The organism is Micromonospora echinospora (assembly GCF_014203425.1).
Taxonomy (GTDB): Bacteria; Actinomycetota; Actinomycetes; order Mycobacteriales; family Micromonosporaceae; genus Micromonospora; species Micromonospora echinospora_A.
On record NZ_JACHJC010000001.1, the window covers coordinates 1,358,352 to 1,585,579 of the forward strand.

Below are 227,228 nucleotides of genomic sequence, written 5' to 3' on the forward strand. Positions count from 1 at the left end.
CGCGTCCTTGGCGTAGTAGGTCTCGTCGAAGACCTTGCCGGGCGGGAAGCTGAGACCCACGAAACGCAGGATCGCCGCGATCGCCACCACCACGGCGGTGGCCAGCCACGCCTGCCCTCGACCGATGCGGTCATCGACGGTGGCGAGCCGGCGCCGGACGGCGGCCGGAAGGCCGCCCCCGTTGCCGTCGCCCCGCTCGGCGGTGGAGGGATCCGGGTTCGCGCTCTGTGCTGTCGACGCACTCGTCACCCGGCGATCGTAGGCTGCGAGGGTGCCCGGTGGCGTCCGTCGTCTCCGAAATTGGTACGACCTTCGATGAAGGAGCGCACGCCGTGGGGGAAATGTCCGAGGTCGGACGGCTGGTGTTGCTCGGCGCGCCGTTGGGCAACCCGGCCGACGCGTCCGCCCGGTTCCGCGAGGTGCTGGCCGCCGCCGACGTGGTCGCCGCCGAGGACACCCGGCGGCTCACCCGGCTGGCCCGCGACCTCGACGTGACAGTGCCGGGCCGGATCGTCTCCTACTTCGAGGGCAACGAGGAGCGGCGTACCCCGGAACTGGCCGAGGTGCTCACCGCCGGCTACACGGTAGCGCTGGTCACCGACGGCGGCATGCCGAGCGTCTCCGACCCCGGATACCGGCTGGTCCGGGCCGCCCTGGACGCGGGCGTGCCGGTCACCGCGGCGCCCGGGCCGAGTGCGGTCACCACCGCGCTGGCGCTGTCCGGGCTGCCCTGCGACCGGTTCTGCTTCGAGGGTTTCCTGCCCCGTACCCCCGGCACCCGCCGCTCCCGCCTGCGGTCCCTCGCCGCCGAGGACCGCACGCTCGTGTTCTTCGAAGCGCCGCACCGCATCGTCGGCGCGCTCGCCGACCTGGCCGAGGCGTTCGGCAGGGACCGGCCCGCCGCGCTCTGCCGGGAGCTGACCAAGACCTACGAGGAGGTGGTCCGCCGCCCGCTGGGCGACCTGGCCGAGTGGGCCGCCGCCGGCGACCCCCGGGGCGAGATCACGCTCGTCGTGGCGGGCGCGCCGGCCACGCCCGCGGTCCGACCCGACGACGACACGCTGCGCGCCGCGGTGGCCGAGCGCGAGGCGGCCGGGCTGTCCCGGCGCGACGCGATCACCGAGGTCGCCACCGCGTACGGGCTGCGACGGCGGGAGGTCTACGCCGTCGTGCACCAGTGAAAGGAAGGGCCCCCTGTTAACGCCTCAGGTAGAGGAAGGGCCCCCGCTTAACACCTCCCTCACCAGGCGGCGGCCAGGAACCCGACGGTGATCAGCGCCGGCCCGGCCAGCGCCAGGCCGACCGCCCAGCGGCGCTGCCGCTCGTCCGCCAGCCGGATCGCCCCGGTCCACCTGGCGATCCCGGCGGCGCACCCGGCCACCAGCGCCAGCCCGAGCAGCCAGCGCAGGTGCCGTCCGGGGCCGGTGTCCGCGTAGGCGGTGGAGCCGTCCGGCCCGGTCATCCGTGCCGGCAGCAGGGTGCCGGTGGCGGTTCGCCCGGCCGGTACGCCGCTGACCCGTACACCCTGGGCCTGGAACCGGTCGCCGTCGGCCAGGAAGATCCCCCGGCAGCGTTGGGTGAGCCCGCCGCCCGCGCACTCGGTGATCATCACGGTGCCGCCGGTCGAGTGCCCGGCCGCCAGCCAGAACGGCCCGGCGCTCACCCAGGCGAAGAACGCGGCGAGCAGGCTCAACGTCAGCAGCACGGCGAGGCCGACGGGCGGGGTCGGCGGGGGGACCGGGCGTTCCGGCTCGCGGCGGACCGGCGGCCGGACGGGGAGCGGATGCGGCTCGTCGCGCAGCGGCGTGCCGTCCCAGTGCACCTCCTCGATCGGCGCCCAGCCGCCCGCCTGCGCGGCCTTGCGCTGCCAGCGCGGCTGCCGCACCGGTACCCGGCTCGGCACCGCGTCCACCGGCGCGCCGGTGGTGGGCTCCACCTCGACCGGCGGGTCCGCCGGGTCGAGCCGGGGCTGCGGCGCGACGGGCGCGCCCGCCGGGGCGGGACGCGCCCGCCGGGTGGTGGCCGCCGGCTCCGGCACCGCTGGTCTGTTGGTCACGATGTTCATTTCACACCGGTACGCCCGGCTTGCGAGGAAGCTCATGCCGCGTGTCGGCGACAAATCGGACGTACGGCTGGCGCCTGCCGCCCATTGGTTCGCGGCCGGCCCACCGCAATCACTAGGCTTGCTGCTCATGAGTCACGTTCTCGCAGCGGTCGCCTGGCCCTACGCCAACGGCCCGCGCCACATCGGCCACGTATCCGGATTCGGCGTTCCCTCCGACGTCTTCGCCCGGTACATGCGGATGGCCGGTCACGACGTGCTCATGGTCTCCGGCACCGACGAACACGGCACCCCGATCCAGGTGCAGGCCGACGCCGAGGGCGTCACCCCGCGCGAGCTGGCCGACCGGTACAACCGGGTGATCGCCGAGGACCTGCTGGCGCTGGGCCTGTCCTACGACCTGTTCACCCGTACCACCACGCGCAACCACTACGCGGTGGTGCAGGAGCTGTTCACCGGCCTGTACCGCAACGGGTACATCGTCCCGAAGGTCACCACCGGGGCGATGTCCCCGTCCACCGGCCGGACGCTGCCCGACCGCTACATCGAGGGCACCTGCCCGATCTGCGGCTACGACAGCGCACGCGGCGACCAGTGCGACAACTGCGGCAACCAGCTCGACCCGATCGACCTGATCGACCCCAAGTCGAAGATCAACGGGGAGACGCCGGAGTTCGTCGAGACCGAGCACTTCTTCCTCGACCTGCCCGCCCTCGCCGACGCGCTGCGGCAGTGGCTGGACAACCGCGAGGGCTGGCGCCCCAACGTGCTGCGGTTCTCCCGCAACCTGCTCGACGACCTCCAGCCCCGGGCCATCACCCGGGACCTGGAGTGGGGCGTGCCGATCCCGCTCGACGACTGGCGCGACCGGCCGGACAAGCGGATCTACGTCTGGTTCGACGCGGTCATCGGCTACCTGTCCGCGTCCATCGAGTGGGCCCGGCGCACCGGCGACCCGGAGGCCTGGCGCAAGTGGTGGTCGGCCGACGGCGAGGGCAAGGACGCCCGCTCGTACTACTTCATGGGCAAGGACAACATCGTCTTCCACTCGGTGATCTGGCCGGCGCTGCTCGGCGGCTACTCCGGCGAGGGCGCCCGCGACGGCGAGCCGGGCGAGCTTGGCCGGCTCAACCTGCCCACCGAGGTCGTCTCCAGCGAATACCTGACCATGGAGGGACGGAAGTTCTCCTCCTCCCGCAAGGTGGTCATCTACGTCCGGGACTTCCTGGAGCGCTACGACGCCGACGCGCTGCGCTACTTCATCGCGGTGGCCGGCCCGGAGAGCAACGACACCGACTTCACCTGGGCCGAGTTCCTGCGCCGCAACAACGACGAGCTGGTCGCCGGCTGGGGCAACCTGGTCAACCGCTCCGTCTCGATGGCGGCGAAGAACTTCGGCGCGATCCCGCCGGTCGACCCGGCCGGGCTCACCGAGGCCGACCAGGCGCTGCTGGACACCGCGAAGGCGGGCTTCGCCACCGTCGGCGACCTGATCGCCCGGCACCGGCAGAAGCAGGCCATCGGCGAGGCCATGAAGGTCGTCGCCGAGGCCAACAAGTACCTCTCCGAGCAGGCGCCCTGGAAGCTCAAGGGCGAGGACGACAAGCCCCGCATGGGCACCATCCTGCACGTCGCCCTCCAGGTGGTCAGCGACGCCAACACGCTGCTCACCCCGTTCCTGCCGCACTCCGCCCAGAAGATCCACGAGCTGCTCGGCGGCACCGGCACGCACGCGCCGATGCCGGTGATCGAGGAGGTCGACGACCTCGACGGCGGGCCGTCGTACCCGGTGCTGACCGGTGACTACACGGTCGGGGCGCGCTGGGAGTCCGTACCCCTGGAAGTGGGCCGGCCGCTCGCGGCGCCGAAGCCGGTGTTCCGCAAGCTCGACCCGTCCATCGTCGAGGAGGAGCTGGCCCGCCTGGCCGGCTGAGCACACGCGCGAACCGCGGCCCCGGGGATTTCCCCGGGGCCGCGGTCGTCCGCCAGGTCAGGCGGTCGCCATGCTCGGCGTGCCGATGAACTCCATGATGGCCTTGTTGACCTCGGCGGGATGGGTCCACGGCGTGCCGTGCGGCGCACCCTTCAACGTGACCAGCTTGGCGTCGGACAGCATGTTCACCAGCCGCTGGCCCGTCACCGGGAACGGCAGCACGTTGTCCTTGTCGCCCTGGATGATCAGCACCGGCACGTCGATGTTCGGCAGGTCACCGCGGAAGTCGGTCTGCCAGGCGTCCACCGAGTCGTGGGTGCCCTTGGCCGACGCCTGGGCGCCGATCTGCCAGTGCGCGTGGTACGCCTCGTCGCTGACCAGCTTCCCCCGGTTCTCGCTGGCGTTGAAGAACGCGTCGCAGAACTGGGTCAGGTAGGCGAACCGGTCCTGGATGATCGCCTTCTGGAACCCCTCGAACATGCTCTTGTCGACGCCCTCCGGGTCGTCGGGCGTCTTCAGCAGGTACGGCGCCAACGGGGCCATCAGGACCGCCCGGTCCACCCGGTCCGACCCGTACGCGCCCAGGTAGCGGGTCACCTCGCCGGTGCCCATGGAGTGCCCGACCAGGATCGCGTTGCGCAGGTCCAGTTCGGTCATCAGCACGTCCAGGTCGGCGGCGAACGTGTCGTAGTCGTAGCCCATGGCCGGCTGGGCGGAGTTGCCGAACCCACGCCGGTCGTACGTGATCACCCGGTATCCGGCGTTCAGCAGCGGACCGCTCATCTTCTCCCACGTCGCCCCGTTGAACGGGAAACCGTGGATCAGCACGACCGGCTGACCGGAACCGTGATCCTCGTAGTAAAGGTCGATGGGTGCGGAGTTCTCCGTACCGACTGTGACAAAAGGCATGTCGGGAATTCCCCCTCGCGCGGGTTTCTCGGACGCCCCACGCCTTCCCGACGTGCCCCCGTCTATGCGTGCCGGGCCGGATAGGGCAGATCCACCACCCGGTCGTCGGTCAGCTCGGCGCCCGGCGCCCAGACCTCGTAGACACCCCGTTCCAGGCACTGGGCCCCGGTCGCGGCCACCGCGTCCGGATCTGGACGGCGCAACCGCAGCCGCAGCCAGCCGCCCTCCTCCCGCAGCACCAGGCACGGCGCCCCGCGCCAGGCCGCCACCCGGAGCCGCCGGGCCGCCGCGTGCACCGGGTACCGGGCCGCCCGGGTCGTCGCCAGCACCCGGAACCCGCCCGGCTGGTCGGCCACCGCCTCGTACTCCGAACCCGCGTACGCGCCGACGAGCCGGGTCGAGCGCGGCGCCTCGCCGGTCGGCACGTACTCCTGATCTGCGGACAGGCCGGGCACCGCGGCGAGCAGGTGCCGCCACTGCGGACCCGCCAGGCGCAGCCAGCCCTGCTGCTCCGCCTGGTAGGTGTAGAGAACCACCTCCACCCCCTCGGCCGGATAGGCCAGCAGCGTCGCGTTCGCCGGCATCGGCAGGTCGGCGAACTCCCGGGTGACGAACTCCGGCACGAGCTGCGCGCTGCTCGGCACGAACCCGGTGCCCAGCACCGGCGGCCCCAGGCGGTCCCCGGGCGGCAACGCCGTCAGCCCTCGGTGCGCCTCGCCCACCGGCACGTCGTAGTCGGCCGGGTCGGCGGCCCGCCAGCGCAGCGCGTACGCCACCTCACCGCCCTCGGAGTCGCCCCGCAGCACCGCCATCCCGGCCGGAGTCCGCAGGTGCGCCACGTCGTGCTCCCGGTAGCAGAAGCCGTGCGGCAGCCAGCCCCGCACGTAGCCGGCGAGCTGCCGGGCGGAGAGCACCTTCACCATCCGGGTGCCCGGCCGGATCACCGCCGAGGCCCGCACCCCGGCCAGCGTCGGGTCACCCGCCGCCGTGGGCTGCTGGCTGAGCCGGTGTACGTACGCCCAGCCCCGGTCGCGGTGCACCGGCATCAGCAGCGGCGCGTCCGTCTCGTCGGCCGGACCGTCGGCGCCGTGCACCGCGTCCACCTCGGTCGCGTGCACGAACCGGCGCCACGGGTAGCCGCCCCCGGGCCGGGGACACCACTCGAACCCGGGCGCCTCGTCGGCGCTGAACAGCTCGTACGCCGCGCCCCGGGCGATCTCCTCGGCCGGGTGCACCCGGCCGGCGTACGTCACGCGCAACCCGGCCCGGTCGGAAGCGGGCCCGCCGGTCTGGTCGGTGACGGTCACTCCAGGACGCTAAGCCCGCCAGATGTGGGGCGTGTGAACAGCCGGTGGCGGTCCGGGAACGCCGCCCCGGGCCGGTGTGTGATGCTGGCCGCGATGACCGAGCAGACCGAGACCCGCAAGCAGCGCGCCGCCCGCCGGGCCGGGGAGTTCCCGCCCGCACCCGAGCCGCTGCCCGTGCCCGTGCTGGACAGCCACACCCACCTCGACATCACCGTCGGCGAGTTCGGGACACCCCCGGGCAGCACCCCCGGCGACGACCCGGTGGCCGCCGCGATCGACGTCGCCGCCCGGGCCGGCGTGGACCGGCTCGTCCAGGTCGGGGTGGACGTCGACTCGTCCCGGTGGAGCGCCGACGTCGCCGACCGGTACGCCCCGGTGCTCGCCACCGTCGCGCTGCACCCGAACGAGGCGCCCCGGCTGGCCGACCTCGACGAGGCGCTGCGCGAGATCGAGACGCTCGCCGGCCGGGACCGGGTACGTGGCGTCGGCGAGACCGGCATGGACTTCTTCCGTACCGGCGACGAGGGGCGGGCCGCGCAGGAGGAGAGCTTCCGGGCGCACATCGCCATCGCCAAGCGGCACGGCAAGGCGCTCGTCATCCACGACCGCGACGCGCACGCCGACGTGCTGCGCATCGTCGACGACGAGGGTGCCCCGGACACCGTGGTCATGCACTGCTTCTCCGGCGACGCCGACTTCGCCCGCGAGTGCGTCCGGCGCGGATTCCTGCTCAGCTTCGCCGGCACCGTCACGTTCGGCAGCGCCGCCGCGCTGCGCGAGGCCGCCGCCGTCACCCCGCCCGCGCAGATGCTGGTGGAGACCGACGCGCCGTACCTCACCCCGATGCCGCACCGGGGCCGGCCCAACGCCTCGTACCTGATCCCGCTGACCGTCCGCTTCCTCGCCGAGACCACCGGCGCCGACCTGGACACCCTCTGCGCCACCATCTCCACCAACGGTGAGCGCGCGTTCGGCCCGTGGCGTTAAGAAGGGGCCCCTCCATATCGCGAGGCGTTAAGAAGGGGCCCTTCCTTCCCCTCGGGCGGGGGCGCTTACGCTACGGGGCGTGACCGGACTCCTCGGCCCGGCGGAGATCCGGGAACTCGCCGCGCGCCTCGGCGTCACGCCGACCAAGAAGCTCGGCCAGAACTTCGTGCACGACCCGAACACCGTGCGCCGCATCGTCACCACCGCCGGGTTGACCCCGGAGGACGTGGCGCTGGAGGTCGGCCCCGGGCTCGGCTCGCTCACGCTCGCCCTGCTCCCGGTCGCCGCGCACGTGCACGCCGTGGAACTCGACCCGGCGCTGGCCGCCGCGCTGCCGGAGACCGCCGCCCGCTTCGCCGGCGAGGCCGCCGCGAGGCTCACCGTCCACCCGGCCGACGCGCTGCGGGTCACCGCCGCCGACCTGGCCGACCCGGCACCGACCGCGCTGGTGGCGAACCTGCCCTACAACGTCGCCGTGCCGGTCGTGCTGCACCTGCTCGCCGAGCTGCCCACACTGCGGCACGGCCTGGTGATGGTGCAGAAGGAGGTCGCCGACCGGCTCGTCGCCGGTCCCGGCTCCAAGGTGTACGGCATCCCGTCGGTCAAACTCGCCTGGTACGCCCGCTCCCGGGCCGCCGGCAAGGTCCCGCCGAACGTGTTCTGGCCGGTGCCGAACGTCGACTCCGGCCTGGTCGCGTTCACCCGGCGCGAACCGCCCCGACCGGACGTACCCCGGAAGGCCGTCTTCGCTGTCGTCGACGCCGCGTTCGCCCAGCGCCGCAAGACGCTGCGCGCCGCCCTGGCCGGCTGGGCCGGCGGCGCGGACCGGGCCGCCGCGACGCTCGCCGCGGCCGGTGTCGACCCGGGCGCACGCGGCGAATCGCTCACCGTGGAGCAGTTCGCCGCCATCGCCGCGTCGGCCCCCGACGGCTCCGCCGCCGAGCAGTAGGCTGGCGCCGTTGCCCGACCCCGCCGAGGAGCTGACCGTGCAGAAGCCGTTCGACATCCGCCCGCGTCCAGGGGAGCTCACCCGGTGACCGAGGCATGGCGACCGGAGGACGAGGACGGGCAGCGACGCGGGGCCAGCGGCCCGGTCAAGGTGCGGGTGCCCGCCAAGGTCAACCTGCATCTCGGGGTGGGACCGCTGCGCCGTGACGGCTACCACGAGCTGAACACCGTCTACCACGCGATCTCCATCTACGACGAGCTGACCGCCCGGCGCGGTGACACGCTCACCCTCACCATGGAAGGTGAGGGCGCCGGAGAGCTGGCGCTCGACGACACCAACCTGGCGCTGCGCGCCGCGCACGCGCTCGCCGGCTACGCGGGCGTCGCCCCGCATGCCCGGCTGCACCTGCGCAAGCAGATTCCGCTCGCGGGCGGGCTCGCCGGTGGCAGCGCCGACGCCGCCGCCGCGCTCGTCGCCTGCGACACGCTCTGGGGCACCGGGCTGTCCCGCGACGAACTCGCCGGCATCGCCGCCGACCTCGGCTCCGACGTGCCGTTCCTCATCCACGGCGGCACCGCGCTCGGCACCGGCCGGGGCGAGGCGGTCAGCCCGGTGCTGGCCCGCCCCACCTCCTGGCACTGGGTGGTGGCGATCGCCGACGGCGGCCTGTCCACCCCGGCCGCCTACCGGGAACTGGACCGGCTGCGTGACGCCGGCGCCGCCGGCACGCCGCTGGGCAGCACCGACGCGCTGCTCGGCGCGCTGCGCCAGCGCGACCCGCGGGTGCTCGCCGCCACGCTCGGCAACGACCTCCAGGACGCCGCCCTGACCATGCGTCCCTCGCTGGCCGAGACGCTCAAGGCGGGCGATGCGGCCGGCGCGCTGGCCGGCATCGTCTCCGGCTCCGGGCCCACCTGTGTCTTCCTCGCCGCCGGCGAGGCCGACGCGGGGCGGATCGCCGCCGAGCTGACCGCCGCCGGGGTGTGCCGGGAGGCCCGCGTCGCGCACGGACCGGTCGCCGGCGCCCGCGTGGTCTGAGGCCCCGTACCCTTGACTCAGGCGTCCCGGGCCCCGGGACGCCTGAGTCGTGAAAGGTGGGGAATGGCCAACATCGTCAACCTGGACCGGGTGTCCAAGGGGTACGGCGCCGCCGGGCCGCTGCTCACCGAGGTCTCGCTCGGCCTCGACGACGCCGACCGGGTCGGCGTGGTGGGCCTCAACGGCGCCGGCAAGTCGACGCTGCTGCGGCTGCTCACCCGCGCCGAGGAACCCGACGACGGCCGCGTCACCCACCGGCGCGACCTGCGCGTCGCGTGGCTGCCGCAGCGCCTGGACCTGGCCCCCGACCTCACCGTGCGGGACGTCGTGCTCGGCACCGCCTGGCTCGACGAGAGCATGGGCGCCGAGCACGAGTGGGCCGGCGACGCCGGTGTGCGCGCCATCCTCGACGGCCTCGGCATGCCCCACCTCGGCCTGGACATGCCGGTCGGCCCGATGTCCGGCGGGGAACGCCGCCGCGTCGCGCTCGCCGCCCTGCTGGTCCGCGACGCCGACCTGCTCGTCCTCGACGAGCCCACCAACCACCTCGACGTCGGCGGCGTCGACTGGCTGGCCCGCCACCTCGTCACCCGCAAGGGCGCGCTCGTCGTGGTCACCCACGACCGCTGGTTCCTCGACGCCGTCTGCACCGCCACCTGGGAGGTCGCCGACCAGACCGTCCGGGCGTACGAGGGCGGCTTCGCCGCGTGGACGCTGGCCCGCATCGAGCGGCAGCGCGTGGCCGCCGCCACCGAGGCCCGCCGGCAGAACCTGCTCCGCAAGGAGATCGCCTGGCTGCGCCGCGGCGCGCCGGCGCGCACCTCGAAGCCCAAGTTCCGCATCGACGCGGCGAACGCGCTCATCGCCGACGTGCCGGAACCCCGCGACACCATGTCGCTGCAACGGCTCGCCACCGCCCGGCTCGGCAAGCAGGTGTACGACCTCGAAGGCGTCCGGCTGCACGCCGGCCCGAAGGAGATCCTGCACGACACCACCTGGCAGGTCGGGCCCGGCGACCGGGTGGCCATCCTCGGCCGCAACGGCGCCGGCAAGACCACTCTCCTGCGGATGCTCGCCGGGGTGACCGGCCCCGACGGCGGGCGCTTCGCCGCCGGGCAGACCGTCCGGCCCGCGTTCCTCTCCCAGGAACTCGCCGAACTTCCCGGTCACCTGCGTGTGCTGAAAGCCGTCGAGGAGGTGGCCCGCCGGGTGCAGTTCGGCGACCGGGAGATCAGCGCCTCCCAGCTCGCCGAGATCTTCGGCTTCGACGACCGGCGGCTCTGGACCCCGGTGAGCGACCTGTCCGGCGGTGAGCGCCGCCGCCTGCAGATGCTGCGCCTGCTCGCCGGGGAGCCCAACGTGCTCCTGCTGGACGAGCCCACGAACGACCTGGACACCGACACGCTCGCCGCGCTGGAGGACCTGCTCGACTCGTGGCCCGGCACGATCGTGGTGGCCAGCCACGACCGCTACCTGATCGAGCGGGTCACCGACGTCGCGTACGGCATGTTCGGCGACGGCCGGCTGGTGCACCTGCCCGGCGGCGTCGACGAGTACCTGGCGCGCGCCGCCGCGGCCGGCGGCCCGGCGCCCGTCGACCTCACCCCGGCCACCGCGGCGCCGGCCCTCGAGGGCATGTCCGCCGCCGAGGTACGCGTCGCGAAGAAGGAACTCAACCGGCTGGAACGGCAGATCGCCAAGCTCGAGCAGAAGGAGGCGGCCCTGCACGAGCAACTCGCCGCGAACGCCACCGACTACGCCCGGGTCGCCGAGCTGGACGCACAGCTCAAGGAGGTGCGGGCCGAGCGGGACCGCACCGAGGAGACCTGGCTGGCCCTGGCCGAGGAGCTGCCGGGCGGCTGACCTGCCGCCGGGGTGGGGGGTGTGCGGCGTCACTGACCGGCGTACGGGACAATCACCGGTGGAACCCTCGTCCGAACGGTCTTTTGGAGACGCAGAGATGGCCCACACCCCCGTCAACCACCCCGCGCGGCCGATCTACCGGGCGATCGGCGGGATCGTTGGTCTGTACTTCGTCGTCTTCGGCGGCCTCGGCGTCATCGCCAGCGCCGGTGGCGATTTCTTCGCCCAGGACGACACCAAGGTGCTCGGCCAGGGCACCAACATGGCGTTCTCGCTGGTGTCCGTGCTCGTCGGCGTGGTGATCCTGGTCGGCACCGCGATCGGCCGCAACCTCGACGTGGCGGTCAACCAGTGGCTGGCCTACACCCTGATGGTGATCGGCCTGGGCTCGCTGGCGTTCCTGCAGACCGACGTCAACATCTTCAACTTCTCGATCATGACCGACGTCGTGGTCCTGACCCTGTCCCTGGTGCTCCTGATGGTCGGCATGTACGGCAAGGTCGGCTCCGACGACGAGCACGAGGCATGGCAGAAGGCCCGGCTGGTGCTCTGACCCCTCTCGCACGAAGGCCCGGCGCGCGGCGCGCCGGGCCTTCGGTGTTTTCCGGACGCGAACGGACAACCCAGGCGACAATTGCCCCGAATCAGTCACACGACTGGAGGGCACCATGGCGCACTTCCCGGTGAACCACCCCGCGCGGCCCCTCTACCGGGTGCTGTCCGGGCTCATCGGCCTCTACATCCTGGTCTTCGGCGTCTACGGCGTCTTCCTGACCTGGGGCGAAGGACTGTTCGGGCGGGGCAGCGACTGGGCGCTGGGCCTGCGCACCAACCTGGCCTTCTCGCTGGTCTCGGTCGTCTTCGGCGCGGTCCTGCTGGTCGGCGCGTCCCGCCGCGACAACCTCGGCCACTACATGAACCTCACCGCCGGCGCGGTCTTCCTGATCACCGGCATCCTGATGATGTCAGTGCTGCAGACCTCGGCGAACTTCCTGAACTTCTCGATGTCGACGGTCATCGTGTCGCTGCTGTTCGGGCTGGTCCTGCTCGCCACCGGCCTCTACGACAAGGTCGGCACCCCGGAGCAGTCCGAGGAGGAGCGGCAGCGCCGCTACCACCCGATCGCCGAGCGCTGAACCGGCTGTCGTCGCCGCCACCACGGGCGTCGCGGCTCATTCCCGCGTCGACGGGACCTCGTCGGCCCGGTCGGCCCGCGGACCGTGGAGCGCGCGAAGCGCGTCGAGTGCGACAGCGGTGAGAACGCTGCGGCCGACACCGGCACGGCCGAGCAACTCCATCCCCCGGGTGACCGCGACGAAGTAGACCGCCAGTGACTGCACGTTCGCGTCCTCCGGGAGATCCCCGTTCTCCCGGGCGTGTTCCAGGCATCCGGCGTAGATTCCGGCGAGCTGCTCGATGCCGGCTTTCGTGACAGTGGAGAGCGGATCCTCCTCGCCGGTCGACTCGACGAGCGCGCGCGTGGTGAGCGAGACCCGCCGGTCACTGCTGCTGAACTCGATCGCCATGCGGAGCATGTGACCCCGGATCCGTTCCAGCGGCGAAGCGCCGTCGTGCCCGAGCGCTTCCGAGACGGCGCGCGTCGCCTCCTCCCGATCCTCGGAGAGCGCCCGGAGGAACAGTTCCCGCTTTCCGCCGAACGCGTTGTAGAGGCTCTGCTTGCCCAGGCCGGTCGCCCGCACCAGGTCGTCGAGGGTCGAGGCGGCGAGGCCGTGCACGGCGAACACCTCACTGGCGCTGCTGACGACATCGCTCTCGACGAACTTGCGGGGACGGGGCACGTGGGCAGCCTACGTTATTGACCAACTGGTCAAAAACTTGTTAACGTGGCTGCGGCGCGCATCGATGAGAACTGTTTCCCGCTGCGGCACGACAATCAAGGACGGGCAGAATGAAGAGCAACGAAGAGATCGTTCGCGAGGCATACCGGCTGGCGGAAGGGGACGTCCTCGACGGACCCGGCTTTCGCGCCCTGTTCACCGAGAACGGAACGTTCAACGACGTGCCCAATGGGCTGACCTTCCGCGGGGACCAGATTCCTCAGGCGCTGACGGGCTTCGCCAGCGTCTTTCCCGACGTCCACCGCGAGCTGCTCGACGTGCATGCTCTCGGTGATGTCGTCGCCGTCGAACTACGAATTCAGGGAACCCACCTCGGCGGTTTCCCCACCCCGGCCGGCGAGATCCCGCCGACCGGCAACCGGATCGACGTGCCGACGGCTGATCTCTGGCATCTCCGTGACGGAAAGATCGAAAGGTTCGACTGCTACAACGCGGCGAACGTGCTGCTCGCCCAGATCGGTGCCGCCCCCGACTTCGACTCGGCGATCGCGGCTGCCGCAGGGGCTTAGCGCCACCGCCGCACCGCACGGGCCGAGGATCCAGCTCAACTCACGATCGGCCCCGGCTTCGAATCCAGGTGCGACAACCCGTTCCAGGCCAGATTCACCAGGTGCGCCGCCACCGTCTCCTTGCGCGGCTTGCGCACCTCCAGCCACCAGCGGCCGGTCAGCGCCACCATGCCCACCAGTGCCTGCGAGTAGAGCTCGGCCAGCTTCGGGTCGTACCCCCGGATGGAGAACTCGCCCGCCAGGATGTGCTCCACCTGGTGCGCCACGTCGTTCATCACGCTGCTGAAGTTGCCCGTCGCGGACATCAGCGGTGATTCGCGGACCAGCACCCGGAACCCGCTGGTCTCCTCCTCGATGTAGGTCAGCAACGTCAACGCGGCCTGCTCCAGCAGCTCCCTCGGATGACCCGCGGTCAGCGCCGTGGTGATTCGGTCCAGCAGGGCCCGGACCTCCCGGTCCACCACCACCGCGTAGAGCCCCTCCTTGCCGCCGAAGTGCTCGTAGACCACCGGCTTGGAGACCTTCGCACGCGCGGCGATCTCCTCGATCGAGGTCGCGTCGAAACCACGCTCGGCGAAGATCTGCCGGGCGATCGAGATCAACTGCTCGCGCCGCTGCGTCGCGGACATCCGCACCCGGGACGGCTTCGCCGCCGGCGCGGGCCGCCGCCGGGCGCGGTCACTGCCGGGAACGTCGGTCACCCGCCCCATCCTGCCAGGCGAGGCGTACGCGGTCCGACCGGTCGATTTGTCGTACGCCAGTTCTAGTCCGGGGGTGACTCGCGGTGATCACTCGAACTCGCACGGCTCCTGTCGTGGCCGAAAGCCCGAGCTGCACGCCCAGGCGCTGGCACTGCGGCGTGCCGGCTGTCCCGTCGGGGAGATCGCGGAGCGGCTCGACGTCTCCAAGCCGGCGGCGTATCTCTGGACCCGGCACCTGTCGGAGCCGACTATCGCGGCTGCCTGACCATCCATGTGGTGGGCGGGAGCCGGCTCTACTGGAGGATCGAGGGGATCATGAAAGGAATGAGCAATGAAGATCCACCACGTGACCGGTAAGGTGTAGGCAGCCGGCGGGCAGCTTGCTTTTTGCCCGTTTTCGACCGTCCCGGGTCGTCTAATGGCAGGACGTCAGGTTTTGGTCCTGATTATAGGGGTTCGAATCCTCTCCCGGGAGCTTCTGCTGTTTGCCCTCCCGCGGGTGGTTAGCATGACCGCGAGACTGTCGCCGTCCCGACGGGAGAGCCACGTCGTGTCCCAGCCCCACCTCCGCACAGTTGTCGTGCTCGCCGCCGGTGAGGGCAAGCGGATGAAGTCGTCCCTGCCCAAGGTGCTGCACCCGCTGCTCGGCCGTACCCTGCTCGGTCACGTCCTCGCCGCGGCCGCGCCGCTCGGCGCGGACCGCACCGTGGTGGTGGTCGGCCACGGCGCCGACCAGGTCCGGGCGCACCTGACCGACGTGGCCCCGGCGGCGACGCCGGTGCTGCAGGAGCGCCAGCTCGGCACCGGGCACGCGGTCCGCATCGCGCTGGACGCGGTGCCGGACGCCACCGGCACCGTCGTGGTGATCAACGGGGATGTGCCGCTGCTGCGGCCGGAGACGGTCCAGGCGCTCGTCGAGGCGCACGAGGGCGCCGCTGCGGCGGCGACAGTGCTGGCGGCCGAGGTGCCGGACCCGACCGGCCTGGGCCGGATCGTGCGGGACGTGCAGGGGCAGCTGGAGCAGATCGTGGAGGAGCGGGACGCCTCGCCCCAGCAGCGCGCGCTGCGGGAGATCAACGCGGGCATCTACGCGTTCGACGCGGCCCGGCTGCGGGAGGCGCTGGGCAAGCTCTCCACCGACAACGACCAGGGCGAGGAGTACCTGACCGACGTCTTCGCGCTGCTGCGCGACGCCGGGGAGCCGGTCGCGGTGCACTGCGCCGCCGACCACGTGGAGACGCTCGGCTGCAACGACCGGGTCGAGCTGTCCGCGCTGCGGCGGCTGCTGCGCGACCGGGTGAACGAGGGCTGGATGCGTACCGGGGTCAGCATCCTCGACCCGCACACGACGTGGATCGACGTGACGGCGACCGTCGAGCGGGACGCGGTGATCGACCAGAACACGCAGTTGCAGGGTGCCACGGTGGTCGGCGAGGGCGCGCTCGTCGGCCCGGACACCACGCTCGTGGACACGGTGGTGGGCGCGGGCGCGAGCGTGGTGCGCTCCCACGCGGTCGGCGCCGAGGTGGGGCCGGAGGCCAGCGTGGGCCCGTACGCGTATCTGCGGCCGGAGTCGCGGCTGGGTCGCAAGGCGAAGGTCGGCACGTTCGTGGAGACCAAGAAGGCGTCGATCGGTGACGGGTCGAAGGTGCCGCACCTGTCGTACGTGGGGGACGCGACGATCGGCGAGCACAGCAACATCGGCGCGGCCACTGTCTTCGTCAACTACGACGGGGTGCGCAAGCACCACACCACCATCGGCAGTCACGCGCGTACCGGAGCGGACAACATGTTCGTGGCGCCGGTACGGGTCGGCGACGGCGCGTACACCGCTGCGGGTTCGGTGATCACCGGGGACGTGCCGCCGGGTGCGATGGCGGTGGCGCGGGGCCAGCAGCGCAACGTGGAGGGCTGGGTGCTGCGCAAGCGGGCCGGTACGGAGGCCGCGGAGGCGGCGCGGCGGGCCGGTGAGGATGCGGCGGAGACGGGCGGGGCCGCAAGGGAAGGTGACTGACTCCACGGGGATCGGCGGGCCGTGGGTGGATCGCTGAACCGGGGGCATACTGCAACCGAACACTCCCCGGCCCACCGCCGCCGGGCACCACCGACATACGGGAGCAGACGGGCCCATGGGCAGCATCGTCGCCGAAAACCGCAAGAGCCTGATGCTCTTCTCCGGGAGGGGTTTTCCGGAGCTGGCCAAGGAGATCGGTGAGGTGCTCGGCGTCGCGCCGACGCCGGCCGACGCGTACGACTTCGCCAACGGCGAGATCTTCGTCCGGTACAAGGACTCGGTTCGTGGTTCGGACGCCTTCGTGGTGCAGTCCGTGACGCACGGCGTGAACACCTGGGTCATGGAGACCCTGATCATGGTCGACGCGCTGAAGCGCGGTTCGGCCAAGCGGATCACCGTGGTGCTGCCGTTCTACCCGTACGCGCGGCAGGACAAGAAGCACCGCGGCCGGGAGCCGATCTCGGCGCGGCTGATCGCCGACCTGCTCAAGACGGCCGGCGCGAACCGCATCCTGACCGTCGACCTGCACACCGCCCAGATCCAGGGCTTCTTCGACGGCCCGGTGGACCACCTGTTCGCCATGGACGTGCTGGCCGAGTACGTGGAGCACAAGTACGCGGGCCGGCCGATGACTGTGGTGGCGCCGGACTCGGGCCGGGTCCGTGTGGCGGAGCGCTGGACCGACCGGCTGGGCGGCTGCCCGCTGGCGTTCATCCACAAGACCCGTGACCCGCTGAAGCCGAACCAGGTCGTGGCGAACCGGGTGGTCGGTGAGGTCGAGGGCCGGGTGTGCCTGATCGTGGACGACATGATCGACACCGGCGGCACGATCACCAAGGCGGCGGACATCCTCAAGGAGCAGGGTGCGGCGGAGATCGTGGTCGCCTCGACGCACGCGCTGCTGTCCGACCCGGCGACCGAGCGGCTGAAGAACAGCCCGATCAGTGAGGTCGTGGTGACGAACACGCTGCCGCTGCCGTCGGAGAAGCAGTTGGACAAGCTGACAGTGCTGTCGATCGCCCCGCTGCTGGCCCGGGCGATCCGTGAGGTCTTCGACGACGGTTCGGTGACCACCCTGTTCGGTGGCCTGAGCTGATCGTTGCGGTCCGGTCGCCGGCACGTCCGGCGGCCGGGCCGATGCCCTGCGGAACAGGCGCGGCGGTGATATGGGGGACTGCCGGAAAGCCGGGAAAGCCCTCGGGTAGACTGGTGCGGTTGCCACGGCGAGGGTGCCCGGCGGGCTGCTGACAAGCACCGCACGGAGGCGCCGTCATCGACGCGGTGCTCCGGGCGGTCGTTCATGACCCTAGCCCCAGCGAGCCCCTCGCCCCAGCACCGCCAGACGACAAGCCGCCGCAGCGAAGCATCAGGAGTTTCCCCGTGTCCGAGGTAAAGATCAGCGCCGAGCCCCGTACCGAGTTCGGCAAGGGTGGTGCCCGTCGTACCCGCCGGGCCGGCAAGGTGCCCGCCGTGCTGTACGGCCACGGCGAGAAGCCCAAGCACATCGCGCTTCCGGCGCGGGAGTTCGCCGCCGCGATCCGCAAGGGTGGCGCGAACCAGCTCTTCGCCATCGAGGTAAGCGACGGCACGCAGGTGCTGGCGCTGCCGAAGGCGATCCAGCGTGACCCGATCAAGGACACCTTCGAGCACGTGGACCTGCTGCTGGTCCGCCGGGGCGAGAAGGTCACCGTCGAGGTCCCGGTGCAGCTGACCGGTGAGGCCGCGAAGGACACCCTGATCGTGCACGACCACGACACGCTGTCGGTGACGGCCGACGCGACCAAGGTGCCGGACCACCTGGAGGCGTCGATCGAGGGCGCCGAGCCGGGCACCACGATCACCGCCGCCGACGTCGAGCTGCCGGCCGGCGTCGAGCTGGCCACCGACGACAGCACCGCTGTCGCCTCGGTGACCGCCGCTCCGACCGCCGAGCAGCTTGAGGCCACCCTCCCCGAGGTCGAGGAGGCCACCGAGGAGGCCGAGGCCGAGGCCGGCGAGGAGACCGCCGAGGGTGCCGAGGGCGCTCCGGCCGCCGAGGGCGAGGAGGCCCCGGCCGAGGCGAAGACCGAGGCCTGACCGGTCCGCAAGGCTGTGCGACAGGCGTCCCCGGTTCCCGGGGGCGCCTGTCGGCGTATCGGGACGGCTGGTCGGGCGAGCGAGCGGGAAGGGACGTCGGGTGACGGACGAGGCGGGACCGTGGCTGGTGGTCGGCCTGGGCAACCCCGGCCGGGAGTACGCGAACAACCGGCACAACGTCGGGTTCATGGTGGCCGACCTGCTGGCGGCCCGGGTGGGCGCGAAGTTCGGGCGGCACAAGCGCGCGATGGCCGAGGCCGCCGAGGGGCGGCTGGGCTTCGGCGGCCCGAAGCTGGTGCTGCTCAAGCCGTTGACGTACATGAACCTGTCCGGCGGTCCGGTGGCCGGGCTGGCGCAGTTCCACAAGATCCCGCCGGCGCACGTGATCGCGGTGCACGACGAGCTGGACATCCCGTACGGGCAGGTGCGGGTGAAGTGCGGCGGTGGCGAGGGCGGCCACAACGGCCTGCGTTCGATGTCGAAGTCGCTCGGTACGAAGGACTACGTGCGGGTGCGGTTCGGCATCGGCCGGCCGCCGGGCCGGCAGGACCCGGCTGACTACGTACTCTCGGATTTCTCCTCGGCGGAGCGCAAGGAGCTGGAGTTCCTGGTGGACCGCGCGGCGGACGTGGTGGAGTCGGTGGTTCTCAAGGGTGTGGAGCCGACGCAGAACCTTTACCACGGGGGCTGACCGGCGGTCGGTGGTCAGCGGCTCGGGTGGCGGAGCGAAGGGGCGACAGGAGCATCATGGGCAGTCCTCCGATGACCGACGGCGGCTTCGCCCGGTGGCTGGCGTCGCGGGCCGGCCAGGCGTTGACGGCGTTGCGTACGGAGATGGGGTTCGCCGACGCGGGAGCGCTCCGGTCGGCCGGGGACAAGGTCTCGCACGACCTGATCCGCACGGAGCTGGCGAGGTGGCGGCCGGCGGACGCGGTGCTGTCGGAGGAGGACGAGGGCGCTCGGCTGGCCTGGACGGCGGAGGTGACGAGCGAGGCGTTGTTTCGCCTGACCGCCGACCGCGTCTGGATCATCGATCCGCTGGACGGCACCCGGGAGTACGCGGAGGAGGGGCGCGCGGACTGGGCGGTGCACGTGGCGCTCTGGTCGCGTAACGCGTCGAAGCCGCACGGTCTGGTAGCGGGCGCGGTGGGCCTGCCGGCCCAGCACCGGGTGCTCGGCACGGATCATCCGCCGGCCTACCCGCCGATGACGGTGGAGGCCGCCGTGGGCGGCAGCCGGCGGGTCATCCGGTTGGCTGCCAGTCGTAGCCGTCCGCCGGTTTTCCTGACCGATCTGGCAGAGGACGTCGGCGCTCATCTGGTCCCGATGGGCTCGGCGGGCGCGAAGATCGCCGCCGTGGTCACCGGTGAGGTCGACGCGTACATCCACGCGGGCGGTCAGTACGAGTGGGATTCGGCCGCTCCGGTCGCTGTGGCGACGGCCACCGGTCTGCATGCTTCCCGGATCGACGGTTCTGCGCTGAAATACAACGAGGCCGACCCGCGCCTACCGGATCTGCTGGTCTGCCGCAAGGATCTCGCGAGTCGGTTGCTTGCAGCGTTGCAGCGGCATTCCGGGTAACCTGAGCGTTCTTCTTCACGACTCCGACCTGAAAGGTCTGGAATCCGATGTGCGGATCCGAGCGAATCGAGTTCGTGTCATGACGTCCCCCGCCGCGTACCAGGTGTCGCACCTCGACGCCCTCGAGGCGGAGAGCATCTTCGTGATGCGTGAGGTGGTCGCCGAGATGGAGCGGCCGGTGCTGCTCTTCTCCGGCGGCAAGGACTCGATCGTGATGCTCCGGTTGGCCCAGAAGGCGTTCGCGCCGGCCAACATCCCCTTCCCGGTGATGCACGTGGACACCGGGCACAACTTCCCCGAGGTACTCGACTACCGCGATCAGCGGGTGGCCGAGCTGGGCCTGCAGCTGATCGTGGCGAGCGTGCCGGAGGCGCTGAACAAGGGCCTGGTCCGCGAGTCCGCCGACGGCATGCGTAACCGCATCCAGACGCCGGTGCTGTTGGAGGCGGTCGAGAAGCACCGCTTCGACGCGCTGTTCGGCGGCGCCCGGCGCGACGAGGAGAAGGCGCGGGCGAAGGAGCGGGTGTTCAGCTTCCGCGACGAGTTCGGCCAGTGGGACCCGAAGAACCAGCGTCCGGAGCTGTGGGCGCTGTACAACGGCCGGCACCACCCGGGCGAGTCGATCCGGGTGTTCCCGCTGTCGAACTGGACCGAGCTGGACGTGTGGCACTACATCGCGCGGGAGCGGATTCCGCTGCCGTCGATCTACTACGCGCACGAGCGCGAGGTGATCGAGCGCGACGGCATGCTCTACGCGGTGAACGAGTTCTTCCGGGCCCGCGCCGGTGAGCAGCCGTTCAAGACCCAGGTGCGGTACCGGACCGTGGGTGACGCCTCCTGCACCGCGGCGGTCCGCTCGGACGCCGACACGGTGGAGAAGGTGATCGAGGAGGTGGCCGCGACGCGGATCACCGAGCGCGGCGCGACCCGCGGCGACGACCGGGTCAGCGAGGCCGCCATGGAGGACCGCAAGCGAGAGGGCTACTTCTGATGAGCGTCGAGACCCTGGCGCCGGCCGAGAGCGAGACCGCGCGGCCGATGGACCTGCTGCGGTTCGCCACCGCGGGCAGCGTCGACGACGGCAAGTCGACGCTCATCGGCCGTCTGCTCTACGACACCAAGTCGCTGTTCACCGACCAACTCGCCGCGGTCGAGGCGGTCAGCGCGGCGCGTGGCGACGAGTACACCAACCTGGCGCTGCTCACCGACGGCCTGCGCGCCGAGCGGGAGCAGGGCATCACCATCGACGTGGCGTACCGCTACTTCGCCACGCCGCGGCGCAAGTTCATCATCGCCGACACCCCGGGGCACATCCAGTACACCCGGAACATGGTCACCGGCGCCTCGACCGCCGACCTGGCGCTGATCCTGGTGGACGCGCGCAAGGGCCTGGTGGAGCAGTCCCGCCGGCACGCGTTCCTCTGCTCGCTGCTGCGGGTGCCGCACCTGGTTCTCTGTGTGAACAAGATGGACCTGGTCGACTGGTCGCAGGAGGTCTACGAGCGGATCGCCGACGAGTTCACCGCGTTCGCGGCGAAGCTCGACGTGCCGGACCTGACAGTGGTGCCGGTCTCCGCGCTCAAGGGCGACAACATCGTCACCCGCTCGGAGAACATGCCGTGGTACGAGGGGCCGTCGCTGCTGCACCACCTGGAGCGGGTGCACATCGCCTCGGACCGCAACCTGGTCGACGTGCGGTTCCCGGTGCAGTACGTGATCCGGCCGCAGTCCACCACCGTCACCGACTACCGGGGCTACGCCGGGCAGGTGGCCTCGGGCGTGCTCAAGCCGGGCGACGAGGTGATGGTGCTGCCGTCCGGGTTCACCAGCCGCATCGCCGCTGTGGAGACCGCCGACGGCCCGGTGGACGAGGCGTTCCCGCCGATGTCGGTGACGGTCCGGCTGACCGACGAGCTGGACATCTCCCGTGGTGACATGATCTGCCGGCCGAACAACGCCCCGACGGCCGTGCAGGACATCGAGGCGATGGTCTGCTGGATGGACGAGACCCGCCCGTTGCAGGTCGGCGGCAAGTACGCGATCAAGCACACCACCCGCTCGGCGCGGGCGATCGTGCGCGGCCTGCACTACCGGCTGGACATCAACTCGCTGCACCGGGACGAGACGGTGGGGGAGTTGAAGCTCAACGAGATCGGCCGGGTCCGGCTGCGGACCACAGTGCCGCTGCTCGCCGACGAGTACCGCCGCAACCGCACCACCGGCGGCTTCGTGATCATCGACGAGGCCACGAACCGTACGGTCGGCGCCGGCATGATCGTCGAGGCCGGCTGACCCCTGCGTGTAAGGAAGGGCCCCTTGTTAACAGCTCACTGTTAACAAGGGGCCCTTCCTCTACCGCAGGCGTTAATAGGGGGCCCTTCCTTACACCTCAGGCCAGGCGGGTCACGCCGCCTGCCGGGCGGACGGTGAGCGTGCCGGGCGCGGTGAAGCCGCGCTTCGCGTACGCCTCGGTGACGGCGGCGGCCACCGGATCGGCGGCGTCCGCGTCGACCAGGGCGAGCACGCAGCCGCCGAAGCCGCCGCCGGTCATCCGCGCGCCGTACGCCCCGGCGGACAGCGCCGCCTCGACCGCGGTGTCGATCTCCGGCACGGTGATCTCGAAGTCGTCGCGCATGGAGGCGTGCGAGGCGGTCAGCAGCGGGCCGGTGTCGCGGACCCGGCCGGCGCGCAGCAGCGCGACGGTGTCGAGCACCCGCTGGTTCTCGGTGACCACGTGCCGGACCCGGCGGCGGGTCTCGTCGTCGTCGAGGCGGGCCAGGGCGGCGTCGAGTTCGGCCACGTCGACGTCGCGCAGCGCGGCGACGCCGAGCGCGGCGGCGCCCTGTTCGCAGCTGCGGCGCCGGGCGGCGTACTCGCCGTCCGCGTGCCGGTGCGGCGCCCGGCTGTCGATGACCAGCACGGCCAGCCCGGCGGCGTCCAGGTCGAACGGGATCTGCTCGACCTCCTCGGTGCGGCAGTCGAGGAACAGCGCGTGCCCCTCCCGGCCGCGGATCACGGCGGACTGGTCCATGATCCCGGTGGGCGCGCCGACGTAGTCGTTCTCGGCCCGCTGGGCGAGCCGGGGCCACGCCCGCGCGGGCAGGTCCAGGCCGCCGAGGTCGACCAGCGCCGCCAGCACCGCCGACTCGATGGCCGCCGACGAGGAGAGCCCGGAGCCGACCGGCACGTCGGAGGCGACGGCGAGCCGCGCGCCCGGCACGTCGTGCCCGGCGGCGCGCAGCGCCCACACCACCCCGGCCACGTAGGCGGCCCAGCCGTCGACGCCGCCGGGCTCGTCGGCCTCCGCGGCGCCGAACTCCACCGGCTCGTCGTCCAGCTCCGACCAGACCGTCCAGCGCCCGTCGGGGTCGGGCGCGGCGGCGACCACGGTACGCAGCGGCAGCGCGAAGGGCAGCACGAAGCCGTCGTTGTAGTCGGTGTGCTCGCCGATCAGGTTGACCCGCCCGGGCGCCGCCCAGCGGCCGGCCGGCTCGGTGCGGTACCGCTGCCGGAAACCGGCGGTGGCGCGGTCGGCGACCGTCGTGCCCGGCGCGCTCACGCCGTGCACTCTTTCGTTCGCGACTGCGGGGCTCGCAACCCCGGCTCACTCCTCGCGCTCACGCCGTGCCTTCTTTCGTTCGCGACTGCGGGGCTCGCAACCCCGGCTCACTCCTCGCGCTCACGCCGTGCCTTCTTTCGTTCGCGACTGCGGGGCTCGCAACCCCGGCTCACTCCTCGCGCTCACGCGACGTGTGCCCGGTAGAACGCCCACGCATCGCCGACCATGTCGTGCAGGGTGGGCTTGGCCGGCGTCCAGCCCAGTTCGTCGCGGGCCAGCGCGGAGGACGCGACCAGCTCCGCCGGGTCGCCCTCGCGGCGTGGGGCCACCTCGACCGGCACCGGGTGGCCGGTGACCTCGCGGACCACGTCGACCACCTGCCGGTTGGTGAAGCCGTTGCCGTTGCCCAGGTTGTAGATGCGGTGCCGGCCCGGGGTGGCCGCGTCGAGCGCGAGCAGGTGGGCGCGCGCCAGGTCTTCCACGTGGATGTAGTCGCGTACGCAGGTGCCGTCGATCGTGGGGTAGTCGTCGCCGAAGAGCTGGAGCTTCTCCCGCCGCCCGGCTGCGACGTCGAGCGCGATCGGGATGAGGTGTGTCTCCGGGTCGTGCCGTTCGCCGATGGCCTGCCCGTCGCGCAGGTACGCCCCGGCGACGTTGAAGTAGCGCAGCGAGACGGCGGCCAGGTCGTGCGCGATCGCCTCGGAGGTGAGCGCCATGTCGACGGCCAGCTTGGTCGCGCCGTAGGTGCTGGTGGGGGCCTTGACGGCGGTCTCCGGGATGGGCAGCTCGGTGGGGTTGCCGTAGACGGCGGCGGTGGAGGAGAAGACCATCCGGGGCACCCGGGCGGCGCGGACCGCGTCGATGAGCGCGATCGAGCCGACGGTGTTGGTGTGCCAGTACAGCTCGGGCCGGATCATCGACTCGCCGGCGGCGATCAGGGCGGCGAAGTGCAGCACGCCGTCGAACCCGGCGTCGGGGGTGAGCACCCGGGCGGCCTCGTGCACCGGCAGGTCGACGTGGGTCGCCTCGGGGGCGAGGGCTTCCCGGTGACCGGTGCGCAGGTCGTCCAGCACGGTCACCTGGTGGCCGTGGTCGAGCAGCATCCGGGTCACCACGCTGCCGATGTAGCCGGCGCCGCCGGTGACGAGCAGTTTCACGTCGGTCGTCCTCCTGCCTGGGCCGCGTCGCGCGGCGGCCGTCCCGCGATCACCCTACGGCCGGGGGCGGTGTCGCGGCTGTCGAGTTGAGCCCGCCCCTATTCCATCACAATCCTTCATGATTGAACAGATCCGAACATTGGCCCGGGCGTACGGTGGCCGCTGTCTACCATCCTTGTCATGCGGGAGGGTGGTGGTCCCGGGCCCCGGCGGCGTCCGTCGGGGCGGCTCCGACGCGAACCCGGCCCGCTGGCCCGTACCGTGGCCCGCCTGGTGGTGCGGGCGGCCGACGGCGCCACCCGGCTGGTGACCGACCTGCTCGGCGCCAGCCCGGTCGCCGGACGGGAGCGGATCAGCGAGGCCGAGCTGCGGGATCTGGTCGCGGCGAACACTCTGCTCGACGCCGACGAGCGCCGGATCATCGACGAGGTGCTGGTGGCCGGCGCCCGGCTCGTACGCGAGGTGATGGTGCCCCGCACCGAGGTGGTCTTCCTCAGCGCCGCCCTGCCGCTGGCGCGGGCCCAGCGGCTGGTCCGGGACGACCCGCACACCCGCTACCCCGTGGTCGACGGCACGCACGACGACGTGGTCGGCATGGTGCACCTGCGGGACGTGCTGCTGCGCCCGGAGCCCGACCGGCCGCTGGCGGTGGGCGAGCTGACCCGCGAGGTGAAGCGCCTGCCGGACAGCAAGCGCGTGCTCGCGGCGCTGACCGAGATGCGCCGGGAGGGCCACCACCTGGCCGTGGTGATCGACGAGTACGGCGGCACCGCGGGCATCGTCACCTGCGAGGACCTGGTCGAGGAACTGGTCGGGGAGATCCGGGACGAGGAGCACGGCCCGCTCGAACCGGAGGCCGCCGGCCTGCCCGCTGTCGTGGACGGCCGGCTCAACCTGACCGACTTCGCCGAACGGACCGGCGTGCCGCTGCCCGCCGGCCCGTACGAGACGGTGGGCGGGTTCGTGATGGCCGCGCTGGGCCGGCTGCCGGTGGCCGGGGACGAGGTGCCGGTGGCGGTCGACCCGGACGGCGGATCGGTACCGGCCGATCCGGCCGGCTGGTTGCTGCGGGTACTGACGCTCGACGGGCGGCGGGTGTCCCGCCTGGCGGTCTCCGCCGCGCGGCTGCCCGAGCCCCGGCGTGAGGTGAACGGTCCGCTTCCGCCCGTACCCGCCCGATCCACCGGCCCGTCATGACGGACGCCGGGGCTTGCTGACAGAATTGCCGCCATGTCCGACGTACCCGCCCGCCCGCGCGTCTTCTCCGGCATCCAGCCGACGGCCGACTCGTTCCACCTCGGCAACTACCTGGGCGCGCTGCGGCACTGGGTGGCGTTGCAGGACAGCCACGACGCGTTCTACTGCGTGGTCGACCTGCACGCGATCACCGCCGGGCACGACCCGAAGGTGCTCAAGCGCCGCAGCCGGGTGGCCGCCGCGCAGCTGTTCGCGCTGGGCCTCGACCCGGAGCGCAGCACGCTGTTCGTCCAGTCGCAGGTGCCCGAGCACCCGCAGCTGGCCTGGGTGCTCGGCTGCATCACCGGGTTCGGCGAGGCCGGCCGGATGACCCAGTTCAAGGACAAGTCGCAGAAGCAGGGCAGCGAGCGGGCCAGTGTCGGCCTGTTCACGTACCCGATCCTGCAGGCCGCCGACATCCTGCTCTACCAGGCGAACGCGGTGCCGGTCGGCGAGGACCAGCGGCAGCACCTGGAGCTCTCCCGGGACCTGGCGCAGCGGTTCAATTCGCTGTTCGGCCGCACCTTCACGGTGCCCGCGCCGCACATCGTGAAGGACACCGCGAAGATCACCGACCTCCAGGACCCGACGGCCAAGATGTCGAAGTCGTCGTCCTCCCCGGCCGGCATCATCGACCTGCTGGAGGATCCGGCCCGCTCGGCCAAGAAGATCCGCTCGGCGGTCACCGACACCGGCCGCGAGATCGTCTTCGACGCCGAGGGCAAGCCGGGCATCAGCAACCTGCTCACCATCTACTCGGCGCTGTCCGGGCGGGGCATCGACGACCTGGTCGCCGCGTACGACGGCAAGGGCTACGGCGACCTGAAGAAGGACCTGGCCGAGGTGGTGCGCGAGTTCGTCACCCCGATCCAGGAACGCACGAACGGCTACCTGAACGACCCGGCCCAGCTGGACAAGCTGCTCGCGCAGGGCGCGGAGAAGGCCCGGGTGGTGGCCGCCGCGACGCTGCGTGACGCGTACGAGCGGGTCGGTTTCTTCCCGCCGGTGCGGTTCGAGTAGCGGCCCGGTCGGGCGGGAACGGGTGACGCAGCCGGTGGCCGAAGGGGTGGCGCGCAACGTGGCGGGCAGTGACGCGGTGCCGGGCGGCGCAGACACGATCCAGATCGGGATCGCTGTCGACGTCCCCGAGCCCTGGGGCGGGATGCTCACCCGCCGCCGGGTCGAGGCCGGCGACCCGGCCGCCGTCCCCGCGCACGTCACCCTGCTCGGGCCCACCGAGATCCCGGTACGCGCGCTGCCCGCCGTCGAGGATCACCTGGCCCGGGTCGCCGCCGCGCACCTGCCGTTCACCCTGCACCTGCGCGGCACCGGCACGTTCCGCCCGGTCACCCAGGTGGTGTTCGTGACGGTGGCGGCCGGGATCAGCGAGTGCGAGCTGCTGGCCGCCGCCATCAACTCGGCTCCCGAACTGCGGCGCGAGCTGCGTTTCCCCTACCACCCGCACGTCACGGTGGCCCAGGACGTGCCGACCGAGGTGCTCGACAAGGCGTACGAGGACCTGGCCGACTTCTCCGCGTTGTTCCAGGTGGAGGCGTTCACGCTGTTCTCGCACAGCGGGGCGACCCGGTGGCAGCCCCGCCGCGACTTCCGGCTCGGCGGGCAGAGCTGAACATCCGACCGGCCGGGGCACCTCCACCACAGGCGAAGATCGGCGAGGATGACGGGGTGAACGTCTTCGGCCGGATCGAGGCGGCGGTGGGGCGCCGCATCGACGCGGCGCGTGGCCGCTCGTCGGCCTTCGACCACGTCTGGCGGGCCGGGACGCTCTACGCCGACCTGCTCGCCGGTCGGCTCGCCGCCGCCATCGCGTACTACGGCTTCTTCGCCGTGTTCGCGCTCGCCCTGGTCGCGTACTGGATCTTCGGCGCGGTGCTGCGCGACAACGAGGAGGTCAGCCGCGCGGCGGCCCACTTCCTGGAAGAGAACCTGCCCTTCCTCGACCCGGCGCAGATCGCCGAGAGCAGCAACACCGTCGGCGTGGTCGGCCTGGTCATCCTGGTCTTCACCGGCATCGGCTGGGTGGAGGCGATCCGCTCCTCGCAGCGGCTGATGTACGGCTTCAACCAGCAGCCCGGCAACCTGGTGATGCGGCGCCTTGTCGACCTGGGCGTGCTGGTCGCCGTCTTCGTGCTGCTGTTCGTCTCGGTGGCCGCCGTCGACGCGCTGGAGTCGCTGCTGCGCTTCCTGCTGCGCAGCACCGGCTCGGTGGGCCTGACCACGATCAGCGCGGTGCTGAGCGTGCTCGTCAACGCCGTGCTCGCCGCCGCGATGCTGCTGGCCGTGCCCCGGCTGCGGATGAGCCGCCGGCGGCTGCGACCGGCGGTGCTCGCCGTCGCGATCGGGATCACCCTGCTCAACACCGTCGGTCGCTACTACGTGGTACGCACCGAGCGGAACCCGGCGTACACGGTGGTCGCCACCGCCGTGGGCCTGCTGCTCTACCTCTACCTGCTCAACCAGTTGGTGCTCTTCGGCGCGGCGCTCGCCGCGACCAGCCCGTACGGCCGGGTGGTGGACATGGCCGAGGGCGGGGCCCGGGAGGTGGACGTGGAGGCGGACGTGCTCGACGAGGAGACCGAGCCGGGAACGCCGGGAGGGGCGGGATGAGCGTGCGGATCCGGATCGACGTCGAGTCGGCGGTGCCGCCGTACGAGCAGGTGCGCGCGCAGTTCGCGGCGCGGATCGGCGACGGGCGGCTGCCGGTGGGCACCCGGCTGCCCGCGGTGCGGCAGCTCGCGGCGGACCTGGGGCTGGCGGTGAACACGGTGGCGCGGGCCTACCGGGAGCTGGAGGCCGCCGGGCTGGTCCAGACGCGCGGCCGGCACGGCACGGTGGTCGCGCCGGGACGGGACGACGCCGCCGACCGGCTGCAGCAGGCCGCCGCCGGGTACGCCGCCGAGGCGCGCCGCCTGGGCGTACCGCCGGAGCGGGCGGTCGCCCTGGTCCGTGCGGCGCTGGACGCCGGTACGCGTGGCTGAGCGCGGTCCCCTGAGCGGGGAGAGTCTCCGCCGATGCGGTCCCCGGGCGAGTCCCGGCGACGATGATGGGCCGGTGGGCGCACTCGTGACACTCGACCTGCCGGACGACTCGCCGATGCTCGGCCTGCCGTGGATCATCACGTTCGGCCCGCTCGGCGCTGATGACGAGTGGGAGCCGGTGGTCTGCGGCCCGTACGAGCGGGCGCACGCGCTGGCGCTGGCCGAGGCGGTGGTGGCCGAGGAGCAGCTGATGGCGGTGGTGGAGCCGCTGCTGCCGGCGCTCACGCCGGAGGAGATCCGGGGCGAGATCGCCGCGGCGCAGATCGCCGCCGAGGACGAGGCGGCCGAGATCGACCAGGCCGATCTGTACGGCGACTTCGAGGACGTCATCGACGAGGAGCTGGAACTGGCAGCCGAGCGGCAGCCCGAGCCCGAGCCGGCGAATCCGCCCGACCGGGAGGAGATCCGGGCCGGGTTCGCCCGGATCGCCGCGCTGCTCACCGCCAAGGGCGGCTGAGGACGCTCAGCGCGGCGGCCCGTCGAGCACGCAGAACTCGTTGTCCTCGGGGTCGACGAGCACCACGAACCCCTCCGCGCCGGTCTGCCCGACGTCGGCGAGCCGGGCGCCGAGCCCGATCAGCCGCTTGACCTCCGCCGTCTGCCCCTCGTCGGCGACCAGGTCCAGGTGGAGCCGGTTCTTGCCGTGCTTCGGGGTGCCGCTGCCCTGCAACCAGACGGTCGGGCCGGGCCGGTCGGACGGCGGGTAGAGCTTCGCGTTGCCGTCGTCGCCCTGCGAGACCGTGTAGCCGAGGGCGGCGGACCAGAACCGGGCCATCCGGTCCAGGTCGCTGACGTCGAGGGTGTACTGCGCCACGCGTGCTGTCATCCCCCGGTGGTACCCCGGGCCGCCGGGATGGACACCGGCCCCCCGGGAGCGGACTCCCGAGGGGCCGGGTCCACCTCACCCCCCACCACAAGGGGTCGGCAGCCCAGCCGCCCGTCGGCGCGGGGCACAACGGACGGCCAGGTCGTTGGCGGGTTACCCGGCTCAGCGCCGTTCGAACCACGCAGCTGCGTCCACCGGCAGGACGTGTCCGTCGCCCCGCTCGGTGAGGTCGGCGCTCGCGACGACCGGGCGGCCGTGGCCGCTCACCGTCACGTCGGCGCCGCTGATGTTGACCACACAGGTCAGCTCGGTGTCCCCGGCGACACGGCGGAACGCCAGGACGCCGGGCTCGGTCTCCAGCCAGGTGATGCCGCCGACCTCGGCGAGCGCCGGGTGCTCGTGCCGGATCCGCAGCGCGGTCCGGTACAGCTCCAGCGTCGAGCCGGAGATCCCGGTCTGCGCGGCCACCGACAGGGACCGCCAGGTCGCCGGCGCGGGCAGCCAGCTCAGCTCGCTGCCGCCGGGCCCGAATCCGTACGGGGGCAGCTCGCCGCCCCACGGGATCGGCACCCGGCAACCGTCGCGGCTCTCCCCGGTACGCCGGAACGCCGGGTCCTGGCGCAGCTCGTCGGGGAGGTCCAGCACCTCCGGCAGCCCCAGTTCCTCGCCCTGGTAGACGTACGCGCAGCCGGGCAGCGCGAACATCAGCAGCGCGGCGGCGCGGGCGCGGCGCAGGCCGACCTCGCCGTCGCCGTACCGGGTGACGTGACGCTGCCGGTCGTGGTTGGACAGCACCCAGGTGGTCGGCGCGCCGACGATCGTCGACTCGGCCAACGCGGTGTCGATCACCTTGCGGAACGAGTCGGCCGACCAGGTGGCGTCGAGGAAGTCGAAGCTGAACGCCTGGTGCAGCTCGTCCGGGCCGATGTACCGGGCCAGCCGCTGCGGAGTCTCGGCCCAGGCCTCGGCCACAGCCATCCGGCCACCCGGGTAGCTGTCCAGGATCGGGCGCCAGGCGCGGTAGATGTCGTGCACCTCGTCCTGGTCGAAGTACGGCAGCCGGCCCTTGCCCAGCAGCTCGGACTGGCGCTGGCCGGTGGTCATCGAGTTGAAGCCGACGTCCGGCAGCCCTTCGGCCTTGATCATCCCGTGGGCCACGTCGATCCGGAAGCCGTCCACGCCCCGGTCCAGCCAGAAGCGCAGGATGTCCTCGAACTCGGCCCGCACCTCGGGGTGACGCCAGTTCAGGTCGGGCTGGGCCGGGTCGAACAGGTGCAGGTACCACTGGCCGTCGACCACGCGCGTCCAGGCCGGGCCGCCGAAGATGCTCTCCCAGTCGTTCGGGGGCAGCTCGCCCTGCTCGCCCTTGCCGTCGGCGAACAGGTAGCGCTCGCGCTCCGGCGAGCCGGGGCCGGCGGCGAGCGCCGCGGCGAACCACGGGTGCGCGCTGGAGGTGTGGTTGGGCACCATGTCGACGATGATGCGCAGGCCGAGCGCGTGCGCGTCGGTGATCATCTCGTCGAAGTCGGTCAGGTTGCCGAACAGCGGGTCGACGTTGCGGTAGTCGGCCACGTCGTAGCCGGCGTCGACCTGGGGAGAGGTGTAGAACGGCGTCAGCCAGAGCGCGTCCACGCCGAGGTCACGCAGGTACGGCAGGCGCTGCCGGATGCCCTGGAGGTCACCGACGCCGTCGGAGTTCGCGTCGGCGAAGCTGCGGACGTACACCTGGTAGACGACCGCGGACCGCCACCAGTCGTCGTCGGCGGGCCGTGGCGTGGGGGTGGTGGCGGAGGTCATCGCTGTCGATTCCCGTTCTGTGGCGGCGCAGGGTGTCTGAGCAGAATGCCGCCATAGCCCTGCAAGAGTCAAGCATTCCTTGCGCAAGAAATGGCAACCATCACCCGCCGGCCTTCCAGGCCCTTCTCCCGCATCCCGAGACACCCACCAGCCCTTCGTGCGGTTGATCAAGGAGTTTGTGTCCCAGTTGGAGATCGACTCCGACCCAAACCCCTTGATCAACCGGGGGCGCGCGGGGCGCGGGGAGGGGGAGGGAGGTGGTCAGGCGGGGATGGGGAGTGGGGAGGAGGGGGTGGGGCGCTGGCGTTTCGGGGGGTCGGCGGGGCGGGTCACCGCGGTGGAGCCGCGTACCACCAGCTCGGGGCGGAACAGGTACTCCGAGTTCGGGGAGGGGTGGCCGTTGATCTCGTCGACCAGGGCCCGGACCGCGGCGACCGCCATGGCGGCGACCGGCTGGCGCACAGTGGTCAGCGGCGGGTCGGTGAAGGCCATGAGCGGCGAGTCGTCGTACCCGACCACGGAGATGTCGCCGGGCACCGAGAGTCCGCGCTGGCGGGCTGCCCGGATCGCGCCGAGCGCCATCAGGTCGGAGCCGCAGACCAGGCCGGTCACGCCGCGCTCGATGAGCCGGCCGGCGGCCGCCTCGCCGCCCTCCACGCCGAACAGCGACAGCTCGGTCAGCTCCGTCAGCTCGTCGGAGGGGATGTCGGTGAGGCGCCCCATCGCGGCCTTGTAGCCGGCGACCTTGCGCTGCACCGGCACGAACCGGTCCGGGCCGGTGATCAGGCCGATCCGGCGGTGCCCGAGCGCGACCAGGTGGGCGACTGCGAGTTCGGCGGACTCACGGTCGTCGCAGGAGACGAACGGCGCGGGGATGCCCGGGGCGTACCCGTTGATCATGACGATCGGCAGCGGCCGGGCCAGCAGCGTGCGGTAGCGGTCGTGGTCCGCGGCGGTGTCGGCGTGCAGGCCGGAGACGAAGACGATGCCGGAGACCTGCCGGTCCAGCAGCATCTCCACGTACTCGTCCTCGCGGACGCCGCCCGGGGTCTGCGTGCAGAGCACCGGGGTGTAGCCGGTCGGGGCGAGCGCGGACTCGATGATCTGGGCGAAGGCCGGGAAGATCGGGTTGTCCAGCTCGGGCACGACCAGGCCGACCAGCCCGGCGCTGCGCTTGCGCAGCCGGGCCGGGCGTTCGTAGCCGAGCACATCGAGAGCGGTGAGGACCGCCTGCCGGGTCTCGGGGGCCACACCGGGGCGGTCATTGAGCACCCGCGACACCGTGGCCTCGCTGACTTCAGCCTGTTGGGCGATGTCGGACAGTCGAGCGCGCATGTGCGGCACTTTAGCCCAACGGCAAAGTCTTGCGTACACTTCTGCAAGCCCTTCCATTCTCTGCAACCTCTTGCTAACGTCCCCGCAACATGCGAGAGCAGCGGCGCAGCACCACGGCGCCGGTCAGCAAGAAATTTCAGAGGTTTCCACTGGCGGGCCGCCCTTCCCCCGGCGGGCCGCCATGACGACAGGAGTACCGATGCGCATCCGTACCGCGGGTGTGGTCGCCGTCCTCGGCCTGGCGCTCGCCGCCTCCGGCTGTGGTGACAGCGGCAGCGACGACAAGCCGGCCGCCGGCGAGTCCGCCAAGGCGACCGGCGGCAAGCTGGTCATCTGGGCCGACGACAAGCGCACGGCCGCGCTCAAGCCGTTCGCCGAGGAGTTCGGCAAGGAGAACGGCGTGACCGTCGAGGTCCAGGCCGTCTCCAAGGACCTGCAGACCAACTTCGTCACCGCCTCGCAGCAGGGCAGCGGCCCGGACGTCGTGGTCGGCGCGCACGACTGGATCGGCAACCTGGTCCAGAACGGCGCCATCGACCCGGTGCAGCTCCCGGCCGAGCAGAAGGCCGGCTTCAACGAGACCGCCATCAAGGCCGTCACGTTCAACGGTCAGCTCTACGGGGTGCCCTACGCCACCGAGAACGTCGCGCTGATCCGCAACACCGAGCTGGCCCCCGAGGCGCCGAAGACGATCGAGGACCTGGTCGCCGCCGGCAAGAAGCTCAAGGCCGAGAAGAAGGCCAGCGAGATCCTGTGCCTGCAGTCCGGCCAGAACGGCGACGCGTACCACATCTACCCGCTCTACACCTCCGGCGGCGGCTACCTGTTCGGCACCACGGCGAACGGCGACTACGACCCGAAGGACCTGGGCGTGGGCAAGCCGGAGTCGATCGCTGCCTTCCAGAAGATCGCGAAGCTGGGTGAGAAGGGCGAGGGTGCGCTGAAGCGCTCCATCACCGGCGAGAACTCCATCGCCACCTTCACCGGCAAGAAGTGCGCGTTCCTGGTCTCCGGCCCGTGGGCCGTGGCCGACGCCAAGAAGGCCAACATCTCCTACGACATCTCCCCGGTCCCCGGCTTCGCCGGTGGCCAGGAGGCTCAGCCGTTCGTGGGCGTCCAGGCGTTCTACGTGGCCGCCAAGGGCAAGAACAAGGCCCTGGCCCAGGAGTTCGTCACCAACTACGTGACCAAGCCCGAGCTGGCCGTCGCGCTGTACAAGGCCGAGCCGCGCCCGCCGGCGCTGACCGCCGCCTTCGACCAGGTCAAGGGTGAGGACGCGGACCTGGCCAAGTTCTCCGAGGCCGGCAAGAACGGCCAGGTGCTCCCGGCGATCCCGGCCATGGCCGCGATCTGGGACCCGTTCGGCAAGGCGGAGGCCGCCATCATCGGCGGCGCCGACCCGGCCAAGACGATCACGGCCGCCGGCAAGACCATCCAGGGTCAGATCAAGTAATGAGCGCGCCGCTGTCCGGCCCGGGGTCTGCACCGCAGGCCCCGGGCCGGGAGCCCGTACGCCGTGGGCTCCCGCGCACGTCCCGTACCGCGCGGCAAGACGCGCCGATCACCGCGACCGGCCTCGTCGTCAAGGTGGTCCTGCTCGGCCTGGTGGCCGGGATCGCGATCTGGGCGGCCTTCCCGCTCATCGAGGCCGAACACTGGATCGGGCTGGGCATCCTGGTGGCCACCACCGCCGGCCTGTTCTACCTCTACCTGAGCCGCCGGCACATCCCCGCCAAGTACCTGGTCCCCGGCACGCTCTTCCTGATCGCCTTCCAGGTCTTCCCGGTGCTCTACACCGCGAGCACCGCGTTCACGAACTTCGGCGACGGCCACCGTGGCAGCAAGGACGACGCGATCGTCGCCGTGCAGACCTCCTCGGTGAAGCAGGTCCCCGGCTCGACCGAGTACAACCTCACCATCGCCACGAAGGGCGACCCGGCGACCGGCGCCCTGGTCTTCCTGCTCAGCGACCCGAAGACCAAGGACGTCTTCGCCGGCGACGCGGAAGGGCTGCGCAAGCTCGACGCCGCCGACGTCGAGTTGAGCAGCCTCAGCGGCAAGATCACCGCCGCGGACGGCTACACCCTGCTGAACATCGGGCAGGCCAGCAGCCGCAGCGACGCCGTCACCGCGCTCATCGTGCCCACCGACGAGGGCGCCATCCGCTCCAACGGCCTCACCCGGGCCTACGAGGGCAAGGCGGTCCGGGCGTACGACGCCGGCTGCGACTGCGTCAAGGACAGCGAGACCGGCAAGACGTGGACCGCCGACGAGGGGTCCGGCTCCTTCGTCGCCGCCGACGGCGAGCGGCTCGCCCAGGGCTGGAAGGTCGACGTCGGGCTGAAGAACTTCGGCGCGGTGCTCACCGACCCGAACATCTCCGGGCCGTTCTTCGGCACGCTGGCCTGGAACTTCGCGTTCGCGATCGGTTCCACCGGCCTGACGTTCCTGCTCGGCATGGCCATCGCGCTCGCGCTGCACTCACCCCGGATGCGCGGCACCAACTTCTACCGGGTGCTGCTGATCCTGCCGTACGCCATGCCGTCGTTCGCCATGTTGTTGATCTGGCGGGACATGTTCAACACCGACTTCGGCCTGCTCAACAACCTGTTCGGGCTGAACGTCGACTGGTTCGGCGGCAGCTGGTCGGCCCGGATCGCGGTGCTGCTGGTGCAGCTCTGGCTCGGCTACCCGTACATGTTCCTGGTGGCCACCGGCGCGTTGCAGGCCATCCCGCGGGAGCTGACCGAGGCGACCTCGGTCGACGGCGCGTCGCCCTGGCAGTCGTTCCGGGCGGTCACCCTGCCGCTGCTGCTGGTGGCGCTCTCGCCGCTGCTGATCGCGTCGTTCGCGTTCAACTTCAACAACGTCAACGCGATCCTGTTCACCACCGAGGGCGGCCCGTTCGCGCCGGACAACCCGCGCAACGGCGCCACCGACCTGCTGATCACCTACACGTACCGGCTCGCGTTCGGCGCACAGGGCGCCGAGTTCGGCCTGGCCGCCACCGTCTCGATCTTCATCTTCGCGATCGTGGCGACGGTGTCGGCGATCAGCTTCCGGCGGACCCGCAAGCAGGAGGAGGTGTACTCGTGACCACAATCGCGAAGACGCCCGCGGCCACCCGCACGCCGGCCCGCCGCTCGCGTGGACGCTGGTTCGCGCAGGTCGGCTGGCGGCACGTGGTGGGCGTGCTGGCGGTGGCGTTCAGCCTCTTCCCGATCCTGTTCGTGATCTCGGCGGCGTTCAACCCGCTCGGCACGCTCTCCTCCACCGAGCTGCTGCCGACCGGGGCGTCGCTGGAGAACTTCACGAACCTGTTCGACCGGACCGCGTTCGGCCACTGGTTCCTCAACTCGCTGCTGCTCGCGGGTGTGGCCAGCTTCGCGTCGATCTTCCTGTCGTCGCTCGCGGCGTACGCGTTCTCCCGGATGCGCTTCGCCGGACGCCGGGTGGGCCTGCTCGCGCTGCTGCTGATCCAGATGTTCCCGCAGTTCCTGGCGATCGTGGCGATCTTCCTGATCTTCACCACGCTCACCGACCTCTACCCGTCGATCGGGTTCAACACCCCGTGGGGCCTGTTCCTGCTCTACATGGGTGGCGCGCTGGGCGCGAACACCTGGCTGATGAAGGGCTTCTTCGACACGCTGCCGAAGGAGCTGGACGAGTCGGCGACCATGGACGGCGCGTCGCACGTGCAGGTCTTCTTCCGGATCATGCTGCCGCTGGTGGCGCCGATCCTGGCGGTGACCGGCCTGCTCGCGTTCATCGGATCGATCAACGAGTTCATCATCGCCAACGTGTTCCTCACCGAACCCGAGGCGAAGACGCTCGCGGTCGGCATGTACGGCCTGGTGGCCGGCGAGCGCAACAACAACTTCGGGATGTTCGCGGCGGGCACCCTGCTCACCGCGATCCCGACGGTGCTGGTGTTCCAACTGCTCCAGCGCTACATCGTCTCCGGACTCACCTCCGGAGCGGTAAAGGGCTGAGCCTCCTCGGCTCACGCTGCGGCAAGGGCGTCGTGTCGGCGTACACCGGAGCGGTTTCCGGGCGGACCGCCGCGGTCGGGTGAACCGGCCGCGGCGGGTGCCCGCCCCTCTCCCTGTCGGTAGACGCGAAAGGCAGCGCCATGTCCCTTCAGCCGCACCACGACGGCTCCGCCACCTACGTCCCGGAGCAGGAGCCCGCGCTCGGGCAGACCGTTCCGGTCTTCGTCCGGGTCCCGGCCGGTTCCGGCGTCTCCCAGGTGCACGTGCGCACCACCGGCGACGGCGAGCCGCGCTTCGCCGAGGCGCGGGTCGACCGCACCGCGAACGGCGACGTGTGGTGGCGGGCCGACGTCGAGGTCCGCAACCCGGTCAGCAACTACCGCTTCCTGCTCGACGGCGAACGCGGCGCCCGCTGGCTCAACGCGGCCGGGCTGTCCGGCCACGACGTGCCCGACAACGGCGACTTCAAGCTGGTCAGCTACGCCCCGCCGCCGGCCTGGGCCCGCGACGCGGTGATCTACCAGGTCTTCCCGGACCGGTTCGCCCGCTCGGCCGCCGCCGACGACCGGACCGCGCCGGACTGGGCGATTCCGTGCGACTGGGACACCCCGGTGATCGGCCGCGGCCCGGAGACGCCCCGCCAGTTCTACGGCGGCGACCTCGACGGCGTCACCGAACACCTGGACCACCTGGACCGGCTCGGCGTCAACACCGTCTACCTCACGCCGGTGTTCCCGGCGCGCTCCAACCACAGGTACGACGCGTCGAGCTTCGACACCGTCGACCCGCTGCTCGGCGGCGACGCGGCGCTGGCCCGGCTCGCCGACGCCGTGCACGCCCGGGGCTGGCGGCTGCTCGGCGACATCACCAGCAACCACACCGGCGACGCCCACGACTGGTTCACCGCCGCCGTCTCCGACGTGCACGCGCCGGAACGCGAGCTGTACTACTTCGACCTGCCCGGCTCGGACTACGAGTCGTGGAACGGGGTGAAGTCACTGCCGAAGCTGAACTGGGGCAGCGCGGAACTGCGCCGCCGGTTCGCCACCGCCGAGGACTCGCTGCTGCGCCGCTGGCTGTGCCCGCCGTACGGGCTGGACGGCTGGCGGGTCGACGTGGCGAACATGACCGGGCGCCGCGGCGCGGACGCGTACACCCACGAGGTGGCGCGGCTGCTGCGCGAGGTGGTCGCGGAAACCCGCGCGGACGGGCTGCTGCTCGCCGAGCACGGCCACGACCACACCGGTGACCTGGACCGCGACGGCTGGCACGGGACGATGAACTACGTCGGCTTCACCGACCCGGTCTGGTCCTGGCTGCGGCACGGCGACGACCCGGTGCCGAACTTCCTCGGCACTCCCGGCGGGGTACGGCGGCGCGACGCGGCGGCGGTGCTCGCCACCATGAACACCTACCGGTCGCTGATCTCCTGGCGGTCGTACACGCACTCGTGGCAGCTGCTCGGCTCGCACGACTCGGCCCGGATCCGCACGGTGGTCGGTGACGCGGCACGGCAGGAGGTGGCGGCCGGGCTGCTCGCCACCCTGCCCGGCACGCCTGTGGTCTTCGCCGGGGACGAGCTGGGCCTGACCGGCACGAACGGGGAGGGCTCACGTACCCCGATGCCGTGGCACCGGCCGGAGAGCTGGGACCGGCGCACGTTCGAGGCGTACCGGTCGTTGCTGACGCTGCGCCGCGACGAGCCGGCGCTGCGCCACGGTGGCCTGCGCTGGGTGCACGCGGACGCGGACACGCTCGTCTTCCTGCGCGAGGCGCCCACATCGACGGTGCTGGTGCTGGCAAGGCGTGCCGCAGGCACCCCGGTACGCCTGCAAGGCGTGGGAGCCGCAGACAACGTCTACGGCAACGCCCCCGCCCTCCACCCCGACGCCGAGGGCGCGGTCACCCTCCCCGCCGAGGGCCCCACGTTCCAGGCGTGGCGCTTGCGCTGAACTTCCGTCGATCTTGCGGTTGCGGCCCGTGTGGCGCGGCTTCTGCGCCGTTTGCCGGGGCGGCAACCGCAAGATCGCGGGGGAGCGCGGGGTCACGGTATGACGGCAGGTCGGCGGGGTCATTACTACAAAGCGTCGTTGATGGGGGAGGATGGGCGGCGTGGAAGCTCTTCGACTGATTCTTCTCTACGTCCATCTGATCGGTTTCGCGCTGCTGCTCGGCGGCGGGATCGCCCAGTACGTCTCCGGCAAGCTGCGCATCAACGCGGCCATGCTCTGGGGCGCGATCATCCAGGTCCTCACCGGCATCGGGCTGTCCGCTCCGCTGCGCGACGGAGACGAGCCGGCCCCGGCAAAGCTTGTTACCAAGTTGGTGCTCGCGCTGCTCATCTTCGTCATGGTCTTCTTCTCCCGTAAGCGGGAGACCGTCAACCGCGGCCACTTCCTCGCGATCGTCGGGTTGACGCTGGTCAACGCTGCCGTCGCGGTGTTCTGGCGTTAGTTCGCCGCGAGTCGGGGAAGCTTCGGGAAACGGACGTTCGCGACACCACCGCGCACGCCCACCGGCCTGATTAGTGACCTGCCCCACGCAAGGGTTACACCGGGGTAACGGACGCTCAACAGTCGTGCACGATTGTCGGCCGGTGGGTGGGCGCGGGCGTACGCTCCCGTCCGTAACGTGGGACGCCGGCCGCACATCGCAGGCCGGCGAAGGGCTGCACGCCGCGCACGACGCGGTGTGCAAGGGGAAGGAGACGTCTTGCGCTCTGTGCGTGGGATGCGGATTGCCTCCGTCATTGCGGCGGGTGGACTCGTGCTGGGCGCTGCCGCGTGTGGTGAGGCTCCGGACGACGACAACAACGCCGGCGGCGACGGTGGCAAGAAGTTCAGCGCCTGCATGGTGACTGACGTCGGCGGCGTCGACGACAAGTCCTTCAACGCCTCGGCCTGGAAGGGCCTGCAGGAGGCGCAGAAGGAGAACGACAAGATCGACATCAAGTACGTCCAGTCGAAGGCCGAGGCGGACTACGAGGTCAACCTGACCGGGTTCGTCAACCAGAAGTGCGACTTCATCCTGGCCGTCGGTGGCCTGATGTCGGACGCCACCAAGGCGGCGGCTGAGAAGAACCCGAACCAGCAGTTCGCCATCGTCGACGCGAACCCGGGTGTGTCGAACGTCTACCCGATGCAGTTCGACACCGCGCAGGCCGGGTTCCAGGCCGGCTACCTGGCCGCCGGGATGAGCAAGTCCGGCAAGGTCGGCACCTACGGCGGCCTGCCGATCCCGCCGGTCACCATCTTCATGGACGGCTTCGCCGACGGCGTGGCGTACTACAACAAGACCAAGAGCAAGAACGTCCAGGTGCTGGGCTGGGACAAGGCCGCCCAGAAGGGCTCCTTCGCCAACTCGTTCGAGAAGCAGGACGAGGGCAAGAAGGTCTCCGACGCGCTCGTCGCGCAGGGCGCCGACATCGTGATGCCGGTCGCCGGTGGCGCCGGTCTCGGCACCACCTCCGCGGCCAAGGCCTCGGGCGGCAAGTACTCGGTCGTCTGGGTGGACATCGACGGCTGCGAGAGCACCCCGGACTGCTCGGCGATCCTGACCACCGTGGTCAAGAACATCCCGGACGCCGTCAAGGAGGCCACGCTGAAGGCCGCCGGTGGCGAGAAGCTCCAGTCCACGCCGGGCTTCGTGGGCACGCTCGCCAACAACGGCGTCTCGATCGCCCCGTACCACGACTTCGACAGCAAGGTCCCGGCGGACCTGAAGGCCGAGGTCGACAAGATCAAGGCGGACATCGCCGCCGGCACCATCACTGTCACCTCGAAGGCCCAGCCGACCAAGTGACAGTCCCGCCGGCCGCCACGGTGCGATCATCGGCAGCGGGGGCCGGCGGGCACCAGGCATGACGATCCGGCCGTCCCGGCGCAACGGGGTCCCGAACCCCGGCGCCGGGGCGGCCGATCACCTTGAATCCCCCGAACATCCCCACCCGGCGCGGTGGCGGCGCGGCAGGTCGCTACGCTGCACCATCGCTCGCACTCCAGGAGGTTGCGCTGAGACTCGAACTGCGCGGCATCACCAAACGGTTCGGTGATCTGGTCGCCAACGACCACATCGACCTGACGGTGGAGCCTGGAGAGATCCACGCCCTGCTCGGCGAGAACGGCGCCGGCAAGTCGACCCTGATGAACGTGCTCTACGGCCTCTACCAGCCGGACGAGGGCGAGATCCTGGTCGACGGCAAGCCGCTGAAGCTGAAGGGCCCGTCGGACGCGATCGCCGCCGGGATCGGGATGGTGCACCAGCACTTCATGCTGGTGCCGGTCTTCACCGTGGCCGAGAACGTGATGCTCGGCGCCGAGCAGGTCAAGGGGCCGTTCGCCGGCATCCTCGACCGGCGACGGGCCCGGCGCGAGGTCGCCGAGGTGTCCGAGCGGTACAACCTGCGGGTCGACCCAAACGCGGTGATCGAGGACCTGCCGGTCGGCATCCAGCAGCGGGTGGAGATCGTCAAGGCCCTCACCCGCGACGTCGACCTGCTGATCCTCGACGAGCCGACCGCCGTGCTCACCCCGCAGGAGACCGAGGAGCTGCTCGCGGTCATGCGGTCGCTCAAGGCCGCCGGCAAGTCGATCGTGTTCATCACCCACAAGCTGGGCGAGGTGAAGGCCATCGCCGACCGGATCACCGTGATCCGGCGCGGGAAGACGGTCGGCACCGCCGAGCCGAGCGCCAGCCGGGACGAACTGGCCGCGTTGATGGTGGGACGCAGCGTCCGGCTGACGGTGGACAAGAAGCCGGCCACGCCGGGCAGGCCGGTCCTGGAGGTCGCGGGCCTGGTCGTGGACGACGACCGGCAGGTACGCGCCGTCGACGGCGTCGACCTGACAGTGCACGCCGGTGAGGTGCTCGGCGTCGCGGGCGTGCAGGGCAACGGCCAGACCGAGCTGATCGAGGCGATCATGGGCCTGCGCCCGGTGCTCGCCGGCACGGTCAGCCTGGACGGCGAGCCGACGCACGGCTGGTCGACCAAGAAGGTGCTGCACGCCGGTGTCGGCTACGTGCCCGAGGACCGCAGCGTGGACGGCCTGGTCAAGGAGTTCTCCGTGGCGGAGAACCTGGTGCTCGACATCTACGACCGGCCGCCCTTCGGCAAGGGCCTGTCGCTCAAGCCCGAGGCCATCGCGAAGTCGGCCCGGGAACGGATCGAGCAGTTCGACGTCCGTACCTCCTCGGCCGACGCGGCGGTCGGCACGCTCTCCGGCGGCAACCAGCAGAAGGTGATCGTGGCCCGGGAGCTGTCCCGGCCGCTGAAGCTCTTCATCGCCGCCCAGCCCACCCGCGGCGTGGACGTCGGCTCGATCGAGTTCATCCACAGCCGGGTCATCCGCGAGCGGGACATCGGCACCGCGGTCATGGTGGTCTCCAGCGAACTGGACGAGGTGATCGGCCTGGCCGACCGGATCGCGGTCATGTACCGCGGGCGGATCATCGGCGTCGTCGGCCCGGACACCCCGCGCGAGGAGATCGGCCTGCTGATGGCCGGCATCACCCCGGACGCCGCCACCCCGGACGCCGCCACCGCGACCGACGACGGCCCTGGCAACGAGGACGAGGCATGACCAACCCGAACCCCGTCTCGGGTTCCCCGGACAAGGAACCGGCGACCGAGGCGCAGGAGTCGCTGAGCGAGGCCCGGGCGACGCCGACGCAGCCGGCCGGTGACCCCGAGCAGACGGTGCCGGCCACCGCGACCGCGAAGAAGCCGGCCCCGGCGGGAGAATCCCGCCCCGGCATGGGCCGGATGTTCCTGGACAACCTCTGGGCGGCCAACACGCTCACCGTGACAGTGCTCGCGGTGCTGCTGGCCATGGTGGTCGGCGCGGTGCTGATCATCGTGTCCGACCCGGAGGTGCTGGCCACCTACAGCTACATCACGGCTCGCCCCTCGGACGCGCTGAACGCGAGCTGGACGGTGGTCAGCGAGGCGTACGCGAACCTGTTCAAGGGCGCGATCTTCGACCCGGACGCGGTCGGCTTCACCGCCGTCATGAGCCCGATCTCGGAGACGCTCACCTACGCCGCGCCGCTCGTCTTCACCGGCCTGTCGGTGGCGCTCGCCTTCCGGGGCGGCCTGTTCAACATCGGCGCCCAGGGTCAGGCGACGATCGCCGTCATCCTGGCCGCCGTGGCCGGCTTCGCGCTGCCGCTGCCGCCCGTCGTGCACCTGCTGGTGGCGCTGATCGCGGGCGCGCTCGGCGGCGCGCTCTGGGGCTTCATCCCCGGCATCCTCAAGGCCCGGGCCGGCGCGCACGAGGTGATCAACACGATCATGCTCAACTACGTGGCGGTCTACTTCCTGTCCTGGATCATCGTCCAGAACGGGGTGCAGAACCCGAACCGGTCGGACGCGATCAGCAAGCCGGTCGACTCCACCGCGCAGCTGCCCCGCCTGCTCGGCGAGGACCTGCGGGTGCACGCCGGCATCCTGCTCGCGGTGGCGGCCACCTGGTTCATCGCCTGGCTGCTCAACCGCTCCACGCTCGGCTTCGAGCTGCGGGCGGTGGGCGCGAACCCGGACGCGGCCCGGACCGCCGGCATCAGCGTGACCAAGACGTACGTGCTGGTGATGGTGATCGCGGGCATGCTGGCCGGTCTGGGCGGCTCGACCATGGTGCTCGGCACCACTGCCAACGCGCTGACCCCGCTGGTGATCGCGCAGATCGGCTTCGACGGCATCCTGGTCGCGCTGCTCGGGCGTGTGAAGCCGTGGGGCGTGCTGCTGGCCGCGCTGCTGTTCGGCGCGCTCCAGGCCGGCGGCAACCGGATGCAGTCGTACTCCGGCATCTCGCTGGAACTGGTCACCGTGCTCCAGGCGCTCATCGTCATCTTCATCGCCGCGCCTGCCCTGGTGAAGACGATCTTCCAGCTCCGGGCGGCCCGCGCCGCCCGGTTGCAGACGAGCCTCGCGAAGGGCTGGTGAGCATGTCCACCACCGCTGTCCCCGAGGTCGCCGTTACCGCGGTCGACGAGGGTTTCTGGACCCGGAACCGCAAGATCGGCGTGGTCCTGCTGGCGCTCGGCGTGCTCGCGGCGGTGCTGTTCGGCGCGCTCGCGACCAGTCAGCACGCGCGGTTCACGCTCAGCGAGACCGAGGGCGGCGCCGCCCTGGAGATCAACGGTACGGTCGGCGCGATCCTGTTCGGGCTGATCACCGCCGCGACCGGAGGCGCGCTGCTGGCCGGCGTGCACAAGCGCTGGTTCTCGCTGCTGCTCGGCGCCGGGCTGGTCGCCTTCGTGCTGAGCTTCCTGTGCTGGCAGGTCTCCGCCGCGCCCGAGGGCCGCAACTTCATGCCGCTGGTCAACGTCGTACGCGGCACGTTCATCCTGGCCCTGCCGCTGATCTTCGGCGCGCTCGCCGGTGTGCTCTGCGAGCGCTCCGGCGTGGTGAACGTGGCGATCGAGGGCCAGCTCCTGATGGGCGCGTTCTCCGGCGCGCTGTTCGGCAGCATGTCCGGCAGCGTCTGGGTGGGCCTGGTGGCCGCCGCCATCGGCGGCGCGTTCATCTCGTTCCTGCTGGCCGTGTTCTCCATCCGCTACCTGGTCGACCAGGTGGTTATGGGCATCGTGCTCAACCTGCTCGCGGTCGGCATCACCGGCTTCCTCTACGAGCGGCTGATGCAGACCGACGCGGCGAAGTACAACAGCGCGCCCCGGTTCGGCAACTGGGAGATCCCGCTGCTGTCCGACATCCCGCTGATCGGTCCGGCGCTGTTCCGGGGCAACATCTTCCTCTACCTCGGCCTGCTGCTGGTGCTGGTCATCCACCTGGCGCTGTTCCGTACCCGGTGGGGGCTGCGGACCCGGTCGGTCGGCGAGCACCCGACCGCCGCCGACACGCTGGGCGTGAAGGTGCTGCGGCTGCGCTACCGCAACGTGATCCTGGCCGGTCTGGTGGCCGGCGTCGGCGGCGCCTCGTACACGCTGGCGCTCTACTCGTTCACCAAGAACATGATCGGCGGTAAGGGCTTCATCGCCCTGGCCGCGCTGATCTTCGGCCGGTGGAGCCCGACCGGCGCGCTGCTCGCGGCGCTCTTCTTCGGCTTCGCCGACCAGCTCGCCACCTACCTGGGCGCGATCGGCAGCAGCATCCCGAGCCAGTTCCTGGCGATGCTGCCCTACCTGGCGACGATCCTGGCCGTGGCCGGGCTGGTCGGCAAGGTCCGGGCGCCGGCCGCCGACGGCAAGCCGTACATCAAGGGCTGACCGCCCGCCGCGACACCGTGCCCGGCGGGGCGACCCGCCGGGCATCGTCGTCTCCGGCCGTGCCGCGACCGATCGGCGTGAATTGGGCAGAATGGGAGTCGTGATGGAGATCGACTGGGAAGGGCTGCGCGCCGCCGCCACCGAAGTCATGCGGCACGCCTACGTGCCGTACTCGAAGTTCCCGGTGGGCGCCGCCGCGCTCGTCGACGACGGCCGCGTCGTGGTCGGCTGCAACGTGGAGAACGCCGGATACGGCGTCACGCTCTGCGCCGAGTGCGGCGTGGTCTCGCAACTGCACGCGACCGGCGGCGGCCGGATCGTGGCGCTGTCCTGCGTCGACGCCACCGGTGAGCCGCTGATGCCGTGCGGCCGGTGCCGGCAGCTGCTGTGGGAGCAGGGCGGGCCGGAGTGCCTGGTCGAGGCGAAGGGCGGGCCGCTGCGGATGGCCGAGCTGCTGCCGCACGCCTTCGACGTGGCCGACATCGAGGCGGTGACCGGCGAGCACCCGGTGCCTGTGGTGCCGGACCGGCTGGCGGCCTGGCGGGGCCGGGGCACCGTGTTCGTGCACCCGGACCTCTCGGCCGGGCAGCAGGTCTGGACGGCGTACTGGGAGCGGTCCTCCGGCGGCGCCGAGGACGCCGAGACCGGCGTGCTGGAGGAGGGCTCGACCTGGGACGACACGGCGAGCGCGATCGAGTGGGGGCTGGCGCGAACGCCGCGCGTGGTGGTGGTGGACGCGTCCGGCACGGTCTTCTGGGCTGGTGAGGGTGAGCCTCCTACGGAGATTCCGGTTCGCTGGGGTTGAGGTTGTGGGCCGGGGCCGACCGTGCCCGGCTCCGGGCGGTCAGGCTTGATCCCTCCGCCGGGCACGGTCGGCCCCGGCCCGACGTGGTCGCCGTTCGCGCGGGTGTGACCGCGGCGATTGTTGATCTATTGATGGGAACTCAAAGGTGAGTGCTTTTACGGCGGTTGACGTCATTCGGGCCAAGCGGGACGGGGGTGTGCTGAGCGAGGGGCAGATCGACTGGGTGGTCGACGCGTACACGAAGGGTCTGGTCGCCGACGAGCAGATGTCCGCGCTGGCCATGGCGATCCTGCTGCGCGGCATGACCGCGCCGGAGATCGCCCGGTGGACCGCCGCCATGATCGCCAGCGGCGAGCGGCTCGACCTGTCGCCGGTGGCCCGGCCGACAGTCGACAAGCACTCCACCGGCGGCGTCGGTGACAAGATCACCCTGCCGTTGACCCCGCTGGTGGCCGCGTGCGGCGCGGCCGTCCCGCAGCTGTCCGGCCGGGGCCTGGGCCACACCGGCGGCACGCTGGACAAGCTGGAGTCGATCCCGGGCTGGCGGGCGGCGCTCACCAACGACGAGTTCATCGCCCAGCTCCGCGACGTGGGCGCGGTGATCTGCGCGGCCGGCGACGGGCTCGCCCCGGCCGACCGCAAGCTGTACGCGCTGCGCGACGTCACCGGCACCGTCGAGGCGATCCCGCTGATCGCCAGCTCGATCATGAGCAAGAAGATCGCCGAGGGCACCGGCGCGCTGGTGCTCGACGTGAAGGTCGGCTCCGGCGCGTTCATGAAGAACGCCGGCGACGCCCGCGAGCTGGCCCGCACCATGGTCGAGCTGGGCGGCGCGCACGGCGTCCGGACTGTCGCCCTGCTCACCGACATGTCCACGCCGCTCGGCCTGGCCGTCGGCAACGCGGTCGAGGTGACCGAGTCGGTGGAGGTGCTCGCCGGTGGCGGCCCGGCCGACGTGGTGGAGCTGACGCTGGCGCTGGCCCGGGAGATGCTCCACGCGGCCGGGCTGCCGGACGCCGACCCGGAGGCGGCGCTGCGGGACGGCCGGGCGATGGACTCCTGGCGCACGATGATCCGGGCGCAGGGCGGCGACCCGGACGCGCCGATGCCCACGGCGAACGAGGTCGAGGTGGTAACCGCGGCCGAGGACGGCTGGGTCGCGGAGATGGACGCGTACGCGATCGGGGTGGCCGCCTGGCGGCTCGGCGCCGGCCGGGCCCGCAAGGAGGACCCGGTGAGCATCCCGTCCGGCGTGGTGCTGCACAAGCGCCGCGGTGACCGGGTACGTGTCGGCGACCCGCTGTTCGAGCTGCGCGCCGAGCACGCCGAGCGGATCCCGGCCGCGCTGGCCGAGGCGCGCGAGGCGGTGCGGATCGCGCCGGACGCGCCGGAGGCGACGCCGCTCGTCATCGAGCGGATCGGCTGAGGGCCATGGTGCCGGCCCGGTCGGAGTCGCTATCCTCCCAGGCCAGGGGGGACCGACCGGCGAGGACCCGAACAGACAGGGACTGACCGTGCGCGTACCCGCTCCCGACCCCCGGGCCGTCCGGGAGGCGAGCCTGGACGAGTTGTCCCGGCTGGGCCTCCCGCTGCCCCCGCCGCAGTTCCCGCTGGTCTGGGAGCCGGGCGACGAGATCGAGCTGCGTCCGACACCGGAGATCGAGGCCCGGATCGCGGTGCTGCACGTGATCCTGGCCCGCTGCTTCGGCATGCCGGCGCAGGCGGCGACGAGCTGGCTGCTGGAGTCGCACCTGGTCGACTCGGTGACCCCGCCGGAGTGGCAGTTCGTGATGGGCGGCCGGGGCGACCACAGGTCGTTCGTGCTGCACCACGACGCGCTGTTCTCGCTGGCCTGGGTGCTCGGGCTGGCCAAGGAGCTGGACCCGACGGTGCCGGTGGACGAGCGGCTGGTCGAGCGGATGCCGAACCTGGTCGCCGGGGAGACGTTCGGCCAGTGGCGGGCCCGGATCCTGGCCGCGCCGCAACACCCCGGGGACGCCGCCGCGTTGCTCGACCTGCACTACTGCCTGGACTGGGCGTACCTGGAGACCGAAGAGGCCGGGCGCGCGCTGCCGGGGCTGGTGGACGCCAACGCGATCGGCCAGCGGCGGTGGGCGCTGGAGTGGGCGGTGGTGCTGCGCGGGCCGTACCACGACGAGCCGCCGGGCTGGGAAGAGGTCGACCTGTCCACCTGAGCCGGGTCAGCGCGGGCGGTGCACGCCGAGCCGGACCGAGAGCGTGACCGAAACAGGCTCGGGCAGCGCGGCGATGCGCACGCCGAGCCGTTCCGGCTCGGCGTGCCAGGCGCTCGGTCCCATCCCGACGAGCGTGGTGACCTCGGCGCGGGTGAGCATCAGCCGGGCCCGGTGCCCGGTTGCGGACTCCTCGCTGAAGTGGGCGCCGAGGCTGCCCGCGACCCGGTCGGCCTTCGCCGGGTCCACCCGCAGCAGGCCCAGCGCCTCGACCAGTTCGGCAAGGTGGTCGGCGGCCGGGGTGACGACGAGCAACGCGCCGCCGGGGTCGAGCACCCGGTGGAACTCCGGGCCGTTGCGTGGCGCGAACACGTTCAGCAGCACGGTCACCGACCGGTCGGCCAGCGGCAGGCGCTGCCAGGTGTCGGCGAGCGCGGCGGCGGCCCGCGGATGGGCGCGGGCCGCGCGGCGCAGCGCCGGCTTGGAGACGTCCAGGGCCAGGCCGGCGGCGTCCGGCAGCGCCGCCAGCACCGCCGCGAGGTAGTGCCCGGTCCCGGCGCCGGGTTCCACCACCAGGGGGTACGGGTCGAAGCCCGCGACGCGGACCGCGGTGTCGGCGAGCGCGGCGGCGACCGTGTCGTAGTGGCCGGCGGCGAGGAAGTCGGCGCGGGCGGCGACCATGTCGGCGCTGTCCCCGGTGTGCGGGGAGCGGCCGGCGAGCAGGTTGACGTACCCCTGCCGGGCCGTGTCGAAGCTGTGCCCGCGCGGGCAGCGCAGGGCGCGGGTGGTGCCGGCGGTGGTCCCGGTGAGCGGCTCGGCGCAGACCGGGCAGCGCAGCCGGGCCAGGACGCGGTCGTCCACGGCTCAGCCCTTCGCTTCCGGGTGGCCGGTGGGGCGGCCGGTGAGATGGTCGATCACCCGCTGGCTGAGCGTGCCGAGTGCGGACACCTCGGCCGGGGTGAGCCGGTCGATCAGGTGCCGGCGGACGGCCGCGACGTGTCCGGGCGCGGCGGCCTCGACGGCCTGGCGTCCGGCCGGGGTGAGCACGACGACCGAGCCGCGGCCGTCGGTGGCGCACTCCTCCCGGGTGACCAGGCCGCGTTGCTGCATCCGGGAGATGTGGTGGGACAGGCGGCTGCGGGACCAGAGCATCCGGTCGGCGAGTTCGCTGAGCCGTAGCCGCTGTTCGGGGGTCTCGGACAGGTCGCTGAGGACGTCGTAGTCCGGCTCGGAGAGACCGGCGTCCTGCATCAGTTCCCGGGCCAGTTCCAGGTCGAGCAGGCGGCGCATACGGCGGTAGCCGCGCCACGCGCGCTCCTCCTGTTCGTCCAGCCAGCGCGGTTCGTCCATGCGCCGATCCTACCGGTGTTGTTGACATGTCACCAAGTTGCGGTCTAGGTTGATGACATGTCAACCAAGATGCCGTCCCGGCTGGTGCGGCTGCTCGCCGGCTTGGCCCTGTTCGGCGTCAGCGTCGCGCTGATGGTCCGCGCCGACCTGGGGCTCGCGTCCTGGGACGTGCTGCACCAGGGCGTCGCCGACCGCACCGGCCTGCCGATGGGGCTCGTGGTCAACGGGGTGGCGCTGCTGGTGCTGCTGCTGTGGATCCCGCTACGGCAGCGTCCCGGCGTCGGCACGGTGGCGAACGTCGCGCTCGTCGGCGTGGCGCTCGACGCGACGCTGGCGGTGCTGCCGCCGCTCGAACCACTCGCCGGCCGCATCGGCCTGCTGGTCGCGGGCGTCGTGCTCAACGGCCTCGCCACCGCGCTCTACCTCGGCGCCCGGCTCGGCCCGGGCCCGCGCGACGGGCTGATGACCGGCCTGGCCGCCCGCGGCCTCCTGCTCGGCCCGGCGCGCACCGGGATCGAGGTGACAGTCCTGGCAGTCGGCTGGCTGCTCGGCGGCGCCCTCGGCCCTGGCACCCTGCTCTACGCGATCGCCATCGGGCCGATCGTCGCCTGGTTCGTCCCCCGACTCGCCGCGCCGTCCCCGGCCGCCACCCCGACAGGAGCCACCTCGCCATGCCCCGCCTGAACGTGATCGTCGCCAGCACCCGTCCCGGCCGGGCCGGCCGCCGCATCGGTGACTGGTTCACCGCCGCCGCCGTCCGCCACGCCGGCTTCGACGAGGTGCGCCTCCTCGACCTGGCCGAGGTCGGGCTGCCCTTCCACGACGAGCCGCACCACCCGTCCGAGCGGGTCTACCTGCACGAGCACACCCGCGCCTGGAGCGCCGAGATCGACGCCGGGGACGCCTTCGTCCTGGTGATGCCGGAGTACAACTACGGCTTCAGCGCGCCGCTGAAGAACGCGATCGACTACCTCTACCACGAGTGGCAGCACAAGCCGGTGGGCTTCGTCAGCTACGGCATGACCTCCGGCGGCCTGCGCGCGGTGCAGATGATCAAGCAGGTGGTGACCACGCTGAACATGACCCCGGTCAACGACGCGGTGGTCGTCTTCCTGCGGCAGGCGCTGGACGAGGCGGGCGAGCTGCGACCCGACCCGGCTCGCGAGGAGGCTGCCGCGCTCATGCTGGATCAGCTCGTCCGGCTCGCCGCCGCGCTCGCGCCGCTGCGGGTGACGGCGTGAGCGCGCGTCTGTGGGAGCTGTTCGGCGAGCGCGGGCGCGGGGTGCTCGTCACGCTGCGCCGGGACGGCCGCCCTCAGCTGTCCAACCTCGACTACCTGGCCGAGCCCGGCCTGATCCGCTGCTCGACCACCGACAACCGGGCGAAGGTGCGCAACCTGCGCCGCGACCCCCGGGCCAGCTTCCACGTGACCACCGCCGACGGCGGGGCGTACGCGGTCGCCGAGGGCACCGTGACGCTCACCCCGCCGGCCGCCGCCACCGACGACGCCACTGTCGAGGAGCTGGTCGAGGTCTACCGGCGCATCCGCGGCGAGCACCCCGACTGGGCCGACTACCGCGCCGCCATGGTGGCCGACGGCCGGGTGGTGCTCCGGCTGGCGGTGGAGCGGGTGTACGGCTGGCGGCCCTGAACCGGCCCGGTCCACCGCCGCGCCCCTGCCGGGGGTGACTAGGGTCGGAGCATGGTCGCAATCTCGTACGAGGACATCGTCAAGGTCCCGAAGGCGCTGCTGCACGATCACCTCGACGGCGGCCTGCGGCCCGCGACGATCGTCGAGCTGGCCGCCGAGGTCGGCCACGAACTGCCCACCACCGACCCGGCGGCGCTCGGTGTCTGGTTCACCGAGGCGGCGAACTCCGGCTCGCTGGAGCGTTACCTGGAGACGTTCGCGCACACGGTGGCGGTCATGCAGACCGCCGGCGCGTTGCGCCGGGTCGCCCGCGAGTGCGCGCTGGACCTGGCCGCCGACGGCGTGGTCTACGCCGAGGTGCGGTTCGCCCCGGAGCAGCACCTGGAGCAGAACCTGACGCTGGACGCGGTGGTCGACGCGGTGGTCACCGGGTTCCGGGAGGGCAGCGCGCTGGCCGCTGAGGCGGGCACCCCGATCCGGATCGGCACGCTGCTCACCGCGATGCGGCACGCCGCCCGCTCGCAGGAGATCGCCGAGCTGGCCGTGCGGCACCGCGACACCGGGGTGGTCGGCTTCGACATCGCCGGCGCCGAGGCGGGCTTCCCGCCCACCCGGCACCTGGACGCGTTCGAGTACCTCCAGCGGGAGAACTTCCACTTCACCATCCACGCCGGGGAGGCGTTCGGCCTGCCGTCGATCTGGCAGGCGATCCAGTGGTGCGGCGCCGATCGGCTCGGTCACGGCGTACGCATCGTCGACGACATCACCCCCGGCAACCCGCCGGTGCTGGGCCGACTGGCCGCGTACGTGCGGGACAAGCGCATCCCGCTGGAGCTGTGCCCGTCGTCGAACGTGCAGACCGGCGCGGCGGCCTCGATCGCCGACCACCCCATCGGCCTGCTGCGCGACCTGCGGTTCCGGGTGACCGTGAACACCGACAACCGGCTGATGAGCGGCACCTCGATGTCCCGGGAGATGGCGCTGCTGGTGGAGGCCTTCGGTTACGGCTGGAAGGAACTCCAGTGGTTCACCATCAACGCGATGAAGAGCGCGTTCATCCCGTTCGACGAGCGCCTGCGGATCATCGACGAGGTGATCAAGCCGGCGTACGCCGAGCTGATCGGCTGATCACGACTGGCGGGGGTGGCCGGAGAGCAGCGCGGCCACCCCGCGCAGCACCTGACCGGCCCGGGCCGCCTCGGCGCCCAGCCCGGTCTGCCGGCGCAGCACGGCCGGCTCGGCGCGCAGCAGCGCGACCCCGCGTCGCAGCAGCACCCGGGGCGCCTTGCGCTGCTCGGCGAGATCCCGGGCTAGGCGGCGCAGGAACGTCGCGCCGCGCGGGCGGCGCAGCGCGTACGCCCCGGCGAGCAGTCCCCGCCGCCGGCACTCGGCCACGATCTCGGCGGCAAAGATCCCCTCGGCGACAAAGATTGGCGATCCGTCGATGTCGAATGGCCGGGTGGCCACCCTGCGGTCCGCGCCGATCGCATAAACCGGCACTTCGGCCTTGCCCTCCCGGGCCAGTCGGGTGATTGTTTGCACCGCCATGTCCGCATCCCAGGACAGTGGGGACTCCCAATCCACCTGTCCGTTCCGACGTGGACACGTAGGGTCATCGCCGTCCTTGTAGAAGTCGTCCAGGCAGAGCACCGGAAGTCCGGTTCGCTGCGCTATGTATGACTTTCCTGACCCGGAAGGGCCAGCGAGCAGGACAACGCGATGCGGATGTTCCATTACCTTCAGTGACTCCGGCCAGACGGATTGCTATCAAATTGCATCAACATCTCATCACACCTCCGGTGAGGGACAACCTGGTCTTTCTCTTTGCGAGGCGGCGTGATGGAATCTCGGAGGTCCGACCCGCCGGGTCGGTCGCTCGGCGTTGCCCTCAGGCAGCGTCGGGCGCAGTAATGCGAGGGCGGTGACGTGAGCAAACGGCCAACGACGGCGGGCTCCTTCCTGTCGCGGCTGCGCCGGCCGATGAATCGGCTGCGCGACATGCCGATCTGGTCCAAGCTCGGTCTGATCATGATCGTGCCGACCATCGCCACGGTCGTGGTGGGCACCAGTGGTCTGGTCGACCATCTGGAGACGCTCAACAGTGCCAACCGGGCGGGGGATCTGGCCAACCTGATCGGCTACTCGGGTGACCTGGTCGACACCGTGCAGGACGAGCGGGTCGGCGCCGTGCTCTTCCTCGGCGCGAAGGAGTTCCAGACCCGGGCGCAGTACCAGGAGGGCTACAACCGGACCAACCAGCGGGTGGACCAGGCGAAGTCGCCCTACCTGCGGCAGCGTGGCGAGATCGACGACCTGCCCCGCAACTTCGTCGGGCTGCTCGACACGATCGACACCCAGCTGAAGGACCTCCCGGCGACCCGGAGCCAGGTGCTGAACGGCAAGCTCAAGATCAATGACGCCGACCAGGCGTACCGGCAGCTGATCGAGGACCTGCTGTCGATCCGCGACTCGGCCACCCAGCTCGCCGGTGACAACGACCTGAGCGACCGGATGCGCGCGGCCGGCGCGGTGGCCCGGCAGAAGGAATACCTGACCCAGCGCCGCGTGGTCGTCCACCAGGCGATCACCCAGAACCAGTACACCGCCGCGCTGCGCGAGCAGTTCATCGCCAGCGGCACCGGCCAGGCGCAGTCGCTCGCGACGTTCCAGGCGATCGCCACCGAGCCGGACAAGCTGTTCTACGACCAGACCGTCTCCGGGCCCGACCTGCGCAAGGCGGACCGCTTCACGAGTTTCATCTCCAGCAACAACAACGGCTCGATGGCGAACGCCCCGTTCGGCCCGGACCAGTGGGACCAGACCATGGTCGCCAACGCCAAGCTGATGCGCGGCGTGGAGTCCCGCCTCGACGGCAACGTGGTCCGGCAGGCCGACGCGCTGCGCTCGGACACCCAGCGCCAGGTGTTCCTGGAGACCGGCCTGCTGCTCACCATGCTGCTGCTGGCCATCCTCTTCGCGTACCTGGTCGCCCGCTCGATGGCCCGCTCGCTGCGCGACCTGCGCCAAGGTGCCCTGGCGGTGGCCCAGTACGGGCTGCCACAGGCGGTCGCCCGGCTACGCGACCCGCAGGTGACCGGCCAGCTCACCCCGGTGCAGCTGGCCAACCAGATCGCCGAGCCGCTGCCGGTGCGCAGCAAGGACGAGTTCGGCCAGGTGACCGAGGCGTTCAACGCCGTCCACCTGGAGGCCGTCCGGACCGCCGCCGAGCAGGCCGCCCTGCGGGCGTCGGTCGCCACCATGTTCGTCAACCTGGCCCGCCGCTCGCAGATCCTGGTCGACCGGCTGATCGGCCACCTCGACCGGCTGGAGCGCGGCGAGGAGGACCCGGACCGGCTCGCCGAGCTGTTCCAGCTCGACCACCTGGCCACCCGGATGCGCCGCAACGACGAGAACCTGCTGGTGCTCGCCGGCGCGGACTCCACGCGCGTGCAGCGCGAGCCCGCCGCTCTGATCGACGTGCTCCGCGCCGCCCAGTCCGAGGTCGAGCACTACACCCGGATCGAGTTCGGGGTGATCGACCGGGACATCGAGGTCGCCGCCCACGCGGTGAACGACCTCGTGCACCTGGTCGCCGAGCTGTTCGACAACGCGACCGCGTTCTCCCCGCCCGACTCCCAGGTCATGGTGGAGGCCCGCCGGGTCGGCGACCGCGCCTCGCTCTACGTGGAGGACCGGGGCATCGGCATCAGCCCGGAGCAGCTCCGTGACCTCAACGAGCGGCTGGCCACGCCGCCGCAGGTGGACGTCGCGGTCTCCCGGATGATGGGCCTGGTCGTGGTGGCGCGGCTGGCCGCCCGCCACGGCGTCCGGGTCGAGCTGCGACCGGGCACCGACCGGGGCACCGTCGCCGACGTCACGCTGCCCACCACGGTCCTGGTGCCGCGCGCCCTGGCCGGCCGCGGACAGCCGGGGCCGGCCCTTCCGGCCGCCGGTCCGCAGCAGAGCGGCCCGACCCCGGCCTTCGGCGCCCTGGCCGCCTTCGGCGGCAACCCGCAGAGCCTGCCGCCGGCCCCGCACCCGGGTGCCTCCGGCAACCAGGTCACGCTCGGCGGACGCGCCTTCGACCCGGCGCCGCGCAACGGCGCGGGCACCCCGGCGAACGCCGGTGGCGGTCGCGCCATGCCGGCCTGGTCCGACCTGACCGGGGCGAACCCGGGCGGCGGGGACGGCGGGTTCGGCTCCCGGCCCTCGTCCGGTTCCGGGTTCGAGCCGCTTCCCCAGCGGCGCAACCCGGCCGAGGGCGACCCGGGCACCAGCGGCCAGCAGCCGGCGATCCCACGCCAGCTGCCGAGCAGCCCCGAGGCGCGGCCCTACAGCCCGCCGCCGGTGTCGGCGCCGCCGCTGCCGCCGGTCTCCGGCGCCCCGGCCGCCGGGCAGGCGCTGCCGTACCGTCCGGTCTCGGCCGCCCCGGTCTCCGGTGACCCGTGGTCCGGCCGTCCGGTCTCGGCCGCCCCGGTCTCCGGTGACCCGTGGTCCGGCCGCCCGGTCTCCGCTGCGCCGGTTTCCGGCCAGCCCACGTCGGCCGTGCCGGTCTCCGGTCAGCCGACCGGTTACCAGGTATCCGCGCCGCCGGCGAACCAGCTGCCGGCGCGCCCGGTGACGCAGACGCCGATGCCGGGCGTGGGCGCGCCGCCGGTCTGGCCGCCGGTCGCGCCGCCTCCGGCCCCGGCCCCCGTGGTGCCGGAACGGCCCACCAGCGGCATGGACATGACCACCGAGCTGCCCCGGGTGCCGCGCACGGAAATGCCGGCCACCTCGCAGCCCGCGACCGGCCAGCCGCCCGCCACCCCGGCGACGAACCGGCCGGCCGCCACCCCGGCGGCCCGGCCGGGCCCGGCGCAGCAGCAGGGCAACCGCCAGCGGTACGCGGACGAGACGATGGAGCTGCCGATCTTCCGGGAGCTGGAGTCGGCGTGGTTCCGTACCCGCCGGCCCGGGCCCCACGAGGAGGCGGCGGCCCCGGCCCCGGCCCCGGCCGCGACGACGAACGGCGGCGCCGCCACCCAGCAGTTCGCCAAGGTGGACACCGCCGGCCGGCCGGTGCCGCAGCCGACACCCGCAACGACAGGTAACGCACCGATGGCACCCACTCCGACGGCCGGCGGAGCACCGCGTGACAACGGCGCGGCGAACGGGAACACCCGTCCCGCGTACGCCGGAGGGCTGCCCACCCGGCAGCCGACCGCGTCGCCGCAGTCCTCGCCCTGGCAGACCGCGGCCGACGACGGCTGGCGCGCCGCCTCGGCGGCCACCGAGGTGCCGGTCGCGGAAACCACCCAGAAGGGCCTGCCGAAGCGGAAGCCGATGGCCCAGCTCGTGCCCGGCAGCATCGACAAGCCTTCTGCCTCGGTGCAGCGGCGGACACCGGAGGGCGTCCGGGGTCTGCTCTCGGCCTACCATCGGGGCGTGCAGCGCGGGCGTAACACCGACAGCAACACGACCGGCCCGGAGGGCACTCCGGGCGGGCAGCAGTCCTCGCAGTCTGGCTCAGGCCCGGTGGCCGGGAGCGGGCAGAAGGAGCAACAAGGATGACTACTACGCAGGATCTCGGATGGCTGCTCGCCAACTTCGCCGACCGGGTGCCCGGTGTGGCGCACGCGGTCGCGGTCTCGGCCGACGGCCTGCTTCTCGCCTCGTCCCGTGACCTTCCGCGGGACCGCGCCGACCAGCTCGCCGCGATCGCGTCCGGTCTGGTCAGCCTGACCCAGGGCGCGGCCCGCTGCTTCGAGGGCGGAGCGGTGTTGCAGACAGTCGTCGAGATGGACAACGGTTTCCTGTTCCTGATGTCCATCTCCGACGGTTCGTCGTTCGCGGTGCTGGCGGCGCGGAGCTGCGACGTGGGTCAGGTCGGGTACGAGATGGCCCTGCTCGTGGACCGGGTGGGCGATGCCCTGACGCCACAGCCGCGTACGGCTGTGGGGATGATGGGCTGAATGACGCGCTGGCCGGTGGGTCAGGTGCGGGAACAACAACGACAGCGACGGATGTCACCGGGGCGAGCCGGTGCCGGGTACGAGGGAGGTGAGCGGCGACATGATGGATCGTGACGAGCCGACCGGCGCACTGGTCCGGCCGTACGCCGTCACCCGTGGTCGTACCCGTCCCCGGCTCGACATCGCCCTGGAGGCGCTCGTCGAGACGACGGTGCGCGGCCGAGCGGTTGCCACTGGCAATGGTGGCCACGGTCGTGAACACCAGTACATCGCCGCGTTGTGTGACGGACGTGTGCAGTCGCTCGCCGAAATCGCGGCGCGGATGCAGCTTCCGCTCGGCGTGGCCCGGGTGCTCATCGCCGACATGGCGACGGACGGCCTGGTCGCAGTCCACGAGCCGACCATCCTGGACGACTCCGACGACGCGATGGGCACTGAACTGCTGGAGAGGGTGCTGAGTGGACTTCGCAGGCTCTGACATGTCGCACCGGCCGCCGGCCCCGAGCGGGCGCGTGACGTCGGCGAAGATCGTTATCGCCGGTGGGTTCGGCGTCGGCAAGACGACGCTGGTCGGCTCGGTCTCGGAGATCACGCCGCTGACCACCGAGGCGATCATGACCTCCGCCGGTGTCGGCGTCGACGACACCCGGCAGGTGCCGGGCAAGACGACGACCACGGTGGCGATGGACTTCGGTCGTATCTCGATCGACCGTGACCTGATCCTGTACCTCTTCGGTACGCCGGGTCAGACGCGGTTCTGGTTCATGTGGGACGAGTTGGTCCGGGGTGCGATCGGCGCGGTGGTGCTGGTCGACACCCGGCGGCTCGCCGACTGCTTCGCCGCCATCGACTTCTTCGAGCACCGGCGGCTGCCGTACCTGGTGGCCATCAACTGCTTCGACGGCATGCAGTACCACGATCCGCAGGACGTCCGGGACGCGCTGGCGATCTCCCGCGACGTGCCGGTGGTGCCGTGCGACGCCCGTAACCGGGAGTCCACGAAGCACGTGCTCATCTCGCTCGTCGAGTACGTGCTCACCATGCGGCGCTCGCGGGCCGTCGCGCCCGCCTGACCGACGCGCGGAAGCGCCCGGCGGCCTGAGGCCACCGGGCGCTTCCTGCCGTCCGGGGTCGGACACGGTACGCGGTCGCCCGGTGACCCTCCAGGTAGGACGGTCGCCGGGCGGCGCCCCGGTCAGGCGTACCGGGTCCAGCTGCCCCGGTAGACCTGGTAGACGGCGAGCGAGTCGCGCTCCATGCCGCCGTGCCGCCCGGCGCTGAACGCGTACCCGCCCGCGATGCCCTCGACGGTCTGCGCCTGGAGCAGGGCCCGCAGCCGGCCCCGGTCCAGGCTCGTCGCCATCCGCGCCGACATGGCGAGGAGCTGGAGCGCGTCCGAGGCGTACGGGGCGAAGTCAGGGCTGCCGCCGTGCCGCTGCGTGTAGCGGTTGGCGAAGTCCCGCCGGGCCAGCTGCGCAGTGGTGGTGGCGATCGCCCCGGAGATGTCCAGACAGGCCGGGTGCACCGCGTACGCGCCCTCCACCGCGGCGGCGTTGGCGCCCTGCACGGTGTCGTCGGCGACCGCGCCGGCGTCGAAGAAGATCGGGCCGCGGTGCCCGGCGGCGCGGAGTTCCCGGGCCGCGGCGCCGGAGTCCGGCGCGGTGGCCCAGATGACCACTCCGTCCTCCGCGCCGCCCGTGACCCGGTCGGCGGCGGCGCGGAAGCGCCGGCCGGTCCCCGGCAGGCGGACCGTGCGGGCCAGGTCGGTGCTGCTGTCGGCCAGCGCGTCCCGCATCGCCCGCACACCCGAGTCGCCGTGCAGCCCGTCCGCGGCCAGCAGGGACACCCGCCGGACCCGCTTCGACTCGAACAGCTCCACCAGGCGGCCTGCCATGTCGACGGCGTCCGGGGTGAGCTTGTAGGTGAACGTGCGCTCGTCCAGCGGCAGCACGATGCGGTCACCGTAACCGAGCGACAGGAAGGGCGTCTTGACCCGCTGGGCGGCCGCAGCCAGGGCGGCGGAGGTCTCGCCGAGCACGCCGCCGATCAGCGCCTGCGCCCCGGCCCGGGTCAGGTCTGCGGCATGACGGGCCGCCACCTGAGGATTGCTGCCGTTGTCCAGGATCTGGAGCCGGACCGACCGGACCAGGTTGCCGACCGGGATGCCGGTGCGGTTGAGCGAGTCGGCGGTGAGCTGCAGGGCCTGCCGCTGGGCGACGCCGAGCACTGCCCCCGCGCCGGTCAGCTCCAGACTCGCGCCGACGATCAGGTCCTGGTCGCTCGGCGCGCTGCTGGACGGGCCGTCGTCCGGCCGCTGGCCCTGCGGCGCGCAACCCGCGAGCAGCAGGCTCCCGGCCGCGGCGGCGAGGACGCCCCGACGGGTGAGCACAGTGGAGTCGAACGCCGGTGTCGCCATTGGAATCGCCTTCCCACCCCGGCGATCAGGCGCCGCCGCTGGTCCGCCGGGTATGTTCCCGGCCGGTCCGACCCAGCGTCAAATCACCCGGGTGTGGGATGAAACACCCCAACTGCGGACTCAGCGAACCCCCGATCAGGAGCGGTAGCCGGCCGAGCGGTACTCGTACTCCCGGTCGTCCTCGCGGTCCCCGCTGTCGCGGGTGAAGTCCCAACCGCCGGCCGCCTCGCGGCCCGGACGGCCGCCCACGGCGAAGCCGCCGATCTCCTGGCCACGCCGCCAGCCCCGGAAGTATCCGGTGGTGTTCTCGGCGAGGCTCGCCGCGTTCCGGACGATCCGCAGGGGACGCTCCTCGCGCAGCGGAGAGCCCGGCACCAGGTTGGCCTGCGGCACCCGCTTCGGCAGGCCGGCCTTGGTCTCCGAGCCGACGGACGGGCGGGCGGCCTGCTCGGCCGCCTGCCAGCCGGTGTCCGCAGTGGTGGACCACTCCAGGTCGGCCTCGTCGCCGTGCCCGACGAACCAGGCGGACTTGGCCTGCGCGAAGATCAGCAGGTCGCCGTCGCCGTCGTCGGAGACCGGCGGCGGCCGGTGCTCCTTCGGCGCGGGACGCCGCTCGGGCAGGGCCGGAAGAGAGGCGCGGCTCGGGTCGCCATGGTCGACGAGGCGTAGCGGCGGCGTCTCCAGCCCCGGATCGGCCGGCCGGCTCATCTCGCCGAGCAGCGCCCGGTCGGCCAGCGGCGGAGGCTCCACCAGCCGCAGCATCGGCGGCTCCTGCGGGAGGTCGTCGGCGAGCCACGGCGGGGTGACCCGGCCCGGGTCGCTCGGCGCGTCCACGCCCCGCCCGTACGGGTAGGTGGTGCCCTCCCGCTCCCGGGCGGTGTCGTCCTCGTTGTTCACCAGCGGCCAGTTCGCCCGGGAGCCCGGTGGCGCGGCCTCCGGCGCCGGCGGGCGCGGAGCCGGCACCGGGATGCTCAGGTCGGTGGCGCTGAACCCGCCGGTCGGCGGTTCCTGGTGCTGATTGGTCTTGGGACGGGGCGGGATGACGGTGCGCTGCCGCTCCGCCCGCGCCTTGTTGATCGCCGCGGTGGTCAGCGTCGGGCGGAACGGCTCGCCGGCCTCGGCCGGTGGCACGGCGCCGCGCGGCGACGGGGCGATCGGGGTGATGCCGGGCGGCGGCGGGGGCGGCGCCGAGATCGGCCGGTTGGTGGGTCCGTCCACCCGCGACGGCAGCGGCGCGCCGGTCGGCTCGGGCCGGGACTGCGGTGCGGAGGCCGGGCGGCCCAGCGAGGCCGCCGGGGCCACGGGCGTCACCGGGGCCGGGGCGACCGGCGGAGGCGTGACCGGAGCGGGTGCGACGGGCGGCGGGGCGAGCGGCCGGGGCGTCGTCGTGGCGGCCGGGCCGGAGACCGGCTCGGGCCGGCCGCGGCGCCCGCCGGGAACCGGCTCCGGGCGGCCACGTCGCCCGGTCGGCTCGGGTGCGCCGGTCGGCTCGGGACGACCACGGTGGGACGCCGGCTCGGCGACCGGCTCGGGCTGGACCGGCCGCACCGCACGCAGGTCGGTGGCCGGGGACAGCTCGTCGACCTGCTCACCGCGTCGGGCGGCGGCCCGGCGGCCGATGGCGGGCGCGAGAGCGGGAGCGGTGCGTTCGGCGAGCGCGCCCACGAGCGCGTCGCATCCGGCGTCACAGGTCCGGACGGAGGCGACCGCCTGCCGTACCGTCTCGGCGACGGCGGCGGTGAGCGTCCGGTTGACGGTGGCCCGCCGGGGCGTCTCGGAGATGGCGACCCGCAACGCGGTCACCGCGTCGGAAACGGCGTCGGCGTCCGCCACACCCTCGGCGGCCAGATGGGCGACCACCGCGTCGGCGGTCAGCCCGCCGTCCCGGCCACGGGCCGCGGAACCGGTGAGCATCCCCGGCTCGGGCAGCGCGTCGAGAACCGCGAGGGCGACCCGGTCCGCCGGGTCCGGGTACGCGCGCAGCGCGGCCGGGTAGAGCTCGCGGAGCACCTCGCGCAGCGTCACCGCGGCCGAGTGGCGGCCGCTCGCGAGCGCCGCGTGCGCGGCCAGGACCTGCGTGTATCCGGCGAGTTCACGCGGCGCCGGGAGGGTCACCGCGGAGAGCGCGCCGGCCTGCAGCGCGCGGGCCAGCCCGACCGCGCGGCGCTCGGCGGGCGAGGACTGCATCTCCTCCAGGGAGTCGTCGTCGGCGAAGCGCTCGGCGAAGTCGTCGACCGAGTCGTCGTCGGCGATCGCCAGCGGACGGCCGGCGGCGCTCAGCAGCGAGGTGACGATGTGGTCGTCGCTGTCCGCCGCGATGGCCGCGCCGCTCGGACCGCCGGACCGCTCCACCAGCAGCGCGACCAGCTGGGCGTACCCGGCGGCCTCGTCCCCGATCTCACAGACGTGCAGCAGACGGCCTGCGTCGTCGACCACAGCGGACGTCAGCGTCGTTCCGGCCGAAGCCGTTCGGTCGGCCGGATCTGCCGAGGCCAGACCGCAGTACACGCGCACGAGCGCCACGGCGTCGTCCTCCTCCCGGGACACAGGTCTTGTTCTGCCAGAGACTGATGCTCCCCGCTCCGGGTCAGTCGCGCCAGTCCACAACCGCAGAGATCTTGCCGACAATGGTGCGCCAACCCAAACTTGCGGTTTGTGCCCCGATTTTCTTCAACCGGCGACGGCCGAGGAAACCACCGATTCCGCCATTGACGGAAGCCCGCAGCGCCTCGTCCAGATCGTCCAGGCTGGAGCCGGCGGAGAGCATGTCCAGCACGGCTGGTAACCGCAGGGCGTACGCCAGGTCACGGGCGATCTCACCGGCTTCGATGAGCAACTCGTGGTCCCACGCGTCGTGGCCACCGCGCAGGTTCTCCACCACCAGGTCGAGTTCGTAGGTGTCCTCGTCCAGCGGAGCGATGTCGGCCGGTTCCAGCCGTTCGGACAATTCATTCCAGCTGTCCAGTTGGGACATGTCGTTGGGCGCGCCGGAGCGGATGAAAGAGACCAATGACTCCGGGGTCTTGAACAGCAGGAGCCGGCCCTTGTGGGTGAGGAAGGCCGGCACCTCCTCGTCGCCCGCGGCGTCTTCGTCCTCGTCCTCGTCGTCTTCCTCGGCCTCTTCGTCGTCGTCCTCGGACTCGGCCTTGTCCTCGGCCGCGTCGTCGTCGGCCTTGCCCTTGCGGCGCCCCTTGGCGGCCTTCTCGGCCTTCTCGTCGTCCTCCTCGGCGGAGAGGGCGGCGAACTCCTCGTCGAGGATCACCACCTCCTCGTCGTCCTCGGTCTCGACGACCTGGCGACGGGCCAGGAAGGGGTCGTCCTGGTCGCGCTCGACGACGTCGGTCGGGGTCAGCTCGCGCGCCGGCCGGTACGCCCGCAGCGTGAAACCGGTGCCGGCGGGCAGCGCGATCTCCACCGGGTCGATCCGCACCTCGTCCCAGAGCGCGCGGTTGACCGGCGGGCGGTCCGCCTCGACCTCGTCGGCTGCGGCGGGCGCCTCGGTGTCGTCGAGCTCGGGCTCGTCGGCGTCGGGCCGTTGGGGCGACTGGCGGGCCACGCTGACCTCCGTGTGCGTTCGGTTGCCCACCCGGCGGCGTCGCGCCGCCGAGTGACTCTGCGCACATACCCTAGTGGGCGAACCGTTCCGGCCGGGAGCCGCACCCCATGGCGTTCCGGAGACCCGACAAGTAGCGTTGCTACGCATGAAGGCGCAGGCGCTGCACGGACACCTCGACGCGCTGCTGCTCGCCGTGCTGGAACAGGGCCCGCGGCACGGCTACGCGATCATCGAGGCGCTTCGCGCCCGCAGCGGCGGGACGCTGGATCTGCCCACCGGCACCATCTATCCGGCGCTGCGCCGGCTGGAGCGGGCCGGGCTGGTGGCCAGCACGTGGAGCACCGTCAACGGCCGGGAACGCCGCACCTACGAGCTGACCGAGGCCGGTGGCCGGGCGCTGGCCGGGGAGCGGGCCGGCTGGCGCGAGTTCAGCGCCACCGTCGGCCGGTTCCTCGGGGCGGACGAGCCGCCCACGGCGCCGGCCTGACCCCGGCCGGCCGACCGGACCGGCCGGGCCGTGGGCCTGCCACTGCGGCCGGCGAGTCAGCCGGCCAGCCGCCGCTCGGCGAGCACCCAGCAGCGGGCGGCCCGGACCAGGGCGAACCAGGCCGCCGAGACCACCGTCGCCCCGATGATCATCGGGGGCCAGGTGAGCGCGGCGTCCCACAGCCCGACCGACCAGCCGAACAGCGCGCCCCCGGCGACCACACCGAGCGCCAGGGCGCCGGTCAGACCGAAACCGATCAGCCGGGCCGGACGGACGAGCCGGGGCGACCCCCACCGGGCGGTGAGCGGGCCGACGAGCAACGCGGCCAGCGCCAGCGCGGCGACCACACCCCAGATGACGTCCAGCCCGGCGGAGAGCAGCAGGTAGCTCGCCGGCGGCGGGGGACCGCCGCTCCAGCTCGACCCCTGCCAGGTCAGGTCACCGGCGGCGATCAGCACCACCGAGATCAGGAGAGTGCGCAGCGCCAGCCCGCGCAGCGCCCCGGTGGCCAGCTCGGCCTGGAACTCCGGCACGAGCTGCCGGTCGCTGCCGAACTCGGCGACCGCCCGCCGCTCCGCCTCCGCGCGCGGCAGGCCCCCCTCCCGGTACGCCTCGACGGCGTCCTCCAACGCGTGCCGCGTCTCGGTCAGCAGGTCGGTCTTGAGCCGGTCCGGCCCGTACAGCCGCCCGGACAGCTCGCGCAGCCGGCGGTCGACCACTGCCTCGTCATGGACCCGCATGCGCACAAGCCTGCCATCGGGGACCGGTTGCCGCGTCGGGGGAAACCCCGATCGGATTCAGGGCCGCCCGGCGCACGCGGGCCGGCGCGCTACGGGGTGATCGCCAGGTAGCCGCGTTCGGCCGTCTGCTGCCGCAGCCACTGCTCCCGGTACCAGCCGGGACGGGCCACCAGCTCGTCGTGCCGGCCGCGTTGCACGACCCGGCCGCCGTCGAGCACCACGATCTCGTCCAGCGCGGCCAGGCCGCTGAGCCGGTGGCTGATCAGCAGCACCGAGTGCACGGCCGGGGTGGCGGCGAGCGCGGAGTCCAGCACCGCGTCGGCAGCCGCCGGGTCGAGCCCTTCGGTCGGCTCGTCGAGCACCAGCACCGGCGGGGCGGCCAGCAGCGCCCGGGCCAGCGCGAGGCGCTGCCGCTGCCCGCCGGAGAGCTGACCGCCCTGCTCACCGACCACAGTGTCCCAGCCGTCGGGCTGCTCGCGTACCCAGTCGAGCAGGCCGGCGGCCCGGGTGGCGGCGACCAGGTCCGCCTCGGTGGCGTCCGGGCGGCCGAGGAGCAGGTTCTCCCGGACCGTGGCGTGGAAGACGTACGCCTCGGCGAGCAGGCCGCCGACCACCCGGGGCAGGCGCTCGTCCGGGATCCCGGCCACCGGCGCGCCGCCGACGGTGACCTCGCCGGTGTCGGGGCGTACCGCGCCGGTGAGCACGGCGGCGAGCGTGCTCTTGCCGGCGCCGCTCGGCCCGACCACCGCCACCCGGCGGCCGGCCGGCAGGTCGAGGTCGAACCCGGCCAGCGCGGGGGCGGCGCCGGCCCGGTAGCGGACCGTCACGTCGGCGAACTCCACGTCGTGGCCGTCGATCGCCGGCTGCGGCTCGCTCTGCGGCGCCGCGGCGGCGGGCTCGGCCAGCAGGTCGGCCACCCGGGCCAGCCCGGTCCGGAGCTGGGCCCGCTGGCGGGCCGCCGCGACGAGCGCGAGGGCCACCTCCACGGCGGCGAGCGACCCGACCGCGAGGACACCCACCAGGACCCCGCCGACCCCGGCCCGCAGCGCGACGGCGACCACCGCGGCGGCGGTGAGGCCACCCACGAGTACGCCAGTCGCGTCCACCGCGAAGCCGGTCGCGGCGAGCCGGCGCTCCAGCCGGGCCAGCCGTCCGGCCCGGCCCTCGGCGGCGGCGAGCGCGGCGCCGGTCGCCCCGAACGCGGCCAGGTCGGCGGCGCCGTGGGTGAGGTCGACCGCGTCCACCGCGAGCGCGCCGCGCAGCGGGGCGACCTCGTCGGCGGCGCGACGGGTGAGCCGGGTGGCGAGCGCGGGCAGCGCGACGCCGGCCACCAGCAGGCCGATCGCGAGCACACCGGCGGCCGGCGGTGAGATCAGCGCGGCGACGCCGACGGCGAGCACGCTGACCACCGCCGCCGCCGCTCCCGGCACGAGCACGCGCAGGAGCAGGTCCTGGGCCGCCTCCACGTCCGACACCAGGCGGCTCAGCGCGTCCCCGGTACGGCGGCCGGCGTCGCGGCGGGCGGCGAGCGTGGCGAACACCCGCGCCCGTACGTCGGTGATCATGCGGAGGACGGCGTCGTGCCCGGCGAGCCGTTCGGTGTACCGCAGCACACCGCGGCTGACCGCCAGCGCCCGGACCGCGACGATCGCCACCGTCAGCCGGTCCAGCGGCGGGCGGCCGGCCGCGCTCATCAGCAGCCAGGTGGCGGTGGCCATCAGCGCCAGGCCGGCGAACTCGGTCGCGGCGGCGAGCAGGCCGGCGCCGAGCAGGCGGCTCAGGTACGGCCGGGCCAGGCGCAGCACCGCCCGCTCGGCGCCGGGTCGGGCAGGCGAGGGCGGCTCCGGCGACCCGGACGGCTCCGCCGCGACCGGGGCGGGCCCGGCGGGCGTACGGCCCACCGGCGTCACGCCGTCGCCGGCGGTCACCGGGTCACCGCCGTGCGGGCGGGGGAGACGATCATCGGGTCACCGCCGGGCCGGTCGGGTGCAGTTCGGTGACGCGGCCGTCCTCGACGCGCAGGATCCGGTCGGCGTCGGCCAGCAGCGCGGGCCGGTGCGCCACGAGCAGCGCGGTACGTCCGGCGACCAGTCGCCGGGTGGCGTCCAGCACCACCGCCTCGCTGGCGCTGTCCAGCCGCGCGGTCGGCTCGTCGAGGAGCACGATCGGGGCGTCCCGGAGGAACGCGCGGGCCAGCGCGACGCGTTGCCGCTGCCCGCTGGACAGGCCGTGGCCGCGCTCGCCGAGCCGGGTGTCCAGCCCGTCGGGCAGGGCGTCCACCACCTCGTCCAGCGCGGCGTCGGCGACCGCGGCGGCCAGCGCGTCGTCAGGGGTGTCCGGGGCGCCGAGGCGGATGTTGTCGGCCAGCGACCCGGCGAACAGGTGGGCCCGCTGCGGCACCCAGGCCAGCTCACGGCGCCAGGCGTCGAGGTCGATCTCGGCCAGGTCGACGCCGTCGACGGTGACCCGGCCGGAGGTCGGGGTGACGAAGCCGAGCAGCAGGTTCAGCAGCGTGCTCTTGCCCGCGCCGCTGGGCCCGATGACGGCGATCCGGTCACCGGGCCGGATGGTCAGCGTGACGTCGCGCAGCGCGGTGGTCCGGTCATACGCGACGCTCACGCCCTCGAAGCGGATCTCACTCCGGCCGCCCGGCGACGGACGCCGGGGCTCGGCGGCGGCGGGCGCGCCGGTGTCGGAGAGGGTGAGCGCCTCGTCCAGCGCGGTGAGCCCCTCCATGCTGGCGTGGAACCGGCTGCCCGCCGCCCGCAGCGGCAGGTACGCCTCCGGGGTGAGCAGTAGCACCAGCAGCGCTGTGGAGAGCGTCAGGCCGCCGCCGAGCAGCCGGATGCCGACCGGCACCGCGACGAGCGCGACGGAGAGCGTGGCGACCAGTTCCAGGACCAGCGCGGACAGGAACGCGATCCGCAGCGTCTTCATGGTGGCCTCGCGGTGGCCGTCGGCCATCCGGCGTACCACGTCGACCTGGCCCCGGGAGCGGCCGAACGCGCGCAGCGTGGGCAGCCCGGCCACCATGTCGAGGAAGTGCCCGCCGAGCAGCGACAGCCGCCGCCACTGCCGCTCGGTGGCGGCCTGCGCCTGCCAGCCCAGCAGCGCGCCGAAGATCGGGATGAGCGGGATGGTGAGCGCGATGATCAGCGCCGAGCTCCAGTCGGCGAACACGATCCGGGCCAGCACCGCCACCGGCACCGTGACGCTCAGCACGAGCTGCGGCAGGTAGCCGGTGAAGTACGGGTCGAGCGCGTCCAGGCCGCGCCCGGCCAGCGTGGCGAGCTGCCCGGCCCGCTGCCCGGCGACCCAGGTGGGGCCGTGCCGACCGACCGCGCCCAGCAGGTCGGCGCGCAGCGCCGCCTTGACCGTCGCGGCGGCCCGCGCCGCCACAGTGCCCTGCGCCCAGCTCACCAGCGCCCGCCCGGCGACCGCCGCCACGAACCCGGCCAGCGCCGGCCGGTGCAGCCGCCCGTCGAACGCGGCGGCCAGCAGCGTCGCCAGCGCGGTGGCCTGGGCGATCACCAGCAGCGCGGTCAGGCCGCCCAGCGCCGCGAGCACGGCGAGGTCGCGCCGGGCCGCGGGGACCCGACGCAGCAGACGCGGGTCGAACGGGCGGCGGCTCACCAGTACACCGGTGCCCTGCCGTCGATCCGTCCCCGGAACACCCACCAGCACATCGCCTGAAAGCCTAGTAGGGCCGGCACGAGCGGTAACGCGAGCCATCCCAACAGTGCCAGCGTCGGTCGGCTGGCGGCCGCCTCGGCCACCGTCAGCGAGGCCGCCGGATCGGTGGTGGAGACCAGGATCCGGGGCCAGAGCGCGGCCCCGACCAGCGGCGCGGGCAGCGCCAGCGCCGTCGCGGTCGCGGCGAAGGCGATCCCGGCCCGGCCCCGCCGCAGCGCCGCGCGGGCCGCCAGCAGCGCCGCCACGAGCGCCAACGGCAGGAGTACGGCCACAGCCGGGCGCGCCACCGCGGCGCGTACCCGGTCGGAGAGCACGCCCAGGACGGTGGCCGAGGCGACGGCGACGAGCGCGGCGGGCACCAGGCCGCTCGCCAGCCGGGCCAGGGCGGAGGCGTCGGCGGCCGGCAGCCGCAGCGTGAGGAATGTCGCACCGTGCACCGCTACCAGCGCCAGCAGGGCCAGCGCGGCGGCGGCGACGAACGGGGTGGCGAGATGACCGGCACCGACCACGTGCCCGTCCGCGCCGAGCGGCACGCCCTGGAGCAGCCCGCCGAGCACCGCGCCCCAGCCCAGCGCGGCCAGCACGCTGCCGACCACCACCACCCGGCCCCAGCCGGCGCGGGCCGCCTCGGAGGCGGGCCGGCTGCGCAACTGCACCCCGGCGGTCACCAGCACCACCCCGGTCAGCGCGGCGAGTACCGCCGGGTAGAAGCCGGAGAGCAGCTCGCCCTCCAGACGGGGGAACGCGCCGAACAGGATGCCGACGGCGGCCACGAGCCAGACCTCGTTGCCGAGGAAGAACGGCCCGAGCGCGGTGAGCGTGGCCCGGGGTCCCGGCGCCGGGGCGCGCCGGGCCAGCAGCAGGCCGACGCCGTAGTCGTAGCCGCCGAGCACGAGGTACGTGGCGAAGAAGAGGCCGAGCAGGGCGTACCAGGCGAGTTCCACGGGCGGGCTCCCTCAGACGAGCACGGGCTGGTGGCGGGGGTCGGTGTCGGGCGCGGGCGGGCGGCCGAGGGCGGGGTCGTGCGCCCCGCGTGCGGCGTGCCGGGCCAGCAGCGTCCAGTTGGTCACCGCGAGCGCGCCGAGCAGGAGGCTGAACCCGATCAGCGAGGCGAGCATCAGGGCGGGCGAGACCGGTGACACGGCCTGCGCGGTGGGCAGCAGCCCGTACGCCGCCCAGGGCTGGCGGCCCACCTCGCGGGCGATCCAGCCGAGCAGCATCGCCACGAACGGCAGCGGCAGGCCGAGCAGGATCAGCCAGAGCGGGAACCGCAGCCGGATGATCCAGTCGCGCCAGAGCAGCGGCAGCAGGAGCCAGACGGCGCCCAGCCCGAAGCCGATCAGGATCATGAAGCCGAGACCGACATTGGAGAGCACCGGCGGATCCCAGTCGCCGGGGCCGAACCGCGCGGTCCAGTCGGCGACGAGCGCGTCGCGGTCCGGGCCGCCGCCGAACTTGGTCGGCTGGACCTGCGTGACCGGCCCGAACTGGGCGAAGCCGAAGCCCTGGAGCAGGCTGACCGAGAGCGCCGCGGTGATCAGGCCGAGCCGCAGCGAGGTGCGGAACAGGGCGAAGTCGGGGGTACGCCGCAGCAGGTGCCAGGCGCTGACCGCGGCCATCAGCAGGCCGCCGGTGACCAGGCTCGCCGAGACGACGTGGCCGAACGCCATGCCGAACGTGGGATTGGTGAGCAGCGCGCCGAAGTCGGTGAGGTGGGCGACGCCGTCGCGGACCTCGTACCCGACCGGGTTCTGCAGCCAGGCGTTCGCCACCATGATCCAGAACGCCGAGGCGTACGCGGTGATCGCCACGCCCCAGAGCAGCGCCAGGTGTACGCCGCGCCGCAGCCGGTGCCACCCGAAGATCCACATGCCGAGGAACGTGGACTCCAGGAAGAACGCGACGAGCGTCTCGATGGCCAGCGGCGCCCCGAACACGTTGCCGACGTAGCGCGACAGCCCGCTCCAGTTCAGCCCGAACTGGAACTCCATCACGATGCCGGTGGCGATGCCGAGCACGTAGTTGATCACGTAGAGCTGACCCCAGAACCGGGTCAGCCGCTCGTACACCGGCTTGCCGGTCAGGAAGCCGGCCGTCTGCAGGCCGACCAGGAGTGTGACCAGGCCGAGCGTGACCGCCACGAACAGAAAGTGGATCGAGGTGGTGGTGGCGAACTGGAGGCGGGCGAGGAGCAGCGGGTCCACGGACGTCCTCCCACAGGTTGGCTTCCTTGTCGTAGCCAAGCTACACGTAGCGGCGCTACCTATGACGACGCGTGAACCCTGAGAAGTCCCGTAGGGGGCCGGTCAGCTCAGGAACAGGGCGAACGGCAGGGAGACGAGCGTGCCGGCGACGGCCAGCGCCATCGCGCCGAGCACGCGCGGCGGGCGGTCCGCGACGAGCAGCCGCTGCACCCGTACGTCCAGGTCGCGGTCGCCGAGACCGAGCGTGCCGGCCGGTTGGACCCGGTGCTCGGCGGCGGCGAACCGGCGCAGCGCGCCCGCGAGCGGCGCGTCCGCGTGCAACTCCCGGGCCTTGTCGTCGGCGCGCATCTCGACCAGCAACGCCACCCGCGCGTGCGCCTCGCGCACCCACCGGAACCAGGGCAGCGCCCGGCACAGCGCGGTGAACGGCAGCAGCACCAGATCGTGCCGTTCCTGCGCGTGCGCCCGCTCGTGCGTGAGCACCGCCGCCAGCTCGGCCGGGTCGAGCAGGTCGAGCGTGCCCGCGCTCACCACCACCCGGGGCCGCACCCCGGGCAGGCAGTACGCGGCAGCGCTCGGATGGTCGAGCACCAGCGCGCCGGGCACCGTCGGGTCACGCCGGGCCACCAGGTGCAGCAGCTCGCGGTGCCGGCGCTGGGCGCGTACCGCGCCGTGCAGGCTGCGTACCGTCGTGGTGAGCAGCACCGCGCCGATGCCGAGACCGACGCCGACCAGGCTGAGGTGCACCGCGCCCACACCGGCCGGCAGCGTGCCGTGGGCCAGGTCGCTGACGAGGGCCACCAGCGCCCACCCGGTCGCCCGGTCGTAGACGTCGAGGCCCAGCGCCATCGGCAGCCCCATGGCCGACAGGCCGAGCGCCAGCCCGACCGCCTGCCAGCACAGGATCGCCACCCGGGGCGCGCGCCACGTCCAGCGCGCGGCGGCGAGGACCTGCGCCGTCAGCCAGCAGGCCAGAATGGTCGCGGCGAAGTGCAGGGCGTACGCCACGGCGGCCGCCTACCGGTCCGTCGCCTCGTCGAGCGCCGGCCGACCGGGCCGGGGGTCCTCGATCCGGCCGGTCGGACCGTCCTCGACGGTCGCGGGGTCGGTGGCCCCGGCCTCGGCGCCGAGCGCGGCGCGGAGCACGTCCGCCTCCGTGCCGGTGACCGAGCGGGCGAAGCGTACGAGCGCGGCGTCCCGGCTACCGCCGAGGTCGAGGGCTTCGAGCATGAGCTGGGCGATGTACGCCTCGCGGGTGGCGGCGGGGCGGTAACGCCAGGCGCGGCCTTCGCGTTCACGCTGCACCATGCCCTTGCCGGCGAGCCGGTCGAGCACCGTCATCACGGTGGTGTAAGCGAGTTCCCGCCCGTCCAGGGCGTCGGCGACCTCGCGCACCGTCACACCGCCCGAGGCGGCTGGTGCCGCGTCCCACAGCACGTCCATCACCGCACGCTCAAGGTCCCCCAGCCGAGTCACCCGTCAATCCTACCCCCGGTAGTAGATCCCCTCCGCCGGCCCGGTGCCCCTCCCTGGTCAGCACCAGCTCGGGGAGGTGGTGCTGTCCGGGGCCGGTTGATGCAGCCACTTCGGGGAGATGGTGTCGATCTTGCTCGTCCCGGGTGTGTGCCCCGGTGAGATCAACACCGGTTCGGCGAGGTGGTGCCGTCCCGGGCCGCTCGATGCAGCCACTTCGCGGAGCTGGGCGTTGATCTTGCCGACTGGGGGTCCGGGCTGCTTCCCGGGAAACCGGTGTCGACCTTGCCACGGTCGGATGGGCACCCGTCGGCAAGATCCACGCCAGTTCGGGGACGTGGCGCTGTCCTGGGTCGGTCGATGTAGCCACTTCGGCGTGCTGGTGTTGATCTTGCCTGTCCCGGGTAGGCGCCCGCGGGTGAGGTCAACACCGGCTCGGGGAGGTGGTGTCGTCCAAGGCTTGTTGGTGCAGCCACTTCAGGGGCGGGTGTTGATTTGCTGGCTTCGGGCGGGCGTCGGGGCAAGGTCCAGAGCGCTTCGGGGGTCTGGTGTTGATTCTGCTGATCCGGGCGAGCGCCCCGGGCAAGGTTCAGCACCAGCTCGGGAGGGCTGGCGGTGTTCGAGGCGGCTTGATGCAGCCACCTCGCCGTGCTGGTGCTGACCTTGCTGGTCGGGGGTGGGGTGTTGGGGGCAAGGTCAACACCGGCTCGGGGAGGTGGTGCTGTCCAGGGCTGGTTGATGTGGCCACATCGGGGAACTGGTGTTGATCTTGCTCGTTCGGGGGTGGGATCGACACCAGCTCGGGGAAGTGCGGGAATGGGAAGTGGCGGCCACCCGGGTGGGTGCCGCCACTTCGGGCCGGACTGGACTGCCGTCGGTCAGACGCCCTTGGGGTGCCAGACCGTCTTGGTCTCCAGCAGCGTGGTCATCCGGGTGACGCCGGGGTCGGCATGCCAGTCGTGGTCGGCCGGGGCCGGCCGCAGCACCCGCTTGAGGTTCTCCGCGGCCTTGACCTCCAGGTCGGCGGCCAGCTCGGCGTCGGCGACGCCGGTCAGGTCGATGGCGTTGACGTCCATGTGCGAGGCGAGCGTCGGCACGGTCTCGGTCAGCCGGCCGGTGAGGATGTTGACCACCCCGCCGGGCAGGTCGGAGGTGGCGAGCACCTCTGCCAGCGTCACCGCCGCCAGCGGCTCGGCCGGGGAGGCGGCCACCACCACCGTGTTGCCGGTGACGATCGCCGGGGCGATCACGCTCACCAGGCCGAGCAGCGCCGGCGTCTCGGGGGCCACCACCGCCGCCACGCCCGTGGGCTCCGGCGCGGACAGGTTGAAGTACGGGCCGGCCACCGGGTTCGCGCCGCCGTACACCTGGGCGATCTTGTCGGACCAGCCCGCGTACCAGACCCAGCGGTCGATCGCCGCGTCCACCTCGTCGGCCGGGACGCCCAGGGCGACGAACTGCTCGCGGCGGCCCTCCAGCATCTCGGCGACCCGGTAGAGGATCTGACCCCTGTTGTACGCGGTCGCCCCGGCCCAGCCCTTCACCGCGGCGCGGGCGGCCACTACCGCGTCCCGCGCGTCCTTCCGGGAGGCAAGAGACACGTTCGCCGATTGCACGAGATACGACCGTCCCGACTCGCTGCGCGGGAACTTCCCGCCGATGAAGAGCTTGTACGTCTTGCGTACCGCGACCCGCTCAGACATTGAGGTACCCCTCCAGCCCGTGCCGGCCGCCCTCGCGACCGTAGCCCGACTCCTTGTAGCCGCCGAACGGCGAGGTCGGGTCGAACTTGTTGAACGTGTTGGCCCACACCACGCCCGCGCGCAGCCGGTCGGCCAGCCACAGGATCCGGGAGCCCTTGTCGGTCCAGATCCCGGCCGACAGCCCGTACGGCGTGTTGTTGGCCTTTTCGACGGCCTCCGCCGGGGTGCGGAACGTGAGCACGGACAGCACCGGGCCGAAGATCTCCTCGCGGGCGATCCGGTGCGCCTGGGTGACGCCGGTGAAGATGGTCGGCGCGAACCAGAAGCCGCGCTCGGGCAGCTCGCACGGCGGCGACCAGCGCTCCGCGCCCTCGGCGGACCCGGCGTCGGACAGCTCCCGGATGCGGGCGAGCTGCGCGGCCGAGTTGATCGCGCCGACGTCGGTGTTCTTGTCCAGCGGGTCACCGACGCGAAGCTGGGCCATCCGGCGCTTGAGTGACTCCAGCACCCGGTCGGCCACCGACTCCTGCACCAGCAGGCGGGAACCGGCGCAGCAGACGTGCCCCTGGTTGAAGAAGATGCCGTTGACGATCCCCTCGACGGCCTGGTCGATCGGGGCGTCGTCGAAGACGATGTTCGCGGCCTTGCCGCCCAGCTCCAGCGTGAGCTTCTTGCGGGTGCCGGCCACCGCGCGGGCGATGGCGCGGCCGACCTCGGTGGATCCGGTGAACGCGACCTTGTCCACGCCCGGGTGCTCGACCAGCGCGCGGCCGGTGTCGCCCGCGCCGGTGACAATGTTCACCACACCGGCGGGCAGGTCGGCCTGCTGGCAGATCTCGGCGAACAGCAGCGCGGTGAGCGGGGTGGTCTCGGCCGGCTTGAGCACCACTGTGTTGCCGGCGGCCAGTGCCGGGGCGATCTTCCACGCCAGCATCAGCAGCGGGAAGTTCCACGGGATGACCTGCGCGGCCACGCCAAGAGGCCTCGGGCTCGCCCCGAAGCCGGCGTGCTCCAGCTTGTCCGCCCAGCCCGCGTAGTAGAAGAAGTGCGCGGCGACCAGCGGCAGGTCGACGTCGCGGGACTCCTTGATCGGCTTGCCGTTGTCCAGCGACTCCAGCACCGCCAGCTCGCGCGAGCGCTCCTGGATGATCCGGGCGATCCGGAACAGGTACTTGGCCCGGTCCCGGCCCGGCATCGGACCCCACACCTTCTCGTACGCGGTCCGCGCCGCACGGACGGCGCGGTCCACGTCCTCCTCGCCGGCCTCGGCGATCTCGGCCAGCACCTCCTCGGAGGCGGGGTTCACCGACTTGAAGCTGCCGCCGGCGGCCGGGTCGACGAACGCGCCGTCGACGAAGAGTCCGTACGAGGGCTTGATGTCCACCACCGAGCGGGACTCGGGGGCGGGAGCGTATTCGAACATCGCGTTCAGTCCTGGGTGAAGTAGTCGGGGCCGGCGTAGACGCCGGTCGTCAGCTTGGTGCGCTGCATGAGCAGGTCGTTGAGCAGGCTCGACGCGCCGAACCGGAACCAGTCCGGGCTCAGCCAGTCGGCGCCGACTGTCTCGTTGACCATGACCAGGTACTTGATCGCGTCCTTTGTGGTCTTGATGCCGCCGGCCGGCTTGACGCCGACCTGCCGCCCGGTGGCGGCGCGGAAGTCGCGGACCGCCTCCAGCATCACCAGCGTCACCGGCAGGGTGGCCGCGACCGGGACCTTGCCGGTGGAGGTCTTGATGAAGTCGCCGCCGGCGAGCATGGCGAGCCAGGAGGCGCGCCGCACGTTGTCGTAGGTGGCCAGCTCACCGGTCTCCAGGATCACCTTGAGGTGGGCTGCCGGTCGCCCCTGGCGACCGCCATCAGCAGAGCCGCAGGCCTCTTTGACCGCTTTGATCTCGTCGTAGACCTCGGCGTAGCGCCCGGCCAGGAACGCGCCCCGGTTGATCACCATGTCGATCTCGTCGGCGCCGGCCTCGACGGCGGCCCGGACGTCGGCGAGCTTGATCTCCAGCGGGGCCTGCCCGGACGGGAACGCGGTCGCCACGCTGGCCAGGTGCACACCGCTGCCGCGCAGCACCTCGGCCACGTACGGGACCATCGACGGGTAGACGCAGACGGCGCCGACGTGCGGGCAGCTCGGGTCGGCCGGGTCGGGGCGCAGCGCCTTCGCGGCCAGCGCCCGAACCTTGCCCGGCGTGTCAGCGCCTTCCAGGGTGGTCAGGTCGACCATCCGGATCGCCAGGTCGATCGCCTCGGCCTTCGCCGTGGTCTTGATGGAGCGGGTGCCGAGCTGTGCCGCCCGCTGCTCCGCGCCGACCTGGTCCACGCCGGGCAGGCCGTGCAGGAAGGTCCGCAGAGCGGTCTCGGATCGTCCCAGCTCGGAGAGATCCGACCGGGCCGACGTCGTTGTCGCCGTCATGCCCCGAATAGTACGCACTCGCGAGTCCTGTGATCTTGGTCACGGTGAACGGGTTGCGAGCGTCGTACGTGAGCGGGGTCGCTGGTCGGGCCGCACCCACCGTGCGCCGGGTCGCGGGGCGGTAGGTTGAGCGATCGTGGACGTACACGTCATTGACCATCCGCTCGCCCAGACGCGGCTGACCGCCATGCGGGACGCCCGGACCGACTCGTCGTCGTTCCGGGCGGCACTGCGCGAACTCACCACCATGCTGGTGTACGAGGCCGCGCGCTCCTTCCCGGTCGAGAGGTACTCGATCCAGACCCCGGTCACCGCCACCGAAGGCAGCCGGCTGGCGAATCCGCCGCTGCTGGTGCCGGTGCTGCGGGCCGGTCTCGGCATGGCCGACGCCGCGCTCGGCCTGCTGCCCGAGTCGTCGATGGGCTTCGTCGGCCTGGCCCGCGACGAGGAGACGTACGAGCCCCGCGCGTACATGGAGTCGCTGCCGCGCGACCTCAGCGGCCTGCCGGTGCTGGTGCTCGACCCGATGCTCGCCACCGGCGGATCGCTGGAGCACTGCTGCCGGCTGCTCGCCGACCGCGGCTGCACCGACATCACAGTGCTCTGCGTGCTGGCCGCGCCGGTCGGCATCGAGCGGCTGGAGCGCTCCGGTCTGCCGTTGCGCCTGGTCACCGCCTCGATCGACGAGGGCCTCAACGACCGGATGTTCATCGTCCCCGGCCTCGGTGACGCCGGTGACCGCCAGTTCGGCGGCATGCCCCGCTTCTGAGACCGATCCGGTGCGGAGGGCCGGCCCTCCGCACCGGAACCGGACTGCCCCGGCGAGTTGGTGCGCGGGGGTGCGGGGAGGCGCTAGCGTTCCGGGCCATGACTGGTGTTGCGCTCGCCGAAGAGCTGCTGCTCCTCGCGTACGACGACGAAACCGGCAAGGCCACCATGCCGCGGATCAGCCTTGACCTGGGCATGGCCGCCGCGGTGCTGGTCGAGCTGGCCCTGGCCGGACGGCTCGCGTACGCGGACGGGAACCTGGCGGTGATCGATCCGGCGCCGACCGGTGAGCCGATCGCCGACGCCGTACTCGCCAAGATCGCCGCAGAGACCCCGCACACGACCTCGTCCTGGGTGCAGCGGCTGCGGCACGGACTGCGCGACCGGATCCTCACCGACCTTTGCGGGCGGGGCGTGGTCCGGGACGTGGAGGAGACCGAGCTGGGCTTCATCCACGTGCACCGCTACCCGATGGCGGACCCCTCGGTCGAGGCGGACATCCGGCAGCGCCTGGCCGACGCGCTGACCAGCGGGCAGCTCCCCGACGAGCGGACCGCCGCGCTCGCCACGCTCGTCGCGGTGCTGCGGATGGAGCCGGCGCTCGGGCTCACCGGCCCGGCCGCCGAGGACGCCGGGCGCCGCCTGGAGGAGATCGCCGCGGGCGCCGGATTCTCCGGCACGGTGAGCCTGGACGACAGCGTGGTGCGCCCGTCGATCAGCCTGGTCATCGCCGCGCTGGGCCAGGCCGTCGACGCCGCCCTGGGCAAGCGGTAAGGAAGGGCCCCCTCTTAACGCCTTCGGTAGAGGAAGGGCCCCTTATTAACGCCAGGCGTTAATAAGGGGCCCTTCCTTCCGACGGGGTCAGAGGCCGAGGGCGGCGGCGATCTCGTTGCGCAGCTCGGTGACCGCGGCACGCGCTCGCTGCCGGGCCGCCGGCACGTCGCCGCCGGTCACCGGCTCCACCACCTCCAGGTACGCCTTGAGCTTCGGCTCGGTGCCCGAGGGCCGGATCACCACCCGGGCCGCGCCGGTACGCAGGATCACCACGTCCGCGTCGGGGAGCAGGTCGGACGCCTCGGTCACCGGCTGCCCGAGCAGCGTGGCCGGGGTGGCCGCCCGGATCCGCGCCATCGAGTCGGCGATGACCCGCAGGTCCTCCACCCGGACCGAGAGCTGCTCGGTGTGGTGCACGCCGAACTCGGCGGCCAGCTCGTCCAGCCGGTCGAGGAGCGTACGGCCCTCCGCCTTGAGACCGGCGGCCAGCTCGGCGACGGTGAGCGCGGCGGTGATGCCGTCCTTGTCGCGTACGTGCTCGGGCGCGACGCAGTAGCCGAGCGCCTCCTCGTAGCCGTACGCCAGCGGCTCCCGGCCGCCGCCGGCCCGGACGATCCACTTGAACCCGGTGAGCGTCTCGTCGTAGGGCAGCCCTCGGGCCGCCGCCATGGCCCGCAGCAGCGCCGAGGACACGATCGTGGTGGCGTACAGGCCGGTCACGCCGCGCCGCATCAGATGATCGGCGAGCAGCGCGCCCACCTCGTCGCCGCGCAGCATCCGCCAGGACCCGGCATCGCGTACCGCCACCGCGCAGCGGTCCGCGTCCGGGTCGTTGGCGACGGCGAGGTCCGCGCCGGTGCGGTCGGCGAGCGCGACCAGCAGGTCCACCGCGCCCGGCTCCTCCGGGTTGGGGAAGCTGACGGTCGGGAATGCCGGGTCCGGCTCGGCCTGCTCCGGCACCACGCCCGGCACCCCGAACCCGGCGCGCGCGAACGCGGCGGTCAGCACCGCGCCGCCCACCCCGTGCAGCGGCGTGTACGCCACCTTCAGGTCCCGCGGCCCGGTCGGGTCCACCACGGCGGCGGCCCGTTCCACGTACGCGGTCACCAGGTCGTCGCCGAGCACCTGCCCGGCCGGGCCGAGCGGCACCTCGGCGAGCGGGCCGACGGCCCGGATGGCCGCCTCGATGCCGGCGTCGGCGGGCGGCACGATCTGCGCGCCCGCGCCCAGCTCACCGCCGAGCTGCGCGCCCAGGTAGACCTTGTAGCCGTTGTCCTGGGGCGGGTTGTGGCTGGCGGTCACCATCACCCCGGCGACCGCGCCGAGCTGCCGTACCGCGAACGCCAGCACCGGCGTGGGCAGCGGCCCGGGCAGCAGCAGCGCCGGGCGGCCCGCCCCGGTGGCCACCTGCGCGGTGCGCCCGGCGAACGCACGCGAGCCGCGGCGGGCGTCGTACCCGATCACCAGCGGGCCCTCGCCGCCCTGTGCGGCGAGCCAGCGGACGAGCCCGGCGGCGGCCTGGGTGACCACGGCGAGGTTCATGCCGTTCGGCCCGGCGCGCAGCGGGCCGCGCAGCCCGGCGGTGCCGAACGTCAGCGGGCCGGCGAACCGGTCGGCCAGGTCGGCCGCCGTGCCGGGCAGCCCGTCGAGGACGGCGCGCAGCTCTTCGCGGTCGGCCGGGTCGGGGTCGTCGGCGAGCCAGCGCTCGGCTCGGACGCGAAGGTCGTCAAGGTCAGTGGTTTCCGCCGCCATTGCCTCTTGATAGCACGGCGGCGGATCACCACTGGCCGTCGGCCTCGACTCAGTTCGCCTCGGTGAGCTGGAACGAGCCGACCATCGCGTCGAAGATCGGCTTGCTCTCCGCGAACCGCGCGTCGGTCGAGGAGAGGTAGAACGAGTAGACCTTGCCGTCCTTGACCAAGCCGCGCCAGATGCCGTGACGCATGGACTCACCCTCGCCGCAGGTGTATTCGAGCTGACCCGCGGTCTGCCCGGCGAGCGGCTGCTCGGAGACCGAGATCTCGGTGTAGGGGGCGGGGCAGGACTTGCTCTTGGCGCTGTTCTTGTTCAGGTTCCGCGAGGCGAACTCGGCCCAGCTGATCGAGGTGCCGCCCCACGGCTCGGCGATCACCCGGACCTTGCGGCCCTCGTCGGCCGGGTCGATGTAGTCGACGTAGAGGCCGCCGGTCTGCCGCTGCCAGCCCTTCGGCACCTGGATGGTCACGCCCTTGACGGTCTGCTCCTGCATCTCGGGCGCGGCGGCGGCCGAGTTCGACGGCAGCGTGCCCACGATCGGCGGTGGCGCGTCGTCGCCGCCGCTGGTCAGCGCGATCACGCTCACCAGCAGCACCACTGCGAGGCCAGCGGCGGCGGCGAGCTGGACCTTGCGCGGCCACGCCTTGATCCGGCCGAGGAAGCCCTTGGCCGTGCCGAGCGCGCCGCCGCCACCGGCGGCGGCCGGCGCGGTGGCCGGGGTGGTCCACGGCTGGCCGGTGCCGGGCACCGACCACTGGTTGCCGCCGCCGTACACCGGCTGGGTGGCGTCGGCGGCCCGGCCGTAGACCGGCTGGGTGGTCGGCACCTGCTGGGTGGCGTCCGCCCCGGCGCCCTGGCCGAGCCGGACCGTGGCGTCCGGCGAGATGCGCTGGGTGGCCTCGGGCCCGGACATCGCGCCGGTCGGGGTGTGCAGCGGGCCGGCCAGCGCGTCCGCGCTGGTCTCGTCCAGCGCGGCGTCGCCCGCCGCCGGCTTCTCGCCCGTGGGCCGCTCCCCGCGGCGCAGCGCGGCGAGCCGGTCGGTCAGCGACTCCTCCGCGGCGATCATGGCCCGGCCGCCGATCTGGCCGCTCGGCTTCGGCTCGGCCGCGATGGCGGGCGGCGTGGTCGGGCGCGGCACCGGCACCACCGCGTACGGGTCGGTGACCGAGTTGACGGCGGTGGCGGTGCTGGTCAGTGGCCCGGCGAGCAGTTCGCGCAGGTTGGCGCGGGCCCGATGCACGTCCATCCGGCGGGCCGGGTCCTTCTCCAGCAGCCCCATCAGCACGCCGGTGAGCGGGCCGCTGCGCTGCGGCGTGGCGGGCGGGTCCTCGACCACTGCGTGCATGGTCTCGATCGGGTCGCCCTTGTCGAACGGGGGACGGCCCTCGACGGCTGTGTAGAGCGTCACGCCGAGCGAGAACAGGTCGCTGGGCGGCCCGAACTCCTGGCCCATGGCCCGCTCGGGGGAGATGAAGTGGGGCGAGCCGAGCACCATGCCCGGCGTGGTGAGCTGCACGTCGGTGGGCATCCGGGCGACGCCGAAGTCGGTGAGCACGCAGCGGCCGTCGGAGCAGATCAGCACGTTGGCGGGCTTGACGTCGCGGTGCAGCACGCCGATGGCGTGCGCCACCTCAAGCGCGCCGAGCAGCGCGATCCCGATCTTGGCGACCACGCGCGGCGCTACCGGCCCGTCCTCGATCACCATGTCGGCGAGGCTGCGGGCGTCCAGCAGCTCCATCACGATCCATGGCCGGCCGCCCTCGGTGACCACGTCGTAGACCTGCACCACTGCCGGGTGCTGGATCGCGGCGGCGGCGCGGGCCTCCCGCAGCGTCCGTTCGTAGAGCGCGTCGCGGTCGCTCGGGGCGAGCCCCGGCGGGAGGACGACCTCCTTGACCGCCACGTCGCGGCGCAGCAATGTGTCTGTGGCCCGCCAGACCGTGCCCATGCCTCCGTTGCCCACGGGGGAGCGCAGCGAGTAGCGACCACCGATGGTGGTGCCGGGCGCCGCGCGTCCCGTGGGGGGACTGGCCGGTCCGCCGCTCCACGTCGGAATCTGAGTCACAGAAAAGCCACCGGGGGATATCGAGGGGGCTGGGACACAACCCCTCTATCTTGCTGGTTCCGACGCCCGATGCGAAACCCGACGCGGCGGGCGTTTACCTACTCGACGGTATGTGTCCGGTCGCTCACCTCCGGTGGTTCGCCGTGGCCAGGTGTGCGGTATCCCTCACCCACCAGGCGGTCAGCGCGTCCTACCATCCGGTAATGAGCGATGCGCGGTCAAGCGAGTCGGGTTTCCCGATCCAGGGCCTCTACACGGCGGCAGACCTTCCGGCGGACCTGGAGGCCCGGCTGGGCGAGCCGGGCGAGTTCCCGTACACCCGCGGGGTCTACCCGACGATGTACACCTCCCGGCCCTGGACGATGCGACAGTACGCCGGCTTCGGCACCGCGACCGAGAGCAACGCGCGGTACCACCAGTTGCTGCGCGCCGGGACGATGGGCCTGTCCGTCGCGTTCGACCTGCCCACCCAGATGGGGTACGACTCGGACGACCCGATCGCGCACGGCGAGGTGGGCAAGGTCGGTGTCGCCATCGACTCCATCGAGGACATGCGCACGCTGTTCGGCGGCATCCCGCTGGACAAGGTCTCCACCTCGATGACCATCAACGCGCCCGGCTCGGTGCTGCTGCTGCTCTACCAGCTCGTGGCCGAGGAGAACGGCGTGCCGGGGGCGGCGCTCAACGGCACCATCCAGAACGACATCCTCAAGGAGTACATCGCCCGGGGGACGTACATCTTCCCGCCGAAGCCCTCGCTGCGGCTGGTCGCGGACACCTTCGCCTACTGCCGGGCCGAGGTGCCGAAGTGGAACACCATCTCGATCTCCGGCTACCACATGGCCGAGGCCGGCGCCTCGCCCGCGCAGGAGGTCGCGTTCACGCTCGCCAACGGTGTGGAGTACGTCCGCGCGGCGCTCGCCGCCGGGCTGGCCGTGGACGACTTCGCACCCCGCCTGTCGTTCTTCTTCGTCGCCCGGACCACGCTGCTGGAGGAGGTCGCGAAGTTCCGCGCGGCCCGGCGGATCTGGGCCCGGCTGATGCGCGACGAGTTCGGCGCGAAGAACCCGAAGTCGATGATGCTGCGGTTCCACACCCAGACCGCCGGCGTGCAGCTCACCGCCCAGCAGCCGGAGGTGAACCTGGTCCGGGTGGCGGTGCAGGGCCTCGGCGCGGTGCTCGGCGGCACCCAGTCGCTGCACACCAACAGCTTCGACGAGGCGATCGCGCTGCCCACCGAGAAGGCGGCCCGGCTGGCGCTGCGGACCCAGCAGGTGCTGGCGTACGAGACGGACCTGACCGCCACCGTCGACCCGTTCGCCGGGTCGTACGTGGTGGAGGCGATGACCGCCGAGGTGGAGGCGGCGGCCACCGAGCTGATGGACCGGGTCTTCGACCACGGTTCCGCGGTGGACGCGATCGAGGCCGGTTTCCAGAAGCGGGAGATCGAGCAGTCCGCGTACCGGATCGCCCAGGAGATCGACTCGGGTGAGCGGGTGGTGGTCGGCCTCAACCGGTTCCAGGTCGACGAGGAGGAGCCGTACGAGCCGCTGCGGGTGGACCCGACGATCGAGGCGGCACAGGGGGAGCGGCTGGCCCGGCTGCGCGCCGAGCGGGACTCCGGCGCGGTGGAGCGGGGGCTGGCGGAGCTGCGTGCCGCCGCCGAGGGCGACGCCAACCTGCTCTACCCGATGAAGGAGGCGCTGCGCGCCCGGGCCACCGTCGGCGAGGTCTGCGGCACGCTGCGCGAGGTGTGGGGGATCTACCGGCCGAGCGATCGGTTCTGACGGTTTTTCGACGGCGGTCCCGTCGGCGCACCCAGGTGCACGGCGCGGGCCGCCGTCGTGCGTCCGGTAGCGGTCTGACCTGGGCAGACCGGGCCGGTGAGGCGTACTGTTGGTCCCCTTCCGGGCGACGGCGCCCGGCCGGTCGCGGCGGATGGCCGGGCCGTGGCGCCCGGTGCCGCGCGTGTGCGATTCGCCGATCCGGGTAAACCGGATCGGGTGAACGGGACGGACAGCCTGTGCGGTCGACGGCCGGGCGGTCATGTCACCGTCGGGAGTCTTCCGGCAGCCGACAGTTGTCGCGCAATTGTCCGAGCGGCAGTTAATTGCCGCGACTAATGCGACAATTCGGAACGACGGCCCGGTTTTTAGTGGCCGTTGAAACGGTTACGCGTTGTAGGAGGTGGGAGGCAGATGGCGGGCTCCGACCGTGATCTACCTGCTGTCCCGCAGATATTCGAGCCCTCCCACCAGGGCATTCGTGACGCTGCGCGGTCCGACCGCTACGCGAAAGATGTTGCGCAGCGTCACCGTCGGAGGTCTAGGCTGTCTGCTGTCCTACCCGATGATCCATCCATCTCTAGTGATCGAGAATTCGACGTGACGAGTGCGTTGACGCTGCCTCCGGGCAGCCCGCTGGCGTCGTCCCGGCCCGAGGCGCCGACCGGTTCCCAGCCCCTGCCCTTCGAGCTCGACCATCTCCTCGCGCTGCGCGTACCCGGCCTCATCGCGACCCGCCGGCACCTCCACTCCCACCCGGAACTGTCCGGCGAGGAGTTCGAGACCGCCGCCCTGGTGCACCGCGAGCTGTCCCTCGCCGGGTTGAAGCCGCGCCTGCTGCCGAAGGGCAACGGCGTCATCTGCGACATCGACGGCCGCCCGGACGGCCCGGTGATCGCGCTGCGCGCCGACATCGACGCGCTCCCGCTCAGCGACCCGAAGGACGTGCCGTACCGCTCGACGGTTGAGGGCGTCTGCCACGCCTGCGGCCACGACGTGCACACGTCGGTGATGCTCGGCGTCGGCATGCTGCTGGCCCAGCTCGCCGACATCGGCCAGCTCGACGGCCGGGTGCGGCTGATCTTCCAGCCGGCCGAGGAGATCCTGCCCTGCGGCTCGCTTGAGGTCATCGAGGCCGGCGGGCTGGAGGACGTGGCGCAGATCTTCGCGCTGCACTGCGACCCGAACCTGCCGGTGGGCAAGGTCGGCCTGCGGGTCGGCCCGATCACCGCCGCCGCCGACAACGTCACCGTCCGGCTCACCGGGCCGGGCGGGCACACCGCCCGCCCGCACCTGACAGTCGACCTGGTGGATGCGCTCGGCCGGCTGGTGACCGAGGTCCCGACCCTGATCAGCCGCCGGGTGCCGGCCAACAGCGGGCTGCTGCTGGTGTTCGGCCACGCCTCGGCCGGCACCCGTTACAACGTCATCCCCTCCGAGGCGTGCGCGGCCGGCACGCTGCGGGTGATGGACCGCGACACCTGGGACGAGGCGCCCGAGATCGTGGCTCAGGTGGTGCGGGACGTGCTCGCGCCCACCGGCGCCACAGTCGATCTGGAGTACCTGCGCGGCCGGCCGCCGGTGACCAACGACGCCCGCGCGATCGGCGTGCTCACCGCCGCCACCGCCGCCGCGCTCGGCCCCGACGGCATCGCCGAGACGCCGCAGAGCATGGGCGGCGAGGACTTCTCCTGGTACCTGGAGCACGTGCCCGGCGCGCTCGCCCGCCTCGGCGTGGGCCGGAGCGGGCCCAACGTGGACCTGCACCGGGCCTCGTTCGACGTGGACGAGCGCGCCATCGAGGCGGGCGTACGCCTCATGGTCCAGACCGCGCTGCGGGCACTGGTGGCGGCGCGCTGACCGGACCACCGGCCGGCCCGGCCGGGACCGGCGGCATCGCGCCCAGGCCGGGCGGCGGCGTCCGCCGGGCCCGCCGGCGGCGGCGCCACAGGAGCAGCAACCACAGCGGTACGCCGATCACCACCGCGAAGGGCAGCACCGCGCCGAGCACGGTGAGCGCAATGCGGGCCGAGGCCCGGAAGGCCGTCCAGCCGCCGTCCAGCCCGCTGAGGAAGCCCAGGTCGGCCTCCTCCTCGGCGGTGCTGGCGTCCGGCCCGAGCAACGTCACGGTGATGGTGGACAGCGAGGTCAGGTCCGCCAGCCGGCGTTTGCGTGCCTCCAGCGCGGCCAGGTCCGCCTGACGGGTGCCCACCTCGTTCTCCAGCCGGACCAGCTCGTCCACCGAACTCGCCTGGGCGAGCAGCTTGCGGGCGCTCTCCACCCGCGCCCGCTGGGTGGCGATCCGGGAATCCAGGTCGACCACCTGCTCGGTGACGTCCTCGGTGCGGATCTCCCGGCGCTCCTGCCGGCCGAGGCCGGCGAGCTGGTCGATCACACCGGCGAACTTGTCCGCCGGCACCCGCAGCGTCAGCGTCGCCCGGGCCTCGGCGGACCGGCTCGTCCGCCGGTCGCCGCCGACGAACCCACCGGCCGCGGTCACCGCGGTGACCGCCTCCCGCGCCGCGGCCTCCACATCGTCCACCCGGACCTGCATCGTCCCGGTGTAGATGATGGACCGCTGGTCGACCCGCAGATCCGCGCCGCCGGTGCCGCCGGGAGCGGCCTGGTCGCCGTCCGCGCCGCCCTCGGCGGGCTGCTCGCGCGCCGCGCCCCGGTCCGCGGCCGGCTCGGCCGAGTCGTTGCCACTGTCCGCGTCCGCGCCGCAGCCGCCCACTGCGAGCGCCGCGACCAGACCCACCACCAGGGCAAGGCCCCGGAATCGTCGTCCGCCCATTCCCCGTACTCCGATCGTCGACGGCCCCGCGCGTCGGGACCGATACCTCGGACGTGGCGCGTGGTCGCGCCGGTTCCGGCAGACTGCGCTGAGGACATCACGATTCGGTATTCGAGGAGTCACGATGCAGGTGACCAAATACGCCCACTCCTGCCTCCGGCTGGAGCACGACGGTGCGGTGCTGGTCGTCGACCCGGGTGTCTTCAGTGATCCGAAGGCGCTCGACGGGGCGGACGCGGTGCTGATCACCCACGAGCACCCGGACCACGTGGACGTCCCCGCGCTGACCCGGGCGCTGGAGCGGCGGTCCGTGCCGGTGCACGGCCCGGCGTCGCTCGCCGGGGTGCTCGGCGACGCCGCCGAGGCGCTGGTGACGGTCGAGCCCGGACAGTCGTTCACCGTCGCCGGGGTGCCGGTGCGGGCATACGGCGGGCAGCACGCGGTCATCCACCCGGACATCCCGGTGATCCAGAACCTCGGCTACCTCTTCGCCGACGTGGTCTACCACCCGGGCGACTCGTTGTTCGTGCCCGACGACGTGCAGGTGGACACGTTGTTCGCCCCGATCCACGCGCCCTGGTCGAAGTTCTCCGAGGTGGTCGACTTCATCCGCGCGGTCGCGCCGCGCCGGGCGTACGCGCTGCACGACGCGCTGCTCAACGACAACGGCCTCGGCGTGCTGGACCGGCAGTACACCGCGTTGTCCAAGACCGACTACCGCCGTCTGGAGCCGGGCACCCGGATCGACGCCTGAACATGGCCGAGGTGCCCGCGGAGGTGATCCGGCGGCTCTACGCCGCGCCGCCGGACCGGTTCGTCGCGGCGCGGGACGCCGCCGTCGCGCAGGCGCGGCAGTCCGGCGACCCGCGTACCGCCCGGGAGATCGGCAAGCTGCGCCGGCCCACCGTGGCGGCCTGGCTGGTCAACCTGCTCGCCATCCGCCGACCCGAGCTGGTCGCCGACCTGACCCAGCTGGCCGAGTCGCTGCGCGCCGCGCAGCGCGACCTGCGCGGCGGCACGCTGCGGGAACTGTCCGCGCAGCGGCGCGCCGTCGTGGGCGCGCTCGTCGCCGAGGTACGCCGCCTGGCCGCCGCCGAACCCGCCGCGCCGCCGGCCGGGAAGCTGCCGCTGGGCGAGGTGGAGGCGACACTGAACGCCGCGCTCGCCGACATCGAGGTGGCCGAGCAGGTACGCGCCGGACGCCTGCTGCGGGCCAGCCACTACGCCGGGTTCGGCGAGGTGCCCCGCCCTCAACTGCGGCTCGTGACCGGAGGTGAGGAGGCTGCCGTCGTACCGGATCGGGCCGCCGAGCGGGCCGACGCGCGACGGGCCCGCGACGAGCGGGCGGCGCGGGCCGAACGGGCCGGGCGGCGGCGGACCGCGACCCGCGAGCTGACCCGGGCCCGCGCGGACCTGGAACGGGCCGAGAAGGAGCTGGCCACGGCGGACGCGGCCGAGCGCGACGGCGCCGCGACGCTGGACCGGATCGAGACGGAACTGGCCGAGTTGGAGCGCCGCCGCGCGGTGGCCGAGCAGGAGCTGAGCCGGGCCCGGCTGGCCCGCCGGGGCGCGGAACGGGCGGTCACCGCCGCCCGGCGCCGGGCCGGGGAGGTGGAAGCCGTCCTGGAGGCGCTCGACGCCGAAGAGGGGGATGCCGACATCGGTGACGAACAGGCAGACTGAGCGTGATGAATGGCCACGGTGGACTGACGGCGATGGGCCGTCGATGACTCCGGAGCAACTCGCCGCCGCCTGCAAACCGCTGGTGCTCGAACTCGGGGAGGCGTTCAACCGCTGCCCGTCCACGCTGCGCCGGGCGCGGCTGCTCGGCATCTCCGGGTGGGCCTTCTACATCACCGGGCGGGCCGGGGCGCTCGGTGACGTCCGCGCCGAGACGGTCGCCGCGGCGCTGGGTTTCATCGCGCCGGAGGCGGTCACGGACGGCTGGGACGCCGCCGCGCGGACCGTCCCGCCGCTGGAGGTGGCCACCGCCAACCTCGCCGAGTGCTGCCGATGGGGTACGGCCCGGCTCGGTGACGGCGCCAAGTCGTCCCGGCTCGCCGCGCTGCTGGGCCGGGCGGTCGAGGCGGCGGACGGCAGCGGCATGCCCTTGTTCGCCGCCTGGCGGGCCATGCCGGTGCCCGACCCGTCGCCGGGCGCGCGGGCGGCGGTCGGCATGCTGCTGTTGCGCGAGCACTTCGCCGGGGCGTACCTGCTGGCGGTGCGCGCGGCCGGGCTGACACCGCTGGAGGCGGTGCTGGCCGGGCCGGAGGGCGAGGCGGGAGCGGCCGCGTGCGGCTGGGCGCCCCCGTACCCGCCGGTCGGGCCGCTGGTGCGGCGGCGGCTCTGGGCCGAGGCGGTGACCGACCGCCTGGCGTCGGCGGCGTTCCGCGTGCTGAGCGCGGCCGAGGGCGCGGAGCTGCTGGTTCTGCTCGGTGCCGCGCGGCAGCGCGCCCGACGCGGATAAATGGGAGGCGGCCCCGCCGGTGCGGCTGTCAGGATCTGGCCCGTGACGCTCCCCGCCGGCTGGTCGGCCCGCCGCCCGACCCTCGACGACGTGCCCGCGATCCTGGCGGTGGTGCACGCCGCCGACACGTTCGCCGTCGGCCACCCCGACTTCGACGACGAGGACGTGCGGTCCGCGCTGACCGCGCCGTTCGTCGACCCGGCGCGGGACTCCTGGCTGGTCACCGACCCGGACGGTACGGCGGTGGCCTGGTCGATCCTGGCCAACCCGAGCGGCGTGGGCCGGGAGTGGGTGGACGTCCTCGTCGACCCCGACCGCGGCGCCGACCTGCGCGCGCCGCTGCTGGCCCGGCTGCTGGAGCGGGTCGCCGAACGGGCCGCCGAACGTGGCCTGCCCGCGCTCACCGCCCGCGCCGGGGTCTATGCGCCGGAGACCCGCTGGGCGGGGGAGCTGACCGAGGCCGGGTTCACCCGGATCAAGCGCTACATCCGGATGAGCCGCTCGCTCGCCGACCTGCCCGCCGAGCCGGCGCCCCCGCCCGGGGTGACAGTGCGACCGCTGCGTGCCGACGACGAGAGCGACCTGCGGCTGTTCCACCGGATCTACGACACCGCGTTCCGGGACACGCCCGATCATGACCCGCTCGACTTCGAGCGGTGGCGGGACCTGCTGCCCTCGTACGGCAAGGTCTGGGACGAGTGGTTCCTGGCCGAGGTCGACGGCGAGCCGGCCGGCGCGCTCCAGTCCTCCGACCAGGCGCTCGACCAGGACCGGGGGTGGGTGCGGACGCTGTCGGTGCTGCCCGCGTACCGGCGGCGCGGGGTGGGCGCGGCGCTGCTGCGCCGGGCCTTCGCGGTCTACGCGGCGAAGGGCCGCGCCGGGGCCGGGCTCGGCGTCGACCTGGCCAACCCGACCGCGCCGGTCACGCTCTACCGCTCCGTCGGGCTGGTGGAGGAGCACTGGGCCGACATGTACGAGCGGAGCGTGCCCGCCTCGCGGGTGTGACCCCGCACCCCCGTCCCGGGGTCGCCGAGCGCTCCCGGGGGCGCTCGGCGCACACTGTCACTGTGGGAGACGCGCTACGCGGACGCGGTGCCGGTGGGGCGGGACCGCAGCTCGGTGACGTAGTCGTCCGGCGCGCCCGCCTTCTCCGCGGCGTTCGCCAGCTCCGACAGGTACCACGCGGTAGGCAGTCCGCCCTCGTAACCGTCGAACACGTAGACCCACGCGGTCACGTCGCCGTCGAGCGTCGAGACGCGCACTGTCAGCCGGCGGTACGTCTCGGCGGTCACGCCCTCGATCTCGTCGAGCTGCGCGGCGTCGTACGGGTGGATGTCGTAGAGCGCCACGAAGACCCGGTCACCCGGGGACTCGACCACGGTGCTGACCGAGCCCTCCCACCCGATGACGTCCTCGCCGGCGAAGGTGAGCCGCCACCCCTCCAGCCAGCCGGTACCCACCATCGGCGAATGCGGGCAGTAGGCGCGCATGCGGGCAGGGTCCAGGTTTGAGCCGTAAGCAGCGTAGAGACGCACGGCGACGACGATAGCCCGGCTGACGGGTGGGGGAGAATACGACAGTGCGTGTCGAACCCGACGGGGAGAAGAAAGTCACTGTGAGCACAGACGAGGGGCTATTGCGGTGAGCGCGAGGAGTGCGGCGGAGCGGAGCCCCGCAGTCGCGAACGAAGGGACGGCTCTGTGAGTCAGATCGTGATCATCGGCGGCGGGCCGGCCGGGTACGAGGCGGCCCTGGTCGCCGCGCAGTTGGACGCCGAGGTCACGGTGGTCGAGGCGGAGGGGGCCGGCGGCGCCTGCGTGCTCTCTGACTGCGTGCCCTCCAAGACGTTCATCGCCAGCTCGGAGGTGGTCACCGGTTACCGGGACACGGACGAGTTCGGCGTGCACTCCGACGGCCTGGAGGCGGTCACCGTCGACGCGCGGGCGGTGCACGAGCGGGTCAAGCGGCTCGCCCTGGCGCAGTCCGCCGACATCCACACCAAGCTGGTCAAGGCCGGCGTCGAGTTCGTGGCCGGCACCGCCCGGCTTGGCGAGGACACGCTCGGCCACACCCACCGGGTGATCGTCACCCCGGCCGACGGCGGCGAGGAGTACTCGATCGCCGCGTCGACGGTGCTCGTCGCGACCGGCGCGACCCCCCGCCAGTTGCCCACCGCCGTACCGGACGGCGAGCGCATCCTGACCTGGCGTCAGGTGTACGACCTGCCCGCCCTGCCCGAGCACCTGATCGTGGTCGGTTCCGGCGTCACCGGCGCCGAGTTCGCCAGCGCGTACCTGGCCATGGGCGTCAAGGTCACGCTGGTCTCCAGCCGGGACCGGGTCATGCCGCACGAGGACGCTGACGCCGCCATGGCGATCGAGCGGGTGTTCCGCAACCGGGGCATGAGCATCCTGAACAACTCCCGCGCCGAGGCGGTCCGCCGCGTCGGTGACGGGGTGGAGGTGCTGCTCTCCGACGGCCGTCAGGTCACCGGCTCGCACGCGCTGATCGCGGTCGGCTCGATCCCGAACACCGCCGACCTGGGCCTGGCCGAGTACGGCGTGGAGCTGGCCCGGGGCGGTTACGTGACAGTGGACCGGGTCTCCCGTACCAACGTGCCGGGCATCTACGCGGCGGGGGACTGCACCGGCGTGCTGCCGCTGGCCAGCGTCGCGGCCATGCAGGGCCGGATCGCCATGTGGCACACGCTGGGCGAGGCGGTCCGGCCGCTGCGGCTGCGTACCGTCGCGGCGAACGTTTTCACCGACCCGGAGCTGGCCACGGTCGGCGTCTCCCAGGACGAGGTGGACGCCGGCAAGACCCCGGCCCGCCAGGTGATGCTGCCGCTGTCCGGCAACGCGCGGGCGAAGATGGACGACCTGGCCGACGGCTTCGTCAAACTGTTCTGCCGGCCCGCGAGCGGCCAGGTGATCGGCGGCGTGGTGGTGGCGCCGAAGGCCAGCGAGCTGATCCTGCCGATCACGATGGCGGTGGAGAACAACCTGACGGTGAACGAGCTGGCCCACACCATCACCATCTACCCGAGCCTGTCCGGCTCCATCACCGAGGCCGCCCGCCAGCTCATGCTCCACGAGCTGGAGTAGCCCGGCCCTCTCGCCCTCCGCCCGTCCCTTGCTCGTCGATCATGGAGTTGCGGCCCCCGATCTGACTGGTATGCCCGGTCTGTGCGGGGTCACAACTGCATGATCGACGACTCTGGTCAGGGCGAGGTGCAGGGCCAGGGTTGTCAGCAGGGCTGTCTCGGTCAGGATGAGCACGCGCTCGATCAGGCCGAGCAGGGCGCGGTCGCCGGGGTAGGCGGACCAGATCATCGCGCCTGCCAGCACCAGGCTGGCTGCGGTCAGGCCGCGCAGCCAGGCGGCGGCTCCGGCGACCGGGTGGCGGGCCAGCAGCCAGCCGGCTACGGGCAGGGCCAGGAACGACAGCACCGAGGCGTACCGGTGCACGTACGCGGCGGTGTCCATCGGCGTGCCCGGCTCGTTCGTGGGCACCACTGCCGCGGCCAGCAACCCGGCCGACCAGGCGGTCAGTAGCGCGAGCGGGACCAGGCCCGCACCGGCCCGGCGCAGCGCCGGCAGCAGCACGACGCTGGCCGCCGCGAGCACCGCCATCGCGGTGTCGATGACGCCGCCCCGATCGGAGACGGCGAAGTCGCTGACGGTCAGCGACCAGGGATCCAGGTCGTCGCTCACCCCGACGTGACCGATCGTCGCGAGCACCGCCGCCAGGACGATCCCGCCGAGGGCCAGCAGGCCGCTTCTCCGCGTTCCAGGCATACGGCCAGCCTGTCGCCGGAACCGCCCCAGACGGATCCGGGACCACCACCCACTTCGATCCCCGGGTCGTCCCCTACCGGATCCCCGGAGACCCGCGTCAGGCTACGTCGAGGCGAATGTTCCCGATCCGGGCGACCACATCAAGGTGTCCGCCGAGTCCGGTCACATAGGCGCGCAGAATCTCCAGGTTGACGCTCTCGCCGTTCTCGATCTGGCTGATCCGCGCCTGAGACAAGCCCGCCGCGTCCGCCAGTTGAGCCTGGGTCATGCCCAGCTGAACTTATATGCGGCGAGGGCCAACGCTCCGGACCGCGCGTCAGCTGCCGGTCGAGTCGGCGGTGGCCTCGGCGCGGGTCTGCCGGGCGCTGCTGATCCAGGTCATCGCCCATCCGGCCAGCGCGAATCCGGCCGCCGCCACGCCACCGATCAACAGCAGCCGCCACGCCGAGTGGGTCAGCGCCGTACCGCCCAGGTGGCCGACCAGCGCGCCGTAACTGGACCAGGCGAGCGCCGCCGCCGCCTCGTAGGGCAGGAAGAGGCGGTACGGGTAGCGGCTGCGGCCGGCCGAGAAGCAGGCTGCCATCCGGCCGCCGGGCACGAACCGGCAGAGCAGGATCACCAGCGGCCCGGGCTCGCGCAGCCCGCGGGTGACCCGGGTGACGGCCCGGCGCGCCCGCCCGCGTGGCGTGGCACGTGCCGCCCGGCGGGTCGGCGTGGTGCGGCCGATCAGGTAGCAGGCCAGGTCGCCGATGAAGACGCCGGCCGCGCCGACCGCGATGGTGGCCGGCAGGCTGAGCCCGCCGTAGACGGTCAGCGCCCCACTGGTGATCATGACGAGCTGGGTCGGCACCACCGGAACGAAGGCGTCGGCGATCAGCAGGGTCAGCAGCAGCGCGTACGCCCACATGGGCGACGCGACGTCAGAGATGAGTTCGGCCACGCCCGCCACCTCGCCGGAGTTCTCCGTTCGACCGGATCGAGCCTGACGCCGTGTCCGGCGTCACCACCACCGGCCCCACCTGGCGGTGACAGGCGACACCGACGGGCCTTAGGTGTGAAACGAGCCGACCCGGCCGGAGGTGACGGGTGGGCGAGGCCCCGGGACGGGGCGGCGGATCGACGGATCGCGGCGTACCGTTGGCGGGACGCGGCACCGGAGCCGTCGGGTCCCCCGTTCCCGATGCCCAGGCCGCGGCGGGTCGCCGACAGGTCCCGTGTCGGCGACCCGCACCCTCTCTCCGAAATCCAGGTGCGCCGGTGGCGTCCGGGCGTCTACGTTCGGGGCATGCGCAGCGCGGTAGTGACCACGACGCCGGGTGTTCCCGGCGCGCCGCACTGACGTTTCCGTCGACGAGGCCCCGGGGCGATCCGCTCCGGGGCCTCGCGGCGTTCCGGGCCTGCTCGCCTCCGGGTCGTACCCGATCAAGGAGAGCGACATGATCGACCACCGCAGGCTCGGCCGGGACCTGGAGCTGTTCGTCTCCGACCCGCTCGCGGGCGCCGGGCTGCCGATCTGGCTGCCGGACGGCGCCGCCGCCCGGCACGCCGTCGAGGAGTACGTGCGGGAGCTGGAGCGGCGGGCCGGCTACCGGCACGTCTACTCGCCGCCGCTCGGCAAACGGGAGCTGTTCGAGCTGTCCGGGCACCTGGGCTACTTCGCCGACGACATGTTCCCGCCGATGCGGCTGAGCGCCGACGACGAGTTCGTGCTGCGCCCGGCGCTGTGCCCGCATCACGCGCTGGTGTTCCGGGCCCGGGGGCGCTCCTACCGGGAGCTGCCGCTGCGCGTCGCCGAGCTGGGCGGGATGTACCGCGCGGAGCGTTCCGGGGTGCTTGGCGGGCTGTCCCGGGTGCGTGCCATCTCGCTCAACGACGCGCACAACTTCTGCGCCCTGGACCAGGTCGGCGACGAGGTCCGCGAGATCCTGCGGCTGATCGGCGAGGCGCACGCCGCGCTCGGCGTCCGTCCCGCCGGGTTGCGGCTGTCGCTGCGTGGGCCGGGTCAGCGGTACGTGGGCGACGACGCGAGCTGGGCGCGGGCCGAGGACCTGCTGCGCGCGGCGCTCGACGGGGTGGACGTCGTGGAGGCGCCGGGTGAGGCCGCGTTCTACGGCCCGAAGATCGACATTCAGATCGTGGACGCGGCCGGCCGGGAGTCGACCATCTCCACCGTCCAGCTCGACTTCGACAAGCCGGAGCGGTTCGACCTGTCGTACACCGACTCGGACGGACGCCGGAAGCGGCCGGTGATGGTGCACCGCAGCCTGGTGGGCAGCATGGAGCGGCTGTTCGCGTACCTGATCGAGGTGCACCAGGGCGCGTTCCCCGCCTGGTACGCCCCGGTGCAGGTGCTGCTGCTCCCGATCGACGCGGCGCAGGCCGACGCTGCCGCCGGGCTGGCCCGCCGTGCCGAGGCGGCCGGGCTGCGGGCCGAGGTGCAGCACGCCGGTTCGCTCGGCGCCCGCATCCGCGACGCGGCCCGCAGGCGCATCCCGTACACCGGGGTCCTCGGCCCCCGGGAGGCGGTCGACGGGTCGGTCTCGCTGCGTCTGCGCGACGGGCGGGTGCTCGATCCGCTGCCCGCTGCCGAGGCGGTGGGCCTGATCGGCGCGGTGGTCGCGAGCCGGTCGGCCGGGCTGCTCCCGTCCGGCTGACTCCGGCCCGCCCGGGTGCCGGGAAGGCGCCCGGGCGGCGGCCGGTGTCGGGCCGGTGGCCGGGTCCACGTCAGTTACCGACCGGCGTGCCGGCGCCGGCACGCATTCCGTTCGGCGGGCCGGCCGGGGCCGGCACCGGAACCTCGTCGGTGATCACCGCGCCGGTGAACTGCGCCCGGTAGAGCCGGGCGTACGCGCCACCGGCGGCGACGAGCTGGTCGTGGGTGCCCTGCTCCACGATCCGGCCCTGCTCCATCATCAGGATCAGGTCGGCGTCGCGGATGGTGGAGAGCCGGTGCGCGATGACGAAGCTCGTCCGGTCCGAGCGCAGCGCCGCCATGGCGCGCTGGAGCAGCACCTCGGTGCGGGTGTCCACCGAGCTGGTCGCCTCGTCAAGGATCAGCAGCGACGGCTCGGCGAGGAACGCGCGGGCAATGGTGATGAGCTGCTTCTCCCCGGCGCTGACGTTGCTGCCCTCCTCGTCGATCACAGTGTCGTAGCCGTCGGGCAGGCTGCGCACGAACCGGTCGACGAACGTCGCCCGGGCGGCGGCGAGGATCTCCTCCTCGGTGGCGTCCGGACGCCCGTAGGCGATGTTGTCCCGGATGGTGCCGCCGAACAGCCAGGTGTCCTGGAGCACCATGCCGATCCGGCCGCGCAGGTCGTCGCGGCGCATCGTGGAGATGTCCACCCCGTCCAGCGTGATCCGGCCGGCGTCCAGCTCGTAGAACCGCATGACCAGATTGACAAGCGTGGTCTTGCCCGCGCCGGTGGGACCGACGATGGCCACCGTGTGACCTGGTTCGGCGACCAGCGACAGGTCGTCGATGAGCGGCTTCTCCGGGTCGTACCGGAAGGAGACGTGCTCGAACTCGACCCGCCCGTGCGGGTCGGCGATCCGCGCCGGCTCGTCCGGGTCTGGGCTCTGCTCGTCGGCGTCGAGCACCGCGAAGACCCGCTCGGCCGAGGCCACCCCGGACTGCAGCAGGTTGGCCATCGAGGCGACCTGGGTGAGCGGCTGGGTGAACTGCCGCGAGTACTGGATGAACGCCTGCACGTCACCGAGGCTCATCGAGCCGGACGCCACCCGCAGGCCGCCGACCACCGCGATCGCGACGTAGCTGAGATTCCCGATGAAGAACATCGCCGGCATGATGATCCCGGAGACGAACTGCGCGCCGAAGCTGGCCCGGAACAGCTCCTCGTTCTTGGCGTGGAAGGCGGCCTCGACCTCCTTCTGCCGGCCGAAGACCTTGACCAGCTCGTGCCCGGTGTACGCCTCCTCGATCTGGCCGTTCAGCTCGCCGGTGTGCTTCCACTGCGCGATGAACTTGCCCTGCGACCGCTTCGCGATCTGGCTGGTGACCACCACCGACAGCGGCACCGCGACCAGCGCGACCAGCGCCAGCAACGGCGAGATCCAGAACATCATCCCGAGTACGCCGACGACGGTGAGCAGCGACGTGAGCAGCTGGCTCAGCGTCTGCTGGAGCGTCTGCGACACGTTGTCGATGTCGTTCGTGACCCGGCTCAGCAGCTCACCCCGGGGCTGCTTGTCGAAGTACGGCAGCGGCAGCCGGTTGAGCTTGTCCTCCACGTCGGCGCGCAGCTTCAGCACGGTGCGCTGCACCACCCCGTTGAGCACCCAGCCCTGCGCCCACTGCAGGATGCTCGCGCCGATGTAGAGCACCACCGCGAACGCCAGCACCCGGCCCAGCGCGGAGAAGTCGATCCCGGTGCCGGGGATCACGTCCATCCGGGCCAGCATGTCGGCGAAGTTGCCGTTTCCCTCGGCGCGGGCCGCCTCCGCCGCCGCCTCGGTCGTGGTGCCGGCCGGCAGCTGACGGCCGATCACCCCGCTGAAGATGATGTCGGTGGCGTGGCCGAGCACCTTCGGCCCGACGACGCTGAGCCCGACGCTGCCCAGGGCCAGCGCGAGCACGCCGGTGAGCTGGGGCCGGTACGGTCGCAGCCGCCCCAGCAGACGGCGTGCCGACGGCCCGAAGTTCATCGCCTTCTCGGCCGGCATGCCCATGTTCATGTGCGGCGGCCCACCGCCCGGCCGGCGTCCGGCCGGAGGTAGCCGTGTGGGTTCGTTCTTCTGCTGCGGAACCGACGAGGTCATGCGGCCACCTCCGCCGTCTGCTGCGACGCCACGATCTCGGCGTACGTGGGACAGCTCTCCAGCAGTTCCTCGTGTCGTCCCATCCCGACGACACCCCCGTCCTCGAGCACGATGATCTGGTCGGCGTCGACGATCGTGGAGACCCGCTGGGCCACGATCACCACCGCCGCGTCCGCGGTGACCGGCTTGAGGGCGGCCCGCAGCCGGGCGTCCGTGCCGAGGTCGAGCGCGGAGAAGGAGTCGTCGAAGAGATAGATCTCCGGTTTGCGGACGAGCGCGCGGGCGATCGCCAGGCGTTGCCGCTGGCCGCCGGAGACGTTCGTGCCGCCCTGCGCGATCGGCGCGTCCAGCCCGCCCGCCATGTCGGCAACGAAGTCGCGCGCCTGGGCGATCTCCAGGGCGGCCCACAGGTCGGCGTCGGTGGCGTCGGGGTTGCCGTAGCGCAGGTTGCTGGCGACGGTGCCGCTGAACAGGTACGGCCGCTGGGGCACCAGCCCGATCCGCCGCCACAGCTCCTCCGGGGCGAGTTCCCGGACGTCCACGCCGTCGACCAGGACGGCGCCGGCGGTGGGGTCGACCAGGCGGGGGATCAGCGTCAGCAGCGTGGTCTTGCCGGCGCCGGTGGAGCCGATGATCGCCGTGGTCCGGCCCGGTTCGGCGCGGAACGAGATGTCGTGCAGGACCGGCGCGCTCGCGCCCGGGTACTGGAATCCGGCGCCGCGCAGCTCCAGCTCGCCGTGGCCGGTGACCTCGGTGACCGGGTCGGGCGCCGGCACCACCGACGAGTCGGTGTCCAGCACCTCTTCGATGCGTTCGGCGCAGACCGCGGCCCGGGGCACCATCATCAGCATGAAGGTGGCCATCATGACCGCCATCAGGATCTGCATCAGGTACTGCAGGAACGCGGTCAGCGCGCCGACCTGGATCTGGCCGGAGTCGACACGCGCCGCGCCGAACCAGAGCACCGCGACGCTGGAGACGTTCAGGACCAGCATCACGATCGGGAAGATCAGCGCCTGGAGCCGCCCGATCCGCAGGGCGGTGGCGGTCAGGTCGGTGTTCGCCACCCGGAAGCGGTCGGTCTCGTACGGCTCGCGGACGAAGGCCCGGACCACCCGGATGCCGGTGATCTGCTCGCGCAGCACCCGGTTGACGGTGTCGATCCGGGTCTGCATGAGCCGGAAGCCCGGCACCATCCGGCGGATGATCAGGCCCAGCGCGACTGCGAGCACCGGTACGCAGACCAGCATCAGCCAGGAGAGCCCGACGTCCTCGCGCAGCGCCATCACCACGCCGCCGACGCTCATGATCGGCGCGGCGACCAGCATGGTGCAGCTCAGCAGCACCAGCATCTGCACCTGCTGGACGTCGTTGGTGTTGCGGGTGATCAGGGACGGCGCGCCGAACCGGGCCACCTCGCGGGCGGAGAAGCTGTTCACCCGCCGGAAGATGGAACCGCGCACGTCGCGGCCGAAGCCCATCGCGGTCTTCGCCCCGAAGTAGACGGCGGCGATCGAGCAGGCGATCTGGAGCAGGCTGACCAGCAGCATCCAGCCGCCCGTACGCAGGATCTGGTCGGTGTCGCCGACGGCGACGCCGCGGTCGATGATGTCGGCGTTCAGGCTGGGCAGGTAGAGCGAGGCGATGGTGCCGACGAACTGGAACGCCACCACGGCGACCAGCCATCGTCGGTACGGGCGCAGGTGTGTGCGGAGCAGGCGGATCAACACGGATGGCTCCCCGTTGGCGGCTCGGTGTCGGACTCGCTGTCCCGGTTCAACCGACGGAGGTCCCCGTCGGACATGCCGGTGATGATTTCGATCAGGAACTCGCGGATCACCGCCCGTTTGTCCGGGTCGGCGTCGACAGACGTCAGTGGCCGATCGCTGTGGATCATGTCGATGATGGCGCGGGCGTGCTCGCCGCCCTTGTCGGTCAGGGCGAGCCGGACGGTGCGGCGGTCCTCGGGCGCGCGGCGTCTGCTGACGAAGCCGTCGCGTTCGAGGGTGTCCACGATGCCGGTGAGCGTGGCGGGCCGGACGAAGCACAGCTCGGCCATTTCTCGGTGGCTCGCGTCGCCGGAGCGGAGGAGGATCATCAGGACCCGCATGCCGGCGGACGTGAGCCCGTGGTGCTCGGCCAGGTAGCGCCCCCAGTGCTGCTCGACGACGTGACCGGCGATCGAGACCAGCCGGCCGAGTGGCGCGTGGTGCAGCGCGTCGGGAAAGCGTACGAGGGGCCCAGGATTCACGGCTGTCAGATTAGCCCCCGAACCATCAGGGCCCAAACTAATTTCTGAGAAGCTCCTCAGCCACGTTCGGGGCGCGCCCGGGACGGCTCGTCCGGCGCGGTGGCGACGTAGTCCCGCATGACGTCGGTGACCTCGCGCAGGAACGCCGCGGTGGCCTCGGCCTGCTCGGGGGTGAGCCGGGAGACCGCCCGGTCGACGCCGACGAGCAGCGGGCGCAGCGCCTCCAGCACCTCGCCGACGGCGCTCTCGGTCACCTGGAGGCTGAGCCGCCGCCTGTCGTACGGGTGCGGGGTCCGGGCGACGTGACCGGCCTGCACGAGCCGGTCCACGAGCGTGGTCGCCGAGGCCGACCGGATGCCGAGCCGGTTGCCCAGCTCGACCGGGCCCAGCGGCTCCGGGCTGGAGACCAGGTGGTCGATGGCCGCGGCGTCGGTCGCGTTGAGGCCCAGGCGGCGGGCCAGTGCGGCCCGGGTGTCACCGGCGATCCGCAGCACGTCGCGCAGCGCTCGGGAGGCCTCGCTGCTGGGCGGCGCGGCCGGCGCGGTCTCCCCGGTTGACGGCACCCCCTCCATGGGATAAAGCTAGCAGCCCGGGTAGCTAGAGAATCTAGCTAATAGAGGGGGCCGCACATGCGCAGCGACGGACGGGGACGCTGGTTCGGGCTGCTCGCCCTCAGCCTCGGTGTCGCGATGATCATCGTGGACGCCACCATCGTGAACGTCGCGGTGCCGCAGATCATCCGGGACCTGGACATCACCTCCACCGACGCGCAGTGGGTGCAGGAGGCGTACACCCTGGTCTTCGCCGCGTTGCTGCTGGTCGCCGGCCGCTTCGCCGACCGGTCCGGGCGGCGGCGGATGTTCCTGGTCGGCGTCACCGTCTTCGTGGTCGCGAGCGTGCTCGCGGCGCTCGCCGGCTCCGGCGAGACGCTCATCGCCGCCCGGGTGCTCCAGGGCGTCGGCGGGGCGATGATGCTGCCCACCTCGCTTTCCCTGCTCAACGCCAACTTCACCGGCCGGGAGAAGGGCATCGCGTTCGCCGTCTGGGGCTCCACCATCGGCGGCGCGGCGGCGCTCGGGCCCCTGCTCGGCGGCTGGCTCACCACCACGTACTCCTGGCGGTGGGCCTTCGGCATCAACGTCCCGGTCAGCCTCGCCGTGATCGTGGCGACGCTGGTGCTCGTGGCCGAGTCCCGCGACGACCGGGCCGAGCGCGGCCTGGACCTGCCCGGCGCGCTGCTCTCCGTGATCGGCATGACCGGCGTGGTCTTCGCGCTGATCGAGGGCCGCACCTACGGCTGGTGGGAACGGGAGCGGCCGTTCAGCCTGTTCGGGCTGGACTGGACCGCGTCGATCTCGCCGGTGCCGGTGGCCGCGCTCCTGGGGCTCGCCGCGCTCGGGCTCTTCCTGGCCCAGCAGGTACGCCGCAACCGGGCCGGCCGGCCGGCGCTGCTCGACCTGTCGCTGTTCGGCATCGGCTCGTTCCGCAACGGCATCCTGGCCGCCGGGATCGTCAGCCTGGGTGAGTTCGGCCTGCTGTTCGCGCTGCCGCTGTGGTTCCAGAACGTGCTCGGCTACAGCGCCTTCCGGACCGGCCTGGCGCTGCTGCCGCTCGCCGTCGGCAGCTTCCTGGCCAGCGGCCTCGGCGCGCCGCTCACCCAGCGCTGGGGCGCGGCCCGGGTGGTCCAGCTCGGTGTCGCCGCCGAACTGGTCGGCGTGGCCGGGCTCGGGTTCGTGGTCGCGCCGGACACCAGTTGGTGGGCGCCGGTGGGCTTCCTGTTCGTGTACGGCGTCGGCGTCGGCCTGGCCACCGCCCAGCTCACCGGCGTCTCCCTGTCCGAGGTGCCGGTGCGCCGCAGCGGCCAGGGCTCGGGCCTGCAGAGCACCGCCCGGCAGGTCGGCTCCGCGCTCGGCATCGCCGTGCTCGGCACCGTGCTCTTCGCCGGCCTCGGCGGGCTGCTCGGCGACCGCCTGGCCGACCAGCCCGGACTCGACCCGGCCCAGCGGGACCAGGTGGTGAGCGCGGTCAAGGAGAGCGCGGGCGCGGCGATCGGCGGGCTGGAGGCGGACCCGCGTACCGCGCCGATCGCCGAGGAGGCGAAGGCGGCGTTCTCCGACGCCACCCGGTACGCGGCGTTCGCCGGAGCCGGGTTCCTGCTGATCGGCCTGGTCGCCTGCCTTCGCCTGCCTTCGGTGCGGCCCGGGGACGCCGCGCCGCGTACCGAGACGGAGCCGGCCCGGGCCTGAGCGCTCTGGCCGGGCGGCGGCTCACCTGCGGGGGCCGCCGCCCGGCCCGAGCCTGTGAGGCGCGCCGCCGACCCGGCGTGCGGCTCACGCGGGAGGGGCGCCGCCGGCCTGGCGCGCGGCTCATCCGCCGAACGCGACCGCCAGCGCGGCGGCCACGAAGACGACCTGAAGCGCCGTGCGGACGCCCAGCGGGGTCACCGGGCGGCCGGCGAGCGTGAGGCGGCGGCGCGCGGCCGACACGTTCGCCGGGAACATGGCCAGCATCAGCAGCGCCAGCCCGGCCGCCGCCGCGCGCGCGGTGGCCGGGACCAGCAGCGCGAGCGCGCCGCCGAGTTCCAGCACGCCGGTCACCGTGACCAGCAGTTCGGGCCGGGGCAGCGACGGCGGGACCATCGCGATCAGGTCCCTGCGCCGGGACGCGAAGTGGGCCACGCCGGTCAGCACGAACATCAGCGCCAGCCCGGCCCGCAGCGCGGGGTGCCATCCGTCCAGGGCCTCCACGCCGAGCAGGCCGGCGATCCGGGCCGACGCGGCGCCGGCGAGAAGTGCGATCAGGGGTGCCATGGTCCGTCCCTCCGGCGGGCAATCTTGTCAGCGACAAGATTGCCCGCGCGAGTCGCATCTTGTCAATGACAAGTTAGGGTGGCGGCATGGCCTCGTACCACCACGGCGACCTCCGCCGCGTCCTGCTGAGCACCGCGGCGGAGGCGATCGCCGAGACCGGGCCGGCCGCGCTGAGCCTGCGTGAGCTGGCCCGCCGCGCCGGGGTCTCGCACGCCGCGCCCGCACACCACTTCGGTGACAAGGCCGGGCTGCTCACCGCGCTCGCCACCGAGGGCTTCGACCTGCTCGCCGACGCGCTCCGGCAGGCCGGCGACGACCTGCTCGACACCGGCGTGGCCTACGTCGGGTTCGCGGTACGACACCGGGCGCACTTCGACGTCATGTTCCGGCCCGAGCTGTACCGGGCCGACGACCCGGAGCTGATCGCCGCCCGGGCGCGGTCGGGCGAACTACTGCGCGACGGGGTGGCCCGGCGCACCGGGCGGGAGCCGGACTCCGACGCGCTGGCCGCCTGGTCGATCGTGCACGGCTTCGCCACGCTCTGGCTCGCCGGCGCGCTGCCGCCCCGGGTGGGCGACGACCCGGAGGCCGCCGCCCGCGAGGTGATCAGGCGACTCTTCGCCTGAGCCGGGCCGCGCAACGCCGGGCCGGGCCGGGCTCACCAGCTCGTCGGCAGCGGCATCCCCTCGGTGTAGCCGGCGGCGCTCTGCACGCCGACGAGCGCCCGCTCGTGGAACTCCTCCAGGCTGCGCGCGCCCGCGTACGTGAACGCGCTGCGTACCCCGGAGATGATCTCGTCGATCAGGTCCTCGACGCCGGGCCGGCTCGGGTCCAGGTACATCCGGGCCGAGGAGATGCCCTCCTCGAAGATCGCCTTCCGAGCCCTGTCGAACGCGCTGTCCTCGGCCGTACGGGCGCTCACCGCACGCGAGGACGCCATGCCGAAGCTCTCCTTGTAGCGCCGCCCGTCGGCGTCGGTGTACAGGTCGCCGGGGGACTCGTAGGTGCCGGCGAACCAGGAGCCGATCATCACGTTCGACGCGCCCGCGGCGAGCGCCAGCGCCACGTCCCGCGGGTGGCGTACGCCGCCGTCGGCCCACACGTGCCGGCCCAGCGAGCGGGCCGCCGCCGCGCAGTCGAGCACCGCGGAGAACTGTGGACGGCCCACGCCGGTCATCATCCGGGTGGTGCACATCGCGCCCGGGCCGACGCCCACCTTGACGATGTCCGCGCCCGCGTCGACCAGGTCACGTACACCGTCCGCGGTGACCACGTTCCCGGCCGCCACCGGCACCGGCGGATCCAGCCGGCGGACCGCCCGCAGCGCATGGAGCATCCGCTCCTGATGCCCGTGCGCGGTGTCCACGACGAGCGTGTCCACCCCGGCCTCCAGCAGCGCGGCGGCCTTGCCGGTGACGTCGCCGTTGATGCCCACGGCGGCGGCGACGCGCAGCCGCCCCCGGTCGTCGGTGGCCGGCTTGTACAGCGTGGCGCGCAACGCGCCCTGCCGGGTCAGCACCCCGACCAGGCGGCCTTGCGCGTCCACCACCGGCGCGATCCGCCGCCGGCCCGCCGACAGCCTGTCGAATCCGGTACGCGGGTCCGCGTCCGCCGGGACGGTGTGCAGCTCGGTCGACATCACGTGCCGGAGTTGGGCGAAGCGGTCCACCCCGACGGTGTCCGCCTCAGTGACCACGCCCATCGGCCGACTGTCCGCGTCGACCACCACCACCGCGCCGTGCGACCGTTTCGGCAGCAGGTGGATGGCGTCGCCGACGGTCTCGGTCGGGCCCAGCGTGATCGCTGTGTCGTGCACCAGGTGGCGCTGCTTGACCCAGCCGACCACGTCGGCGACGACCTCGATCGGGATGTCCTGCGGGATCACCGCCACCGCGCCGCGCCGGGCCACCGTCTCGGCCATCCGCCGGCCCGCGACGGCTGTCATGTTCGCCACCACCAGCGGGACGGTGGTGCCGGTCCCGTCGGTGGTGGCCAGGTCGACGTCGAGCCGGGAGCCCACCTCGGACCGGTTGGGCGCCATGAAGACGTCGTTGTAGGTCAGGTCGTGCGCGGGGACCGCGCCGTGAAGGAACCGCACCCGGCCATCATTCCCGCCCCGGGGCCGTGTCCGCCCCCGGTGGTGGCTCAGACCACCCGGCCCGGCGCTGTTAAGAAGGGGCCCTTTCGCTACCGCACGCGTTAAGAAGGGGCCCTTCCTTACACCTCAGGCGATGGTGCAGATCGCGGCGCCGGACGTGATCACCGCGCCGACCTCGGCGGCGAGCCCGCTCACCGTGCCGGCCTTGTGCGCGTGCAGCGGCTGCTCCATCTTCATCGCCTCCAGCACCACGACCAGGTCGCCCTCGGCCACCTCGTCGCCGTCGGCGACCGCGATCTTCACGATCGTGCCCTGCATCGGCGAGGCGAGCGTGTCGCCGCTGACCGCGGCGCCCGCCTTGCCTCCGCCGCCCCGGCGGGCCGGCTTCTTCGCGGCGGGCGCGGCTGCCGCCGTACCCGCGCCGAGCCCGGCGGGGAGGACGACCTCCAGCCGCTTGCCGCCCACCTCGACCACCACGGTCTCGCGCTCGGCCGGCTCGTCGACGGCGCCCGGGGTGGCGGTGAAGGCCGGGACGGTGTTGTCCCACTCCGTCTCGATCCACCGGGTGTGCACGGTGAACGGCTCGGCGGTGAACGCCTCGTCGCGGATCACCAGGCGGTGGAAGGGCAGCGCGGTGGCCATGCCCTCGACCACCATCTCGTCGAGCGCCCGGCGGGCCCGCTCCAGCGCCTCGGCGCGCGTCTCGCCGACGATGATCACCTTGGCCAGCAGCGAGTCGAAGTTGCCGCCGATCACGTCGCCGGCCGAGATTCCGGTGTCCACCCGGACGCCCGGCCCGGAGGGCAGGCGCAGCGCGGTGACGGTGCCCGGCGCGGGCAGGAAGTTGCGGCCCGGGTCCTCGCCGTTGATCCGGAACTCGATGGCGTGCCCGCGCGGCGTCGGGTCCTCGGTGAAGCGCAGCTTCTCGCCGTCGGCGATGCGGAACTGCTCGCGGACCAGGTCGATGCCGGCGGTCTCCTCGGTGACCGGGTGCTCGACCTGGAGCCGGGTGTTCACTTCCAGGAAGGAGATCGTGCCGTCCACGCCGACCAGGTATTCCACGGTGCCGGCGCCGTGGTAGCCGGCCTCGCGGCAGATGGCCTTGGCGCTGTCGTGGATCTGGGCGCGCTGGGCGTCGGTGAGGAACGGCGCGGGCGCCTCCTCGACCAGCTTCTGGTGCCGGCGCTGCAACGAGCAGTCCCGGGTGCCCACCACGATCACGTTGCCGTGCTGGTCGGCCAGCACCTGCGCCTCGACGTGGCGCGGCTTGTCGAGGTAGCGCTCGACGAAGCACTCGCCCCGGCCGAACGCGGCGACCGCCTCGCGGGTGGCCGACTCGAACAGGTGCGGGACCTCCTCCATGGTGCGGGCGACCTTGAGGCCGCGCCCGCCACCGCCGAAGGCGGCCTTGATGGCGACCGGCAGGCCGTGGTCGACGGCGAACGCCATCACCTCGTCCGCGTTGCCCACCGGGTCCGGGGTGCCGGGCACCAGCGGCGCGCCGGCCCGCTGCGCGATGTGCCGGGCGGTCACCTTGTCGCCGAGGTCGCGGATCGCCTGCGGGGTGGGGCCGATCCAGGTGAGCCCGGCGTCGATGACGGCCTGGGCGAAGTCGGCGTTCTCGGAGAGGAAGCCGTAGCCGGGGTGCACCGCGTCCGCGCCGGACCGGGCCGCCACGTCGATCAGCTTGTCGATGCGCAGGTAGCTGTCCGCGGCGGTGTCGCCACCGAGGGCGTACGCCTCGTCGGCGAGCGTGGCGTGCAGGGCGTCCCGGTCGGAGTCCGCGTAGACGGCGACGCTCGCCAGGCCCGCGTCGCGACACGCGCGGATGACGCGGACGGCGATCTCGCCGCGGTTGGCGATGAGAACCTTGCGCACCTTGTGGCTCCTCCCGGGAGGTCGTTGCCGGGAGTTTAGCGGCCGACCTGCGGAGCCTAACGATCGCTCAGTGTGGGATGCGGCACTGTAGTCAAATTTGGCTATTACGCTTGTCCGGTGTCGGCAACGAGGATGATGATTCTGGGCCTGGTCCGGTGGATGCAGCCGGTGCACGGCTACGACGTACGCCGTGAGCTGCTGAGCTGGAGCGCGGACAAGTGGGCCAACGTCCAGCCGGGCTCGATCTACCACGCGCTGCGCAAACTCACCGACGAGGGCCTGCTGCGGACCGTCTCGGTCGAGCAGGTGGGCGCCCGTCCGGCCCGCACCACGTACGAGGTGACGGCGAAGGGGGAGGACGAGTTCGAGACGCTGCTGCGGGCGCAGTGGTGGCAGGTCCAGGAGCCGCCGGACCCGTTCGTGGCGGCCTTCTCCTTCCTGCCGGCGATGCCACGCGAGGAGGCCGCGGCGGCGCTGCGCAACCGGGCGAACCTGCTCCGGGCCGGGGTCGAGTCGATGCGTGCCTCGCTCGACTCGGACTGGGTGCGCAACCGCAAGCCGGTGCATGTCGGGTGGATGTTCGAGCTGTGGCTGGCGCGGGCCGAGGCGGAAACGGCGTGGTGCGAGCGGATCGCGGAGCGGATCGAGTCGGGAGTGTCGTACCTGCCCGATGGGATGGAGCGGGCAGAGGGCTGGTCGGGCTGGACCGACGGCTCGCGATGACACGACATAATCAACGTTGACCAAAGAAGCTATATCGCGTTAGCCTCGGCAGGAATCGCGGGGGATTCGTGCGTCCTCGCGGACGATCGGCGGCCGGTCAGGTCCGCCCGGACGACCAGGAGCAGAAATGATCGAGACCAGGGGGTTGCGGAAGTCGTACCGCTCCCGCGAGGGTCGCGAGACGAAGACCGTGGACGCGGTCCGCGGTGTCAACCTCGACGTCGCCGCGGGGGAGATCTTCGGCTTCCTCGGGCCCAACGGCGCCGGCAAGACCACCACGCTGCGGATGCTCGCCACCCTCATCGAGCCGGACGGCGGCCAGGCCACGGTGGCCGGCGCCGACCTGCGCAAGGACCCCGCCGAGGTGCGCCGCCGGATCGGGTACGTGGCCCAGGGCGGCAGCACCTGGGACGAGTCGACCGCCCGCGAGGAACTGGTGCTCCAGGCGCGCCTCTACGGCATCGGCAAGGCCGAGGCGAACCGGCGGGCCACCCGCGCGCTCGACGCCTTCCAGCTCGCCGAGTACGCCGACCGCAAGTGCAAGACCTACTCCGGCGGCCAGCGCCGGCGGGTCGAGATCGCGCTCGGCATCATCCACGAGCCGAAGATCGTCTTCCTGGACGAGCCGACCACCGGTCTCGACCCGCAGAGCCGCGCGCACATGTGGGACGAGATCCGCCGGCTGCGCACCGAGGGGATGACCGTCTTCATCACCACGCACTACCTGGACGAGGCGGACGCGCTCTGCGACCGCATCGCGATCATGGACCACGGCGAGGTGGTCGCCGAGGGCACGCCGGCCGAGCTGAAGCGGGAGATCTCCGGTGAGGTGGTGATCGTCGGCCTGGACGCCCCGAGCACCCCGCGCGCCGCCGAGCTGCTCGACACCGAGGCGTACGTGAGCAAGCTGGAGACCGTCGACGAGGGCGGCCTGCGTCTCTACGTCGACGAGGGCGCCACCGCCATCCCACAGGTGCTGCGCCGCCTCGACCACGCCGGGCTGGACCTGCGCTCGATCGAGCTGCACCGCCCCAGCCTCGACGACGTCTTCCTCACCAAGACCGGCCGCTCGCTGCGCGAGTCCTGACCCCCGGAGAAGCTGTCATGAAACTCGCCCGCGACACCTGGCTGATCTTCCAGCGCCAGACGCTGCTGCTCCTGCGCAACCCGGTGTGGATCTTCGTCGGCGTCTTCCAGCCGGTGATGTACCTGCTCCTGTTCGCCCCGCTGCTCAAGCCCGCGCTGAACGCCCCGACGCAGGCCGCCGCGTACAAGATCTTCGTGCCCGGCCTGCTGGTGCTGCTCGCCATCTTCGGCGGCCTGTTCCAGGGCTTCGGCCTGATCGCCGAGCTGCGCGCCGGCGTGATCGAGCGTTCCCGGGTCACCCCGGTCAGCCGGCTCGCGCTGCTGCTCGGCCGGTCACTGCGCGACGTGGTCTCGCTCATCGTGCAGGCAGTCATCATCACGCTGCTGGCGCTCGCGTTCGACCTGCGCGTCTTCATCGGCAACCTGCTCCTGGCGTACCTGATGCTCGCCCTCATCGCGCTTATGACCTCGGCCGTCTCCTACGGCATCGCGCTCAAGGTCAAGAGCGAGGACGCGCTCGCCCCGCTGATGAACACCGTCGCGCAGCCGGTGCTGCTGCTCTCCGGCATCCTGCTGCCGCTCACCTTCGCGCCCGGCTGGCTCCAGGGCGTGGCCAAGTGGAACCCGTTCTCCTGGGCGGTCGAAGGCACCCGCGCCTTGTTCAACGGTGACCTCGGCAACGACCGGGTCTGGCAGGGCCTCGGCATCATCACGGTGCTCGCCGCCGCAGGGGTGTTCTGGGCCGCCCGCCAGTTCGCCCGCAGCGTCCGCTGACCAGGACCTCTCAGCAGGCAGGGCACCGGCGCGGTCCGCGCGGCTTGATCGACTCCACTTGATCGACTCCACTTCGGCGAGGTGGCGGCATCCGGCGCTCAGGGATACCGCCACCTCGGCGAGGTTGTCTTCGGCCGGCTCAGAGCACCCGGGCGAGCGTGACGCCGTCGGCGATCGGCAGCATTACCGCCTCGACGCGGACATCCGCGATCACCGCGTCGTTGAACGCGGCTATGGCCCGGTCGTCGGCGTTGCGCGGGGCCAGCACCCGGCCGTCGCGCAGCGTGTTGTCGACAGCGATCACCGCGCCGGGACGCATACGGGGCACCAGTTCGTCCCAGTAGATCGGGTACCCGACCTTGTCGGCGTCGATGAACGCGAAGTCCAGGTAACGCTCGCGGCGCAGCTCGCGCAGCGTCTCCGCGGCCGGGCCGATGCGCAGCTCGATCCGGTCCTGCACACCGGCGCGCTCCCAGTAGCGCCGGGCCACGCCCGTGTACTCCTCGGAGATGTCGAAGCAGGTCAGCCGCCCACCCTCGGCCAGCCCGCGGGCGATCGCCAGCGAGGAGAGGCCGGTGAAGGTGCCCACCTCCACCGCCTGCCGTACGCCGAGCAGCCGGGTCAGGAACGTCAGGAACGCGGCCTGTTCCGGCGCGACCTGCATGACCGCCTCGGCGGGCAGGGCCGCCCGGGTCTCCTCGGCCAGCTCCCGGACGATCTCGTCCGGCGCGGACCCGTGGGCCACCAGATAGTCGTGCAGTTCCGGCGTGAGCGGCAGCGGCTTTGTGGTCATGTCCGGACGTTAGCCGAGATGCTGGATTTCCTGGCCCCCCGGCGCGACCTTCGTCCACAGGTCGACGATGCTCAGCTCCACCTCGCCGAGCAGCCGGCGCAGCAGCGGCAGTGACAATCCCACCACCGTGCCCGGGTCACCCTCGATCCCGGTCAGGAACGCGCCGCCCAGCCCGTCGATGGTGAACGCGCCGGCCACCGCCAGCGGCTCGCCCGTCGCCACATACGCCGCGATCTCCTCGTCGCTGATGTCGGCGAAATGCACAGTGGTCGACGCGACCGCCTCCGCCTGCGACTCGTGCGTCACGTCGATCAGACTGTGCCCGGTGTGCAGGACGCCGCTGCGCCCGCGCATCCGCTGCCAGCGCCGGGTGGCGTCCGCCGCGTCGTCCGGCTTGCCCAGGATCTCGCCGTCGAAGGCCAGCACCGAGTCACAGCCGAGCACGAGAGTGCGCTCGTCCGGCGACGGCCGCAGCCGGTCGCGTACGGCCTGCGCCTTCAGCCGGGCCAGTTCCAGGCACAGATCCTCGGCGCGCTCGCTGACGACCTGCGACTCGTCCACGCCGCTGACCAGCACGTCGGGCTCGATCCCGGCGGCCTGGAGCAACTTGCGGCGGGCGGGAGACTGCGAGGCGAGCACAAGGCGCACCGGTACGGAGGTCGACACCCCGCCGACGCTACCGGCTGACCCTCGGCGGCGGGTCGTCGGCACGTCGGCGCCGACGCCAGAACAGGTACCCGCCGCCCGCCGCCACCAGCACACCCAGGGTGGCGAGCCCGCGTACGGTCCCGCTGTCGTCGTCGCCCTTCCCCGGACCGGCCGCTGTCGAAGCCGGTGGCGTGACAACTGAGGACTCGAAGCCGAGTGGGGGGACGTCGGCGGTGAGCGCCGCTACCAGGTCGATGACGCCGTAGCCGTACTGGTCGTCGCGGCCTGGCGGTCCCTTGTCGACGGCGGTCGCGGTCAGCCGGTGGGCGACTTCCTGCGCGGGGAGGTTGGGGTACTTGGAGCGGATGAGAGCAGCCGCGCCGGCAACGATCGCGGTGGCATCTGACGTGCCAGTACCGACCCGGTAGCCCTCGTTGAGGCCGGTGCTGTAGATGTCGACGGCTGGCGCTACAACATCGATTTCTGGCCCGGCAACCGAGATTGCTGCATGGTTTCCTGTTCTGTCTGTTCCTCCAACGGCTATTACCGACTCCTCAACAGCGGGGTAGCCAACAAAGGCATCCTCTGGTCGGTTGCCAGCAGCGGCGACAATAGTGATATCTGCTGCTGTTGCGGTGCGGATTGCCTGAACTAACTTGGGGCTTGCGCCACCTACGCTGGAGATGCTAATCACCTTGGCACCGTGTGAGGTTGCGAAGTTAATTCCCTCTGCCAGTACATCCGGGTCGCCGCGACCGTCTGGCGGAGTGACTACGACTGGGAGGACCTTGGACTGCGGCGCAATTCCTTGAGTAGAGCCTCCGCGTCCTGTCGCCGCGATCAGGCCTGCCATTCCCGTTCCGTGTCCACTCGAATCGCTTCGGCCGCCGTTGTGCCCGCCCCTGATCAGGTCTGCGCCTTTGAGTAGGTTGCCTGCAAGGTCAGGATGAGGGGAGACGCCAGTATCTAGCACTGCAACGATGATGTTTTCGCCCTGATTGAGCGCGTGCGCCTCCGTTGCCTTCAAGTATTGAAGGTGCCATTGCTTTTCTGGAGGTGATTTTAGTTCGAGGTGGGCGGGACTTGCTGCTGCGACCGTCAATGCCGCTAGAGTTGCCAGTAGGGCAAGGCTGGCCCGGCTGCGATCCAGGTTCACCTGTTAAGGCCGATGGCGGGCCCAGGGTCTATCGGGTCTTCATCCTCGGGGGGCCGCATCACTGGTTCGACACCTTTTCGAGTTTCCCAGGGGTTATCGGGATCCCATGCCGCATTTTTCGTGTGATCGGTGCGTTCGCGGCTCGCCTTTGGTTGGTAACCCATCGGCCCACCCGTTGCGTTGCCGCTTGCCGGAACTGCGAGGGCGCCAGAGGCTCGAGCGCCGCCAGGTCGAGAACCCGCAGCCCCGGTCGGAGAGGTGCCTGCTCCGCCTCCACCGATAACGCCGCCAACTGGATTGATCTTGCGAGGCGCAGCCCGGTTCGCCTGCCCCTGTCCGGCGACAGGCGCGCCTCCGATAAGCCCAGGTGGGATGGCGCGTGGAACAGCGGCTGAGCCGTTGCGCTGGCTCTCCGGCTTTAGCGGACTGGCAAACGGCCTTCCACCTCCTGGAGGGCTAGAGCTCGTCGGCAAGTTGGGCGGAAGCGCTGGCGGCGTGCCGAGATTGGCGGGGGCAGGATGTGCGCTGTTGGCCGGGGCAGCGGGTTGCGGAAGCGTTCCTGCCGCGCCGGGCGAGACGCCTCCGAGGACTGGCCCGATCACAGGCCCACGATGCTGCACTGCTGGTGGGAGCCGTTTTTCTGAGGGCCGGGCTGCAGTGGCGGCCCTTGTGGTTGGGCCAGTTGCCACGGGAACGATGGGGGGAATGATAGGAACGGCGCCGCCAGTTCCTCCGATTTCCTCTGCAGAGACATCGCGGGGAGGCCGAACCGGAGGTGGCGGCTGGCGAAGCATGACCTGGGCGTGCTGGAGTTCGCCGCTCAACCCCGTCATCAACCCGCGCGCCCGTACGTTCAACTGCTCCAGGTCGTCGTCCGTAACCGGGGGCCGCTCCGGCAACCGGCTACCAGCCACCGCCTTCGGGTCGGCGATCGTCGCCTCGTACGCCCGCTTCTGCCGCAGCTTCTTCTCGTACTCCTCGTGCAGCGGTTGCAACTCGGCCCGCGCGCTGCCGATGGCGCGGGTGGCGGCCGCGAGCGCGTCGTAGTTCGCGGCGGCGGCGTCGTGGGTGCGCTGCACGCGATCGATGAGCTGGTCGAGTTCGGCGATGTACGCCCGCGCGGCGGCGTTGGTCTCGGGCGGCCATGCCTCGGCGAGGCCGCGCCGGTATTCCCGCAGCCGGCTCAGGTGGGTCAGCGCGAGGTCGCAGACCTTGCGCCACCCGGCGACCTGTTTCCACTGGCCGGTGGTGTCCTGGTCCTGCACGCACGCCCACATGCTGAGGACGTCCATCAGCCGCCAGTCGGTCAGCCCGGAGGTGCGTCCGCTGCCCCGTTCGATCACGGCAGGATCACCCGGCTCTGTTCGGGGGCGGTGGGGTCGGCGAGTGGCGGCAGCGGGCGGGCGACGGTGCTCGACGGCCCGGCGAGCGCCCGTTCGACGTCGGTGACCCGGGCGGAGGAGAACGCGTCGGCGTCGCCGTAGTGGGTGGCGATCCGGCCGGCGGCGTCGGCGAGCCGGCCGGTGGCGGGCGCCAGGTCCCACACGGCGCTGACCGCTGCGGTCTGCGTGTCGTGGTGGGCCTGGAGGAAATGGACCAGCTCGATGAAGGCGTCGGCCGGGTTGGGTACCGGGGCCTTCATGTCGTCGGCGATGTAGGACAGATGCGGCGAGTAGTTGCGCGTCACCTCGTCCTGGAGTCGATCGGCGAACTCCCGCATCTGCCGGATGTCGGCCTCGATGCCGCCGTAGCCGCGCAGCCAGCCGGCTGGCTGGTTGTCCTCCGGGATCATCGGAGCCTCCTGCCCGTCACCACACGGTTTCCCTGAGTGAGGTTAGTGGCTCAACGTGGATCCCGGCAGCCCCGCCCGGCGCCGCAGGTTGAAGCAGACGTCAGCGGGGCAGGCCGGAGGCCCGCCACGCGCCGACGCCGGCTACCGGGCGGGCGAGGGCGGGACGTGCGCTGCGCGCCCACTGCGACACGGGGGCCGGCGCGGCGGCCTGGGTCGGGCGGGTGCGCACCATGATCGCGCCGACCAGAGCGGCCAGCTCCTCGGCGGTGGGCACGCCACGGACGATCCGGAACAGCGGCTCCTCGGCAGACATGACCCAAGAGTACGCGTCGCGAATTCGACCTTCGCCGTACAGTGGCGTGCCGACGGTGTGAGCGTCCGGGCGTCCGGGTACGGTTTCTGCGATGTCGAACGCGCTCCCCCAACTCGTCGCCGACCGGTACCGGCTTCTCACGCCGCTCGGTCAAGGCGGCATGGGCCGCGTCTGGAAGGCGCGGGACGAGGTGCTGCACCGGGACGTGGCCATCAAGGAACTGGTCCCGCCGCCCGGTCTCACCCCGGAGGAGCGCCGCGAGATGCGCGAGCGCTCGCTGCGTGAGGCGCGGGCGATCGCCCGCCTCAACAACGTCAACGTGGTCCGCATCTTCGACGTGCTGCGCACCGACGGCGATCCGTGGATCGTCATGGAGTACGTCGCGTCGAAGTCGTTGCAGGACACCATCGCCGAGGACGGTCCGGTCTCGGCGGCCAAGGCGGTCGAGATCGGCCTCGGCGTGTTGAACGCGCTGAAGGCCGCGCACAAGGCCGGCATCATGCACCGCGACGTCAAGCCGGGCAACGTGCTGCTCGGCGAGGACGGCCGCGTGGTGCTCACCGACTTCGGCCTGGCCACGATCCCCGGCGACCCGAACGTGACGCGCACCGGCATGGTGCTCGGCTCGCCCGCGTACATCTCGCCGGAGCGCGCCCGCGACGGCACGGCCGGGCCGGAGGCCGACCTCTGGTCGCTCGGCGCCACGCTCTACGCGGCGGTCGAGGGCAAGTCGCCGTACGCGCGCCCGTCGGCCATCGCCACGCTTGCCGCTCTCGCCACCGAGCCGATGCCGCCGTCGCGCAACGCCGGGCCGCTCAAGCCGGTGCTCCAGGGCCTGCTGCGCAAGGACCCGGACGAGCGGATCACCGCCGAGGTAGCGGAGCGCATGCTGCGCAAGGCCGCCGGTCGCCGGGCCAAGGGCATCTCGCTGCTGGACGGCGTACGCCGGCCGGGGCCGAACGGCCCGCGTGTGCCGCGCCCGCCGCTGGTGCCGGCGCCGCGCCCGGCCGAGCAGGCCGAACGCGCGGCGACCTCGGTCTCCGGGGCCGCCACCGGGGGTACGGCCGCGACCGTCGACCCGACGGCAAAGGTGCCGGCGCCCACTACGGACGCCGGCCCCACCGCGAAGGTGACGCCACCGGTCGCCGATCCGACCACCGAGCTCGACCCTGCCTCGTCGACCGACGAGACCCGGGTGGAGGACGAGGCCCGGGTCGACGGTGTCGACCCGGCGCTGGACGAGACGCGGCTCGACGGCGAGCCGGTCACCGACACCCCGGCGCCGGTCAGCCCGGCCGTGACCGGCTCCGCACCGGTCAGCCCGGCTCCGGCGCAGGAGGCGCCGTCGGCCGGCCGGGCCACGGTGCTGCCGGTCGAGAAGTCCGCGCCCAACCGGCGCAACCTGCTGATCGGCGCGCTGGTCCTGCTGCTGCTGGTCGGCCTGGTGGTGGCCGTGCCGCTGCTGAACAACGGTGACGAGGGCGACGGCGGTGAGCCGACGGCCGGCACCTCGGCGTCTGCTGCGCCGCCGGCCGCGCCGAGCGAGAGTTCGTCGCCGAGTGCTCCGGCGGCAAGCGCGTCGGCCAGCCCCACGCCGTCGGCCAGCCCGTCGGTGTCCGGGGCCGCGTTGCCGGCCGGCTGGCGTCTCTACACCGGCCCGAACGGCTTCAAGGTGCCGATCCCGGAGAACTTCCAGGCCCGGGTCGGCAGTGACAACGTCGTGCTCTACGAGGTCGGCGGAAGCCGGCGGGTGCTGTTCGTCCAGTGGACGCCGAACCCGAAGCGTGACGCGTACGCCGACTGGAAGGGCCAGGAGCCGTACCGCGCATCGCGTGTGCGGGGCTACAAGCTGGTCGGTATCACCAAGTGCGATCCCTACTTCCGCACCTGCGCCGACTGGGACTGGCTGGAGACGCGCAACGGCGACACCCGCTTCCACGTCCGCAACCGTGGTGTGGCGACCGCCAGCAACCGGGGCTTCGCGCTGCGCTGGGAGGTGCCCGCGAAGGACTGGGACGCCAACCTGGCGAACTGGGAGATCATCACCAAGGGCTTCGTGCCGGACCGCAAGAACTGACCGGGGAATCCCGCCGGTCACGAACTCGCTCGCATGGCTTTGCGTCGTCGAGGGTATGAATCCCTGCGACGACGGAAGAGGTGCGACATGGGTTACCGACGCAGGGACACCGGCCCGCGGCTGGCACTGTGGATGCTCGTTGCGCTCGGCGACGTCGTGCTGCTCCTGATCGCCGCCGGCCTGTCCGCGCCGGTCGCGATCCTCGGTGTGCTGACCCTCACGATCGCGGGTGTGGCGGCGTGGCGCTGGATGCGCCGGACGCCGGTGCCCGTGCCGGCCTCCGCGCGCCGCAGAGCCTGAGCCACGTACGACGCGACAGTGGGACCGCCCCGCAAGGAGGCGGTCCCACTGTCGTAAGCCGGTGGATCAGGTGTTGTTGGCCAGGGCGATCAGCCGGCTGCGGTCACCGTTCCAGTAGTTGCGGTCCACGTTGCCGCTGATCCCGGAGACGGAGCCGGTGCTCGTGTACTGCCAGAAGCTGTAGAACGGAGCGCCGGCCGGCAGGGTGCCGGGCGAGCTGGCCCAGCGGGCGATCCACAGCGGGTGGTTGCCCCACGGGCCGCTCCAGCTGCCGGTGCACTGGTTCCACCAGCTCGTCGTGGTGTAGATGACCGCGTACCGGCCGGTGCGGGAGCGGTAGGTGTTGAGGAAGTCCTGGACCCAGTTGCGCATGCCGGTGGTGCTCAGGCCGTAGCAGTAGCCGCCGCTGTACGGGTTGCCCTCCAGGTCCAGCGCGGCGGGCAGCGTACGGCTGTCGGCCGACCAGGCGCCGCCGTTGCTGGCCAGGTAGTTGGCCTGGGTGGAGCCGGCGGAGATGTTCGGCCGGGCGAAGTGGTACGCCCCGCGGATCACCCCGGCGTTGTACGCGTTGACGTAGTTCGCGTTGAAGTTCGGGTCCTTGTAGCTCGTGCCCTCGGTGGCCTTGATGAAGGCGAACTGGATGCCCGCGTTGCGGACGCTGGTCCAGTTGATGCTGCCCTGGTAGCGGGAGACGTCGATTCCGGGCGTGGTCGCGGCGGCGGCCGGTCCGGCGGTCGCCACGAGGGCCACGGCCGCGGTGGCGGCGGCGGCCAGGCCGGCAGCGAGGAGCCGGCGTACGGAGAGTCTGGTACGGGCCATGGTTGCCTCCAGAGGGACGTCCGTCTATTGACGCCCATCTTTGGAGCTAAGTGCCCTAGATCGCAATAGGGAGCAAGGAAATTTTCATCGACGGCTATCGTCAGTCCAGGTGGCGTGTCGATTGCGGATCAGCGGAGCGTGCTCGGGTCCATGGCCCAGCGGAACGGCTCGGTGACACTCAGCGTCTCGCCCAACGCGAGGTAGTCGGCCTCGGTCCACGGCTCGACCTGTGACCTCCGCGGCTCCAAAGGAGTTGGGCTCGCCGACCGGTCGAGCGACGCGGCTCGGGCCGGTAGGCTCCCCGCCCATGCCCCTGATCGACGGCCTCACCACGCTCTGGGACACGCTGATGAGCGCCCAGCCGGACCCGCCGCCGCTGCTGGTGGTGCTCACCGCCGTGGTCGCGCTCGCCGTGGTCGCCACCCGCATGCCGTGGCGGATCGCCCGTAACGCGGTCACCATCGCGCACGAGGGCGGCCACGCGCTCGTCGCGCTGCTCACCGGCCGCCGGCTGCACGGCATCCGGCTGCACTCGGACACCTCCGGGCTGACGCTCTCCGCCGGCCGCCCCACCGGGCCGGGGATGATCCTCACGCTGCTCGCCGGGTACGTCGCGCCGTCGCTGCTCGGTCTCGGCGGCGCGTGGCTGCTGGCCGGGAACCGGATCACGCTGCTGCTGTGGCTGGCGGTGGCGCTGCTGCTGGCCATGCTGGTGATGATCCGCAACCTGTTCGGTGTGCTCTCGCTGCTGGTCACCGGTGGGGTGGTGCTCGCCGTCTCCTGGTACACCTCGCCCGAGGTGCAGGCCGCGTTCGCCTGGACGTCGGTCTGGTTCCTGCTGCTCGGCGGCGTACGGCCGGTGTTCGAGCTGCACCGGCAACGCGCCCGGGGCCGGATGCCGCAGTCCGACGCGGACCAGCTCGCCCGGCTCACGCCGTTCCCGGCGCTGTTCTGGGTGGGCGTGTTCCTGCTGGTCAGCGTCGGGGCTCTGGTAGTCGGCGCGCTGCTGCTCGCCGGTCCGATCCTCACCGATGCCGGCCTGATCGGCTGACGGCGGCCCGCGCGCCACGTCCCGTCCAGGGGCGGCCACCGCCAAGGCGGGGCAGAATCGGATCCGTGCGATACGTGATCATCGGAGCGGGCGCGGTCGGCGGCACCATCGGCGTACTCCTGGCCGACGCCGGCCACGACGTGACGCTCGTGGCGCGCGGCGCGCATCTGGAGGCGCTGCGGGAGCGAGGGCTCACGCTGCGGACGCCGGAGCGTGAGGTCACCAGCCGGCTGCCGGCGGTGGCCGGGCCGGACGGCCCGCCGCTGCCGGCCGACACCGTGCTGGTGCTCACCGTGAAGTCGCAGGACACCGTGGCGGCGCTGACGGCGTGGGCGGACGCCCCGGTCGAGGGCGGCGGAACGGCCGGCGAACGGCTGCCGGTCGTGCTCGCCCAGAACGGCGTGGCGAACGAGCCGGCCGCGCTGCGCCGCTTCGCCCGCGTTCATCCGGTCTGCGTCTGGCTGCCCGCCACCCACCTGGAGCCGGGCCTGGTGGTCGCCAACGGGCATCCGCACCCGGGCATGCTGCACATCGGCCGCTACCCGAGCGGCGCCGACGACACCAGCCGGGCGGTCGCCGCCGACCTGACCTCCGCGGGGTTCGTCGCGCCGGTCCGCGACGACGTGATGCGCTGGAAGTACGGCAAGCTGCTCGCGAACCTCGGCAACGGCCTCCAGGCGCTGCTCGGCAGGGACGTGCCCGAAGCCCTGTCGAAGCGGGTACGCGCCGAGGGGGAGGCGGCGCTCGCCGCCGCCGGCATCGCGCACACCACAGTCGAGGAGGAGGCCGCCGAACGCGGTGACCTGGTGTCGCACCGGCCGGTCGGCGGCGAGGAGCGTTCCGGCGGTTCCACCTGGCAGAGCCTGGCCCGGGGCGCGGGCTCGGTCGAGACCGACCACCTCAACGGCGAGATCGTGCTGCTCGGGCGCCTGCACGGCGTGCCGACCCCGGCCAACGCGGCGGTGCAGACCGCGGTACGCCGGGCGGTCCGTGACCGGATTCCGGCCGGCGACTTCCCGCTCGGCGAGCTGGAGAAATTGGTCGGCTGAGCGGGCAACCCGCGCCGCGCCGCCAGGCGTGTCCCCTCACGAACACGGGGAGGTGGCAGGTGCCCGACAGCGACGGATTCGACGAGTTCTACCGCGGTAGCCGACAGCGGCTGCTCGGCTTCGTCTACGTGCTCACCGGCGACCTGGCCGAGGCGCAGGACGCCGTGCAGGAGGCGTACATCCGGGCCTGGCAGCGGTGGTCCACAGTGCGCGGATACGACGACCCGGAGTCCTGGGTGCGGGTGGTGGCGAGCCGGATCGCGGTGAGCCGCTGGCGCAGCCTGCGCAGCCGGGCCCGCGCCTACCTGCGGCACGGCGCGGTGGCGGACGTGCCGGCGCCGAGCACCGAGACGCTGGAGGTGGTCGCCGCGCTGCGCCGGCTGCCCGAGGCTCAGCGCACCGCGATCGCGCTGCACTACCTGCTCGGCATGCCGGTCGCCGAGGTGGCCCGGGAGACCGAGGCCCCGGTCGGCACCGTCAAGGCCCGGCTGTCCCGGGGGCGGACCGCCCTCGCCGAGTTGCTCGCCGTGGTGGACCTGGAAGAGGAGGCGGCAGATGCCTGACGACGTCGCGCTCGTGGAGTTGCTGCACCGGGACCTGCGGCACGTCACCTGGCCGGATCCGGAGACGATCCGGGCCACCGCCCGGCGGCGCAGCCGGCGCTCCGCCGCGCTGGCCGCGGCCTCGGTGGTGGTCGTCGCGGCGCTGGCCGCGACGCTGGTGAACCGAGTCGGCGCGCCGCCGCCGTCACCGCCCGCCGGAGGCTTTGACGGGCAGGCGGAGATCGTGGCCGAGGCAATGCTGGAACCGGCCGACATTCCGGTTCGGACCGGCGAGCGGCTCAGCGAGACCGGCGTCGACGAGCCGGTCCGGGTCGACGACCTCCTCCAGGTCTGCGCCGGGAAGCAGGGGCTGTCGGCCGAGGAGCCGCGCTCGCGCTACTCGCGGTCGCAGACCGTGATGGAACCGCCGACCGAGCCCGCGACCACCGTCGGATCGGTCCTCACCCAGGACGTCCACCGGATGCAGGCCGGAGCGGCGGGACGGTTCGTCGACGACCTGGAGGGCGCTGTCGCGGCCTGCGGCGCGTGGCGGACGACGGGTCAGGTCTACACCGAGCGGGGGATGACCGGCGCCGAGGTCGTGCACCGCTGGTACGTCGCGGCGAGCGGCTTCGCCGGAGACCAGGCGCTGCTGCTGCGGCACGAGGTCACCGTGCCGCCGGACGAGACGACGGGCCGGCCGCCCGGATACCCGATGTCGGGCGACGACCGGCTGGTCGTCCGGGTGGGCGACCTGGTGACGGTGCTGATCCCGTCCGGCCGGCTGCGGACCGACGTGCCGGGCGCCGAGGTGACCGAGGAACAGGTACGGCAGTTGGCCCGCGTCGCCGCCGAACGGATGTGCGTCGCCGCTAACCCAGGTTGCTGACGCCGGTGCCCCCGCCGCGCAACGGCGGGGGCACCGGATCGACTTACAGCGGGATGTTGCCGTGCTTCTTCGGCGGCAGCGTCTCGCGCTTGGTCCGCAGCACCCGCAGCGCCCGCACGATCTGCACGCGCGTCTCGTGCGGCGGGATCACGCCGTCCACGTAGCCGCGCTCGGCGGCGATGTACGGGTTGGCGAGCGTGTCCTCGTACTCGGCGATCTTCTCGGCCCGGACGGCGGCCGGGTCCTCGGCGTTCGCCAGGTCCGAGCGGTAGAGGATGTTCACCGCGCCCTGCGCGCCCATCACCGCGATCTGCGCGGTCGGCCAGGCGAAGTTCAGGTCCGCGCCCAGGTGCTTCGAGCCCATCACGTCGTACGCGCCGCCGTAGGCCTTGCGGGTGATGACTGTGACCTTCGGGACGGTGGCCTCGGCGTACGCGTAGATGAGCTTCGCGCCGCGCCGGATGATGCCGTCCCACTCCTGGCCGGTGCCGGGCAGGAAGCCGGGCACGTCCACGAAGGTGAGCACCGGGACGTTGAACGCGTCGCAGGTGCGTACGAACCGGGCCGCCTTCTCCGACGCGGCGATGTCGAGCGTGCCGGCGAACTGCATCGGCTGGTTCGCCACCACGCCCACCGGGCGGCCCTCGACGCGACCGAAACCGACCACCATGTTCTGCGCGTACAGCGGCTGCACCTCGAGGAACTCGCCGTCGTCGAGCACATGCTCGATGACCCGGTGCATGTCGTACGGCTGGTTGGCCGAGTCCGGGATCAGCGTGTCCAGCTCCCGGTCGTCCTCGGTGACGTCGAGGATCGCGGGGGCGTCGAAGACCGGCGGCTCGTCCAGGTTGTTCGACGGCAGGTACGACAGCAGCGCCTTGACGTACTCGATCGCGTCCTCCTCGTCGGTGCCGAGGTAGTGCGCGTTGCCGCTGCGGGTGTTGTGGGTGCGGGCGCCGCCCAGCTCCTCCATGCCGACGTCCTCGCCGGTGACCGTCTTGATCACGTCGGGGCCGGTGATGAACATGTGCGAGGTCTGGTCGACCATGACTGTGAAGTCGGTGACCGCCGGGGAGTAGACCGCGCCACCCGCGCACGGGCCCATGATCAGCGAGATCTGCGGGATGACGCCACTGGCCCGTACGTTGCGGAAGAAGATCTCGCCGTAGAGCCCGAGGGACGTGACGCCCTCCTGGATCCGCGCGCCGCCGGAGTCGTTGATGCCGACGACCGGGCAGCCGATCTTCATGGCGAGGTCCATCAGCTTGACGATCTTCTCGCCGAAGACCTCGCCGAGGGAGCCGCCGAAGACGGTGAAGTCCTGCGAGAAGACGCAGACCTGCCGGCCGTCCACGGTGCCGTAGCCGGTCACCACGCCGTCCCCGTACGGGCGGGTCTTCTCCAGCCCGAAGTTGGTCGAGCGGTGTCGGGCGAACTCGTCCAGCTCGACGAACGATCCCTCGTCGAGCAGCATCTCGATCCGCTCGCGGGCGGTCTTCTTGCCCCGCGCGTGCTGCTTCTCGACCGCGCGTGCCGACCCGGCGTGCACCGCCTCGTCGAGCCGTCGCTCCAGGTCCGCCAGCTTGCCGGCGGTCGTGTGGATGTTGAACCCGGTCTCGGTAGTCACCCGTGGAATATAACGATGGTTCAGGTGTCTGAGGCTGTGCAGTACGCCTCATCCGGGCCGTAGGCTGGCGTGATGCCCGGCTCGCCGTACACGGATCTGGACCGACCGCCGCTCTCCGCGGCCCGGCTGCGGCGCGCGCTGGTCGCGCCGAACGGGCCCTGGCGCCGGTTGGAGCTGCTGGCCGAGACCGGCTCGACGAACGCGGACGCGGTGGCCGCGGCGCGGGCCGGCGAGCCGGAGGGCCTGGTGGTGGTGGCCGAGCGGCAGACCTCCGGCCGGGGCCGGCGAGGGCGCGTCTGGCAGTCACCGCCGCGCGCCGGTCTCGCCACGAGCGTGCTGCTGCGGCCCGGCGACGCGGACGCCGAGCGGGGTTGGGAACCGGTGCCGGTCACCGGGTACGGCTGGCTGCCGCTGCTCGCCGGTGTCGCGCTGGTCGAGGCGGTACGCCTGCTGGCGGAGCTGGACGCGCGGCTGAAGTGGCCCAACGACCTGCTGGTGGACGGCGCGAAGTGCGCCGGCGTGCTGGCCGAGGCGGTGCCGGGCGAGAACGACAGGCCGCCCGCGATCGTCGTGGGTGTGGGGCTGAACGTGACGCTGCGCGCCGACGAGCTGCCGGAGAACCCGACCGGGCTGCCCGCCACGTCGCTCCAGCTCGCCGGCGCCACCGCCACCGACCGGGATCCGCTGCTGCGGGCGCTGCTGCGCTCGCTCGCCGACTGGTACGAGCGTTGGCGTGACGCCGGAGGTGACGCGGAGGCCAGCGGGCTGCGCGAGGCGTACCTGGCCGGGTGCGCCACCATCGGCCGGCAGGTGCGGGTGCTGTTGCCCGACGGCAGCGAGGCGCACGGCACCGCCACCGGGGTGGACGCCGACGGGCAGCTCCTGGTCGAGACGGACGCCGGGACGCTGCGGCTCGCGGCGGGCGATGTGCTGCACCTGCGGTGAAAGGAAGGGCCCCTTATTAACGCCTCCGGTAGAGGAAGGGCCCCCTCTTAACAACCACGGGCAGCCGCCCGCGCGGCCGATGCCGGCGGGATGCCCCGACCGGTTACGGTCAGCGCGTCCTGTTCTGCGAGGAGGTTCCCCCGTGGCGTTCCCCGAAGACGTGCTCACCGAGGACGAGCACGTCGTGTTGCACCTGCACCCGCACTGGAAGGCCCTGATCCGGCCGGTCCTGGTGCTCGTGCTCGCCGTCGCGGCGGTCGTCGCCGGCTGGCTCCTGCTGCCCGACGGCAGCGGTGGCACCATCGCGCTCTACGCGATCGCCGTGGTCGCCCTGGCGCTGGTGCTGTGGCTGGGCCTGTGGCCGTTCCTGGTCTGGCGCACCACGCACTACCTGTTCACGAATGAGCGCCTGCTGCTCCAGCAGGGGGTGCTGTCGCGCAACCGGCGGGACCTGCCGCTGACCCGGATCAACGACCACGCCATGAACCAGCACTTCGTGGAGCGGCTGCTCGGCTGCGGCACGCTGACCATCGAGTCGGCGGGTGAGCGCGGCCAGTCGGTGCTGCACGACGTGCCGGGCGTGGACAAGGTGCAGACGAAGCTGTACGAGCTGGTCGAGGCGCACCACGACAAGCACAGCCTGGGCGACGGCGAGATGCGCGAGATCCTCGCCGACATGACCGAGGGCAGGTCCCTGCGCGACCAGCCCTGACCATGCCACCGACGGAGAAGGCCGGCACCCCTTCCGGGGATGCCGGCCTTCGGTCGTTCAGCGGCGCGCGCGGCGGGGCTGGAGTTCGGCGGCGAGTTCGGCGTCCAGGTCGGCGCCGAGCGTGCCGCCGAGCCCGGCGTCGGCGGGTGCCGGACGGCCCCGGGGTGGCGCGTAGTCGGGTCGCCCGGCGCCCGGGGGAGGTTCCTCCTCCTCCAGCTCGCTCACCGACTCGGCCAGCTCGGCCACCGGGTCCATCTCGGCGACGTTGTCCCACTCGTCACGCGGCACCGAGTGCCAGGTCTCCTCGGCGTGCTTGGGCACCGGCTGGAAGACGAACGTGCGGTAGGACCAGAAGCGGAACAGCGTGGCCAGCAGGACACCGATGGTCTTGGCGACGTTCAGCGCCAGCAGTCCGTGTACGCCGAGGCCGTACTTGGCCAGGGCCAAAACGCCGAGTTCGATGACGAGGCCGGCGCCGTTGAAAAGGAAGAACAGGACGTATTCCCGCCGGAGTGCCGATTTCGGCCGATCCCGGTACGTCCAGTGACGATTCATCAGATACGACGTGATCGTGGCGACAATCGTCGCGATCACTGTCGCTTTCAGCTGGCCGTCTCGAAAAACCGTGAGTGCCAGGGCATTGAACACCGCGTAATTGATGACGGTGTTGATGCCGCCGACGACGCCGAATTTGAGCGCCTCGTGGATGAACTTCTGCCAGCGCTCGGGCAGCAGACGGACTCCAGGCATGCGGAACACCTTAGGCAGTGGGCTGGGCCGGCTCGGCCCGGCGGGTCGGGATGGGCGGTTCGTCACGCCCCGGGCTCTCGGTCGTGGCTCGTTGCCGGAACTGGTGGTGTTCCCGCGTCGACGAAGACGAACCGTCGGTACGACCAGAACCGGAAGAGCGTCCCGAAGCCGGTGCCGACGATGAAGCTGGCGATGTTGTCGGCCAGCGGGGTCTGGAACACCGCGGGCCAGACCGCGCCCAGCCCGTAGTGGCTGACCGCGAGGCAGGCCACCGCGATACCGAGGCCGACCGCGTTGAAGAAGAAGAAGAGCGCATACTCCCGGGCCGGGTTGGAGCGCTGTCGGTGCCGCCAGGTCCAGAACCGGTTGCCGAGGAAGGCGACGGTCGCGGCGATCACCGTGGAGATGACCTTCGCGGCGAGCGGCGACATGTCCCGGCCACTGGACAGGAAGTTGAAGAGGACGAAGTCGACCACGAAGGCGAAGCCGCCGACGGTGGCGAACTTGCTCAACTCGTGGATCAGGTGACCGAAACGGTCGAGTAGTGCTCCGATCGGACCCCGACGGGTCTGCGGAGCCCCCGGTTGGTCCCCGGTCATCGTCGCGGCCACCCGCCGAGAGTACCGGTTGTCGGGTACGCGGGCGGACCGCAACGGCGAGTCGGCCACGACGGCTTCGTCGTGGCCCTCGCGGCCGGGCCGCCCGGGTCGGGGATCTGCCGCCCGTTCTCGATGTCCGTGAGCAGAGGGTAACCCGCTGTGTGAATCTGTGGAGCCCATCACAGAATCGTCTTTCACGACATGTTCGTACGCTTCCCCGCGATCGGGTGTCGCGGTCACTCCGGTGACGGACCGGGCCGTCGAAGGTTTCCCGCAGGATTTGCGTGAAACTGCGCGCGAAAGCGGGTATCAGATCGTGAAGCCGCAGCGTGGCCGTACCTTGTGCAGTTCTTCACAACCAGTCCCACTGACTGGCGAGGCAGTCCGGTTTACGCTGAGCCCAATCCCAGGTTTCCACGAGGCGGCGTACTTGCCCGCCAGAACTCGTGCACCCCATAGATCGGTCAGCGTCGACCACAAGGAGAAGTGACATGGTTGCTCCGGCTGCTGTTCGGGGTATCGATCAGGCCCCGACATCCCACCCCAAGCTGCTGGCCTGGGTACGTGAGGTCGCGGAACTGACCACCCCCGACCGCGTGGTCTGGGTGGACGGGTCTGATGAGGAGTGGCGCCGCCTCACCGACGAGCTCGTCGAGAACGGCACCCTGATCCGCCTGAATCCCGAGAAGAAGCCCAACTCGTTCTACGCGCGTACCGACCCCACGGACGTCGCCCGGGTGGAGGAGCGCACCTTCATCTGCTCCGTCGACGAGGCGGACGCCGGCCCCACCAACAACTGGATGGCGCCGGCCGAGATGAAGCGGACGATGACGGAGCTGTACCGCGGCAGCATGCGCGGGCGCACCATGTACGTCATCCCGTTCTGCATGGGCCCCATCGAGGCCGAGAACCCCATGTTCGGCGTGGAGATCACCGACAGCCCGTACGTGGTCGCCTCGATGCGGATCATGACGCGGATGGGGTCGGCGATCCTGGAGGCGATGGGCGACGACGCCGACTTCGTGCACGCGCTGCACTCGATCGGCGCCCCGCTCGCCCCGGGGCAGCAGGACGTGGCCTGGCCCTGCAACGAGACGAAGTACATCTCCCACTTCCCGGAGACCCGGGAGATCTGGTCGTACGGCTCCGGCTACGGCGGCAACTCGCTGCTCGGCAAGAAGTGCTACTCGCTGCGTATCGCCAGCGTGATGGGGCGCGACGAGGGCTGGCTGGCCGAGCACATGCTGATCCTCAAGATCACCTCGCCGGAGGGCAAGGTCTACCACATCGCCGGTGCCTTCCCGTCCGCCTGCGGCAAGACCAACCTCGCCATGCTGGAACCGACCATCCCAGGCTGGAAGGTCGAGACCATCGGCGACGACATCGCCTGGATGCGGTTCGGTCAGGACGGCCGCCTCTACGCGATCAACCCGGAGTACGGCCTGTTCGGTGTCGCCCCCGGCACCGACTGGAAGACCAACGCCAACGCCATGCGCACGCTGGACCGGGGCAACTCCATCTTCACCAACGTGGCGCTGACCGACGACGGCGACATCTGGTGGGAGGGCATGGGTGAGCCGCCGGCGCACCTGATCGACTGGAAGGGCAACGACTGGACGCCGGAGAGCGAGAACCTCTCCTCGCACGCGAACAGCCGCTTCTGCACCCCGATCACCCAGTGCCCGATCCTGGCCGACGACTACTACGACCCGAACGGCGTGCCGATCGACGCGATCCTGTTCGGCGGCCGTCGCCGGGATACCATCCCGCTCGTCACCGAGGCCCGCGACTGGGTGCACGGCGTCTACATGGGCGCCACGCTCTCCTCGGAGACCACCGCCGCCGCCTCCGGCGCGGTCGGCGTGGTGCGCCGCGACCCGATGGCCATGCTGCCGTTCATCGGCTACAACGCCGGCGACTACTTCCGGCACTGGATCGAGATGGGCAAGGGCACCGACGGCGACGAGTCCAAGCTGCCCAAGATCTACTACGTCAACTGGTTCCGCAAGGACGCCGAGGGCAACTTCCTCTGGCCGGGCTTCGGCGAGAACTCCCGCGTCCTCAAGTGGGTCATCGAGCGGCTGGAGGGCCGGGCCGAGGCGGTGGAGACGCCGGTCGGCATGGTGCCGGCGCAGGGCGCGCTCGACGTCGAGGGTCTGGACATGACCCCGGAGGACGTCCGGATCGCGCTGAAGGTCGACGCGGACGAGTGGCGCAACGAGCTGCCGCTGGTCACCGAGTGGTTCGAGAAGTTCGGGGACAAGCTCCCCGGCGTGCTCTGGGCCGAGCTGGACGCGCTGCGCGCCCGCCTCGACGCGGAGCCGCAGAAGTAACAGGTGTGCCGGTTGCCCGCTGCGGGCACCATCGGATGCCATGAGGACGGCCGCTGAACCTGTCGAGGTCCGGCGGCCGTCCGCCGTCCGGGCGCTGACCACGCTGCTCGCCGTGACCGCGGCGGCCACCGTCGTGGTCGAGCTGCTCAACTACTGGTACGCCCCGGAGCAGGAGTTCGGCCTGGCCGTACGCACCGGCTGGGCGATGCTCCGGTCGCTCGGCTTCCTGCTGCTGATCGGGCAGGTGAACAAGGGCCGGGTGAGTGCCCGGCCGTTCGGGCTGATCCTGGCGGTGACCACGATCTTCGCGGTCGGGCGGCTGATCGTGCCCCGGCAAGGGGTGCCCGCGCTGCCCGGCCTGGTCGGGTTCGCCGTGCTCACCGCGCTCTGCGTCGCCGTGGTGGTGCTGCTCTACCGTTCCGAGGCGATCCGCGCGCACCTGGTCCGGCACCGCAAGGGCCTGGTCGTCGAGGGCGGGACGATCGCCTGGCGGGAGATGACGCCGAAGCGCCCGCAGGCGAACGGCTGGCTGCTCACCGCCCGGGTCGCGGCGTTCACCTACAGCCCGCTGATGCTGGTGCCGGCGCTCGTGGCGACCGGCGCCGTGCTGGACGGGCGGCTCGCCGCCGTACCGGCTCTGGTCCTGTGGTTCGGCGGCGGCATCGCGGTCAGCTACGCCGTGCTGTTCTGCACCGCGTTCCTGCTGCGCGACCGGGCCTGGGCGCGGAAGGCCCTGGTCGCGGTCACGCTCGGCGTCCTCGCGTTCGACCTGCCGCTGTGCTGGTGGCTGCTCGGCGTCGACGGCCTGATCCGAGACGGCGCGCCGCTGGTCACGGCGGCAGCCCTCTGCCTCTGGTCCCTCTACCGGGCCACCCGGCCCCGTTGATGCCGCCAACTTGATGATCGTCGCCCGTGGCGGGGGCCGGCGGGGCAGGATGAGGGCGTGTGGGACGTCGTGGTGGTGGGGGCGGGGCCGGCGGGAGCGGCCGCCGCGCTCGGCGCGCGGCGGGCCGGGGCGGCGCGGGTGCTGCTACTGGACCGGTACGACTTCCCCCGGGACAAGGCGTGCGGTGACGGCATCGCCGCGCACGCGCTCGACGTCCTCGCCGAACTGGGCGTGACCGGGGCCGTCGACGGCTACCCGCCCCTGCCCGCGCTGCGCCTGGTCGGACCGGGTGGCGGCAGCGTCGCCCGGACGCTGCCCCGGCCCGCGTACACGGTGCCCCGCCAGGTGTTCGACGCACGCCTGGTCGCGGCGGCGGTGGCGGCCGGCGCGGAGTTGCGGCGGCACACCGTACGCCGGGTGGAGATCGCCCCCGACCGGGTGGTGCTCGACGGTGAGCTGTCCGCGCGGGCGCTGGTGGGCGCGGACGGCGCCGGATCGGTGGTCCGCCGCGCGCTCGGGTTCCCAGTCAACCCGGACCGGCACCTGGCCCTCGCCATCCGGGGCTACGCGCCGGCCCCGCCCGGGCCGCCCGAACAGCTCATCGTCACCTCGGCAACGCGCTGGCCCGCGTACGCCTGGGCCTTTCCGATCGGCGACGGTCGCGCGAACGTCGGGTACGGGGAGGTGCTGCGCGGCGAGCCGCTGACCCGCGCACACCTGCTGGCCCGGACGGCCGCGCTGCTGCCCGGCGTCGAGCCGGCCACGGTGACCGACCTGCGCGCGCACCACCTGCCGCTGTCCACCCACCGGCCGGCGCCCGGGCGGGGCCGGGTGGTGCTGGCCGGGGACGCGCTGTCGCTGATCAACCCGTTCACCGGCGAGGGCATCTTCTACGCGCTGCGCTCGGGAGCGCTGGCCGGCGCGGCGGCGGCCGGCAATCCGGCCGAGGCCGCCTCCGGGTACGCGGCTGCGCTGCGCGCCCGGCTCGGCACTCACCTGCGGCACAGCTCGGCGGCGGCCTGGCTGGCCCGGCGTCGTTGGGTGGTCGACGCGGTGGTCGGCGCGGCCGGACGCGACGAGCGGGTCTACCGCACGGTGGTGGAGCTGGGGCTCGGCGACGGCCGGCTCGACGTCCGCACGCTCGCGGCGATCGCCGCTGACGTGCCGCGGCCACGCCGGAGCGGCTCGCCGTCGGCTGATACGCCACCGAGACACTGATCTTTCTCACGGGTCGCTACCCTGCAAGGTGATGACTCTGCGGAAACTCCTCTACTCCGTGTACGAGCGCCGACTGACGGCGAAGCTCGCGGGCAAGCCCGTACCCGCACACGTCGGCGTGATGTGCGACGGCAACCGCAGATGGGCCCGGGAGATGGGCTTCGTCGACCCGAACGACGGCCACCGGATGGGCGCCGAGCGGATCAAGGAGCTGCTCCGCTGGTGCGACGCGGCCGGCGTCGGGCACGTCACGCTGTGGCTGCTCTCCACCGACAACCTCTCCCGTCCGGCCGCCGAGCTGGACCCACTGCTCCAGATCATCGAGGACCTCACCACCGAGCTGGCCGAGGAGGGCAACCCCTGGCGGCTGCGGATGGTCGGTGCGCTCGACGTGCTGCCGGCGCAGCACGCCGCCGCGCTCAAGGCCGCCGAGGAACGCACCCGGAACCGCGACGGCGGGGCTCAGGTCAACATCGCGGTCGGGTACGGCGGGCGGCGCGAGATCGCCGACGCGGTCCGCTCGCTGCTGGTGGAGCACGCGGCGAACGGCGGCACGCTTGAGGAGCTGGCCACCTCGCTCGACGTCGACCACATCTCCGAGCACCTCTACACCAAGGGGCTGCCGGATCCGGATCTGATCATCCGGACCAGCGGCGAGCAGCGGCTCTCCGGTTTCATGCTCTGGCAGAGCGCGCACTCGGAGTTCTACTTCTGCGAGCTGAACTGGCCCGACTTCCGCAAGGTCGACTTCCTCCGTGCCTTGCGTTCCTACGCCACCCGCCAGCGCCGCTTCGGCACCTGAGGAGGGGGAGCGGGTCAGGTCAGGTGGCGCAGGGCGTCGGTGAGGAAGTCGGCCAGGGCGGCGGGGGAGTCCAGGGTGAGGTCGGCGGCGTCGGCCACCTCGTGCCCGGTCTCCGGGTTGGCCACGGCGACGCAGACACCGAGGAAGGCGGGGTCGGCGGCGGCACGGGCGCGCAGCGCGGCGAACGCCTTGATGTCGGAGACGTCGTCACCGAAGTACCAGGCGCCGCCGGCGTCCCGGACCGTCTCGCCGATCACCATGCCCTTGTCCCGGTCGACAGGAGGCTTGAGTTCCAGCACCATCCGGCCCGGCTGGGCGCGCAGGCCCAGCCGCTCGGCCTGGGCCCGGCCCCACTCCTGCACCAGCTCACCGAGCTGCGGGGCGGTACGCCAGTGCAGCGCGACGGAGAGCCGCTTGAACTCGACGAGCGCGCCGGGCGGCAACTCGGCGCGGGCCTGCTCGGCCAGCTCGGACATGGTCGGCACCCAGGGCAGGGCGGCCGGCTCGGTGACCGTCTCGCCGCCGAAGTGGCTGTGTTCCAGGCCGTAGAGCCCGTACAGGTCGATGCCGGTGAGGCCACCGAGGTGGTCACGGAGGAAATCCACCGGGCGGGCGGAGACGATGGCGATCCGCCGCACGTGCGGGGCGAGCGCCTCCAGCGCGGTGAGCACGTTCGGCGCGGGCCGCACGGCCGTCGGGTCGTCGTCGACCGGCGCCAACGTGCCGTCGAAGTCGAAGAAGAGCACGACGTCCCGTGCGCGGTCGGCGGTCGCACGCCAGGCGTGCTCCGCGTTCAACGGGGTCTTCGGCTGCTGGTTGCCCAGATTCAACGGCGGCACGCGCGTCAGCGTACCCCGCGTCCGGCGGCGTATTCGTGGCCGAGATGTGACGTCGAAACGGCGTGGGGGTCAGCGTTCGGCGGCTCCTCGTCCCCGGCGCCCGAACGGCACCACTGCCGCGTCCTGCCCGTGGCTGAGCAGGTAGCCCTCCACGAAGCCGGTGTTGCGGTCGCCGGTGTGCGCCTCGATCTCGTTGAGCCGCGCCACCAGGAACTCGGTGAGCGCGCTGACCCGGTCGTTGAGACGATCGTGCAGCTCGGCGACGACGGCGAGGATCACCGCGGTGCCGGCCGTGGTGAGCGCGAAGAGGTTGACGACCAGGGGAAGCTGCCCGCCGTCCAGTACGCCGACCACCACGTTGCCGGTCACGCACGATGTCAGCGACACCACCGCGACCACGACTGCCAACCATTTCAGGGTCATGGACAGACCCCTCCTTCTGTCCCGCAGGGCTGGGTTCGGCTGTGTCCCGTCCCCCCGCCGATGACGAGCCCCTAGCAGTACAAACGTGGACGCTAGCGGGTCCGTTCCGTCCCCGAGGCGAAACGATCGGGCCCGACCTTCCGTTCTTTCGCCATCTGAGGAACTACCCGGCTTGTTTACCCCTATTTCGGACACCGCCCGGCAGAGTCGGGCGGTATGCGAGGTAACGGATGGTTTCTCGAATGTGGAACTTCTCCGCGTCCGACACGGTCGGGTCGACCAGCCGGCGCAGCAGCGCCTCCACGTCCGGGTCCATCGGCGGTGGGGTGGGCGTGGCCCGTGGGCCGGCGGCGCGGTCCCAGCCGAGCGCTATGAAGGCGGCGGCCGGATCGAGCCCCAGGCCCTCGCAGAAGGCGACCACCCGCTCGGCCTCCGGGTCGCTGGCCCAGTCCCCGCGGACCCAGCGGTTGATGGTCTGACGGGAGACGCCTGTGCGCCGGGAAACCTCGGTGCCGCTCCAGGCCCGCAGCGCTCGCGCGTCGTCGAGGGCACGGCGGACGAAGGTGGCGAAGGCGATCTTCCGCGCGTTGGCCGTCTCGGTCACCCCGTGACGGTACGGCCAGTCGGTCCCGTCGGGCGGTCTCGGCACGCTGCTGTCACGCCGACGTGACGGCGATCGCGCATTTCCGGTAAACGATCCAGTGCTGCTTCTGAGGGGTGTCACCTGGGCAGAATAGATGGACACGAGTACGGCGGCAAAGGCCTGAAAAGCTGATACTGTCACGCTCATGAGACAACTTACGGTGTGTCACGTGCTTGAGACGACGAGTGCTCACATGCGTCACTCCGCGGGTGCCGAGGGGGTTTCGTGACCGAGCTCGCGACCCGTGCCCAGGCCTTCGGGCTGATCGCGGAAGGCGTGTCCGCCGGGCTGAGCGCCCCGTGGCGTCTCTATCTCGCCCGGGGTTGCCGGTACCTCTCGCTCAGCGTCGGTGACCGGGGGGAGTGGGACGCCTGGCGTACCCACCTCGGCTGTCCCGAGCTGAGCGTCCGGGTGTACGACTCCGGCGGCGAGATCCGCCGGGCGTCGGTGGCCGAGGTCATCCTCGACGGCTGCCGGATCAGCGTCGAGCTGGTCGAGGAGGTCGGCACCGACGACCTGGAGCGGCTGCTGGTGGTCGACCCGCTGCCCGGGGCGGACGAGCGATGACCCCTTTTCTCGCCGTGGTCCTCGTGCTGGTGCTCGGCTCCACCTGCTATGCGGCCGGTCGCCTGCACGGGCAGCTGAGCTACCGCATCGGCTACCGGTTCGGCTACCGGCAGGGCTACTTCGACGGTGACCGGGGCGCCTGGAACCGCCGCCGTCGGGACGCCCAGGCCGCCATCGCCTCGGCGCTGTCCGCTCCCGGCGCGACTGTGGTGACGTCGGCCGGGCGCTCGGCCGTGCCGTTCGCCGGCACCGCCGTACCGGCCGCTGTCGCCGCCCGGTCCGGCTCCGCCCCGGCCGTACGGGTCACCGCCACCGCTCAGCTCGGCGCGGTGGGGCGGGCGGGCACCACGTACACCGGATCGTCGTTCGGCGCGACCGGTGGCGGCCCGAGGGCCGGCACGCTGGCGCGGCGGCCGGGCTGAGGCCCGCACCGCGACGCCGACCGTGGCGACCGGCCGGGATGCGCGCAGGGGGCATGCATCCCGGCCGGTTCCGGTCCGCCCGTCACCCGAACAGGTGTACGTCCGGCGACTGTCACACGATGATCCACGCGCGCCTCTAGCCCCGCGGCCCCTCGGCGATTAGCGTCTAGGCATGGCGCGGGGTTTTCCCGGGCCAGCCGGACAGCCCGGACCTGCGTCCTCGCACACGGGGCCCGCATCCGACCCCGTGTCCACCGGGCACCGGAAGAGGCGGAACTCGGGTGGCCGGGTGCCCATCCGCGGAGCAGGCCTGTGACCACACGCCGTACCCCCGCCGGAGCCGAGCAGAGCCCGGCCGCGACCGCCCCGACCCGCCGGACCACCCGCAGCCGCCGGAGCGCCGCTGCCGAGGCCGAGGAGCCCCGACCAGCCGGCCCGGCCTTCGTCCTGGACACCTCGGTCCTCCTCTCCGACCCGGCGGCGTTCCACCGCTTCGCCGAGCACGAGGTGGTGCTGCCGCTGGTGGTCATCTCCGAGCTGGAGGGCAAGCGGCACCATCCCGAGCTGGGCTGGTTCGCCCGCCAGTCGCTGCGCATGCTCGACGAACTGCGGGTGCGGCACGGCCGGCTGGACCGACCGGTGCCCGCCAACGAGCAGGGCGGCACGCTGCGGGTGGAGCTGAACCACACCGACGACGGCGTGCTGCCGCCCGGCTTCCGCAACGAGTCGAACGACGCGCGCATCCTGTCTGTGGCGCTCAACCTGGCCGCCGAGGGGCGTGAGGTCACGCTCGTCAGCAAGGACATGCCGCTGCGGGTGAAGGCGGCCTCGGTCGGCCTGCGTGCCGACGAGTACCGGCACGGCCAGGCCAGCGACCCGACCTGGACCGGTATGGCCGAACTGGACCTGTCCGAGGAGGAGATCGGCCGGCTGTACGCGGGCGAGACGCTCGACGTCGACGCCGCGGCGGGCCTGCCCTGCCACACCGGCCTGGTGCTGCAGTCCGGGCGCGGCTCGGCGCTGGGCCGGGTGCTGCCGGACAAGACGATCCGGCTGGTGCGGGGCGACCGGGAGGCGTTCGGCGTGCACGGCCGCTCGGCGGAGCAGCGGGTCGCGCTCGACCTGCTGCTGGACGAGTCGATCGGCATCGTCTCGCTCGGTGGCCGGGCCGGCACCGGCAAGTCCGCGCTGGCGCTCTGCGCCGGCCTGGAGGCGGTGATGGAGCGGCGCCGGCACAAGAAGGTGATCGTGTTCCGCCCGCTGTACGCGGTGGGCGGTCAGGAGCTCGGCTACCTGCCCGGCTCGGAGTCGGAGAAGATGTCGCCCTGGGCGCAGGCCGTCTTCGACACGCTCGGCTCGGTGGTGCACGAGAACGTGCTGGAGGAGGTGACCTCGCGCGGGCTGCTGGAGGTGCTGCCGCTTACCCACATCCGCGGCCGGAGCCTGCACGACGCGTTCGTCATCGTCGACGAGGCCCAGTCGCTGGAGCGGGGCGTTCTGCTCACCGTGCTGTCCCGGATCGGTGAGGGGTCGCGGGTGGTGCTCACCCATGACGTGGCGCAGCGGGACAATCTGCGGGTCGGCCGGCACGACGGGGTGACCGCGGTGATCGAGGCGCTGAAGGGGCATCCCCTCTTCGCGCACGTCACGCTCAGCCGATCGGAGCGTTCTCCGATCGCCGCCATGGTCACCGACCTGCTGGAGGACATCCCCGGCTGAGCGCAGCCTTTGCCCCATTTTGTTTATATTTTAAAGGTGACGCAGATCACTTTTAGGCCCCGCCATTTCCCACCGGCCTCACTGTGCGCAATGGTGTCCATCGAGCGTCACCGACCACTCGGGAGCCGTACACGCCCCGCAGTCACACCGGTACCGGAGCGCTCGCGGCACGTCGGCGCGGCCCGGTGAGGCCACGCGCGTGCCGCGTCCCTGCCCCCGACGAAGGGAAACTTCGTGACTCGGCTGTGGAGCCGGTTCGGCGCCCGCACCGCCGCTGTCGCACTGCTCTCCGTGGGCGTGGCCGGCGGCTTCTACCTGGGCGAGGATCGCCAGACCCAGCAGCAGGGCCTGACCGCGCAGGTCGGCCTGGAGGTCGACCAGGCGGAGTACGCGTACCAGCGCGAACGGCTGTCCGACCACCGCGTGGACTCGTCCCGGCAGCGTGCCGCCGAGTACCAGGCGAAGCTGCGTGCCGCCGCGGCGGCGAAGGAAGCCGCCGAGCGGGCCAAGAAGGCCGAGGCGGCCGCCGCCACCCGCAAGAAGGAGCGGGAAGCGGCGGAGAGCGAGACGAAGGTCAAGCCGTACAACGGGCCGATCCCGTCCTCGTGCGCGGAGTACAGCGGCAACCGGAAGATCGGTTGCGCCATCATGCTCCAAAAGGGCTTCGGCATCGACCAGTTCCCCTGCCTGGACAAGCTCTGGACCAAGGAGAGCGGCTGGAACCCGAAGGCTTCCAACAGCTCCTCCGGGGCCTACGGAATCCCGCAGGCGGTGCCGGGCAACAAGATGAGCTCGGTGGCCGACGACTGGAAGACCAACCCGGCGACCCAGATCACGTGGGGTCTCGGCTACATCAAGGGCCGGTACGACACCCCGTGCGGCGCCTGGCAGAAGTCGCAGAGTTCAGGCTGGTACTGACCTTGTGACGACGGCGGGACACCCGGGCAGAACCGGGTGTCCCGCCGTCGTCGTACCCGGCCTCGACTGGCGGCCAGCCACTTTTACTGATAGCTCTTGGTAGGTGACCTGGCACGACAACCCACGAGGCGGCGACCCTCACCGGTTCGGCACCGATGCGTTCTACGCGGCGCTCGGCCGGGCCTTCGTCGCCATGTGCGCGGTCGTGCCGGTGCTGTTCGTCATCGAGGCCCTCGACGTCGGCCTGCGACTCGGCCTGGACTACACCGCCGGCATCATCCCGCAGCGGATCCAGGGCCTGGACGGTGTCTTCTTCTCACCCTTCCTGCACGCCGGCTGGAACCACCTCTACAGCAACAGCATCCCGCTGATCCTGCTGGGCACGTTCGTGCTCGCCGCGGGCACGCGCCGGTTCCTCTGGTCCACCGGTGTCATCATCCTGGTCAGCGGCCTGGGCGTCTGGTTCACCGGCTCGCCCAACTCGGTGGTGGTCGGCGCCAGCGGCGTGATCTTCGGCTACCTCGGCATCCTGCTCACCCGCGGCATCGTTGAGCGGAGCTGGTGGAACTTCGCCGTCGGCCTGCTCGTCGGGTTGCTCTACGGCTGGCAACTGCTGGGCATCCTCCCCACCGACGAGCGCGTCTCCTGGCAGGGCCACCTGTTCGGGCTGCTCGGCGGCGTGGTCGCGGCGATCCTGTTCCGTCGCCGCAGGGACACCGACGACGTGGACCGCCTCGGCTCACCCAGGATGACGCTGCCCTGACGGCACGTTGATCGAACAGCGGGACGTGCTTGCCCGCGGCCGACCACCCGCCTACCGTTTCGGCATCAGCGTGGGTTGATCCCGAAGCGGAAAGTGACGGTGAGCCATGCGCGAGGTCGATGTCGCCGTGATCGGGGCCGGTCCCGCCGGGCTCTTCGCCGCCTACTACGCCGGATTTCGCGGGCTCTCCGTGTCGGTGATCGACGCGCTGCCCGAGCCGGGCGGTCAGATCACCGCGATGTACCCGGAGAAGCTGATCCTCGACGTCGCCGGCTTCCCCGCGATCAAGGGTCGTGAGCTGGTCGCGAACCTGGTCGCCCAGGCCGCGCCGTTCCACCCCGACTACCAGCTCGGCGTACGCGCGGAAAAGCTGTCCTACCTCGACGGCCGGCCGGTGCTCGGCCTGGCCGGCGGTGAGCAGCTGAGCTGCGGCGCGGTGGTCGTCACCGGCGGGCTCGGCAGCTTCACGCCCCGGCCGCTGCCGGTCGCGGAGAGCTTCACCGGCGGCGGGATCGTCTACTTCGTGCCGCAGCCGACCGAGCTGACCGACCGGCACGTGCTCATCGTGGGCGGCGGCGACTCGGCGTTCGACTGGGCCGCCACGCTCGCGCCGCTGGCCCGGTCGGTGACGCTCGTGCACCGGCGGGACCGCTTCCGGGCGCACGCCGCCACCATCGAGCGGGTCCGCGCGCTGCCGGTGCGGATCGTCGTCAACGCCGAGGTGAGCCGGCTGTACGGCGAGGAGACCGTCACCGGCGCGGAGCTGACCGTACGCGGCGGCGAGGTGGAGACGCTGCCGGTGGACACGGTCGTGGCCGCGCTCGGCTTCACCGCCGACCTCGGCCCGCTCGCCGAGTGGGGGCTGAACATCGACCGGCGGCACATCGTGGTGGACAGCGCGATGGCCACCAACCTGCCCCGGGTGTTCGCGGCCGGGGACATCACCGAGTACCCGGGCAAGGTCCGCCTGATCGCCACCGGCTTCGGCGAGGCGGCCACCGCTGTGAACAACGCGGCTGTCGTCATCGACCCGACCGCGCACCTGTTCCCCGGTCACTCCTCCGACGGCACCTGACGCCTGATCGGCGTCAGGGCAGGCCGATGAGGTCTGCCATCAGGTTGATCTGGTGGTCGAAGTACTCGTCGCGGTGCGGCAGCGCCCGGTTGATCCGGCCGAACAACTCGAAGCTGATCAGCCCGAACAGCTGGGTCCAGCCGGCCATGCCTCGGGCCAGCAGCGCGGGCGGCACGTCCATGCCGATCTGCTCGACCAGTTCGGTCACGTCGCCGCGCAGCGGTTCGGGCAGGTCCTCGTCGGGCGGGGCGAGCCGTCCGGTGGCCAGGCCGTCGCGCAGGATGCCGATCAGGGTCACCGGTGGGCGCTGGGCCGGCACGACCGTGTCGTCGGGGGCCGCGTACCCGGGCACCGGGCTGCCGTAGAGCAGCGCGTATTCGGCGGGGTGGGCCAGCGCCCAGGCGCGGGCGGCCCGGCAGGCGGCGAGCCAGCGTCCGCGCAGGTCGGCCGGGTCCTCGGCGGCGTCGGCCGCCTCCACCGTGTCGCCGAGCGCGTCGTACGCCTCCAGGATCAGCGCGGTGAGCAGGTCGTCGCGGCTGGGGAAGTAGCGGTAGATCGCCGAGGAGACCATGCCGAGGTCCCGGGCGACCGCGCGCAGCGAGAGGTTCGCGCCGTCGGTGTCCAGGTGGCGGCGGGCCACCGTCTTGATCTCTTCGATCATCCCGGCGCGGACCCGGGCGCGCAGTGAGGGAGCGACCATGCCCTCACTCTGCCACGGATGAGAGCGGCAATCAAAAGAGAGAGCACTGCTCTTGACAGTCGACCCGGTTTGAGTCATGCTCTGTTTCGATAGCGGTGCTCTCGCTTCGGACAACTGCTTCAGAAAAGGTGGACCTGTCATGGCCCTGCATGTGATCGTCGGCGCCGGCCCCGTCGGCACCGCCACCGCCAACCTGCTCGCCGAGCGCGGCGAGCAGGTGCGGGTGGTCACCCGGCGCGGCACCGGCCCGGAGCACCCGGCGGTCGAGCGGGTGGCCGCCGACGCCGCCGACGCGAACCGGCTCACCGAGCTGACCAAGGGCGCGGCCGCGCTCTACAACTGCGCCAACCCGGCGTACCACAGGTGGGCGACGGACTGGCCGCCGCTGGCCGCCGCCCTGCTCACCGCCGCGGAGCGCAGCGGCGCCGTGCTCGCCACGGTCGGCAACCTCTACGGGTACGGCCCGGTCGACGCCCCGATGACCGAGGCGACCCCGCTCGCCGCCACCGGCGTCAAGGGCCGGGTCCGCAACCGGATGTGGGCCGACGCGCTGGACGCCCACCGCGCCGGGCGGGCCCGGGTCACCGAGGTACGCGGCTCCGACTACATCGGGCTCGGCGGCAACTCCCTGCCCATGATGGTGCTGCCCAAGGTGCTCGCCGGGCAGCGGGTGTTCCTGCCGGTCGACTGGGACGCCCCGCACACGTGGACGTACGTGCCGGACGTCGCCCGTACCCTCGTCACCGCCGCCACCGACCCGCGCGCCTGGGGACGGGCCTGGCACGTGCCGAGCGCGCCGCCGGTGCCCATGCGGGGCCTGGCCGAGCTGACGGCGGAGCGGGCCGGCGTGGCGGCGCCACGACTGGCCCGGATGCCCTACCCGGTGCTCTGGCTGGGCGGCCTGGCCGACCCGTTCGTCCGCGAGATGCGGGAGACCGCGCACCAGTTCGCCGCGCCGTTCGTGATGGACTCCAGCGCCGCCACCACCACGTTCGGGATCGAGGCGACGCCGCTGGACCGGGTCGTCGACGAGATGGTCTCCGGCCTGCGCGCCCCGGCCCCCGCCGCCCGTTAGGGGCGGGGGCGGGACGCCGCCGGGCTCACTCCTGCTCGGCCAGCGGGCGGCCGTCGAAGTCGACGGCCGAGTAGAGGGCGAGCTTCTCCAGGCGGTGGTACGAGTCGATCACCCGGATCGTGCCGCTCTTGGAGCGCATCACGATCGACTGGGTGTACGCGCCACCCGAGCGGTAGCGCACGCCACGCAGCAGGTCGCCGGACGTGACGCCGGTGGCCACGAAGAAGCAGTTGTCGCCGGTGACCAGGTCGTCGGTGAACAGCACCCGGTCCAGGTCGTGCCCGGCGTCCAGCGCCTTGCGGCGCTCGTCGGAGTCCTTCGGCCAGAGCTTGGCCTGCATCATGCCGCCCATGCACTTCAGCGCGCACGCGGCGGTGATGCCCTCCGGGGTGCCGCCGATGCCCATCAGCACATCCACGTCCGACTCGCCGCGGGCCGCAGCGATGGCCCCGGCGATGTCGCCGTCGGAGATGAACCGGATCCCGGCCCCGGTACGCCGGATCTGCTTGACCAGGTCGTCGTGGCGCGACCGGTCCAGCACGCACACTGTCACCTCGGCGGTGTCGGTGCCCTTGACCTTGGCGATCCGGCGGATGTTCTCGGCCACGCCGGCGTTGATGTCCACCACGTCGGCGTACATCGGGCCGACTGCGAGCTTCTCCATGTAGAAGACGGCGCTCGGGTCGAACATCGCGCCGCGCTCGGCCACCGCGAGCACGGCGAGCGCGTTCGGCATGCCCTTGCTCATCAACGTTGTGCCGTCGATCGGGTCGACCGCCACGTCAACCTCGGCACCGGTCCCGTCGCCGACCTCCTCGCCGTTGAACAGCATCGGAGCGTTGTCCTTCTCGCCCTCGCCGATCACCACGACGCCGCGCATCGGGATGGAGTTGATCAGCTTGCGCATGGCGTCGACCGCTGCGCCGTCGCCGCCCTCCTTGTCGCCCCGGCCGACCCAGCGGCCGGCGGCCATCGCCGCGGCCTCGGTCACCCGTACCAGATCGAGGGCGAGGTTGCGGTCGAGATCCTGGGGCGTCCGCGTCCTGGTGGTTGTCATGGCGGCCTCCTCGCGACGTTGCGGGGTGGGACCGGCGGTCGTCGCCGCCGGTTTTGTCGCTGATCCTCACACGATCTCAGGTTCGCGGTCCCGGCGGGGCAGAGGAGGCCAGGATCACGCCACCCGGAGGGCTGCGACAATGGCCCTGTGGAAGCCGCACAGCCTGCCGACCGCGCACCGACCGACGCCACCCCGCCGCAGGGCCAGCCGCCGGTCCGGCCGGGCGGCGGCCCGACCCCGCCCGAGGGGCAGCCCGCGCTCGTCGCGGAGCAGGGCGAACCGGCCGCCGCGGGGGACACGCCCGCGCCGCCCGCCGGCAAGGAGAAGGCCCGCTCCGAGCGGTCGCCGAAGGACATGGCGCTGTCCCTGCTGATCCTGCTGGTCCCGATCGCGCTGCTGCTCGCCTTCTACCGCGGCTTCCTCGGCGGCGACTCGCCGGTCACCGTCGACCCGGCGCCCGCGCTGGAGCAGGCCCGCTCCGCGAACGTCTTCCCGGTCAGCGAGCCGACCGGGCTGGGCGACGACTGGCGTACGGTAAACGCCCGCTTCCGGACCGAGGCCGACGGCTCGACGCTGCGGATCGGGTACGTGACCCCGGAGGGCCGGGGCGCGCAGCTCGTGGAGAGCAACGTGCCGGCGGAGAAGCTGCTCCCGGCCGAGCTGAGCGAGGGCCGGCCGCAGGGGGCGGCCGACCTGCCCGACGGGATGAGCTGGCAGCGCTACACCGCCCGCGGCAACGAGCAGGCGCTCGTCCTGCTGGAGCCGAACCGCACCGTGATCGTGGTCGGCGACGCCGGGGAGACGGAGCTGCGCAAACTCGCCGCGTCGCTGCGCTGACGTCCTCCCTCCGGGTGACGCGGGATTGCGGAACCCCGCTTCCGGGAACAGAAGGGACATCGAGCCCGGACGACCCACCTGGAGAGGTTGACGTGAAGATACGACGCTTCAGCGCCACCGCGTTCGCCGCGGCGCTGCTCATTCCCGGCCTGGCGGCCTGCAACGGCGACGGGACGACCGCCGGCGCCTCCGCGACCCCGAGCGCCTCCGGCAGCGTCGCACCGAGCGCCACGGCGTCCAGCAGCGCGGCCAAGCAGGCCCTGCTCGACTCCACGAACGCGATCCGCGAGGGCAACTTCAAGTTCACCATGACCGGCGCGGGCTCCACCGCCGAAGGTCAGGTGCACGAGCCGAGCCAGAGCGCCGACATGCGGATGACCATCGGCGACCCGTCGTCGGACCTGATGATGAAGCTGGACCTGATCCACGCCAAGCCGGACAGCTGGGTCAAGCTGGAACTCGGCGGCACGGCGGCGACCCAGATCCCCGGCGTGAAGAACCTCAACACCGGCAAGTACCACCACCTCGACCAGAACCGGGTCAAGGGCAACCGGGCGCTGGGCTTCGACTTCGAGAAGCTCGACCCGGCCGGCAGCGCCGTGCTCACCCAGGGCATCACCGAGGTGCGGCAGACCGGCGAGGGCGCGTACGAGGGCACCGTCGACGTGTCGAAGGCCGCCGAGGCGGGCTCGCTCGACCCGGCCGTGATCACCGCGCTCGGCGCGCAGGCCCAGTCGGTGCCGTTCACCGCCAAGGTCGACACGCAGGGCCGGCTCAGCGAGATGGTGCTCAAGATCCCGGCGGCCGGGCAGAACGCCGCGCAGGACCTGAAGATCACCTACACCGACTACGGCAACGCGGCGGCGGCCCAGAAGCCCCCGGCCGACCAGGTCGTCGAGGCGCCCGCCGAGCTCTACAACCTGTTCAACTGAAGTCTGCGGTGGGGTTCGGCGATCGTGCCGAACCCCACCGTCAGTCCTCGGCGCGCTGCCGGGCGGCGTCGATACGGGCGCGCGCGCCGTCCAGCCAGCGCTGGCACACCCCGGCGAGCTGCTCGCCGCGCTCCCAGAGGGCGAGCGACTCCTCCAGCGAGGTGCCGCCGGCCTCCAGCTTCTCCACCACCGAGGCCAGCTCGGCGCGGGCCTGCTCGTAGCTGAGCTGCTCTTCCTTGGTCGTCCCGGTCATCGTCTCTCTTCCCTCAGCCGTCGACGGTGGCGGTCAGCTCGCCCTCGGCGAGGCGTACCCGCAGTGAACCGCCCTTTGCCACCTCGGAAGCCGCGCGGACGACGTGGCCGTCGGCGCGCTGCACGATCGCGTAGCCGCGCTCCAGCGTCGCCGCCGGGGACAGCGCGCGCAGCCGGGCCAGCGTGTGCCGCAGGTCGTCGGTGGCACCCCGCAGCCGGTGCTCCAGGGACCGGCCGGCGCGGTCGCGCAGCGCGGACACCTCCACGGCCCGCTGCTCGACCATCACCTGCGGGCGGGCCAGCACCGGGCGGGAGCGCAGCAGGTCGATCCGGTGCTGCTCCCGGTCGACCAGGTGACGAACGGCGCGTTCCAGCCGGGACCGGGCCTGACCGATCAGCCGGACCTCCTCGGTCAGGTCCGGCACGATGCGCTTGGCCGCGTCGGTGGGGGTGGAGGCGCGCACGTCGGCCACGTAGTCGAGCAGCGGCGTGTCGGTCTCGTGGCCGATCGCGCTGACCACCGGCGTGCGGCAGGCGAAGACCGCCCGGCACAACGTCTCGTCGGAGAAGGGCAGCAGATCCTCGATGCCACCGCCGCCCCGGGCGATGACGATCACGTCGACCGCCGGATCGGCGTCGAGCACCTTGAGCGCGCCGACGATGTCCGGCACCGCGCTCGGCCCCTGCACCGCCACGTTGATCGTGCGGAAGTCGACAGCGGGCCACCGGCGACGGGCGTTCGTCAGCACGTCCCGCTCGGCCGCCGAGGCACGGCCGGTGATCAGGCCGACCCGGCCCGGCAGGAACGGCAGCCGCCGCTTGCGGGCCCGGTCGAACAGGCCCTCGGCGGCGAGCAGCTTCTTGAGCTTCTCCAGCCGGGCCAGCAGCTCACCGAGGCCGACCTGGCGGATCTCGTCGGCGCGCAGGCTGAGCGTGCCCCGCGCGGCGTAGAACTCGGGCTTGGCGTGCAGCACCACCCGGGCGCCCTCGCGCAGCTCCGGCGCGCCCGCGTCCAGCACGTCGCGGTTCGTGGTGACTGTGAGGCTGAGATCGGCCGACGGGTCGCGCAGCGTGAGGAAGACGGTGCTCGCGCCCGGGCGGCGGCTGATCTGCGCCACCTGGCCGTCGACCCACACCCAGCCCAGGCGGGCGATCCAGGCGCCGACCTTCTGGCTGACCACCCGGACCGGCCACGGCTCCTCGGGCGTGCTGCGCCCGTCCGGCGTGCTCTGCCCGTCCGGCGTGCTCTGCCCGTCCGGCCTGCTCTGCCCGTCCGGCCTGCTCCGCCCGTCCTCTCCCGCGCTCACCAGCCCACCCTACGGCCCGGGCCCGACAGCGCCCGCGCGCGCCTCGCGGCCGCTGCCGCGCGGGAGAGCGGCACGTACGATGGGCGGGTGACTGACGCTGAGACGACTCCCCGGACCGGCAAGCGCGTGCTCCTGGCCAACCCCCGCGGCTACTGCGCGGGCGTGGACCGGGCGGTGCAGACCGTCGAGGAGGCGCTGAAGCTCTACGGCGCGCCGATCTACGTGCGCAAGCAGATCGTGCACAACAAGCACGTGGTGCGCACGCTGGAGGCCCAGGGCGCGATCTTCGTGGAGGAGAACGAGGAGGTGCCGGAGGGCGCCACAGTCATCTTCTCCGCCCACGGCGTCGCCCCCGAGGTGTACGAGCAGGCAAAGGAGCGCTCGCTGCGGGCGATCGACGCCACCTGCCCGCTGGTCACGAAGGTGCACCACGAGGCCCGGCGGTTCGCCGCACAGGACTACGACATCCTGCTGATCGGCCACGAGGGGCACGAGGAGGTCATCGGCACCGCCGGTGAGGCGCCCGCCCACATCCAGCTCGTCGACGGCCCGGACGGCGTCGACAAGGTCACCGTGCGCGACCCGGAGAAGGTGGTCTGGCTCTCCCAGACCACGCTGTCGGTGGACGAGACGCTGGAGACCGTGGCCCGGCTCAAGAAGCGGCTGCCGCTGCTCCAGTCGCCGCCCAGCGACGACATCTGCTACGCCACCTCCAACCGCCAGCACGTGGTCAAGGAGATCGCCCCCGAGTGCGACGTGGTGATCGTGGTCGGCTCGCGCAACTCCTCGAACTCCGTCCGGCTGGTCGAGGTGGCGCTGGACGCCGGTGCCCGCGCCGGACATCTGGTCGACTTCGCCCACGAGATCGACGACGCCTGGCTGGCCGGCGCGAGCACGGTGGGCGTGACCTCCGGCGCGAGCGTCCCGGACGAACTGGTCCAGCAGGTGCTCGCGCGCCTGGCCGAGCGCGGCTTCGGCGACGTCGAGGAGATCACCACGGCGGACGAGCGGCTGACGTTCTCGCTGCCGCAGGAACTCAAGCGCGACATGAAGGCCGCCGCCGCGGCGCGCGGCTGACCGGGAACGGAACGGCCGTCCGCCGCGTCCAATCGACCATGAAGACTCCTCGCACGGTGCTCGTCGCACTGCTCGCCGGCCTCGCGCTGACCGCCTGCGCCGCACCCGGCGACGGGTCCGCCGATCCCAGCCCGAGCCCGAGTACGACGGGAGCCGCCCCGGTGACCAGCCAGCCCGATCCCGGCACCAGCCCGAGCCGGCCGGACCCCTCCTGGAAGGGCGGCCCGTCGACGCCGCCGGGTGTCGGCGGCACCGTCATCACCGGCACCGTGCAGGCCGGGGTCGAGCCGAACTGCCTGCTGCTCGACGGCCACCTGCTGGTCGGCGGCCCCCGCGACGTGCTCAAGGCCGGCGCCCGGGTCGAGGTCACCGGCCGCCCCGAACCGGGCATGATGACCACCTGCCAGCAGGGCACCCCGTTCGTGGTCGAGTCCGCCCGCCCCGCCTGACGACGCGAAGGAGCCCCGCCCCCTGCGAGAGGGGACGGGGCTCCGTCGTGTCAGCGGCTCAGTTGACCGCGAGGACCTCCACCGAACCGCGGCCGACGACCGCGCCCTCGGTGGTGGTCACGGCCATGTCGCCGTACAGCTCCCGGCCGGCGGTCGGGCTGGACAGGGCGGTCACCGAACCCGTGAGGGTGGCGGTGGCGCCGTTGGCCAGCGACAGCGGCGTGGACGGCGCGGAGAGCGAGCCCAGCGCCGGGGAGGCGAACGAGTCCCGGTAGTCGTACGCGGTGCTCGGGTCGCTCATCGAGTAACCGTCGACCACGACGCGGTAGGTGCCCGGGGCCGGGTTGGTCAGCGTGACCGCCTCCTCCGAGTCACCGTCGGCCGACTGGCCCACCCGGGTGGCGCCCAGGAAGACCGTCAGGTCCAGGTCGGCGCTCAGGTCGGACGGGTTGCCGATCCGCGCGGTGAACGAGGTGGCGCCCGCCGGCACCTCCACCAGGTACTCCTGGCTCGCGCCCTCGGTGATGCTCGGGCGCTCGGCGCGGACGCTGGCGAGCGGACCGCCGACGCCGGTCACCTGGACCGGGCCGAACGTGTTGGTCAGCTTCCAGCTCACCGGAGCCGGCGTACCGGCGGTGACCGACGGGAGCTGCACCACTGCCGGCTCCACCTTCACGCCCTGCACGCGGGCCTGCAGCCGGAACAGGTTGTCCAGCGCCGGCGAGGTGCGGCGCGCCTCCACCTCGATCTCCCACACACCCGGGATCGGGTTCTGGTAGTCCCGTTCCTGCGGCTTGCAGACCGCGGCGTCGGAGAAGTTGGTGTAGCAGGCGGTGCTGGCGGTGCTCTCGACCGGCACGCCGTACGGGTTGATGGCGATGAAGCGGGTCTGCGAGCCGGTCGCGATGCCGGACAGGTTGACCTGCAGCGCGCCCGCGCCCGGCGGGACGGTCACGAAGTACGACCGGAAGTTGTTCCGCTCGACCGAGCCCTCGGCCGAGAAGGAGTACGCCGGAGCGGACACCGGGTTCGAGGCGACCACGACGGTGGCGACCTCGAAGTCGACCACGTCGGTGGCCGGGTCGTCGACGGTCATGATGGCGCCGTGCGCGCCGGCGGTCATCGGCTTGGCCTTCACCTTGACCGTGACCGTCGTGTTCAGCGGCAGCCAGACCACCTTGGGGGCGGAGTAGGTGCCGTCGTTGCCGCGGAACGCGACCTCGTGCTTGATGCCCTTGTTCGGGCCGCTGGTCCGGGTCAGCTTCACCTCGTAGTGGCGGCTCTCCTTGACCTTCTGGCCACCACGGTCGGCGGCGCAGCGGTTGTAGAGGCCGGTGCCGACGTTCGGGTTCGGCACGAACGTGCCGGAGGCCCGGTCGTAGCGGGTCAGGTTCGGCGACAGCTCGGTGCAGACCGGCGCCTCGGAGGTGTACGTGCGGGTCGGCACGCCCTTGGCGAGCAGGCTCCACGCGCCCGGCACGTTGAACATGCCGTAGCCCTGCGCGTACGTCGGCACGCCGGCGATCGGCTGGGCCGAGGTGTAGACGGCCCGGCGCAGCGCGGCCGGGGTGACGCCCTTGCCGGTCGCCTTCGCGGCCGACAGCAGCAGCGCGGCGGCGCCGGTGGCCTGCGGGGCGGCCATCGAGGTGCCGTTCAGCATCTGGTAGCCCGGGGGCAGCGGGTAGCCCGCCTCCGGCACCGGGTTGCCCGGCTGCCAGGTCGGCGCGGTGGAGATGGCCGAACCGGGAGCGGCGACGTTCGGCTTGAAGCCGCCGTCCTCACGCGGGCCGCGCGAGGAGAAGTTGAACAGCGCGTTGTCCTTGCGGACCACCGAGCCGTAGTTGGCCAGCCAGGTGTCCTTGCTGACGCTCGCCGCGACGCTGACCACGTCGGTGGCGACCGACGGGTCGCCGACGGTGTTCAGGCCCGGGCCGGAGTTGCCGGCCGAGATGAACAGCTGCACGCCGTAGGTGTTGATCAGGTCGTTGTAGAGGACCGCGCGGGCGTTCGAGCCGTCGTTGAGCGCGGGCAGGCCGCCGATCGACATGTTCACCACGTCGACCTTGCGGTTGATCACCAGATCGGCCATGCCGGTGGTGAGCGCCGCCGCGGTGCAGCCGCCACCCCACGAGCAGGCGCGGGCGGAGACCAGCTTGGCGCCCGGGGCGGCGCCGTCGAAGGCGCTGTTGCCCAGCATGTCGTTGGCGGCGGTGATGCCGGCGACGTGGGTGCCGTGGGTGCTCTCGATGATGCCGATGTTGACGTAGTCGACCAGGCCGGGGCCGCCGACCGGCGCGGTGTCCACGTTGCGCCGGTACTCGACGACGAACGGGATCTGGTCGCGTACCGCGGTGGCCGGGTTGTCCGTGCCGAAGTGGCCGACCTGGAACCGCTCCTTGTACGGCCGCATCACCTCGTCGTCGGTGAAGTCGTTGTTCTGGTTCGCGTCGACGCGGACGTCACCGTTGGCCGGGTTGTAGAGCACGCCCCAGAAGTCGGTGGTGTCGCCGTCGCGGTTGAGGTCGCCGCGCGCGTCGCTGTTCGCGGTGATGTTCTCGCGGAACACGTTGAACCGGTAGTTGCCGGCCGGCGCGGTCCAGGTGCCCAGCGAGGTGGTGAACGACGGGCCGCTGACGTCGGTCAGCATCGGCCGCCAGGAGGCGTCCTCCAGCGGGTCGGTCGCGGTGACCCAGTCGACGATCTTGCGCTCGCCGGTGGTGGTCGTCTGCAGCGCCGGCTGGTCCAGGTCCACACCGGAGTCCATGATGCCGATTGTGACGCCGCGGCCGTCCCACTGCGGGTTCGCGGCCTTGAAGGCCTCCGCGCCTGTCTCGTTCGTCGGCATGTACGGGTTCACCGCACCGGTGTCACCGCCCGGGCCGGCCAGCGTCTGGGCCTGCGAGGCGGTCTTCGCGCCCTTCGGCGCCGCCTCGGGCGCCGGGTCGGGGAGCTTGATGGTCTCGTCCAGGTCGACCGCGGCGACGCCGGGCAGCGTGGCGGCCTTGAGCGCCTTGTCGGTGGGGACCTTCGCCAGCACGTACCCGATCTGGTCGTAGCGCTGGCTGACGGTGGCGCCCAGGCCGGCCAGGCCGTCGACGACCTTCTTGGCCGAGCCCTTCTTCGCCGCGATGATCATCGTGACGGTCGGCGCGTTCTTCGCCTCGGCCTCGTCGAGCAACTTGGCGTCGTGTGCGCCCAGTGCCTTCGCGGCGGTCGGCTGCGAGGGTTGCGGGGCGGTGGGGGCGGCGCTCGCGGTGCCGGCGCCACCTCCGACGGTCAGGGCACCGGCCGCGAGGACCGAGGCCAGGAGCGCGGCGGACGGTCGCCGGCTGCGCGTGCGGGGTTTACTCAACGTTCTCTTCCTCCAGAGAACAGGGCCCTCGAGGGGCAGGGCACGTGTGACGGTGATCCTGCGTGTCGGGACGACACGTGTCACTACCCGGCCTGGGTTTGTGATCAGTCCGTGACACAGATCGGTCTACGTCATCACGTGCGACGTGTTAAGCGTCGACGTCCGTCGACCTCTCGGCCGATGTGGACGGCGCGCCCAGCAGCTCCGGCGCCTGCGGTTGCCTCGGCGCCAGCTCGACCTGCGCCGGTGCGGCCAGCTCGTCGCCGGAGACGCCCAGCTCGGCCAGCTTGCGCGCGCTCACCAGCACCCGCGCCTCCAGCGAACCCACCGCCCGGTTGTACGCCGTCACCGCCCCGCTCAGCGAGCTGCCCAGCTTGCCGACGTGATCGCCCAGCGTGGACAGCCGCCCGTACAGCTCACGGGCCAGCGAGTGGACGGTGGCCGCGTTGCGCGCCAGCGCCTCCTGCCGCCACGAGTAGGCCACAGTGCGCAGCAGCGCCACCAGCGTCGCCGGGGTGGCCAGCACCACGTTGCGGGCGAACGCGTGCTCCAGCAGCGTCGGGTCGCGTTGCAGGGCCACGTCGAGGAACGGGTCGGCCGGCACGAACAGCACCACGAAATCCGGCGTCTGGTCGAACGCCGACCAGTAGGACTTGGCGGCCAGGCCGTCCACGTGCGCGCGCAGGTGCCGGGCGTGCGCGTCGAGGTGGGTGTCGCGCCCGCGCTCGTCGCGCGCCTCCATCGCGGTCAGGTACGCGTCGAAGGGCGCCTTCGCGTCCACCACCACCGTGCGTCCGCCGTGCAGCCGTACCACCAGGTCGGGGCGTACCCCCTGGTGGTCGGTCGCGGCGGTGACCTGCTCGCTGAAGTCGCAGTGCTCCAGCATGCCGGCGGCCTCGACGATGCGGCGGAGCTGGTGCTCGCCCCAGCGGCCGCGCACCTGCGGCGCGCGCAGCGCGGCGACCAGCTGCTTGGTCTCGGTGCGCAGCTCACCCGACACGGCGCTCATCGACCGCACCTGCTCGCGCAGCTCGGCGTACGCGTCGACCCGGTCCCGCTCCAGCTCGGCGACCCGCTGCTCGTAGCGGCGCAGCGTGTCGTGCAGCGGCGCCACCGCGCGGGCCACCGCCTCCTGGGACTGCGCTGTCGCCTCGTAGCTCAGCGCCCGCATGGACTGCTCCAGCCGGCCCTCGCCGGCCTGGGTGGCGGCAAGCGTCGCCTCCAGGCGGGCGATGTCCGCCGCCGAGCGAGCCCGGGCGGCCAGCCAGCCCACCGCGCCGCCCGCGGCGAGGCAGAGCAGCACCACGGCCAGCGTCGCAAAGCTCATGGCCAAGAGCTTGCCAAACGGGTACGACGAGCGCCCGGTGGGTACCTTCGAGTCATGGAGTTCGCGTTGTGGCTGTTCCTGATCGTGCTGCTCGGAGGTGCACTCGTGCTCTGGCGACGGGGGAGTAGATCGCGCCGGTCGAACGAGCTGGCCGACGCCCGCGCCGAGGCGCAGCGGTGGTACGAGCGGCTCGGCGGCCAGCTGATGAACCTGCACGGCGACGCCCCGGCGGTACGGCAGGCGCTCGCCGACGCCGGTGAGCGGTACAACGCGGCCGGTTCGCAGCTGGAGCAGGCGAGCACGCCGCGCCAGTTCGGGCTGGCCCGGGAGACCGCGCTGGAAGGGCTGGCGTACATCCGGGCGGCCCGGACCGCGATGGGCATCGACCCGGGCCCGGAGCTGCCGCCGCTCGCAGCCGCCCAGGGCGCCGGCGCGCTCACCAAGGAGCGCCAGGTCGACGTGCAGGGGCAGACGTTCCGGGCCGGCCCGCAGCCGGGGAACGCGACGCCCTACTACTACCCGGGTGGCCGGTACCAGGGCCGGCCGGTGCCGGCCGGCTGGTACTCCACACCGTGGTGGAAGACCGCGCTCGGCGCCGGCGTCGGTGTGGTCGGCGGTCTCCTGATCGCCGACGCGCTGTTCTCGCCCGCGTTCGCCGACCCCGGGTACGGCTACGACGCCGGCTACCAGGAGGGCTTCGGCGACGGCCAGGACTTCGGCGACCAGGGCGGCGACATGGGCGGTGGCGACATGGGCGGCGGTGGCGACTACGCCGGAGGCGACTTCGGCGGCGGCGGGGACTTCGGCGGCGGCGACTTCGGTGGCTTCGGCGGCGGAGACTTCGGCGGCGGCGACTTCTAGCCGGCGCCGCCGCGTCGGACGCCGCCGCTGGCAGCGCGCTCGGCGCACGCGTTAAGAAGGGCCCCCTCTTATGCACGAGGCGTTAAGAGGGGGCCCTTCCTTACACCTCAGCCGGTGTTGCGCATACCGGCGGCGATGCCGTTGACGGTGGTCAGCAGCGCCCGTTCCAGCGCCGTACCGTCGTTCGGGGCGCGCCGCCCACCCGGCGCGGTCACCACCGCCCGCCCGGCGGCGCCGGACTCCCGGTACTGCCGCAGCAACGCCACCTGGAGGTGGTGCAGCGGCTCCAGGTAGGTGTCCCGCACCGCGAGCGTGCGCTGGAGCACCGGGGAGTTCTCCAGCAGCGCCGGTGACGCGGTGACCGCCAGCACCTCCTGCTTGGTCAGCTCGTACTCCTGCTCGATCTTGTCGAAGATCGGGTGCAGCTTCTTCGGCACCAGCGTCTCCACGTACCGCCGGGCGATGTCCAGGTCGGTCTTGGTCAGCATCATCTCGACGTTCGACAGGAACGTGCGGAAGAAGTGCCAGTTCCGGTTCATCTCGGCGAGCACGTCGGCCAGCCCGGCCGACCGCGCGGCGGCCAGCCCGGAGCCCACGCCGAACCAGCCCGGCACGATCTGCCGGGTCTGCGTCCAGCCGAACACCCACGGGATGGCCCGCAGGCCGGACAGGCCGGCGCCGGTGTTCGGGCGCTTCGCCGGCCGGGAGCCGATGTTCAGCGCGCCGAGCAGCTCGGTCGGCGTGGAGGCCCAGAAGTACGCGGGCAGGTCCGGGTCCTCGACCAGCGACCGGTACGACCGGAACGCCGACTCCGAGACCACGTCCATCGCCGCGTCCCAGCGCTCCAGCATCTCGGCCGGCTGCCGGGGCGCGGTGTGCAGCAGCGTGGCCTGGAGCACCGCGGCCACGGTCAGTTCCAGGTTCTCCCGGGCCAGCGCCGGCAGCGTGTACTTGTCGGAGATGACCTCGCCCTGCTCGGTCACCTTGATCGCGCCGTCGAGCGTGCCGTAGGGCTGGGCCAGGATCGCGTCGTGGGTGGGGCCGCCGCCCCGGCCGACGGTGCCGCCCCGGCCGTGGAACAACCGCAGGTGTACGCCGTGCCGCGCGGCCACGTCCCGCAGCGCGCGCTGCGCCCGGTGGATCGACCACTGGCTGGTGGTGATGCCCGCCTCCTTGTTGGAGTCGGAGTAGCCGAGCATCACCTCCTGCACGTCGCCCCGCGCCGCCACCAGCGCCCGGTACGCGGGCAGCGACAGCAGCTCGTCCAGCAGCTCACCGCCGGCGTTCAGCTCGGCCGGCGTCTCCAGCAGCGGCACGATGCCGATGCGGGCGCGCCCCGAGTGCACGTCCACCAGGCCGGCCTCGCGGGCCAGCACCACTGCGGCGAGCACGTCGTCCACGCCGAGCGTCATCGAGATGATGTACGACTCGATGACCTCGGGGCCGAACCGGTCCTGCGCCTCGCGGATGGCCGCGAACACGTCGAACGTCTTACGCGACGACTCGGTGAGCGGGCTGTCCTGGGTGGAGAGGGGCCGGCGGCCGGTCAGCTCGTCGGCGAGCAGCTTGGTGCGCTCCAGCCGGGACAGCGCCGGGTAGTCGGACACCTCGCCGACCGCCTCGTAGAGCTGGGCCAGCACCTCGTGGTGCTTCTCCGCGTGCTCCCGGATGTCCATGGTGGCCAGGTGCAGGCCGAACGCGGACACCGTACGGATTGCCGAGGCGAGCCGCCCGACGGCGGTGAGCTGGCCGGAGTTGCGGGCCAGCGACGCGCGCAGCAGCTCCAGGTCGGCGATCAGCTCGGTCGAGCCCCGGTAGTCCCGCCCCGGCACGTGCGGGGTGTCGGCGCGCAGCCGCTCGCGGGTGTTGGCGAGCTTCGCCTTCACGCACCGCGCCTTGAGCCGGTACGGCTCCTCCGCGTTGACCCGGCGGAACCGGGGCGCCACCTCTGGCAGCGCGTCCAGGTCCTTGGCCAGGCTGGCGGACAGGTCGAGCGACACCGCGCGCAGCCGCCGGGAGACGCTGACCTCGGTGATCAGCTCGTCCATCGCCTTCTCGGTGGCGGCGATGCCGTGCTCGTGCTGGATGCGCAGCACCTCGCGGGTGACCACCGGCGTGACGAACGGGTTGCCGTCGCGGTCGCCGCCGATCCAGGTGCCGAAAGTCAGCGGGCGGGACGTCGGGGACGTCTCCACCCCGAGCGTGCGCAGCGTGTCGGCGAGGTCGTCGAGGACCTGCGGCGCGGCCTCGGCGTACAGGTCCCGCAGGTAGTAGATGGCGTTGCGCGCCTCGTCGGTCGGGTCCGGCCGGTCCAGCCGCAGCTCGTCGGTCTGCCACATCAGGTCGAGCAGTTCGGCGAGGCGGCGGTTGGCCGGGCCCTCGTCGCTGGCGCCGTACAGGATCGCGTTCGCGGTCTCGGTGTCCAGCTCGTCGGCGACCGCGCGCAGCTTGGACAGGATGGACCGGCGGGCCGCCTCGGTCGGGTGGGCGGTGAAGACCGGGCGTACGGCCAGGCGGCGGGCCGCGGCGGCGATCTCCTCGGCCGGTACGCCCCGCTCGGCGATCATCTTGGCGGCCTGGTCCAGCCAGCCGCCGTGGGTGGCGCGGCGGCGGCGCAGGTCCCGGGCGCGGTGCACCTGCTCGGTGATGTTCGCCAGGTGGAAGTAGGTGGAGAAGGCGCGAGCGAGCTTCGTGCCGGTGGTGACGTCCAGCCCGGCGAGGCGCTGGGCCGCGGCCGGCGCGTCGGAGCGGACCTGGGCCCGGATCTCCTCGACCAGGTCGAGCAGCGGCCGGCCCTCCTGACGGGCCAGGGTCTGCCCGAGCAGCGTGCCGAGGCGGCGGATGTCGGCCCGGAGAGCGGCGTCGGGGCCGTCGTGGTCGTGCTGGTCGGTCACGGTTGCGCTCCTTACGCGAGGACGAAGGACAGCGCTGTCCGACTCCCCTGGATCGTATCCGCGTACCCCCCGGGGACAGGAGGGGGACGGCGTGATGATCTGCACTCTGGGACGGCCCGCCGGTCAGCCCCGGTCGGCGGCGTGCCGACCCGGCACGGGGCGTCGTCGGGCGCGGAACATGGTCGCGGTGAGCAGCCCGGCCAAACCGGCGACCACCCAGATCAGCAGGCCGGTCAGCGCCCATCCGCCGCCGCGCCAGTCGAAGTAGACAGCCGATTTGAACAGGTCGGTGGCGAGGCCGGGCACGTTCCAGCGGTGCATGCCGCGCAGGAACGGCGGCAGGAACTCGGGCGCGTAGATGCCGCCGGAGCCGGGGTTGCCGAGCACCACGAGGAGCAGGATCACGATGCCGGTGCCGAGCAGCCCGAGCCAGCCCTGCACGGCGGCGGCGACCATCCCGGCCGCGAACGCGGCGAGCGCGCCGACCGCCGCCACCGCCGCCACCCGGTGCTCGAACACGCCGAGCACCGGCCCGACCAGGATCGCCCCGATGACGCCGAGCAGGATCGCGTGCACCGCGAGCGTGGCGATCCGCAGCCCGGCCCGGCGCAGGCTGCGAGGGCTGGTGCCGAGCGAGATGCCGAGCGCCGTGGACGCCAGGTAGCCGCCGAGCACCACGCCGACGGCCAGGTAGAACGGGACCAGGCCGCGCGGGTCGTCGGCGGAGACCGGCACGTCGTCGGTGATCTCCAGCGGCACCCCGGCCTGCCGGGCCGCCTCGGTGAACACGTCGGTGACGAGTTCGGTGGCGGCGGGCGCGCCGGCGCTGGCGGTGGCGAGCGTCAGGCCACCGTCGGGGGCGGAGCTGAGCACCGCGTACACCGACCTGTCGTTGAGCCCGTCGGAGGCGGCGCCGCGGCTGTCGTACCCGACGGGTTTGATCGTGTCGGTGCGGGCGCGGACGGCGGACATCACGGCCTGGGCCTGCTGGTCGTTGGTGACGACGGCGACCGGCACGTCGCGCGGGTCGGGCTTGTGCAGCGCGCCGACGTAGGCGGCGATGAACGCGCTCGCCAGCGCCAGGGTGCCGAGGATCAGCGCCGCCGTGCGCGGCAGCCAGTCCCGGGTACGCAGCTCCGGCTCGTCGTCCACGGCCTCAGCCTATTGCGGCCATATGCCCGGCTCGTGGGGTTTCGTCGGGCGAAAACCGCTGGTCCCGGCCGATAGCGTCGGGCCATGCAGGCACCCATCTATCCCCCCAAACCGAAGCCGGGCGACCGGGTCGCGGTCGTCTCACCCTCCGCCGGCCTGCCGGGTCTCTTCCCCCACGTGTACGAGCTGGGGCTGCGCCGGCTCCGCGACGAGCTGGGGCTGGAACCGGTGGAGTACCCGACCACCCGCGTCATGGGCGCCGACCCGCGCGACCGGGCACGCGACCTGATGGCCGCGTTCACCGACCCGACGATCACCGCCGTGCTGGCCACCGTCGGCGGGGACGACCTGATCACTGTCACCCCGCACCTGAACGACGAGGAGCTGTGGGCCAACCCGAAGCCCTACTTCGGCTACTCGGACAACACCAACGTGCTCAACCACCTCTACCGGATGGACACCGTCAGCTACCACGGCGGGTCCGTGCTGGTGCACCTCGGGCGCTCCGGCAAGCCGCACCCGCTCACGCTCGACTCGCTGCGCGCCGCGCTGTTCACCTCCGGCTGGTACGAGCTGACCCCCGCCTCCGAGTGGGGCGACGAGCCGTGCGACTGGCGCGACCCGGCCACGCTCGCCGAGGAGCCGCCGATGTACCCGTCCGAGGGCTGGCGCTGGCACGGCCCGGCCCGGGTCGTGCAGGGCCGCACGTGGGGCGGCAACCTGGAGATCGTGCACTGGCTGGCCGCCGCCGACCGGGTGCCGCCGGCCGCCGAGCTGGCCGGCTCGGTGCTCCTGGTGGAGACCTCGGAGGAGATGCCCCCTGCTCAGGAGGTCTTCCGGATGGTGCGGAACCTGGGCGAGCGCGGGCTGCTCGCCAGCTTCCCGGCGATCGTGGTGGGCCGCCCCAAGGCATGGGACTTCGACCGGCCGCACACGGTCGCGCAGCGGCTGGCCTGGGCCGCCGACCAGCGGGCGGCGATCCTGTCGGCGCTCGCCCTCTACACCGACGACCCGGTGGTGGTCTTCGACGTCGACCTGGGCCACACCGATCCGCAGCTGATCATCCCGTACGGCGGGGAGATCCGGGTCGACGCGGTCGAGCGCCGCATCGCCGTGCGCTACTGAGCCCGCCGCTCGCCGGCTCGGTGGAACGGCATGGGTGTCTACGTCCCTGTTTGACACCCATGCCGTTCCACTCGCTGCTGGCAGCGGTCGGGTGGGCGGAGAGATCTACTGCGCCTCGGCGAGGCGAGGTGGGGTGGGGTGGGGTATCGGAGAGCGGTGGGCCCCGCCATCTCGGCAAGGATCACACGACGGCGAAGGCGCGGACCGGGAACGTGCCCATGCCGGCCACCCGCGGCGGGGCGGCGGTGAACCGGAAGCCGGTCGGCGGCAGCGCGTCCAGGCCGGTCAGGTGCTCCACGATCGGCACCCCGGCGGCCAGCAGACCCGTGTGCGCCGGGCGCCGGCCCGCTGCCGCCGGAGTCATGTCGTCGATGTTGATCGAGTCGATGCCGACGAGCGCCGCGCCCGCCTCGGCCAGCCACTGCGCGCCGTCACCGGTCAGGTAGGGCGCTTCCGGTCCGGCGTACCCGTCGGTGCCGAAGTGCGCGTCCCAGCCGGTGTGCAGCAGCACCGCGCACCCGGCCACGTCGTACGGGGCGAGCAGCAGCCGGTCCACCGCCCGCGTACCGGCCGGCACCCGTACCACCAGGCCGGGCAGGTCGGCGAGGCGGTCCAGCGGTACCCCGGTCAGGTCCGGCCCGTCGGCGAAGCGGTGCGACGGCGTGTCCACGTACGTGCCGGTGTTGGCGATCATGTCGATCCGCCCGACCTGGAACTCGACGCCCGGTGCGTACCGGCCCCGGGACGCCTCCCGGGTCAGCCACTCGCTGATCGCCGGGCCGGGCCAGCCGGGCAGCGTGACCATGCCGTCGGTGACCACGTGGCTCAACTCGACCAGCCGCCGCCCGCCGCCGGTGGCCGGTGCGGTCACCCCGCGCCCGCCCTTGTGCGGCTCCTCGACGACGGTCCGGTTGGTGATCCGTACCTCGCCGACCATGAGCAGCCCGAGGTGCCGGACCAGCAGCGCTGCCACCTCGTCGTCTGTGACATCCGGGTGCGGCACGTCCAGCCGGAACCCGTCCGTGCGCAGGCCACCACCGTTTGCGAAGTCCACCTCGGCGTCGAAGACCGCCCGATATTCGACCATCCGCCCACCGCATCACGTGCCGTGGCGCAGCGTCAAGATCCGCAAGCTGGGCGGGCCCGGATTGTCGGGAGGGGGGGTTAGGCTCGGACGGTGCACCCCCCGTCCGGCTGGACGCGGGGTCGTCGTCGTGTGCCGATCCGCTGGAAGTGATCACTGATGCTCACCGGACTCTTCTCCGCCGCCCTGGCCGACCCGGGGCTGGCCCGGGCGCGTGACCTGGCGCGCTCCGGTGCCGCCCAGGTCGACGGGCTCGACCTGACCGCCCCCGCCGCGCTGCGCCCGTTCGCGGTGGCCGCGGTCGCCGCCGACGAGCCGGCCGGCGGCGCGGGCCGCCCGGTGCTCGCGGTCACCGCCACCACCCGGGAGGCCGACGACCTGGCCTCCGCGCTGGGCAGCCTGCTGCCGCCGGAGCAGGTGGCGGTCTTCCCGTCCTGGGAGACGCTGCCGCACGAGCGGCTGTCGCCCCGCTCCGACACCGTCGGGCGGCGGCTGGCCGTGCTGCGCCGGCTGGCCCACCCGGACGCGGCCGACGCGCACGGCCGCACCGGGCCGCTGCGGGTCGTCGTCGCGCCGGTCCGCTCGCTGCTCCAGCCGCAGCTCAAGGGCCTCGGAGACCTGGAACCGGTGCAGCTCGCCGCCGGTGACGAGGCCGACCTCGAAGAGGTCGCCCGCCGGCTCACCGACATGGCGTACGCCCGGGTCGACCTGGTCACCAAGCGCGGCGAGTTCGCCGTACGCGGCGGCATCCTGGACGTCTTCCCGCCCACCGACGAGCACCCGTCCCGGGTCGAGTTCTGGGGCGACGAGGTGGAGGAGATCCGCACGTTCGCGGTCGCCGACCAGCGCACCATCGAGGGCGTCGCGCAGATGTGGGCGCCGCCGTGCCGCGAGCTGCTGCTGACCCCGAGCGTGCGGAAGCGGGCCGCCGCACTCGCCGCCGAGCACCCCGAGCTGGCCGAGATCCTGGACAAGCTCGCCGAGGGCATCCCGGTCGAGGGGATGGAGTCCCTCGCGCCGGTCCTGATCGGCGCCGACGCGCTGGAACTGCTCGTCGACTGCATGCCGGCCGGCACCCACGTACTCCTCTGCGACCCCGAGCGCATCCGCACCCGCGCGCACGACCTGGTGCGTACCTCGGAGGAGTTCCTCCAGGCCAGCTGGGCCGCGGCCGCCGTCGGCGGCCAGGCCCCGGTCGACCTCGGCGCCGCCGCCTTCAAGACCCTGGCCGAGGTACGCACGGCGGCCCGCGCCCTGCGCCAGCCCTGGTGGACGCTCGCCCCGTTCGGCCTGGTCGAGGCGGACGTGGCGCCGGCCCGGCAGCCCTGGGAGGACGCGCCGGCCGAGGTCGACGTCACCCCCGACGACGCCATCGCGGTGAGCCTGGCCGCCCAGCCGGCCCCGCTCTACCACGGCGAGACCTCCCGGGTGGTCGACGACCTGTTGCGCTGGGCCGGCGAGGGCTGGTCGATCGCGCTGGTCTTCGAGGGGCACGGTCCCGCCCAGCGGGCCGTCGAGGTGCTGCGCGACGCCGGCCTCGGCGCCCGGCTCACCGAGGAGGTGCCCACCGCGCCCGCGCCCGGCGAGCTGCTCGTGTCGTGCGGCTGCCTGACCGCCGGCTTCGTCGACGAGGCGTCGAAGTTCGTGCTCCTGACCGGCAACGACGTCACCGGCGGCCGGGGCACCTCCACCCGCGACATGCGCAAGATGCCCAGCCGGCGGCGCAACACCATCGACCCGCTGGAGCTGAAGGCCGGCGACTTCGTGGTGCACGAGCAGCACGGCATCGGCCGGTACGTCGAGCTGGTGCAGCGCACCGTGAACGGCGCCAGCCGCGAATACCTGGTCATCGAGTACGCGCCGAGCAAACGCGGCCAGCCCGGCGACCGCCTCTTCGTCCCCACCGACCAGCTCGACCAGCTCTCCCGCTACGTCGGCGGCGAGCAGCCCACGCTGCACAAGATGGGCGGCTCGGACTGGCAGAAGTCCAAGGCGCGGGCGCGCAAGGCGGTACGCGAGATCGCCGCGCAGCTCATCCAGCTCTACGCCGCGCGCAAGGCGTCCAAGGGGCACAACTTCGCACCCGACACCCCGTGGCAGCGGGAGCTGGAGGACGCGTTCCCCTGGCAGGAGACGCCCGACCAGCTCGCCGCCATCGAGGAGGTCAAGCGGGACATGGAGCAGACCGTCCCGATGGACCGGCTGATCTGTGGCGACGTCGGCTACGGCAAGACCGAGATCGCGGTACGGGCGGCGTTCAAGGCGGTGCAGGACGGCAAGCAGGTGGCGGTGCTGGTGCCGACCACGCTGCTCGTGCAGCAGCACTACAACACGTTCGCCGAGCGGATGAGCCAGTTCCCCGTGTCGATCCGGCAGCTGTCCCGGTTCCAGACGCCGAAGGAGACCGAGCAGACGCTGGAGATGGCCGCCGCCGGCACCGTCGACATCGTCATCGGCACCCACCGGCTGCTCCAGGCGTCCACCCGGTTCAAGTCGCTCGGGCTGGTGATCATCGACGAGGAGCAGCGGTTCGGCGTCGAGCACAAGGAGCATCTCAAGACGCTCCGTGCCTCGGTCGACGTGCTCGCCATGTCGGCCACCCCGATCCCGCGCACGCTGGAGATGGCGATCACCGGGATCCGGGAGATGTCCACCATCGCCACCCCGCCGGAGGAGCGGCACCCGGTGCTCACGTTCGTCGGCGCGTACGACGACCGGCAGGTGGCCGCCTCCATCCACCGCGAGCTGCTGCGCGACGGCCAGGTCTTCTACCTGCACAACCGGGTCGAGTCGATCGAGAAGACGGCCCGCAAGCTGCGGGAGCTGGTGCCGGAGGCCCGGGTCGCGGTGGCGCACGGCCAGATGGGCGAGGACGCGCTGGAGAAGGTGATGGTCGGCTTCTGGGAGAAGGAGTTCGACGTCCTGGTCTGCACCACGATCGTCGAGTCCGGCATCGACATCCCGAACGCCAACACGCTCATCGTGGAGCGGGCCGACCTGCTCGGCCTGGCCCAGCTGCACCAGATCCGCGGCCGGGTCGGCCGGGGCCGGGAGCGGGCGTACGCGTACTTCCTCTACCCGCCGGAGAAGCCGCTCACCGAGAACGCGCACGAGCGGCTGGCCACCATCGCCCAGCACACCGAGCTCGGCGCGGGCATGTACGTGGCGATGAAGGACCTGGAGATCCGCGGCGCCGGGAACCTGCTCGGCGGCGAGCAGTCCGGCCACATCGAGGGCGTCGGCTTCGATCTGTACGTCCGGATGGTCGGCGAGGCCGTCTCCGCCTTCAAGGGCGAGAGCACGGAGGAGGAGACCGAGGTCAAGGTCGACCTGCCGATCGACGCGCACCTGCCGCACGACTACATCGGGGTGGAGCGGCTGCGCCTGGAGATGTACCGCAAGCTCGCCGAGGCCCGCGACGCCGAGCGGCTGCGCGAGGTGGTCGCCGAGATGACCGACCGGTACGGCGAGCCGCCCGCCCCGGTGCAGAACCTGGTCGCGGTGGCGCGGTTCCGGCTGCTGGCCCGCCGGTACGGGCTCACCGACGTGTCGATGCAGGGCAAACACATCCGGTTCGGCCCGCTGCCGCTGCCCGACTCGAAGCAGATGCGGCTCAAGCGCTACCACCCGGACTCGGTCTACAAGCAGGCGCTCGACCAGGTCAGCGTGCCCCGGCCCAGTACCCGGCGGATCGGTGGTGAGCCGCTGCGCGACCAGGCGTTGCTGGAGTGGTGCGGGCAGCTCCTCGCCGACGTCCTCGGCAAGCCCGAGGAGCTGGCCGGTTCTGCCAGCCCCGCAGTGGCGAGCGGAAGGTGACCCGGCAAGCCCGAGGAGCTGGCCGCCTCGGTCCCGGCGGGTGCGCGATGAGGTGGGTGGAGTCACAGGCTGGTACGGGGCGTGAGAGAGTGACCCACATGCGTGCCCGCCGTTCCCTCGTCGCCGTCAGCGTCGCGGCCCTCGCCGCGCTCTCTCTCGCCGCCTGTGGCCGATCCGCCCCGGACGTCGCCGCCTACGTCGGAGACACCCGGTACTCCGTCGAGCGGGTCGACGCGATCTATGACGACGCGCAGCGGCAGTACGCGGACGCCGTCCGGAACCAGGCGCCGCAGACGCCGTCGCCGGAGGAGCTGCGTTCCCCGGTGACGCGGCAGGACGTGCTGAACCTGCTCGTCGCGCTCGACCTCGGCAAGCGCGTGGCGGCCGAGAAGGGCCTCCAGGTCACCGACGAGGTGTCCCCGGAGCAGCTCCAGCAGCCGCTGCGGATGCCGGCGACCACCGAGTACACGAAGCTGTGGGGCGAGTGGGTGGACCTCTCCGCCACCCTCCAGCAGAGCCTGCCCCCGGCCGACCTCAGCGACGAGTCCCTGATGGCCGTCTACCGCGCCATCGAGAAGACCGGGGCGATCCAGCCGGGCCTGAGCGTCGACCAGGTCCGGCAGGCGTTCGGCGAGGCCGGTTTCGTGCGCAGCGCCACCGCGCTGAGCACCGCGCTTCAGCAGGAGGCCGAGAAGGCGGACATCCGCATCAACCCCCGGTTCGGGGTGACCGGCGTGCCGTCGCTCGTCAACACCGGCCAGTCGCTCGTCTTCTACTCCCTGCCCTACGTCAACCAGGACGGCCCGGTCACCGACATCTCGACGCCGGACGCGCCGGCCAGCAGCGAGCCGGCTCCCGGAGCCGCATGACCGCGCGCATCGTCCTGCTCGTCACCTCGCCCCGGCTGCCCGCCGGCCTGCTGACCTCGGCCGCCTGGGACGCCGTACGCTCCGCGCCGGTCCTCGCCGGTGCGGAGAGCGAGTTGACCCGGGCGGTTCGGACGGCCGGCGCCGAGGTGAGCGTGGTGGCCGAGGGCGCGACCCAGGCGCTGCTCGACGCCGCCGCCACGCACGGCGGCGCGGTGTGGCTGGCCGGCCCGGCCGGCGACGAGACGCTCGCCCGTGAGCTGGGGCTGCGGCTGGCCCGCGAGCCCGGCCTGGCCGAGCTGGAGCTGATGTACGGCTCGTGGGACCCGCCCGGCGCCCGGCTGCTCGACGCGGTCGAGGTGATGGACCGGCTGGCCTCCCCGGGCGGCGATCCGTGGAAGCGGGCGCAGACCCACCGCAGTCTGGCCGGGTTCCTGCTGGAGGAGTGCTACGAGGCGTACGACGCGATAAGCGCCGACGACACCGACGCGCTCCGCGAGGAACTGGGCGACGTGCTGCTCCAGGTGCTGCTGCACGCCCGGCTGGCCGAGAACCTGCCGGAGGGCGAGAGCTGGAGCGTCGACGACGTGGCGGGCACGCTTGTCGACAAGATGGTGCGGCGCAACCCGCACGTGTTCTCCGGCGAGCCGGCCGGCTCGATCGAGGAGATCGAGGCGAACTGGGAACGGATCAAGCGGGCCGAGAAGACCCGCGACTCGGTGCTGGACGGCATCGCGCTGAGCCAGCCCGCGCTGGCGCTGGCCGCGAAGATCCTGGACCGGGCCGGCCGGGTCGGTCTGGCCGTACCGCCCCCACTGGCCGAGTCCCAGGTGGACCCGGAGGCCCGGCTGGGGGCGAGCCTGCTGGCAACTGTCGCCGCCGCTCGCCAGGCCGGCATCGACCCCGAGGCCGCGCTGCGACGAGCCACCCTGGCGTACGCCGAGGCGGTCCGAGCCGCCGAACGCCCCACCCCCACCCACCCCACCTGACCCCGCCCCACCTCCCCCACCTCCCCCGCGCCCTCTCACGCCGCCGCGATCTTGCACTTGCGGCCCTCTGGGCATCGCAAATGTCCCTTCTATCCGGGCAGGAAGTGCAAGATCGCGGAAAGCTGCCGGGGTGGGTTGCGTGGTGGCGGGACAGGCTGACGGGGAGCGACGCTTCGCCGCCCTTGTCGGCTCGGTCGGGGTCCCGTCCGCTGCCAGCCCTGTCCCGCTGCCCTCGGCTCATCCCGCGCCGGCGGCTGCCCCGACCCGCCTCGCCGCTCGCCCTGATTGAGTCGAGCCCTCTCGCCTCCCGAGACTTGTAGACCGATCTCGGGATCGGCCGTAGATCTTGGTACGAAAGAGCCCTCATAGGGGCTGGGCGGCTGGGCGGATCTTGGTACGAAACGGCCCCTATGAGGGCTGTTCAGTCCCGCCCAGCCGCCCAGCCGCCCAGCCGCCCAGCCGCCAGGCGGGTCGGTTCGGTGATCAAGGAGTTTGGGGTCGAAGCGGGCGCTGGTGGGGACACAAACTCCTTGATCAACGGGGAGGGTGGCCCGGCGGGCGGGACGGGGAAAGGTCGGGGGTGATCGGTAGGGTGCCGGGTATGGAGTCGTTCGTGCCGCTGGCGGAGCGGATCGTGGAGGCGTTGCTGGAGAGCCGGCCCGGGCTGGCCACCTCCGCTGGGGACCACCGCTACGACGACCGGCTGCCCGATCTGTCCGCCGACGCGCTCGCCGCCGATCAGGCGATGCTGAAGGACGCGGCCGACGCGCTCGCCGAGATCGACCCGGACGCGCTCGACGTGGCGGAGAGCGTCGACCACGCGCTGCTCACCAGCATGATCGACAGGGGTCTGTTCGAGGCCACCGAGATCCGCGGCCACGAGTGGGATCCGCTGCGCCACAATCCGGGGCCGCTGCTGCATGCCCTGCTGGCCCGTCCCTTCGCCCCGGCCGAGGAGCGCCTGACCAGCCTCGCCGGGCGTCTGTCGGCCGTACCCGATGCGCTTGCGACAGCGCGCGCGACGCTGCGGGACATGCCGCGGATCCACGCGGAGACGGCGGTCGGGCAGTTCACCGGCACGGCGGCGCTGATCCGCGACGAGGTGCCGGCGTTGCTCGCCCAGGCGCCCGCGCTGCGGGACCGGGTCGGCCCGGCGGCCACCGACGCGATCGCCGCGCTGGAGGAGTTCGTGGCCTGGCTGCGGCAGGGCCTGGCCGCCGACGCCGGCCCGGGGCGCGACCCGCGGTTGGGCCGGCGGCGCTGGGAGGCGCGGCTGTGGCACACGCTCGACACCGAGCTGAGCGCCGCCGAGGTGCAGCGCCGCGCCTGGGCAAACCTGGACCGGGTCACCGAGGAGATCCGGGCGGCGGCGGTCGAGCTGGTCGGTGGTCCGGGCGACGACGAGACGGTACGCCGGGCGCTGGACCTGCTGGCCGCCGAGCACCCGGCCGACGCCACGATCGTGGACCTCGCCTCGGTGACGCTCGACGAGGCGAGTGACTTCGTCCGCCTCCACGACCTGGTCAGCATGGTCGGTGACCCGTGCGTCATCCAGGAGATGCCGGAGTTCGCCCGGGGTGTGGCGGTCGCCTACTGCGACTCACCGGGGCCGCTGGAGACGGCCGACGTGCCGACGTTCTACTGCATCGCGCCCACCCCGGCGGACTGGCCGGCGCAGCGGGTCGAGTCGTTCTACCGCGAGTACAACGATCACATGGTCCGCAACCTGACCGTGCACGAGGCGATGCCCGGCCATTTCCTCCAGCTCGCCCACGCCCGCCGCTACGAGGGTCCGACCCGGGTACGCGCGCTCACCGAGTCGGGCGTGTTCATCGAGGGCTGGGCGGTCTACACCGAGGAGCTGATGGCCGGGCTCGGCTTCGGCGGGCTGCCGGTGCGGTTGCAGCAGCTCAAGATGCAACTGCGGATGACCATCAACGCGCTGCTCGACCAGCTCGTGCACTGCGACGACCTGCCCGAGTCGGAGGCGATGGCGCTGATGACCGGGCGCGGCTTCCAGGAGGAGGGCGAGGCGGCCGGCAAGTGGCGGCGGGCTTTGCTCACCTCCACCCAGCTCTCCACGTACTTCGTCGGCTACAGCGAGATGGCCGACATCGCCGCCGCCCGGCCGGACGGCGTGTCGGTGCGCGACTGGCACGACGCCATGCTGGCGCACGACTGTCCGCCGCCGCGCCACCTGCGCACGCTGCTGGGGGTGTGAGGGCTCAGCCGGCGACCGCGTCGATCAGCCAGCGGGACAGGGAGTACGCGGGCGGCAACTCGGCGGGCAGCGCGTCGACCGGGAACCAGCGAGCCTCGGTCAGCTCCGTCCCGTCGACCACCGGTTCGGCGGCCGGGTCGGTCACCTCGGCGGTGAAGCCGGCGAGCAGCGTGCCCGGTCCGGACAGCGCCCACGGCTGGCTGTCCACGTACGCGGGGCGTCGCAGGGTCAGGCCGACCTCCTCGGCGACCTCGCGGTGTACTGCCGCCTCCAGCGACTCGCCGGCCTCGACGAACCCGGCGACGAGCGCCCACAGTTGCGTCGGCCCGTGCGCGTGCCGGACCAGCAGGAGTTCGCCCGCTCCGCCGGCCGGGCCGGGGCGGGTGATCGCGGTCAGTACCGCGACGGACAGCGGCACGAACACGGTCAGGCCGCAGTCCGGGCAGCGGCGCGCGGTCTCACCCGGTACGTCTGCCAGCTCGGCCCGGCACGCCCCGCACCACCTGTGGGTACGCCGCCAGGTGACCACGGCGAGCGCCCGCCCGGCCAGGTCGGCGTGGGGCGCGGGCAGCTCGGCGGCGAGGCCGCGCCAGCCGCGCCACCTGCCGGGCAGCGACTCGGGGTCGGTGACCTCGGCCGCCCACGCCGGGGTGCCGTCGAGCGTGCCGACGGGTGTCCAGGCGAGGTCGCCGGGCAGCGCGTCGATCCGCAGCGGCTGCGCGGCGTCCGGACCGGTCAGCAGTTTCCGGCCGGCGACCGGCAGCGCCAGGTCGCCTGCCCGCGGGGGTCGCCCGTGATCGGCAGCGGGCCGGAACCCGGCGCCGGCCGGGCGGGCGACAGCAGACTCGGAACCGGCGCCGTCGGCGGGCCGCGAACCGGCACCGGACGAGGCGCCGCCGGGCGGGGTCACGACGTGGCGGGTCGGCGGTCCACCACGCCCGCGCCGGCCGGCACGGCGAACGCGGCGGCCTCGACGCTCTCGGTGTAGCGGCTCAGCGTCACCTCGGCGGACTTGCCGTCGATCATGCCGGAGAAGCTGCCCAGCACGCCCTCGTTCGTCACGCACGTGCTGAAGCGCTCGCCGTCGTGGGTGACGTTCACGCAGGTGGCGTGGTGCCCGGCCAGCGTGGTGTCGCTCTGCTCGATGACCGCGTCCGGCGCCAGCGCGGCCTCGGTGAGCAGCCGGATCACCGCGGGCGGCGTGACCAGGCCCTGCTTGCGCGCCTCGTCGTAGACGATCACCGACGGCTTCCCGGCGGTGAGCACGGGCGGCGACACGGTGCAGGAGGTACGGGCGGCGGTGCTCGCGCACCGGGTCACCGACTCCTGCGTCACCGTGATCTTGCCGCCGGGCCAGGTGTACGTGGACCGCAGCGGCTTCCTGGTCTGCGCGATCGAGGCGGTGCGACCGCCGTCGAGCTGGTAGTCGGCGGCCCAGGTCTGCTCCAGCGCCCGGTCCATCCGCGCGGCGAGGTCGTTGACCAGGTCGGCCCGACCGAGCGCGACGCCGGCGTCGTCCAGCGCCTGGCAGCCGGTGACCGAGAGCGACGCGATGACCGAGGCGGCGAGCACGCGGAGAGTCGTCGAGGCGGCAGGCATGATGCCCAGCCTTGTCGATCGACGCAACGTCTCGCAAACCGGTTGCCGGTTGACGACCGGTAATCCGGGAATGTCCGTCTCAGCAGGCGCCTCGGGGCCCGCCCCGAGCGGCGTACGGCGGGGCGGGGACCGATACGCTGCGTTCAACACCTGCCTCAGCCGCACCGTCGCGGCCCATACGGACCGGAACCACACAAACGAGGAGCGACTCAGTGGCAACCATCGAGGGAATCGTCGCCCGGGAGATCCTGGACTCGCGGGGCAACCCGACGGTCGAGGTCGAGGTCGGGCTCGACGACGGCACGATCGCCCGCGCCGCGGTGCCGTCCGGCGCCTCCACCGGCGCCTTCGAGGCGGTCGAGCTGCGCGACGGTGACAAGGACCGCTACCTGGGCAAGGGCGTCGAGAAGGCCGTCGCCAACATCGAGGACCGGATCGTCGACCAGCTCATCGGCTACGAGGCCAGCGAGCAGCGGCTGATCGACCAGAAGATGCTCGACATCGACGGCTCGGACAACAAGGGCGAGCTGGGCGCGAACGCCATCCTCGGTGTCTCCCTGGCCGTGGCGAAGGCCGCCGCGGGCAGCGCCGAGCTGAGCCTGTTCCGCTACCTGGGCGGCCCGAACGCGCACCTTCTCCCGGTGCCGATGATGAACATCCTCAACGGTGGCGCGCACGCCGATTCGAACGTCGACATCCAGGAGTTCATGATCGCGCCGATCGGCGCGCCGACGTTCCGGGACGCGCTGCGCTCGGGCGCCGAGGTCTACCACGCGCTGAAGTCGGTGCTGAAGAAGAAGGACCTGTCGACCGGCCTGGGCGACGAGGGCGGCTTCGCCCCGAATCTGCCCACCAACGCCGCCGCGCTGGACCTGATCGCCGAGGCCGTGGAGAAGGCCGGTTACCGGCTGGGCACCGACATCGTCTTCGCGCTCGACGTGGCCGCCACCGAGTTCTTCGACAACGGCACGTACACGTTCGAGGGCACCGCGAAGAGCGCCGAGGAGATGAGCAACTACTACACCAAGCTCGCCGGCGACTACCCGATCGTCTCCATCGAGGACCCGCTGGCCGAGGACGACTGGAGCGGCTGGGCCACCCTCACCGCCGCGCTCGGCGACCGGATCCAGATCGTCGGCGACGACCTGTTCGTGACCAACCCGCTGCGCATCGCCCGGGGCATCGCGGAGAAGGCCGCCAACGCGGTGCTCGTCAAGGTCAACCAGATCGGCTCGCTCACCGAGACGCTCGACGCCGTCGACCTGGCCCACCGGGCCGGTTTCAAGTGCATGATGAGCCACCGCTCCGGCGAGACCGAGGACACCACCATCGCGGACCTGGCCGTCGCCACCGGCTGCGGGCAGATCAAGACCGGCGCTCCGGCCCGCTCGGACCGGGTGGCCAAGTACAACCAGCTCCTGCGGATCGAGGAGGAGCTGGCCGACGCGGCGCGGTACGCCGGCGCCGGCGCGTTCCCGCGTTACCGTTCGGCCTGAGCGAGCGCTCCGGGGGAGGGGTGTGACGATGCAGCAGCGCCGCACACCGGGTGGCCAGCGGCCCGCCCGTCGGCCGGGTCAGCCCGGCCGGACGGGCGCTGCCCGGGTCCGGTCCACGGCCCGCGACAACGGCGTCCGCGCGGAGACGCGCGCCGCCGGCCGGTCACCCGGCGCGTCCCGGGCCACCGACGGCGTACGCTCCGCGAGCCGCCCCGCCGCGGCCCGGCGTACCGCTGCCGGTGGTCCGGTCAAGCGGCTCACCGCACCCCAACCCCGGCGCTTCACCGGGCGCGCCACAGTGCTGTTCGCGGTGCTGATCGCGCTCGCCCTGGCGTACACCTATCCGGTCCGGGTCTACCTGGACCAGCAGGCGGACATCGAACGGATGGAGGCCGCGCAGGCCGCCCAACGGGACGAGATCGAGCGGCTCACCGCCGAGGCGGCCAAGTGGAAGGACCCGGAGTACGTCAAGACGCAGGCCCGGGAGCGGTTCTTCATGGGCAAGCCGGGCGAGACGCTGCTGGTGGTGCTCTCCGACCCGGAGGGCGCGGCCAAGGACGCCGGCAAGGGCGCGAAACCGGGGGCGCCGACCGGGCCGGAGCCCTGGTACGACACCCTGTGGGGGAGCGTGCGGGCGGCGAACGCCGAGCGCCAGGACAAGTGAGCACCACACGAAAGGCACTTCCTTGAGCGTCGTACCACCGCAGGAGCCGGCGGCGGACTCCGTACCCCCGCCGGAACGCCAGCCGGCCACCGAGGCCGACCTGGCCGCGGTGGCCGCGCAGCTCGGACGCCCGCCGCGCGGCACCCGCGCGGTGGCCCACCGGTGCCCGTGCGGCCTGCCCGACGTGGTCGAGACGACGCCCCGGCTGGCCGACGGCACGCCGTTCCCGACGCTGTTCTACCTGACCTGCCCGCGTGCCACGGCGGCGTGCAGCCGGCTGGAGTCGGCCGGGCTGATGAAGGAGATGGCCGAGCGGCTGGCCGAGGATCCGGAGCTGGCCGCGCAGTACCGGGCCGCGCACGAGGACTACCTGACCCGCCGGGAGGCGATCGGCGAGGTGCCGGAGATCGCCGGCATCTCGGCCGGCGGCATGCCGGGGCGGGTGAAGTGCCTGCACGTGCACCTGGGGCACGCGCTCGCCGCCGGGCCGGGGGTCAACCCGTTCGGCGACGAGACGCTGGCGCTGGTGGAGAAGTGGTGGGCCGCCGGCCCCTGCGTGGACGTGCCAGCGGTCCAGTGAGATGAGCGCCGACCAGATCACGGTCCGCCGGGCCCGCACCGCCGACGTGCGCGGCATCCGGCGGCTGGTGGACACCTACACCGACGACCGGCGGCTGCTCAGCAAGGCGACCGTGACGCTGTACGAGGACGTGCAGGAGTTCCGGGTCGCGGTGACGCCGGACGGCACAGTGGTCGGGTGCGGCGCGCTGCACGTCATGTGGGAGGACCTGGCCGAGATCCGGACGGTGGCGGTCGACCCGTCCTGCCGGGGCCACAAGATCGGGCACCGGATCGTCGGCGAGCTGATCGACTCGGCGCGGGAGTTGGGCATCGCCCGGATCTTCGTGCTCACGTTCGAGACCGGCTTCTTCGGCTCGTTCGGCTTCCGCGAGATCGACGGCGCGCCCGTGCCGCAGCCGGTCTACGAGCAGCTCCTGCGCTCGTACGACGAGGGCGTCGCGGAGTTCCTGGACCTGGAACGGGTCAAGCCCAACACCCTCGGTAACTCCCGCATGCTGCTGCGCCTCTGAGCCCGGGGGTGAGGGCGGGCTGCCGTAGGGTGGGCGCCGTGAGTGCGCGCGTGGCAGCCATCGACTGCGGGACAAACTCGATCCGACTGCTGATCGCCGATCTGCCGGAGGCGTCGGACGGGGACTCGGCGCCGCTCGTGGACGTCAGCCGGCGGATGGAGATCGTGCGGCTGGGGCAGGGCGTCGACCAGACCGGCATGCTCGCCCCCGAGGCCATCGAGCGGACCCGGGTGGCGCTCGCCGACTACGCGGCGGAGATCGAGAAGTCCGGCGCCGAGCGGGTACGCATGTGCGCCACCTCGGCCTCCCGAGACGCCTCCAACGCGGCCGACTTCCGTGCCATGGTCGAGCGCACGCTCGGCGTACCGCCCGAGGTGGTGACCGGCGACGAGGAGGCGCGCCTGTCGTTCACCGGCGCGGTGCGTGGCCTGCCCGCCGACGCCGAACCGCCGTACCTGGTGGTCGACATCGGCGGCGGCTCGACCGAGTTCGTTGTCGGCACCCGCGAGGACGGCGTGCGGGGCGCGATCTCGGTGGACATCGGCTGCGTCCGGATGACCGAGCGCCACCTGCACGGCGACCCGCCCGGTCCGGCGCAGATCGCCGCCGCCGAGGCCGAAATCGCCGCCGCCGTGGACCGGGCGCTCGCCGCCGTGCCCGGCCGGGAGGCCGCCACGCTGGTCGGGCTCGCCGGTTCGGTCACCACAGTGGTCGCCCTGGCCGAAGGGCTTCAGGGGTACGACCCGAGCCGCATCCACCACGCCCGCGTCTCGTACGAGCAGGTGGCCGAGGTGACCGCCGACCTGCTCGGCAAGAGCAGTGAGCAGCGGCTGGCGTACCCGGTGATGCACCCGGGGCGGGCCGACGTGATCGGCGCGGGCGCGCTGGTGCTGCGAGTGATCATGGAGCGGGCCGGGATGCCGTCCGTGGTCGCCTCCGAGCACGACATCCTCGACGGCATCGCCTGGAGCCTCGCGGCGACCTCGGGATAGGTGGTTCCCCTGCGTGTGGCCGGTATGATTTCCATATGGTCACCACTGTCAATCTTCCTGAGGGACTGCACGAACGGCTCAAGCAGCTTGCCGAGCAGGAGCACCGGTCGATGAACGCCACCATCGTCGTGGCCGTCGAGGAGTACGTCTCGGCGCGCAGTCATCGTGCCCGCGTGCGGGATCTTGCGCGGGAGGTTGCCGAGCGTGACGCCGAGCTGTTGCGGCGGTTGGCGGAGTGATCCACTATCTCGAGGTCGACGACCTCGTGGAGATCGCCTCGATCGTGCTGGGTGGGGCGCCGCAGGTCCGTGATTTCGGTCTGCTCTCATCGGCGGTGGTCTGCCCGGCCACCGTGGCGTTCGGCCAGGAGGCTTATCCCGATCTCTGGACCAAGGCCGCCGCGCTGCTGCACTCGGTCTGCATGAACCACGCGCTGATTGACGGGAACAAGCGTCTCGCCTGGGCGGCGGGGCGGGTGTTTCTGGCCCTCAACGAGGTGCCGATCCAGGATGTCGACGTTGATCAGGCCGAGGCTCTCGTGATGTCGGTGGCAAGCGGCACCCTGACCGAGGTCTCGGACATCGCCCGCGAGCTCCGCAAGCTCTACGTCTGAGCCATCGGCGGAAATGCTGTCGCAGTTGCCGGACGGCACCGCCTGGAGTCTCGCCTAGCCGGCCACCTGCCGCCCACCCTCCTCCTGCTGAATGGTGCTGTGTTGTTGACGGTAGTGCGGATTGCGCACTAGTGTGCGGAGCGTGGATACCACGCAGCTCCTCAAGGGCGTGCTCGACCTGGCGGTGCTCGCCGTGCTCAAGGACGAGGACGGGTACGGCTACGACATCCTGCGGCGGCTACGCGAGGCCGGTCTCACCGAGGTCGGCGACGCCTCGGTCTACGGCACGCTGCGCCGGCTGTTCGCGGCCGGTCTGCTCACCACGTACGTGGTGCCCAGCGAGTCCGGGCCGCACCGCAAGTACTACTCGCTCAACGCCGCCGGGCGTGACCAGCTCACCAGCTCCGGCAAGACCTGGCGCTCGTTCGCCACCACCATGGACGCGCTGCTCGACGATCGGGGGATGGCGGCATGACCGTCACGGGGCAGGAGATCACGGACTACGTCGACCGGGTACGGGCCGCGCTCGCCGACCTGCCGCCGGAGGTCCGCGACGAGTTGACCGAGGAGCTGCCGGAACACCTCGCCGAGGTCGCCGCCGAGGGCGAGGGCACGCTCGTCGACCGGCTGGGCACCCCCGAGGCGTACGCCGCCGAGCTGCGCGCCGTCGCCGGTGCCCAGCCGAGCCGGCGGCCGACGCGTTTCCACCGCCTCGCCGAGGCCCGGCGGGAGGCGGCCACCCAGCTGCGTCTGCTCGACCGCCAGCTCGGCCCGGTGCTCGGGCACGAGACGGTGAGTGACTTTCTGCGTCCGCTGCGCCCGGCCTGGTGGCTGGTGCGCGGCTGGCTGGCCGCGCTGATCGTGGCGTGGATGGTGGACGGCCGGTCCGGCCTGGTGCCCCGGCTGGACGGCAACAGCTCGATGGGGCTGCTGCTGCTCATCGGCGCGATAGTCGCGTCCATGTGGTGGGGTCGTCGCTCGGCCGGGATCACCGGGTGGCGGCGACAACTGCACCAGATCGCCACCGCCGCGCTGCTGTTGTTCTCCATCGCCGTGCTGGCCGAGGTGGACGAGCGCGCCGACACTGACGTCTACGGCAGTTACGAGCAGACGTCGGTGGACCACCGGTACGACCGGATCGAGGACGTCTTCGTCTACGACCAGCAGGGGCGGCTGATCCGCGACGCGCGGCTCTTCGACCAGAACGGCGTGCCGATCACGCTCGGCTGGCCGAGCTGCATGGCTGACACGGGCTCGGTGCCGGAGATGCGTAACACCTACCCGTACTGTCCGGAGCTGGCCCCGTTCGGACCGCCGGTCTCACCGTCGATCGCCCCGCCCGCATTCGCGCCCACGGACAGCGCCACCCCGCCCGCGCCCACCACCAGCGCTTCCCCGGAACCCACGTCAACTCCCTGAGAGCGCTCGATCCCGCGAGATCTTGGAAGGAAACGGCCCTCATAGGGGCCACAATCTTCCAAGATCTCGCCGGGCTGGGGCGGCTGACGTCCACTACTCGGCTGTGAGGTCTACAGGAGGTGAATGCCACTGTTGTTCCGTCTTCCCCGGGCCGCTGACGGCGTGGCACGCTACCGGCACATAACAGCCAACTGTGCGACCAGCCAACGTTGACTGACCGCAAGGAGGACGGGCCCATGGGCGAGATGGTGAGCTTCACCGGCAACGGGGGGACGAGCGAGGGGTATCTCGCGATACCCTCCGGCGGTGCGGCCAGCCCGGCGGTCATCGTCATCCAGGACTGGTGGGGTCTCGTACCCCACGTACGGGCCGTGGTCGACCGCTTCGCGGAGGCCGGCTTCGTCGCCCTCGCGCCCGACTTCCGGCACGGCGGCCCGGCTGTGAAGCCGACCGAGCCGCGGCTGATGCTCAACAGCTCCCAGATGGACGAGGCCGCGAGCGACATCGCCGCTGCCGCCGAATACCTGGCGAGCCGGCCCGAGGTCGCCGGAAAGGTGGGCTGCGCCGGGTTCTGCGCGGGCGCCAGCCTCGCCCTGTGGTCGGCCACGTTCTCCGAGCGCATCGTGGCCACCGCCGGGTTCTACCCGCGCCTGCCCTGGGAGGGCATGGCCGCCGACTGGGCCGACTATGCGGGGAAGGCCGCGCTCATCCACTGCTCCGAGGCGGACGGCCTGTCCGCTGCCGACGGGGTGCAGAGCGTCCGCCGGTCCATCGAGTCGGCCGGCGGCACCTGCCAGACGTTCGACTACCCGGGCACCGCGCACGCGTTCTTCAACGAGGACCGGCCGGAGCACTACGACCAGCGGGCCGCCGCCACCGCCTGGGCCCGCACGCTGGAACTATTCCGGGCGAAGCTTGGCTGAGTCGCGTACCCCGCAGGACGTGGTCGCCCGCGCCGCGCGGGCGGCCGACCTGGCCGACCTCGACGGCGCGGTCAGTGACTGCTTCGCCTGCCCGCGCCTGGTGGCGTGGCGCGAGGAGGTCGCGCTGGTCAAGCGGGCCGCGTTCCGCGACCAGGACTACTGGGGACGGCCGGTGCCCGGCCTCGGCCCGCAGGACGCGCGCATCGCCATTCTCGGCCTGGCGCCGGCCGCGCACGGCGGCAACCGCACCGGCCGGATCTTCACCGGGGACCGGTCCGGCGACGTCCTGTTCGCCGCACTGCACCGCGCCGGGCTGGCCAACCAGCCGACGAGCGTCTCCGCCGACGACGGCCTGACGCTGCGCGACACCCGCATCTTCGCCGCGGTGCGGTGCGCGCCGCCGGACAACAAGCCCACCCCGGCCGAGCGGGACACCTGCGCGCCGTGGCTGCACCGCGAGGTCGAACTCATTCGGCCCACGCTGCGCGTCGTGGTCGCGCTGGGCGCGTTCGCGTGGGCCGCGTGGTGGCCGGTGCTCCGTCAGGTGTACGGGCAGCGACCGCCCACGCCGCGACCGGCGTTCGGCCATGGGGCACACTGGTCCGGCGAGTCCGTGCCGGAGTTGCTGGGCTGCTACCACGTCAGCCAGCAGAACACGTTCACCGGCCGGCTCACGCCGGCGATGCTGGACGACGTGTTCACCCGGGCGAAGGACCTGGCCGGGGTGGACTGAGGAACACCTGAGGCGGTGGGATGGATTTCGGCGTACTGCGCAGGTGGTGGCCGGTCGCCGCGGTGACGGTGCTGCTCGCGCTCGCCGCGTTCGCCGCCGGTCACTCCGCCATCGGGGCCAGCCGGATCCCGCCCGCGGCCGACACCATCCCGTACGTGCCGGACTACCCGTCGCCGGAGGCGGTGCCGTCGTACCCGGTCGAGCCGCGCGACGTGGGGGAGTCCGCCTCGGGCGGCGTGCCCGGCTGGCTGGCCACCGCCGCCGTGGCGTTGCTGTCCGCGGCGGTGCTGGGCGCGATCGGGTACGTGCTGTGGAACGTGCTCCGGGGCGCGCTGCGGCGTACCACCCGTGCCGTGCCGGTGCGGCGCACCCGGCGTACCGCCGAGGGGACCGCGCGTGAGGTGGTGGCCGCGCTCGACGCCGGCCTCGTCGAACTGGACGACCGTTCCACCGACCCGCGGACCGCTGTGATCGCCTGCTGGGTACGCCTGGAGGAGGCCGCCGAGGACGCGGGCGTGCCCCGGCACACCGGCGACACCCCGACCGACCTGGTCGCCCGGTTGCTGCGCGGCGACCCGGAGGCCGGCATCCCGGCGATCGCCAGCGCCGACGTGCTCGACGGTTTCGCGCACGTCTACCGGGAGGCCCGGTACGCCACCCACCCGGTCGACGAGCGCACCCGGGATCAGGCCCGCGCCGCGCTGCGCCGGCTGCGCGGCGAGCTGACCAGCCTGGCGGGGGGTGCGTCGTGAGCACGAGCATCGACGACCTGCTCTCGTTCGGCGAGGAGCCCGCCGGGGAGGACGTGCGGCCCTCGGGCGGCGGGCGGTCACGCGCGCTGCTGCGGACCGCGGCGGTCACCGCCGCCGTCGTCGTGGTGGTAGTGGTCGGGCTGCGCGCGGTCGGCCTGAAGGTGCCGCTCTGGATCGTCGTGGCCGGGGTGCTCGCCGTGCTCGCGGTACGCCGGGTCACCACGGCTCTCTCACCCCCGCCGCCGCTCCGCGCCGGTGCCCGCGCGCCCGCCGGTGAGGAGCCGGGCACCTGGAACTGGTCCGCCCGGGACGCGTTGCGCACCGCGATCAACGGCTGGGAGCGCCCGCTGGACTGGTCCGCCGACAACCGGGAGCGGTTCACCGAACGCATCCTGCCCCGCCTCGGCGAGTTGGCCGACGAGCGACTGCGCCAGCGCCACGGCGTCACCCGCGAATCCGATCCGGCCCGCGCCCGGTCGGTGCTCGGCGAGCCACTGTGGACGTTCCTCACCACCCCCGCCCGCCGCCCTCCGTCGCCGCGCGACCTCGCGGCGATCGTCGCCGAACTGGAGAAGATCTGATGAACGACGTGGACCGGAGCATGGCCCCCGCCGAGGTGGGCCGGCTCGCCCGGACCGTCCTGGAGGCGGTCGGCACCGTCGTGGTCGGCAAGCGGGACGCGCTGGAGCTGGTGCTGGCCGGCATCCTCGCCGGTGGTCACGTGCTGCTGGAGGATCTGCCCGGCCTGGGCAAGACGCTCACCGCGCGCTGTTTCGCGCAGGCGCTCGGGCTGGACTTCCGGCGGCTCCAGTTCACGCCGGATCTGCTGCCCGCCGACGTGACCGGCTCGTTCCTCTACGACCAGAGCAGCGGCGACTTCGCCTTCCGGGCCGGGCCGGTGTTCACCAACCTGCTGCTCGCCGACGAGATCAACCGGACGCCGCCGAAGACGCAGTCGGCGCTGCTGGAGGCGATGCAGGAGAAGCAGGTGTCGGTGGAGGGCGTGACCTACCGGCTCGACGAGCCGTTCCACGTGCTCGCCACCGCCAACCCCATCGAGTACGAGGGCACGTACCCGCTGCCGGAGGCGCAGCTCGACCGGTTCCTGCTGCGGGTGTCGTTCGGCTACCCGAACCACGACGAGGAGTGGGAGGTGCTGCGCCGCCGGATCGCCCGCCGCCGCGAGGAGGCCGAGATCAAGCCGGTGGTGGACGCCGCCACGCTGCGCGCCATGCAGGCGGCGCTGGAGGACGTGGTGGTCGAGGACTCGGTCGGCCGGTACATCGTGGCGCTGACCGCCGCCACCCGGGAGCACCCGTCCGTGCTCGTCGGCGCGTCCCCGCGCGGCTCGCTGGCGCTGCTGCTGCTGTCCCGGGTCCGGGCGGTGCTCGCCAACCGGGACTACGTCGTGCCGGAGGACGTCAAGGCGGTGGCGGCGCCCGCGCTGGCCCACCGGATCACGCTGCGGCCGGAGATGTGGCTGCGCCGGGTCGACCCGGCGTTCGTGGTCGGCGAGGTGCTGGAGTCCACGCCCGCCCCGGCCAGCGGCGCGCTGCCCAGCTACGCCGCCGGGCGCTGATGGACCGGGCCGAGGCGGCGAGCGGCTGGGCGCCCACCTGGGCGCTCGGCCGGGCCGTGCTGCTCACCGGCGTGCTGCTCATCGCTGCGGTGCTGCTCGGCCGCATCGACCTGGTGGTGCTCGCCACGCCGTTCGCGCTCGGCACCGCGTACGCGCTGCGCCGCCGCCCGGCCGGGTTGCCGGAGCTGGAGTTGAGTGTCGGGGACACCCACCTGGTCGAGGGCTCCCCGCTGGCCGCGACCGTCGCGGTGGCCAACCCGGACCTGATCGGGTACGACGTGGCGGTGGTGCGGACCCGGATGTCGCGCTGGCTGCGGGTGGAGCAGGTCGGTTTCGGCGGCGCCGGGCTGGACGTGAGCCGATCCGGTGGGGCGGACCGCCCGTTCGTCACCTCCGTACCCCGGGGCAGCGCTGTCGACCTGGAGCTGACCGGCACGGCGCTGCGGTGGGGGCGGCACCCGATCGGCCCGGCCGGGGTGCGGGTCGCCGCCGCCGACGGGCTGCTGGTTTCCCGCGCCGTGATCACCGACCCGATCCGCGCCCGGGTCTATCCGCGTACCGAGCCGTTCGACGCGGTCGAGGTGATGCCCCGGGCCGCCGGGCTGGTCGGCGCGCACCGGTCGCGACGGCCGGGCGAGGGCGGCGAACTGGCCGGGGTCCGCGTGTTCGCACCCGGCGACCGGCTGCGCCGCATCGACTGGCGGGTGTCGCTGCGCGCCCGCCAACTGCACGTCGCGGCGACGCTCTCGGACCGGGACGCCGAGGTGGTGGTGCTGCTGGACGTGCTGGCCGAGGCGGGCCGCTCCGGTGGGGTGAACGGCCCGGCGTCGGTGCTGGACACCACGGTCCGGGCCGCCGCCGCGATCGCCGAGCACTACCTGCACCGCGGCGACCGGGTGTCGATGCTGGAGTACGGCCCGGCCGCTCGCCGGCTGCGTCCGGCCACCGGGCGGCGGCAGTACCTGACCGTGCTGGAGTGGCTGCTCGACGTGCACGCCGAGTCGTCCCCGCACGAGCCGTACGACCAGGTCTTCGGCCCGCAACTGCTCTCCTCGGACGCGCTCGTGGTGGTGCTCACCCCGCTGCTCGACGAGCGGTCCGCGCAGATGCTGGCCCGGCTGGCCCGCGGCGGCCGGTTCGTGGTGGCGGTGGACACGCTGCCGGCCGAGCTGCCGATGCCGAAGGAACGTGGCTGGGCCGAGGTGGCGTACCGGCTGTGGCGGCTGGACCGGGACACGATGATCGGCCAGCTCCGCGAGCACGGCGTGCCGGTGGTGCGCTGGGCCGGCGCCGGCAGCCTGGACGAGGTGCTGCGCGACGTGGCCCGCCTGGCGACCGCCCCGAAGGCAGGGTTGCGGTGAGCGCTGTGGTCGAGCGGGTGCGGGCGCTGCGGTACGCCGCCGCCCGGGTCAGCCCGCTGCCGCTGCTGGTACGCGGCGGCATCTTCCTCACCGTGCTGGCCGGTTTCCTGCTCGCGTACCCGGTGCAGGCCCTCACCGCGCGCTCGCTGCTGGCCCTGACGGTGGCCGCGGTGCTGCCGGCGTTCGGGCCGCGCCGGATCTGGCCGACGTTCACCGCGCTGGTGACTGTCGCCGGCTGGCTGCTGGCCACGCTCGGCTTCGACCGGCCACCGGCGCTGTGGCGGCTGCTCGCCGTGGCGACGCTGCTCTACCTGGCGCACTCGCTCTGCGCGCTCGCCGCGCTGCTGCCCTACGACGGGCTGATCGACCCGGACCTGGTGTTCCGGTGGCTGAGCCGGGCCGGCGGCGTGGTGCTCGCCAGCGCTGTGCTCGGCGTGGTGCTGGCGTGGCTCGGTGGGGTCGGCGGGACGGACGGCTCGCAGGCGGCGACAGTGGTGGGGCTGCTGGTGGCGGTGGGGCTGAGCGCGCTGCTGGGCTGGCTGCTGCGTCGCAGGTGACGCAGCGTTCCGGTGACGTTGCGCAGGTCACACGGGTTGTGCTCCGTCACAGAAGGGGGTCTCGCGCGGGATTACCGGGGGCCCGCGGGGAAAGATAGATGACGTGAACCCGAAGCGGATCCTTGTCGTGGGTGCCGGTCACGTGGGCCTGTACGCCGCTCTGCGCCTGTCCAAGAAGCTGAGCAGCCGTGAGGCCGAGGTCATCGTCGTCGACCCGCAGCCGCACATGACGTACCAGCCGTTCCTCCCAGAGGCATCGGCGGGCAACATCTCCCCGCGGCACGCCGTCGTGCCGCTGCGGCGGGAGTTGCGTAAGTGCACCGTGGTGGCCGGCACTGTCACCCGGATCGACCACGACCGCATGACCGCCGTGGTGCAGCCGATCAGCGGCCCGGCCCGGGAGATCCCGTACGACCACGTGGTGGTCGCGCCCGGCTCGGTCTCCCGCACCCTGCCGATTCCCGGCCTGCACGAGCACGGCATCGGGTTCAAGACCATCGGTGAGGCCATTTACCTGCGCAACCACGTGCTGGACCGGCTCGACGTGGCGGCCTCCACCACCGATCCGGCGGTACGCAGCCGGGCGCTGACGTTCACCTTCGTCGGCGGCGGCTACGCCGGCATCGAGGCGCTCGCCGAGATGGAGGACATGGCCCGCGACGCGCTGCGCTACTACCCGGAGCTGAAGCCGGAGGAGATGCGCTGGGTGCTGGTCGAGGCGACCCAGCGGGTGCTGCCCGAGGTCGACCGGGACATGGGCGCCTACACGGTGCAGCAGCTGATGAAGCGGGACATGGACATCCGCCTGGACACCCGGCTGGAGTCCTGCGTCGACGGTGTGGTGAAGCTCTCCGACGGGGACAGCTTCCCGTCCGACACCATCGTCTGGACCGCCGGTGTGAAGCCGTCGCCGATGCTCGACGCCACGGACTTCCCGCGCGACGAGCGCCGCCGGGTCACCTGCCGGCCCACCCTGCAGATCGTGGACGGCGACCGGGTGATCGAGGGCGCGTGGAGCGCGGGCGACTGCGCCGCGGTGCCGGACCTGACCAAGGAGCCGGGCAACTTCTGCTCGCCGAGCGCCCAGCACGCGGTGCGGCAGGCGGCGCGGATGGCCGACAACATCGCCAACGTGATCCGCGGGCGCGAGCCGGTCGACTACAAGCACAAGCACGCCGGCAGCGTGGCCAGCCTCGGCCTGCACAAGGGCGTGGCGCAGGTCTACGGCATCAAGATGACCGGTTGGCCGGCCTGGTTCATGCACCGGACGTACCACATGTCGCGGATCCCCTCGTTCAACCGCAAGGTGCGCGTGGTGGTCGACTGGACACTGGCGTTCTTCCTCAAGCGTGAGGTGGTCGCGCTGGGCCAGCTGCACGACCCGCGTGAGGAGTTCGCCGAGGCGTCCGCCCCGCCGGTTGCCGCGCGCGTCTGACGCACGTCCGCGAAAGGGCCCTTTCCGTACGGGAGGGGCCCTTTCGCCGTGTCCGGGGTCAGAACCGCTGTCGGGTCAGAACCGCCACGTCCAGGCGTCGGCGAGGCGGGTACCGGGCCCGAAGAGCTGTTCCAGGGTGCGGCGCAGCATCTCCGCGTGCGGCGCGTCGTCGGTCACCGCGACGCAGGACGCGCGCCAGAACTCGACGTCCCGGGCGGCCTGGCGGCGCTGCCGGTCGCCGACCGCGGGCGCCACGCCCCGCCGGGCCACGTCGGCGAGCAGGGCCGAGGTGGGGCGTTGCCAGGTGCCCATGGTGGCCGAGCCGCCCCGGCCGTACGGGCCGATGAAGAAGCCCTCCGGCATGCCGAAGTCGACGCCGGTGGCGGTGGCCCAGCGCATCGGCCAGGGGTCCTGCGGGGTGGCGGTGGGCACCGGCACCAGCACCCCGCCGGGGCGTACGCACTGCCGCCAGTGGCCGCCGGTGACGAACTCGGGCAGCGGCGGCCGGTCCATCGTGGGCAGCGGTGTCGGCAGGACGCTGAGCACCGCCGCGCCGACCGCGATCGGGACGGCCCGGCGGACTCGGCCGGATTCGCCGAGCGCCCGGTGCACGGCGAGCGTGAGCACGGTGCCGACCAGCGGCAGCACCGCCAGCGCGAAGCGCATCGGCAGCGCGCCGTCCACCACCGGCAGCCCGGCCAGCAGCCGGTACGGGCCGGGGAGCCCGGTCCGTTCGCCGCCGACCACGACCTCGGGGCCGAGCGCGAGCGTGGCCGTGACCAGCGCGCCGGCCACCAGCGCCACCACCAGGGGCCGCCGGCCCAGCCAGGCCGCGCAGCCGACCGCTACCAGCAGCAGCGGCCAGCCGAGGAACGTGGTGAACTCGGCCGGACCGGTGGTCAGCCGGACCGCCTCCGGGCTGCCGAACAGCGTCAGCGCGGAGAGGCGGGTCCAGCCGGCCAGGTCGGCGGAGAAGTAGGCGGGCGGGAACATCCCGTCGGCGACGCCCTGCGGACCGGCGAACTGCACCCAGAGCGGGTACGCCAGCACCGGCAGCGCCAGCCCGGCGGCGCCGATCAGTCCACGGGCGAAGCCGGGACCGGCCCGGCGCAGCAGATCCCGGTCGGCCATCCCGTACGCGAGAGTCATCACCGCCAGCGTGAGCGCGGTGAGGAAGAGCACCTCCTCGCCGACGAACACCTGGACGATGACGACCGCGGCGAGCCCGGCCGCCGACGACACCATCCGCCGCCGGTCCGGGCCGTCCGGGCGCCCGGACGGGTCGGCGGCGCGCAGCAGCCGGACCACCAGCCAGACCAGCACCGGGACCAGCCACTGCGCGGTCATGTGCAGGTGGCCGTTGCTCTGCGAGACCACGCCCGGCCCGAAGCCGCACAGTGACGCGCCGAGCCCGGCGGCGAGCCGGCGGGCCCGCAGGACACGGGTGAACAGCAGGTACCAGGCCAGCGCGGTGCCGGCCATGTTGAGCGCGACCAGCAGCGCGAACGTGACGGGCGCCCCGAACGCCAGCGTGACCGGGGCGAGCAGCACGCCGAGCGCGACGACCGAGGTGTTCGCCATCAGGTTGACCCCGTCCGGCGCGTTCAGGCGGTCGCTGACCAGGCTCAGCTCGCCGCGAAGGGCGCGCGCGTCGAGCGCCAGGAACCACTCGTACAGTGTCTGGTCGGCCGGGTTGAGCGCGAGCACCCGCGTGCCCGGCGCCGGCCAGAGGCCGTGGGTGAGCCAGCCGGCGAGCACGACGAACGCCAGCCCCACGAGCAGGTCCGCGCGGCGCCGCCGGACGGCGGCCGCCATCCGCCGCGTGACCGCCGCCGGGCGCACCGCCCGGACCTGATCCGGCCCGGGGGCCGTGCGGGCGGCGCTGGTCACGGCCTCGACCATATCGGCCGCAGCCGTCGGGGTACGCCGCGTCGCGGCCGAGCCGCTACGGTGAGATCTGCACCGCGCGTGTCGGCGCGCCGGTGTCACCCGCCCGGGTGGTGGAACGGCAGACACGGCCGCCTTAAAAGCGGCTGCCGCAAGGCGTGCGGGTTCGACCCCCGCCCCGGGCACACGAACTCTCAGCTTTCCCACAGCTAGCCGTCGCACGCGCGATTGCGGCCACGTTTACCCTGGAGTAGCACGTCTACGTGCGATCGACCCCCTGAGGGAGGCCTGAGAAGTGAAGACCTCGAACCCGGTGCTCGCCCGGCTCGGCCAGGCGGCGGAGCGTGAGCGGGCGGCCGGGTACGCCCAGCCCGGGCCTTACGGTCAGCCCGGACACCCCCAGCAGTACCCCCAGCAGCAGTACCCGCAGCAGCCCTACCCGGGCGGCTACGGCCAGCAGGTGGCCCCGCCCACCGTGACCCCGATGACGCTCGACGACGTGGTCGTCAAGACGGTCCTCATGCTCGCCATCCTCGGCGCCTCGGCCGCAGCGGCCTGGGTGCTCGTGCCGGACTCGCTCGTCGGCGTGGCGTGGATCGGCGCCGCGGTGGTCGGCCTGGTGCTGGGTCTGATCATCTCGTTCTCCCGGATGGCCAACCCGGCGCTCGTGGTGGCGTACTCGATCATCGAGGGCGTCTTCGTCGGCATGGTCAGCAAGGCGTTCGAGTCGCTCTACGACGGCATCGTGCTCCAGGCGGTCGCGGGCACGTTCGGCGTGTTCTTCCTGATGGCCATGATCTACAAGGCGCGGATCATCCGGGCCACCCCGAAGTTCGCCCGGATCATGGTGGCGATCATGGCCGGCCTGTTCGGCGTGATGATGGTCAACCTGGTGCTGGCGCTGTTCGGCGTGAACACGCACCTGCGCGACGGCAGCCCGCTGGCGATCGGGTTCAGCCTGGTCTGCATCGTGGTGGCGTCGTTGAGCTTCGTGCTCAACTTCGCGCAGATCGAGGAGGGGGTCCGCATGGGCCTCCCGCAGCGCTACGCCTGGACGGCCGCCTTCGGCATCGTGGTCGGCCTGGTGTGGCTCTACATCGAGATCCTGCGGCTGCTCAGCTACTTCCAGGGCGACGACTGACCGACGCCCGCCGCCGACGCCCGCCTGCCGCATCCGCGGCGGCGGGCGTCGCCGTTTTCCCGTCCCTGCCGCGCCGCCCGGGGCAGAGTGGGACTCGGGTACGTCGGCGGGAGGTGGTCGCGGTGCGCAGTGCCAATCCGGTGCTGGACCGGCTGGACGACGTCGGCCGCGCCGAACGGCAGGTGCTCGGGGGCGGGACCGCCGCCGCGATGACGGTGGCCGACGTGGTGAGCCGGACCGTGGGGCTGCTGCTGGTCACCGGCGTCACGGCGGCGCTGTCCTGGGTGCTGGTGCCGCAGGCCGCGTGGATCTCCGCCGCGCTGGCCGGGAGCGCGCTGGCCAGCCTCGCCCTGGTGCTCGTCATCTCGCTGAAGCAGATCACCAGCCCGCCGGTGATCGTCGGGTACGCGGTGCTGCAGGGGCTGCTGCTCGGGGTGGCCAGCCGCGCCTTCGAACTGGTCTACCCGGGCATCGTGGTGCAGGCGGTGGTCGGCACGTTCGGCGTCTTCCTCGGTATGGCCGCGCTCTACCGGGCCCGGCTGGTGCGCGCCACCCCGCGCCTGGCCCGCCTGGTCATCGGCACGCTCGTCGGGATCGTGGCGATCGGCCTGGTGAACCTGTTCGCGTACCTGTTCACCGGGCGGCAGGGCGTGGCCGTCTACAGCCTCAGCGACCGGGTGGGCTGGCTGCCGTACGTGTTCTCGGGGGTGGCGATCATCGCCGGCGCGCTCAGCTTCGTCCTCGACTTCGACCTGGTCGAGCGGTCGGCGGCCAACCGGCTGCCCCGCCGCTACGCCTGGTACTGCGCGTTCGGGCTGCTCGTCGGGTTGATCTTCCTGTACTGGCAGATCCTGCGCCTGCTCAGCTACGTACGCCGCTGACCGTAGACTCGGCGGCGATGAGCGCAGCGGAACTGGACCGGGCGGTGACCCTGCTGGTCCGACAGGTGCAGCACTGGCAGCAGCCGCGCTGGTCGGCTCCGGCCGGGGGCGGCAACGTGTCCCGGGCCGACCTGGTGCACAAGCTGGTCCAGGAGATCGCCAACCTGGCCGCCGACGCGGCGGGTGAGCCGCGCCGCGATGTGCCCCGGCTGCCGAGCGACCTGGCCCTGCCCGACCAGCTCCGCGTGGTCGCCGCCGATCTGACCCTGGCCGCGCCCCCCGAGCCCGTGCTGACCGAGGCCACAGAGGCGATAACCCGAACCCGCACCGCCCTCTGACCTCGCCCTCTGTTGCGTTGATCATGAGGTTGGCAGCGACAAAACGGACGCGAATCCCCGCCAACCTCATGATCGACCGGGTGGAGGGGGCGGTCAGGGCTTGAGCCAGCGGCGTACCTTGCGGCGTCTTGCCCGGTCGCGTGCCCGCAGGACGGCGGGGCGGTCGTGGCCGGCGGCCTCCGCCTGCCTCGCGTGCAGCAGGCCGTAGGTGAACGTGTTCTCGCCGTCGGCGTACGCCTGGAGCGCCTGCCGCCGGAGCGTCTCCCGTGTCACCACCGAGTCCTGGTGGGTGCCGAGCAGATCCTGGAGCGCCTTGAACCGCTTCACCAGGCGGGCAGCCGGTCTACCGGCGCTCGGCTCACGCACCTCCACCGCGTACCGGGCCGCCTTGTGCTTCTTGCGCGCCTCGTGCAGCGCCGCGTCCCCGGCCGGCCCCTCGACCGTGAGCGCCCGGTCCAGCCGCTCGTCCGCGCGGCGTACCGCCTTGCGGATCCGGCGGTCCACCCAGCGCCGGCCGACGTCGGCGGGTGCGCCGTCGACCAGCCGATCCAGGCGGGCCAGCAGCTCGGGATAGCGGTCGGAGTCCAGCGCGGACCGCAGCGTCGCCGTCGCCCCGGCCCGGTCGGCCGCGAACCGCTCACCGATCCGCGCGGCCACCGGGCCGAGCACCAGCTCGTCCGGCAGCTCGTGCACCGCCTCGGTGAGCCGGGCGGCCATCACCTGGGTGTCGCGGACCCGGCCCAGTTCGCCGCCGAGCCAGCGCAGCTCGGCCCGGACCGCCTCGCTCTCCCGGCGATCCCACAGGCCCCGGAACGTCCGCAGCGTCGCCCGCAACCGGCGGGTCGCGACGCGCATGTCGTGGATCGCGTCCTCGTCACCCTGGTACGCGGCCGCGTGGTTGCCGACGATCGCGTCCCGCTGCGCCCGGGCGTACCCGAGAACCGGACCCGCGGGGCCGTCAGCCGGCTCGTCGTCGAAGCGCTCGATCCGGCCGGCGACGGCCCGGTGCGACTTGCTGACCGCCACCTCCCGGGCGCCGGCCGCGCCCAGCCGCTCGCCCAGCGCGTCGAGCAGCCCTTCGTCGCCCTCGACCAGCTCGATCTCGATCTCGTGCCAGGTCCGCGCGGCACCGTCCACCAGATCCTCGGACCGGACGTCGTCCTCGGCCACCTCGGCCAGCACCCGGCCGTCCGCGTCCAGCAGCCGGCGCTCCCGGCGATGGTTGACCACCCGGGCGGCCGGCGCGACCGGACGGCCCCGCGACGCGCCCCGGATCAGCGCGACCAACTCGGCCGGCGGGCCGTCGTCGGACGCACCGGCCGGGAACTGGTGCTCGACCCGCGCGCCGCCGACCGCGCCCACCTTCAGATGCCAGCCCGCGTCGTGCCCGCCGGTACGCCGGCGCAGCGCGTGCCCGCTGCGCAGCAGGAGCAGGTCGTCGGTGTCCCAGTAGACGGCGTCCAGATCCGAGACGGTGGCGTCGGACATGGTCACGACGCCACCGCACCCGGTCAGGTCGGGCAGTTGGAAACCCTCGTCGCCGGAGTACTTGCGCTCACGTTCCACGACGGTCGCCATACGGCCTCCCGTACCCGGCCCGCGCCCCGGCGAACCGGTCTCAGCTCAGTCGCTCCAGCACCATCGCCATGCCCTGGCCACCGCCGACGCACATGGTCTCCAGGCCGATCGTCTTGTCGTGCCACTCCAGCGCGTTGAGCAGCGTGCCGGTGATCCGGGCGCCGGTCATGCCGAACGGGTGGCCGACAGCGATAGCGCCACCGGCGACGTTCAGCTTCTCCTCCGGGATGCCGAGCTGCCGGTACGAGGGGATCACCTGCGCGGCGAACGCCTCGTTGATCTCGACCAGGTCGACGTCGTCGATGGTCATGCCGGCCCGCTTCAGCGCCTGCTTCGACGCCTCGACCGGACCCAGGCCCATGATCTCGGGGGAGAGCCCGGTGACACCGGTGGAGACGATCCGGGCCAGCGGGGTGAGGCCCAGCTCGGACGCCCGCTCGGCGCTCATGATCACCACGGCGGCGGCGCCGTCGTTGAGCGGGCAGCAGTTGCCTGCGGTGATCCGGCCGTCCGGGCGGAACACCGGCTTCAGACCGGACACGGCCTCCAGCGTCACCCCGGCGCGCGGGCCGTCGTCGGTGTTGACCACTGTGCCGTCGGGCGTGGTGACCGGGGTGATCTCGCGGGCCCAGAAGCCGTCCGCGATCGCCTTCTCCGCGAGGTTCTGGCTGCGGACGCCGAACGCGTCCATGTCCTCGCGGGTCACGTCGTACACCTGGGCCAGGTTCTCCGCGGTCTGCCCCATGGCGAGGTAGATGTCGGGGAGCTGCCCGGCCTCGCGCGGGTCGGTCCACACCTCGGCGCCGCCCTGGGCGCGGGCCGCGGAACGCTCCCGCGCCTCGGCGAAACGGGGGTTTTCCCAGCCGCCGCCGACCAGTGCCTGCGCCTCCGGCGGCAGCGTGTCCGAGTTGCCCCGGGCGTACCGGGAGACCATCTCCACACCGGCGGAGATGAACACGTCACCCTCACCGGCCCGGATCGCGTGCATCGCCATCCGGGTGGTCTGGAGCGAGGACGCGCAGTAGCGGGTCAGCGTGGCGCCGGGCAGGCCGTCCAGGCCCATCAGGGTGGCGACCACCCGGGCCATGTTGAAGCCCTGCTCGCCGCCGGGCAGGCCGCACCCGAGGTAGAGGTCGTCGATGGTGGTGGGATCGAGCGCCGGGACCTTGTCGAGGGCGGCCTGGACGATGGTGGCGGCGAGGTCGTCCGGGCGGACCTCGCGGAGGGAACCCTTGAACGCGCGGCCGATGGGGGACCGGGCGGTGGCGACGATGACGGCGTCGCGGGGCGACTCAATCGGCATGAGCCAACGTTAACGCGCCAGTAACATGCGCGGGAAGGCGTACGGCGGGCGGGAAATGTCACCCCGTGGGCGGTCGGCGGTGGTGCCGGAACGCGACAGTCGCCGCCGCCTCGACCGCCGGCAGCAGGGCGTGCGCCCAGACCCGGTAGCCGTCGGCGGACGGGTGGAAGCCGTCGCGGCAGAGCGTGCCGGCATCCGCGCGGAACACCGGTCCCGTCTCGGTGCCCAGGTCAACCACCGTGCCCCCGGCGTCCAGCACGGCAGCCGTCTGGGCCCGCGCCATCCGCCGGCCGGACCAGCCGAGCACCTGGCGCAGCGGGGCGGCCACCGCGCGTACCGCGCCGAGGTCCGGGCAGGTGCCCACAACCACCTCGACGTGCGCCTCCCGCAGCCGGCGTACCGCCGAGCCGAGATAGGCAGCCGCGTCACCCGGGCGACCCAGCGCGGTCGCGTCGTTCGCCCCGATCAGCACCACCGCCACGTCGGGCCGCTCGCCCAGCAGTGCCCGGGCCACCTGGGTCGCCAGGTCGGTGGCGCGGGAGCCGGAGACCCCGACGCTGGACAGGTGCACCCGGCGGCCGTGCGGCCCCTCGGCGAGCAGGTTCGCGAGCTGACCGCCGATCGTCTCCTCGAAGCGGTCGACGCCGACGCCGAGCGCCGACGAGTCGCCGAGCAGCACCAGCCGCAGCGGCGGCGCGTCCGCCCGGCCGACCGAGGCACGCAGCACCAGACCCAGCTCGGGCTGGGCGTACTCCCGGCTGCGGGCGGCGATGGCCTGCCCGGCGAGGACCGCCGCGCCGCCCACCGTGCCGGCCAGCAGCGACAGGGCCGCCGCCCGGCCCCACCGGGCCGCCTCACCGCGCTCGCTCATGACCGCACTCCGCTTCGCTCCGTGCCGCCATGAGGCACCTGTGCGCTGAGCTGGCCGATTCGCTCGCTCATGCCGTTTCCTCCAGGGTGGCCGAGTCGGCGGCGCTGCCGGTCGGGGGCAGCGCGCCGACGCCGAAGAAGGCCCGTCGGCGAAGCTGGGCCCAGCGGCCGCCGGGCCCGCGGTCGCGGCCACGGAGCTGGGCGCCGCTGACCTCCGTACCGGCGTGCCGGGCCGCCTCGTGAGCCGCCTCCGGGAGCGACCGTACGCCTTCCACGCCGGGCAGGACAGGCCTGCGCTCCGGGACGGCGCCCAGCGCGGACAGCACGGTGGGCAGCAGGGCTGCCGCGGCGATCGCGTACCCCTCGGCGGAGGGGTGGAACCGGTCCCAGGCGAACATCCGGCCGGGCTCGGCGGCGAACCGTGGCCCGAGCATGTCGCCGAGCGAGACGGTACGGCCACCGGCCTCCACCACAGCCACCGTCTGGGCGGCGGCGAGCTGGCGGCTCCAGCGCCGGGCCAGCCAGCGCAGCGGCGGCTGGATCGGCCGGATGGTGCCCAGGTCGGGACAGGTGCCGACGACCACCTCACAGCCGGCCGCCCGCAGCGTGCGGACCGCGTCGACCAGGTAACGCACGGCCAGCCCCGGCGGCGTGCGGTTGGTGACGTCGTTGCCGCCCACCAGGATCACCGCCACGTCCGGCTCGACCTCCAGGGCGGACTCGACCTGCGGCTTCAGCCCGGACGACAGCGAGCCCACCACGGCGAACCGGTGCAGGCGTACCGGCCGGTGCAGGCGGCGGGACAGCCCGGTGGCCAGCAGCGAGCCGGGGGTCTCCCGGCGCCTGTGCACGCCGTAGCCGGCTGCCGAGGAGTCGCCCAGGACGACCACGGTGACCGGCGGGCCGGGCAGCCTCGCGCCGTAGACGCCGTCGCAGCGCGGCGGCGGGGCCTGCGCCATCGGGATGGTGCGGCGGGCCTGCCGGGCCTGACCGAGCAGCACCCCGCCGGTGGCGGCGGTGGCCGCCACGGTGGCGCCCGTGCCGATCGCCGCGAGGCGGGCGATGTGCCGGGCGCGCTGCCAGCGGACCGGCGCGACGGAACCAGCGTCCCCCATGAACCGACAGTATCGCGCCGGTACGACCCCCACTGTCCGCGATCGGATGGCTGGGCGGTGCCCGGATTGGGTACCGATGGGGTAGCGGGCGCGGGCTTGCCACCGGGCCGCACCATGGTCGGGCGGAGAGGGGCGAAAACATGGGGAAGACGTTGAAGCGTAGCGCCGCGTTCGCCGCGCTGGCCCGGGCGCTGGCGGCTGGTACGCGGGGCGGGCCGTCGCTCGGGGCCCGGCTGGCGGCGCTACCGCGGATGATCCGCGCGACCACCCGGGGCGAGTACGACGGCGGCCTGCGCCTGGCGCTGATGGCCGGGGCGACCGCGTACATCGTCAGTCCGATCGACCTGCTGCCGGAGATCCCGCTGGCGATCTTCGGGCTGGCCGACGACGCGGTGATGGTCACCTGGCTGGCCGGCAGCGTGCTCGCCGAGACCGAGCGGTTCCTGGAGTGGGAGGCACGTCGCAGCTCGGTCATCCCGGGGCATGTGGTGCCCTGACGGCACGTACGCTGGTCGGCGAACTGATGGCTGACCGACCGCCCCACGACGGCGGCGCGACGAAGGGCACAACGAGGTGCAGTACTACGACAACGTCGTCGAGCTGATCGGCAACACCCCGCTGGTCCGCCTGCGCAACGTCACCGAGGGCATTCAGGCCACCGTGCTGGCGAAGGTGGAGTACGTCAATCCGGGCGGCTCGGTCAAGGACCGGATCGCGCTGCGGATGGTGGAGGACGCCGAGAAGGCGGGCATCCTGCGGCCGGGCGGCACGATCGTGGAGCCGACCAGCGGCAACACCGGCGTCGGGCTGGCCCTGGTGGCCCAGCTCCGGGGCTACCGGTGCGTCTTCGTCTGCCCGGACAAGGTCAGCCAGGACAAGCAGGACGTGCTGCGCGCGTACGGCGCGGAGGTGGTGGTCTGCCCGACCGCCGTCGCGCCGGAGGACCCGCGCTCCTACTACAACGTCTCCGACCGGCTGGCCCGGGAGATCCCCGGCGCGTGGAAGCCCAACCAGTACAGCAACCCGGCCAACCCGCGCTCGCACTACGAGACGACCGGCCCGGAGCTGTGGCGGCAGACCGAGGGCAGGATCACCCACTTCGTGGCGGGCGTCGGCACCGGCGGCACCATCTCCGGCATCGGTCGCTACCTCAAAGAGGCGTCCGAGGGCCGGGTGAAGGTGATCGGCGCGGACCCGGAGGGCTCGGTCTACTCCGGCGGCACCGGTCGGCCGTACCTGGTCGAGGGCGTCGGTGAGGACTTCTGGCCGGAGACGTACGACCGGTCGATCGCCGACGAGATCGTCGAGGTGTCGGACAAGGAGTCCTTCGAGATGACCCGCCGGCTGGCCCGCGAGGAGGGTCTGCTGGTCGGCGGCTCGTGCGGCATGGCGGTGGTGGGCGCGCTGGAGGTGGCCCGCAAGGCCGGCCCGGACGACGTGATCGTGGTGCTGCTGCCGGACGGCGGCCGCGGCTACCTGTCGAAGATCTTCAACGACAAGTGGATGGCCCGGTACGGCTTCCTGGACGACTCCGGCACCGAGCCGACGGTGGCCGACGCGCTCGCCGGCAAGCCCGGTGGCCTGCCCGAGCTGGTGCACGTGCACCCGACCGAGACGGTCCGCGACGCGATCGACTACATGCGCGAGTACGGCGTCTCGCAGCTTCCGGTGCTGAAGGCCGAGCCGCCGGTGGTGACCGGTGAGGTGGCCGGCTCGATCGCGGAGAAGGACCTGCTCGACGCGCTCTTCACCGGCCAGGCCCACCTGCACGACACGATCGAGCGGCACATGGGCGAGCCGCTGCCGATGATCGGCGGCGGGCAGCCGGTGAGCGAGGCGGTCGGGCTGCTGGAGAAGGCGGACGCGGCGCTGGTGCTGGTCGACGGCAAGCCCAAGGGCGTGCTGACCCGCCAGGACCTGCTCGCCCACCTCGGCGCCCGCTGACCCTGCGCGTGTAAGGAAGGGCCCCTTATTAACACCACGTGTTAATAAGGGGCCCTTCCTTACCGGAGGCGTTAACAAGGGGCCCTTCCTTACACCTGGCGGGCGTAGCGGAGCTGGGGGACGAGCGCCGCGCCGATGTGCTCGTCCCGCTGCTCACCGGTGGCGGCCCAGCCGCCGCGCTCGTAGAAGCGGCGCGCGGCGGCGTTGTCCCGCAGCACCCACAACGCCGCCCGGGTCCACCCGCGGGCCCGCATCGCGTCCAGCGCGTCCACCATCAGCGCCCGCCCGGTGCCCCGGCCCCGCTCGGACGGCTCCAGGTGGATCGCGTTCAGCAGCCCGGTCGCCGGGTCGCCCTCGTCGTCCGGCCCGAGGTAGCTGAAGCCGACCAGCCGCCCGTCCCGCTCGGCCACTGTCATCCGGTGGTCGGCGCCCTCCCAGGTCAGCCGCTCCACCCAGTAGCGGCCCATCGCCTCGGGCGTCGGGTCGGCCAGCGCTTCGGGCGGCAGGAACGACGAGTACGCGGCCACCCGCGAGCGCTGGTGCAGGGCGCCGACCGCCATCAGGTCGGCCTCGGTCGCGGAACGTAGGGAGAGCGTCACCCGGGCGACGGTACCCGCCGGGGCGGCACCGGAACCGTCAGCAGATCCTCGGCGATCACCAGATCACCGGCGAAGTGTTCCCGGGCCTCGTCGTGGAAGCGGCGCGGGTCGGCGTACCGCTGGGAGAAGTGGGTGAGCACGAGCGTGCGTACCCCCGACTCGGCCGCCACCCGCGCGGCCTGGCCGGCGGTGAGGTGCCCGACCTCGGCGGCGAGTGCCGCCTCCGACTCCAGGAACGTCGACTCGATCACCAGCAGGTCCGCGTGCTCGGCCAGCGCGAACACCCCGTCGCAGAGCCCGGTGTCCATCACGAAGGCGAACCGCTGCCCCGGCCGGGTCACGCTCACCTCGTCCCGGGTGACGCGGCGTCCGTCGCGGTCCAGGTGCCCGTCGCGCAGCAGCCGTCCCACGTCCGGACCGGCGATGCCGTACGCGGCCAGCCGCTCCGGAAGCATCCGGCAGCCGTCCGGCTCGACCAGGCGGTATCCGTACGTCTCGATCGGGTGCCGCAGCCGGCGGGCCTCCAGCGTGCCGACGCCGAGCGTGATCCGCTGCCCGTCGGCGTCGATCGGCTCGACGGCGAGTTCGGCGGTCTCGTAGAAGCTGGAGGCGTGGCGAAGTCGGGCGAAGTACTCGGCGCCGCCGGCTGGGAAGTGCACAGCCACCGGGTGCGGTACGCGGTCCAGCGAGAGCCGCTGGATCATGCCGGGCAGGCCGAGGCAGTGGTCGCCGTGGAAGTGGGTGACGCAGATCCGGGTCAGGTCGGTGGCTGTGACACCGGTGTGCAGCATCTGCCGCTGGCTGCCCTCGCCCGGGTCGAAGAGGATCACCTCGTCGTCCCAGCGCAGCAGGTAGCCGTTGTGGTTGCGCTGCCGGGTCGGGGCCTGGCTGGCCGTACCGAGCACCACCAGCTCACGCATGGACACGGCATCCTCCGGAAGCAAAAAGCGACCCCCGGGGCTTCCGCGCTCGCGCGCGGGCCGGCTGGACTGGGCCGGCACCCCGGGGGTCGGGTGGCTGTCGTGGTTTCGCCGCACCGCTGCCACACGGTCTCGACGATCCTGCAGGTGCCCGCCTCGCGGCGGACGGGTTTTCACTGTCGAGGACAGCGGCTAGCGGACAGCCACCTCACGAGTCCGATTGCTATACAAGTCTGGACCACCTCCTTTCCCGTGTACCGCCACGCTATCCACTTCCCGGCGGCCTCGGCAACGGGTTTCGATCACAAGCGTCAGTCCAGGCCGATCGGGCCCTCGCGTGGGCCCTCCTCGTGCGCGGGCTGCACCGCGAGCGACGGGAAGTCGGCCAGGTCGCCCTCCGGCTCGGCGTCCCACTCGGGGAAGACCAGCGGGCTCTGGAGGTAGAGGCAGAGCAGCTGGGTGAGCTGGTGCAGGCCGTCCAGGTGGGTGCGCTCGTGGCCGTGGGTGGCGTCGACGCCGAAGCCGAGGAGCGCCACCCGGGCGTGCGCCCCGGCCTCGACCGCGGCGGCCACATCCGAGCGGTAGTAGTCGAAGACGTCCCGGACCAGGTCGACGCCGTGTTCCTTGGCGATCGAGGCGAGGTTGCGGGTCAGGTGGTAGTCGAACGGCCCGACCCCGTCGCCCATGGCGAGCGTCGCAGCGGTCTCCCGGGACTGCTGGCCCGGCGCGACCACCGCCGCGTCGACCGAGACGATCTCCGCGACGTCCGGGTCCAGTCCGTGGCTGGCGCCGTGGCCGATCTCCTCGGTGACGGTGACCAGCAGGTGTGCGGTGACCGCCGGGGTGACCCCGGCCTCGACCATTGCCTTGAACGCGGTCAGCACCGCCGCCACGCCCGCCTTGTCGTCCAGGTGGCGGGACTTGACGTACCCGTTCGGGGTGATGGTCGGGTTGGGCAGGAACGCCACGAAGTCCCCGGCGTCGATGCCGAGCGCCCGCAGCCCGGCCTCGTCGTGCACCGCCTCGTCCACCCGCACCTCGACCAGCTCCCAGCCGACGCCCTGGAGGTCGACCGCCTCGTTGTAGCGGTGGCCGCTCGCCTTCAGCGGCAGCACCTGGCCGGTGACGACCCGCTCCAGGTCGTCGGTGAAGATCCGCACGTGGGCGCCCTCGGCGAAGCGGGCGCTGTGCGTACCGATCGGGTTGACCTCCAGCCGGCCGTTCTCCTTCAGCCGCTTCACCATGCCGCCGATGGTGTCGGTGTGCACCACGATCGCCCGGTCGGCGCCGGTCGACCGGGGGCCGGGCAGACAGGCGCTCAGCGCCCCGCGACGGGTCAGCGTGGAGCTGATCCCGATCGCGGAGAGCCGCTCGCCCACGTACTGCTGGATGTGGTCGGTGCGCCCCGACGGGCTGGGGATCTCCAGCAGCTCCACCAGCACCTGGCGGAGATAGTCGAGGTCGAGCTTGAGCGGTTGGGTTTTGCGTGCGGTCATGCCCCAGAGCCTGCCGCACCGGCAGGCGACCAGAGTCGCTGCGGTGCCCGGGTACCCGGGAAGAGCAGGTCGACGAAACGTTCGGCGGTCGGCTGCGGCTCGTGGTTGGCGAGTCCGGGCCGCTCGTTCGCCTCGATGAAGACGTGTTCCGGCCGGTCCGGGGCGGGGACCAGCAGGTCCAGCCCGGTGACCGGGATGTCCAGCGCCCGGCTCGCAGTGACGCACGCCTCGGCGATCGCCGGGTGCAGCTCGGCGGTCACGTCGTGGATAGTGCCGCCGGTGTGCAGATTGGCCGTCCGCCGGACCGCCAGCACCTCGCCCTCCGGGAGCACGTCGTGCATCCGGTAGCCGGCCTCGGCCACGACCTCGCGGGTCATGTCGTCGACCGGGATGCGGGACTCGCCGCCGGTGGCGGCCGCCCGGCGGCGGCTCTGCCGCTCGATCAGCTCGGTGATGTCGTGCACGCCGTCGCCGGTGATCTGGGCCGGGCGGCGTACCGCGGCGGCGACCACCTCGTGGTCGATCACCACGACCCGCAGGTCCTCGCCCGCGCGCAGCTCCTCGATCAGCACGTCCGGGCAGAACCGGCGGGCCAGCTCGACGGCCGCGGTCAGCGCCTCCGGCGTACGCACGCCGACGGTGATCCCGTTGCCCTGCTCGCCGCGCGCCGGCTTGACCACCACCGGACCCACGTCGTTCAGGAACGCCACGTCGTCGGGGTCGCCGGTGGCGGTGCGCCCGCGCGGCACGGACAACCCGGCCTCGGTGAGGATGCGCCGGGTCACCCGCTTGTCGTCGCAGCGGCTCATCGCCACCGCCGAGGTCAGCTCCGACAGCGACTCGCGGGTGTGGATGGTCCGGCCGCCGGTGGTCAGCTTCAGCTCACCCCAGTGCGGGTCGGTCACCTCCACCCGGATGCCGCGGCGCATCGCCTCGTCCGCGACGATCCTCGCGTACGGGTTCAGCTCGTCGTACCCCTGCGGCACGGCGGGCAGGAACAGGCGCTCGTTGATCGGGTTCTTCCGCTTCACGCAGAGCGTGCCGGTGCGGTGGAAGCCGAGGCGTTCGTACAGCCGGATCGCGCCCGAGTTCTCGGCCAGCACGGACAGGTCCACGAACGCCCGGCCGCGCCCGTCGAGCCGGTCGGCGAGCGCGGTGAGCAGCGCCTGCCCGGTGCCGGGCGGCGCGGTGTTGAAGTCCACGGTCAGGCACCACAGGCTGGCGCCGTTCTCCGGGTCGCCGAAGACCGCCACGTGGTCCACGCCGGTGATGGTGCCGACCACCTCACCGGTGGTGTCCTCGGCCACCAGGTGCAGGAACCGGTCCGTGCCGACGTTGTCCACCAGCACCTCGACCGGGGCGGTGACCATGCCGTTGCGCGCGTAGATCCGGTTCACCGCCTCGGCGTCGGCGGCGTCGCGTAGCGGCCGGACGGTCAGCCCGGGCACCTCGCCGCCCTCGGTGGCGGCGGGCCGCCTCTCACCGAGCGGCAGCCGGTAGGTCAGCGACGGGTCGATGAACAGCTCGTCCGGCAGCCGGGACACCAGCACGTGCGGGTCGCGCAGGTAGATGCAGATGTCCCGGGCGCCGACCGCCTCGGAGCGCAGCACGTCGGCCACGTGCACCTGGTCGTCGAACGTCTGCCCGAACACCAGCCGGCCCCAGCCGCAGTCCAGCACCACGCCCGAGGCGTCGGTGGACGCGGTCTCCGGCTGTCGCGGCTCCGGCGTACCCGGTGCGACCGGGTCACCGCCAGGGCCGATGCGTTCCCGGCGGCGCCCCAGCACCCGTTCCCGGTCGGTACGCGCCGTTCCGGTGGCGAGGGTGTCGGTCACTGTCAGTCGATTCCGTGGCTCTGGAGCCACATTTCCAGGAGTCCCAGTTGCCACAGCTTGTTTCCGTTCAACGGGGTCAGTTCGGCATTCGGGTCGGCGAGCAGCGCGTCGACGTAGTCGGCGCGGAACAGGTCCCGGCGGCGCGCCTCCGGCGAGGTGAGCGCGTCGCGTACCCGGTCGAGGAGCTTGCCCTCCAGGTGGGTGAGACCGGGCACCGGGAAGTAGCCCTTGGGCCGGTCGATGACCTCGTGCGGCAGGACCCGGCGACCGATCTCCTTGAGCACGCCCTTGCCGCCCTGGGCCAGCTTCAGCTCCGGCGGGCAGCTCGCGGCCAGTTCGACGAACTCGTGGTCGAGGAACGGCACCCGGGCCTCCAGCCCGTGCGCCATGGTCATGTTGTCGACCCGCTTCACCGGGTCGTCGGTCAGCATGACCTGGGTGTCGATCCGCAGGCCGGCGTCGACGGCGGTCTGCGCGCCCGGGCGGCCCAGGTGCGCGGCCACGAACTCCCGCGCCGGGTCGCCGTCGGCCAGCCACGCCGGGTTGAGCACCCGGGCCAGTCCGGCGGCGTCGCGGTCGAAGAACGCCTTCGCGTACGTCTCGAGCGCCTGCTCCCGGTCCACCCCGGCGAGCGGCGGGTACCAGTGGTAGCCGCCCAGGATCTCGTCCGCGCCCTGACCCGACTGCACCACCTTGACGTGCCGCGCGACCTCCTGGCTGAGCAGCCAGAACGCGACGCAGTCGTGGCTGACCATGGGCTCGCTCATGGCTCCGACGGCGGCCTCCAGCGGCGGCAGCAGGTCGCCGGTGGGCACCCGGATCTGGTGGTGGTCGGTGCCGAACGTCTTCGCGACCAGGTCGGAGTAGACGAACTCGTCGCCCTCCCGCCCGCCCACCGCGTCGAAGCCGATGGAGAACGTGGCCAGGCCGGAGCGGGCCTGCCCCTCGCCGGCCAGCAGCGCGACGACCAGGCTGGAGTCGAGGCCGCCGGAGAGCAGCACACCCACCGGGACGTCGGCAACCATGCGGCGGCGTACGGCGGTGGTCAGCGAGTCGAGCAGCGCGTCCTGCCAGTCCCGCTCGGACCAGCCGGCCCGCTCGGCGGCGCGGCCGAACGACGGATCCCAGTACACCCGCTCCTGGCTGGAGCCGTCCGCCTCGTACACCCGGACCGTGGCCGGCGGCAGCTTGGTGACGCCGGCGAGGATGGTGCGCGGCGGCGGCACGATGCTGTGGAAGCTCAGGTAGTGGGCGAGCGCCACCCGGTCGATGGTGGTGTCGATGCCGCCACCGGCGACCAGCGCCGGCAGGGTCGAGGCGAACCGCACCACGCCGGGGCTCTCGGCCAGGTAGAGCGGCTTGATGCCGAGGCGGTCCCGGGCCAGCACCAGGCGGCCGGTGTCGCGCTCGCTGATCGCCACCGCGAACATGCCGATGAGGTGGTCGACGAAGTCGAGACCCCACTCGGCGTACGCCTTGACCACGACCTCGCTGTCTCCGGAGGAGAAGAAGCGGTGGCCCTTGGCCTGCAGCTCCGCGCGCAGCTCCCGGTAGTTGTAGATGCAGCCGTTGAACACGCCGGTGAGCCCGGCGGCCGCGTCCACGATCGGTTGGCCGCTCGCGGCGGACAAGTCGATGATCTTCAGGCGCCGGTGTCCCAGCGCGGTCGGCCCCTGCGACCAGACGCCGCTGTCGTCGGGCCCTCGGTCACTCATCGTGGCCGCCATCCGCTCCACGGCCGAGACGTCGGCGCGTGAACCGTCACGGCGGAACTCTCCCGCAAGTCCGCACATACGAGCCAATGCTGCCAGAGGTTGTTTCGGTTCGCCTGTTGAGACGATGACGAACGTGTGACAGGTTGCTACGATGCGCCGTCACGCACGGTGGTCGCCGCCTGCGGCGTCGGTTCCCGCCCTCGGGTGCCGGATGCCGGAAATGGGCCGCGTCACCGATGTGAGGAACACCGCAGCCAGCTACTTCTGAAGTAGTGTTGATGTCATGTCGATGCCCTTGGAGTCGGTGCCGTTCTCCGAGCTGCTACGCCAGCCGGCCGAAACGGCCGAACGCCTGGCCCGTACCCGTGCGCTACGGCTGCGTCGCCGCGACGCCGCCGATCTGGTGCTGATGTCCGCGGAACGGGCGAAGGCGGAGGGCGAGGTGGTCGATCTGACCGCCCGGCTGCTGGCCGGCCTGGCACGTCGGGATCCCGCCCTGGTCCGCGAGACGTTGCCGACCGTGCTGCCCTGGATGCGGTTTCTGCCCCCCAGGGACGTCGAGCAGATGACCGACGAGTTCATCCACACGGCCACAGCGGCGGCAGCTGTCGGCAGCACCGCGGCGGTCTCCCAACTACTCGCCGAGTGGCGGCACACCGCCGAGGTTCACGCCGACCCCGACCTGCACCGGGTCCTGGCAGCGCCCAGCACCGACGACTTCGGGCCGGTCGCGCGCCCGTCCGGCGGGTGAGCGCGAAGCGCGGCGACCGGGCCGCGCCGCCTGCCCGCCCCGGCGGCTACACGTTGCGGTTCGCCACGAACGACGCGGCCAAAGGCTGGGAGGAACTGTGCCGCCAGGCCGCGGCCAACACCCGCGCGGCCTTCGACGCCATCGAGATCCGTCCCTGCCCATCCCCGCCGACCAGCCGCCAGCACCCCCTCAAGGGTTCCCTCGCCAACGCCCTGCACAACGGCAGGGAGGCACCGACTAGAGGCAGTCCGATCGGGCCCTGAGGGGCAGGGCCCGATCGGGGCGAGTCCGTCTGGCTACGCCGTGCGGGCCACGCCGACCGGGCAGCTCAGCCCGTTCGGGCCGTGGTTGCAGTAGCCGTTCGGGTTCTTCGTCGGAGCCAGGTACTGCTGGTGGTAATCCTCGGCGAAGTAGTAGTCGCCGAGCGGGGCGATCTCGGTGGTGATCTCACCCTTGCCGGCCCGGGCCACGATCGGCGCGAACGCGTCCCGCGACGCCTTCGCGGCGGCGGCCTGCTCGTCGGTGGTGGTGTAGATCGCCGAGCGGTACTGGGTGCCCACGTCGTTGCCCTGGCGCATGCCCTGGGTCGGGTCGTGGTTCTCCCAGAAGACCTTGAGCAGGTCCTTGTAGGCGATCTTCGACGGGTCGTAGACCACCTGGACCACCTCGGCGTGCCCGGTCATGCCCGAGCAGACCTCCTCGTACGTCGGGTTGGTGGTGTAGCCACCCGCGTAACCGGCGGACGTGGTGATCACGCCGGGGAGGGTCCAGAACAGCCGCTCGGCGCCCCAGAAACAGCCCATGCCGAAGACGGCGACCTGCGCGCCCTCGGGGAACGGGCCCTTGAGCGTCGACGGCAGGACCTCGTGCCGGTCGGCGATCGGCATCGCGATCGGGCGGCCCGGCAGAGCCTGGTCAGGAGAGATCATCTCGGCCTTCATGCGGCGGAGGAACACGGTGGGACTCCTCTCTTGGCTTTCCCAGCGTGCAACAGCGTCGGCCCCCGGTTCCTTACCCGCCCGCGCTCACGTCAGGCCAGCGCCGCCGAGATCCGCCCGGCGAACGTCCCGGCCTCGGCGTCGTCGGCGTACCGGGTACGCGGCCAGAAGAAGCCGCGCAGCCCGTCCCCCTTGGTCCTGGGCACCACGTGGGTGTGCAGGTGCGGTACGGACTGGGACACCCGGTTGTTCATCGCCACGAACGTCCCACCGGACCCCAGACCGGTCTCCACCGCCACGGCGATGCGCTGCACCAGCCGGAAGTAGCCGGGCAGCGCGTCGGCCGGCAGGTCGGCCAGGGTGACCAGGTGGGTGCGGGGCACGACGAGCACGTGGCCCTTGAACACCGGCCGGGTGTCCAGGAACGCGACCCCGTCCGGCTCGTCGGTGACCCGGACGGCCGGCACCTCGCCCGCCACGATCCCGCAGAACACACACCCGCTCATCTCTCCCAGCCTAGGTGCCGCCCGCCGACCCCGCCTGTGGGGCGGGGGCGGCGGGCCTGGGCTACCGGGCGCGGGGGAGAGGCGGGCGGACTAACGTCTGCGGCATGAGGCACGGCTTCGAGACACTCGCGATCCACGCCGGTCAGGCCCCGGAGGCCCGCACCGGCGCGGTGATTCCGCCGATCTACCAGACCAGCACGTACGCCCAGGACGCCGTCGGCGCGCCGCGCGAGGGCTACGAGTACAGCCGCTCCGGCAACCCCACCCGGGACGCGCTCCAGGAATGCCTGGCGGCGCTGGAGGGCGGCCAGGTGGGGCTCGCCTTCGCCAGCGGGCTGGCCGCCGAGGACACGCTGCTGCGGACCGTCTGCAAGCCGGGCGACCACGTGGTGATCCCGGACGACGCGTACGGCGGCAGCTACCGGCTGTTCGCCAAGGTGGCCGAGCGCTGGGGGCTGGCGTACACCCCGGCGAAGGTCTCCGACCCGGACGCCGTGCGCGCGGCGATCCGACCGGGCGCCACCCGGATCGTGTGGGTGGAGACGCCGACCAACCCGCTGCTCGGCATCGCCGACATCGCGGCGCTGGCCGCCGTGGCGCACGACGCCGGCGCGCTGCTGGTGGTCGACAACACGTTCGCCTCGCCGTACCTGCAGCAGCCGATCGCGTTCGGCGCGGACGTGGTGGTGCACTCCACCACCAAGTACGTCGGCGGACACTCCGACGTGGTCGGCGGCGCGCTCGTCTCCGCGGACCGCGCGCTCGGCGAGGAGCTGCGCTACCACCAGAACGCGATGGGCGCGATCAACGGCCCGTTCGACGCCTGGCTCACCCTGCGCGGCATCAAGACCCTCGGGGTACGGATGGACCGGCACTGCGACAACGCCGAGCGGATCGCGGCCTACCTGGACGGCCACGCGAAGGTCGCGCAGGTCATCTACCCGGGCCTGCCGTCGCACCCCGGGCACGAGGTGGCCGCCAAGCAGATGCGGCGGTTCGGCGGCATGATCTCGTTCCGCGCGGCGGGCGGCGAGGAGCACGCCGTGGAGATCTGCAACCGGGCCCGGCTGTTCGTGCTCGCCGAGTCGCTCGGCGGCGTCGAGTCCCTGATCGAGCACCCCGGCCGGATGACACACGCGAGCGCTGCGGGCTCGCCGCTTGAAGTTCCCGGCGATCTCGTGCGACTGTCTGTCGGCATCGAGACGGTCGACGACCTGCTAGCCGATCTGGAGCAGGCCCTGGGCTGACCGCTGGCTGGGGAGGGTGGCAGTGCCGGAGATCTTGCCGACGACGTGGGTCGGTGCGACAGCGAAACAGATCGCCCGGGCGGTACGCCGTGGCGACGTCTCCGCCACCCAGGTCGTCGCCGACCACCTGGATCACGTGGCCCGGGTCGACGCCGAGCTGGCCGCGTTCCGCACGGTACGCGGCGGTGAGGCGATCACCGAGGCCGAGAAGGTCGACGAGCAGGAGGAACTGGCGAACCTCCCGCTCGCCGGCGTGCCGGTGGCGGTCAAGGAGAACACGCCGGTGGCCGGCCTGCCCACGTGGAACGGGTCGGCCGCGATGCGTACCGGCGTGGCGGAGGCCGACCACGAGGTGGTCCGGCGGCTGCGCGGCGCGGGCGCGGTGATCCTGGGCGTGACCCGGATGCCGGAACTGGGCCTGTGGGCGCTCACCGACGACGCCACCGGGGCCACCCGCAACCCGTGGGACACGACGCGTACCCCCGGCGGCTCCTCCGGCGGCGCGGCCGCCGCGGTGGCCGCCGGGCTGGTGCCGATGGCCCACGGCAACGACGGCCTCGGCTCGATCCGTATTCCGGCGGCCTGCTGCGGCCTGGTCGGGCTCAAGCCCGGCCGGGGCGTGGTGCCCTGCCAGCTCGGCGCGGACGACTGGTTCGGCCTGACCGAGCACGGCATGCTCACCAGCACAGTGGCCGACGCGGTGGTCGGCTTCTCGGTGCTCGCCGGTCGCCGGCCGGACAAGCTGGTCCCACCGGCGCGGCTGCGGGTCGGCGTCTCGCTGCGCTCGCCGGTGCGCGGCGTCTCCCCGGACGGGCCGAACCGGGACGCGGTCGCCGCCGCCGGCCGGCTGCTCGCCGCCGCCGGTCACGACACCGTGCCCACCGACCCGGTCTACCCGACCCGGCTGGGCCTGCAGGGCATCGCCACGTGGTTCGCGGCGGCCGCCGCCGACGTGCGCGCCGCCGGGGTCGCCCCGCGCCAGCTCCAGCGGCGCAGCCGCCGGCACGTCACGCTGGGCGAGTGGGCGCAGCGCCGGGGGTACGTGCGGGAGGCCGACCGGACCGCCTGGCGCGAACGGTCGGTGAACTTCTTCGCGGACAACTCGATCGACCTGCTGCTCACCCCGGCGCTGGCCGGGCCGCCGCCGGAGGCCGCCGGCTGGTCCGGCCGCTCCTGGCTCGCGAACATGTCGGCGAACATCAGGTACGCCCCGTACGCGGCGCCGTGGAACATCGCCGGGCTGCCGTCGATCGTGGTGCCGGTCGGCCGCCGCCCGGACGGGCTGCCGGTGGGCGTGCAGTTCGTCGGCCCGCCCGGCTCGGAGCTGCTGCTGCTCGGCGTGGCCGGCCAGTTCGAGATGCAGGCGCCGTGGGCGCGGCACGCCCCCGGCTACCCCCGGATCGATACGGGGTCGCCGGCCGCCGCGTGATCGTCTAGCGTGTGCGCGCCCCTGTCGCGCACACCATCTCGGACGGTCCCCGATGCACTGCCAGACCTGCGGGGACGCCACGTCCCCGGCCTACGAGGAGTGCCAGCGTTGCGGAACGCGCGTCGGCCAGCCCGCCGTGGCCCCCGGCGCGCCCACCTACGGCGTACGCGGACTGGCCGTGGCCAGCGCGTTCGCGGTCGGCGCCGCCACCCTGTGCTACCTGCTGACGGCCCTGTTCCCCCTGGTGGGCGCAGAGATGGCCCGCTCGGCCGCCGAGCAGCTCGACCGGGACGTGCTGCTCGGCGTCGTGCTGGTCGAGGTGCTGTTCACCCTTCCCTACCTGCTCGCCCTGCTGACCGCCGGGACGCTCGTGGTGATCTGGACCTGGCGGGCACGCAAGAACCTGGACGCCTTCCCGGGCGCCGTGCCGAACCTGAGTCCGGCGTGGGCGATCGCCGGGTGGCTGGTGCCGTTCGCCAACTTCGTCGTGCCGGCCCGGGTGCTCGCCGACCTGCTCCGCAACAGCGTGTGGCAGCGCCGCCAGTCGTGGCTGGTCGGAGTGTGGTGGGTGAGCTGGCTGGTGTTCCTGATCGGTGACCGGTTCGTCGCGCGGGCCGAGCAGCAGCGGTACGACCGGCTGACCGAGCTGCCCCGCAACGACGCGGAGTTCGGCACGTACGTGCGCTTCTACGAGGAGGCGCTCGCGCCCCGGCTGACGCCGGCGGTGGCCTGTCTGATCGCCGGGATCGCGTTCGTCGTGCTGGTCCGCCGGATCTCCGCCGCCCAGCAGGACCGGCTCGCGCGGGCCGTGCCGGCGTGGCCCGGCTGGCCCGGCTCGGCCGGTCACCCGGGCTGGTCCGCCCCCGCCGCCGCGGTGCCGGGCGCGCCGCCGGCCATGTCGCCGCAGGTTCCGCCGGGACCGAATGGCACGATCGGGGCATGACGGAACTGGTCGGTCTCGCCGACGTTCAAGCCGCGCGGGAACTGCTCGGCGGTGTCACCCGTACCACCCCGCTGGAGCCGTCCCGGCCGCTCAGCGCGGCGTTCGGCGGGCCGGTCTGGCTCAAGTGCGAGAACCTGCAACGCGCCGGGTCGTACAAGGTGCGCGGCGCGTACGTGCGGATCTCCCGGCTCTCGGCCGAGGAGCGGTCCCGCGGCGTGGTCGCGGCGAGCGCCGGCAACCACGCCCAGGGGGTGGCGCTGGCCGCCGGCCTGGTCGGCGCGCACGCCACCGTCTTCATGCCGGTGAACGCGCCGCTGCCGAAGGTCGCCGCGACGAAGGGGTACGGCGCGCAGGTCGAGCTGGTCGGCAACACGGTCGACGAGTCGCTCGTCGCGGCGCAGACCTTCGCGGAGCGGACCGGTGCGGTGTTCATCCACCCGTTCGACCACGCGGACGTGATCGCCGGGCAGGGCACTGTGGCGCTGGAGATCCTCGAACAGTGCCCGGACGTGCGCACCATCGTGACCGGGGTGGGCGGTGGCGGGCTGGTCTCCGGGGTGGCGGTGGCGGCCAAGGCGCTGCGTCCCGACGTACGCGTGATCGGGGTCCAGGCGGCGAGCGCCGCCGCCTTTCCGCCCTCGCTGCGGGCCGGCGAGCCGGTACGTCTGCCCTCGTTCGCGACGATCGCCGACGGGATTGCCGTCGGCCGACCGGGGGAGCTGACCTTCACGCACGTCCGCAAGTTCGTCGACGAGGTCGTCACGGTCTCCGAGGAGGACATCTCCCGGGCGCTGCTGATGCTGCTGGAACGCGGCAAGCAGGTCGTCGAGCCGGCCGGCGCAGTCGGCGTGGCGGCGCTGCTGGCCGGCGCGGTGGAGGTGACCACGCCGGTGGTCGCGGTGCTCTCCGGCGGCAACATCGATCCGCTGCTCATGCTCCGGGTGATCGAGCACGGCCTGGCGGCGGCCGGCCGTTTCCTGCGGATCACGGTGCGCTGCACGGACCGGCCCGGCCAGCTCGCCTCCCTGCTCGGCGAGATCGCCGAGCACCGGGCCAACGTGGTGGACGTGGTGCACCAGCGGGCCAACCCGCACCTGCGTCTCGGCGAGGTGGAGGTGGCCCTGTCCGTGGAGACACGCGGGGTGGAGCACTCGGACACCCTGATCAGCGCGTTGCGGGCCAGCGGCTACCAGGTGGTCTTCACCGGCGAGGGCTGAGCATTCACGGTGAACGCGAACGCCCCGGCCGGATGATCCGGGCGGGGCGTTCGGGTGTGCGGCTCGGGTCCGAGGAGCCTGTCAGCCTCGGTCGGGTTCGGGACCCGAGCCATCCGGCGCGGGTCCGGAAGGTCAGCCGCTGTACGGCTCGAAGGAAACGATCGTCACCTTGATATCGGCGCCGCTGGGAGCGGTGTAGGTGCAGGTCTGCCCTGCCTTGCCGCCGAGGATGGCTCGGCCGAGCGCGGACTCGGGGCTGTAGACCGTCAGGTCGGTGGTGGCGGCGATCTCCCGCGAGCCGAGCAGGAACGTCTCGCTGTCGTCGGCGTCGTCGTCGAAGTAGATCTTCACGACCATGCCGGGCGCCACCGCGTCGGTGTCCGGAGCCTCACCGACCTTGGCGGTGCGCAGCAGCTCCTTCAGGTAGAGAATGCGACCCTCGGCCTTGCCCTGCTCCTCGCGGGCGGCGTGGTAGCCACCGTTCTCCCGCAGGTCGCCCTCCTCGCGCCGGGCGTTGATCTCGGCGGCGATGACCGGTCGATTGGCGATCAGCTCGTCGAGCTCTGCCTGCAGACGGTCGTAGGCGTCCTGGGACAGCCAGGTGGCGGGCGCCTCGTTTCCATTTGTGGACACAGGCGGTCTCCTCGGTTGGTGCGGACTGGCTGACAGGTGAACTTGCAAGGCTACCAGTGCCGCACACGTCGAGGTGTGATCAATCACCCCGGTGCCGGCGGCGGGACCGGGGTGCGGTTGCCGGCGGCTCGCCGGCGCTCCGGCTCAGCCGGCCGGCCGGCAGCGCAACACCTCGCCGATGAACGGCCGGGCGCTGGTGGGCACCTCCTGGCGGGTCCGGATGTGGCGCTGGCCCGGCTCGGCGGTCACCGTGGTCTCGACGCTGCCCACCTGGGCGCCGTCGTGCGAGCGGGCCCGCAGCAGACAGGTGGCGGAGCCACCCGGCGGCACGGTGACCCGGAAGTCGACAGTCACCCGGGAGTCGGTGATGTCGGAGTAGCTGATCATCTCGCCCTGGTACTCCGGGTCGCCGTACTGGTAGTAGAGCTTCGCCGCGCCCAGCCCGAGGACGGCGAGCAGGACCGTCACCGTCAGGGCGAGCAGGAGGGGCCGGCGGCGGCCCGGCTCCCGGCGTCGGCCGTACCGGCCGGGCGGGAAGACCGGCGCTCCCGCTGCGACTGTGGCGTGCGTCTCGCTCACCGGCGGGTATCTCCTGGCGTTGTTGTCGGCGGCATCGGCAAGAATGGCTAGGTCCATCTTCCCAGCCCGGCGCTGAGTCAAGGATGGCAGGTCGGCCTGGACCGGCGGGCGTGGCCCTGGCCACTCCGGTGGCGGCCCCCGACCGGCCGTCACGGGGGCTTTCGCGGGCGCGGGGGGAGATTCCGGCAGGTCAGCCGACCGGACGTGGGTCGGCGGGCACAGACGAGGAGCGCCGAAGGTGGCAGAACAGCTGCGTCTCATGGCGGTGCACGCCCATCCCGACGACGAGTCGAGCAAGGGCGCCGCCACCATGGCGAAATACGTCGCCGAGGGGGTGGACGTCCTGGTCGTCACCGCGACCGGTGGCGAGCGGGGCAGCGTGCTCAACCCGAAGATGGACCGCCCCGACGTGTGGGCCAACATCGGTGACATCCGGCGGGCCGAGATGGACGCCGCCCGGGCCATCCTCGGCGTCGAGCAGGCGTGGCTGGGCTTCGTCGACTCCGGGCTGCCCGAAGGCGACCCGCTGCCGCCGCTGCCGGAGGGCTGCTTCGCCCTGCAGGACGTGGACGCCGCCGCCGCGCCGCTGGTGCGCCTGATGCGGCAGTTCCGCCCGCACGTCGTCACCACGTACGACGAGGAGGGCGGCTACCCGCACCCCGACCACATCATGACGCACAAGATCACCGTGGCGGCGTTCGACGCGGCCGGTGACCCGGAGCGTCACCCCGAGCTGGGCGAGCCGTGGCAGCCGCTCAAGCTCTACTACGACGTGGGCTTCTCCCGCGCCAAGATCATGAGCCTCCACGAGGCGGTGCTCGCCGCCGGGCTCGAGTCGCCGTACGGCGAGTGGATGAAGCGCTGGGACGAGCGCCCCGACAAGGGTGCGCGGATCACCACCCGCGTCGAGTGCGCCGACTACTTCCCGGTCCGCGACGACGCCCTGCGCGCCCACGCCACCCAGATCGACCCGGACGGGTTCTGGTTCCAGGTGCCGATGGAGCTGCAGAAGCGCGCCTGGCCGACGGAGGACTTCCAACTCGCCCGATCGCTGCTGGACAGCCCGCTGCCCGAGTCCGACCTGTTCGCGGGCGTCCGTGAGGCGTGCCGTGCCCACTGACCCGGCCGGGGTCTACCCTGGTGCTCAGTCGCACATCGGAGGAACACCATGCTGACCACCGTCGAGGTGCTCGCGCAGAACAACTTCGGTGACACCCGCACGGGTGGTCTGGCCGGTCCGATGGGCCTCTTCCTCATCCTCGCGCTGGCCACCGTCACCGTCCTGCTGATCCGCAACATGAACGCCCGGCTGCGCCGGCTGCCCGACCGCTTCCCGCAGCAGGGCGGCCCGGACCGGGCCGATTCCGCAGTCGCCGATCCGACAGAAGGGCTCGTCGAGCAGGATTCACCGACGAACGCGCCCAGCGGCTCCCAGCAGCGCCGGAACAGCTGAACACCGCGTGAATCACGCCCAAGCCGGTCGTCGCCCCCTGTTGCGACCACCGGCTTTGGCTTAGCCTTCCGCCGGGGGGACCGTCAGGCCCCGGACCCTGCGCGGAAGGGGGACGCCGATGTCGAAGGCAACACCGGCCCCCGGCCATGCCCCCGCCCGGCCCGGTGACGGGGCGGCCCCGTGACCACCGAGCCGGCCGACCGTCCCCCGGACCGGGTCGGCCTGCGCGGGACACCGACGGGCGTCGTCGTGTTGACCGTCGCGGTCGCGTTCACCGGTCTGCTGGCCGCCGTGCTCGGCCTCGTCGTCCCGTCGCACCTTCCGGTGGACCAGCCGCTGCCCGGCCCGGCGCGGTTCGGTATCGCCACTGTCGCGTTCGCGGTGGCCCAGCTCGCCCGGCTGCGCTTCCGTACCGCGTCGGGCATGGTGAGCATCACCTGGGGCGAGGCCGCGCTGGTGGTCTGCCTCTGGCTGGTGCCGGCCGGCTGGCTCCCGGCCGCGGCCCTGCTCGGGGCGGGCGCCGCCTGGACCGTCATGTCGGTGGTCTCGGACCGTCGACCGGCCCTGGAGCTGGCGGGGATCGCGGGCTCGCTCACCGCCGCCACCGCGCTGGCAGCGGCCGTCGCGACCGCCCTCGGCCCGCCGCTGCTCGCCGCGCCCACCCCGGAGCTGGCGCTCACGCTCACCGCCGCCGCGGTGACGTACCTGCTCACCACCGCCTTCCTGGGCGCCGTGACGCTCGCGCTGCGGCACGGCATCCCGATGGGGCCGCCGCTGTTCGCCGCGCTGCGCGGCAAGCTGCTCATGTTCGTCGGCAACGTGGCGGTCGGCCTGGTGGTGGTCGCGCTGCTCGAACTCGACGCGCGCTGGCTGCTGCTCCTGCCGCCGCCGCTCTGGCTGCTCCAGCAGACCTACCGGCACCGGCTGCGGGCCGACCAGGAGCGGCGGACCTGGCGGGCGTTCGCCGAGGCCACCGCCGCGCTCAACCAGCTCGACGAGCGGGGCGTGGCGACCGCCGCGGTGACCGGCGCGCTCAACCTGTTCGGCGCCGAGCTGGTCGAGGTCGACGTGGCCCGGGGAGAGGGGCGCTGGCGCCGGTACCGGGCCGATCGTGGCGGGCAGGTCCGCGACCGGGAGGTGGAACCCGTCGGGTGCGCCGGGGTCGCCGAGCACGAGTTGGTGCGGAAACTCGTCGTGGGCCCCGCCGAGGTGGGCCGGCTGCGGGTGCGGTTCGCCCGGTCCGCCCCGCCGAGCGCCCGGGAACGCGACGGCGTGGCGGCCTTCGGGGACGCGCTCGCCGCCGCCCTGCACGACGCCGCCACCCACCGGGAGCTGCGACTGGTCACCGCCCGCTCGTCGTACGACGCGGTGCACGACCAGCTCACCGGCCTGCTGAACCGGGCGGCGCTGCTCGCCAAGGGGGACGAGGCGTTGCGGCAGCGCCCGCACGACCACCCGGTGGCCCTGCTGCTGCTCGACGTGAACCAGTTCAAGGAGGTCAACGACACGCTCGGGCATTCGGCCGGCGACCAGCTGCTGCGGCTCACCTCCAACCGGCTCGCCGCGCTGACCCGGCCGGGTGACCTGCTCGGGCGGCTCGGCGGCGACGAGTTCGCCCTGCTGCTCACCTCGGTGCCGATGGTCGAGGACCGCGCGGCCCCGCTGGCCTACGCGCTGCGCCAGGCCCGGGAGGTCGCCGAACGTCTCGCCGCCCCGACCGAGGTGGCCGGGGTGCGGATGTCCGTCGAGGTGGCGGTGGGCGTGGTGGTGGCCGACGCGGGGGCGGCCGACCTGACCGAGTTGCTGCGTCGCGCCGACATCGCCATGTACCAGGCGAAGGAGGGCGGCGGCAGCGTCGCCGTGTACGACAGCTCCCGCGACGCGGCGAGCACCGACCACCTGGCGTTGCTCGCGGAGATGCGGGAGGCGCTGGCCGCCGACGACCAGCTGGTGCTGGCGTTGCAGCCGGCGGTGGACCTGGCCACCGGCGCGCCGACCGGCGTGGAGGCGCTGATCCGGTGGCGGCACCCGCGCCGGGGCTGGCTCGGCCCGGCCGACTTCATCCGCCCGGTGGAGAACAGCGAGCAGCTCGGCAGCTTCACCCGGTACGTGCTGGACAAGGCGCTGGCCGTGGCGTCCGGGTGGGCACGGGAAGGGCTGGACGTCCCCATCTCGGTGAACCTGTCGGCGCGCAGCCTGCTCGACCCGCGACTGCCCGCCGAGATCGACGAGGCGCTGCGCCGCCACCAGGTGCCGCCGCACCGGCTGGTCCTGGAGATCACCGAGACGGTGGTGATGAGCGAGCTGGAGGTCATCGACGAGGTGCTCACCACGCTGCGCGCCATGGGTGTGCAGCTCGCCGTGGACGACTTCGGCACCGGCTTCTCCTCGCTGACGTTCCTCACCCGGATCGCCGTGGACGAGCTGAAGGTGGACCGGTCGTTCGTGCTCCGGATGGCCGACTCACCCGAGGCGGCGGCGATCGTCCGGACCACCGTCGGGCTGGCCCACGAGCTGGGGCTGCGGGTCGTGGCCGAGGGCGTCGAGACCGCCGAGCAGCGCACCGCGCTGGCCGAGCTGGGCTGCACCGCGGCGCAGGGCTACCACTTCTTCAAGCCGATGCCCGCCGACAAGATCGCCGCGGTGCTCGGGTCGCTGCGCGACGCCGCCCGGGGCAACGTGTACCCGCTGCGCGCCGACGGCGCTTCCTGATCCCTGCCGCGCCGACGGCGTCGGACGGCGATGGTGGATAGGGTCGGGTGGTGAACCGACTCGCCGAGGCCACGTCGCCCTATCTGCTCCAGCACGCCGACAACCCGGTCGACTGGTGGCCCTGGTGCGACGAGGCGTTCGCCGAGGCGAAGCGGCGCGACGTGCCGGTGCTCATCTCGGTCGGCTACGCGGCCTGCCACTGGTGCCACGTGATGGCCCACGAGTCGTTCGAGAACGAGGCAGTGGCCCGGCTGATGAACGACGACTTCGTCTGCGTGAAGGTCGACCGGGAGGAGCGCCCCGACGTCGACGCGGTCTACATGACCGCCACCCAGGCGATGACCGGGCAGGGCGGCTGGCCGATGACCGTCTTCGCCGCGCCGGACGGCACCCCGTTCTTCTGCGGCACGTACTTCCCGCGCGCCAACTTCATCCGCCTGCTCGGCTCGGTCGCCGCCGCCTGGCGCGACCAGCGCGAGGCGGTGCTGCGCCAGGGCGCCGCCGTGGTCGAGGCGATCGGCGGCGCGCAGGCCGTCGGCGGCGTGACCGCCCCGCTCACCGCCGACCTGCTCGACGCCGCCGCGAGCCAGCTCGCCCGGGAGTACGACGAGACGAACGGCGGTTTCGGCGGCGCGCCGAAGTTCCCGCCGCACATGAACCTGCTCTTCCTGCTCCGGCACCACCAGCGCACCGGCTCGGCCCGCAGCCTGGAGATCGTCCGGCACACCTGCGAGGCGATGGCCCGCGGCGGCCTCAACGACCAGCTCGCCGGCGGTTTCGCCCGCTACTCGGTGGACGGCCACTGGACCGTGCCGCACTTCGAGAAGATGCTCTACGACAACGCCCTGCTGCTGCGCGTCTACACCCAGCTCTGGCGGCTCACCGGCGACCGGCTGGCCCGCCGGGTGGCCCGGGACACCGCCCGGTTCCTCGCCGACGAGCTGCACCGCGCCGGTGAGGGCTTCGCCTCGGCGTTGGACGCGGACACCGAGGGCGTCGAGGGGCTCACCTACGTCTGGACCCCCGACCAGCTCGTCGAGGTGCTGGGGGAGGACGACGGCCGGTTCGCCGCCGACCTGTTCGAGGTCACCGCCGAGGGCACGTTCGAGCACGGCAGCAGCGTGCTGCGGCTGGCCCGGGACGTCGACGACGCCGACCCGGCGGTGCGGGCCCGCTGGCAGGACGTGGTGGGCCGGCTGCTCGCCGCCCGGGACACCCGGCCCCAACCGGCCCGTGACGACAAGGTGGTGGCCGCCTGGAACGGGCTCGCGATCACCGCCGTCGCCGAGTTCCAGCAGGTCGCCGCGCTGCTCGTGTCGCCGGACGACGAGGACGCGAATCTGATGGACGGCGTGCTGATCGTCTCCGACGGCGCGATGCGGGACGCCGCCGAGCATCTGGCCGCCGTGCACCTGGTGGACGGCCGGCTGCGCCGGGTCTCCCGGGACAAGGCGGTCGGCGAGCCGGCCGGTGTGCTGGAGGACTACGGCTGCGTCGCCGAGGCGTTCTGCGCGATGCACCAGCTCACCGGCGAAGGGCGGTGGCTGACACTGGCCGGCGAGCTGCTCGACGTGGCGCTGGCCCGGTTCGCCGGTCCGGACGGCGCCTTCTACGACACCGCCGACGACGCCGAGCGCCTGGTCACCCGGCCCGCCGACCCGACCGACAACGCGACCCCGTCCGGCCGATCGGCGATCGTCGCGGCGCTCGTGGCGTACGCGGCACTGACCGGGGAGACCCGCTACCGGGAGGCGGCCGAGCAGACGCTGACGACAGTCGCGCCGATCGTCGACCGGCACGCCCGGTTCACCGGGTACGCGGCCACCGTCGGCGAGGCGCTGCTGTCCGGGCCGTACGAGATCGCGGTGGCGACCGGCGACCCGGAGGGCGACCCGCTGGTGGCCGCCGCCCGGCGGCACGCCCCGCCCGGCGCGGTGGTGGTGGCCGGTGCCCCGGACCAGCCCGGCGTGCCGCTGCTGGCCGGGCGGCCGTTCGTCGACGGGCGGCCCGCCGCGTACGTCTGCCGGGGCTTCGTCTGCCAGCGCCCGGTGACCACCGTCGAGGAGCTGGTCGCGCAGCTCGGCTGAGTGGAGTGGGCCGGGCCGCCCTCACGGTCCGGCCCGGCACCGGCCCTTATAGGCTGGCGGCGCTATGGACTCCCGTACCGGTCTCCCCGTCGTGGGCATGGTGGGTGGCGGCCAGCTGGCCCGGATGACCCACCAGGCCGCCATCGCCCTCGGCCAGTCGCTGCGCGTGCTGGCGCTCGCCCCGGACGACGGCGCGGCGCTGGTCGCCGCCGACGTCCAGTACGGCGACCACACCGACCTGGCCGCGCTGCGCACGTTCGCCAAGGGCTGCGACGTGGTCACCTTCGACCACGAGCACGTGCCCGACGAGCACATCCGCGCCCTGGCCGACGAGGGCGTGAAGCTGTTCCCGCCGGCCGAGGCGCTGGTGCACGCGCAGGACAAGCGGGTGATGCGGGAACGGCTCGGCGAGTTGGGCGCGCCGAACCCGGCCTGGCGTCCGGTGGAGTCCCCGGCCGACCTGATCGCCTTCGGCGAGGAGACCGGCTGGCCGGTGGTGCTCAAGGCCGCCCGGGGCGGCTACGACGGGCGGGGCGTCTGGATGGTCGACGACGCGGCCCAGGCCGCCGAGCTGGCCGCCACGCTGCTCGCCGGTGGCACGCCGCTGCTGGTCGAGGAGCGGGTGAAGCTGCGCCGCGAGCTGGCCGTGCAGGTGGCGCGGTCACCGTTCGGGCAGGTCGCCGCGTACCCGGTGGTGGAGACCGTGCAGCGCGACGGCATCTGCGTCGAGGTGCTGGCGCCCGCGCCCGACCTGCCGGAGGAGCAGGCCGTCGCCGCGCAGCAACTCGCCATCGACCTGGCCACCGCGCTCGGCGTGGTCGGCCTGCTCGCGGTGGAGCTGTTCGACACGCCGACCGGACTTGTCGTCAACGAGCTGGCCATGCGGCCGCACAACTCCGGGCACTGGACCATCGAGGGGGCCCGGACCTCCCAGTTCGAGCAGCACCTGCGGGCGGTCCTCGACTACCCGATGGGGGACACCTCGCTCACCGCGCCGGTCGTGGTGATGGCGAACGTGCTCGGCGGCGAGCCGGGCGGCATCTCCATCGACGAGCGGCTGCACCACCTGTTCGCCGCCGAGCCCGGGGCCAAGGTCCACCTGTACGGCAAGCAGGTCCGCCTGGGCCGCAAGATCGGGCACGTCACGGTGCTCGGCAACGACCTCGAGGACGTACGGGCCCGGGCCGCTCGTGCCGCCCGCTGGCTCCAGGAGGGGCACTGATGAGCACCGTCGGGCTGATCATGGGCAGCGACTCGGACTGGCCGGTCATGCGGGCCGCCGCCGAGGCGCTGGACGAGTTCGGCGTGCCGTACGAGGTCGGCGTGGTCTCGGCGCACCGCACCCCGGTCAAGATGATCGAGTACGGCCGGGCCGCCGCCGGTCGCGGGGTCCAGGTGATCATCGCGGGCGCGGGCGGAGCGGCTCACCTGCCCGGCATGGTCGCCTCGGTCACCCCGCTGCCGGTGATCGGCGTCCCGGTGCCGCTGAAGTACCTGGACGGGATGGACTCGCTGCTGTCCATCGTGCAGATGCCGGCCGGCGTGCCGGTCGCCACCGTCTCGATCGGCAACGCCCGCAACGCCGGCCTGCTGGCGGTACGCATCCTGGGCGCCTCCGACCCGGTGCTGCGCGAGAAGATGGCCGCCTACCAGGCGAGCCTGGAGGATCTGGTCGCCGAGAAGGAAGCCGCGCTGCGCGCCTCCCTGACCTGACCGTTCGTCACTCTGCGCGCTCGGCATGTCTGGTCACTCAACGTGACTGGCTCGGGCGGGCGGGTGTTGTGCCCTCCGACGACTTTGCTCTGCAGCCATCGGGGCAACACCGCTCCGAGCTGCGACGCGACAATTTGTCCCTGACGGCTTCGCGAGGCTGGTCGACACGTTCGGTGACTGCTGCGTCGGTGGGTGCAGAGCAAAGTCGGCAGAGGAACACCATCTCTGCCGCGGCTCGCCGCCACGGAACGTGACCGGACGGGGTGGTGGGCCGGGCGCGTCGGCCCGGGGCGGGCCGGACGGCTCACCGCATGCCGCGCAGCGCTGTCTGCAGGCGCTCCTGGGCGCGGCGGCGACGCTCGTTGCTCGCGCCGAGCACCAGCAGCACGATGCCGACCGGGATCAGCACCAGCCACGGGCCGAGGCTGAACAACGCGTGCACGGCCGCGATCGCGGTCACCGTCGCGCCCACGATCACCGGCGCCTGCTGCCGGCTGGTCGAGCCGAAGATGAGCACCGCGACGGCCCCGAGCAGCAGCAGCACCTGGCGCAGCATGCTGGATTCGGTGGCGATCACGATCGCCAGCGTCGGCAGGAACGCGGTGACCAGCGCCGGCCCGTACGCCACCCAGCTCGACAGGTCGGGCCGGTGGCGCAGTTGCAGCACCCCGACCAGCAGCGCGAGCGCCGCGAACGGCAGCGTGTACGCCTCCGGCAGCGCCACGTCAGCCACCCGCATCAGGATCCACCAGGCGCTGATCTCGCAGGCCACGACCGCCCAGAACAGCAGGTTGCGCTCCATCGGCCGCCGCCCCGGACGGGTGGCCGCCACCCCGAGGACCGCACCCCAGGCGGCCAGCAGCGCGGCGATGTGCCGGGGCGAGTCGTACGCCAGGGCCAGCGCGATGAGCGCCGCCCCGAAGCCGCTCCACTCGACGGTGGCCGCCTCCCGGTACGCCTCGGGGCGGCGCAGCCGGGGCAGCGTGGCGGCGAAGACCTGCAACGCCGCGCCGACAGCGAGCACCCCGAAGGCGGACCAGACCGCGGCGAGCCCGGACTTCAGGCCGACGGTGAGCACGAAGAGCTGGGCCATCAGCGAGCCGAACAGCCAGCCCAGGATGCGGGCGCGCTGGGTGGTGCCGAACAGCGCGGCGACGGTGCCCACGCCGACCGCGCCACCGAGCGTGAAAACGGTCAGGTCGCTGGTGGCGAGGCTGCCGGCGAGCCCGGCGCCACCGGCGGCCAGCCCGAGGGCGAAGACCAGCACCCGGGCCACCCGGATCGACCGGCCCGGTTCGGCCAGCGCCGGCGGTGGGGTCAGCGCCAGACCGAGCATCGAGATGGTGAACACCGCCAGCGCGGCCAGCGCGGTCACCGGCCAGCCCCGGCCGAGCGCCACCGGCGTGATCAGCAGCGTGATCGCCGCCCCGGGCAGGATCACCGGCACCGCACGGGACCGTCGGCCGCCGCTGAACCCGGTGGCGGCGAGCGCCGCGGTCACGGTCAGCAGCAGCGCGGTGAGCACGTGGGTGGGATTCACCGCGTTCGCCGGTGGGGTCAGCAGCTCCGGTGGCGGCCCCTGCCACACCCGGCTCAGCACCGCGAACGGCGAGAACAACGCCACGACCAGCGCGGGCGCCAGCGTGGCCAGCGCCAGCGCGGTGGGCAGCGCCGCGGCGGCGAGCGCGCCGGCAGCCGGGCTGACCCGCCAGCGCAGCACCGGATCGTCCGGGTCACGGCGCATCGCCCCGTTCAGCAGGACCGTCCAGCGGCGTACCGGCCGGGCCGAGCCGGCGGGCGGGACGGTGGCCGCCCGTACCAGTTCGGCGAGTACGCCGAGCAGCGCGGCGGCGGCGGCGAACACGCCCGCCGGCAGGCCGACCGCGAGCGCGGCGGCAGCGGTGACGGTGGCCGCCCCGACCACCGCCACGCTGGCGAACGGCAGGTACTGGGGCACCAGCCGGCGTACGGCCGCGATCGCGGCCAGGCCGATGCTGGTGGCGGCCAGCGCGGCGGTCAGGACCACCTGGGGCGGATGGCCGAACGCGGCGGCCAGGGCGGCCACCGCGCCGGGCAGGGCGAGCAGGGCGGCGCCCGCGCCGGCGCCGCCCACCTGCACCAGGTGCGGCGGCATGCCCTCGGTGCGTACGTCGTCCACGAGCGACGGCGCGAGCGTGCGGGCCAGGGCGGCGACTGTCGCCCCGATCAGCGCGATGCTGCCGAGCGCCAGCGCTGTGGTTCCCGGCCGCACCAGCCCCGCCCCGGCCGCGTGCAGCGCCACCACACCGGCCACCGTGGCCCGGGACAGCGAGGCCCGGGGATCGACTGCGGCCACGGCCGCCATGCCGTAGACAGTGGCCACCATGGCGCCGACCAGCACCGGGGACCACCAGGGCAACTCGAACGCGGCGGGCGCGCCCACCGTGGCGAGCACGACGGCCAGGCCCGACACGTCGTACTTCCACGGCGCCGGCAGCAGGACGGCGGCGGTCACCGCGAGCAGCACCAGCGCGACCGGGGCCTGCCAGGTCGACCCGCCCGTCGGCGCGGCCGGCCACCCGCTCAGGTCCCCGGCCCAGATCGGGCCGGGGGTCGCCAGCACGCCGAGCCCGCCGCGCAGCGCGCTCCAGGCGGCGATCAGGCCGAGGAGCAGGCCACCGGCGGCGATGCCGAGGATCGGTCCGCGCCGCCACTCCTCCGGCAGCGCGCGGGCGGCCACCGCCACCAGCAGCACCAGCGCGGAGGCCACCACGAGCTGACCACCGGGGGCGAGCACCGCGGCGATCCGGGCCAGCGTGGCGACGAGCGCCACAGTGGTGGCTGCCAGGGCCAGGTCGGACCCGTCCAGCGACATGTCGGCGCGGCGCCCCGCGTCGATGCGCGGGGCGAGCGCCAGCAGGGCGGCGGCGACCATGAGCAGACTGCCCACCCAGGCGTCCGCCGAGGTGGCGCCCGGCGCCCCGAACGCGGCGGCGGCGACGGCCACCGCGCCGAGCACGGTGCCGAGCGCGTGCGGCATGCTCAGGTGCCGCTGCGCCACCTGCACCAGGGCGGCGTAGCCGAGCGTGACACAGACGGCGAGGAAGCTCGCCGCGAGGATCGGAACGGTGACCTCGCGCAGGTTCGCCGGAGTGGCGATCGGTGGGGTCGGCGCGGTGGCGGCGACGAACGCGGCGACGGCACCCGGCAGGGCGAACGCCGCCCCGCCGGCCGCCCAGGCGCAGACGGTGTCGGTCGCGGCGGCGGCCAGCCGGACCCGTGGGGCGAGGGAGACCAGCGCCCCGGCCAGGAAGAGCAGCGTCAGCGCCGCGGCAGTCAGCGCCGGCCGGGCGAGCGCGGCGCCGGCGCCCATCAGACCCAGCCCGGCCGCGGTGACCGCGTGCGTCACCGCGGCTCGTTCGGTGCCGGCGCTCAGCCCGAGCACCCCGACGGCGACCGCTGTGAGCAGCATCGGCCAGCAGGCCGCCGTCCACCCCAGGCCGAGCGACGCGGGTACGGCGAGCGCGGTGAGCGCCGCGCCGACCACCGCGAACTCCCGCCGGATCTCGGGCGGCAGCGCGATCACCGCGGCGACGGTCAGCAGCAGCGCGCTGGCGGCGAGCTGCCAGCCGGTCGGGCCGACCGCCCGGGCCAGCTCGGCGTGCCACCCGCTCAGGTCCGCCGACCAGGCCGGCAACGCGGCCCGGACCGGCGCCAGCCCGGCGCGCAGCGCGCCACCGGCGACCACCAGGCCGCTGACCGTGAGCGCCACCGCCGACGCGATCTGCGGACCCCGCCGGGCCGCCTCCGGTACGGCCCGGACGGCGAGCCCGGTCAGCGCGATGACCGCGGAGATCAGCAGCAGGGACCGGCCCGGCAGGGCCACCGAGGCGACCCGGCCGAGCGCGCCGATCACCGCGAGCGTGAGGATGCCGGCGCCGACGTCGGGCAGCGGCGGCCGGCGCAGCACGAGCGTTCCGGCCAGCGCGACCAGGGCGGCGAGCAGCAGCGTCGTACCCGCGGCGGCGGCCGGCGGGACGGTGGTGGCGCGCAGCAGGCCGGTGACCGCGTACGCCAGCGCGACAGCGACCGCCACACCGTGCAGCAGCCAGGTCAGCTCGGACAGCCACGGCACCGGCCGGGCGGTGGCGGCAGGCTCCGGAGGAGTCTCACCGCCGAGCACCTCGCCGGCCTCCTCCGGCGCCGACTCGGGCCGGTCGTCGTCGGCGCGCTGCCGGGGCGCGACGGGTGAGGGCGGCTCGGTCGCGGGCAGGTCACGCCGGACCGGCCGCTCGCGTACCACCGCCGAGCGGACGAGCGCGAGGTCGAGCACGGCCACCACTGTGAGTACCAGCGCCCAGCCGACCGGCCCGGTGATCCGCTCGTACGCCAGCAGCGGCAGCACCGGCTGGGCGGCCAGTACGGTGGCGAAGCGTGGGGCGCGCAGACCGGTCCCGTACGCGTACCCCAGGGCGACGAGCGTGGTGACCAGGAAGATCGATCCGGCGAACGCGGCGCCCGAGGAGCCGCCGCCGATCCGGTCGACGGCCCAGAGCGCGTACCCGGCCAGCGGCACCAGCAGCAACCCGACCGCGGCGATGGTCTCGGCGGTGGAGGTCAGCCCGCGCCGGGCCAGGACCGGCGGGGCGAGCAGCATCAGCGCCGTCGCCACCAGCAGTACGCCGAGCCGCGCCAGCGCGTCCATCGAGCTGGTGGCGACCGCCGCGAAGACCACCGCGGCCACGCCGAGCAGGAGCGCGCCCAGCCCCAGCGGGATGTTCTGCACCTCCCGCGAGGACGCCTCAGGCGGGTGCTCCGGGTCGTCCGCGTCCAGCCACCGCGGGCGGCCGCGCGGCGGCGACGGCGGCAGGTCCTCCGGAGGGCCGGGCGGCGGCGTGCCCTGGCGGGGCACCCGGGGCGGCGCGCCGGTGGCGGCGGTGGGCGGCCGGCGGCCGGGGCGGCGGCGCAGCACCCGGCGCGGCCGGGTGGCCTGCCGCATGCGTTCCTCACCGGCGTGCGCGAGGATGTCCCGCTGGAAGAGGGCGGCCTGCATCTTGGCGGCGATCTGCCGCTGTTCCCGGGCGATCTCGGCGTCGCGGGCCTTCATCTCGGCGATGGACCGTTCGATGTCTGCCAGGTGCTCGGCCCACTGCGGCTGATGCGCGCCGCAGTGCGGGCAGACCACGGCGGGCTTGATGTCCTGCCCGCACGAGGGGCACCTGAAGCTCTCCACGACAGTCTCCCGTCCGCCCGTGCCCTCGCACTGTGGACCTCCCAGAGGCAGCATGCCTTGAGCGGGCCGGGATTTCGACAGTTGCAGGCGCGTTCCGGACAACAAAAAGGACCGGCCCGGTCGGGGATGGTGTCCCCGGCGGGCCGGTCCGGCCGGTCAGCGGGTCAGGGGCGGCCCATGCCGCGGTATTCCCACCCGGCCTGCGTCCACAGTGTCGAGTCGAGGCAGTTGCGCCCGTCGACCACCTTGCGGCCGTTGGCCAGCTCGCCCAGGGCGACCGGGTCGGCGTTACGGAACTCGGCCCACTCGGTGAGCACGCAGACCAGGTCGGCGCCGCGGACGGCGTCGTTCATGGTCTCCTCGTACGTCAGCTCGGGCACCGCGCGGCGCGCGTTCTCGATCCCCTGCGGGTCGAACACGTGCACGTCGGCGCCGGCCTTGCCGAGCAGCGCGGCGACCGCGAGCGCCGGCGCGTCGCGTACGTCGTCGGTGTTGGGTTTGAAGGTGGCGCCGAGCACCGCGACACGGGTGCCGGAGAGGTCCGGCCCGGCCGGACCGGAGCGGCGGCCGAGCAGCTCGGCGGCGAGCTGCACCACGCGGCTGCGCCGGCGCAGGTTGATCAGGTCGACCTCGTGCAGGAAGCGCAGCGCCTCACCGGCGCCCAGCTCCTGCGCGCGGGCCTGGAAGGCGCGGATGTCCTTGGGCAGGCACGCGCCGCCGAAGCCGAGGCCGGCCTGGAGGAAGCGGTTGCCGATGCGCGGGTCGTAGCCGATCGAGCGGGCCAGCTGGGTGACGTCGCCGCCGGCCGCCTCGCAGACCTCGGCCATCGCGTTGATGAAGGAGATCTTGGTGGCGAGGAACGCGTTCGCGGCGACCTTGACCAGCTCGGCGGTGGCGAAGTCGGTGACCACGAGCGGTACCTCGCGGTCCTCGGTGGCGGCGAGGTCGAAGACGCCCTTGTGCGCGGCGTAGAGCATGCCGTTGGCCCACTCGCTCTTGACGCCGACCACGATCCGGTTCGGACGCAGCACGTCGTCGACGGCGAAGCCCTCCTGGAGGAACTCGGGGCTCCACGCCACCTCGACGCCGAGGTCGGCCGGGCTGTGCTTGCCGACGAGCTGCTCCACCCACTCGGCGGTGCCCACCGGCACGGTGGACTTGCCGACGATCAGCGCCTTGCGGGTCAGGTGCTGGGCCAGGCTGGTCACGGACGCCTCGACGTACGACAGGTCGGCGCCCATGCCGTCGGCCCGCTGCGGGGTGCCGACGCAGATGAAGTGGACGTCGCCGAAGTCGGCGGTCTCCTTGATGTCCGTGCTGAACCGCAGCCGGCCGGCGGCCAGGTTGCGCCGCAGCAGCTCGTCGAGGCCGGGCTCGTGGATCGGCACCTCACCGGCGTTCAGCTTGGCGATCTTGTCCGTGTCGACGTCGAAGCCGAGCACCTCGTAGCCCAGCTCGGCGTAGCAGATGGCGTAGGTCGCACCGAGGTAGCCGGTGCCGAGGAACGTCACCCGGGGACGGGCGGCGCCGGACGGCGGGGTCACCGCGGCGATGGCGGGCATCGGCTGGGTGTTCGGGTACGGAATCGTCACGCCTGTCTTCTCCGCTCGCACTGGCGGCGCTTCCACGCGTCGCATTCTGCTGGGGGCGCCTGGGCCGGGCACCGAGGGAACTGGATTTCTGCTGTGAGGGTAGTGGGGCCGGGCGGGCGACACTCGGGCGCGAGCCTACCCGCCGGTAAGGTCCGGCAGGGGCCGGTGGCTATCCTTCAGTTTGCGGCAGTCGTCGGCCCCCGGGCGGTACAGACTGCGCATGATAGCGGTGAAAGGGGAGGGCCGACATGGCCGCAGAGCAGTCGTTCGACGTCTACCGGTTGCCGGAGGAGCACGAGGCGATCCGGGAGGCGGTCCGTGAGGTCTGTGCGGCCAAGGTGGCTCCGCATGCCGCTGAGGCCGACGAGACAGGTGAGTTCCCGAAGGCGTCCTACGAGGCGCTGCGGGCCGCCGACTTCCACGCCCCGCACATCCCCGTCGAGTACGGCGGCGCCGGCGCGGACGCCCTGGCCACGGCCATCGTGATCGAGGAGGTGGCGCGGGCCTGCGCCTCGTCCTCGCTGATCCCGGCGGTGAACAAGCTGGGCACCATGCCGCTGCTGCTGGCCGGCTCCGAGGAGCTGAAGCGCAAGTACCTGACCCCGGTCGCGGCCGGGGAGGGCATGTTCTCCTACTGCCTCTCCGAGCCGGAGGCGGGCTCCGACGCCGCCGCGATGACCACCAAGGCGGTACGCGACGGCGACCACTGGGTGCTCAACGGCGTGAAGCGGTGGATCACCAACGCGGGCGTCTCCGAGTACTACACCGTCTTCGCCGTGACCGATCCCACAGCCCGCTCGAAGGGCATCTCCGCCTTCGTCGTGGAGAAGTCCGACCCGGGCGTCAGCTTCGGCGCCCCGGAGAAGAAGCTCGGCATCAAGGGCTCGCCGACCCGCGAGGTCTACTTCGACAACGTGCGGATCCCGGCCGACCGCATGATCGGCGCCGAGGGCACCGGCTTCGCCACCGCCATGAAGACGCTGGACCACACCCGGGTCACCATCGCCGCCCAGGCCGTCGGCATCGCCCAGGGCGCGCTGGACTACGCCAAGGGCTACGTCCAGGAGCGCAAGCAGTTCGGCAAGCCGGTCGCCGAGTTCCAGGGCATCCAGTTCATGCTCGCCGACATGGGCATGAAGCTGGAGGCGGCGCGGCAGCTCACGTACGCCGCCGCCGGCAAGTCCGAGCGCGGTGACGCGGACCTGACGTACTTCGGCGCGGCCGCGAAGTGCTTCGCGTCGGACGCCGCCATGGAGATCACCACCGACGCGGTCCAACTGCTCGGCGGCTACGGCTACACCCGCGACTACCCGGTCGAGCGGATGATGCGGGACGCCAAGATCACCCAGATCTACGAGGGCACCAACCAGGTGCAGCGCATCGTCATGGCCCGTCAGCTGCTCAAGGGCTGACCGGAGGCGTTCGGGCGGGCGGGCCGGTGCAAACCGGCCCGCCCGCGCTCGTTCAACGGCTCTCGGTGCCCTCCGGCCGGCCCGCGCCGCGCGGCGGGGCCGACCACGGCGACTCCCCGGCGGTACGGCGGGGCAGCGGCTCGGTCGGGGTCTCGGGATACGCCAGCGTGAGCGGCGGCGTGTCCGGGTCCTTGGCCGGTGCCGGAGGCCAGTCGGTGAGCGTCGGCTTGTGCTCCACCGGCGCGGCGGCCGGGGTCAGCTCCGCCTCGGCCGTCGGAGGTGTGGCGGGACGCCGCCAGCGGCTCGTGCTGAACACGGCCATCAGCAGCAGCACGCCGATGAGGAACAGCGTGCCGTTGTCCAGCGGGTCGCGCAGCGGCAGCGGGTCACCGAGCAGCTTCAGGTCACCGGGCACCCGGTCCCGCACGCTGAACGGCGCGACGAACAGCCCGAGGTACGGGACCGCGAGCAGCAGGCCGGCCACGAGCGGGCCGAGCGGCGAGAAGCGCAACGTGCCGAGCAGGCCGAGCAGGATGCCGGCGACGCCCAGATAGACGGCCGGCTCGATCAGGTTCGGCGTGCTGTACGTCCCGATCTCCACCCAGCGGTCGACGGTCCGCTCAGATCCGTCCTGACCGAGCGTGACGAGCACCCAGGTGACGGGCGCCACCGCCAACCCGGCGAGGAAGCTCCAGAGATGTCGCATCCGCGCACCGTACCGTTTTCGGCATGACAGATCATCCCGCGGTCCCGCCGGGTAAGCCGACCTCGTACTCCCGCGTCACGCTCAGTCGCATCATGACCGCGGTCGATGTCAATCTGTACGGGACCGTGCACGGTGGGGTACTGATGAAATTCGTGGACGACGTTGCCGGCGCGGCGGCGGCGCGGCACAGCGGCGGCACCGCCGTGACGGCCTCCATCGACGAGATCGTCTTCTCCGAGCCGGTCCGGGTGGGCGACCTCGTGCACGCGCACGCCCAGATCAACTGGACCGGCAGCACCTCGATGGAGGTCGGGGTGAAGGTGGTCGCCGAGCGCTGGGACTCGGCCGAGGACGAGCCCGTGCCGGTCGCCACCGCGTACCTGGTCTTCGTGGGGGTCGACGTGGGCGGCGCGCCCCGGCCGGTGCGCCCGGTGCTGCCCGAGACGCCGGACGACGAGCGCCGCTTCCGGGAGGCCGAGATCCGGCGGGCGCACCGGCTGGCCCGCCGCCGTGCGATCCAGGCCCACCGCGCCGGCTGAGGTGTAAGGAAGGGCCCCCTGTTAACGCCTGCGGTAGAGGAAGGGCCCCCTTTTAACACCCGGGCACGCACGCCCGCCCCCCGCCGTCCGGCGGCGGACCCCGCGGGGAGTGAGGCGTTAACAGGGGGCCCTTCCTATGCACGAGGCGTTAATAGGGGGCCCTTCCTTGCACGCGGGCCACATGGGGTGGGGGTGCGGGGTGTGGGCGGGCCACGCCCCGTACGCCGCAGCCGGCGCGGACAATGGCGGCACGAGGTAGGGCAAGATGGCGCCACGGCCCCGGCACACCGTCGTGGCGGGCCCAGGGGAGGGTGGAACAGTGGCTGACGTGCTGTGGACGCCGCCGGCGGACGTGCGGGAGCAGTCCCGGATCGGTGACTACCTGCGCTGGCTGGCCGAGCACCGCGGGCTGGAGTTCGCCGACTACGACGCGCTGTGGCAGTGGTCGGTGACCGACCTGGACGCGTTCTGGCGCTCGATCTGGGACTGGTTCGACGTGGTCGCGCACACCCCGCCGACCGCCACGCTCACCGGCCGGGCCATGCCCGGCGCCCGCTGGTTCCCCGGTGCGACGCTCAACTACGCCGAGAACGTGCTCCGGATGCCGGGGCTGGGCGACGACGACCCGGCGGTGATCGCACACGGTCAGACCCGCGCGCCGGAGACGCTCACCGCTGCCGAGCTGCGCGAGCGGGTCCGCCGGGTGGCGGCCGGGCTGCGCCGCCTCGGCGTGGGGCCGGGCGACCGGGTGGCCGCGTACGCGCCGAACATCCCCGAGACGTACGTCCTGCTGCTCGCCACCGCCAGCCTCGGCGCGATCTTCTCCTCCTGCGCGCCGGAGTTCGGCACCCGCAGCGTCACCGACCGCTGGCAGCAGATCGAACCCACGGTGCTGGTCGCCGTGGACGGCTACCGGTACGGCGACAAGCCTGTGGACAGGCGCGCCGAGGTGGCCGCGATCCGGGCGGCGTTGCCGTCGCTGCGGCACACGGTCGCCATCGCGTACCTCGATCCGGACGGCCCGGCCCTCGACGGCGCGTTGCCGTGGGCGGAGCTGGCGGCACCGACCGACGAGCCGTTGACGTTCACTCCGGTGGCCTTCGACCACCCGCTCTACGTGCTCTACTCCTCCGGCACGACCGGCCTGCCCAAGCCGATCGTGCACGGCCACGGCGGCATCCTGCTGGAACACCTCAAGATGCTGGCGCTGCACCACGACCTGGGTCCGTCCGACCGGTTCCTGTGGTTCACCACGACCGGCTGGATGATGTGGAACTTCCTGGTCTCCGGCCCGGCGGTGGGCGCGGCGATCGTGCTGTTCGACGGCAACCCGGGCCACCCCGACCTGGGCGCGCTGTGGCGGCTGGCCGCCGACACCGGCACCACGTACTTCGGCACGTCCGCGCCGTTCCTGCTGGCCTGCCGCAAGGCCGGGCTGGTGCCGCGGGAGATCGCCGACCTGTCCGCGGTGCGCGGCCTCGGCTCGACCGGCGCGCCGCTGCCGGCCGAGGGCTTCACCTGGGTGTACGAGAACGTCAGCGACCGCCTCCAGCTCCAGTCACTGTCCGGCGGCACGGACGTGTGCACCGGGTTCGTCGGCGGCGTGCCGCTGCTGCCGGTGTACGCCGGGGAGATCGCCTGCCGGGCGCTGGGCGCGAAGGTGGAGGCCCGTTCCGCCGACGGCAGCGCGGTGATCGGGCAGCTCGGCGAGCTGGTGATCACCGAGCCGATGCCGAGTATGCCGGTGGGGTTCTGGAACGACCCGGACGGCGCCCGCTACCGGGAGGCGTACTTCGAGGTCTATCCCGGGGTGTGGCGGCACGGCGACTGGATCACCGTGAACGAGCGCGGCGGATGCGTCATCACCGGCCGGTCCGACGCCACGCTGAACCGGGGCGGCGTGCGGCTGGGTACCGCCGAGTTCTACTCGGTGGTCGAGGGCTTGGACGAGGTGGTCGACTCGGTGGTCGTGCACCTGGAGGACGACGAGGGCGGCGCGGGCGAGTTGCTGCTGTTCGTGGTGCTCGCCGAGGGCCTGGAGCTCGACGACGAGATGCGGCGCAAGATCTGCCGGGAGCTGCGTACCGCGCTGTCGCCGCGGCACGTGCCGGACGAGATCCACCAGGTCCGGGCCGTGCCCCGCACGCTGAGCGCGAAGAAGCTGGAGGTGCCGGTCAAGAAGATCCTGACGGGCACCCCTGTGGACAGCGCGGCGGCCAAGGGCGCCCTGGCCAACCCCGAGTCCCTGACGGCCTTCGCCGCCCTGGCCCAGCGCCGAGCCACCACCAACCACCCCACCCCCGCGTAACCCCACCCCCACCCCCACGCCCGCTGATCTTGCACTTTCCGCCCCGGCGAAGGGGGCGAATCACCCCTCCCGAGGGCCGAAACTGCAAGATCGCGGGGGAGGGCGGGTGGGGCGGGTCAGGTCAGGGTTTGGGTTGTTTTTTCGGTCTCGGCTCGGGCGGCCAGGCGGGCCGGATCGGGGTGGGCGCAGGCCACCACGCTGACGCCGGCGGACAGGGGAGCCAGTAGCCAGTCGACGGGGTCGGGGTAGCGGGTCACGTCGACCAGGAGGCGGTCGCCGGGGGTGAGGCCCAGCTCCGCGGCGCGGGCCTGCGCGCGAGCCAGCAGCGCCGCGTCCGCCTCGCCACCCCCGGGGTGCGGCGTGAAGTGATCGCCGTGCCCGCGTACCGCCGTCACGAAGTCGGCGCAGCCCGCGGGCACCTGCCGCATCGGCAGCGCGAACGGGTCGAGCGCCAGCGCGTACCGCTCGCCGGCCGGCCACCCGGCCGCCTCGTCCGCCCGGTCGGCGGCCACGAACAAGACCTCCACCGGGCCCGGCGCGTCGGTCACCGTCAGTTTCGCCGACCAGCAGCCGAGCAGCACGGCGGCGGTCTGCCAGTGCGGCGGCAGCAACACGCCGGCCGGATCGCCCGGCGCGGCACCGATCTCGTCGGTGAGCAGGTTGGCCGTCTTCGCCACCCAGTTCGCAAGCGTCGCGCCGGAGAGTTCGGTGCGCTCCCCGGTGGCGTCGTCGTACCAGGTCAGCAGCGGTCGGGTGGGGTCCGGCGCGATCGCGTCGGCGAACACCCGGGCAATGTTGTCGGCCATCGGCGCGAACGATACGCGCCCCGCGTGCGTACTCGATGACAACGTCAAGTCGGCGTACCGTCGGGTCGCGGTCAGCGTCGTGCGTCCGGCGCGGCGTACGCTTGCCGACAGTGTTCTTTCCCACAACTGCGCCATCTGAGGAGTCGCCCCGTGACCGCCGGTCGCCCGCCCCGCGTTCTCATCGACGCCACGAGTGTCCCCGCCGACCGTGGCGGCGTCGGTAGATACGTCGACGGACTGCTCGGCGCGCTGGGCCGGGTCTGCGGCACCGGTGTCGACCTGGCGGTGGTGAGCCTCCGTACCGACCTGGAGCGGTACACCCGGATGCTGCCGGGCGCCGAGGTGATCCCCGCCCCGGCGGCGGTGGCGCACCGACCGGCGCGCCTGGCCTGGGAGCAGACCGGACTGCCGCTGCTGGCCCAGCAGGTCGGCGCGGAGGTGCTGCACTCGCCCTTCTACACCTGTCCGCTGCGGGCCGGATGCCCGGTGACGGTCACTGTGCACGATGCGACGTTCTTCACCGAGCCGGAGCACTACGACAAGTCGCGCCGGACGTTCTTCCGCAGCGCCATCAAGACCTCGCTGCGGCGGGCCAGCCGGGTGATCGTGCCGAGCAAGGCCACCCGGGACGAGCTGATCCGGCTGCTGGACGCCGACCCGACCCGGATCGACGTCGCCTATCACGGCGTCGACCAGGACGCCTTTCACGCGCCCGGCGACGAGGAGAAGGCGCGCGTGCGGGCCCGCCTGGGTCTGGGCGACAGCAGCTACGTAGCGTTCCTCGGGGCCAAGGAGCCGCGCAAGAACGTACCCAACCTGATCCGTGGCTGGGCGCGGGCGGTGGCCGACCGGCCGAACCCGCCGGCGCTCGTGGTCGCGGGCGGTCAGGGGCATGACGACGACATCGACCGCGCGGTGGCCGAGGTGCCGTCGCACCTGCGGCTGCTGCGCCCGGGCTACCTGCGTTACGCAGACCTGCCCGGCTTCCTCGGTGGCGCGCTCGTGGCCGCCTACCCCTCCTACGGCGAGGGCTTCGGCCTGCCGATCCTGGAGGCGATGGCGTGCGCGGCCCCGGTGCTCACCACGCCGCGCCTGTCCCTGCCCGAGGTGGGCGGCGACGCGGTGGCGTACACCAGCGAGGACCCGGACCAGATCGCCACCGACCTGGCCGCCCTGCTGGACGACGAGCCGCGGCGGCTCTCGCTGGCCAAGGCCGGGTTCGACCGGGCCAAGGAGTTCACCTGGGAGTCCAGCGCGGACGTGCACATCGCGGCCTGGCGACGGGCCCGGTCCTGAGGGCCGGCGGGCGGCCCTGGACGACCGACCGTGACGACTCGCCCGCTTCGGGC

Annotated in this window: 208 protein-coding genes, 2 tRNA genes and 1 pseudogene (1 of these 211 only partly in view); 128 read left to right on the top strand and 83 right to left on the bottom strand. The window is 72.7% G+C overall.

Annotated features, from left to right (window positions below):
- Positions 1-249 carry the 5' end (the start) of a dolichyl-phosphate-mannose--protein mannosyltransferase gene (locus FHU28_RS06600; protein WP_184681891.1) on the bottom strand. Its footprint begins 1,431 nt before the window's first position, so only the first 249 of its 1,680 coding nucleotides appear in the window; the start codon lies at positions 247-249; the stop codon falls past the left edge of the window.
- Positions 250-341: 92 nt separating this feature from the next.
- On the opposite strand from FHU28_RS06600, the gene rsmI reads away from it, so the two are divergent.
- Positions 342-1,181, top strand: a complete 840-nt coding sequence (gene rsmI / locus FHU28_RS06605; RefSeq protein ID WP_221453635.1) for a 16S rRNA (cytidine(1402)-2'-O)-methyltransferase — start codon at positions 342-344, stop codon at positions 1,179-1,181.
- Between the two features lie 59 nt (positions 1,182-1,240).
- On the opposite strand, the gene FHU28_RS06610 is transcribed toward rsmI, so the two are convergent.
- Positions 1,241-2,065 (bottom strand): hypothetical protein, encoded by an 825-nt coding sequence (locus tag FHU28_RS06610; RefSeq protein WP_221453130.1) that lies wholly within the window; start codon positions 2,063-2,065, stop codon positions 1,241-1,243.
- Between the two features lie 127 nt (positions 2,066-2,192).
- Here FHU28_RS06610 and metG point away from each other — a divergent pair, with 127 nt between their 5' ends.
- Positions 2,193-3,995: a methionine--tRNA ligase gene (gene metG, locus FHU28_RS06615; RefSeq protein ID WP_184681896.1), complete on the top strand. Its 1,803-nt coding sequence runs from the start codon at positions 2,193-2,195 to the stop codon at positions 3,993-3,995.
- Positions 3,996-4,052: 57 nt separating this feature from the next.
- On the opposite strand, the gene FHU28_RS06620 is transcribed toward metG, so the two are convergent.
- Together FHU28_RS06620 and FHU28_RS06625 are read right to left on the bottom strand one after the other, a co-directional pair.
- Positions 4,053-4,904 carry an alpha/beta fold hydrolase gene (locus FHU28_RS06620; protein WP_184681898.1) on the bottom strand — a complete coding sequence of 284 codons (852 nt, stop codon included), beginning with the start codon at positions 4,902-4,904 and terminating at the stop codon, positions 4,053-4,055.
- A gap of 62 nt (positions 4,905-4,966) precedes the next feature.
- Complete coding sequence (locus tag FHU28_RS06625; protein WP_184681901.1) at positions 4,967-6,211, bottom strand: hypothetical protein; 1,245 nt, start codon at positions 6,209-6,211, stop codon at positions 4,967-4,969.
- 81 nt (positions 6,212-6,292) lie between these two features.
- Between FHU28_RS06625 and FHU28_RS06630 the strand changes: the two genes are divergently transcribed.
- The 6 genes from FHU28_RS06630 to FHU28_RS06655 all read left to right on the top strand — a co-directional run bounded on the left by FHU28_RS06630 (position 6,293) and on the right by FHU28_RS06655 (position 12,184).
- Positions 6,293-7,198, top strand: a complete 906-nt coding sequence (locus FHU28_RS06630; protein ID WP_184689305.1) for a TatD family hydrolase — start codon at positions 6,293-6,295, stop codon at positions 7,196-7,198.
- A 79-nt stretch (positions 7,199-7,277) separates the two neighbouring features.
- On the top strand, positions 7,278-8,147 hold the full coding sequence (gene rsmA, locus FHU28_RS06635) for a 16S rRNA (adenine(1518)-N(6)/adenine(1519)-N(6))-dimethyltransferase RsmA (protein ID WP_184681904.1): 870 nt from the start codon (positions 7,278-7,280) through the stop codon (positions 8,145-8,147).
- 84 nt (positions 8,148-8,231) lie between these two features.
- The gene (locus FHU28_RS06640; protein WP_184681906.1) at positions 8,232-9,185 is read left to right on the top strand and encodes a 4-(cytidine 5'-diphospho)-2-C-methyl-D-erythritol kinase; all 954 of its coding nucleotides are present in this window, start codon (positions 8,232-8,234) and stop codon (positions 9,183-9,185) included.
- A 63-nt stretch (positions 9,186-9,248) separates the two neighbouring features.
- The gene (locus FHU28_RS06645; protein ID WP_184681908.1) at positions 9,249-11,048 is read left to right on the top strand and encodes an ABC-F family ATP-binding cassette domain-containing protein; all 1,800 of its coding nucleotides are present in this window, start codon (positions 9,249-9,251) and stop codon (positions 11,046-11,048) included.
- Positions 11,049-11,145: 97 nt separating this feature from the next.
- Positions 11,146-11,601: a DUF4383 domain-containing protein gene (locus tag FHU28_RS06650; protein WP_184681911.1), complete on the top strand. Its 456-nt coding sequence runs from the start codon at positions 11,146-11,148 to the stop codon at positions 11,599-11,601.
- A gap of 115 nt (positions 11,602-11,716) precedes the next feature.
- Positions 11,717-12,184, top strand: coding sequence for a DUF4383 domain-containing protein (locus FHU28_RS06655; RefSeq protein ID WP_073825374.1), 468 nt, complete (start codon positions 11,717-11,719; stop codon positions 12,182-12,184).
- A 36-nt stretch (positions 12,185-12,220) separates the two neighbouring features.
- Here FHU28_RS06655 and FHU28_RS06660 read toward each other — a convergent pair whose 3' ends face one another.
- On the bottom strand, positions 12,221-12,847 hold the full coding sequence (locus FHU28_RS06660; RefSeq protein ID WP_073825370.1) for a TetR/AcrR family transcriptional regulator: 627 nt from the start codon (positions 12,845-12,847) through the stop codon (positions 12,221-12,223).
- A gap of 110 nt (positions 12,848-12,957) precedes the next feature.
- On the opposite strand from FHU28_RS06660, the gene FHU28_RS06665 reads away from it, so the two are divergent.
- Entirely contained in the window at positions 12,958-13,416 is a 459-nt protein-coding gene (locus tag FHU28_RS06665; RefSeq protein WP_184681913.1) for an ester cyclase, read from the top strand.
- A 35-nt stretch (positions 13,417-13,451) separates the two neighbouring features.
- Here the strand turns inward: FHU28_RS06665 and FHU28_RS06670 are convergent, their stop codons facing one another.
- Positions 13,452-14,117: a TetR family transcriptional regulator gene (locus FHU28_RS06670; protein ID WP_376700660.1), complete on the bottom strand. Its 666-nt coding sequence runs from the start codon at positions 14,115-14,117 to the stop codon at positions 13,452-13,454.
- A gap of 73 nt (positions 14,118-14,190) precedes the next feature.
- Here FHU28_RS06670 and FHU28_RS06675 point away from each other — a divergent pair, with 73 nt between their 5' ends.
- The 9 genes and pseudogenes from FHU28_RS06675 (at position 14,191) to FHU28_RS06715 (ending at position 22,080) form a co-directional block, all read left to right on the top strand.
- Positions 14,191-14,382, top strand: a complete 192-nt coding sequence (locus tag FHU28_RS06675; protein WP_184681918.1) for a helix-turn-helix domain-containing protein — start codon at positions 14,191-14,193, stop codon at positions 14,380-14,382.
- A 139-nt stretch (positions 14,383-14,521) separates the two neighbouring features.
- Positions 14,522-14,592, top strand: a tRNA-Gln gene (locus FHU28_RS06680).
- Between the two features lie 33 nt (positions 14,593-14,625).
- Positions 14,626-16,191 (top strand): annotated as a pseudogene (gene glmU, locus FHU28_RS06685) (bifunctional UDP-N-acetylglucosamine diphosphorylase/glucosamine-1-phosphate N-acetyltransferase GlmU); the annotation flags it as partial.
- A 55-nt stretch (positions 16,192-16,246) separates the two neighbouring features.
- Positions 16,247-17,227: a ribose-phosphate diphosphokinase gene (locus FHU28_RS06690; RefSeq protein ID WP_030501163.1), complete on the top strand. Its 981-nt coding sequence runs from the start codon at positions 16,247-16,249 to the stop codon at positions 17,225-17,227.
- 284 nt (positions 17,228-17,511) lie between these two features.
- Entirely contained in the window at positions 17,512-18,207 is a 696-nt protein-coding gene (locus FHU28_RS06695; RefSeq protein WP_073825349.1) for a 50S ribosomal protein L25/general stress protein Ctc, read from the top strand.
- A 100-nt stretch (positions 18,208-18,307) separates the two neighbouring features.
- The gene (pth, locus tag FHU28_RS06700; RefSeq protein ID WP_116503868.1) at positions 18,308-18,898 is read left to right on the top strand and encodes an aminoacyl-tRNA hydrolase; all 591 of its coding nucleotides are present in this window, start codon (positions 18,308-18,310) and stop codon (positions 18,896-18,898) included.
- 56 nt (positions 18,899-18,954) lie between these two features.
- Complete coding sequence (locus FHU28_RS06705) at positions 18,955-19,788, top strand: inositol monophosphatase family protein (protein WP_184681921.1); 834 nt, start codon at positions 18,955-18,957, stop codon at positions 19,786-19,788.
- Between the two features lie 79 nt (positions 19,789-19,867).
- Positions 19,868-20,779 (top strand): sulfate adenylyltransferase subunit CysD, encoded by a 912-nt coding sequence (gene cysD / locus FHU28_RS06710; protein WP_073825338.1) that lies wholly within the window; start codon positions 19,868-19,870, stop codon positions 20,777-20,779.
- Positions 20,779-22,080: a sulfate adenylyltransferase subunit 1 gene (locus FHU28_RS06715; protein WP_184681930.1), complete on the top strand. Its 1,302-nt coding sequence runs from the start codon at positions 20,779-20,781 to the stop codon at positions 22,078-22,080. Before cysD ends, FHU28_RS06715 begins: the two co-directional genes overlap by 1 nt.
- A 97-nt stretch (positions 22,081-22,177) precedes the next feature.
- Here FHU28_RS06715 and galK read toward each other — a convergent pair whose 3' ends face one another.
- Together galK and galE are read right to left on the bottom strand one after the other, a co-directional pair.
- On the bottom strand, positions 22,178-23,347 hold the full coding sequence (galK, locus tag FHU28_RS06720; protein ID WP_184681932.1) for a galactokinase: 1,170 nt from the start codon (positions 23,345-23,347) through the stop codon (positions 22,178-22,180).
- 182 nt (positions 23,348-23,529) lie between these two features.
- Positions 23,530-24,504 (bottom strand): UDP-glucose 4-epimerase GalE, encoded by a 975-nt coding sequence (gene galE / locus FHU28_RS06725; protein ID WP_184681934.1) that lies wholly within the window; start codon positions 24,502-24,504, stop codon positions 23,530-23,532.
- A gap of 180 nt (positions 24,505-24,684) precedes the next feature.
- On the opposite strand from galE, the gene FHU28_RS06730 reads away from it, so the two are divergent.
- From FHU28_RS06730 to FHU28_RS06755, 6 genes are all read left to right on the top strand, one after another.
- Positions 24,685-25,701 carry a hemolysin family protein gene (locus tag FHU28_RS06730; protein ID WP_221453131.1) on the top strand — a complete coding sequence of 339 codons (1,017 nt, stop codon included), beginning with the start codon at positions 24,685-24,687 and terminating at the stop codon, positions 25,699-25,701.
- A gap of 33 nt (positions 25,702-25,734) precedes the next feature.
- Positions 25,735-26,760, top strand: a complete 1,026-nt coding sequence (trpS, locus tag FHU28_RS06735; RefSeq protein WP_184681936.1) for a tryptophan--tRNA ligase — start codon at positions 25,735-25,737, stop codon at positions 26,758-26,760.
- A gap of 22 nt (positions 26,761-26,782) precedes the next feature.
- Complete coding sequence (locus tag FHU28_RS06740; RefSeq protein WP_184681938.1) at positions 26,783-27,370, top strand: 2'-5' RNA ligase family protein; 588 nt, start codon at positions 26,783-26,785, stop codon at positions 27,368-27,370.
- Between the two features lie 56 nt (positions 27,371-27,426).
- On the top strand, positions 27,427-28,368 hold the full coding sequence (locus tag FHU28_RS06745) for a YhjD/YihY/BrkB family envelope integrity protein (RefSeq protein ID WP_073825311.1): 942 nt from the start codon (positions 27,427-27,429) through the stop codon (positions 28,366-28,368).
- The gene (locus tag FHU28_RS06750) at positions 28,365-28,739 is read left to right on the top strand and encodes a GntR family transcriptional regulator (RefSeq protein WP_184681940.1); all 375 of its coding nucleotides are present in this window, start codon (positions 28,365-28,367) and stop codon (positions 28,737-28,739) included. Before FHU28_RS06745 ends, FHU28_RS06750 begins: the two co-directional genes overlap by 4 nt.
- A gap of 73 nt (positions 28,740-28,812) precedes the next feature.
- On the top strand, positions 28,813-29,256 hold the full coding sequence (locus FHU28_RS06755) for a hypothetical protein (protein WP_073825304.1): 444 nt from the start codon (positions 28,813-28,815) through the stop codon (positions 29,254-29,256).
- A gap of 6 nt (positions 29,257-29,262) precedes the next feature.
- Here the strand turns inward: FHU28_RS06755 and FHU28_RS06760 are convergent, their stop codons facing one another.
- The 3 genes from FHU28_RS06760 to FHU28_RS06770 all read right to left on the bottom strand — a co-directional run bounded on the left by FHU28_RS06760 (position 29,263) and on the right by FHU28_RS06770 (position 32,757).
- Positions 29,263-29,625: a VOC family protein gene (locus FHU28_RS06760; protein ID WP_184681942.1), complete on the bottom strand. Its 363-nt coding sequence runs from the start codon at positions 29,623-29,625 to the stop codon at positions 29,263-29,265.
- A gap of 162 nt (positions 29,626-29,787) precedes the next feature.
- The gene (locus tag FHU28_RS06765) at positions 29,788-31,422 is read right to left on the bottom strand and encodes a glycoside hydrolase family 13 protein (protein WP_184681944.1); all 1,635 of its coding nucleotides are present in this window, start codon (positions 31,420-31,422) and stop codon (positions 29,788-29,790) included.
- Positions 31,423-31,683: 261 nt separating this feature from the next.
- On the bottom strand, positions 31,684-32,757 hold the full coding sequence (locus FHU28_RS06770; protein ID WP_184681946.1) for a LacI family DNA-binding transcriptional regulator: 1,074 nt from the start codon (positions 32,755-32,757) through the stop codon (positions 31,684-31,686).
- 199 nt (positions 32,758-32,956) lie between these two features.
- On the opposite strand from FHU28_RS06770, the gene FHU28_RS06775 reads away from it, so the two are divergent.
- The 12 genes from FHU28_RS06775 to FHU28_RS06830 all read left to right on the top strand — a co-directional run bounded on the left by FHU28_RS06775 (position 32,957) and on the right by FHU28_RS06830 (position 47,972).
- Positions 32,957-34,210 (top strand): sugar ABC transporter substrate-binding protein, encoded by a 1,254-nt coding sequence (locus FHU28_RS06775; RefSeq protein ID WP_073825291.1) that lies wholly within the window; start codon positions 32,957-32,959, stop codon positions 34,208-34,210.
- Positions 34,210-35,853, top strand: a complete 1,644-nt coding sequence (locus FHU28_RS06780) for an ABC transporter permease subunit (RefSeq protein WP_184681948.1) — start codon at positions 34,210-34,212, stop codon at positions 35,851-35,853. The genes FHU28_RS06775 and FHU28_RS06780 overlap by 1 nt, the downstream gene beginning before the upstream one ends.
- A complete protein-coding gene (locus tag FHU28_RS06785; protein ID WP_184681950.1) occupies positions 35,850-36,749 on the top strand; it encodes a sugar ABC transporter permease in 900 nt (299 codons plus the stop codon). The genes FHU28_RS06780 and FHU28_RS06785 overlap by 4 nt, the downstream gene beginning before the upstream one ends.
- 140 nt (positions 36,750-36,889) lie before the next feature.
- Positions 36,890-38,701 (top strand): glycoside hydrolase family 13 protein, encoded by a 1,812-nt coding sequence (locus FHU28_RS06790; protein WP_184681952.1) that lies wholly within the window; start codon positions 36,890-36,892, stop codon positions 38,699-38,701.
- A 160-nt stretch (positions 38,702-38,861) separates the two neighbouring features.
- Positions 38,862-39,203 carry a hypothetical protein gene (locus FHU28_RS06795; protein WP_030501184.1) on the top strand — a complete coding sequence of 114 codons (342 nt, stop codon included), beginning with the start codon at positions 38,862-38,864 and terminating at the stop codon, positions 39,201-39,203.
- 276 nt (positions 39,204-39,479) lie between these two features.
- Positions 39,480-40,550, top strand: a complete 1,071-nt coding sequence (locus tag FHU28_RS06800; protein WP_184689313.1) for a BMP family lipoprotein — start codon at positions 39,480-39,482, stop codon at positions 40,548-40,550.
- 269 nt (positions 40,551-40,819) lie between these two features.
- Positions 40,820-42,328 (top strand): ABC transporter ATP-binding protein, encoded by a 1,509-nt coding sequence (locus FHU28_RS06805; RefSeq protein ID WP_311773690.1) that lies wholly within the window; start codon positions 40,820-40,822, stop codon positions 42,326-42,328.
- Positions 42,329-42,501: 173 nt separating this feature from the next.
- On the top strand, positions 42,502-43,689 hold the full coding sequence (locus tag FHU28_RS06810) for an ABC transporter permease (protein WP_376700859.1): 1,188 nt from the start codon (positions 42,502-42,504) through the stop codon (positions 43,687-43,689).
- 2 nt (positions 43,690-43,691) lie between these two features.
- Positions 43,692-44,972 (top strand): ABC transporter permease, encoded by a 1,281-nt coding sequence (locus FHU28_RS06815; RefSeq protein ID WP_184681956.1) that lies wholly within the window; start codon positions 43,692-43,694, stop codon positions 44,970-44,972.
- A 103-nt stretch (positions 44,973-45,075) separates the two neighbouring features.
- Complete coding sequence (locus FHU28_RS06820) at positions 45,076-45,777, top strand: cytidine deaminase (RefSeq protein WP_184681958.1); 702 nt, start codon at positions 45,076-45,078, stop codon at positions 45,775-45,777.
- A 145-nt stretch (positions 45,778-45,922) separates the two neighbouring features.
- Entirely contained in the window at positions 45,923-47,203 is a 1,281-nt protein-coding gene (locus FHU28_RS06825) for a thymidine phosphorylase (protein WP_184681960.1), read from the top strand.
- A gap of 88 nt (positions 47,204-47,291) precedes the next feature.
- On the top strand, positions 47,292-47,972 hold the full coding sequence (locus FHU28_RS06830) for a DUF4272 domain-containing protein (RefSeq protein WP_184681962.1): 681 nt from the start codon (positions 47,292-47,294) through the stop codon (positions 47,970-47,972).
- Positions 47,973-47,978: 6 nt separating this feature from the next.
- Here FHU28_RS06830 and FHU28_RS06835 read toward each other — a convergent pair whose 3' ends face one another.
- Both FHU28_RS06835 and FHU28_RS06840 read right to left on the bottom strand, forming a co-directional pair.
- On the bottom strand, positions 47,979-48,830 hold the full coding sequence (locus FHU28_RS06835) for a putative RNA methyltransferase (protein WP_184681964.1): 852 nt from the start codon (positions 48,828-48,830) through the stop codon (positions 47,979-47,981).
- A 3-nt stretch (positions 48,831-48,833) separates the two neighbouring features.
- The gene (locus FHU28_RS06840) at positions 48,834-49,319 is read right to left on the bottom strand and encodes a MarR family winged helix-turn-helix transcriptional regulator (protein WP_184681966.1); all 486 of its coding nucleotides are present in this window, start codon (positions 49,317-49,319) and stop codon (positions 48,834-48,836) included.
- A 57-nt stretch (positions 49,320-49,376) separates the two neighbouring features.
- On the opposite strand from FHU28_RS06840, the gene yczE reads away from it, so the two are divergent.
- The 4 genes from yczE to FHU28_RS06860 are packed head-to-tail and all read left to right on the top strand — an operon-like array spanning position 49,377 to position 52,098.
- Positions 49,377-50,003, top strand: a complete 627-nt coding sequence (gene yczE / locus FHU28_RS06845; protein ID WP_184681968.1) for a membrane protein YczE — start codon at positions 49,377-49,379, stop codon at positions 50,001-50,003.
- A complete protein-coding gene (locus tag FHU28_RS06850; RefSeq protein WP_184681970.1) occupies positions 49,991-50,560 on the top strand; it encodes an NADPH-dependent FMN reductase in 570 nt (189 codons plus the stop codon). Before yczE ends, FHU28_RS06850 begins: the two co-directional genes overlap by 13 nt.
- The gene (locus FHU28_RS06855) at positions 50,557-50,970 is read left to right on the top strand and encodes a PPOX class F420-dependent oxidoreductase (RefSeq protein WP_184681972.1); all 414 of its coding nucleotides are present in this window, start codon (positions 50,557-50,559) and stop codon (positions 50,968-50,970) included. The genes FHU28_RS06850 and FHU28_RS06855 overlap by 4 nt, the downstream gene beginning before the upstream one ends.
- Before the next feature lie 51 nt (positions 50,971-51,021).
- Positions 51,022-52,098: an adenosine deaminase gene (locus tag FHU28_RS06860; RefSeq protein ID WP_184681974.1), complete on the top strand. Its 1,077-nt coding sequence runs from the start codon at positions 51,022-51,024 to the stop codon at positions 52,096-52,098.
- On the opposite strand, the gene FHU28_RS06865 is transcribed toward FHU28_RS06860, so the two are convergent.
- Positions 52,099-52,518, bottom strand: a complete 420-nt coding sequence (locus tag FHU28_RS06865; protein WP_260412854.1) for a hypothetical protein — start codon at positions 52,516-52,518, stop codon at positions 52,099-52,101.
- 378 nt (positions 52,519-52,896) lie between these two features.
- Here FHU28_RS06865 and FHU28_RS06870 point away from each other — a divergent pair, with 378 nt between their 5' ends.
- From FHU28_RS06870 to FHU28_RS06885, 4 genes are all read left to right on the top strand, one after another.
- The gene (locus FHU28_RS06870) at positions 52,897-56,523 is read left to right on the top strand and encodes a sensor histidine kinase (RefSeq protein ID WP_184681978.1); all 3,627 of its coding nucleotides are present in this window, start codon (positions 52,897-52,899) and stop codon (positions 56,521-56,523) included.
- Positions 56,520-56,924 carry a roadblock/LC7 domain-containing protein gene (locus FHU28_RS06875; protein ID WP_013283992.1) on the top strand — a complete coding sequence of 135 codons (405 nt, stop codon included), beginning with the start codon at positions 56,520-56,522 and terminating at the stop codon, positions 56,922-56,924. Before FHU28_RS06870 ends, FHU28_RS06875 begins: the two co-directional genes overlap by 4 nt.
- A gap of 100 nt (positions 56,925-57,024) precedes the next feature.
- Positions 57,025-57,402: a DUF742 domain-containing protein gene (locus FHU28_RS06880; RefSeq protein ID WP_184689318.1), complete on the top strand. Its 378-nt coding sequence runs from the start codon at positions 57,025-57,027 to the stop codon at positions 57,400-57,402.
- Between the two features lies 1 nt (position 57,403).
- Positions 57,404-57,997: a GTP-binding protein gene (locus FHU28_RS06885; RefSeq protein ID WP_030501201.1), complete on the top strand. Its 594-nt coding sequence runs from the start codon at positions 57,404-57,406 to the stop codon at positions 57,995-57,997.
- A 122-nt stretch (positions 57,998-58,119) separates the two neighbouring features.
- Here the strand turns inward: FHU28_RS06885 and FHU28_RS06890 are convergent, their stop codons facing one another.
- The 3 genes from FHU28_RS06890 to FHU28_RS06900 form a co-directional block, all read right to left on the bottom strand.
- Entirely contained in the window at positions 58,120-59,340 is a 1,221-nt protein-coding gene (locus FHU28_RS06890) for an ABC transporter substrate-binding protein (RefSeq protein ID WP_184681980.1), read from the bottom strand.
- A gap of 135 nt (positions 59,341-59,475) precedes the next feature.
- Positions 59,476-61,887, bottom strand: a complete 2,412-nt coding sequence (locus tag FHU28_RS06895; protein ID WP_184681983.1) for a serine/threonine-protein kinase — start codon at positions 61,885-61,887, stop codon at positions 59,476-59,478.
- Positions 61,888-61,927: 40 nt separating this feature from the next.
- Entirely contained in the window at positions 61,928-62,926 is a 999-nt protein-coding gene (locus FHU28_RS06900; protein ID WP_184681985.1) for a DNA primase, read from the bottom strand.
- A gap of 115 nt (positions 62,927-63,041) precedes the next feature.
- Here FHU28_RS06900 and FHU28_RS06905 point away from each other — a divergent pair, with 115 nt between their 5' ends.
- On the top strand, positions 63,042-63,383 hold the full coding sequence (locus tag FHU28_RS06905) for a PadR family transcriptional regulator (protein ID WP_116503918.1): 342 nt from the start codon (positions 63,042-63,044) through the stop codon (positions 63,381-63,383).
- 56 nt (positions 63,384-63,439) lie between these two features.
- Here the strand turns inward: FHU28_RS06905 and FHU28_RS06910 are convergent, their stop codons facing one another.
- The 10 genes from FHU28_RS06910 to deoC form a co-directional block, all read right to left on the bottom strand.
- Complete coding sequence (locus FHU28_RS06910; protein ID WP_184681987.1) at positions 63,440-64,123, bottom strand: permease prefix domain 1-containing protein; 684 nt, start codon at positions 64,121-64,123, stop codon at positions 63,440-63,442.
- An 89-nt stretch (positions 64,124-64,212) separates the two neighbouring features.
- Entirely contained in the window at positions 64,213-66,051 is a 1,839-nt protein-coding gene (gene cydC / locus FHU28_RS06915) for a thiol reductant ABC exporter subunit CydC (RefSeq protein WP_184681989.1), read from the bottom strand.
- Between the two features lie 31 nt (positions 66,052-66,082).
- Entirely contained in the window at positions 66,083-67,756 is a 1,674-nt protein-coding gene (gene cydD, locus FHU28_RS06920; RefSeq protein ID WP_184681991.1) for a thiol reductant ABC exporter subunit CydD, read from the bottom strand.
- Positions 67,753-68,760 (bottom strand): cytochrome d ubiquinol oxidase subunit II, encoded by a 1,008-nt coding sequence (locus tag FHU28_RS06925; protein WP_184681994.1) that lies wholly within the window; start codon positions 68,758-68,760, stop codon positions 67,753-67,755. The genes cydD and FHU28_RS06925 overlap by 4 nt, the downstream gene beginning before the upstream one ends.
- Positions 68,761-68,772: 12 nt before the next feature.
- On the bottom strand, positions 68,773-70,020 hold the full coding sequence (locus tag FHU28_RS06930) for a cytochrome ubiquinol oxidase subunit I (RefSeq protein ID WP_184681996.1): 1,248 nt from the start codon (positions 70,018-70,020) through the stop codon (positions 68,773-68,775).
- Between the two features lie 102 nt (positions 70,021-70,122).
- Positions 70,123-71,028, bottom strand: a complete 906-nt coding sequence (locus FHU28_RS06935; RefSeq protein ID WP_184681999.1) for a M56 family metallopeptidase — start codon at positions 71,026-71,028, stop codon at positions 70,123-70,125.
- A gap of 9 nt (positions 71,029-71,037) precedes the next feature.
- Entirely contained in the window at positions 71,038-71,496 is a 459-nt protein-coding gene (locus tag FHU28_RS06940) for a BlaI/MecI/CopY family transcriptional regulator (protein ID WP_184682002.1), read from the bottom strand.
- An 875-nt stretch (positions 71,497-72,371) separates the two neighbouring features.
- Positions 72,372-73,196, bottom strand: coding sequence for an aldehyde dehydrogenase family protein (locus FHU28_RS06945; protein WP_184682005.1), 825 nt, complete (start codon positions 73,194-73,196; stop codon positions 72,372-72,374).
- On the bottom strand, positions 73,189-74,619 hold the full coding sequence (locus FHU28_RS06950; RefSeq protein WP_184682008.1) for an aldehyde dehydrogenase family protein: 1,431 nt from the start codon (positions 74,617-74,619) through the stop codon (positions 73,189-73,191). Before FHU28_RS06950 ends, FHU28_RS06945 begins: the two co-directional genes overlap by 8 nt.
- A gap of 5 nt (positions 74,620-74,624) precedes the next feature.
- Positions 74,625-75,614: a deoxyribose-phosphate aldolase gene (gene deoC, locus FHU28_RS06955; protein ID WP_184682010.1), complete on the bottom strand. Its 990-nt coding sequence runs from the start codon at positions 75,612-75,614 to the stop codon at positions 74,625-74,627.
- A 136-nt stretch (positions 75,615-75,750) separates the two neighbouring features.
- Here deoC and upp point away from each other — a divergent pair, with 136 nt between their 5' ends.
- Entirely contained in the window at positions 75,751-76,383 is a 633-nt protein-coding gene (gene upp / locus FHU28_RS06960; RefSeq protein ID WP_184682012.1) for a uracil phosphoribosyltransferase, read from the top strand.
- A gap of 98 nt (positions 76,384-76,481) precedes the next feature.
- Positions 76,482-77,156, top strand: coding sequence for a GOLPH3/VPS74 family protein (locus FHU28_RS06965; protein ID WP_184682015.1), 675 nt, complete (start codon positions 76,482-76,484; stop codon positions 77,154-77,156).
- An 87-nt stretch (positions 77,157-77,243) separates the two neighbouring features.
- On the opposite strand, the gene FHU28_RS06970 is transcribed toward FHU28_RS06965, so the two are convergent.
- On the bottom strand, positions 77,244-78,908 hold the full coding sequence (locus tag FHU28_RS06970) for a phospho-sugar mutase (protein WP_184682017.1): 1,665 nt from the start codon (positions 78,906-78,908) through the stop codon (positions 77,244-77,246).
- 49 nt (positions 78,909-78,957) lie between these two features.
- Positions 78,958-80,976, bottom strand: a complete 2,019-nt coding sequence (locus FHU28_RS06975; RefSeq protein ID WP_184682019.1) for a serine/threonine-protein kinase — start codon at positions 80,974-80,976, stop codon at positions 78,958-78,960.
- A 203-nt stretch (positions 80,977-81,179) separates the two neighbouring features.
- On the opposite strand from FHU28_RS06975, the gene FHU28_RS06980 reads away from it, so the two are divergent.
- Positions 81,180-82,763 (top strand): acyl-CoA mutase large subunit family protein, encoded by a 1,584-nt coding sequence (locus FHU28_RS06980; RefSeq protein ID WP_184682021.1) that lies wholly within the window; start codon positions 81,180-81,182, stop codon positions 82,761-82,763.
- Between the two features lie 597 nt (positions 82,764-83,360).
- Complete coding sequence (locus FHU28_RS06985; protein ID WP_184682023.1) at positions 83,361-84,620, top strand: amidohydrolase; 1,260 nt, start codon at positions 83,361-83,363, stop codon at positions 84,618-84,620.
- Here the strand turns inward: FHU28_RS06985 and FHU28_RS06990 are convergent.
- Complete coding sequence (locus FHU28_RS06990) at positions 84,577-85,554, bottom strand: DUF4349 domain-containing protein (protein ID WP_184682024.1); 978 nt, start codon at positions 85,552-85,554, stop codon at positions 84,577-84,579. The two genes, FHU28_RS06985 and FHU28_RS06990, sit on opposite strands and share 44 nt — an antisense overlap.
- A 124-nt stretch (positions 85,555-85,678) precedes the next feature.
- Here FHU28_RS06990 and FHU28_RS06995 point away from each other — a divergent pair, with 124 nt between their 5' ends.
- Genes FHU28_RS06995 through FHU28_RS07010 form a run of 4 tightly spaced genes read left to right on the top strand, consistent with a single transcriptional unit; the run spans position 85,679 to position 89,026 of the window.
- Entirely contained in the window at positions 85,679-86,308 is a 630-nt protein-coding gene (locus tag FHU28_RS06995) for an MBL fold metallo-hydrolase (RefSeq protein WP_184682025.1), read from the top strand.
- A 2-nt stretch (positions 86,309-86,310) separates the two neighbouring features.
- Positions 86,311-87,237: a hypothetical protein gene (locus tag FHU28_RS07000; RefSeq protein ID WP_184682026.1), complete on the top strand. Its 927-nt coding sequence runs from the start codon at positions 86,311-86,313 to the stop codon at positions 87,235-87,237.
- Between the two features lie 43 nt (positions 87,238-87,280).
- A complete protein-coding gene (locus FHU28_RS07005; RefSeq protein WP_184682027.1) occupies positions 87,281-88,021 on the top strand; it encodes an SCO6745 family protein in 741 nt (246 codons plus the stop codon).
- 42 nt (positions 88,022-88,063) lie between these two features.
- Complete coding sequence (locus tag FHU28_RS07010) at positions 88,064-89,026, top strand: GNAT family N-acetyltransferase (RefSeq protein ID WP_073825154.1); 963 nt, start codon at positions 88,064-88,066, stop codon at positions 89,024-89,026.
- A 74-nt stretch (positions 89,027-89,100) separates the two neighbouring features.
- Here FHU28_RS07010 and FHU28_RS07015 read toward each other — a convergent pair whose 3' ends face one another.
- Entirely contained in the window at positions 89,101-89,556 is a 456-nt protein-coding gene (locus FHU28_RS07015; RefSeq protein ID WP_030501227.1) for a gamma-glutamylcyclotransferase, read from the bottom strand.
- Positions 89,557-89,721: 165 nt separating this feature from the next.
- Between FHU28_RS07015 and FHU28_RS07020 the strand changes: the two genes are divergently transcribed.
- Complete coding sequence (locus FHU28_RS07020) at positions 89,722-91,125, top strand: NAD(P)H-quinone dehydrogenase (RefSeq protein ID WP_184682028.1); 1,404 nt, start codon at positions 89,722-89,724, stop codon at positions 91,123-91,125.
- A gap of 39 nt (positions 91,126-91,164) precedes the next feature.
- Here FHU28_RS07020 and FHU28_RS07025 read toward each other — a convergent pair whose 3' ends face one another.
- From FHU28_RS07025 to FHU28_RS07035, 3 genes are all read right to left on the bottom strand, one after another.
- Positions 91,165-91,818: a DUF998 domain-containing protein gene (locus FHU28_RS07025; protein ID WP_184682029.1), complete on the bottom strand. Its 654-nt coding sequence runs from the start codon at positions 91,816-91,818 to the stop codon at positions 91,165-91,167.
- 97 nt (positions 91,819-91,915) lie between these two features.
- Complete coding sequence (locus FHU28_RS07030; RefSeq protein WP_184682030.1) at positions 91,916-92,086, bottom strand: helix-turn-helix domain-containing protein; 171 nt, start codon at positions 92,084-92,086, stop codon at positions 91,916-91,918.
- A 48-nt stretch (positions 92,087-92,134) separates the two neighbouring features.
- On the bottom strand, positions 92,135-92,758 hold the full coding sequence (locus FHU28_RS07035) for a DedA family protein (RefSeq protein WP_116511161.1): 624 nt from the start codon (positions 92,756-92,758) through the stop codon (positions 92,135-92,137).
- 496 nt (positions 92,759-93,254) lie between these two features.
- Here FHU28_RS07035 and thrS point away from each other — a divergent pair, with 496 nt between their 5' ends.
- Positions 93,255-94,472 carry a threonine--tRNA ligase gene (thrS, locus tag FHU28_RS07040; protein ID WP_184682031.1) on the top strand — a complete coding sequence of 406 codons (1,218 nt, stop codon included), beginning with the start codon at positions 93,255-93,257 and terminating at the stop codon, positions 94,470-94,472.
- Between the two features lie 70 nt (positions 94,473-94,542).
- Here the strand turns inward: thrS and FHU28_RS07045 are convergent, their stop codons facing one another.
- The 4 genes from FHU28_RS07045 to FHU28_RS07060 are packed head-to-tail and all read right to left on the bottom strand — an operon-like array spanning position 94,543 to position 99,420.
- Complete coding sequence (locus FHU28_RS07045) at positions 94,543-96,597, bottom strand: ABC transporter ATP-binding protein (RefSeq protein ID WP_184682033.1); 2,055 nt, start codon at positions 96,595-96,597, stop codon at positions 94,543-94,545.
- A complete protein-coding gene (locus FHU28_RS07050) occupies positions 96,594-98,327 on the bottom strand; it encodes an ABC transporter ATP-binding protein (protein WP_184682043.1) in 1,734 nt (577 codons plus the stop codon). The genes FHU28_RS07045 and FHU28_RS07050 overlap by 4 nt, the downstream gene beginning before the upstream one ends.
- On the bottom strand, positions 98,321-98,848 hold the full coding sequence (locus tag FHU28_RS07055; RefSeq protein ID WP_073825132.1) for a MarR family winged helix-turn-helix transcriptional regulator: 528 nt from the start codon (positions 98,846-98,848) through the stop codon (positions 98,321-98,323). The genes FHU28_RS07050 and FHU28_RS07055 overlap by 7 nt, the downstream gene beginning before the upstream one ends.
- Positions 98,849-98,904: 56 nt before the next feature.
- Positions 98,905-99,420, bottom strand: a complete 516-nt coding sequence (locus FHU28_RS07060; RefSeq protein WP_116503963.1) for a MarR family winged helix-turn-helix transcriptional regulator — start codon at positions 99,418-99,420, stop codon at positions 98,905-98,907.
- A 57-nt stretch (positions 99,421-99,477) separates the two neighbouring features.
- Between FHU28_RS07060 and FHU28_RS07065 the strand changes: the two genes are divergently transcribed.
- Positions 99,478-101,094: an MFS transporter gene (locus FHU28_RS07065; RefSeq protein ID WP_184682046.1), complete on the top strand. Its 1,617-nt coding sequence runs from the start codon at positions 99,478-99,480 to the stop codon at positions 101,092-101,094.
- A gap of 120 nt (positions 101,095-101,214) precedes the next feature.
- On the opposite strand, the gene FHU28_RS07070 is transcribed toward FHU28_RS07065, so the two are convergent.
- Complete coding sequence (locus tag FHU28_RS07070; protein WP_184682049.1) at positions 101,215-101,658, bottom strand: DoxX family protein; 444 nt, start codon at positions 101,656-101,658, stop codon at positions 101,215-101,217.
- 86 nt (positions 101,659-101,744) lie between these two features.
- On the opposite strand from FHU28_RS07070, the gene FHU28_RS07075 reads away from it, so the two are divergent.
- Positions 101,745-102,284 carry a TetR/AcrR family transcriptional regulator gene (locus FHU28_RS07075; protein WP_184682052.1) on the top strand — a complete coding sequence of 180 codons (540 nt, stop codon included), beginning with the start codon at positions 101,745-101,747 and terminating at the stop codon, positions 102,282-102,284.
- Positions 102,285-102,316: 32 nt separating this feature from the next.
- Here FHU28_RS07075 and FHU28_RS07080 read toward each other — a convergent pair whose 3' ends face one another.
- Both FHU28_RS07080 and FHU28_RS07085 read right to left on the bottom strand, forming a co-directional pair.
- Positions 102,317-103,756 carry a GuaB1 family IMP dehydrogenase-related protein gene (locus tag FHU28_RS07080; RefSeq protein ID WP_184682055.1) on the bottom strand — a complete coding sequence of 480 codons (1,440 nt, stop codon included), beginning with the start codon at positions 103,754-103,756 and terminating at the stop codon, positions 102,317-102,319.
- A 126-nt stretch (positions 103,757-103,882) separates the two neighbouring features.
- Complete coding sequence (locus tag FHU28_RS07085) at positions 103,883-105,634, bottom strand: acetyl/propionyl/methylcrotonyl-CoA carboxylase subunit alpha (protein WP_184682058.1); 1,752 nt, start codon at positions 105,632-105,634, stop codon at positions 103,883-103,885.
- Positions 105,635-105,766: 132 nt separating this feature from the next.
- On the opposite strand from FHU28_RS07085, the gene FHU28_RS07090 reads away from it, so the two are divergent.
- From FHU28_RS07090 to FHU28_RS07100, 3 genes are all read left to right on the top strand, one after another.
- A complete protein-coding gene (locus tag FHU28_RS07090; protein ID WP_030501242.1) occupies positions 105,767-106,357 on the top strand; it encodes a PadR family transcriptional regulator in 591 nt (196 codons plus the stop codon).
- A 127-nt stretch (positions 106,358-106,484) separates the two neighbouring features.
- Positions 106,485-107,444, top strand: coding sequence for an ATP-binding cassette domain-containing protein (locus FHU28_RS07095; RefSeq protein ID WP_184682060.1), 960 nt, complete (start codon positions 106,485-106,487; stop codon positions 107,442-107,444).
- A 17-nt stretch (positions 107,445-107,461) separates the two neighbouring features.
- On the top strand, positions 107,462-108,217 hold the full coding sequence (locus FHU28_RS07100; protein WP_184682062.1) for an ABC transporter permease: 756 nt from the start codon (positions 107,462-107,464) through the stop codon (positions 108,215-108,217).
- Positions 108,218-108,356: 139 nt separating this feature from the next.
- Here the strand turns inward: FHU28_RS07100 and FHU28_RS07105 are convergent, their stop codons facing one another.
- From FHU28_RS07105 to FHU28_RS07130, 6 genes are all read right to left on the bottom strand, one after another.
- Positions 108,357-109,010, bottom strand: a complete 654-nt coding sequence (locus FHU28_RS07105) for an O-methyltransferase (RefSeq protein ID WP_184682065.1) — start codon at positions 109,008-109,010, stop codon at positions 108,357-108,359.
- A 9-nt stretch (positions 109,011-109,019) separates the two neighbouring features.
- The gene (locus FHU28_RS07110; protein WP_184682067.1) at positions 109,020-109,676 is read right to left on the bottom strand and encodes a Maf family protein; all 657 of its coding nucleotides are present in this window, start codon (positions 109,674-109,676) and stop codon (positions 109,020-109,022) included.
- Positions 109,677-109,686: 10 nt separating this feature from the next.
- A complete protein-coding gene (locus tag FHU28_RS07115; RefSeq protein ID WP_376700860.1) occupies positions 109,687-110,808 on the bottom strand; it encodes a S8 family serine peptidase in 1,122 nt (373 codons plus the stop codon).
- 2 nt (positions 110,809-110,810) lie between these two features.
- Positions 110,811-112,157: a hypothetical protein gene (locus FHU28_RS07120; RefSeq protein WP_184682068.1), complete on the bottom strand. Its 1,347-nt coding sequence runs from the start codon at positions 112,155-112,157 to the stop codon at positions 110,811-110,813.
- Entirely contained in the window at positions 112,154-112,606 is a 453-nt protein-coding gene (locus tag FHU28_RS07125) for a hypothetical protein (protein WP_073825088.1), read from the bottom strand. Before FHU28_RS07125 ends, FHU28_RS07120 begins: the two co-directional genes overlap by 4 nt.
- Before the next feature lie 100 nt (positions 112,607-112,706).
- The gene (locus tag FHU28_RS07130) at positions 112,707-112,919 is read right to left on the bottom strand and encodes an acyl-CoA carboxylase subunit epsilon (protein WP_073825084.1); all 213 of its coding nucleotides are present in this window, start codon (positions 112,917-112,919) and stop codon (positions 112,707-112,709) included.
- 91 nt (positions 112,920-113,010) lie between these two features.
- Here FHU28_RS07130 and FHU28_RS07135 point away from each other — a divergent pair, with 91 nt between their 5' ends.
- Both FHU28_RS07135 and FHU28_RS07140 read left to right on the top strand, forming a co-directional pair.
- Complete coding sequence (locus FHU28_RS07135; protein ID WP_184682069.1) at positions 113,011-114,996, top strand: serine/threonine-protein kinase; 1,986 nt, start codon at positions 113,011-113,013, stop codon at positions 114,994-114,996.
- Positions 114,997-115,083: 87 nt separating this feature from the next.
- Complete coding sequence (locus tag FHU28_RS07140) at positions 115,084-115,296, top strand: hypothetical protein (protein WP_184682070.1); 213 nt, start codon at positions 115,084-115,086, stop codon at positions 115,294-115,296.
- Positions 115,297-115,362: 66 nt separating this feature from the next.
- On the opposite strand, the gene FHU28_RS07145 is transcribed toward FHU28_RS07140, so the two are convergent.
- Positions 115,363-116,115: a GH25 family lysozyme gene (locus tag FHU28_RS07145; protein WP_073825074.1), complete on the bottom strand. Its 753-nt coding sequence runs from the start codon at positions 116,113-116,115 to the stop codon at positions 115,363-115,365.
- A 307-nt stretch (positions 116,116-116,422) separates the two neighbouring features.
- Here FHU28_RS07145 and FHU28_RS07150 point away from each other — a divergent pair, with 307 nt between their 5' ends.
- The 4 genes from FHU28_RS07150 (at position 116,423) to FHU28_RS07165 (ending at position 119,646) form a co-directional block, all read left to right on the top strand.
- Complete coding sequence (locus FHU28_RS07150) at positions 116,423-117,166, top strand: M50 family metallopeptidase (protein WP_184682071.1); 744 nt, start codon at positions 116,423-116,425, stop codon at positions 117,164-117,166.
- 65 nt (positions 117,167-117,231) lie between these two features.
- A complete protein-coding gene (locus FHU28_RS07155; RefSeq protein WP_184682072.1) occupies positions 117,232-118,215 on the top strand; it encodes a ketopantoate reductase family protein in 984 nt (327 codons plus the stop codon).
- Between the two features lie 59 nt (positions 118,216-118,274).
- Positions 118,275-118,778 (top strand): SigE family RNA polymerase sigma factor, encoded by a 504-nt coding sequence (locus tag FHU28_RS07160; RefSeq protein WP_030501256.1) that lies wholly within the window; start codon positions 118,275-118,277, stop codon positions 118,776-118,778.
- On the top strand, positions 118,771-119,646 hold the full coding sequence (locus FHU28_RS07165) for a hypothetical protein (RefSeq protein WP_184682073.1): 876 nt from the start codon (positions 118,771-118,773) through the stop codon (positions 119,644-119,646). Before FHU28_RS07160 ends, FHU28_RS07165 begins: the two co-directional genes overlap by 8 nt.
- A 43-nt stretch (positions 119,647-119,689) precedes the next feature.
- Here FHU28_RS07165 and FHU28_RS07170 read toward each other — a convergent pair whose 3' ends face one another.
- Positions 119,690-121,273 (bottom strand): acyl-CoA carboxylase subunit beta, encoded by a 1,584-nt coding sequence (locus tag FHU28_RS07170; RefSeq protein WP_184682074.1) that lies wholly within the window; start codon positions 121,271-121,273, stop codon positions 119,690-119,692.
- 72 nt (positions 121,274-121,345) lie between these two features.
- On the opposite strand from FHU28_RS07170, the gene FHU28_RS07175 reads away from it, so the two are divergent.
- Both FHU28_RS07175 and FHU28_RS07180 read left to right on the top strand, forming a co-directional pair.
- Complete coding sequence (locus FHU28_RS07175) at positions 121,346-122,218, top strand: biotin--[acetyl-CoA-carboxylase] ligase (RefSeq protein ID WP_184682075.1); 873 nt, start codon at positions 121,346-121,348, stop codon at positions 122,216-122,218.
- Positions 122,219-122,360: 142 nt separating this feature from the next.
- Positions 122,361-122,930: a PH domain-containing protein gene (locus FHU28_RS07180; protein WP_184682077.1), complete on the top strand. Its 570-nt coding sequence runs from the start codon at positions 122,361-122,363 to the stop codon at positions 122,928-122,930.
- Positions 122,931-122,987: 57 nt separating this feature from the next.
- On the opposite strand, the gene FHU28_RS07185 is transcribed toward FHU28_RS07180, so the two are convergent.
- Positions 122,988-123,680: a GtrA family protein gene (locus tag FHU28_RS07185; RefSeq protein ID WP_184682078.1), complete on the bottom strand. Its 693-nt coding sequence runs from the start codon at positions 123,678-123,680 to the stop codon at positions 122,988-122,990.
- A 62-nt stretch (positions 123,681-123,742) separates the two neighbouring features.
- Positions 123,743-124,279 carry a GtrA family protein gene (locus tag FHU28_RS07190; RefSeq protein ID WP_184689322.1) on the bottom strand — a complete coding sequence of 179 codons (537 nt, stop codon included), beginning with the start codon at positions 124,277-124,279 and terminating at the stop codon, positions 123,743-123,745.
- Positions 124,280-124,770: 491 nt separating this feature from the next.
- On the opposite strand from FHU28_RS07190, the gene FHU28_RS07195 reads away from it, so the two are divergent.
- Genes FHU28_RS07195 through FHU28_RS07210 form a run of 4 tightly spaced genes read left to right on the top strand, consistent with a single transcriptional unit; the run spans position 124,771 to position 129,518 of the window.
- A complete protein-coding gene (locus tag FHU28_RS07195) occupies positions 124,771-126,612 on the top strand; it encodes a phosphoenolpyruvate carboxykinase (GTP) (RefSeq protein WP_184682080.1) in 1,842 nt (613 codons plus the stop codon).
- A gap of 40 nt (positions 126,613-126,652) precedes the next feature.
- Positions 126,653-127,498 (top strand): hypothetical protein, encoded by an 846-nt coding sequence (locus tag FHU28_RS07200; RefSeq protein ID WP_184682081.1) that lies wholly within the window; start codon positions 126,653-126,655, stop codon positions 127,496-127,498.
- Positions 127,499-127,555: 57 nt separating this feature from the next.
- Complete coding sequence (locus tag FHU28_RS07205; RefSeq protein WP_184682082.1) at positions 127,556-128,716, top strand: geranylgeranyl reductase family protein; 1,161 nt, start codon at positions 127,556-127,558, stop codon at positions 128,714-128,716.
- A 31-nt stretch (positions 128,717-128,747) separates the two neighbouring features.
- Positions 128,748-129,518, top strand: coding sequence for an isoprenyl transferase (locus tag FHU28_RS07210; RefSeq protein ID WP_073825033.1), 771 nt, complete (start codon positions 128,748-128,750; stop codon positions 129,516-129,518).
- A gap of 14 nt (positions 129,519-129,532) precedes the next feature.
- Here FHU28_RS07210 and otsB read toward each other — a convergent pair whose 3' ends face one another.
- The 3 genes from otsB to FHU28_RS07225 form a co-directional block, all read right to left on the bottom strand.
- Positions 129,533-130,357, bottom strand: a complete 825-nt coding sequence (otsB, locus tag FHU28_RS07215; RefSeq protein WP_184682085.1) for a trehalose-phosphatase — start codon at positions 130,355-130,357, stop codon at positions 129,533-129,535.
- Positions 130,358-130,426: 69 nt separating this feature from the next.
- Positions 130,427-130,780, bottom strand: a complete 354-nt coding sequence (locus FHU28_RS07220) for a hypothetical protein (protein ID WP_026268070.1) — start codon at positions 130,778-130,780, stop codon at positions 130,427-130,429.
- 163 nt (positions 130,781-130,943) lie between these two features.
- On the bottom strand, positions 130,944-131,384 hold the full coding sequence (locus FHU28_RS07225; RefSeq protein ID WP_184682088.1) for a helix-turn-helix domain-containing protein: 441 nt from the start codon (positions 131,382-131,384) through the stop codon (positions 130,944-130,946).
- Between the two features lie 264 nt (positions 131,385-131,648).
- On the opposite strand from FHU28_RS07225, the gene FHU28_RS07230 reads away from it, so the two are divergent.
- The 6 genes from FHU28_RS07230 (at position 131,649) to FHU28_RS07255 (ending at position 136,887) form a co-directional block, all read left to right on the top strand.
- Entirely contained in the window at positions 131,649-131,990 is a 342-nt protein-coding gene (locus FHU28_RS07230; RefSeq protein WP_184682090.1) for a hypothetical protein, read from the top strand.
- Positions 131,987-132,412 carry a hypothetical protein gene (locus FHU28_RS07235; protein WP_184682092.1) on the top strand — a complete coding sequence of 142 codons (426 nt, stop codon included), beginning with the start codon at positions 131,987-131,989 and terminating at the stop codon, positions 132,410-132,412. Before FHU28_RS07230 ends, FHU28_RS07235 begins: the two co-directional genes overlap by 4 nt.
- Before the next feature lie 312 nt (positions 132,413-132,724).
- Complete coding sequence (phoH2, locus tag FHU28_RS07240) at positions 132,725-134,131, top strand: RNA 5'-3' helicase PhoH2 (RefSeq protein WP_184682094.1); 1,407 nt, start codon at positions 132,725-132,727, stop codon at positions 134,129-134,131.
- A 234-nt stretch (positions 134,132-134,365) separates the two neighbouring features.
- A complete protein-coding gene (locus tag FHU28_RS07245; RefSeq protein ID WP_184682097.1) occupies positions 134,366-135,049 on the top strand; it encodes an aggregation-promoting factor C-terminal-like domain-containing protein in 684 nt (227 codons plus the stop codon).
- A 103-nt stretch (positions 135,050-135,152) separates the two neighbouring features.
- The gene (locus FHU28_RS07250; RefSeq protein WP_184682105.1) at positions 135,153-135,812 is read left to right on the top strand and encodes a rhomboid family intramembrane serine protease; all 660 of its coding nucleotides are present in this window, start codon (positions 135,153-135,155) and stop codon (positions 135,810-135,812) included.
- 106 nt (positions 135,813-135,918) lie between these two features.
- Positions 135,919-136,887, top strand: a complete 969-nt coding sequence (locus FHU28_RS07255) for an NAD(P)/FAD-dependent oxidoreductase (protein ID WP_184682107.1) — start codon at positions 135,919-135,921, stop codon at positions 136,885-136,887.
- A 13-nt stretch (positions 136,888-136,900) separates the two neighbouring features.
- Here the strand turns inward: FHU28_RS07255 and FHU28_RS07260 are convergent, their stop codons facing one another.
- Positions 136,901-137,587, bottom strand: a complete 687-nt coding sequence (locus FHU28_RS07260) for a TetR/AcrR family transcriptional regulator (protein ID WP_184682109.1) — start codon at positions 137,585-137,587, stop codon at positions 136,901-136,903.
- Positions 137,588-137,726: 139 nt separating this feature from the next.
- Between FHU28_RS07260 and FHU28_RS07265 the strand changes: the two genes are divergently transcribed.
- Positions 137,727-138,662: an NAD-dependent epimerase/dehydratase family protein gene (locus FHU28_RS07265; RefSeq protein ID WP_184682111.1), complete on the top strand. Its 936-nt coding sequence runs from the start codon at positions 137,727-137,729 to the stop codon at positions 138,660-138,662.
- A 25-nt stretch (positions 138,663-138,687) separates the two neighbouring features.
- On the opposite strand, the gene glpX is transcribed toward FHU28_RS07265, so the two are convergent.
- The gene (gene glpX, locus FHU28_RS07270) at positions 138,688-139,719 is read right to left on the bottom strand and encodes a class II fructose-bisphosphatase (RefSeq protein ID WP_184682113.1); all 1,032 of its coding nucleotides are present in this window, start codon (positions 139,717-139,719) and stop codon (positions 138,688-138,690) included.
- 147 nt (positions 139,720-139,866) lie between these two features.
- On the opposite strand from glpX, the gene FHU28_RS07275 reads away from it, so the two are divergent.
- Complete coding sequence (locus FHU28_RS07275; RefSeq protein WP_184682115.1) at positions 139,867-140,556, top strand: DUF4245 domain-containing protein; 690 nt, start codon at positions 139,867-139,869, stop codon at positions 140,554-140,556.
- Positions 140,557-140,648: 92 nt separating this feature from the next.
- The gene (locus tag FHU28_RS07280; protein WP_184682117.1) at positions 140,649-141,488 is read left to right on the top strand and encodes a hypothetical protein; all 840 of its coding nucleotides are present in this window, start codon (positions 140,649-140,651) and stop codon (positions 141,486-141,488) included.
- 40 nt (positions 141,489-141,528) lie between these two features.
- Here the strand turns inward: FHU28_RS07280 and FHU28_RS07285 are convergent, their stop codons facing one another.
- The gene (locus FHU28_RS07285) at positions 141,529-141,741 is read right to left on the bottom strand and encodes an exodeoxyribonuclease VII small subunit (protein ID WP_184682118.1); all 213 of its coding nucleotides are present in this window, start codon (positions 141,739-141,741) and stop codon (positions 141,529-141,531) included.
- A 13-nt stretch (positions 141,742-141,754) separates the two neighbouring features.
- Positions 141,755-142,921, bottom strand: coding sequence for an exodeoxyribonuclease VII large subunit (gene xseA, locus FHU28_RS07290; RefSeq protein ID WP_311773691.1), 1,167 nt, complete (start codon positions 142,919-142,921; stop codon positions 141,755-141,757).
- Positions 142,922-143,134: 213 nt separating this feature from the next.
- Between xseA and FHU28_RS07295 the strand changes: the two genes are divergently transcribed.
- On the top strand, positions 143,135-144,124 hold the full coding sequence (locus FHU28_RS07295) for a 4-hydroxy-3-methylbut-2-enyl diphosphate reductase (RefSeq protein ID WP_184682122.1): 990 nt from the start codon (positions 143,135-143,137) through the stop codon (positions 144,122-144,124).
- A gap of 38 nt (positions 144,125-144,162) precedes the next feature.
- The gene (locus FHU28_RS07300) at positions 144,163-144,573 is read left to right on the top strand and encodes a hypothetical protein (RefSeq protein WP_030501283.1); all 411 of its coding nucleotides are present in this window, start codon (positions 144,163-144,165) and stop codon (positions 144,571-144,573) included.
- 58 nt (positions 144,574-144,631) lie between these two features.
- On the opposite strand, the gene FHU28_RS07305 is transcribed toward FHU28_RS07300, so the two are convergent.
- On the bottom strand, positions 144,632-147,925 hold the full coding sequence (locus FHU28_RS07305; protein WP_184682124.1) for a S8 family serine peptidase: 3,294 nt from the start codon (positions 147,923-147,925) through the stop codon (positions 144,632-144,634).
- 148 nt (positions 147,926-148,073) lie between these two features.
- Positions 148,074-149,252: a DNA recombination protein RmuC gene (rmuC, locus tag FHU28_RS07310; protein WP_184682125.1), complete on the bottom strand. Its 1,179-nt coding sequence runs from the start codon at positions 149,250-149,252 to the stop codon at positions 148,074-148,076.
- 54 nt (positions 149,253-149,306) lie between these two features.
- Between rmuC and FHU28_RS07315 the strand changes: the two genes are divergently transcribed.
- Positions 149,307-150,113 (top strand): hypothetical protein, encoded by an 807-nt coding sequence (locus FHU28_RS07315; RefSeq protein WP_184682127.1) that lies wholly within the window; start codon positions 149,307-149,309, stop codon positions 150,111-150,113.
- A gap of 107 nt (positions 150,114-150,220) precedes the next feature.
- On the opposite strand, the gene ppc is transcribed toward FHU28_RS07315, so the two are convergent.
- Together ppc and FHU28_RS07325 are read right to left on the bottom strand one after the other, a co-directional pair.
- A complete protein-coding gene (ppc, locus tag FHU28_RS07320; protein ID WP_184682129.1) occupies positions 150,221-153,007 on the bottom strand; it encodes a phosphoenolpyruvate carboxylase in 2,787 nt (928 codons plus the stop codon).
- Positions 153,008-153,130: 123 nt separating this feature from the next.
- Entirely contained in the window at positions 153,131-154,159 is a 1,029-nt protein-coding gene (locus FHU28_RS07325; protein WP_184682131.1) for a hypothetical protein, read from the bottom strand.
- An 84-nt stretch (positions 154,160-154,243) separates the two neighbouring features.
- Here FHU28_RS07325 and FHU28_RS07330 point away from each other — a divergent pair, with 84 nt between their 5' ends.
- The gene (locus FHU28_RS07330; RefSeq protein ID WP_184682133.1) at positions 154,244-155,284 is read left to right on the top strand and encodes a S66 family peptidase; all 1,041 of its coding nucleotides are present in this window, start codon (positions 154,244-154,246) and stop codon (positions 155,282-155,284) included.
- A gap of 181 nt (positions 155,285-155,465) precedes the next feature.
- Here FHU28_RS07330 and FHU28_RS07335 read toward each other — a convergent pair whose 3' ends face one another.
- Positions 155,466-156,371, bottom strand: coding sequence for a cyclase family protein (locus FHU28_RS07335; protein WP_184682135.1), 906 nt, complete (start codon positions 156,369-156,371; stop codon positions 155,466-155,468).
- A gap of 156 nt (positions 156,372-156,527) precedes the next feature.
- On the opposite strand from FHU28_RS07335, the gene mfd reads away from it, so the two are divergent.
- The 4 genes from mfd to FHU28_RS07355 all read left to right on the top strand — a co-directional run bounded on the left by mfd (position 156,528) and on the right by FHU28_RS07355 (position 164,260).
- Positions 156,528-160,184 (top strand): transcription-repair coupling factor, encoded by a 3,657-nt coding sequence (mfd, locus tag FHU28_RS07340; protein WP_184682137.1) that lies wholly within the window; start codon positions 156,528-156,530, stop codon positions 160,182-160,184.
- A 98-nt stretch (positions 160,185-160,282) separates the two neighbouring features.
- Complete coding sequence (locus tag FHU28_RS07345) at positions 160,283-161,053, top strand: SurA N-terminal domain-containing protein (RefSeq protein ID WP_184682139.1); 771 nt, start codon at positions 160,283-160,285, stop codon at positions 161,051-161,053.
- Positions 161,050-162,039 carry a nucleoside triphosphate pyrophosphohydrolase gene (locus FHU28_RS07350; RefSeq protein WP_184682141.1) on the top strand — a complete coding sequence of 330 codons (990 nt, stop codon included), beginning with the start codon at positions 161,050-161,052 and terminating at the stop codon, positions 162,037-162,039. The genes FHU28_RS07345 and FHU28_RS07350 overlap by 4 nt, the downstream gene beginning before the upstream one ends.
- Before the next feature lie 601 nt (positions 162,040-162,640).
- On the top strand, positions 162,641-164,260 hold the full coding sequence (locus tag FHU28_RS07355; protein ID WP_184682142.1) for a DUF885 domain-containing protein: 1,620 nt from the start codon (positions 162,641-162,643) through the stop codon (positions 164,258-164,260).
- Between the two features lie 4 nt (positions 164,261-164,264).
- Here the strand turns inward: FHU28_RS07355 and FHU28_RS07360 are convergent, their stop codons facing one another.
- Both FHU28_RS07360 and FHU28_RS07365 read right to left on the bottom strand, forming a co-directional pair.
- The gene (locus FHU28_RS07360) at positions 164,265-165,170 is read right to left on the bottom strand and encodes an NAD(+) diphosphatase (protein ID WP_311773536.1); all 906 of its coding nucleotides are present in this window, start codon (positions 165,168-165,170) and stop codon (positions 164,265-164,267) included.
- Positions 165,167-165,859: a hypothetical protein gene (locus FHU28_RS07365; RefSeq protein WP_184682143.1), complete on the bottom strand. Its 693-nt coding sequence runs from the start codon at positions 165,857-165,859 to the stop codon at positions 165,167-165,169. The genes FHU28_RS07360 and FHU28_RS07365 overlap by 4 nt, the downstream gene beginning before the upstream one ends.
- Positions 165,860-166,071: 212 nt before the next feature.
- On the opposite strand from FHU28_RS07365, the gene eno reads away from it, so the two are divergent.
- From eno to FHU28_RS07450, 17 genes are all read left to right on the top strand, one after another.
- Complete coding sequence (gene eno, locus FHU28_RS07370) at positions 166,072-167,355, top strand: phosphopyruvate hydratase (RefSeq protein ID WP_184682144.1); 1,284 nt, start codon at positions 166,072-166,074, stop codon at positions 167,353-167,355.
- A gap of 28 nt (positions 167,356-167,383) precedes the next feature.
- Positions 167,384-168,019 (top strand): FtsB family cell division protein, encoded by a 636-nt coding sequence (locus FHU28_RS07375; protein WP_184682145.1) that lies wholly within the window; start codon positions 167,384-167,386, stop codon positions 168,017-168,019.
- Positions 168,020-168,041: 22 nt separating this feature from the next.
- Entirely contained in the window at positions 168,042-168,599 is a 558-nt protein-coding gene (locus tag FHU28_RS07380) for a DUF501 domain-containing protein (RefSeq protein ID WP_073824968.1), read from the top strand.
- Between the two features lies 1 nt (position 168,600).
- The gene (locus FHU28_RS07385) at positions 168,601-169,110 is read left to right on the top strand and encodes an amino-acid N-acetyltransferase (RefSeq protein WP_184682146.1); all 510 of its coding nucleotides are present in this window, start codon (positions 168,601-168,603) and stop codon (positions 169,108-169,110) included.
- 50 nt (positions 169,111-169,160) lie between these two features.
- Positions 169,161-170,102 (top strand): Ppx/GppA phosphatase family protein, encoded by a 942-nt coding sequence (locus FHU28_RS07390; RefSeq protein ID WP_184689326.1) that lies wholly within the window; start codon positions 169,161-169,163, stop codon positions 170,100-170,102.
- 35 nt (positions 170,103-170,137) lie between these two features.
- Positions 170,138-170,341 (top strand): ribbon-helix-helix domain-containing protein, encoded by a 204-nt coding sequence (locus FHU28_RS07395; protein WP_116504048.1) that lies wholly within the window; start codon positions 170,138-170,140, stop codon positions 170,339-170,341.
- Positions 170,338-170,715 carry a type II toxin-antitoxin system death-on-curing family toxin gene (locus FHU28_RS07400; RefSeq protein ID WP_184682147.1) on the top strand — a complete coding sequence of 126 codons (378 nt, stop codon included), beginning with the start codon at positions 170,338-170,340 and terminating at the stop codon, positions 170,713-170,715. The genes FHU28_RS07395 and FHU28_RS07400 overlap by 4 nt, the downstream gene beginning before the upstream one ends.
- Positions 170,716-170,857: 142 nt before the next feature.
- A complete protein-coding gene (locus FHU28_RS07405; RefSeq protein ID WP_030501302.1) occupies positions 170,858-171,190 on the top strand; it encodes a PadR family transcriptional regulator in 333 nt (110 codons plus the stop codon).
- The gene (locus tag FHU28_RS07410) at positions 171,187-172,134 is read left to right on the top strand and encodes an HAAS signaling domain-containing protein (RefSeq protein WP_184682149.1); all 948 of its coding nucleotides are present in this window, start codon (positions 171,187-171,189) and stop codon (positions 172,132-172,134) included. The genes FHU28_RS07405 and FHU28_RS07410 overlap by 4 nt, the downstream gene beginning before the upstream one ends.
- A 236-nt stretch (positions 172,135-172,370) precedes the next feature.
- Positions 172,371-173,057, top strand: coding sequence for a dienelactone hydrolase family protein (locus tag FHU28_RS07415; protein WP_116504052.1), 687 nt, complete (start codon positions 172,371-172,373; stop codon positions 173,055-173,057).
- A 19-nt stretch (positions 173,058-173,076) separates the two neighbouring features.
- The gene (locus FHU28_RS07420) at positions 173,077-173,790 is read left to right on the top strand and encodes a uracil-DNA glycosylase (RefSeq protein WP_184689329.1); all 714 of its coding nucleotides are present in this window, start codon (positions 173,077-173,079) and stop codon (positions 173,788-173,790) included.
- A 20-nt stretch (positions 173,791-173,810) separates the two neighbouring features.
- On the top strand, positions 173,811-174,542 hold the full coding sequence (locus FHU28_RS07425; RefSeq protein ID WP_184682151.1) for a DUF4129 domain-containing protein: 732 nt from the start codon (positions 173,811-173,813) through the stop codon (positions 174,540-174,542).
- Positions 174,539-175,123: a hypothetical protein gene (locus tag FHU28_RS07430; protein WP_184682153.1), complete on the top strand. Its 585-nt coding sequence runs from the start codon at positions 174,539-174,541 to the stop codon at positions 175,121-175,123. Before FHU28_RS07425 ends, FHU28_RS07430 begins: the two co-directional genes overlap by 4 nt.
- Positions 175,123-176,121 carry an AAA family ATPase gene (locus FHU28_RS07435; RefSeq protein WP_184682155.1) on the top strand — a complete coding sequence of 333 codons (999 nt, stop codon included), beginning with the start codon at positions 175,123-175,125 and terminating at the stop codon, positions 176,119-176,121. The genes FHU28_RS07430 and FHU28_RS07435 overlap by 1 nt, the downstream gene beginning before the upstream one ends.
- Positions 176,121-177,482: a DUF58 domain-containing protein gene (locus tag FHU28_RS07440; protein WP_184682157.1), complete on the top strand. Its 1,362-nt coding sequence runs from the start codon at positions 176,121-176,123 to the stop codon at positions 177,480-177,482. The genes FHU28_RS07435 and FHU28_RS07440 overlap by 1 nt, the downstream gene beginning before the upstream one ends.
- Positions 177,479-178,039 (top strand): hypothetical protein, encoded by a 561-nt coding sequence (locus FHU28_RS07445; protein WP_184682159.1) that lies wholly within the window; start codon positions 177,479-177,481, stop codon positions 178,037-178,039. Before FHU28_RS07440 ends, FHU28_RS07445 begins: the two co-directional genes overlap by 4 nt.
- A gap of 103 nt (positions 178,040-178,142) precedes the next feature.
- Positions 178,143-179,474: an NAD(P)/FAD-dependent oxidoreductase gene (locus FHU28_RS07450; RefSeq protein ID WP_184682161.1), complete on the top strand. Its 1,332-nt coding sequence runs from the start codon at positions 178,143-178,145 to the stop codon at positions 179,472-179,474.
- Between the two features lie 75 nt (positions 179,475-179,549).
- Here FHU28_RS07450 and FHU28_RS07455 read toward each other — a convergent pair whose 3' ends face one another.
- A complete protein-coding gene (locus FHU28_RS07455) occupies positions 179,550-181,376 on the bottom strand; it encodes a hypothetical protein (RefSeq protein WP_184682163.1) in 1,827 nt (608 codons plus the stop codon).
- A gap of 89 nt (positions 181,377-181,465) precedes the next feature.
- Here FHU28_RS07455 and FHU28_RS07460 point away from each other — a divergent pair.
- From FHU28_RS07460 to FHU28_RS07475, 4 genes are all read left to right on the top strand, one after another.
- A tRNA-Leu gene (locus FHU28_RS07460) sits at positions 181,466-181,546 on the top strand.
- Between the two features lie 110 nt (positions 181,547-181,656).
- Positions 181,657-182,502 (top strand): Bax inhibitor-1/YccA family protein, encoded by an 846-nt coding sequence (locus tag FHU28_RS07465; RefSeq protein WP_184682165.1) that lies wholly within the window; start codon positions 181,657-181,659, stop codon positions 182,500-182,502.
- Between the two features lie 122 nt (positions 182,503-182,624).
- Positions 182,625-183,383: a Bax inhibitor-1/YccA family protein gene (locus tag FHU28_RS07470; RefSeq protein WP_184682167.1), complete on the top strand. Its 759-nt coding sequence runs from the start codon at positions 182,625-182,627 to the stop codon at positions 183,381-183,383.
- Between the two features lie 17 nt (positions 183,384-183,400).
- Positions 183,401-183,721, top strand: a complete 321-nt coding sequence (locus FHU28_RS07475; RefSeq protein WP_184682169.1) for a hypothetical protein — start codon at positions 183,401-183,403, stop codon at positions 183,719-183,721.
- A 93-nt stretch (positions 183,722-183,814) separates the two neighbouring features.
- Here FHU28_RS07475 and FHU28_RS07480 read toward each other — a convergent pair whose 3' ends face one another.
- From FHU28_RS07480 to FHU28_RS07495, 4 genes are all read right to left on the bottom strand, one after another.
- A complete protein-coding gene (locus FHU28_RS07480) occupies positions 183,815-185,299 on the bottom strand; it encodes a CYTH and CHAD domain-containing protein (RefSeq protein ID WP_184682170.1) in 1,485 nt (494 codons plus the stop codon).
- A gap of 40 nt (positions 185,300-185,339) precedes the next feature.
- Positions 185,340-186,602, bottom strand: coding sequence for an acetyl-CoA C-acetyltransferase (locus FHU28_RS07485; protein WP_184682171.1), 1,263 nt, complete (start codon positions 186,600-186,602; stop codon positions 185,340-185,342).
- Positions 186,603-186,660: 58 nt separating this feature from the next.
- The gene (locus tag FHU28_RS07490) at positions 186,661-187,473 is read right to left on the bottom strand and encodes an SGNH/GDSL hydrolase family protein (RefSeq protein WP_184682172.1); all 813 of its coding nucleotides are present in this window, start codon (positions 187,471-187,473) and stop codon (positions 186,661-186,663) included.
- Between the two features lie 67 nt (positions 187,474-187,540).
- On the bottom strand, positions 187,541-188,587 hold the full coding sequence (locus FHU28_RS07495; RefSeq protein ID WP_184682173.1) for an SGNH/GDSL hydrolase family protein: 1,047 nt from the start codon (positions 188,585-188,587) through the stop codon (positions 187,541-187,543).
- 140 nt (positions 188,588-188,727) lie between these two features.
- On the opposite strand from FHU28_RS07495, the gene FHU28_RS07500 reads away from it, so the two are divergent.
- Together FHU28_RS07500 and FHU28_RS07505 are read left to right on the top strand one after the other, a co-directional pair.
- Positions 188,728-189,084: a YkvA family protein gene (locus tag FHU28_RS07500; RefSeq protein WP_013474058.1), complete on the top strand. Its 357-nt coding sequence runs from the start codon at positions 188,728-188,730 to the stop codon at positions 189,082-189,084.
- A gap of 76 nt (positions 189,085-189,160) precedes the next feature.
- Positions 189,161-190,531 (top strand): cystathionine beta-synthase, encoded by a 1,371-nt coding sequence (locus tag FHU28_RS07505; protein WP_184682175.1) that lies wholly within the window; start codon positions 189,161-189,163, stop codon positions 190,529-190,531.
- Between the two features lie 89 nt (positions 190,532-190,620).
- On the opposite strand, the gene FHU28_RS07510 is transcribed toward FHU28_RS07505, so the two are convergent.
- The 5 genes from FHU28_RS07510 to FHU28_RS07530 form a co-directional block, all read right to left on the bottom strand.
- Positions 190,621-191,130: a GNAT family N-acetyltransferase gene (locus FHU28_RS07510; protein WP_184682177.1), complete on the bottom strand. Its 510-nt coding sequence runs from the start codon at positions 191,128-191,130 to the stop codon at positions 190,621-190,623.
- Entirely contained in the window at positions 191,127-192,056 is a 930-nt protein-coding gene (locus FHU28_RS07515; RefSeq protein ID WP_184682179.1) for a ribonuclease Z, read from the bottom strand. The genes FHU28_RS07510 and FHU28_RS07515 overlap by 4 nt, the downstream gene beginning before the upstream one ends.
- A 305-nt stretch (positions 192,057-192,361) precedes the next feature.
- Positions 192,362-193,546 (bottom strand): osmoprotectant NAGGN system M42 family peptidase, encoded by a 1,185-nt coding sequence (locus FHU28_RS07520; RefSeq protein WP_184682182.1) that lies wholly within the window; start codon positions 193,544-193,546, stop codon positions 192,362-192,364.
- Positions 193,543-195,381, bottom strand: coding sequence for an N-acetylglutaminylglutamine synthetase (gene ngg / locus FHU28_RS07525; RefSeq protein ID WP_184682191.1), 1,839 nt, complete (start codon positions 195,379-195,381; stop codon positions 193,543-193,545). The genes FHU28_RS07520 and ngg overlap by 4 nt, the downstream gene beginning before the upstream one ends.
- 2 nt (positions 195,382-195,383) lie before the next feature.
- A complete protein-coding gene (locus FHU28_RS07530) occupies positions 195,384-197,174 on the bottom strand; it encodes an N-acetylglutaminylglutamine amidotransferase (RefSeq protein WP_184682193.1) in 1,791 nt (596 codons plus the stop codon).
- 205 nt (positions 197,175-197,379) lie between these two features.
- Here FHU28_RS07530 and FHU28_RS07535 point away from each other — a divergent pair, with 205 nt between their 5' ends.
- Positions 197,380-197,847 carry a hypothetical protein gene (locus FHU28_RS07535; RefSeq protein WP_184682195.1) on the top strand — a complete coding sequence of 156 codons (468 nt, stop codon included), beginning with the start codon at positions 197,380-197,382 and terminating at the stop codon, positions 197,845-197,847.
- Positions 197,844-198,110: a hypothetical protein gene (locus tag FHU28_RS07540; RefSeq protein ID WP_184682197.1), complete on the top strand. Its 267-nt coding sequence runs from the start codon at positions 197,844-197,846 to the stop codon at positions 198,108-198,110. Before FHU28_RS07535 ends, FHU28_RS07540 begins: the two co-directional genes overlap by 4 nt.
- A 33-nt stretch (positions 198,111-198,143) precedes the next feature.
- Here FHU28_RS07540 and msrA read toward each other — a convergent pair whose 3' ends face one another.
- Together msrA and FHU28_RS07550 are read right to left on the bottom strand one after the other, a co-directional pair.
- A complete protein-coding gene (gene msrA / locus FHU28_RS07545) occupies positions 198,144-198,803 on the bottom strand; it encodes a peptide-methionine (S)-S-oxide reductase MsrA (protein ID WP_184682199.1) in 660 nt (219 codons plus the stop codon).
- A gap of 74 nt (positions 198,804-198,877) precedes the next feature.
- Positions 198,878-199,291, bottom strand: coding sequence for an HIT family protein (locus FHU28_RS07550; protein ID WP_184682201.1), 414 nt, complete (start codon positions 199,289-199,291; stop codon positions 198,878-198,880).
- 104 nt (positions 199,292-199,395) lie between these two features.
- Here FHU28_RS07550 and FHU28_RS07555 point away from each other — a divergent pair, with 104 nt between their 5' ends.
- The 4 genes from FHU28_RS07555 to ilvA are packed head-to-tail and all read left to right on the top strand — an operon-like array spanning position 199,396 to position 204,127.
- Entirely contained in the window at positions 199,396-200,538 is a 1,143-nt protein-coding gene (locus FHU28_RS07555) for a cystathionine gamma-synthase (protein WP_184682203.1), read from the top strand.
- Positions 200,539-200,554: 16 nt separating this feature from the next.
- On the top strand, positions 200,555-201,967 hold the full coding sequence (locus FHU28_RS07560; protein WP_184682205.1) for an amidase: 1,413 nt from the start codon (positions 200,555-200,557) through the stop codon (positions 201,965-201,967).
- Positions 201,968-202,019: 52 nt separating this feature from the next.
- Positions 202,020-202,910, top strand: coding sequence for a DUF4328 domain-containing protein (locus tag FHU28_RS07565; protein ID WP_184682207.1), 891 nt, complete (start codon positions 202,020-202,022; stop codon positions 202,908-202,910).
- Positions 202,907-204,127 carry a threonine ammonia-lyase gene (gene ilvA / locus FHU28_RS07570; RefSeq protein ID WP_184682208.1) on the top strand — a complete coding sequence of 407 codons (1,221 nt, stop codon included), beginning with the start codon at positions 202,907-202,909 and terminating at the stop codon, positions 204,125-204,127. Before FHU28_RS07565 ends, ilvA begins: the two co-directional genes overlap by 4 nt.
- A gap of 132 nt (positions 204,128-204,259) precedes the next feature.
- Here ilvA and greA read toward each other — a convergent pair whose 3' ends face one another.
- Positions 204,260-204,760, bottom strand: coding sequence for a transcription elongation factor GreA (gene greA / locus FHU28_RS07575; protein ID WP_184682209.1), 501 nt, complete (start codon positions 204,758-204,760; stop codon positions 204,260-204,262).
- A gap of 144 nt (positions 204,761-204,904) precedes the next feature.
- Positions 204,905-205,339, bottom strand: a complete 435-nt coding sequence (locus FHU28_RS07580) for a DUF4307 domain-containing protein (protein ID WP_184682210.1) — start codon at positions 205,337-205,339, stop codon at positions 204,905-204,907.
- A 238-nt stretch (positions 205,340-205,577) separates the two neighbouring features.
- On the opposite strand from FHU28_RS07580, the gene mca reads away from it, so the two are divergent.
- The 6 genes from mca to purE all read left to right on the top strand — a co-directional run bounded on the left by mca (position 205,578) and on the right by purE (position 213,304).
- Positions 205,578-206,459: a mycothiol conjugate amidase Mca gene (mca, locus tag FHU28_RS07585; protein WP_184682211.1), complete on the top strand. Its 882-nt coding sequence runs from the start codon at positions 205,578-205,580 to the stop codon at positions 206,457-206,459.
- Between the two features lie 48 nt (positions 206,460-206,507).
- On the top strand, positions 206,508-206,792 hold the full coding sequence (locus tag FHU28_RS07590; RefSeq protein WP_184682212.1) for a hypothetical protein: 285 nt from the start codon (positions 206,508-206,510) through the stop codon (positions 206,790-206,792).
- Positions 206,793-207,014: 222 nt separating this feature from the next.
- Positions 207,015-209,504 carry a putative bifunctional diguanylate cyclase/phosphodiesterase gene (locus tag FHU28_RS07595; RefSeq protein WP_184689331.1) on the top strand — a complete coding sequence of 830 codons (2,490 nt, stop codon included), beginning with the start codon at positions 207,015-207,017 and terminating at the stop codon, positions 209,502-209,504.
- Between the two features lie 50 nt (positions 209,505-209,554).
- Positions 209,555-211,591 (top strand): thioredoxin domain-containing protein, encoded by a 2,037-nt coding sequence (locus FHU28_RS07600; protein WP_184682213.1) that lies wholly within the window; start codon positions 209,555-209,557, stop codon positions 211,589-211,591.
- 64 nt (positions 211,592-211,655) lie between these two features.
- The gene (locus FHU28_RS07605; RefSeq protein ID WP_184682215.1) at positions 211,656-212,813 is read left to right on the top strand and encodes a 5-(carboxyamino)imidazole ribonucleotide synthase; all 1,158 of its coding nucleotides are present in this window, start codon (positions 211,656-211,658) and stop codon (positions 212,811-212,813) included.
- Positions 212,813-213,304, top strand: coding sequence for a 5-(carboxyamino)imidazole ribonucleotide mutase (gene purE / locus FHU28_RS07610; RefSeq protein ID WP_184682217.1), 492 nt, complete (start codon positions 212,813-212,815; stop codon positions 213,302-213,304). Before FHU28_RS07605 ends, purE begins: the two co-directional genes overlap by 1 nt.
- 304 nt (positions 213,305-213,608) lie before the next feature.
- On the opposite strand, the gene FHU28_RS07615 is transcribed toward purE, so the two are convergent.
- Positions 213,609-218,516 (bottom strand): zinc ribbon domain-containing protein, encoded by a 4,908-nt coding sequence (locus FHU28_RS07615; protein ID WP_184682219.1) that lies wholly within the window; start codon positions 218,514-218,516, stop codon positions 213,609-213,611.
- A gap of 164 nt (positions 218,517-218,680) precedes the next feature.
- Entirely contained in the window at positions 218,681-220,108 is a 1,428-nt protein-coding gene (locus FHU28_RS07620) for a UDP-glucose dehydrogenase family protein (RefSeq protein WP_184682221.1), read from the bottom strand.
- A gap of 248 nt (positions 220,109-220,356) precedes the next feature.
- Between FHU28_RS07620 and FHU28_RS07625 the strand changes: the two genes are divergently transcribed.
- A complete protein-coding gene (locus tag FHU28_RS07625; RefSeq protein WP_184682223.1) occupies positions 220,357-221,520 on the top strand; it encodes an acyl-CoA dehydrogenase family protein in 1,164 nt (387 codons plus the stop codon).
- A 52-nt stretch (positions 221,521-221,572) separates the two neighbouring features.
- Here FHU28_RS07625 and FHU28_RS07630 read toward each other — a convergent pair whose 3' ends face one another.
- Positions 221,573-222,226: a hypothetical protein gene (locus tag FHU28_RS07630; RefSeq protein ID WP_184682226.1), complete on the bottom strand. Its 654-nt coding sequence runs from the start codon at positions 222,224-222,226 to the stop codon at positions 221,573-221,575.
- A gap of 23 nt (positions 222,227-222,249) precedes the next feature.
- Between FHU28_RS07630 and FHU28_RS07635 the strand changes: the two genes are divergently transcribed.
- Both FHU28_RS07635 and FHU28_RS07640 read left to right on the top strand, forming a co-directional pair.
- Positions 222,250-222,765, top strand: coding sequence for an acyl-CoA thioesterase (locus FHU28_RS07635; protein ID WP_184682228.1), 516 nt, complete (start codon positions 222,250-222,252; stop codon positions 222,763-222,765).
- 319 nt (positions 222,766-223,084) lie between these two features.
- Positions 223,085-225,073 (top strand): acetoacetate--CoA ligase, encoded by a 1,989-nt coding sequence (locus FHU28_RS07640; protein WP_184682230.1) that lies wholly within the window; start codon positions 223,085-223,087, stop codon positions 225,071-225,073.
- Positions 225,074-225,189: 116 nt separating this feature from the next.
- On the opposite strand, the gene FHU28_RS07645 is transcribed toward FHU28_RS07640, so the two are convergent.
- Positions 225,190-225,879 carry a TIGR03089 family protein gene (locus tag FHU28_RS07645; protein WP_184682232.1) on the bottom strand — a complete coding sequence of 230 codons (690 nt, stop codon included), beginning with the start codon at positions 225,877-225,879 and terminating at the stop codon, positions 225,190-225,192.
- Positions 225,880-226,029: 150 nt separating this feature from the next.
- Between FHU28_RS07645 and FHU28_RS07650 the strand changes: the two genes are divergently transcribed.
- Complete coding sequence (locus FHU28_RS07650; protein WP_073824840.1) at positions 226,030-227,175, top strand: glycosyltransferase family 4 protein; 1,146 nt, start codon at positions 226,030-226,032, stop codon at positions 227,173-227,175.
- Positions 227,176-227,228 lie beyond the last annotated feature (53 nt).

What these genes read in the sequence shown, in the direction of transcription:
- rsmI (WP_221453635.1), top strand. Translation starts at nt 342, where the DNA reads ATGTCCGAGGTCGGACGGCTGGTGTTGCTCGGCGCGCCGTTGGGCAAC.
- FHU28_RS06610 (WP_221453130.1), bottom strand. Translation starts at nt 2,065, where the DNA reads ATGAACATCGTGACCAACAGACCAGCGGTGCCGGAGCCGGCGGCCACC.
- metG (WP_184681896.1), top strand. Translation starts at nt 2,193, where the DNA reads ATGAGTCACGTTCTCGCAGCGGTCGCCTGGCCCTACGCCAACGGCCCG.
- FHU28_RS06620 (WP_184681898.1), bottom strand. Translation starts at nt 4,904, where the DNA reads ATGCCTTTTGTCACAGTCGGTACGGAGAACTCCGCACCCATCGACCTT.
- FHU28_RS06630 (WP_184689305.1), top strand. Translation starts at nt 6,293, where the DNA reads ATGCTGGCCGCGATGACCGAGCAGACCGAGACCCGCAAGCAGCGCGCC.
- FHU28_RS06645 (WP_184681908.1), top strand. Translation starts at nt 9,249, where the DNA reads ATGGCCAACATCGTCAACCTGGACCGGGTGTCCAAGGGGTACGGCGCC.
- FHU28_RS06650 (WP_184681911.1), top strand. Translation starts at nt 11,146, where the DNA reads ATGGCCCACACCCCCGTCAACCACCCCGCGCGGCCGATCTACCGGGCG.
- FHU28_RS06655 (WP_073825374.1), top strand. Translation starts at nt 11,717, where the DNA reads ATGGCGCACTTCCCGGTGAACCACCCCGCGCGGCCCCTCTACCGGGTG.
- FHU28_RS06665 (WP_184681913.1), top strand. Translation starts at nt 12,958, where the DNA reads ATGAAGAGCAACGAAGAGATCGTTCGCGAGGCATACCGGCTGGCGGAA.
- FHU28_RS06690 (WP_030501163.1), top strand. Translation starts at nt 16,247, where the DNA reads ATGGGCAGCATCGTCGCCGAAAACCGCAAGAGCCTGATGCTCTTCTCC.
- FHU28_RS06705 (WP_184681921.1), top strand. Translation starts at nt 18,955, where the DNA reads ATGGGCAGTCCTCCGATGACCGACGGCGGCTTCGCCCGGTGGCTGGCG.
- cysD (WP_073825338.1), top strand. Translation starts at nt 19,868, where the DNA reads ATGACGTCCCCCGCCGCGTACCAGGTGTCGCACCTCGACGCCCTCGAG.
- FHU28_RS06715 (WP_184681930.1), top strand. Translation starts at nt 20,779, where the DNA reads ATGAGCGTCGAGACCCTGGCGCCGGCCGAGAGCGAGACCGCGCGGCCG.
- FHU28_RS06730 (WP_221453131.1), top strand. Translation starts at nt 24,685, where the DNA reads ATGCGGGAGGGTGGTGGTCCCGGGCCCCGGCGGCGTCCGTCGGGGCGG.
- trpS (WP_184681936.1), top strand. Translation starts at nt 25,735, where the DNA reads ATGTCCGACGTACCCGCCCGCCCGCGCGTCTTCTCCGGCATCCAGCCG.
- FHU28_RS06750 (WP_184681940.1), top strand. Translation starts at nt 28,365, where the DNA reads ATGAGCGTGCGGATCCGGATCGACGTCGAGTCGGCGGTGCCGCCGTAC.
- FHU28_RS06760 (WP_184681942.1), bottom strand. Translation starts at nt 29,625, where the DNA reads ATGACAGCACGCGTGGCGCAGTACACCCTCGACGTCAGCGACCTGGAC.
- FHU28_RS06765 (WP_184681944.1), bottom strand. Translation starts at nt 31,422, where the DNA reads ATGACCTCCGCCACCACCCCCACGCCACGGCCCGCCGACGACGACTGG.
- FHU28_RS06770 (WP_184681946.1), bottom strand. Translation starts at nt 32,757, where the DNA reads ATGCGCGCTCGACTGTCCGACATCGCCCAACAGGCTGAAGTCAGCGAG.
- FHU28_RS06775 (WP_073825291.1), top strand. Translation starts at nt 32,957, where the DNA reads ATGCGCATCCGTACCGCGGGTGTGGTCGCCGTCCTCGGCCTGGCGCTC.
- FHU28_RS06780 (WP_184681948.1), top strand. Translation starts at nt 34,210, where the DNA reads ATGAGCGCGCCGCTGTCCGGCCCGGGGTCTGCACCGCAGGCCCCGGGC.
- FHU28_RS06790 (WP_184681952.1), top strand. Translation starts at nt 36,890, where the DNA reads ATGTCCCTTCAGCCGCACCACGACGGCTCCGCCACCTACGTCCCGGAG.
- FHU28_RS06800 (WP_184689313.1), top strand. Translation starts at nt 39,480, where the DNA reads ATGCGGATTGCCTCCGTCATTGCGGCGGGTGGACTCGTGCTGGGCGCT.
- FHU28_RS06810 (WP_376700859.1), top strand. Translation starts at nt 42,502, where the DNA reads ATGGGCCGGATGTTCCTGGACAACCTCTGGGCGGCCAACACGCTCACC.
- FHU28_RS06815 (WP_184681956.1), top strand. Translation starts at nt 43,692, where the DNA reads ATGTCCACCACCGCTGTCCCCGAGGTCGCCGTTACCGCGGTCGACGAG.
- FHU28_RS06820 (WP_184681958.1), top strand. Translation starts at nt 45,076, where the DNA reads ATGGAGATCGACTGGGAAGGGCTGCGCGCCGCCGCCACCGAAGTCATG.
- FHU28_RS06840 (WP_184681966.1), bottom strand. Translation starts at nt 49,319, where the DNA reads ATGGACGAACCGCGCTGGCTGGACGAACAGGAGGAGCGCGCGTGGCGC.
- yczE (WP_184681968.1), top strand. Translation starts at nt 49,377, where the DNA reads ATGTCAACCAAGATGCCGTCCCGGCTGGTGCGGCTGCTCGCCGGCTTG.
- FHU28_RS06850 (WP_184681970.1), top strand. Translation starts at nt 49,991, where the DNA reads ATGCCCCGCCTGAACGTGATCGTCGCCAGCACCCGTCCCGGCCGGGCC.
- FHU28_RS06860 (WP_184681974.1), top strand. Translation starts at nt 51,022, where the DNA reads ATGGTCGCAATCTCGTACGAGGACATCGTCAAGGTCCCGAAGGCGCTG.
- FHU28_RS06865 (WP_260412854.1), bottom strand. Translation starts at nt 52,518, where the DNA reads ATGGCGGTGCAAACAATCACCCGACTGGCCCGGGAGGGCAAGGCCGAA.
- FHU28_RS06875 (WP_013283992.1), top strand. Translation starts at nt 56,520, where the DNA reads ATGACTACTACGCAGGATCTCGGATGGCTGCTCGCCAACTTCGCCGAC.
- FHU28_RS06880 (WP_184689318.1), top strand. Translation starts at nt 57,025, where the DNA reads ATGATGGATCGTGACGAGCCGACCGGCGCACTGGTCCGGCCGTACGCC.
- FHU28_RS06885 (WP_030501201.1), top strand. Translation starts at nt 57,404, where the DNA reads ATGTCGCACCGGCCGCCGGCCCCGAGCGGGCGCGTGACGTCGGCGAAG.
- FHU28_RS06890 (WP_184681980.1), bottom strand. Translation starts at nt 59,340, where the DNA reads ATGGCGACACCGGCGTTCGACTCCACTGTGCTCACCCGTCGGGGCGTC.
- FHU28_RS06905 (WP_116503918.1), top strand. Translation starts at nt 63,042, where the DNA reads ATGAAGGCGCAGGCGCTGCACGGACACCTCGACGCGCTGCTGCTCGCC.
- FHU28_RS06910 (WP_184681987.1), bottom strand. Translation starts at nt 64,123, where the DNA reads ATGCGGGTCCATGACGAGGCAGTGGTCGACCGCCGGCTGCGCGAGCTG.
- FHU28_RS06945 (WP_184682005.1), bottom strand. Translation starts at nt 73,196, where the DNA reads ATGTCTGAGCGGGTCGCGGTACGCAAGACGTACAAGCTCTTCATCGGC.
- FHU28_RS06950 (WP_184682008.1), bottom strand. Translation starts at nt 74,619, where the DNA reads ATGTTCGAATACGCTCCCGCCCCCGAGTCCCGCTCGGTGGTGGACATC.
- deoC (WP_184682010.1), bottom strand. Translation starts at nt 75,614, where the DNA reads ATGACGGCGACAACGACGTCGGCCCGGTCGGATCTCTCCGAGCTGGGA.
- FHU28_RS06965 (WP_184682015.1), top strand. Translation starts at nt 76,482, where the DNA reads ATGACTGGTGTTGCGCTCGCCGAAGAGCTGCTGCTCCTCGCGTACGAC.
- FHU28_RS06970 (WP_184682017.1), bottom strand. Translation starts at nt 78,908, where the DNA reads ATGGCGGCGGAAACCACTGACCTTGACGACCTTCGCGTCCGAGCCGAG.
- FHU28_RS06980 (WP_184682021.1), top strand. Translation starts at nt 81,180, where the DNA reads ATGAGCGATGCGCGGTCAAGCGAGTCGGGTTTCCCGATCCAGGGCCTC.
- FHU28_RS06990 (WP_184682024.1), bottom strand. Translation starts at nt 85,554, where the DNA reads ATGGGCGGACGACGATTCCGGGGCCTTGCCCTGGTGGTGGGTCTGGTC.
- FHU28_RS06995 (WP_184682025.1), top strand. Translation starts at nt 85,679, where the DNA reads ATGCAGGTGACCAAATACGCCCACTCCTGCCTCCGGCTGGAGCACGAC.
- FHU28_RS07000 (WP_184682026.1), top strand. Translation starts at nt 86,311, where the DNA reads ATGGCCGAGGTGCCCGCGGAGGTGATCCGGCGGCTCTACGCCGCGCCG.
- FHU28_RS07005 (WP_184682027.1), top strand. Translation starts at nt 87,281, where the DNA reads ATGACTCCGGAGCAACTCGCCGCCGCCTGCAAACCGCTGGTGCTCGAA.
- FHU28_RS07025 (WP_184682029.1), bottom strand. Translation starts at nt 91,818, where the DNA reads ATGCCTGGAACGCGGAGAAGCGGCCTGCTGGCCCTCGGCGGGATCGTC.
- FHU28_RS07030 (WP_184682030.1), bottom strand. Translation starts at nt 92,086, where the DNA reads ATGACCCAGGCTCAACTGGCGGACGCGGCGGGCTTGTCTCAGGCGCGG.
- thrS (WP_184682031.1), top strand. Translation starts at nt 93,255, where the DNA reads ATGATCGACCACCGCAGGCTCGGCCGGGACCTGGAGCTGTTCGTCTCC.
- FHU28_RS07045 (WP_184682033.1), bottom strand. Translation starts at nt 96,597, where the DNA reads ATGACCTCGTCGGTTCCGCAGCAGAAGAACGAACCCACACGGCTACCT.
- FHU28_RS07060 (WP_116503963.1), bottom strand. Translation starts at nt 99,420, where the DNA reads ATGGAGGGGGTGCCGTCAACCGGGGAGACCGCGCCGGCCGCGCCGCCC.
- FHU28_RS07065 (WP_184682046.1), top strand. Translation starts at nt 99,478, where the DNA reads ATGCGCAGCGACGGACGGGGACGCTGGTTCGGGCTGCTCGCCCTCAGC.
- FHU28_RS07070 (WP_184682049.1), bottom strand. Translation starts at nt 101,658, where the DNA reads ATGGCACCCCTGATCGCACTTCTCGCCGGCGCCGCGTCGGCCCGGATC.
- FHU28_RS07075 (WP_184682052.1), top strand. Translation starts at nt 101,745, where the DNA reads ATGGCCTCGTACCACCACGGCGACCTCCGCCGCGTCCTGCTGAGCACC.
- FHU28_RS07090 (WP_030501242.1), top strand. Translation starts at nt 105,767, where the DNA reads ATGATGATTCTGGGCCTGGTCCGGTGGATGCAGCCGGTGCACGGCTAC.
- FHU28_RS07095 (WP_184682060.1), top strand. Translation starts at nt 106,485, where the DNA reads ATGATCGAGACCAGGGGGTTGCGGAAGTCGTACCGCTCCCGCGAGGGT.
- FHU28_RS07100 (WP_184682062.1), top strand. Translation starts at nt 107,462, where the DNA reads ATGAAACTCGCCCGCGACACCTGGCTGATCTTCCAGCGCCAGACGCTG.
- FHU28_RS07105 (WP_184682065.1), bottom strand. Translation starts at nt 109,010, where the DNA reads ATGACCACAAAGCCGCTGCCGCTCACGCCGGAACTGCACGACTATCTG.
- FHU28_RS07125 (WP_073825088.1), bottom strand. Translation starts at nt 112,606, where the DNA reads ATGATCCCGGAGGACAACCAGCCAGCCGGCTGGCTGCGCGGCTACGGC.
- FHU28_RS07130 (WP_073825084.1), bottom strand. Translation starts at nt 112,919, where the DNA reads ATGTCTGCCGAGGAGCCGCTGTTCCGGATCGTCCGTGGCGTGCCCACC.
- FHU28_RS07135 (WP_184682069.1), top strand. Translation starts at nt 113,011, where the DNA reads ATGTCGAACGCGCTCCCCCAACTCGTCGCCGACCGGTACCGGCTTCTC.
- FHU28_RS07140 (WP_184682070.1), top strand. Translation starts at nt 115,084, where the DNA reads ATGGGTTACCGACGCAGGGACACCGGCCCGCGGCTGGCACTGTGGATG.
- FHU28_RS07145 (WP_073825074.1), bottom strand. Translation starts at nt 116,115, where the DNA reads ATGGCCCGTACCAGACTCTCCGTACGCCGGCTCCTCGCTGCCGGCCTG.
- FHU28_RS07150 (WP_184682071.1), top strand. Translation starts at nt 116,423, where the DNA reads ATGCCCCTGATCGACGGCCTCACCACGCTCTGGGACACGCTGATGAGC.
- FHU28_RS07165 (WP_184682073.1), top strand. Translation starts at nt 118,771, where the DNA reads ATGCCTGACGACGTCGCGCTCGTGGAGTTGCTGCACCGGGACCTGCGG.
- FHU28_RS07175 (WP_184682075.1), top strand. Translation starts at nt 121,346, where the DNA reads ATGCCCGGCTCGCCGTACACGGATCTGGACCGACCGCCGCTCTCCGCG.
- FHU28_RS07185 (WP_184682078.1), bottom strand. Translation starts at nt 123,680, where the DNA reads ATGCCTGGAGTCCGTCTGCTGCCCGAGCGCTGGCAGAAGTTCATCCAC.
- FHU28_RS07190 (WP_184689322.1), bottom strand. Translation starts at nt 124,279, where the DNA reads ATGACCGGGGACCAACCGGGGGCTCCGCAGACCCGTCGGGGTCCGATC.
- FHU28_RS07195 (WP_184682080.1), top strand. Translation starts at nt 124,771, where the DNA reads ATGGTTGCTCCGGCTGCTGTTCGGGGTATCGATCAGGCCCCGACATCC.
- FHU28_RS07200 (WP_184682081.1), top strand. Translation starts at nt 126,653, where the DNA reads ATGAGGACGGCCGCTGAACCTGTCGAGGTCCGGCGGCCGTCCGCCGTC.
- FHU28_RS07210 (WP_073825033.1), top strand. Translation starts at nt 128,748, where the DNA reads ATGACTCTGCGGAAACTCCTCTACTCCGTGTACGAGCGCCGACTGACG.
- FHU28_RS07220 (WP_026268070.1), bottom strand. Translation starts at nt 130,780, where the DNA reads ATGACCCTGAAATGGTTGGCAGTCGTGGTCGCGGTGGTGTCGCTGACA.
- FHU28_RS07235 (WP_184682092.1), top strand. Translation starts at nt 131,987, where the DNA reads ATGACCCCTTTTCTCGCCGTGGTCCTCGTGCTGGTGCTCGGCTCCACC.
- FHU28_RS07255 (WP_184682107.1), top strand. Translation starts at nt 135,919, where the DNA reads ATGCGCGAGGTCGATGTCGCCGTGATCGGGGCCGGTCCCGCCGGGCTC.
- FHU28_RS07260 (WP_184682109.1), bottom strand. Translation starts at nt 137,587, where the DNA reads ATGGTCGCTCCCTCACTGCGCGCCCGGGTCCGCGCCGGGATGATCGAA.
- FHU28_RS07265 (WP_184682111.1), top strand. Translation starts at nt 137,727, where the DNA reads ATGGCCCTGCATGTGATCGTCGGCGCCGGCCCCGTCGGCACCGCCACC.
- glpX (WP_184682113.1), bottom strand. Translation starts at nt 139,719, where the DNA reads ATGACAACCACCAGGACGCGGACGCCCCAGGATCTCGACCGCAACCTC.
- FHU28_RS07285 (WP_184682118.1), bottom strand. Translation starts at nt 141,741, where the DNA reads ATGACCGGGACGACCAAGGAAGAGCAGCTCAGCTACGAGCAGGCCCGC.
- FHU28_RS07300 (WP_030501283.1), top strand. Translation starts at nt 144,163, where the DNA reads ATGAAGACTCCTCGCACGGTGCTCGTCGCACTGCTCGCCGGCCTCGCG.
- rmuC (WP_184682125.1), bottom strand. Translation starts at nt 149,252, where the DNA reads ATGAGCTTTGCGACGCTGGCCGTGGTGCTGCTCTGCCTCGCCGCGGGC.
- FHU28_RS07315 (WP_184682127.1), top strand. Translation starts at nt 149,307, where the DNA reads ATGGAGTTCGCGTTGTGGCTGTTCCTGATCGTGCTGCTCGGAGGTGCA.
- FHU28_RS07330 (WP_184682133.1), top strand. Translation starts at nt 154,244, where the DNA reads ATGCAGGCACCCATCTATCCCCCCAAACCGAAGCCGGGCGACCGGGTC.
- FHU28_RS07335 (WP_184682135.1), bottom strand. Translation starts at nt 156,371, where the DNA reads ATGGTCGAATATCGGGCGGTCTTCGACGCCGAGGTGGACTTCGCAAAC.
- mfd (WP_184682137.1), top strand. Translation starts at nt 156,528, where the DNA reads ATGCTCACCGGACTCTTCTCCGCCGCCCTGGCCGACCCGGGGCTGGCC.
- FHU28_RS07345 (WP_184682139.1), top strand. Translation starts at nt 160,283, where the DNA reads ATGCGTGCCCGCCGTTCCCTCGTCGCCGTCAGCGTCGCGGCCCTCGCC.
- FHU28_RS07350 (WP_184682141.1), top strand. Translation starts at nt 161,050, where the DNA reads ATGACCGCGCGCATCGTCCTGCTCGTCACCTCGCCCCGGCTGCCCGCC.
- FHU28_RS07355 (WP_184682142.1), top strand. Translation starts at nt 162,641, where the DNA reads ATGGAGTCGTTCGTGCCGCTGGCGGAGCGGATCGTGGAGGCGTTGCTG.
- FHU28_RS07365 (WP_184682143.1), bottom strand. Translation starts at nt 165,859, where the DNA reads ATGCCTGCCGCCTCGACGACTCTCCGCGTGCTCGCCGCCTCGGTCATC.
- FHU28_RS07375 (WP_184682145.1), top strand. Translation starts at nt 167,384, where the DNA reads ATGCAGCAGCGCCGCACACCGGGTGGCCAGCGGCCCGCCCGTCGGCCG.
- FHU28_RS07385 (WP_184682146.1), top strand. Translation starts at nt 168,601, where the DNA reads ATGAGCGCCGACCAGATCACGGTCCGCCGGGCCCGCACCGCCGACGTG.
- FHU28_RS07395 (WP_116504048.1), top strand. Translation starts at nt 170,138, where the DNA reads ATGGTCACCACTGTCAATCTTCCTGAGGGACTGCACGAACGGCTCAAG.
- FHU28_RS07410 (WP_184682149.1), top strand. Translation starts at nt 171,187, where the DNA reads ATGACCGTCACGGGGCAGGAGATCACGGACTACGTCGACCGGGTACGG.
- FHU28_RS07415 (WP_116504052.1), top strand. Translation starts at nt 172,371, where the DNA reads ATGGGCGAGATGGTGAGCTTCACCGGCAACGGGGGGACGAGCGAGGGG.
- FHU28_RS07425 (WP_184682151.1), top strand. Translation starts at nt 173,811, where the DNA reads ATGGATTTCGGCGTACTGCGCAGGTGGTGGCCGGTCGCCGCGGTGACG.
- FHU28_RS07435 (WP_184682155.1), top strand. Translation starts at nt 175,123, where the DNA reads ATGAACGACGTGGACCGGAGCATGGCCCCCGCCGAGGTGGGCCGGCTC.
- FHU28_RS07440 (WP_184682157.1), top strand. Translation starts at nt 176,121, where the DNA reads ATGGACCGGGCCGAGGCGGCGAGCGGCTGGGCGCCCACCTGGGCGCTC.
- FHU28_RS07455 (WP_184682163.1), bottom strand. Translation starts at nt 181,376, where the DNA reads ATGGTCGAGGCCGTGACCAGCGCCGCCCGCACGGCCCCCGGGCCGGAT.
- FHU28_RS07475 (WP_184682169.1), top strand. Translation starts at nt 183,401, where the DNA reads ATGAGCGCAGCGGAACTGGACCGGGCGGTGACCCTGCTGGTCCGACAG.
- FHU28_RS07480 (WP_184682170.1), bottom strand. Translation starts at nt 185,299, where the DNA reads ATGGCGACCGTCGTGGAACGTGAGCGCAAGTACTCCGGCGACGAGGGT.
- FHU28_RS07485 (WP_184682171.1), bottom strand. Translation starts at nt 186,602, where the DNA reads ATGCCGATTGAGTCGCCCCGCGACGCCGTCATCGTCGCCACCGCCCGG.
- FHU28_RS07490 (WP_184682172.1), bottom strand. Translation starts at nt 187,473, where the DNA reads ATGAGCGAGCGCGGTGAGGCGGCCCGGTGGGGCCGGGCGGCGGCCCTG.
- FHU28_RS07495 (WP_184682173.1), bottom strand. Translation starts at nt 188,587, where the DNA reads ATGGGGGACGCTGGTTCCGTCGCGCCGGTCCGCTGGCAGCGCGCCCGG.
- FHU28_RS07500 (WP_013474058.1), top strand. Translation starts at nt 188,728, where the DNA reads ATGGGGAAGACGTTGAAGCGTAGCGCCGCGTTCGCCGCGCTGGCCCGG.
- FHU28_RS07520 (WP_184682182.1), bottom strand. Translation starts at nt 193,546, where the DNA reads ATGACCGCACGCAAAACCCAACCGCTCAAGCTCGACCTCGACTATCTC.
- FHU28_RS07530 (WP_184682193.1), bottom strand. Translation starts at nt 197,174, where the DNA reads ATGTGCGGACTTGCGGGAGAGTTCCGCCGTGACGGTTCACGCGCCGAC.
- FHU28_RS07535 (WP_184682195.1), top strand. Translation starts at nt 197,380, where the DNA reads ATGTCGATGCCCTTGGAGTCGGTGCCGTTCTCCGAGCTGCTACGCCAG.
- FHU28_RS07550 (WP_184682201.1), bottom strand. Translation starts at nt 199,291, where the DNA reads ATGAGCGGGTGTGTGTTCTGCGGGATCGTGGCGGGCGAGGTGCCGGCC.
- FHU28_RS07555 (WP_184682203.1), top strand. Translation starts at nt 199,396, where the DNA reads ATGAGGCACGGCTTCGAGACACTCGCGATCCACGCCGGTCAGGCCCCG.
- FHU28_RS07565 (WP_184682207.1), top strand. Translation starts at nt 202,020, where the DNA reads ATGCACTGCCAGACCTGCGGGGACGCCACGTCCCCGGCCTACGAGGAG.
- ilvA (WP_184682208.1), top strand. Translation starts at nt 202,907, where the DNA reads ATGACGGAACTGGTCGGTCTCGCCGACGTTCAAGCCGCGCGGGAACTG.
- FHU28_RS07590 (WP_184682212.1), top strand. Translation starts at nt 206,508, where the DNA reads ATGCTGACCACCGTCGAGGTGCTCGCGCAGAACAACTTCGGTGACACC.
- FHU28_RS07605 (WP_184682215.1), top strand. Translation starts at nt 211,656, where the DNA reads ATGGACTCCCGTACCGGTCTCCCCGTCGTGGGCATGGTGGGTGGCGGC.
- purE (WP_184682217.1), top strand. Translation starts at nt 212,813, where the DNA reads ATGAGCACCGTCGGGCTGATCATGGGCAGCGACTCGGACTGGCCGGTC.
- FHU28_RS07625 (WP_184682223.1), top strand. Translation starts at nt 220,357, where the DNA reads ATGGCCGCAGAGCAGTCGTTCGACGTCTACCGGTTGCCGGAGGAGCAC.
- FHU28_RS07630 (WP_184682226.1), bottom strand. Translation starts at nt 222,226, where the DNA reads ATGCGACATCTCTGGAGCTTCCTCGCCGGGTTGGCGGTGGCGCCCGTC.
- FHU28_RS07635 (WP_184682228.1), top strand. Translation starts at nt 222,250, where the DNA reads ATGACAGATCATCCCGCGGTCCCGCCGGGTAAGCCGACCTCGTACTCC.
- FHU28_RS07645 (WP_184682232.1), bottom strand. Translation starts at nt 225,879, where the DNA reads ATGGCCGACAACATTGCCCGGGTGTTCGCCGACGCGATCGCGCCGGAC.